Raw genomic sequence first — 229,394 nt, 5'->3', positions numbered from 1 at the left:
GTCGAGCTGGTCCACACCAGCCAGGAGTTCATGGAGGCGTCGTGGATCGCCGCGGCGGCGGGCGGCGAGGCCCCGATCGACCTGGAGGCGGCCGCCTTCCGCACGCTGGAGGAGGTGCGCGACCACGCCGGCGAGCTGGGCCAGCCGTGGTGGAGCATCGCCCCCTTCGGCGAGGGCGTGGAGCTGGACGCCCAGGACGTCGAGGCCTATCGGGGCGACACCCAGCGGGCGCTCGCCGACATCAAGGGCTGGATGGGCGCGGGCAAGGCCGTCGTGCTGCTGAGCGAGGGCCACGGCCCGGCCGAGCGCATGGTCGAGCTGCTCAAGGGCGTGGACGTGGCGGCGCGGCTGGTGCCGTCCCTCGACGGTCCGCCGCCGAAGGACGTCGTGCAGGTCACGACGGGCAGGATCGACCACGGCTTCGTCACGCCGGACGTCGCCGTCCTGACCCACCTCGACCTCGTCGGCCAGAAGGCGTCCACCAAGGACATGCGGCGGCTGCCGTCGCGCCGCCGCAACATGGTCGACCCTCTCCAGCTCAAGGTCGGCGACCACGTGGTGCACGAGCAGCACGGCGTGGGCCGCTACATCGAGATGGTGCAGCGCACGATCCAGGGTGCGACCCGCGAATACCTGGTGATCGAGTACGCCAAGGGCGACCGGCTCTACGTGCCGACCGACCAGCTCGACGAGGTCACGCGCTACGTCGGCGGCGAGGCCCCCACGCTCAACCGCATGGGCGGGGCCGACTGGGCCAAGGCCAAGACCAGGGCGAAGAAGGCGGTCAGGGAGATCGCGGGCGAGCTGATCCGGCTCTACTCGGCCCGGATGGCCTCGCCCGGTCACGCGTTCGCGTCCGACAGTCCGTGGCAGCGGGAGATGGAGGACGCCTTCCCGTACGCGGAGACGGGCGACCAGCTCGAAGCGATCGACGAGGTCAAGCGCGACATGGAGCGGCCCGTCCCGATGGACCGGCTGATCTGCGGCGACGTCGGCTACGGCAAGACCGAGATCGCGGTGCGGGCGGCGTTCAAGGCGGTGCAGGACGGCAAGCAGGTCGCCGTCCTCGTGCCGACGACGCTGCTCGTGCAGCAGCACCTGTCGACGTTCGGCGAGCGGTTCGCGAGCTTCCCCGTCGCCGTGAAGCCGGTCTCCCGGTTCCAGGCGGACTCCGAGGTGCGGGAGACCCTCGACGGGCTGCGTACGGGCGCGGTCGACGTGGTGATCGGCACGCACCGGCTGCTGTCGCCCGAGGTGAAGTTCAAGGACCTCGGCCTGATCATCGTGGACGAGGAGCAGCGGTTCGGCGTCGAGCACAAGGAGGCCATGAAGCACATGCGGACGCAGGTGGACGTGCTCGCCATGTCGGCGACGCCGATTCCGCGGACGCTGGAGATGGGCCTCACCGGCATCCGCGAGATGTCGACCATCCTCACCCCGCCGGAGGAGCGGCACCCGATCCTCACGTTCGTCGGGCCGTACGACGAGAAGCAGATCGCGGCGGCGATCCGGCGCGAGCTGATGCGCGACGGCCAGGTGTTCTTCGTGCACAACCGGGTCCGGACGATCGACAAGGTGGCCTCGCGGCTGCACGAGCTGGTGCCGGAGGCGCGGATCGCGGTCGCCCACGGGCAGATGAACGAGACCCAGCTCGAAAAGATCATGGTGGACTTCTGGGAGCGCAACTTCGACGTGCTCGTCTCCACGACGATCGTCGAGTCCGGCCTCGACGTGCCCAACGCCAACACGCTCATCGTGGACCGCGCGGACAACTACGGCCTGTCGCAGCTCCACCAGCTGCGCGGCCGGGTCGGCCGGGGCCGCGAGCGCGGCTACGCCTACTTCCTCTACCCGCCCGAGTCGCCGCTGACCGAGACCGCGCACGAGCGGCTCGCCACGATCGCCCAGCACACCGAGATGGGCGCCGGCATGTACGTCGCCATGAAGGACCTGGAGATCCGCGGCGCCGGCAACATCCTCGGGGCCGAGCAGTCGGGCCACATCGCCGGCGTCGGCTTCGACCTGTACGTCCGCATGATGGCCGAGGCCGTCCAGGAGCAGAAGTCCAAGCTCGCGGGCGAGGAGAGGGTGGAGGAGCGGCCCGACGTCAAGGTCGAGCTGCCGATCAACGCCCACGTGCCGCACGACTACGTCACCTCCGAGCGGCTGCGCCTTGAGGCGTACAAGCGGATCGCGGCCATCGGCTCGGAGGAGGACATCACGGCCGTCCGCGACGAGCTCACCGACCGGTACGGCAGGCAGCCCCAGGAGGTGGACAACCTGCTGGAGGTGGCGCGCTTCCGGATCCGGGCCCGCAAGGCGGGGCTGACCGACGTGACGCTGCAGGGCCAGCAGATCAGGTTCGCGCCCGTGGAGCTGAAGGACTCCCAGCAGGTGCGGCTGCAGCGGCTCTACCCCCGATCCATCTGGAAGCAGGCGACGGGCATCCTGCTCGTGCCGGTGCCCAAGACCAAACCGATCGGCGGTCAGCCACTACGCGACCTCGACCTGCTGAAATGGTGTGGGGACCTGGTCGAGGCCCTGTTCCTGGAGCCGATGCGGGTACAGTGACCCGCGAAATTGTCAACATACGCGTGGCCGGTGTCGTTCGGGAGGATCGTCCGTGAAGTCGTATCGAGTGCGCGTCGCCGTGGCGCTGGCGGCGGCCGGGATCGCCGTGACCGCGTGCGGCGGCCCCGTGCAGGCGGGTTCCGCGGCCATCGTGGGCAAGGAGCGCATCACCTCCAGTGAGCTGAACGACGAGGTCCGCGCGCTGCGCGCCGACCTGGCCGCCAACAAGATCCCCGAGAACCAGCTCCAGCTGTCCTTCTCGCTGCCGCAGACGGTCCTGCTCAACATGACCACGAGCAGGCAGTTCCAGGAGCTCGGCCGGCGCAAGGGCGTCGCGGTCAGCGACCGCGAGGTCGACGACATCGCCACGGCCCAGGGCGGCTGGGACCAGTTCAACAAGGTGCTGCTGGCCAACGCGATCCCGCTGGACGAGGGCCGCGACTTCATCCGGGCCGTCGTCGTCCGCAACAAGCTGGCGCAGCAGGCCGGCGCCGGGCAGGACCAGGCGGCACAGCAGGCGGCCATCCAGAAGATCATCCAGGAGGCCGACTCGACCGTGCCGGTGAGGTACAGCCCGCGCTACGGCAAGTTCGACCCCCAGCAGGGCTTCGTCGCCGACGACCGCTTCGGCTCGGCGGGCGGGGCCGCGGCCGGCGGGGCCGCCGGGGGTGCGCCCGACGCCGGCCAGGCCGGCTGATCGCGGGCCCGGACGGTACGGCAGGCGGCCCGGCGACGCCGGGGCGGGCGGGCTCATTAGGCTGAGGCCATGGCGTTGATCGTGGTGACCACCTCGCCCCGGGTCGCTCCGGGCCTGCTCGCGCCCGCGGCGTGGCAGGCCCTCACCCGAGGGCGGGTGCTCACCGGCACCCAGGACCACCCCTACCTGCCCTATCTCGGTGAGGCCGGCGTCCTGGTCGAGGTGGTGACCCCCGACCCCGGCGCGATCGCGCGCGAGAGCCGTACGGGGACGGTGGTGTGGCTGGCCGCGCAGGACGGCGACGAGGACTTCATGCGCGCGGTCGGCCACGCCTCGATCTCCCTGGACGAGCCGCCGGAGATCGAGGTCGTCCCCGGCTCCTACGACCTGCCCGGCGCCCGGCTGCTCGACCTCGTCCAGGTCATGGACCGGCTGCGCCGCGAGTGCCCGTGGGACCGCAAGCAGACTCACGAGTCGCTCGTGCCCTACCTGGTCGAAGAGGCCTACGAGGTGCTGGAGACCATCCACGAGGGCGACTACGGCCCGCCGCTGCGCGAGGAGCTCGGCGACCTGCTGCTCCAGGTGGTGTTCCACGCCAGGCTCGCCCAGGAGCGGATGGGGACGGACGGGGACGGCTTCGACATCGACGACGTGGCGGACGGGATCGTGGAGAAGCTGGTCCGCCGCCACCCGCACGTCTTCGCGGACGTCGCGGTCTCCGGCGCCGGTGATGTCGCCGACAACTGGGAGACGATCAAGGCGGCCGAGCGGGCCGCCAAGGGGGAGACCGCCTCGGCGCTCAGCGGCGTGCCCATGGGCCAGCCGGCGATCTCGCTGGCCGCCCAGCTCCTGCGCCGGGCCGGCCGGGCCGGGGCGCCCGCCTCTCTCGCCGGCGACCTCGCCCCGTCCGCCGGCGCCCGCCTGTTCGCGCTCGTACGGGAGACCCAGGACGCGGGGCTCGATCCCGAGGCCGAGCTCAGGGCGGCGGCCAGGGAATACCGGCGGCGCGTGGAGGAATGGGAGGGCGCCCGCCCTGACACGCCGTGAACGGGCAGCCCTGCGCCATACCGGGTAGTAGGGACCGATAGGCTCGGGTGGCAAACCGCCCGCCATTTTGCTAGGAGCGTTCGTGGCTGCCATCGAGGCCATCACCGCCCGCGAGATCCTCGACTCCCGTGGGAACCCCACGGTCGAGGTCGAGGTACTGCTGGACGACTACAGCACCGGCCGTGCCGCCGTTCCGAGTGGCGCCTCCACCGGTCAGTTCGAGGCCGTCGAGCTGCGCGACGGCGACAAGAAGCGCTATCTCGGCAAGGGTGTCGAGAAGGCCGTCCTCGGCGTTACCGACGAGATCGCCGACGAGCTCATCGGGTTCGACGCCGAGGAGCAGCGTCTCATCGACCAGACGATGATCGACCTGGACGGCACGCCCAACAAGGCCCGGCTCGGGGCCAACGCGCTCCTCGGCATCTCGCTGGCCGTCGCCAAGGCCGCGGCCGACAGCGCCGACCTGCCCCTGTTCCGCTACGTCGGCGGGCCGAACGCGCACATCCTGCCCGTGCCGATGATGAACATCCTGAACGGCGGCGCGCACGCCGACACCAACGTGGACATCCAGGAGTTCATGATCGCGCCGATCGGCGCCGAGACGTTCTCCGAGGCCGTGCGCATGGGCGCCGAGACCTACCACACGCTCAAGAGCGTGCTGAAGGAGAAGGGCTACGCCACCGGCCTGGGTGACGAGGGCGGCTTCGCGCCGAACCTGCCGTCGAACCGCGACGCGCTCGACCTGATCCTGGTCGCCATCGAGAAGGCCGGCTACACGCCGGGCCAGGACATCGCGCTCGCGCTCGACGTCGCGGCCAGCGAGTTCCACAACGACGGCGTCTACACGATCGACGGCAAGGGCGTGTCGTCCGCCGAGCTGATCTCCTTCTACGAGGACCTGGTCCGCTCCTACCCGCTGGTCTCCATCGAGGACCCGCTGGACGAGGAGGACTGGGAGGGCTGGAAGGCCATCACCGCCTCCCTCGGGGCCAAGGTCCAGCTCGTGGGCGACGACCTGTTCGTCACCAACCCCGAGCGGCTCGGCCGCGGCATCGCCGAGGGCGCGGCCAACGCGCTGCTGGTGAAGGTCAACCAGATCGGCACGCTGTCGGAGACCCTCGACGCGGTCGACCTGGCCCACCGCAGCGGCTACCGCTCCATGATGAGCCACCGCTCCGGCGAGACCGAGGACACCACGATCGCCGACCTCGCCGTGGCCACCAACTGCGGCCAGATCAAGACCGGCGCGCCGGCCCGCTCGGACCGGGTGGCCAAGTACAACCAGCTCCTGCGCATCGAGGAGCTGCTGGACGACGCGGCGCGCTACGCCGGTCGCGCCGCCTTCCCGCGCTTCCAGGCGTAGCGGGCGGCACAGGGGGCAGGGCTCCGGCCAGCACGTCCCGGGCGCGTGGTGCGGCGATGCCGTACCCCGTCCGGGCGTGGACGGCCGGGACGGGCGGTTAGTGTGGTGGCCGTTGTGATCGGGCCACACGCTGACCGACCGGGAGGGGTGGTTTCGTGGCGGCGAAGCGGCCGCAGCTCACCGGGCGCGCGGCGATCCTCGCGGTCGTCGTGTGCGCCATCGCCATGAGCCTCGCCTACCCCGTGCGGGAGTACGTCGCCCAGCGACGGCAGATCGCCCAGCTGGAGGCGCAGCAGGCGAACGCGCTGCGCAAGCTCCAGAACCTGGAGCAGCGGCGCCGGCGGCTGGAGGATCCGGACTACGTCAAGCGCCTGGCCAAGGAGCGGCTGTTCTACTGCGAGCCGGGCGCCGACTGCTATCAGGTGATCGACGAGGAGACGGCCGGGAGCGCCGCCGCCAAGGCGGGGACGAAGCAGCCGGAGCGTCCCGCCTGGTACGTCACTCTCTGGCGGTCGTTCGAGGCGGCCGACAAGGGGCGGCCCGCCGCACCGGCGGCAGGGCGCAGCCCCGCACCCACGGCGTCCGCATCGGCGTCCGCGCCGGCGCCGGCGGGATGAGGACGGCGGACGCCACCGGGGACGGCGGGGCGGAAAGCGTGAAGGGCGAGGAGATCGACGTGGCGGACGACCAGGCGGACCACGCAGGCCACGCGGGCCGTGTGGACCCCGCCGACGTGGCGGCGGCGCGGGCGCAGCTCGGGCGGCCGCCGCGCGGGGTGCGGGCCGTCGCCCACCGGTGTCCCTGCGGCCTGCCCGACGTGCTGGAGACCGCGCCCCGGCTGCCCGACGGGGCGCCGTTCCCCACGCTGTTCTACCTGACCTGCCCGAAAGCCGCCTCGGCGATCGGCACGCTGGAGTCGTCCGGCCTGATGAAGAGCATGCAGTCTCGGCTCGCGGAGGACCCCGAGCTGGCCGAGGCCTACCGGGCGGCCCACGAGGACTACGTCGCCCGCCGCGACCGCGCGGCCGGCGAGGAGGGCCTGGAGCCGCTGCCGCGCGACATGCAGAGCGCCGGCGGCATGCCGGGCCGGGTCAAGTGCCTGCACGCGCTGGTGGCCCACGAACTGGCCGCGCCGGGGGCCAACCCGTTCGGCCGGGAGGCGCTCGACGCGCTGCCCGACTGGTGGGCAGGCGGCCCCTGCGTGGTCGTGGAGAATTCCGCAGAGCAGCCATAGGCCGGGAGACCGAAACGGAAGCGCCGTCGTGGCGTGGAGGGCCGACCGGAGGCCGGAGGGGATGAGCGTGAAGACGAAGCGGGTCGCGGCCATCGATTGCGGGACCAACTCGGTCCGCCTTCTCATCGCGGATATCTCCGGCGACGACCTCGCCGACGTCGAACGGCGGATGGAGATCGTCAGGCTCGGCCAGGACGTCGACCGTACGGGACGGCTCGCGCCGGAGGCCCTGGAGCGGACGTTCACGGCCATGCGCGGGTACGCAAAGCTGATCAGGGAGCACTCCCCGGACGGTCCCGTGCCGGTCCGCGTGGTCGCCACCTCGGCGACCCGTGACGCCGCCAACCGGGCCGACTTCGTCTCCGGGGTGCGGGACATCTTCGGCGTGGAGCCCGAGGTGGTGACCGGTGACGAGGAGGCGCGCCTGTCCTTCACCGGCGCGACCCGCGGCCTGGCCCGCTCTGGCGCCGAGGCCGAGACCCCCTATCTCGTGGTGGACATCGGGGGTGGTTCGACCGAGTTCGTCGTCGGCTCGCGGTCCGTCGAGGGCGCTCTGTCGGTGGACATCGGCTGCGTACGGCTGACCGAGCGCCATCTGCGCGACGACCCGCCGAGCGCCGGGACGGTGGAGGCGGCCGTCGCCGACATCGAGGCGGCCATGGACCGGGTCGAGGAGCACGTCCCGGTGCGTACGGCGCGGACGCTGGTCGGCCTGGCCGGTTCTGTCACCACGGTCGCCGGGATCGCGCTCGACCTGCCCGCCTACGACCCCGCGCGCATCCACCACTCGCGCATCCCCGCAGAACGGGTTCACGAGGTGTCCGCGCGGCTGTTGCGCCTGACGCACGACGAGCGGGCGGCCATCCCGGTCATGCACCCGGGCCGGGTCGACGTCATCGGCGCGGGCGCGCTCATCCTCGACCGCATCGTCCGCCGCTACGGTTTCCCCGAGGTCGTGGTCAGCGAGCACGACATCCTCGACGGCATCGCCTGGTCCCTCGCCTGACGAGAACCAGGACGCTACGAGAACCCTGCCCTCACGAGAACCCTGCCGTCACGAGAACCCTGCCCTCACGAAAACCAGAACCTGACGAGAACCAGGACCTCAGGAGGCGACGGCCCCGGCGTTCGTCTCGTAGGCGTCGAGGATCGAGTCGAGGAGGCCCGGGAACCGGCCGTCGAGGTCGGCCAGGCGCAGCGCGGTCCACCGGCGGTTGCCGTCCTCCCGCTGGTGGATGACACCGGCCTCCCTGAGCACCCGGAAATGGTGCGTGAGCGTCGACGGCGCCACATCCACCGGGAACGTGCCGCAGGCCCGTTCCGGCTCGGCGCGCAGCGTCCGCACGATCGTCATGCGCGTGGGGTCCGCCAGCGCGTGGAGGACGTCGAGCAGGTCGATCTCGGCGGCGTCCGGATGCGTCAATGCCGACCGGCGGCGTTGGGATCGGGGCATCTTCCACCTCTCTTTCGACAACCATCGTACAACTATGGTACGACATTCGTAGTACTACGAACATCGAAAGAGGAGCGGGTCATGCAGGCGTTGGTGATGACGGGACCGTCGCGCGGGTCGGACCTGACGGAGGTCGGGGACATGCCGGTGCCGGAGCCCGGCGAGGGCGAGGTGTCCGTCGACGTCTCCCACGCGGGCGTCAACTTCATCGATGTGATGGCGCGCAGGGGAGAGCCGGGCTATGTCACGGCCTGGCCGTTCGTGCCGGGCAAAGAGGTGACGGGAACCGTGCGCCGGGTGGGCCCGGGAGTCTCCGGCCTCGTGCCGGGACAGCGGGTGGCCGCCCTCACCCCGTCCGGCGGTCTCGCCGAGGTGGCCGTGGCGCCCGCCGCCGTGACCGTGCCGCTGCCGGACGACGTGCCGTCCTCCCTCGCCGCGGCCGCCCCGCTGATGCTGACGAGCGCGTTGCTGCTGCTCACCGACGCGGCGAGGCTCGGCGCGGGTGAGAGCGTGCTCGTGCACTCCGCGAGCGGCGGCGTCGGATCGGCGGTGGCCCGGCTGGTCCCCGCACTCGGCGGAGGACGGCTCATCGGCACCGTGGGCCGGGCGGACAAGGTCCAAGCGGCCCGGTCCGCCGGCTACGACACGGTGGTCGTCCGTGACGAGGGGATGGGCGCCGCGATCCGGGCCGCGGCGCCCGAGGGCGTGGACGTCGTCCTCGACCCGCTCGGCGTCGAGCTGCTCGAACTGGACCTGGAGGTCACCGGTCCCGGCGGCCGGATCGTGCTGTTCGGCAACGCGGGAGGAGGTGAGGCGTCCCCGTTGCCGCCCCACCCTCGCCTGATGCGCGGCAACGTGGGGATCGTCGGCTTCAGCGCCAGTGCCCTCACCGCCGGCGCGCCCCACCGGATCGCGCGGGGACTGAGCCGTGTGCTGGACCTGATCGCGGAGGGCCTGCTGGATGTGCCGGTGACCGTGATCGACTCTCTCGCCGGGGTGCCGGACGTCCACCAGCTGCTCGCCGACGGCCGCGGCAGCGGCAAGTACGTCGTACGGATCGCGTGAACGCCGCGTAGGGACCGGAGGATCTTGCCGCTATTACGCAATGCGTAGTACTGTGCGATGCGTGGACAGCAGCCAGCTCCTCAAAGGGGTTCTCGACCTGGCGGTCCTCGCGGTGCTCGCCGAGCGTGACAGCTACGGATACGACGTCGTACGCCGCCTGCGCGAGGTGGGGCTCGAAGACGTCGGCGACGCCTCCGTGTACGGGACGCTGCGGCGGCTCTTCAAGGCCGGAGCGCTCACCTCCTACGTGGTCGCCTCCGACGAGGGACCGCACCGCAAGTACTACGGCCTCAACGACGTGGGCCGCTCGCTCCTCCAGACCTCGGCGAAGACCTGGACGTCCTTCGCCGCCACCATGAACGACCTGCTCAAGGAGGTCGATCCGGGATGACTCCCCCTATGACGCCCCAGGACTACGCCGCCGCCGTACGCGCGGCGCTCGCCGATCTCCCCGCCCGGGACATGGACGCGCTGCTGGAGGACCTGGACGAGCATCTCGCCGAGGTCGCCGCCGAGCCGGGCATGTCGCTGGAGGAACGCCTCGGCGGCCCCGAGGCGTACGCGGCCGAGCTGCGGGCCGCCTACGGCGGGCGGCCGTCGAGCGGCGGCTCCTCGCTGGGCGGGCGGCTGCGCGAGCGGACGAGCGGAGCGGTCCGGCGCGTTCACACGCGGCTGCTCGTGCTCCCGCCCTACCGTCAGGCCGCCGTCTTCGCCCCGGAGTTGCGCCCCGCGTGGTGGGTGCTGCGGGGCTACGCGATCGCGCTGGCCGTGCTCGCGCCGATCAGCGCCCCCGGGCTGATCCCCGGTGACATCCCCGCGTGGGTGTTCACGCTCGCGGTCGTCTGGGGGTCGGTGTGGCTGGGCCGGCGGGGCCGCGCGCGAGCGTCGCGCTGGGGTCGCGTGCTGCTGCTCGGAGCCAATCTGGTGGCCGCGGTCCTCGTGGTCACGGCGATGGCGGACGTCCCGAGCACGTCGTCGCGCGGCGTGGCCTTCGACTACGGCCCCCGGCCGGAGGTGTACGCGCCGGGCATGCGAGTGGAGAGTGTGTCCTCGCTGGGCGGGGACGTCTCCAACATCCTCCCGTACGCCGAGGACGGGACGCCGTTGCACAACGTCCGGCTCTACGACCAGGACGGCAACCCGATCATGCTGGACCCGGGCTTCGACCAGGAGATCGTGATCCCCTGTGACGGGGAGCCGCCCATCCGCAACGCCTACCCGCTGCCGCTGAAGCCCGTGGAGCGCCGCGCCGATCCCACCGAACCGGAGGCGGAGGCGACCTGCGTCCCCGCGACGCCGGCGCCCACGGACGCCACGGCCTCACCGACGCCCTCCGCCGAGCAGTCCGGCTCGCCGTCACCGTCGCCGTCCGCCGAGCCGTCTCGCCGCTCGCGATAGGCGCGAGCGGGAAACGCGGAGTCAGCCGGACCCGAGCGCACGCAGCATGGTCAGGAGCGCCGTGCGGCCGGAGCCGGGCGGGACGTCAGCCGTGCAGGCGGACGGGCAGGGAGAACAGGCCGCGCATGATGGCGCTGGGCCACCAGCTCAGCTCGGCGGGGTCGGCGGCGAGGGCCAGGCCGGGGAACCGTTCGAGCACCCGGCCGATCGCGGCCTCTCCCTCCACCCTGGCCAGGGCCGCGCCGACACAGTAGTGGGGCCCCCGGCCGAAGGCGAGGTGCGGCTCGCCGATCCGGCCGGGGGAGAACGCGTCCGGGTCGGCGAAGGCGGCCGGGTCCCGGTTGGCCGCGAGCAGCGAGACGAGGATGGGCTCCCCCGGCAGCATCTCCTGGCCGCCGATCACCACGGGCTCGGTGGGAAAGCGCCAGGTGGCGTTCCGTACGGGACCGTCGTAACGCAGCATCTCGTCGATGAAGTCCGGCAGCAGGGAGAGGTCGGCGCGCAGCGCCGCCGCCTGGGAGGGGTGCCGCAGCAGCGCGAGCAGTCCGTTGCCGATCAGCGCCACGGTCGTCTCGTGGCCGGCGATCAGCAGCAGGAACGCGGTCGAGGTGAGCTCGTCCTTGTCGATCTCGCCCTGGTTGGACCGCCGGACGAGGTCGGTGAGCAGGTCGTCGCCCGGCCGGGAGCGCTTGAGCTCGACCAGGTCGGCCAGGAAGCTCTCCAGGGCGTCCGTGGCGCGTTTGATCTCCTCCACCTCGGACGCCGCCGCCGAGTCGATGACGGAGGCGTGCCGGTGGAAGGCGGCCCGGTCCTCCTCGGGCACGCCGAGCAGGTCGCAGATGATCGTGATCGGCAGGGGATAGGCGAGACCGGCGATGAGGTCGGTCTCCGGGCCGTCGAGGCGGTCGAGCAGCGCGTCGGTCACCTCCAGCGCCCGCGTCCGCAGCCCCGCCATCCGCCGGGGTGTGAAGGCCGCGCTCACGAGCCGCCGCAGGCGCGTGTGGTCGGCGCCGTCGGCGTTGATCATGTGGCGGGCCAGCCCGGGCCGGTGGTCCAGGGGCAGGCCGAGAGAGGCGGCCCGCCATTCGGGCGAGCCGGCCGCCGGGTCCTTGGCGAGGGCGGGATGGGTCAGCGCGGTCACGGCGTCCTCGTACCGCGTGACCAGCCACGCCTCGCAGCCGGGCAGCGGCACGCGGGTCACCGGCGCGTTCCGGCGCAGCCAGTCGTAGGCGGGGTAGGGGTCGGCGTCGAACGCCGGGCCGAACATCGGGGGGACTGAGTCGGTGGACACGGGCCGTACGTACCCACCTCCGGCGCGGCGGAAAAGATCGGAATCTTTCTCGGCATGACCGCTTCGTGACACTCGTAGGTGTCGCCAGAGCCGGCTTCTGGCGGACGCACATTTTCTGACCTGGCACGATCGGTGTCATGAGCTCCGTTCCTCCCGGTTCCGGCTGGCCGGGTGACCCGGCGTGCCCGGACACCCCCGTCGCCCACGACGCCCACGAGGTCGCCAAACTCGCCGCAGAGAGCCGTACGCTCGCCGAACTGACCGCCAGGCAGTCGGTGTGCCGCGCCTGCCCGCGTCTCGTCGAGTGGCGGGAGGAGGTCGCCGACGTCAAACGGCGGGCGTTCGCCGACGAGACCTACTGGGGCCGGCCGATCGCGGGGTGGGGCGACGACGCGCCGCACACGCTCATCGTCGGGCTGGCGCCCGCCGCGCACGGCGGCAACCGGACCGGCCGGATCTTCACCGGCGACCGCAGCGGCGACTGGCTGTTCGCGTCGCTGCACCGCACCGGCCTCGCCGCGCAGGAGACCAGCGTCCACGCGGGCGACGGGCAGCGGCTGATCGGCGCCCGGATGATGGCGGCGGTCCGGTGCGCCCCGCCCGCCAACAAGCCCACCCCCGAGGAGCGCGACACCTGCTTCCCCTGGCTGTCCAGGGAGCTCGCGCTCGTGGCGGGCACGACCCGGGTGATCGTGGCGCTCGGCGGTTTCGCCTGGCAGGCGGTGTGGCCCGCGCTGCGCGAGGCCGGGTTCACGCTGCCGCCCCGCAGGCCGCGGTTCGGCCACGCGGTGGAGGTGCCGATTTCCCACGGCGCGGCTCCCGTCACGCTGATCGGCTGCTACCACCCCAGCCAGCAGAACACCTTCACCGGCCGGGTCACCGCGGACATGCTCGACGCGGTCTTCGCCCGCGCCGCCGCGCTGGGTACGGCGACCTTGTGAACCAATTCACGAGTGTGAAGTCGATCACTGAGAGAAGATTGCGGGAATTTTCCAGAGAAATGTCGCCAAGAGATGGCGGAGTGGGGAAAATCACTGGACCTTCGGCCCTGGCGCGATGGTGCGATTGCCAACTTGTGACGTAAGCTTGTGAATGCTTTCACAAGCTCTGGGAGGGCATCGTGGCAGACCGCAACTGGAAGCATGTCGTCATCGTCGGCGGTGGATACGTGGGCCTTTACTCGGCTCTTCGTCTCCAGCGCACGCTCCGCCGTGAGCTGCGCGACGGCAGCGTGCGGATCACGCTCATCGACCCGCAGTCGTACATGACCTACCAGCCGTTCCTCCCCGAGGCGGCGGCCGGCAACATCTCGCCGCGCCACGTCGTGGCCCCGCTGCGCCGGGTGCTGCCCAAGGTGCGCATCCTCAACGGCAAGGTCTCCAAGGTGCACCACGAGGCGCGCACGCTGACCTTCGAGCCCGCCGCGGGCCAGTCCCGTGAGATCGAGTACGACGTCGTCGTCATGGCGGCCGGCTCGATCTCGCGTACGCTGCCGATCCCCGGCCTGGAGGACGCGGCCATCGGCTTCAAGACCGTCGGCGAGGCCATCGCGCTGCGCAACCGGGTGCTGGCCCTCCTCGACCGCGCCGAGTCGAGCGACGACGAGGACGTGCGCCGCCGCGCGCTGACCTTCGTCGTGGTCGGCGGCGGCTTCGCGGGCATCGAGGCGCTCGCCGAGCTCGAGGACATGACCGAGGACGCGGTCACGTACTACCCGAGCATCGACAAGAAGGACCTGCGCTGGGTCCTCATCGAGGCGTCCGACCGCATCCTGCCGGAGGTCGGTCCCGAGATGGGCGAGTGGACCGCGGAGCAGCTGCGCGAGCGCGGCATCGAGCTCAAGATGAAGACGTTCCTCCAGTCGTGCGAGGGTGGTCTGGTCAAGACCTCGGACGGAGACGAGTTCGAGTCGGCCACGATCGTGTGGACCGCCGGCGTCAAGCCGAGCCCCATCGTCAACTCCACCGACCTGCCGCTCGACGAGCGCGGCCGGATCAAGACCACGACGCGCCTGACCGTCGCGGGCGTCAAGGGCGCCTTCGCCGCCGGTGACATCGCGGGCGTGCCCGACGTGACCAACCCCGGCCAGTACTGCGCGCCCAACGCCCAGCACGCCGTACGGCAGGCGAAGGTCCTCGGCGACAACATCACCGCGTACCTGCGCGGGCAGAAGCTGGAGGACTACCGGCACAAGTACGCCGGGTCGGTCGCCGGGCTCGGCCTCTACCGGGGTGTCGCGAACGTCTACGGCATGAAGCTGCGCGGCTTCCCCGCCTGGTTCATGCACCGCACCTACCACCTGTCGCGGGTCCCCACCGTCAACCGGAAGGTCCGCGTGGTGATGGACTGGACGATGTCGCTGTTCTTCAAGCGGGAGACGATCTCTCTCGGCGAGATCGAGCACCCGCGCGACGAGTTCAGGGCGGCCGCGAAGAGCGGGCCCAAGCGCTGACCCGCCCGGCGGGGACGGGCCGGGGACGGCCCCAGGACATGTGACGGCCCGGCGGCGCACACCCGCCGGGCCGTCGCGTGTCCGTGTGCTCTGACATGCTGGTGTGGTGGACGGGGGAGAAGGTGCGGACGGTCTCCCGGACCTTGACCGGGTGGCTCCCCGGCGTGCCGTTCACGCGCTGTGGAAAGGGGGACAAGCCGCGTAAGACGTAACTTGCTTACAGAGGAGTGATCCGTGACATATGATCGCGGCGCCCCCGTAGCCCAATGGCAGAGGCAAGCCCCTTAAAAGGGCTGTGGTGTGGGTTCGAGTCCCACCGGGGGCACTGGCGCCCGGCAAGACACCGAAGCATCGACCGGCAGGACAGCGAGCATCGAGGCGAGTGGGGCCTCACGACGCCCTTCGTCGAACCGGGGCCCTTCACGCGGCCCTTTCACGTGGTCCTTTCACATGGTCCTTTGGCGGGGCCCCCTCACGTGGCCCCTTCTCGGCACGCTCATGCTGTGGCCGGCTCAGGGCCGGTCTTCGCGTGTCCGGTGAGCGCGCGGGAAGTCCCCGTTTCGCCAGGTCAGTCGGTAGATCTTCTCGTTCCGCTTTGTCATAGGGAGCCCATGCTCGGATACATTCGGGCATGCGTTTCGTCCCTTTTGTCATGGTTCTTACCGGCTTGGTGGCTGGTATCGCCTCGCCTGCGTCGGCCATCACCCATGGCTCGGTCGATAACACTCAGCACCCGGAAGTGGGAGCCCTTATCGGCGACGAGCCGGAGAGCGACGGCACGTGGTCGTACTGCACCGGCACCCTCATCTCGCCGACCGTCTTCCTCACGGCCGCCCACTGCGGCGGCAAGGGCCAGAAGACGGCCCGGGTCTCCTTCGCCGGCCACTACCAGCCCGGGGAGAAGCTCTACGCCGGTCGCTACGTGCCCGACTCGAGATACAAGGGCGACGCCTATGACATGGCGGTCGTGATCTTCCCCGAGCCCGTTGCCGGCATCGCCCCGGCGAAGCTGCCGTCCCTGGGCCTGCTCGACCAGCTCAAGGCCGACGGCCGCCTCCAGGCCGCGCGCTTCACCCCGGTCGGGTACGGCTCGGTGGACCCCGTCAAGAAGCGGCACGGATGGCGGTACCGCTACACCGACACGCGCAGCCAGACGTCCATCTCCTACAAGCGCCTCGGCAGCAGGTGGCTCGACCTGGTGCCGAACCCCTCGCGCGAGGAGGGCGGGACCTGCTACGGCGACTCGGGCGGCCCCAACTACCTGGGAGGCCCGGACTCCAAGCTGCTCGTGGCCACGACGATCAGTGGAGTGGACGACGCCTGCAAGACGACCAACGTCGACTACCGCCTGGACATCCCCGAGGTCAGGGAGTTCCTCGGCAAGTACGTCACGCTTCCCTGACGCCGTTTTCGCGATTGGGGGTAGACGTATAACCCCTATGGGGGTATGAATGATGCATGCCTAAGATCAACGTGTACCTCCCAGATGATCTGGCGGAGGCGGTCAAGGAAGCGGCGCTTCCGGTGTCCGCGATCTGCCAGCGGGCGCTGGAGCAGGCGGTCCGCCGCGTGAGCGCCATCCGCGAGACCATCCTCGGCGACTTCGAGATCGACGACCCCCGGTTGTCGCACTTCACTCCCAGGACCCGCGCCGTCTTCCGGCTGGCGCTGGACCAGGCCCGGGCCGAGAACGCCACCGGCATCGGCACCGAGCACCTGCTCGCCGCGATGCTGGCCGAGGGGCAGAACCTCGCCCTGCACGTCCTGTGGGCCATGGAGATCGAGCCCACTCTGATCGAGCGCGACCTCGCGAGCCGCCGCCCGTCCGTACCCGCCGCGGCGGCAGGCCCGGAGCGGCCAGAGGACGAGGGAACGCGGAAGGACGGTCCGAGCCGGTTCGACGCGCACGCGGCCAACGCCCTCGAACTGGCGGTCACCGAGGCCCATGCGCTGGGGCACAACTACATCGGGTGCGAGCACCTGCTGCTCGGTCTGGTCGCCGAGCCCGACGGGATCGGCGGGCACGTGCTGCGCGAGCGGGGCGCCGAGCCGCGCCTCACGCGGCGCGCGGTCGCCGCGGCGCTCGCCGGCTACGTCCACCTCCGGGCGCAGGCGCAGGGCGCCTCCGCGTCCCAGGACGCGTCTCCGTCCGCTCCCGCGGCCTCCTCCCAGGCGGCCATGCAGGCGGTGGCGGCGGCCGTCCGTCAGGAGATCGCTCCGCTCCTGCGGCGCATCGAGCGACTCGAACAGCACGCCGGAGTCGCCGCGCCCGCCGAGGACGACGCGTCGTGACCGGACGGGTGCTGCTGGTGGCGACGGGCGACGTCATGGCATATGCCCGTCGCACCAGCCGTCCGGGGCTCGCGACGGCCGCCGACCTGCTGGCGGCCGTACCCGGGAATCTCGGCGTGGAGGTCGTGACCGAGGACGTGCAGGCCGAGCCGAGCTGGGACACCTCGCCCTCCACCATGCTGCGGCTGGCCCGCCGTGCCCGCTCGGCCCTGCTGGACGAGGGGTTCGACGGTGTGGTCGTCACCCACGGCCTGGACACGATCGAGGAGACGGCCTTCCTCACGGACCTGCTCGCGGGCCCCGCCGCTCCGCGCGGCGGCATCGTGCTGACCGGCGCCGCGCGCGGGCTGGACGAGCTGTCGAGCGACGGCCCGCGCAACCTCGCGTCGTCCCTGGTCGCGGCGGCCGATCCCGCTCTTCGCGGCGTCGGCGCGGTGGTCTGCGTGAACGACGAACTGCACGCGGCGCGCTGGGTCACGATGGCCGACGCGACCGGCCTGTCGGCCATGTCGTCCGCCCCCGCGCCGATCCTCGGCCGGGTGGTGGACGGCCGGGCCGAGATGACGGCGACGCCGCCGCCGCGGCCCCCGGACGCACGCGGAGAGCCGGAGACGCACGTCGCGCTGATCAAGACGTATCCGGAGATGGACCCCGTGCTCGTCACGTCCGTCGTGGACGCCGGAGCCAGGGGTGTCGTGCTGGAGGGCACCGGCGCCGGGAACATCCCGATCACCCTGTACGGGGCCCTCAGCGAGCTGGCGGAGTGGGACATCCCCGTGGTGGTCGCCTCGCGGTGCCGCACCCGGCCGGTCGAGCTGGAGGACCTGCCGCTGGGGCTGGGGCTGGCCGCGAAGGTCGGCGCGATCGGGGCGCGGGGGCTGGCTCCGGCGAAGGCCAGGTACGCCCTGATGGTGGCGCTCGGCGGGGGCGGGCGGCACGCCGTCCGCGACTGGTTCGCCCGCCTCTGACCGCGGTCAGGCCTGTCGCTCGTGCACCGGCGCCGGGGCGTCCGCCACCTGCGACGGCTCGGCGTACGGGCCGGTGGCGCCGTCGATCGCGGCCTGCGGAGGCGCGGCGTCGGCGGTCTGCGGGCAGCCGGAGACCGGCAGGCGCAGCACGAACATGGCGCCGCCGTACGGCGACTCGGCCGCCACCAGGGTGCCGCAGTGGGCGCGGGCGATGTCGCGGGCGATGGCCAGGCCGAGCCCGGTGCCCCCGCGGCCCCGGCTGCGCGCCGTGTCCGACCTGGCGAACCGCTCGAAGATCCGCTCCCGTTCGGACTCCGGGACGCCGGGACCGTCGTCGCTGACCCACAACTCGACGAAGCCGTCGTCGCGCCGGAGCCCGACCTCGACCACGCTGCGGGCGTGCCGCTGCGCGTTGTCGAGCAGGTTGGTCAGCAGACGGGCGAGGTGGCGCGGCGCGGCGTGCATCCTGACCCCGTCCGCCAGCCGAAGGCGCACCGGCAGCCGGTCGGACCGGCGGGCGACCTCGTCCCTGACCAGCGCGGACAGGTCCACAGGTTTGCGGCCCGGGGTCGTGGCCCCCACCTTCGCCAGCAGGAGCAGGTCGTCGATGATCGCTTCCAGCCGTCCCACGTCGAGCAGCGCGTCCCTGAGCAGCGACGGCAGATCGGTCTCGCCGGGGTGAAGCTGCGCCTCCTCCAGTTGCGTGCGCAGGCCGGCGAGCGGAGTGCGCAGCTCGTGGGAGGCGTCCGCGGCGAACTCGCGCTGCCGCCGCAGCGCCCGTTCGGTGGTGATCTTCGCCTGCTCGATGCGGGCGAGCGTGCTGTTCACGGTGCGGGCGAGCCGTGCGATCTCGTCGTCCCCACCCGGTACGGGCACCCGGGTGTCCAGGTCGTTGACGTTCACAGCGGCTAAGTCGCTGCGGATGGCCTCGACGGGGCGCAGGGTGCGTCCGGCCACCTTCCAGGTGGCCCAGGCGGTGAGCAGTACGAGCACGGAGACCTCCGCGGTGAAGAGCAAATCGAACATCCCGACGGGCGTGAAGCCGTTGATGGGGCGCCCCGCGTACACGACGGGGGAGTCGGGCCCGGGCATCACCCGCAGCGCCGCCAGGCGCAGGCACCCGATCCCGTCGTGCGTGCAGGCCTCGACGTCCTGCATGGGATCGTCCTCCGACGGCCAGAAGGACGTGAGCGGGGGCATGCCCCGGGCCGCGGGCGACGTGGCGAGCACCCGCCGATTGGGAGCCACTACTTGGACCAGGTCGATCCCGGCCACCTGCGGGGTGATGCCGCTGTGGAAGTGGCCCGTACGCCACGCGGCGGCCGTGAGCGCCGCCTCCTGCCGGGCGTCGAGCCAGACCGCGGTGGAGAACGCCTGCCGGGCCAGGATGCTGCCCAGGACCCCGGTGGGGATCAGCAGCAGGGTGGCGAACGCCGTGACGAGGACGGTGACACGCCCTCGGATGGAATCAGGCCGGAACCTTCGCAATAACAGTGGTCCGCTGACTTTCATCGCCGTCCTCCTCGCGATGACATTCCCCTGCGGCACCGGCACCGGCACCGGCGCGGGAGGCGGCCGGGCGACCCCCGGGTGCCGAAGTGACCGTCCGGAGGGCCTGTTGTGCCTGTGCGGTTGGAACGAGAGGCCCGCAACGGCAGGTGGAGTGATCGCTGAGACGTTCTACCTGGTCAGGCCGCTACTTCGTGGCTCGGCACCACGTTAGCACTAGACTTGAAGGTCTCAAGTACATGAATTGTTCAAGTTTGTGGCGCGGCCGGTGCCGGCCGTTCTCGTCCGTGGGGAGACGGCGGGAACTCGCCGGACCGCCCGGTCGTTGCCACTGCGGTGGAGTGGCGCTCCCACTTGTGAGAGCACCGCTCCTCGGGCACCATCCCCACTAGGCCGCGCAGCGGCTGATCAGTGAGTCGCGTCCTGGAGGAAGCGAATGGAGAGTAAGAACCCCATATTCAGTCGGCGTGGGGCCGCTGGTCAGCAGGCGTGGGCCGGTCCGGCGCCCAGCGTGCAGCAGCTGGACCAGATGTACGCCGCGCCCTCGTACGCCCCCCCGGCGGCACGGGCCATGACGATCGACGACGTCGTGGTGCGCGGCTTCATGACCCTCGGCACGCTCGTCGTTTCGGCCGCCCTGGCCTGGTACTTCAACGTCGGCTGGGGCCTCGCGGCGCCGGCGATGATCGTGGGCCTGATCCTCGGGCTCATCGTGTCGTTCCGGCAGAGCACCAATCCGGCGCTGATCCTCGGCTACTCCGTCTGCTACGGCGTCGCCATCGGCGTGCTGAGCCACATGTACGACACTGTCTACAACGGCATCGTCCTGCAGGCCGTGCTCGGCACGATGGTGGCCTTCGGCGGCACGCTGGCCGTGTACGCGCTGAAGATCTTCCGGCCGACGCCGAAGTTCGCCAAGTTCGTGGTCGCCGCCGCGTTCGGCGCGGTCGGCCTCATGCTGATCAACTGGATCGCGAGCATCTTCGTCAGCGGTGGCCTGGGCCTGCGCACCGACAGCCCCATCGGCTGGATCTTCAGCATCGGCATGATCCTGCTCGGCTGCTTCTTCCTGCTGCTCGACTTCAGCGAGATCGAGCAGGGGGTGCGGGCCGGCGTGCCGGAGCGCTACTCGTGGCTGATGGCGTTCGGCCTGACCCTGAGCCTCGTCTGGCTCTACCTGGAGATCCTCCGCTTCATCAGCTACTTCACGAACAACGACTAGCCGTACGAGCGCAAGGGGCGCCGTTCCTCCGGGAGCGGTGCCCCTTTGTTGCGCTATATCAGGATCTGGTGATCGGCGCCGCAACTTTCGATCAACATCCTGTAACAAATCAATGCCGCCGAGGGCTTGTCAAGCGCGGACCGGTGATGCACTGTGACACAAAGCAGCCTTTTCCGTGGAGGTGCCCATGTCGTTGAACCACTCACCGGAGACCCAGAACAAGCTGATCGCCCGCGTCCCGTCCATAACCGGGCGCGACCTCCCAGAGTGGTTCGAAGCCATCGACAACGGCCCGTCGTTCCTACGCTGTGACGAGCGGGCCAACTGGCTCGCCGACGAGCACGGGCTGAGCCACGGCTACGCCGCCGCCATCGTCCTCGAGCACGAACGGCGCCGTCGCTTCTAGACCGGAGCGCGGGAGGCGGCAGTGACGTCCCGCGCACACAGCACGCACGAGCACAGCACGCGCAAGCAGCGTCCCGCGGGCGGACGCGCTCCCGGCGGTCGCGCTCTTCCGGCAGCCACCGTCCCGGCAGCGTAGAAGGCCCCGACAGCGTACCCAGGCCCGAGGTAGGGAGAGCCAGCGTAGGAACCGCACTACCGTCCCGAAGGCAGCACTGACGCGCCCGCACCGGTCCGGTGCGGGCGCATCATTGTTGTATGGATCTCGACAAGGCGCGTGAGTTCGTCAGGAGCAACCACCGAGCGGTCATGCTGACCCGCTATCCGGACGGGCGGCCGCAGACCTCCCCGGTGACCGTCGGCTGCGACAAGGACGGCTACATCGTGATCAGCAGCCGCGAGACGGCCGTGAAAACCCGTAACCTCCGGGAGAACCCGCAGGTCGTGCTCACCGTCATGACCGACGCCTTCTACGGCGAGTGGATGCAGATCGAGGGTGTCGCCCACGTCGTCTCGCTGCCGGACGCGATGGAGCACCTGGTGCAGTACTACCGCGACATCAGTGGCGAGCACCCGGACTGGGACGACTATCGCGCCGCCATGATCCGGGACAAGCGAGTGGTCATCCGCGTCGAGCCCACACGCGCGGGCCCCGACTTCCACGGCTGAGTCCGCGCCGGTCCCGGCTCCCGCTGAGTTCACGCCGGTCCCGGCTCCTGCCGGGACCGGCGTGAATCCCGTCGCTCAGGACAGCCGCTCCAGCACCATCGCCATGCCCTGGCCGCCGCCGACGCACATCGTCTCCAGCCCGATCGACTTGTCGTGGAACCGGAGGCCGTTGACCAGCGTGGAGGTGATGCGGGCGCCGGTCATGCCGAAGGGGTGACCCACCGCGATCGCGCCTCCGTTCACGTTGAGCCGCTCGATGTCGATGCCCAGCTCCTGGTAGGAGGGGATCACCTGGGCCGCGAACGCCTCGTTGATCTCGACCAGGTCGACGTCGCCGATCGCCATGCCCGCGCGGGCGAGCGCCTGCCGTGACGCCTCGATCGGGCCCAGTCCCATGATCTCCGGGGACAGGCCGGTGACGCCGGTCGACACGATCCGGGCGAGCGGCGTGATGCCCAGCTCGGCCGCCTTGGTGTCGCTCATGACGACCACCGCGGCGGCGCCGTCGTTCAGCGGGCAGCAGTTGCCCGCCGTCACGGTGCCGTCCGGCCGGAAGACCGGCTTGAGCTGCGAGACCGCCTCGTACGTCGTGCCGGCCCTCGGGCCGTCGTCCTTGCTCACCACGGTGCCGTCGGGGAGCGTCACCGGGGTGATGTCGCTCTCCCAGAAGCCGTTGGCGATGGCCTTCTCCGCGAGGTTCTGCGAGCGCACGCCGAACTCGTCCTGCTCGCGCCGCGAGATGCCCTTCAACGCCGCGACGTTCTCGGCCGTCTGACCCATGGCGATGTAGACGTCGGGCAGCGCGTCGTCCTCGCGCGGGTCGTGCCACACCGGCGCGCTCCCCTTGGTGGTCTCCTCCGTCCGCGCCTTCGCCTCGTCGAACAGCGGGTTCTGCGCCTGGGGCATGTCGGAGCTCCCGTTGACGAAGCGGGAGACGGTCTCGACGCCGGCCGAGATGAACACGTCGCCCTCGCCCGCCTTGATGGCGTGGAACGCCATCCGGGTCGTCTGCAGCGAGGAGGAGCAGTAGCGGGTCACCGTGGTGCCCGGCACGTTGTCGAGCCCGAGCAGCACCGCGACCACACGTCCCAGGTTGTGGCCCTGCTCGCCGCCGGGGAGGCCGCAGCCCAGCATGAGGTCGTCAACGTCGTTCGGGTCGAGCTGCGGCACCTTCGCCAGCGCGGCGCGGACCATCTGCACGGTCAGGTCGTCCGGGCGGATGTCCTTGAGTGACCCCTTGAAGGCGCGGCCGATCGGCGACCGCGCGGTCGCCACGATGACTGCCTCGGGCATGTGACTCTCCTGCCTGATCTCGTGCCCCTCCACTCAGGGTTCGGGGGGCCTCCTCCCCCGGAGGTTACCCCTCGGTATGCCGCCCGCCACGCCCTGGACCCCACTCACCAGAATTTTGTACTACTGCACAGTGCTTCCCGCTTCGCAGCCGGAGCGCTTGATTCCGCCATCTTCCCTCGTCGCGCTCTGGTCGCTTCGCTCCCGCGCGCTCCTCAGTCCAGATTGGCGGCGCACCCCTCCGGCTCGCTCGGTGCTTCCCGCTTCGCACGCCGGGGCGCTCACGTCCCGGCTCGCTCGGTGCTTCCCGCTTCGCGCGTCTGGGCGTCTATCAGCCGTACATGCCGGGGGAGGTGGCGGTGCCGTCGTTGACGGCGTGGAGGCCGCCCTTCTCGTCGCGCCACAGGCGCCAGCCGTTCTGGCTGCCGGTGAACCAGGAGGGCGGCGCGGAGGAGGAGTCCTTGCGCTTGCCCGTGGCCAGGTCGAACTCGCACAGCGCCGCGATCGAGTAGAACCCGGGGATCATGCCGCGCAGCTGCAGCGGCTTGGGGTCGGTCACGCAGAACGACCAGCCGGTCGCGCCGCTCACCGGGGTCGGCTCGCCCGTGCTGAGGTCGAAGACCGAGCCGGGCGCGTCGCGCTTGAGGAAGCCCAGCTTGTTCATCTCGGGCGGGAAGGCGAGCCACCAGCCCGACCCGGGCACCTGGGCGGGCGTGATCTGCCCCAGGACCCGTCCGGTCTCGGCGTCGAGCCGGGCGAACCCGCCATACTGGCCCTGCTCGTCGACCGGCCGGACGACCGGCGCGTACGCGGGGTTGCCGCTGGGGTAGACGCGGACGACGGACGGCCGCATCCAGTCGACGGCCCCGTCGGTCAGGCGCGCGGAGAACAGGCCGAACGTCGAGGTCTCCTTGGTCTGCGGGTTGGTGTACGGAGCGACGTATCCGATGATCTTGTCGCCCGTCGCGCCGAAGGCCCAGCCCCCGCTCAGGTCCACGTCGGGGCCGAGGGCCTGCTCGATCGGCAGTTGCCAGACGGTCTTGCCGTCCTTGAGCGTGCGGGCCTCCAGCACCGGGTGGGAGGCGAGCCTGAGCAGGACGACCTTGGACGCGTCGGACCACTCGACCTCCGCGATGCCGGCCAGGCGCCACTTCACGGATCCGTCGCGGGGGTCGAGGACCACGACGCGCGCTGTCGAGAGCGCGGTGTCCTCGGAGACGCAGACGTACGGCCCGCAGCGCTGCGGCCCGAAGGTGGACCGCACGGGCCTGGTCCACCTCTGCTGCCCGGTGCGGGCGTCCCTGGCGACCAGCGTGGCGCCCTTCTTGCCGGCGGCGGGGGGATCGAGCGCGATCACCACGCCCTGCCCGCCGCTGGTCGCCACGGTCGCCGGAGCCTGCACCCCCATGCCGGGGAGCCGGCCCGCCATCGTCGCGGGGTGCGCCCAGAGCCGGCGGCCGGTGGTGAGGTCGAGGACGACGGTCTCCAGGGAGCCGTCGGCCCGCATGGAGGTGGTGGCCGCGACGCCGCCTCCCGTGGTGGTCCGGCTGACCGCGTTCACCTGCGTGTTCTGCCATGCCGGGTAGTCCTTGGCGGCCTCGTCGCCGCCGGAGCAGCCGGTGAGGGCGCCCCCGGCCAGCAGGGCGGTCGCGGCGAGCGCCAGAGCGGGTTTCGCGTTGTTCAGCTGGGGCCGGATCATTTCGCTCCTACAGGGGGTGATGGCCCGGCCGCAGGAGGTAACCGGCTCTAGGCGTTCGGAAGCGGCCCGGGTCTCCGGCGGAGCAGCGCCGCCCACCGTCCATGGGGGCCGACCGCCCGGCCGGCGACACGGGTCGCGGTGACCTCGGTGCCGGGTTCCTCCACGGCCATTGCGGCCAAGAGGTATTGCGATCCTTCGACGCGCACGGGTTCCGGCTCGGGCCACAACCCCAACGCGGCGCATACAGACGGTAGCACTGCGTACGCGGCTTGTAGGTAACCTCGGGCAGATGGATGAAAACGATCAGGTCCGAACATCTCTGCCGGGTTCGCGTCGAATTCGGGTCCGAGCAGGTCGGCGAACGCCACGGTGCGGCCGCCCGCCTCGACGACGGCGACCGTCTGGGCCGCGGCGAGCTGCCGCGACCAGCGCCGGGTGACCCATCGGAGCGGCTGCGCGATCGGGCGTACGGTGCCCAGGTCGGGGCAGGTGCCCACGACCACCTCCACACCGGCCTCGTGCAGCCGGCGCACCGCCTTCTGCAGGTGCCGTACGGCCCGGGCCGGCAGGGTGGCCGTGGTGACGTCGTTGGCCCCCACGAAGACGACCGCGATCTCCGGCCGGGCCTCCAGCGCGCGGTCCACCTGAACGCCGAGGTCCACCGACGCCGCGCCCGACTGGCCGACCACGGTGAGGCGCACCGGGCGCTCGGCCACCGCCGCGAGCCCGTACGCGATGCGCACGCCGGGAGTGTCCTCGTGGCTGGTCATGCCCAGGCCGACGGAGGTCGAGTCGCCGAGGACGGCCATCCGGATCGGCTCCCCGGGGAATGCGCCATACACGCCGTCGGCCTGCGGGCCGTCGAGCCCGTGCGGCTGCCCCACGATGCGACGGGCCACCATGGCCTCGGCCATCAGCAGGCCGTACGTGACCGCTCCCAGCGCCGTGAGCCCGCCTCCGCCCAGGGCGGCGGCGGTGGCGATACGCCGCGCGGCGCGCACTGCGCCGGACGTCCAGACCACCCGCCCTCCTCCCTGCTCACGGTACGGTTTGAAGAAGAAACTAGCCGAGTTCCGGCCACCCCTATCGGAATCCCGGCTGACGGCAGGCTGACAAGCTTCGGCAAATAAGGTGGTCATCGCGGTGCGCGTACACGACTCGCTGGTGGAGCTGATGGGCGACACCCCGCTCGTCCGGCTGCGCAAGGTCACGGCGGGCGCGCCCGCCCAGGTCCTGGCCAAGGTGGAGTATTTCAACCCCGGCGGCTCGGTGAAGGACCGCATCGCGGTGCGGATGATCGAAGCGGCCGAGCGGAGCGGCGAGCTGAAGCCCGGCGGCACGATCGTCGAGCCGACCTCCGGCAACACCGGTGTGGGCCTGGCCATCGTGGCGCAGGAGAAGGGCTACCGCTGCCTGTTCGTCTGCCCGGACAAGGTCGCCCAGGACAAGATCAACGTGCTCCGCGCGTACGGCGCGGAGGTCGTCGTCTGCCCGACCGCCGTCTCGCCCGACCACCCCGACTCGTACTACTCGGTGTCCGACCGGCTGGCCCGCGAAATCCCGAACGCCTGGAAGCCCGACCAGTACTCCAACCCCGAGAACCCGGCGAGCCACTACCACTCCACCGGGCCGGAGATCTGGGAGCAGACCGAGGGCAGGATCACCCACTTCGTCGCCGGCATCGGCACCGGGGGAACGATCAGCGGCACCGGCAAGTATCTCAAGGAGATCTCCGGCGGCCGGGTGAAGGTCATCGGCGCCGACCCCGTCGGTTCCGTCTACTCCGGCGGCACCGGCCGTCCCTATCTCGTGGAGGGCGTGGGCGAGGACATCTGGCCCGCGACGTACGACACCACGATCTGCGACGAGATCATCGCGGTCTCCGACAAGGACTCGTTCGGCATGACCCGCAGGCTCGCCCGCGAGGAGGCGCTGCTCGTCGGCGGCTCGTGCGGCATGGCGGTGGTGGCGGCCGTACGGGTGGCCCAGGCGGCCGGGCCGGACGACGTCGTGGTCGTGCTGCTGCCGGACGGCGGCCGCGGCTACCTGTCGAAGATCTTCAACGACGAGTGGATGGCCGACTACGGCTTCCTCACCACGTCGAGCGAGGAGGGCCTGGTCGGCGACGTGCTGGGGCGCAAGACGCCGGGGCTGCCCGAGTTCGTCCACGTCCACCCGCACGAGTCGGTCGGCACCGCGATCTCGATCATGCGGGAGTACAACGTCTCCCAGCTGCCGGTCATGAAGGAGGAGCCTCCGGTCATGGCGGCCGAGGTCATCGGCTCGATCGTGGAGCGCGACCTGCTGGAGGGCCTCTACCGCGGCCGGGTGCGGTCCGAGGACGAGATCGGCGGCCACATGTCGTCGCCGCTGCCCATGATCGGCTCCGGTGAGCCGGTGGCCCGGGCGGTCGAGGCGCTGGAGAAGGCCGACGCGGCCGTGGTCCTCGACGACGGCAAGCCGGTGGGCATGGTCACCCGCCAGGACCTCCTGGCCTTCCTCGCCAACCACTAACCCACCCCTTCCGCCCCCCTCCGCGTGATCTTGTAGTTTGTCGCAGAGGCATGGCTTGACCAGGGCGTACATCCTCCGTGATCATGCAGAAAATCGAGCGCACCCCGTCTGGCCTGCGCAGCGAGCATCCGTGATCTTGCAAATGCAAGATCACGGAGCGTGTCCGGGCAGGTCATGTGGCGAGGCTGAGAATAAGTGCAAGATCACGAAAGGTGTTTGAGCAGTTCACGGCTCTTTTTGCGACCAACTGCAAGATCACGGGGGGAGGGTAGGCTCGACCCCATGAACCAAGGTTTCGAGACGCTGGCCATCCACGCAGGCCAGGAGGCGGACCCGCACACGGGCGCCGTCGTTCCTCCCATATACGCCGTGTCCACCTACAAACAGGACGGCGTGGGCGGCCTGCGGGCGGGTTACGAGTACAGCCGGTCGGCCAACCCGACCAGGACCGCTCTGGAGGAGGCGCTCGCCGCCGTCGAAGGGGGCGTGCGCGGGCTGGCCTTCGCGTCGGGCCTCGCCGCCGAGGACACGCTGCTGCGGACCGTCTGCAAGCCCGGTGACCACGTGGTGATCCCCGACGACGCGTACGGCGGCACCTACCGGCTGTTCTCCCGGGTGCTCCAGGAGTGGGGAGTCTCCTTCGACCCGGTGCCGCTCGGCGACCTGGACGCGGTGCGGGCCGCCGTACGGCCGGACACGAAGGCGATCTGGGTGGAGACGCCCACGAATCCCCTGCTGAACGTCGCGGACATCGCCGCCCTGGCGGCCGTCGCCCACGACGGGGGCGCGGTGCTCGTGGTGGACAACACCTTCGCCTCGCCCTACCTGCAGCAGCCGCTCAGCCTGGGCGCCGACGTCGTGGTCCACTCGACGACCAAGTACGTCGGCGGCCACTCCGACGTGGTCGGCGGGGCCCTGGTGACGCGGTCGGCGGACCTCGGCGATCGCCTGGCCTACCACCAGAACGCGATGGGCGCGGTGGCCGGGCCGTTCGACGCCTGGCTCACGCTGCGCGGCCTCAAGACGCTGGGCGTGCGCATGGACCGGCACTGCGACAACGCCGAGCGCGTGGTCGACCTGCTGCTGTCGCACCCGAAGGTCGTCCAGGTCCTCTACCCGGGCCTGCCCGAGCACCCCGGCCACGAGATCGCGGCCAAGCAGATGCGGCGTTTCGGCGGGATGGTGTCGTTCCGCGTCGAAGGCGGCGAGGAGGCCGCCGTCGAGATCTGCAACCGCGCGAAGCTGTTCACGCTCGGGGAGTCGCTCGGCGGCGTCGAGTCGCTGATCGAGCACCCCGGCCGGATGACCCACGCGTCGGCCGCCGGATCGCCGCTGGAGGTCCCCGCCGACCTGGTCCGTCTGTCGGTCGGCATCGAGACCGTCGACGACCTGCTGGCCGACCTCACCGAGGCCCTCGGCTGAGTCGGCTGAAGCGCGCTCCGAGGTCTGTCCAACGCGCGCTCCGCGCTCTGTCTAACGCGCGCTCCGCGCTCTGTCTAACGCGCGCTCCGCGCTCTGTCTAACGCGCGCTCCGCGCTCTGTCTAACGCGCGCTCCGCGCCGGGGCCGTACGCTCCGGCGCGGAGGGGCGGGCGGGAGCCACCCACCGTTCGCACAGCAGGGTGGCGAGCGCCGCGGCGGTCAGGACGGCGCCCGCCACGGTCACGCTGCGGACCCCCGAGTGGTCGATGAGCGCGCCGCCGAGCAGCGACCCGCCCGCGATGCCGACGTTGAAGGCCGAGCCGCTGCCGGCCGAGGCGATGTCGGTGCTGCCCGGGGCCACCTGCAGCGCGCGGCTCGCGATGGCCGCCGCCAGCGCGCTGAACGACATGCCCGTCACGCAGATGGCCGCCACCGCCACCGCGTGCACGGCGCCGAAGACGTAGAGGGCGAGCAGCGCGCACGTGATGAGGGCGAGCGGCCCGACGAGGGCGGCCCTCGGCCGGCTGTCCAGCAGCCGGCCGACCACGATCGTCCCCGCGACCCCGGAGATCCCGGACGCGAGGAGCAGCGGACTGAGCGCGGACGGGGCGAAACCGCCGAAGTCCAGCAGGAACGGCGTGACGTAGGTGTACGCGGTGAGGTAGCCGCCCACTCCGATGACGGTGGCGACGATGAGCAGCGCGTAGCGGCGGGCGTCCGGGGTCGCGCCGCGGCCGGGTTCGTGACCGCCGGAGCCCGCGTCGGTCTGCCGGCGGCCGGGCATGAGCGTCGCCACGGTCACGCAGGTGATCAGGCCGACGGCGGCGGCCAGGGCGAACGCGGTTCGCCAGCCGACCTGCTGGCCGAGCCAGGTGCCCACGGGGACGCCGAGGACGGGCCCGAGGGAGCTGCCGATCGACATCCGGGCGATCGCGCGCCCCCGGATCTCCGGGGGGAACATGGCCGCCGCGGCCGGGGTCGCGACCGACCAGAACAGCGCCTGGGTGGCCGCGACCAGCAGCCGGGCGGCCAGCAGCGTCGGATAGTTCGGCGCCACGGCGGTCAGCAGCATTCCCGCGACGAACACGCCGAGCGTGACGGTGAGCAACCTGCGCCGCGGCACCCGCTGGGTCAGCCGGGTGAGTGGCAGCGACGCCAGCACCACGACGGCGGCGTACCCCGTCACGAGCAGGCCCGTCTCGGACGGAGACCGGTCCAGGTCGGCCGCCATGACCGTGAGCAGCCCGATGGGGAGGACCTCGGCGGTGACGTAGGTGAAGGCCCCGACGGCGAGGGCGACCAGCGCCCACGCCGCCCGGCGTTGCGTCGTAAGGTGCACCCGCTCCTCATTCCCCCGTTTCCGGCCAAAGACGTTCTACCGGACATTCAGGGGAAAGCGGGAATCTTTTCTCAGGGGTTGAAGAAGACCATCAGGAACAGGATGACGAGCCAGATCAGGGCGCTGATGCCGCCCAGCGCGGCGATCCGGCCGGTCTGCACCTTGGCGTCGTCCTCCGGCGACTCGGTGGACAGCGCCGCGATGGCCGTACGCTGGTCACGCTCGACGATCACCAGCAGGACGGCCGCCACGACGAACAGCGTCATCGACACCGACAGGTAGGGCGCGCCGAGAGCGCTGCGGCCCAGCAGCAGGCCGAACAGGAAGACCCCGATCGTGAGCAGGCCGAACATCCGGGTCGCGCGGTGCAGATACCGCAGCACGCTCAGATCGCGCGCCCGGATGTAACGCGGCGTGACGCTCGTGACCGCCGTGAGCGGACCGAGCGCGAAGATCGCGAACCCTATGTGCAACCACAGCAGCAGATGGTCGAGAGGCGACATGGGCAGAGGCTATCGCCTGGACTGATCGCCCCGCAGTCGCCCGGACGCCCTCGTCGCGTGCGCGTCGGGCGCGTCGGACGCCGAGGCGCCGAGGTGTCGCGGAACTACTTCCGGCGACGGGGGCGGTTGTGGACCGCCATCTCGTACAGCACTCCGGTGAGAATCATGAGAACGACGAGGCCGACCGCTGCGAACATGGGAGCGCTCCTTCCACCGGGCATGTGGAACGACCAGCGCGAACAGGGGATGCCTGTCTATCGTCCGCCGATTGCAACCCGGTCGGCAATCGATTATCGATCTCCCGGTATCGGTCTCCGGAAACCACGGCCGCCGTCTCCCCGCTTGCGCCCGCCGTCCGCAGCTCGTCCGGTCACCATCCGTCGTCCGGCAACGCGCCCCCGAATCACGCCGATGCGCTTACCAATGCCCGCGTGACAGGTGGTGAACCACTTTGCGGCATCCGTACAGTGCCGCACCCGGACAGCGTCGTACCCGGGCAACACCGCGGGTGGGCCGCGACGCCCGGGCGGTGCGGGGCCCGGCCCTCGTCAGCGGGTGCGGCGGGCGCGCAGGAAGTCGCTGACGACGTACTCGCCGAGGCGGTCGGCGCTGGCGGAGAAGACCCGGCCGCCGTTGCGCCGGGCGACCTCGTCCACGAACTCGCGCAGCCGGTCGTCGGCGGCCAGCATGAAGACGTTGATCGTCGCGCGCCGCCGGGTCATCTTGTCGACCTCGGCGAGCGTCAGCGTCAGCGTCTCCTGCGACGGCGGCCACTCGAAGCGCGGCACGCCGTTGCGCATCAGATGTGCCGTCGGCTCGCCGTCGGTCACGACCAGGACCACCGGCTCGAAGTCCGGGTGCCGGTCGAGGTGACGGCCCGCGATCAGCAGGGCATGGTGCAGGTTGGTGCCCTGCACCATGTCCCATTCGAGCCCGGCGAGCTCGTCGGGCCGCAGCACCCGCGCGTAGTTCGAGAACCCGATGATCTGCACGGCGTCCTGCGGGAACTTCGAGGCCACCAGCGCCTGGAGGGCGAGCGCGGTCTGCTTGGCCGCCGCCCAGGTGCCGCGCAGGGCCATCGAGTAGGACAGGTCGACCAGCAGGCACACCGCCGCCGCCGAGCGCCGCTCGGTCTCCACGACCTCGAAGTCGTCCACCGTCAGGGTCACCGGCGCGCCGCCGCCCCGCCGCACGCCGTTGACGACCGTACGCACGACGTCGATGGGCTGCTCGTCGCCGAAACGCCACTGGCGGGTCGATCCGGTCGGTTCCCCGGCCGTGCCCGCGTCGCGCTGGTCGTGGTCGCCGCGGCGGCCCGAGTCGAGCGAGGCGAAGACCCGGCGCAGGGCGGTCTCCCCGAGCCGGCGTACGGCCTTGGGGGTGAGCTCCAGCTTGCCGCGGTTGCGCCGCAGGTAGCCCTGGGCCTCCAGCTCGCGCTCGACCTGCCGCAGGGCCTCCAGGTCGTCCACGGCCGAGCGGCCGAGCGCGCGCCGGATTGCGGCCTCGTCGACGTCGTCGAGCCGGGCGCCGGGGTAGTCCTGGCGCAGCGCGGTCTCCAGGTCGCCGAGGTCGGCCAGCTCCTGCAGGGCCGTGACGGCGTCGCTCATGCCCATCGACTGCTCGCCGGACACCCGTTCCGGGGTGCCCCAGGCGAGGTCGGGGCGGCGGGCGTAGAGGGCGTCGCCGAGCCGGCGCATCTGCTCGGCCAGGCCGGCCTGCTCCAGCGTGTTGTTGATCAGCCCGGCCAGCTCCTCGCGCTGCTCCGGGGTGAGCGAGGCGAGCATCCGCTGCGCGGCGGCGGCGCGGCGGGCGAGCTGGTCGACCAGCTCGTCGAGGTTCTGCGGGTTCTCGGGGAACATGTCCCCGTACTGCTGCATGAACCGGTCGAAGTCGTCCTGGGTGTGCTCCCCCCGGGCGTCGCGGTCCAGCATTTCGTTGAGGTCCGACATCATCTGCCGGACCCGCTCCATGGCGGCCGGGTCGGGGTTGGCCAGCGCGTCGCGCATGCCGCGGAACTGGCTGTCGAGCACCTCCCTGCGCAGCAGGTCGCGCAGCTCCTCGAACGTCTGCCGCGCGGCGGCCGACCGCCAGTCGTAGCCGGCCAGTTCCTGGACCGCCCGCGCCGTGTCCGAGGGCAGGGCGTCGAGCGCCGACTCGCGGAAGCGGGCGTCGTCGGAGGGGTCGGGAAACAGCTCCGCGCGCTCCTGGCCGATCGCCTTGTCGAGCAGGGCGCGGACGCGCTCCAGCGTGCCGTCGAGCCGGGTGTTGTCCCGCAGCTCGCGGCGGCGCCGCCGCACCTGGCGGAGCAGGTCGTCCAGGCCGCGGCGGTCGGGAGCGCCGGGGAGCCCGCGCCGCAGCAGGTCGCGTAGCGCGTCCATCGGCGTCGAGCCGGACAGGATGGCGTCGCCCATCTCGTCCAGCGCCGAGCGCACGTCGTAGGGCGGAGCCAGTGGATCCGGCCCGTCGTGGTACTCCCGGTAGAAGTAGCTCATGGCCGGGTCACGTCCGGTACACCGTGGCGCCGTCGGTCTCGTCCTTGGACAACCTGCGCATCAGGTAGAGCCCCTCCAGCGTGAACTCCAGCGCCGCGGCGGCGTGGCCGGGCGACTCGTCGCCCTCGCCCATGCCGAGCCGCGTCATGATCTTCGACAGGCCCTCGACGCGGCCGATCCTGCGCAGCAGCTCGTGGGCCGGCACCAGCGCGCCCGACTCGACCTGCGCGCCCTCGCCGAACCTGTCGAGCAGCGGCGCGAGGTCGGCGCCGCCGAGCGAGGCGCGGAAGGTCTCGGCCGTCGCGCGGCGCAGCAGGTGGGCGAGCACGTCGATCTCCCGCCCCTCCTCGCTGACCTCGAACTCGACCTTGCCGCGCAGCGTGTGGACCACGCCGGGCAGGTCGCAGACCCGTGTGACGGGCCGTTCCTCGCCGGTCAGCGCGGCCCGTCGTACGGCGGAGGCGGCGGCGGTCTCGGCGGCGGCGATGGAGAAGCGGGCCGACACGCCCGAGCGGGAGTCGACGGCGGTGGACTCGCGGACCAGACGGGTGAACCGGGCGATCACCTCCACCAGGTGGTCGGGCAGGTCCGCGCCGAGGGCGGCGAGGTCGGCCTCCTGACGGATCAGGACCAGCTCGTCCTCGACCGTGCGGGGGTAATGCGTGCGGATCTCCGCGCCGAAGCGGTCCTTCAGCGGGGTGATGATCCGGCCGCGGTTGGTGTAGTCCTCGGGGTTCGCGCTGGCGATCAGCAGGATGTCGAGGGGGAGGCGCAGGTTGTAGCCGCGGACCTGGATGTCGCGCTCCTCCAGCACGTTGAGCAGCGCCACCTGGATGCGCTCGGCCAGGTCGGGCAGCTCGTTGACGGAGAAGACGCCCCGGTTGGTGCGGGGGACCAGGCCGTAGTGGACCGTCTCGGGGTCGCCCAGCGTGCGGCCCTCGGCGATCTTGATGGGGTCGACGTCGCCGATCAGGTCGCCGACGGAGGTGTCCGGAGTGGCCAGCTTCTCGCCGTACCGGTCCTCGCGGTGCTTCCACGCGACCGGCAGGTCGTCGCCGTGGGCGGCGGCCAGCCGCCGGCATCGGACGCAGACCGGCGCGTACGGGTGGTCGTTGATCTCACAGCCCTCGACCACGGGCGACCACTCGTCGAGCAGGCCGGTGATGGTGCGGATCAGGCGGGTCTTGCCCTGGCCGCGCTCGCCGAGGAGCACGAGGTCGTGACCGGCGATCAGCGCTCGCTCCAGATGGGGCAGGACGGTGTCGTCGAAGCCGACGATGCCGGGGAACCGGGGCTCGCCGGCCCGCAGCCGGGCCAGGAGGTTCTCCCTGATCTCGGCCTTGACCGTGCGGTGGCGATGTCCACTCTCGCGCAGTTCACGCAGAGTGCTAGGGGCAGGCGTGGGCGATTTGTGCACGGAGTCGAGACTACGTCCCCATCGGACGATCCTGCAGCCGGGTTTGGAGACACGGCTGCGGGCCGCGAGGCCAATTGGACGGGCGGCCGGTGCGTCGACCTCCGTTCAGTGGGGAGAATCGGCCCAAGGAAACAGTCGCGGAGGAAGAGAGGGCGAGACATGGCGGTAATGACGAGCCGCTTCGCCGACGGTCTCGCCGTGGGCGCCAACCTGGTGGAAGCGGCCGAAACGGCCGTACGCCAGGCGTTGGCCGGCCTGTCGGGTCCGCCAGACCTGGTGTGTTTCTTCGTTTGTGGGGACGATCCCGACGACGTGGTCAACGCGGGCAGGCGGGCGATGTCCGTCGCGTCCGGGGCCGACGTGATCGGCTGCAGCGCGACCGGCGTCATCGGGCACGGGCAGGGCGTGGAACTGACCTCCGCCGTGAGCGCGTGGGCGGCCTCCCTCGGCGGCGCCAGGATCGACACCTTCGCTCTGGAGACGCTGCGGACGGAGGACAGGTTCGTGGTGGTGGGGCTGCCCGAGCGCATCCCCGACGACCGGGCCGCGATCCTGCTCGCCGACCCCTACAGCTTCCCCACCGACGCGTTCATCGAGCACTCGCACGAGGTGCTGGGCAGCCTGCCGATCGTCGGCGGCCTGGCCAACGGGCTCCAGGGCCGCGGCTCCGTACGGCTGTTCGCCAACGGAGAGGTGCACGACTCCGGCGCGATCGGAGTGATCATCGGTGGCGAGGTGAACATCGGCACGGTCGTCAGCCAGGGCTGCCGGCCCATCGGCCCGTCCATGGTCGTCACCCGGGCCGAGGACAACGTGCTGCTGGAGCTCGCCGGCCAGCCCGCCCTGGCCCGCCTGGAGGACATCGTCAGCGCCCTCGACGAGGAGGACCGCGACCTGGTGGCCGCCGGCTTACAGATCGGCATCGCCATGGACGAGTACGCCGAGCGCCACGAGCGCGGCGACTTCCTGATCCGCGGGGTCATCGGCATCGACCCCGAACGCGAGGCGGTGGCCGTCGGCGACGTGATCGAGATCGGCAGGACGGTGCGGTTCCAGGTCAGGGATGCCGAGACGGCCGACGAGGACCTCTACGAACTACTCGACGCCCACCTGCAGCAGCACTCCGGCCGGGTCGAGGGGGCCCTGCTGTTCTCCTGCAACGGCCGGGGCTCGGGCATGTTCGGCACGGCCGACCATGACGCGCTCGCCGTACGCGAGACGCTGGGGCCGATCGGGGTGGCGGGATTCTTCGCCGCGGGCGAGGTCGGGCCGGTCAGCGGGCACAACCACGTCCACGGCTTCACCGCGTCGCTGCTCGTCTTCTCCAGCGGCACCGGATTCTCCAGCGGCACGGGGCTGTCCACGGGCACGGGAGCGGGCGCGTGAGCGACCTCACGCTGGCCGTCGACATCGGCGGCACGAAGTTCGCGGCGGGCCTGGTGGAGCCGGACGGGCAGGTCGTGGCCGCCGAGCGGGTCGCCACCCCGCAGGGCGCCGACGCCGAGACGCTGTGGCACACGCTGACCGCCCTGCTCGACCGGCTGGACGTGCCCGCCGGCCTGGCCGGCGTGGGCATCGGCTGCGGCGGCCCGATGACCTGGCCCGAGGGGGAGGTCTCGCCGCTCAACATGGGCGGCTGGCGCGGCTTCCCGCTGCGCGGCAGGCTCGCCGGCCGTTTTCCCGGCGTCCCGGTCCGCATCCACAACGACGCGATCTGCCTGGCCGTCGCCGAGCACTGGCGCGGCGCCGGGCGGGGGAGCGCGGCCATGCTGGGGATGGTCGTGTCGACCGGCGTCGGCGGCGGGCTCATCCTCGGCGGCAGGCTCATCGACGGCGGAACGGGCAACGCCGGTCACATCGGCCATGTCGTGGTCGACCCCGAGGGCCCGCCGTGCGGCTGCGGCGGCCACGGCTGCCTGGAGGCGATCGCCCGCGGCCCCGGCCTCGCCGCATGGGCGCTCGCCCAGGGCTGGTCGCCGAACGCCGCGGTCACGCGCGGGGAGCTCTACCAGGAGGAGGGGACGGCGACCGCGCGCAGGCTGGCCGCCGACGCCGCGGCGGGCGACCCGATCGCGCTGGCCGCGATGGCCCGGGCCGGGCGCGCCCTGGGCATCGCGATCGCCTCCGCCGTCAACCTGTGCGACCTCGATCTCGTGACCGTCGGCGGCGGGCTCAGCCAGGCGGGCGACCTGCTGTTCGGGCCGCTGGAGGAGGCCTTGCGAGAGCACACCCGGATGGAGTTCGCCGGGCGGGTGCGGGTCGTGCCCGCCGCGCTCGGCCAGGACGCCGGTCTCGTCGGCGCCGCCGCCCTCGTGATCGGCGCGGACAAATACTGGTGCCCCTCCCTCTGAAGGCGTGTCGCCTTCGGGGACCTGTGATGATTGGCGCATGGCTGTCCCACAGGTGACGTACGAGGACGTCGTCGCCGCACGCGAGTCGCTGTCGGAAGTGGCGGCGCAGACGCCCGTCCTGCACTCACGGGTGCTGTCCGAGATCGTCGGCGGCTCGGTGCACCTCAAATGCGAGAACCTCCAGCGGGCCGGGTCGTTCAAGATCCGCGGGGCCTACGTGCGGATCGCGCGCCTGAGCGAGGAGGAGCGGGCCAGGGGCGTGGTGGCGGCCAGCGCGGGCAACCACGCGCAGGGCGTGGCGCTGGGCTCGTCGCTGGTCGGGGCCAAGTCGACCGTCTACATGCCCGAGGGCGCGCCGCTGCCGAAGGTGGAGGCCACCCGGGCGTACGGCGCGGACGTGGTCTTCGCGGGGCACACGGTCGACGAGGCGCTGCGGGCGGCGAAGGAGCACGCCGACAGGACCGGCGCGGTGTTCATCCACCCGTTCGACCACCCCGACGTGGTGGCCGGGCAGGGCACGGTCGGCCTGGAGATCCTTGAGCAGCTTCCCGGCACGGCCACGATCGTGCTGCCCATCGGCGGCGGCGGTCTCGCGGCGGGGGTCGCGCTCGCGGTGAAGTCCCAGCGTCCGGGGATCAAGGTGGTGGGCGTGCAGGCCGAGCGGGCCGCGGCCTACCCCGACTCGCTGGCCGCCGGCCGGCCGGTCATGGTCGAGCCCACGTCGACGATGGCGGACGGCATCGCGGTCGGGCGGCCGGGCGACCTGCCGTTCGAGTTGATCCACTACCTGGTGGACAGCGTCGTGACGGTCTCGGAGGAGTCGCTGTCACGGGCCCTGCTGCTGTGCCTCGAACGCTCGAAGCTGCTGGTGGAGCCGGCCGGGGTGGCGGGGGTCGCGGCGCTGCTCGATCAGCCGCACGCGTTCGAGCCGCCGGTGGTCGTCGTGCTGTCGGGCGGCAACATCGACCCGCTGCTGCTGGCCAGGGTGCTGCGGCACGGCCTGGCGGCGGCGGGCCGCTACCTCGCCTTCCGCATCCGGCTGACCGACCGTCCCGGGGCGCTGGCCGCGCTGCTGGCCCGGCTGGCCGACCTCGGCGCCAACGTGCTCGACGTGGTGCACGAGCGGTTCGGCTCCCGGCTGCACCTGGAGGAGGCCGAGGTCCTGCTGCAGTTGGAGACCCGTGGCCCGGCGCACTGCGACGAGGTGCTGAGCGCCCTGCGGCGGGACGGCTACAAGCTGCTGTTCTCCTAGTCTCTCCCGCCCGGGCCCGCGCCGGTCACGTGATCGGGGCGGGCCGCCTCGGCTGGAACAGCCAGGCGTCGAACAGCTCCTTGAGGTTCTTGCCCGAGACGCGCTCGGCCAGCGCGATGAACTCCTGCGTCGTGACGGTGCCGTACCTGTGGGCGTTCGTCCACTCCCTGATCAGCGGGAAGAACTTGTCGTCCCCGATCTCCCGGCGCAGGGCGTGCAGCGTCATCGCGCCGCGGTTGTAGACGGCGGAGCCGAACAGGTCGCTGGCGCGGGCCGTGCCCGGGGGGTAGTTCCACATCGGGTCGGCCGCGTTCGCGTAGTAGCGCCGGAAGGCGGAATCGGCCGTGTACTGGCCGGCGTGCTCCGCCCACAGCCACTCGGCGTACGTCGCGAAGCCCTCGTTGAGCCACAGATCCCGCCAGCGCCCGATGCTCAGGCTGTCGCCGAACCACTGATGCGCGAGCTCGTGCGCGATGATCGTGGGCTCGGGCGAGAAGCCGCCGTAGATGGGCTTGGTCTGGTTCTCCAGCGCGTACCCCGCCGCGTAGTCGTCGATCACGCCGCCGGTGGAGGAGAAGGGGTAGGGCCCGAACACGGTCGACCAGTAGTCGGTGATCTTCCCCGTCTCCGTGAAGAGCTGGTCGAGCGAGCCGTGGAAGGAGTCGGCGACGGCCGCGTAGATCGGCAGGCCCTTGTCGCTCGTGCCGGTGCGGACCTGGAACTTCCCGGTCGTCATCGTGGCGAGATAGCTCGCCATCGGGTGCTTCTCCCGCCAGACGAAGGTCGTCTTGCCCGCCTTGGTCTGCGGCGTCCCCGTCATCTCGCCGTTGGCGATCGCGGTCAGCCCCTCGGGGACGGTGATCTGGAAGTCGTAGGTCGCCTTGTCCGAGGGGTGGTCGTTCGACGGGAACCAGGTCTTCGCACCGTTCGGCTCGCACGTGACGAACGCCCCGTCCGGGGTGGAGATGAAGCCGTACTTGCCGAGGTTGGCGGAGTCGCGCATCGGTTCCGGCACGCCCGAGTAGTCGACCGCGACCGCGAACCGGTCGCCGTTCGAGATCCGCCTGCCCGGCTCGATCACGAGCTCGTCCTTGTTGCGGGTGAACCCGGCCGCGCCGCCGTCCACCGTCACCCGGCTCACCGCGAGCCCGTGCAGGTCCAGGTCGAAGGACGTCAGGTCCTGTACGGCCTTCGCCTCGATCGTGGCGCTGCCCGCGAGCTTCCTGGACGCCGGGTCGTACGACAGGCGCAGGTCGTAGTGCTGGACGTCGTATCCGCCGTTGCCGTCGCTGGGGAAGTCCGGGTCGCCGATGCCCGGGGCCCCCATGGTGCCCCTCGACGCGCCCGCGCCCGGCGATGCCGGGGCGACCGCCGCCGCCGGGGACGGCGCGACCGCGCCCTCGGACGGCGCGCAGGCCGTGACGGCCCCCACGGCCACGACACAGATCAGCGCGGAGAGCGACCTGCCGGCCCGCACGCCCGTCGGCGTGGTGGTCGGCGCTGGGAACGGAGGAAGAGGATGCGTGGACATATGTGTGGCAACTCTACGCGAGGCCACGGCGTGGTCCCGGTAGTGACCCCGGACGTTTTCCCTGCTCGCAGGGGTCGCCGGGGGTCCGCGGGCGGGCAGAGTCAGGCGTCCACGACGAGCGTCCTGGCCGCCTTGTCGTGCAGGGCCTGCTTCCTGCGGTCGAACAGGATCCACGCCAGGTTCACCAGCCCGAGGCAGCACAGCCAGCCCAGGACGATCTCCACCGCCTGCCGCACTGCGATCGGCCCGGGGCCGGCCTGCTCTCCGGTCTCCCGCACGACGCGCATGCCGAACAGCCTCTTGCCCACCGTCTGGCCGCCCCAGAAGGACTGGAGCAGCCAGTAGTAGAAGAACCCGATCACCCCGACGAGAAGGCCGTCGCCGACCGGGATCCGCGCCACCGCCTCCGTCGCGCTGTCGTACGCGACCCTCCAGTTGCCCCAGGTGAGCGGTGAGGTGACGAGCCCGACGAGCACGGCGTCGACGATCCCGGCGAACAGGCGGCGCCAGCGGCCGGCGAGCCGCGGCGCCGTCTGCCCGAAGGGCGGGGGCGTCCAGGGAATCCTCGGTTCCTCGTACGGGCTTCCCGGAGGCGGCGGTGTTCCCATGGCTGAATGGTCACCCCGCCGCCCTTCGGGCAAAGCCGGGCACGCGCAAAGGGTGCGTCAGCGGGGTGTCAGAGGGTGCCGCGGCGTTCCTGCTCGCGCTCGATGGCCTCGAAGAGCGCCTTGAAGTTGCCCTTGCCGAAGCCGAGGGACCCGTGCCGCTCGATGAGCTCGAAGAAGACGGTCGGACGGTCCACCACGGGCTTGGTGAAGATCTGCAGAAGGTAGCCGTCCTCGTCGCGGTCCACGAGGATGCGGCGCCTCTTCAGCTCCTCGACCGGCACGCGGACCTCGCCGATGCGGGAACGCAGCTCCGGGTCGTCGTAGTAGGAGTCGGGCGTGTGGAGGAACTCGATCCCCGCCTCGCGCATGGCGTCGACCGTCGTGACGATGTCGTTGGTGGCCAGCGCGATGTGCTGCACGCCCGGGCCGCCGTAGAACTCCAGGAACTCCTCGATCTGGGACTTCTTCTTGCCCTCGGCGGGCTCGTTCAGCGGGAACTTGACCTTGCGGGTGCCGTCCGCGACGACCTTGGACATCAGCGCCGAGTATTCGGTGGCGATGTCGTCGCCGATGAATTCCGCCATCTTGGTGAAGCCCATGACCTTCTCATAGAACTCCACCCACTCCTCCATGCGCTCGACGTTGCCGACGCAGTGGTCGACCGCCTGGAAGAGCCGGCCGTTCTTCACCGCGGGCGGCGCGACGATGGGCTCGGCCGCGACGTATCCCGGCAGGTAGAGCCCGGTGTAGTTGGACCTGTCGATCAGCGTGTGCCGGGTGTCGCCGTAGGCCGCGATCGCCGCGACCACGACCTTGCCGTGGTCGTCCTCGACCACGTGCGGCTCCTCCAGGCCACGGGCGCCCTGCTCCAGCGCGTGGCGGTAGGCCGTCTCCACGTCCGGCACGTCCAGCGCGAGGTCGATGACGCCGTCGCCGTGCTCGGCCACGTGACGCGCGAGCGGCGTGCCCGCGCGTACGGCTCCGCGCAGTTCGAACCGGGCCGAGCCCGACACGAGGACGTACGCCACCTCGTCGCGGCTGCCCGTCTCCGGCCCTCGGTAGGCCACCAGGCGCATCCCGAAGGCGGTCGAGTAGTAGTGGGCGGCCTGCTTCGCGTTGCCGACCGCGAAGACCACCGCGTCCATGCCGTGGACCGGAAAGACATCGTTCATACGCCAACTGTCCGGTGACGTGGCCAATTTGCGCAACAGTGAGTTGATTTGGTGGACAATGTGCTCAGTCCTCGCCTCATACAAGGGGAAATCGTTATGACGATTGACCACCTCGACGCACAGCTCGTCGCCCTGCTGGCCGCCGAGCCCAGGATCGGCGTGCTGGAGTGCTCCCGCAGGCTGAACGTCGCCCGGGGGACGGTGCAGGCCCGGCTCGACCGGATGGCCGAGAAGGGGGTCATCACCGGCTACGGGCCGGACATCGATCCGGCCGCGCTCGGCTTCGACGTGACGGCCTTCGTTACGTTGCACATCAGGCAGGTCGCGGGGCACGTGCCGGTGGCCGACCAGCTCGCGCTCGTCCCCGAGGTCCTGGAGGTCCACACGATCACCGGCGGGGGAGACATGCTCTGCCGGGTGGTCGCCCGCAGCAACGCCGACCTCCAGCGCGTCATCGACCTGATCGTGGACGTTCAGGGCGTCGTGAGGACCGAATCGGTGATCGCGCTCGACACGCCGGTGCCGTACCGGACCCTCCCGCTCGTCCGTGCGGCCGGGGGTTGACCCGCGTTTTCCACAGTCTCCTCTGCCCGGGGCAGGCTTTTCCACAGACGTGGCGGGAAGTGCCGGACCATCGATGGCCATCGTTTACCGTGGTTCCATCCGCCCAGCTCAGCGGGCACAAATGGGCGTAGCGGGGGTATCGGACTTATCGGGGGTCACAGCGTGGACAGCGCCGAAGAGGGCCCGATCGGGGAGGGCGCCGCGGAACCGCGGGCGTCACTCGGCGGCCCGAACGGGAAAGGAGGCGGCGGGGACGGCGGCGCGCCGAAGCCTCGCCGGCGAAGACGGCTGCCGCGTGTCCTCCTCGTGAGCCTCGCCACCGGGATCGTCGCGCTTGGCGTGTTCCTGGCCGTGGTGTGGGCGCTGACCCCCATCCCGGACAGCACTCAGGAGCTGGCGACGGCCCAGGGTTCGGTGATCTATTACCGGGACGGCAAGACGGTCCTCGCCACCGAGGGCGTCAACCGCAAGACCGTGCCGCTCGCGCAGGTCCCCCAGGTCGTCAGAAGCGCGGTCATCGCGGCGGAGAACCGGACGTTCTATCAGGACCAGGGCGTCTCCCTGTCCGGAACGGCCCGCGCCGTGTGGTCCACGGTCACCGGCCGGCAGCTCCAGGGCGGCTCCACGATCACTCAGCAGATGGTCCGCAACTACTACAGCGGCCTCGGCCAGGAACGCTCCATCGGGCGCAAGCTCAAGGAGATCATGATCGCGCTCAAGGTGGATCGTTCCAAGACGAAAGACTGGGTGCTGGAGCGCTACCTCAACACCATCTACTTCGGCCGTGGGGCTTACGGCATCCAGGCCGCCGCCCGGGCCTACTTCGACAAGGACGTGCAGAACCTGACGGCGGCCGAGGGCGCCTACCTCGCCGCCGTGATCCAGCAGCCGACCCGATTCGCCAACCCGGCCGGGGCCGCGCTCGACGCGGTGAAGGCCAGATGGACGTCGGTGATCCAGGGCATGCGCGAGATCGGCGCGATCACCCGTGAAGAGGCCGGCGCGCAGGTGTTCCCCACCCTCGCCAAGCAGCGGGCGCCGTTGTCCCTCGGCGGCCAGAACGGCTACATGCTGGCGCAGGTGCGCGCGGAGCTGAACCGGCTCGGCTACACGGATGAGGACATCAACCACGGCGGCCTGAAGGTCACCACGACGTTCGACAAGAAGCTCATGGCGCAGGCCCAGCAGGCGGTCAAGTCGGTCCTGCCGGACAACACCCCCAAGAAGGTCCGCACCGGCCTCGCGGCCGTCGATCCCGCGACCGGCGAGGTCGTCGCCTTCTACGGCGGTCGTTACGAGACCAACCAGTACGACAACGCCTTCTCCGCCAAGGTCCAGGCGGGCTCGACCTTCAAGCCCTACACACTGGCCGCCGCGCTCGAAGCCGGATACGGGCTCGACGCGCTGGTCTACGGCAACTCTCCCATCCGCATCGGCACCGCCGACATCCCCAACTCCGGGAGCAAGTCGTACGGGCAGGCGATCACACTGCTCCAGGCGACGCAGTTCTCGGTCAACACCGCCTTCGTGGACCTCGGGCAGCGCATCGGCCTCGACAAGGTCGTCGCCGCGGCCCAGGCCGCCGGGATTCCCGCCGCGCAGCTCGCCCCGCACCGGAGCGCCGCCACGTTGCCCCTCGGGGTGGCGTCGGTGAGCGCCGTGCAGCAGGCCTCCGGCTTCGCCACCTTCGCCGCCGGAGGCATCCACCATGAGCCGCACGTGATCCGGGCGGTCACCGACACCACCGGTCTCACCCGGAAGTTCGCCCCGCCCGGCGTCCGGGCCTTCAGCGAGAACACCGCCGCCGACACGACGTACGCGCTGGAGCAGGTGGTGCGCGGCGGCACCGGCACGGGCGCGCGGCTGTGGGACCGCCCGGTCGCGGGCAAGACCGGCACCACCGACGAGTCGGCGGCCGTGTGGTTCTCCGGCTACGTCCCGCAGCTGGCCGTCGCGGTCGACATGTTCCGCGACGACAACAAGCCGGTGAGCGTCCCCGGTTACGGCGAGCTGTACGGCGGCACGCTGCCCGCCGAGATCTGGAAGACCTTCATGAGCACCGCCATGGAGGGCAAGCCGGTCCGGGAGTTCCCCGACCCGGTCACGTGGAACCCCTACTACTGGGACACCTACGGCATGGCCATGCCCCAGCAGAGCGGGGCTCCCACGGCCTATCCGTCGGGGCCGGACGGGTCGCCCATGCCGTACGGGCCGGGTGACGGGGCGATGGCGTCCGATCCCGACGCGCCCGGTGTGCCCGGCGCGCCCGGTGCGCCCGGTATGCCGGCAGGGCCGGACGAGGAGCAGCAGGGCGTGACCGGCCAGGACGGCGAGGACGCCCCGAGAGGCGGCGCGAACGGCATCCGCGGCGCGAACGGCCCGACCGGCGCCGGCCGCACTCGCGATACGGATGCCGCGGACGCCGCCACCCGCGCCGTCCCCGATACGGGGACCACCAGATCCGACCCCGGTGGCACCGACCCAGGAACCCGGCGGACCGGCCAGACCGACCCGGGCGCCCGGCGGACCGGCCAGAACGGCCAGAACGGCCAGAACGGCCAGAGTGGTCAGACCGGCCCGGTCGCGCAGCTCCCCGGGCCGCAGCTCCCGATCGCCCAGGTTCCCGGCCGCTGACGGCCGCCCACTCCGCCGGCGAGCGCCGCTGACCCTTCAGGCTCTGACCCTTCAGGCTCTGGCCGTTCAGGCGAGGACGGGGAAGTTGCCGCGGAAGACGTCATGGGGATCGTGGCGGCGCTTGAGGTCACGGAGGCGGTCCACCACCGCGGGGGTGAACGCGTCGGCCACGCTCTCTCCGGGGCTGAGGAAGGTGAAGGGCTTACGCCCGCTGATCGGGAGGGCGTCGGCGAGTGCGCGCTGCTTGGCCGTGATCTCCCCGGCCGTCGCCGGGTCGGCGGGGACGCCGAACAGATAAAGCGCGTACGGCTCGGCCAGCGGTCCGTGCGGGCTGTCGGACGGGCCGGCGAACGCACCGCCCAGATGGCGGATCTGCACGCTCATCAGCGGGGCGATGGGGTCGGCGAGCAACGTCTTGGCCGTCGTGTCGTCCAGCGCGGTCAGCAGTTCGCCGCGGGAGGAGCCGGCCCCGGGGTCGGTGGGCTCGGCGGTGATGGACCCGAGCTCGGAGACCGGCATGATCCGCCGGGTGTCCGACAGCGGCGGGGGAAGGCGGTCCAGGGGAGCCAGGAGATCGCGAGCCTCGGCCGCCTGACCGAGGTGCGCGGCGTCCACGGCCACCAGGGGCGCGGAGCCGGGGAAATGCAGCAGGTCCAGCCAGACGGTCAGCTCGTCCGGCGCGGCGGCGGTGATCCGCCGGTAGGCGTCGGCCACGTCCGGCGCGTGCTCGGCCGGCCACAGCACCCGCCCTCCGTAGAGCCGTGGGGCGGGATGGAGGGACAGTTCCAGGGCGGTGACGATCGCGAAGTCGCCGCCTCCGCCGCGCAGAGCCCAGAACAGGTCGGGGTCGGTGTCGCCGGTGACGCGCCGCTGCCGTCCTTCGGCGTCGACGACGTCGAAGGCGGTCACGCTGTCGGCGACCCAGCCGTGTCTGCGGCCGAACCAGCTGAGCCCGCCGCCGAGGGCGACGCCGGTGACGCTGACGACCGGAGAGCTGCCCGGCAGGCCGGTCAGGCCGTACGCCGCGGCGGCGGCCTGCAGACGGCCGGAGGACACGCCGGCTCCGACGCGGGCGCGCCGGGCGGCCGGGTCGATCTCCACGAAGTCCAGCGGCCGGGTGCGCAGCAGGACGGCGCCGTCGGTGCGGCCGGTCGCGCCGTGCCCGTTCGGCTGCGTGGCGACGGCCAGGCCGGCGGCGCGGGCGTGCCGGACCAGCGCGGCGACGTCGTCGGCGTCGGCGGCCTCGACCACGGCCGCCACCGGTTGTTCGACGGCCAGGTTCCACGGACGGCGGGAGGCGTCGAAGCCGGAGTCGCCGGGCAGCCAGACCCGGCCGCGGACGGCCGAGTGCAGGGCCTTCAGTGCGTTCACGATCATTTTCTTTCCGTGGTGGCAGGCAGACGGGTCGCAGGCCAGAGGGGTTTCTGGACGTGTTCCACTTTCGACGGGAGCGGGAAGCCGATCAACGCGGTCCTGTGCAATGATCGTGAAGCCTGGGTTAACGATGGGGGCGTCATGCTGGAGCGGCACGAGCTGGAGGCGTTCCTCACCCTGGCCGAGGAGCTGCACTTCGGCCGCACCGCCGAACGCCTGCGGGTGTCCACCGCCCGGATCAGCCAGACGATCGCCAAGCTCGAACGCCGCATCGGCGTCCCGCTGTTCGACCGCACCAGCCGCCGGGTGGAGCTGACCCCGTTGGGACGCAGGCTGCACGAGGAGGTGCGACCCGCCTGGCGCCAGATCACTTCCGCGTTCGAGTACGCAGTCGCCGCGGGCCGCGGCGTCACCGGCACCCTGCGGGTCGCCTTCGTCGGCGCCGCGGCAGGGCAACTGCTCGTCGGGGCGGCCGACCTCATGCGACGGCACGAGTCCGGTTGCGACATCCAGCTCCGGGAGGCGCAGATGGTCGATCTCATGCCCTGGCTGCGCGTCGGCGAGGTCGACGTCGCCCTGGGCACCTTCCCCATCGAGGAGCCCGGCATCGCCACCGGGCCGGTCCTGGTGTCGGAGGCGCGGATGCTCGCGGTGCCGTCCGGGCATCCGTTCGCCCGCCGGAAGTCGGTCTCCCTGGAGGATCTGGCCCGGGTTCCCCTGCTCCAGCTGCCCGGCACGCTCCCGGATTCACTGCGTGAGGACCGCACCCCGCGCACCACGCCCTCCGGACGGGTGATCGAACCCGGCCCCTCCGCCGCCACGTTCAACGAGATGCTCACCCTCATCGGCGCGGGTCATGGCGTCTTTCCGGTCGGCGCGCAGGCTCGGCGCTACTACGTCAGGCCCGACGTCGCCTACATCCCGTTCAGCGACGCCCCGCCGTTGCGATGGGGGCTGCTGTGGAGGGGTGACAACTCCACCGCACGCGTCCGCGCCTTCGTCAGGGCGGCCGGCGATCTGGTCGGCGGCCATGCCTGAGAGCGTCCCGTCCTCCCGCTTCTCCCGTGCCGCTTCTACTGTGCCGCTGCTATCGGGCCAGTTCGGCGCGCAGCTCGGCGGGTGTGGTGACCGGCGCCCGGCAGGTGAACCGCCGGCACACGTAGGCCGCAGGCGAACCGTCCACCATGCCCCGCCCTTCGAGCAGCGGCACGTCCACCGGCACGGCGCCGAGCTGTCCCGTGCCCAGCGCGACCACCAGCCCCGGCGTGCCGGACATGAGGGCGGCCCTGTGCAGCGCGCGGGTGCGGGCGTCGTCGGCCGGGCCGACGATCGCCACCTCGGCGGGGCCACGCAGCGCCGCCTCCGCCACCGCGAGGCCCCACCCGGCGAACCGGGCGTATCGCTCCGCCAGCGCGGACACCGTGCCCAGCGCCGCCTCGGCCGCTTCTCGGTGCCGGGCGGAACCGGTGAGCGCGGCGTACGACAGCAGCGCTCCCGCCGCCGCGAACTGGCCCGAGGGTGTCGCGTTGTCGGTGGGGTCCTGGGGCCGCTGGAACAGCCGCTCGCCGTCGTCGGGGGCGTCGTAGAACCCCCCTGACCCGTCGGGGAACCGCGTCAGCACGGTCTCCAGCAGGTCTTCCGCGCGGTGGAACCACCGGCTCTCGCCGGTGACGCCGTAGAGGACGAGGAAGCCCTCGGCGGCGTTGGCGTAGTCCTCCAGCATGCCGGCGTTGGCCCCCGCCCGGCCGTCGCGGGAGGTCCGCAGCAACCGGGCCGGGTCGCGGCTCACCGTGTGCAGGTCGTCGAGCAGCACGGCCGCCTCGCGAGCGGCCTCGACGAGATCCGGCCGGTCGAAGAGCGCGCCCGTCTCGGCCAGGGCGGCGATCGCGAGCCCGTTCCAGGAGGCGACGACCTTGTCGTCCCGGCCGGGGCGTGGCCGCCGCTCCCGGGCGGCGCGCAGGGCCGTACGGACCCGGTCGAACCGGGCCGGGTCGTCGGGGTCGGCGAGAAGCTGGAGCACCGACGTGCCGTGCTCGAACGTGCCGGTCACCTCGAACACCGAGGCCGCCCAGGCGGCGTCGTCCTCCCCGAGGACCTCGCGGAGCTGCTCGGGGGTCCAGACGTAGAACAGGCCCTCGCCATGGGCGCCGTCCGGCCCCTCGCTGTCGGCGTCGAGGGCCGAGGCGAACGCGCCCTCGGGCGTGCGCATCTCCCGCAGCAGCCATTCGGCGGTCTCCAGGGCCACCCGCTTGGCCAGGACCGAGCCGGTCGCCCGCCACCAGTGCGCGTAGACCCGCAGCAGCAGCGCGTTGTCGTAGAGCATCTTCTCGAAGTGCGGCACGACCCAGCCGGCGTCGACCGAGTAACGGGCGAAGCCCCCGCCGAGCTGGTCGTACATGCCGCCCCTGGCCATCGCCTCCATGGTCGTCTCGGCCATGGCCACGGCCTCCCCGGTGCCGTGCCGCAGCAGGAACTCCAGAACCATGGACGGCGGAAACTTGGGCGCACCGCCGAATCCGCCCCGCCGCTCGTCGAAGCTCTCCGCGAGGTTCCGTACGGCGAGGTCGAGGGTCTCGGCGGTGGGCAGCGGGCCCGAGGGCACCCCGGTCCGGTCAGCGAGCGCCTCCACCACCTTCTCCCCCTGGGTCAGGACGCCCTCCCGGTCCTGTCCCCAGGCCTGCGAGACGGCGTGCAGCAGCCGCTGGAAGTGCGGCCGGGGAAAGTAGGTGCCGGCGTAGAACGGATGCCCGTCGGGTGTGGCGAAGACCGTCATCGGCCAGCCGCCCTGCCCGGTCATCGCCTGCACCGCGCCCATGTAGACCGCGTCCACATCGGGCCGCTCCTCGCGGTCCACCTTGACGTTGACGAACAACTCGTTCATCAGCCGCGCGGTGGCCTCGTCCTCGAACGACTCGTGGGCCATGACATGGCACCAGTGACACGCCGAGTAGCCCACGCTGATCAGCAAAGGGACGTCGCGCCGGCGCGCCTCCTCGAAGGCGTCCTCTCCCCAGGGGAACCAGTCCACGGGATTGTCCGCGTGTTGCAGGAGGTAGGGAGAGGTCTCGCCGCCCAGCCGGTTCATAGGGTCAGCCTCTCACACGTCGGAAAAGGACAACCCGAGTGAGGATGACGTGGTGGTCCCTCCGTTACCGGCGCAGTTCCAGGGTGAGATGCGGGGCCAGCGCGTGGAGGAAGCCGAGGGCGTCGAAGATCTCCCCGGCGGAGGCGACGCCGACGGTCCTGGTTTGCCCGGTGAGTATGCGGTCGACGGCCTCCACCGCGAGCGGCGCGGTGATGGCGTAGATGTCCCGGCCGCGTGCCACGGCGCGGCGTCGCGCGCCGCCGGAGCGCACGACGACGTCGACGAGGAAGGTCTGCGCGGACCGCCCCTGCTCGTCGACCGGGGCCGGCGCCGGAGTGTCCGGGTCCGACAATTCCCTGGCGGCCTCGACCGTCATGTAGGTCCGCACATCGGGGATGGACAAATGGCTGGGAATGGTGACGACGTCGGCCATCGTGAACTCTCCGATGACGGCCCGCGGCCCCATCGGGTCGGGGAAGGGCCACTCCAGGGTCGGCGCCTTGTCGTCGCGATACTCCAGACGGCCGTTCGCGTAACGGACGCGCCGGCCGCCCCGCCGCTCCCCGGAGACCACGCCCGCGGCGCGTGTCCCTGCGGTCGGGTGCCAGCCGCTCAGCCCGTACGCGACGTGCGCCTCGTCGGCCGCCGTCCAGTCGCCCATCGCGGCGGTGGCCAGCAGGTCGCCGAGACCGCCGTAGAAGGCCATCGCGGGGACGATCACGGCTCCGGCGGCGCGGGCTCGCTCCGCGAAGTCCGTGAACGTGTCGGCGTTGGCCTCGATCTCCGCCGCCACGTCCACATAGGGGATCCCGGCGCGCAGCGCCGCCTCGATCACGGGAGCGGCCGTCGCGGCGAAGGGCCCGGCACAGTTGATCACGGCCGCCGCGCCGGCCAGTGCGCGATCGAGCGAGGCCGGGTCGCCGACCGACGCCGGGCGGGCCTCCAACCCGGACTCGGACGCCGCCTTCTCCAGCTTGGCGGCGTCGCGCCCGGACAGCACCGGGACGAACCCGCGATCCCGCAGCTGTGCCACCACGAAGCGCCCGGTATGCCCGTACGCGCCGAAAACCGCCACCGTGAGACCCGATTCCATCGGTTCTCCTCCTCGAATGATCCACCGCGATCCGTCGTGGACATCCTGACGAGGACGGGCGCCCCGTACGAGTGTCTGGAACGCCATCACCCATACAATTCCGGACATGAGCACTGTCGCGCTGGCCGTCACCGACGGGATGCTGCACTTCGAGCTGGCGTTGGCGTACGAGGTCTTCGGGGCCGACCTGACCCACGTGGCCGACCCCTGGTACAGCGTCGTTGTCTGCGGGCCCGGCGCCGTGCGGGCCGGGCGGTTCCGGCTGGACCCCGACCACGGCCTCGACCGGCTCTCGCGCGCCGACACCGTGATCGTCCCGGGGTGGGCCGACGTCGACGTCGATCCCCCCGCCGACCTGGTCGACGCGGTGCGCGCGGCCCATGAGGCGGGCGCACGCGTGGCCTCCCTCTGCACGGGCGCGTTCGTCCTGGCGGCCGCCGGCCTGCTGGACGGGAGGCGCGCGACCACGCACTGGGCGCACACCTGGGAGCTGGCCGCCCGTTACCCGCGGGTGGACGTGGACCCGGATGTCCTGTACGTGGACAACGGCAGCGTGCTCACCTCCGCGGGCAAGGCGGCGGCCATGGACCTGTGCCTGCACCTCGTCCGCCTCGACCACGGCTCCTCGGTCGCCAACACGGTCGCCCGCCGCCTGGTCGTGCCGCCGCACCGGGACGGCGGCCAGTCCCAGTTCGTCACCACCCCGGTGCCCGCGCCCGGCAACCACCCGCTCGCCGAACTGTTCCCGTGGGTGATGGAACGGCTGGACCATCCGCTGACCGTGGAGGACCTGGCCCGCCGGGCGCGGATGAGTGCGCGCAATCTGAGCCGGCACTTCAGGTCGGTAACCGGGACCACCCCGCTGCAGTGGCTGCTGACCCAGCGGATCCGCCACGCCCAGGAGCTGCTGGAGACCACCGACGACGGCATCGAGACCATCGCGGCGGCCACCGGCATGGGCACCGCCACGACACTGCGCCGGCACTTCAACCGCACGGTCGGCGTGCCGCCGGACGCCTACCGCCGCACCTTCCGCTCCCGGACGCGCCCCGGTTCCGGCGGACCACCACCTCCGGGGGAACTCGTGGGGGACCGCGGGGATGTGTTCCGGCCCGTCCCGGCGTAGGCTCACAGGACGTGGGCTTGGATCTGGACTTCGCTATCAGGCACTCGGGACGCCCGGCGGCCGCCATGACGCGGCGCGACGTCGCCCGGGTGCTGCTGGCCGTGCCGTCCGGACATGCCCTGGTCGCCCTTCCCGACCTGCGGCGACAGCTGCTCGCGGCGGGCAACCCGCTGTCGGTCAGGTTCTGGGAGTCGGCCAAAGCCGTTCTGATGAGCATCGAGTCCGGCGTGGCGACGGTCGGCGACGTGCAGCGCTGGCTGGAGTCGAGCGGGACCGAGCCGATCATGCTCACCCGCAGCTACTTCCTGTGGCCCGAGGAGAGCGAGCGCGGCCCGATCGCCACGGAGATGTACGAGCGGCTGGTCGAGTTCCTGGAGGAGCGGCTGGCGGCCGGGGAGATCGACGCGGACGCGCTCGCCGCCGGGGATCCCGACGCGCGGCACGCCTACGAGGAGCTCCAGGAACGCTGGCTCGGCACCCCGCTGCCGGACGGCCGGGTCCCCAACGTCGTGGTCAACGACGAGCAGGACCAGGAGCTGTACGCCGCCTGGGACGAGGAGGAGGCGTTCGCGCTGAGCGAGCTGCGGCGGGTGCTCGACGACCTGCCGGAGCCGCCCTTCCCCGAGTCCGATCTCCGCTCGGCCGCCCGGCGGCTGCGCGTGACGCTGACCCGCCCCGGCTATCCGGGCAACGTGTTGCGCGCCTGCGCCGGCCTGGAGAACGGCGATCTGCCCGAACGCGACGAGGATCTGTGGCTCACCGTCGCCGCCGGGATCGCCGCGCCGATCTCCGACCTCCCGGACGAGGAGGACGCCGCCCGGTTCTTCGACATGGAGGGCGAGCTCAGCCACGAGGACTCGATACTGGCCTCGTTGTGCGCCATCCACCACGCCGACTGGCTCGCGTCGGTGATCGCCCTGGTCCGGTACGGCCCGGGGGTGCTCGCCTCGCCCGAGCGGATCGCCCGGTTCATCGCCGACTCCGAGGACGTCGACGTCGACCCGGACGAGCCGGAGGACCTGGAGGCGACGGAGATGCTGTTCACGGCGGTGACGCCGCTGTGGGCGCACCTCGGCATCGTGGACCGGGCCGAGGTGCTGACCCCGCTGGGCTGGTGGGGCCTGCCCAAGGCGCTGGAGCGCGCCTGGTCCTCGGGCCCCGCCCTACCGGACTGAGCCCGCCCGGCTCAGCCCGGCGTGTCGACCAGGTCCCGGTAGTCGTCGTCCACCAGATCGCGGTATTCCGGATGCCGCTGGATGTACCAGGCCACGAACGAGCAGAGCGGCACGACCCGCAGGCCGGCCGCCCGGGCTCCGTCCAGGGCTCCGCCGATCAGCCTGCTGCCCAGCCCGCGGCCCTCGAACTCGTCGCGCACCTCGGTGTGCGGGAAGACCATCGAGCCGTCCCGCAGCCGATACTGCGCGAACCCCGCGACCACGCCGTCGACGATGATCTCGTAGCGCGACGCGGAGGGGTTGTCGACGACCCTGGCGTCCGCGCTCACGCCTCGGGCCCGTTCCCGCGCCGCTCGTCCTCGTGGTGGTCGTCCGGCACCTGGATCTTCCTCATCTGCTTGTTCATGTTCTTCAGCAGGAAGAACAGGGCAAGACCGATCGCGGCGACGACGACGAAGCCGAGGAGACCCGGTCCGTAGCTGGTTGCATCCACGCCTTCAGCTTACGAGCAGGCAGGGGTGACCCCGGCGGCGATCCCCGCGAACAGGTCGTCCTCCGGCAGCGTGGTGTCCACGAGCGACCGCGCGAGATGGTAGTCCTCGGTCGGCCAGATCTCCTCCTGCAGCTCGCGCGGGCAGACGAACCAGAACCCGTCGGGGTCCACTTGGGTGGCGTGCGCGAGCAGGGCGAGATCGCGGATCTCGAAGTACTCCGCGCACGGAACCCTGGTGGTGACCTCCCACTTCTGCGGCCGGTCCTCCCACCGCGCGATCCAGTCGGCGTACGGCGAGCCCATGCCGCGCTCGGTCATGGTGTTGTGCAGCGCCTCGAACCGCTCCCGCGTGAAGCCCATGTGGTAGTAGAGCTTCAGCGGCTGCCACGGCTCACCCGTGCCCGGGTAGCGGTCGGGGTCGCCCGCCGCCTCGAACGCCTCCACCGACACCCGGTTGGTCATGATGTGGTCCGGGTGCGGGTAGCCGCCGTTGTCGTCGTACGTGAGGATCACGTGCGGCCGGAACTCCCGGACGGCTGCGACGAGCGGCGCCGACGCCGCCTCGAGCGACTGCAGCGCGAAGCACCCCTCGGGCAGGGGCTCGTTCTCGTCCTCCGGCAGCCCGGAGTCGACGAAGCCGAGGAAACGCTGCTGGACGCCGAGGATCTGGCGCGCCTTCTCCATCTCCTGGCGGCGCACCTCGCCCATGTTCTCCAGGATGTCCGGCCGGTCCATCTTCGGGTTGAGGATCGAGCCGCGTTCACCACCCGTACATGTGACGACGAGCACCTCCGCGCCCTCCGCGACGTAGCGGGCCATCGTGGCGGCGCCCTTGCTCGACTCGTCGTCTGGGTGCGCGTGCACGGCCATCAGCCTCAACGGTGCACTCACGTCTCTCCTCAGGTGTTCTATGGCTACGAAAAGAGGTTAGCTTCTAAGAGACCGTGCTTTTCGGACCCGGTATGGCCCGCGTCGCCGACACGGTCGACTTGTGCGGACGATCGTCTCGCACAACACCGACAATCCTCAGGGAGATTCCGCGATGCCCACCGATGAGGCCGGCGGCCAGGGGACGCGCCCGGTGCTCGGCACACCGGACGACTTCGCGCCCCGCCCGGCGCGGCCCGCCCGGCTGGTGCCGTACATCGTGATCGCGTTGATCGTGGCGGTGATAGCGGGCGGCTGGGGCTACGTCATGCTCCGCGCGAACGGCAACCCCTCGGTGAGCGCGGACGTGATCACCTTCGACGCGAGCGCCGCGGACTCCGCCGTCATCACCTTCACCGTCCACAAGCCCGCCGACCGGGCGGCGATGTGCCGCATCCAGGCGCTCGACACCAAGCACCTGGAGGTCGGCAGCCGTGAGGTCGACATTCCCAAGGGGCGGTCGGACCTCGAGTTCACCGAACGCGTGAGGACGAGTTCGCAGGCCACAGCAGTACATGTCGACTACTGCGATCTCGTATAGTGGAATCTTTGGGGAAGCGTTCGAAGGCGTTAACTTGACAGCCTTTCGAGTCACTTACGGAAACAAGGAGAGCCCGTGGCCGTCTCCCAGAACGACAACGTCACCTGGCTGACGCAAGAGGCGTACGACCGCCTCAAGGAGGAGTACGAGTACCTTTCGGGCCCGGGTCGCACGGACATCGCCAAGAAGATCGAAGCCGCCCGGGAAGAGGGTGACCTCAGGGAGAACGGTGGCTACCACGCCGCCAAGGACGAGCAGGGCAAGATGGAGGCCCGCATCTTCCACCTCCGGCAGATCCTGGACAACGCCAGGGTCGGTGAGGCTCCCCGCGCCGAGGGCATCGTGGGTCCCGGCATGACCGTGACGGTCCGCTTCGCCGGCGACGACGACGAGGTCACCTTCCTGCTGGCCTCCCGCGAGGAGAGCGGCGCGCCCATCGACGTCTACTCGCCGAACTCCCCCCTCGGGTCCGCGATCAACGGCAAGAAGATCGGGGAAAAGGCCACGTACACGCTGCCCAACGGCAGGCAGAACACGGTCGAGATCCTCGAAGCCGTGCCGTACATCGGCAACTGACCCTTTTTCACCCCGGCCGGGAATTCCGGAATCGTTTGCGGTATTCCCGGCCGTGCGGCAGTCTCGTCCTGGACCGGACCATTCGCCGCGGGAGGGGTGAGATCGTGCTCGAACGCCGAGCGCGTCCGTCCGCCCGTTTAGGCAGGAAGCTCGCGAGAGCCGTGTCCGAGGCCCGTCAGGATCTCGCCTATCGTCCGCGGCTGCCCCGCCCGGGGCGCCTGCGCAAGACGGTTCCCCTCATCGCCGTGGCGCTCGTCGCCGTGCTGACGATCGACGTGCTCGTGCTCGGCGAGCTCCGGACGCAGTCCGCGGACTCGGGCGCGGTCACGGCCCTGTCCGGGCGGCGTACGGGCAACGGTTATGTGGCGGCGACCCGGCAGGCCCGCGAGGTGCCGGCCCCGACGCCGGGACGCCAGGTCCCGGCCGCCCAGACGGTGTCACGGCAGCCGGTGGCTCCGCTGGAGCGGCTGATCCGCCCGCACCTGTTCGTGGTGGCCAACCGGCCCCTTCCCCCCGAGGTGGTGGAGAAGGTGCGCAAGGAGAAGGGTGTGACCGCCGCCGAGGTGACCGGCGCGGCCGACGTGACCGTGGACGGCAAGCGGGTGCCGACGATGGGCGTCGACCCGTCCACCTTCCGGTCGTACACCCCGAAGGTGACGGCCTCCTCCGACGAGCTGTGGCGCAACATCGCGGCCGGCGACATGGCGGTCTCCTTCGAACTCGGCAACGACGGCGGCGTGCAACTGGGCTCGCAGGTCCACAGCGGCGCCCGGCGCCTGCGCATCGGCGCGTACGCCACGGTGGGCATGGGCTCGATCGCGGCGATCGTCTCGAAGGGGACGGCGGCGGCGCTCGGCATCCCGGACGGCAACGCCCTGGTCGTGAGCGCGCCGAAGGTCGACTCCCGCAAGCTCCGCACCAGGCTGCTGAAGATCCTGCCCAAGGGCAGTCAGGTCGCCACCATCAACCCCGTGGTGGTGACGCCGAAGGGGCGCACGGTGTGGCCGCAGACCGCGTTCATGTCCGCGGAGCAGCTCAAGGTCGCGCTCACCGCGGCCGTCAGCAAGCTCGGCCGGCCGTACGTGTGGGGCGCCGAAGGGCCCGACAGTTTCGACTGCTCCGGGCTCGTGCAGTGGGCGTACGCGCAGGCGGGCGTGCGCATGCCGCGCGTGACGTACCAGCAGTGGGTCACCGGGCCGCAGGTGCCGCTGTCGCAGGCGCAGCCGGGCGACCTGCTGTTCTGGCGCAACGACCCGACCAACCCCGGCTACATCTCGCACGTCGCCATCTACTGGGGCAACGGGAAGATGCTGCACGCCCCGCACACGGGCGACGTCGTGAAGATCGCGAACGTCTACACCAAGAACCTCGCCGGGGTCGTCCGGGTCAGTCCGCAGCTCTCCGCGCGCGTCCGCTGACCGGGCCGGCGGCCAGGCCGTCCAGCACGAGCGAGAACAGGTGATCGCGCCGCTCGGCGACGACCGGGCCCTGTTCCGCGATCCAGCCGACGGCGCTGATCAGCGCGAACACGTCCATCCCGTCGACGTCGGGCCGGATGCGGCCGTCGTCCTGGGCCCGTTTGACCAGGCGTCCCGCGGCCTCCCGCATGGCGGAGCACGACGCGTGGAGGGCGGAGCCCTCGTCGCCGATCGTCGTCATCATCGACGCGGTCAGGCCGCGGTAGGCGCTCGCGCCGCGGAGGAACTCCTGCAGCCACCGCCGTAGCGCTTCGTGGGAGTCGCCCGCGCCCTCCAACTGTTCCGCGCGCGCCGCCAGGGTGTCGAACCGCTGCCGGAGCAGCGCCTCCAGCAGGGCCTCTCTCGTGGGGAAGTGCCGGTAGAGCGTGCCCATGCCGACTTCGGCGCGCCGGGCGATGTCCCGCAGCGACGCCTGGGTTCCCTGCTCCTCCACCACGGTCCTGGCGACCTCCAGGATGCGCTCGTAGTTGCGCTGCGCGTCCGCGCGCTGCTGTCGGCCCGTCATGCGTCGATCCTTGCACTTGACATACGGAGCAGTGCTCCGCTTATTATCTGGAGCACCGCTCCGAATCGTAGTCGCACAGGAGGACCGATGCCCACGATGAAGGCCGTCCGCATGCACAGGACCGGGGAGCCGGAAGTTCTGGCGGTGGAGGAGGTTCCCCGCCCCGAGCCGGGTCCCGGGGACGTGCTCGTCCAGGTCCACGCGGCCGGGATGAACCCGCCCGACTGGTACGTCCGCAGGGGCTACTCGAACATCCCCGAGGAGATGCGGCCCACGTTCGCGCTGCCGTACACGCCGGGCTCGGACGTCTCCGGCGTGGTCGTGGCCGTCGGCCACGGCGTCGGCGAGTGGCAGGAGGGCGACGAGGTCTTCGGGCTCGTGCGTTTTCCCGCCGTGGAGCACGGGGGCAGGGGCTACGCCGAGTACACCACCTCACCCGCGTCCCACCTGGCCCGCAAGCCCGCCTCGCTCAGCCACGTCGAGGCGGCCGCCGTGCCGATGGCGGGGCTCACCGCCTACCAGTTCGTCTTCGACCACATCAAGCTCGACGAGGGCCGCAGGGTGCTGGTCAACGGCGCCGCTGGCGGGGTCGGCCACTTCGCGGTGCAGCTCGCCAAGTCGCGGGGCGCGTACGTCATCGGGGTCGCCTCGGGACGGCACGAGACGTTCCTGCGGGAGCTGGGAGTGGACGAGTTCGTCGACTACACGACCACCCGTGCGGAGGACGAGGTGCGCGACGTGGACGTGCTCATCGACAGCGTGGGCGGGCCGGACGCCCATCGGTTCCTGCCGGTGCTGCGGCCCGGCGGCGTGATCAGCCCGGTCTTCCCCGGCGAGTACCACCGGGAGCGCGCGGCCGAGCTGGGCGTCACCTTCCGGTCCGGCCAGGTCCACTCGGACGGAAAGCAGATGGCCGAGCTGGGACGCCTGCTGGAGGAGGGCCGGCTGCGCGTCGGGCTGGACTCCGTCTTCCCGCTCGCCGAGGCCGCGAGGGCCCATGAAAGGGCCGAACACGGGCACATCCAGGGCAAGATCGTTCTACGGGTCGTGCCGGACCAGACGGACTAGATCGGCAGCCCGGCCTCCAGGTAGCCGAGGGCCTCGTCGAGCAGCACGGGCAGCGGTGTCCTGCCGTCCTGTTCCACCCAGGTGAACAGCGCCGGGAGCATGACTCCCATGACCGCGCCGACGAGCGTCCGTACGGCGGGGCTGTGCGGGTCGCGGCCCTCCCGCTCGGCCACCGCGCCCGCGAGCATGTCGATCGTGGCGAACATCCCTTCCACCGTGCGGGCGCGCAGGGCGGGCACGGAGATGGCGAGCTTGGTCCTGGCGAGCACCTTGTCGAGTTCCTCGGCCCCCATCGACTCGAACGCGGTGCGGAACGCGGCGCGCAGGGCGGTCAGCGGAGGCCGGCCGGCCGGCTGTGCCTTGAGCATCTCCATCAGGATCGGGTCGTAGTCGTCCTGGGTGACCACGTCCTCCTTCGTGGGGAAGTAGCGGAAGAACGTGCTGGGGGAGACCTCCGCCGCCTCCGCGATCTGCTCGACCGTCGTCGCGTCGTACCCCTGCTCGGCGAACAGCCGCAGGGCCTGCTCCTGGATGGTCCTGCGGGTCTTGGCCTTCTTGCGCTCGCGCAGGCTCGTGACAGCGCGGTCGGAGGGGGACGAGGTCCGGTCAGCGCGCTGGGGTGAGCTCATGCCCCGATTCTGCCGTCTTTCCGCGCCTGGCCGTACTCCCCGGTAGGAAGACGGCCACCAGGACGGCGGCCAGCACCGACGTGGCCCCGCACACCAACAGGACCAGGTCCATGCCGTGCACGAAGGCCTCCCTGGCGGCGCTCAGCAGCGCGGCGTCCCCCGCACGCGCGGCCAGGACCGCCGCGGCCGTGATCGAGTCGGACGCCGCCTCCGGAGCACCGTCCGGCAGATCCGAGGCGTACGCCGCCGAGAGCATACTGCCGAGACCGGCGACGCCCAGGGCGCCGCCGACCTGACGCACTGTCTGCAGGGTCGCCGAACCGGAGCCCGACCGCTCCTCGGGCAGCGTCGCGAGCACGCCGTCCATCGCGGGGACCATGGCGAGGCCGACGCCCGCGCCGAGGACGGCCAGCCAGGCCGCGACGAAGCCGTACGCCGAGGACGCCCCGCCCGACACCGTGGTCCCGGAGCCCAGGAAGAACCCGGCGGCGAGCACGACCAGGCCCGCCGGCATCACCACGCGCAGCCCGAGCCGGGCGGTGAGCCGCTCTCCGGCCAGGCCGCCGGCCATCAGCCCGGCCACCATGGGGATCACCCGAACGCCGGTGCCGAGAGCGTCGTGCCCGAGCACGGCCTGCAAATGCTGGGGGACGACGAACAGGACGCCCGACATACCGAGGCTCACGAACGTCGCGCCCGCCGCGCCCCACACGAAGACCCGGCTGCGGAACAGGCCGAGGTCCGTCATCGGTTGCCGGGTGCGGGCCTCGACGCGGACGAACACCGCCAGCAGCACCGCCCCGGCGCCGAGAGCGCCCAGCACGCGAGGGTCGCTCCAGCCGCGCGCCGGGGCCTCGATGACGCCGTACACCAGCGCGGCCAGGCCCGTCACCGACAGCAGCGCGCCGGGCACGTCGGTCCGCGGCGCGGTGGGGTCGCGCGACTCGGGGATGAACGCCGCCACCGCCACCGCCGCGACGACGATCATCGGGATGTTCACGAGGAAGACCGAGCCCCACCAGAAGTGGTCGAGCAGGTAGCCGCCCACGACGGGGCCGAGGGGCAGGCCGAGCGCCATGGCGGCCGTCCACACGGCGATCGCGCGCCCGCGCTCGGCCGGAGGGAAGACCACCGGCAGGATCGAGGTCGACAGCGGCATGATCACCGCGCCGCCGGCGCCCATCAGCGCGCGGGCCGCGATCAGGGCGCCGGTGCCGCCCGCGTACGTCGCGAACACCGATGCGATCCCGAAGGCCGCGAGCCCGGCCAGCAGCAGACGCCTGCGGCCGAAGCGGTCGCCGAGCGCACCCGCCGGGAGCATGAGCGCGGCGAACGGAATCAGGTAGGCGTCGACGATCCACTGCAGGTCACCCGTCGAGGCGTGCAGGTCGGCCGCGAGCGTCGGCAGCGCCACGTTGAGCACGGTCGCGTCCATGCCGATGACGAGGGCGCTCAGGACGAGGGCGCCGAGCGCCCACCAGCGAGAAGTGAGAGAAGCCATAATTTGAAAGTAACTCTCAAAAAATAGCTACTGTCAATCTCGGCTTCCGGACAGCAGGGATGTAATGTTGATTACATGCATTCAGAAGAAGAACAGTTGAGCGCCTGGTTCGCCGGCCGGTTGCCGGACACCTGGTTCGCCGGGCCCCCCAAGGTCGTGGTGGACCGCGAGGAGATCGCCGTGCTGGGCACGCTTCCGCCGCTGTCGGTGGCCGAAGGGCTCCCCGACCTGGAGCGCGCGGCGGCCATGGAGGGGTACGTCGAGCGGTTCCGCGAGGAGACGCGCGAGCGCAGGATCGACATCGCCAGGGAGGCCGAGCACCGCTTCCGCCGCAAGGTCTCCTGGGGCGTCGTCGTGGGTGACGCGACAGTGATGTTCACCACTCTTTCCGTCCCCGTCATGACCCGGCTGCGCCAGCCGGAACGGCAGGTCCTCGACACCCTGGTCGCCGCGGGTGTCGCGCGCAGCCGCAGCGACGCGCTGGCCTGGTGCGTCAGGCTCGTCGGCAAGCACACCGACAGTTGGCTCGCTGACCTGCGCGATGCCCTCCAGCACGTGGACCGGATCAGGGCGGAAGGACCCGGCGGATTGGACTGAACCAATTCCCCGAGAGGTCTGGACCATTCGAATTGGCCTATACCAATGTGTAGGGACGGTGAGGAGGGTAAGGGGGAGAAGGACGTTTTTTCAACAGGGCCAGAGTGGGTAAGGTCCCACAACATCACGGCCGCTGCCTGCGCCGATGGCATCCGAGGCCGTGAAGTCGAGAATGGCGCCGATTTAACGGAGTGGAAACGCCGTGGTCCACTCCAATTGGATTCGGAAGCCATTCGTCGCGGATGATGCTCTGGCCCTGAGAGATTAAGGAGCCGCCCCCGTGTCCATTTCAGTAGAGGTACCGACGCCCACCACTCACAGCGATCTGGCGGCCTGGGTGACCCAGATCGCGGAGCTGACCCAGCCCGACCGGATCGAATGGTGCGACGGCTCCGAGGCCGAATGGACGCGCCTGACCAACCTTCTGGTCGAACAGGGCACCTTCACGCGACTGGTCAAGCGTCCCAACAGCTTCTACGCGACCTCGGACCCCAGTGACGTCGCCCGCGTGGAGGACCGCACGTTCATTTGCTCCGAGCGTGAGGAGGACGCCGGGCCGACCAACAACTGGATCGCGCCCGACGAGATGCGCCGCACGTTCGGCACGCTGTTCAAGGGCTGCATGCGGGGCCGGACGATGTACGTCGTGCCGTTCTGCATGGGTCCCCTGGGCGGGAACATCTCGCAGCTCGGCGTCGAGATCACCGACTCGCCGTACGTCGTGGTGTCGATGCGGATCATGACCCGCATGGGGGATGAGGCGCTGCGCCTGATCGAGGAGCGCGCAGCGGCGCGAAAGGCCCGAGGGAGCGAGGCACGAGCCAACGAGGGCCACGGCAGGCGCGACCATGAGCACGGCGACTTCGTGAAGGCGGTCCACTCGGTGGGCGCGCCGCTGAGGCCCGGCCAGGCCGACGTGCCGTGGCCGTGCAGCACGACCAAGTACATCAGCCACTTCCCGGAGACCCGCGAGATCTGGTCGTACGGCTCGGGCTACGGCGGCAACGCGCTGCTGGGCAAGAAGTGCTACGCGCTGCGGATCGCCAGCGTGATGGCCCGCGACGAGGGCTGGCTGGCCGAGCACATGCTGATCCTCAAGCTCACGCCGCCGCAGGGCGAGGCGCGGTACGTCGCCGCGGCCTTCCCGTCGGCGTGCGGCAAGACGAACCTCGCCATGCTCCGGCCCACGATCCCGGGCTGGAAGGTCGAGACGATCGGCGACGACATCGCCTGGATGCGCTTCGGCCCCGACGGCCGGCTGTACGCGATCAACCCGGAGGCCGGCTTCTTCGGCGTCGCGCCCGGGACCGGGCAGTCGACGAACGCCAACGCGATCGAGACGCTGTGGGGCAACAGCATCTTCACGAACGTCGCGCTGACCGACGACGGGGACGTCTGGTGGGAGGGCCTCACCGACGAGCCGCCCGCGCACCTCACCGACTGGAAGGGCCGTGACTGGACGCCCGGGTCCGGCGAGCCCGCGGCCCACCCGAACGCCCGGTTCACCACTCCGGCCGAGCAGTGCCCGACGATCGCCCCCGAGTGGCAGGACCCCGCCGGGGTGCCGATCTCGGCCATCCTGTTCGGCGGCCGCAGGGCGACCGCGGTGCCGCTGGTGACCGAGTCGCTGAGCTGGCAGCACGGCGTGTTCCTGGGCGCCAACGTGGCCTCGGAGAAGACCGCGGCGGCCGAGGGCAAGGTCGGCGAGCTGCGCCGCGACCCGTTCGCGATGCTGCCGTTCTGCGGCTACAACATGGGCGACTACTTCGCGCACTGGCTCGAGGTCGGCACGATGACCGACCCGGAGAAGCTGCCGAGGATCTACTACGTGAACTGGTTCCGCAAGGACGCGAACGGCCGCTTCCTGTGGCCGGGCTTCGGCGAGAACAGCCGGGTGCTCAAGTGGATCGTCGACCGGCTGAACGGCGTGGCCGGCGCCGTGCCCACGCCCATCGGCAACGTGCCGGCCTCACTCGACACCGAGGGCCTCGACATCGCGCCCGAGGACATGGAGCTCCTGCTCGGCGTCGACCCCGAGGTGTGGCGCGAGGAGGCCGCGCTGATCCCGCCCCACTTCGAGACCTTCGGCGATCACATGCCGGAGGAGCTGTGGGACGAGTACCGTGCCCTGGTCCAGCGGCTCGGCTGAGTCCGGCGGCTTGTCGCGTCGTTCCCCGGCGGGGGCGCGCCGCGCCGGCGGCCGCCCCTGGCGGGTTATCCGGGCCGTGTTCAGGAAAGCGCGAGGAGGGCGGGGCATGCCGGTTCGCCCGCGATAATTGGTGATCGAGCCCCACCGTCGCGAGGAAGAGGGTTGCATGAGCGTGCGCGATCTCGTGTACAAGCTGTACGAGCGCAGGCTCGAACGGAAGCTGTCCTCCGACCAGATTCCCCGCCACGTCGGCGTCATCGTGGACGGCAACCGCAGATGGGCGCGGGCCATGGGCCTGCGGGACGTCAGCCGGGGCCACCAGAAGGGCGCCGACAAGATCTCCGAGCTGCTGGTGTGGTGCCGCGAGGCCGGGGTCGAGTACGTGACGCTGTGGCTGCTTTCCACCGACAACCTCGCCAGGGACAGGGCCGAGCTCGATCCGCTGCTCCAGGTGATCGAGAACCTCGTCCAGGATCTCGTGGACCAGGGATGGCACCTCAACCCCATGGGCTCGCTCGACCTTCTGCCCGATCACACGGCTCGTGTCCTCAAACACGCAAAAGAAACCACATCGCATCGTCCAGGCCTGATTGTGAACGTTGCCGTTGGGTATGGAGGAAGGCGTGAGATCGCTGATGCGGTGCGCTCCCTCCTCCAGGAGCATGCCAGCAAGGGCGCAAGTATCGAGGACCTCGTCGAGGTCCTCGACGTCGAGCACATCGCGAAGCATCTCTACACGCGCGGCCTGCCCGACCCGGATCTCGTCATCCGGACCTCGGGAGAGCAGCGGCTCTCCGGATTCCTGCTCTGGCAGAGCGCCCACTCCGAGTTCTACTTCTGCGAGGCCTACTGGCCCGACTTCCGCAGAGTCGACTTCCTGCGGGCGCTCCGCTCGTACGCCGCACGGCACCGTCGGTACGGCTCCTGAGACGGTACGTGACCAGCGTCTTTTTACCAGCGTAAACCTATTGGGCTGGGGAGATTCGTTACGTAACGTGGTAGCTGAGCGGCCGTCGAGGGGATCGGCGGCCACCACCTCGGGAGAGGGCCCGTCCTTGCGCGACCACCATGCGAGGAGGGCCGGAGCCCCGGTCTGCCTTCGCAGGTCACGGGCCCGGTCCGTTCACCACCAGTCAAGGCAGGGCGCCCACCTCAGGCGCCCGGGGGAGAACGCGTGGCAGTGTCCTCGAGCAACCCGTCCACATCCCGCACCTACGTTCTGGACACGTCTGTCCTGCTCGCCGACCCGGCGGCGATGAGCCGCTTCGCCGAGCACGAGGTCGTCGTCCCGATCGTCGTCATCACGGAACTGGAGGCCAAGCGTCACCACCCCGAGCTCGGCTACTTCGCCCGGGAGGCGCTGCGCTTCCTCGATGACCTCAGAGTGCGGCACGGACGGCTGGATGAGCCCATGCCGATCGGCGACGGGAACATCCGGGTCGAGCTGAACCATAGTGATCCGTCCTGCCTCCCGGCGGGCTTCCGCCTGGGCGACAACGACACCCGCATCCTCACCGTCGCGCAGAACCTCGCGGCGGAGGGGAAGGACGTGGTGCTGGTGTCGAAGGACCTGCCGATGCGGGTCAAGGCCGCGTCCATCGGCCTCGCCGCGGAGGAATACCGCGCCGGCATGGTGGTCGAGTCCGGCTGGACCGGCATGGCGGAGCTCCAGGTCACCACGGAGGAGATGGACGCCCTCTTCGAGGTCGGCACGGCCGACATCGACGAGGCGCGCGACCTGCCGTGCCACACCGGTCTGCGGCTGCTGTCGAGCCGCGGCTCCGCACTCGGCCGCGTCCTGCCGGACAAGTCGGTGCGTCTGGTGCGGGGCGACCGTGAGGTCTTCGGGCTACACGGCCGGTCGGCGGAGCAGCGGATCGCGCTCGACCTGCTGATGGACCCCGACGTCGGCATCGTCTCGATGGGCGGGCGTGCCGGCACCGGCAAGTCCGCGCTGGCGCTGTGCGCGGGCCTGGAGGCGGTGCTGGAGCGCCGCCAGCACCGCAAGATCATTGTCTTCCGCCCCCTGTACGCAGTGGGCGGCCAGGAGCTCGGCTACCTGCCCGGCTCCGAGAACGACAAGATGGGCCCGTGGGCCCAGGCGGTCTACGACACGCTGGGCGCGGTCACGTCCCCCGAGGTCATCGAGGAGGTCATCGACCGGGGCATGCTGGAGGTGCTGCCGCTGACCCACATCCGCGGCCGTTCCCTCCACGACGCCTTCGTGATCGTGGACGAGGCGCAGTCGCTGGAGCGCGGCGTGCTGCTGACCGTGCTGTCCCGCATCGGCGCCAACTCGCGGGTCGTGCTCACCCACGACATCGCGCAGCGCGACAACCTGCGGGTGGGCCGGCACGACGGCGTCGTCGCGGTGGTGGAGAAGCTCAAGGGCCACCCGCTGTTCGCCCACATCACGCTGACCAGGTCCGAGCGCTCGCCGATCGCCGCCCTGGTGACCGAGATGCTGGAGGACATCACGCTCTAGGGAGGAGCACAGCGATCACGGGGGGAGATGGCCGTCCTTGGGGGCCAGATCCCAGAACTCCCGGCAGGTGTGGACCTTCAGGGGGCCGTTCTTGTCGGGAGTCGCGTGAGCGATCTCCACGGCCCAGATCTCCGGTTGCAGCCGCGCCGTACAGGTGATCTGGGCCATGGCGGTCCTGGTGATCTTCCAGCCGCTCACGAACAGCCGTACGCGCAGGCTGAGGATGTTGTCGGGGTCGTTGCGGCTGCCCGCGTCCGGGGCGTACCTGACGAGCTGCACCTGGGCCAGCGTGAGCCCGGTGAGCGAGGTGGACAGCTGGTTCGACGTCCGGCCGCTGGCCGCGAACAGCGCGTCCAGCACGTCGTTGACGTGGGGCGAGCGCGCCGCGACCCGGGTGGGCCACAGCCGGCCGTTCCGCAGCAGGTAGATCGTGACGAGGGTGGGCGTGCCGCTGATGACCGGCGCGGGGCCGGCGTCGACCACCCCGGTCGGCGCGACCCCGCACGCCGCCGGCAGCATGAGCAGCCCCGCGAGCAGGGCCGCCGCCGCGCGCCCGACCCGTCTCCCGCCCCGTCTCACGCTCACGGTTTCGGGATCCAGACGCGGAAGAGGGTGCCGGGGTCGCAGCGCTCGGCCATGATCGAGCCGCCGTGCAGCTCGGCGTTGGCCTTGGCGATGGCCAGGCCGAGGCCGCTGCCCACGCTCCTGGCCCGGTCGGTGCCGGCCTTGTAGAAGCGGTCGAAGACGTGGGGGAGGACCTGCTCGGGGATGCCGCTCCCGTGGTCGCGCACGCTCACCTCGAGCGCTCCGTGGTTCTCGCCGCCGACCGCCACCCGGGCGCTCACCACGACGGGAGGCGCGCCGTGGTTGAGCGCGTTGCCGACGAGGTTGGCGACGATCACGTCGAACCTCCGGGCGTCCAGCGAGAACGTGAGCCCGACGGGCACGGTGAGCTTCACCCGGTCGGCCCAGCCGCGCACCTCCAGGCAGTCGGCCAGCGTGTCGCCCACGTCGACCGTCTCCCGGCGGAGCGTGGCGGCGCCCGCGTCGAACCGGCTGATCTCGATGAGGTGCTCGACGAGCACCCGCAGCCTGTCGATCTCGCGGACGACGATCCGCACCGCCTCCCCGGCGTCGTCCGGCAGGTCCTCGGCGTCCTCCGACAGCATGTCCGTCACCGCGGTCATCGCGGTCAGCGGCGTGCGCAGCTCGTGGGAGACGTCCGCGACGAACCGTCGCGACATCGACTCCAGCGTCCGCAGCTCCGAGACGCTGCCCTCCAGCGCCGCCGCCGTCTCGTTGAACGTCGCGGTGAGCTCCGCCAGCTCGTCCCTGCCCCGTACGGGGAGGCGGACGTGCAGCTCACCGGCGCCGAGGGCGCGGGCGGCCGCGCCCAGCCGCCGTACGGGCAGCAGCACCCGCCGGGCCGACAGCAGGGCCAGGGTCAGCGCCAGGACGAGCGTGATGCCTCCGGCCTGTGCGAGGGCGGTCCTGAGGCGGTTCAGCACGGCCTCCTCGCCCGACAGCGGCACGAAGACGTAGGCCGTCAGGCCGGTCGGACGCAGCACCCCGTCGCGGGTGGCACGCTGGATCTGCGTGGCGACGATCAGCCAGGGACGGTCCCCGAACAGCACCCTCTGGTAGACCAGCCGCCGGGCCGCCTGCCAGCGAAGCTGGTCGGGCACGTCGGTCATGGTGAACCTGGCGCCGGCGTTGGAGCGCCGGTGGTCGCCGTAGGTCACGATGACGGTCCGCTCCGGGGCCTCCAGCGCCTGCACCACCCCGCCGAGGTCCTCGTCGGTGACGGTGGTGTCGCTCGGCCAGACCACGTCGCTCGCGCCGATCGGCAGCGTGATCCTGGACAGCGTCTCGCGCACGTCGGCGACCGCGCCCCGCTCCGCGCGGTCCAGAAGGCCCCGGCGGACGATCTGGTATCCCAGGCCCGCCACCATGGCGGACGCGGTGACCGCCACCAGCAGGAAGGTGATCACCAGCCGGGCCCGCAGCCCGGTGGGCACCCAGGTCATGGCGGGCTGAAGCGGTATCCGAAGCCGCGCACCGTGTGGATGTAGACGGGGTCGGCGGGGACCGGCTCGATCTTGGCGCGGATGCGCTGCACGCAGGCGTCGACCAGCCGCGAGTCCGCCACGTGCGTGTGGTCCCACACGGCGCGCAGGAGGTAGCGGCGGGTGAGCACCTGGCCGGGGTGGCGGACCAGTTCGAGCAGGAGGCGCAGTTCGGTCGGGGTGAGGTGGATCTCCTTGCCCGCGAGGCTCACCTTGAGGGCTCCGCGGTCGATCACGAGGTCGCCGAAGGTGAGGCGGTCGGGCGAGGCGGACTCCAGCCGGCGCAGAACGGCGCGGATGCGGGCGTCCAGGACCCGCGGCTCGACGGGCTTGACGACGTAGTCGTCCGCGCCGGCCTCCAGCCCCACCACCACGTCGAGGTCGTCGCCCCTGGCCGTGAGGAGGATGATCGGCAGCGGGTCGAGCCTGCGGATGCGGCGGCACACCTCGACCCCGTCGATGCCGGGCAGCATGACGTCGAGGATCGCGATCTCGGGGCGGCGGGAGCGTACGTGTTCGAGGGCCTCCTCGCCCGTGGCGTACGCGGTCACCGAGTGGCCCTGCCGGGTGAGCGCGAGCTCGAGTCCGGCACGGACCGAGGGGTCGTCTTCGACCAGGAGGATGCCTGCCACCCGGTCATTATGGTGCGAACCTCACCAATTCCCTATTTGTCACAGCCCTGTGACCTGGTCCGCACGCCATCATCAAGAAGCGGGAGCAGGCTGGTGCCGGGCACCCATGCCCCTCCCTGTGGCGCAAAGTGTGACTAAAATCACACTCTAGGGGAAAGTCCATGTGATCGGCCGTCGAGTCAAGACGTCACCAAACAGGTACCACGATTCGGTTGCGGAGCACCCCCCACCACAGGGCAAGCTCATAAGCCGTGAGCTCTGGTCAGCAGTTGAAGGAACGCCCCCGCGCCTCCCGGCCCCGGCGGGGAGCCGGCGGCCGCTCCGGGTCGGGCGGGCTGACCCCCAAGCGGATCGCCATCCTGAGCGTCAGCGTGGCCGTGCTCGCGGGCGGGACGGCCTTCGTGGTCCGCACCTCGGTCGAGCACAGCAACGCGCCCAAGCAGGTGCTGGGCCCGGACAGCTTCCTCGCCCTCGATCCGAACGCGCCCGACCCCGAGACCGACATCCTCAAGGAGCAGGCGGTCCAGGCGCTGCGCAAGGACAGGCTGGAAAGCACCCGCGACGACCGGAAGAAGGGCCTCGACCCGGTCGAGATCGCCCAGAAGGCCCCTGGAGGCGGCGGCTTCACCCCCGCCGACTTCCCACCCGGCTCCACCCCGGACCCCGGCAGCAACAAGGCGCTCGGCAAGCAGATGGCCGAGGCGCGCGGCTGGGGCGGCGAGTGGGGCTGCCTGGAGAAGCTGTGGGACAAGGAGAGCCACTGGAACGAGCGGGCCATGAACCGCTACAGCGGCGCCTACGGAATCCCCCAGTCGCTTCCCGGCAGCAAGATGGCGAGCGCGGGCTCCGACTGGCAGACCAACCCCGCCACCCAGATCAAGTGGGGTCTCGGCTACATCGCCGGCCGCTACAAGACGCCCTGCGGCGCCTGGGCGCATTCCCAGTCCACCGGCTGGTACTGAACCCCGAAACTCTGGTCAGGGTTTCTCGACCTTTCGGCAAGCCCGCGCGTACGGCGGGGATCTCACTGCACGCTTGGCCTCATGGGTGTGAAGGTCAGCGTGGTTATGCCCGTGTCCAACCCCGGGCTGTCGAACGACGCCTTCGGCGCGTGCGTGCGTTCGGTGCTGGAGCAGTCGCTGCCGCCGGAGGAGTACGAGGTCGTCTTCGCGGACGACGGGTCGACGGACGGGACCCGCAGGCGGCTCGACGCGATCGCCGAGCAGCGCGACAACGTGCGGGTCCTGCACCTCGATCACAGCGGCTCGCCCGCGCGCGGGCGCAACGTCGGCCTGTCGGTGGCCCGCGGCGAGTACGTCTACCTGATCGGCCAGTACGACAGGCTTGAGCCGCACGCCCTGGAGCGGATGTACGACAGGGCCGTGGAGACCGACGCCGACGTGCTGATCGGCAGGCTCGCCGACCAGGGGCCGCCGCCGGCCGCCTTCGCCCGCGACCGGGACCGGGCCGACGTGCTGCGCGACCATCTCCTCGCGCTGCCGACGGCGCACAAGCTGTTCAGCCGCGACTTCCTGGAGACCTGCCAGCTCCGCTTCGCCGACCGGCCGCTGTCCGAGCAGACGTTCGTGACCAGGGCGTACCTCGCGGCGAAGGTGATCGCCGTGCTGGCCGACGAGATCTGCTGCCACCTGGGCCCGGCGTCCCCGGGGACCGCGGAGGAGGAGACGCCGGACGCCGAGGCGCTCTTCGACGGCCTCAACGCGATCTTCGACGTGGTGGACGCCTACACCGAGCCGGGCTCGCAGCGGGAGCGCATCCAGGCCCACTGGTATCGGACGCTCGGGCTGCGCCGTCTCGCGGGCGCGCGGTTCCTCTCCGCCGAGCCCGACGCGCGGATGGTCCTGTTCTCCTTCCTGCGCCGCTTCACCCTCGACCGGTTTCCCGCCGCGCTCGACGTCCACCTGCCCGCGCACCTGCGCGCCCGTGCGGCGCTGCTGCGCCTGGACCGCCTCGACGCGCTGGTCGCGCTCGCCGAGGCGTCGCGGGGCACCAGGCTCAGCGCGGAGCTGCGGGAGCTGCGCTGGGACCAGGGCGTGCTGCAGCTCGACCTGAGCGTGGAGATCCTGCGGGCCGGAGGCGCCCCGCTCTGGCTGCGGCAGCGGGAGGACCGGCTGCTGTGGACCCCGCCTCCCGGGGTCGAGGGCGTGCTCGACGGCCTGCTCGACGACGAGGGCGCCGACGTGACCGACGCGGTGCGCAGGGCCCGCGTGGAGGTCTGCGTCCGCCACGTGGAGACCGGGGTGGTCCACTCGCTACCGGTCACCTGCACGGTGGGCCGCGCGGCCCTCGGCGACCACGCGCGCGGCGGCCAGGTGCGGGTGTGGGTGAACGGCCAGGCCCGCCTCGACGCCGGCGCCGCGGCCCTCGGACGGCCGCTGCCCGCCGGGCTGTGGGAGATCCACGTGCGCATGCGAGGCGTGCACACGGGCCGCACGCGGGTGGCCCGACCCGCCCTGCCGATGAGCTGCGCGGGCGCGCTCGCGGGCGAGCCCAGACGGCTCGTCGTGCCGTGCTGGTCCGAGCGCGGCGAGCTGGGCGTCTGTGTGGAGCCGAAGTCGTTCCCCGAGTCGATCGCGCTGGTCTCGTCCCGGGCCACCGTGGCCAGGCAGGAGGGGCACGTCTTCGTCGTCGTGCCCGTGCCGTACGTGCCGCCGAGCGGCGGGCCGCCGGCCGAGCTGGTGCTGCGCGAGCAGGACGGGCGCGGGCGCAGCATGGTCGTGCCCGCGCTGGTCGAGCCGGGGATACCCGGCCGGGTGGCCGGTCAGCTCGTCGCGCGGGTGCCGCTGAGCCGGATCGGCGGGGACGACTGCCTCGGCCCGGGGTCCTGGCGGCCCGCGCTCCGCGTCGACCAGAAGGACGTCGACCTGCTGTTCGGGCTGACAGTGCGCCGCGGCGGGCAGGTGCGCGTCCTGCCCGCCGGGGCGTCGCCGCAGGCCCCCTCGCTGCTGCGGCGCATCGCCGTCCGCGTCCTGCGCGAGCGCAGGTAGCGACGCGCCGGCTATCGGCGCAGGTGCGCGAGCAGCGCCGCGCGGAACTCCTCGGGCCTGTCGAGGTGCGGGCCGTGGCCCGCGCCCTCGACGACGACCTCACGGTAGGTGCCGTAGCGGTCCAGCACGGTTCGCGTCTGGGTCACCATGGGCTGGGCGGGCGTGCCGTCCCAGCCGGGCACGGCGCCGATGGCCCCCAGGTGGGCGAGGTCGAACAGCGACGTGTCGGAGACGATCACGTCCTGGTCGCCCCTGATCCACAGGACGGGCGGCTTCGGGTCGATCTCGTGCAGGTCGTCGATCCGGAAGTTGGTCGGCGCGATCGTGTTGAGCACGCCCCGCTTGCCCGGGGCGACGTTCGGCCAGGCGTCCGAGGGCAGGGAGTCGCCCGGGTAGTGGTCCTCGCCGATCCGGGTGGACAGCATCGACTCCACGAACGCGTCCTCCTCCTCGCCCAGGTCGGTTCCCGCGGCGACGTACGTGGCGCGCAGCACGGTCCGGGGCGAGACGGGGGAGTCGGCGGACGTGTCGCCCGCCCGGAGCGCGGCCACGAACTCGGGGTTGGTCGCTCCGCCGCCGGAGCCCACTCCGTCGGGGCTGGTGAGCACGCCGTCCGGGCCCGTGGTGCCGCCGAAGCCGTACGGCGAGACGGGGTTGACCAGCGTCGCGCTCAGGACGGCCGCGGGCCGGTCGCGCAGGGCCTGCATGACGACTCCTCCGCCGAGGCTCCAGCCCACCAGATGCGCCGGGCCCAGCACGTCGAGCAGCGCGACCAGGTCGTCGGAGTAGTCGCGCACACCCCGGCTCGCGTCCACAGGCTCGGGGTCGGTGTCGCCGAAGCCGCGCAGGTCGAGCGCGTACGGACGGAACCCCTCCGCCGCGATCGCGGTCATCGTCGAGCGCCAGAACGCGCTGGAGGAGACGTTGCCGTGCACGAACACCACAGGGTCGCCCGCCGAGCCCGGTACGGACAGGACGTTGAGGGTCAGACGGGACGTGCTGACGCGCTCGGCGGATATGGGCAGGGTCATGGTGTTGCTCCCAGTGCGCAGGTGTTCTCGAGGTCGCCCGAGGCCGGGCGAGGCAGGGTGGCGTTCGGGGGCGGCGGCGTGCCCGTGCCGATCCAGGTCTCCAGCGCGGTGAACGCGCTGCGGAAGCAGGGCAGCAGGGGCCGCAGCCGGTCGGGGTAGGCCGGGTAGAGGCTGTCGACGTGGTTGCCGCCCTCGACGCGGTAGTAGCGCAGCAGCCGGTCGCGGTGCCGATCACCGATCATCTTGGCGTAGACGTCGGAATCCTCGCGGATCGGCAGCAGCGTGTCCAGGGTGCCGTGGACGACGACCAGCGGCTTCTTGATCTTCCCGGTGAGGCTCACCCGCGCGACCGCCTGCTTCACCGAGGCGGGCCTGGAGGCGTAGTCGTAGTCCGTGTCGCAGCCGGGCGTGCCGGACGCGCAGAACGGCGTGCCCGCCTCGGCGTCGCCGTCGTAGGAGGGGTCGAACTCCTCGCGGTAGAGGCGCTGGGTGAGGTCCCAGTAGTACTGGTAGTGGAACGGCCACAGGAAGTCGGACTCCGGCGCGAAGCCCGCCGCCGCGACCCCGGCCGCGTCGCCCTTCGCGTACGCGCGCAGCGCGGGCGGCAGGAACGTCAGCAGGTTGGGCCCGTCGGCGGTGAAGAGCGTGCCCTCCCAGTCGACGCCGCCGTCGAACAGGTCGGGACGGTTCTCGATCTGCCAGCGGACCAGGTAGCCGCCGTTGGACTGACCGGCCGCGATCGTCGTGCGGGCCGGCCTGCCGTACCGCTGGCGGACGACCGTCTTGGCGGCGACCGCCAGCTCGCTGACCCGGCGGTTCCACTCGGCCACCGCGTCGCCGGGCCGTACGCCGTCGCGGTAGAACTCCACGCCGGTGTTGCCCTTGTCGGTCGCGGCGTACGCGTAGCCCTTGGCCAGCGCCCAGTCGGAGATCGTGAAGTCGTTGGCGTACGTCTCCCGGTTGCCGGGCGACCCGGCGACGACCAGGCCGCCGTTCCAGTGCTGGGGCAGCCGGATGACGAACTGCGCGTCGTGGTTCCAGCCGTGGTTGGTGTTGCCGGTGGAGGTGTCGGGGAAGTAGCCGTCGATCTGCATGCCGGGCACCCCGCTGGGGTTGACCGCGCCGGGGGAGTTGAGGCCCGACCAGTCCGACTGGTCGGTGTGCCCGGAGACCAGCGTGCCCTTCGTGGTCAGATCGTCGAGGCAGGCGGTCACCTGCTTCTGCGCGCCCGGCACGGTCACCCTCGGGCAGGTGGCCGCCTCGGACGGCACGGCGGCGGCCAGGGGGAGAGCCAGCGCCAGGGCGGCCAGCAGGGCGGAACCGGGGCGCATCAGGCCTCCTTCGCGATCACGGCGGTCTGGGCGGCGCCCGAGGTCGGCTCGATGGCGGACAGGTCGCGGTCGCGGGTCTCCCTGGAGGCGATCACCGCGATGATCGTGAGGATCGCCGCCGCCACCACGTAGACGGAGATCGGCACGCTCGACCCGTACGCGTCGAGCAGGGCGACCGCGATCAGCGGGGCCACGCCGCCCGCCGCGATCGAGGCGAGCTGGTAGCCGATCGACACGCCCGAGTAGCGCATCCGGGTGGCGAACAGCTCGGAGAAGAACGCCGCCTGCGGGCCGTACATCGCGCCGTGCAGCACCAGGCCGACCGTCACCGCCACGGTGACCAGGGCGAAGTTCTTGGTGTCGATCAGCGGGAAGAACGCGAAGGCCCACAGCCCGACGGCGGCGGCGCCGAGGAGGTAGACCGGCCGCCGGCCGATCCGGTCCGACAGTGCGCCCCACAGCGGGATCGTGACGAAGTGGATCGCCGAGCCGATCAGCACGGCGTTGAGCACGGTGCCCTTGGGCAGGCCCGCCGTGGTGGTGCCGTAGACGAGGACGAACGCCGTGATCACGTAGTAGGAGACGTTCTCGGCCATCCGGGCGCCCATCGCCACCAGCACGTCGCGCCAGTGGTGGCGCAGCACGCCGATGATGGGGGCCTGCGGCGCGGGCTCCTGCCGCTCCAGCGCCTGCTGGAACACCGGCGACTCGGTGACCGTCAGCCTGATCCACAGGCCGATCAGCACGAGCACGCCGGACAGCAGGAACGCGATACGCCAGCCCCAGGCGAGAAAGGCCTCCTCGGACTGCACCGCGGCCAGCAGCGCCAGCACGCCGGTGGCGATCAGGTTGCCACCGGGAGCGCCGGCCTGCGGCCAGGACGCCCAGAAGCCGCGGTTGCGGGGGTCGCCGTGCTCGGAGACCAGCAGCACCGCGCCGCCCCACTCGCCGCCGAGGGCGAAGCCCTGCACCAGGCGGAGCAGGGTCAGCAGCAGCGGCGCGCCCGCGCCGAGGGCGGCGTACGTCGGCAGGCAGCCGATCAGGAACGTCGAGCCGCCCATCATGAGCAGGCTGATGACCAGCAGCCGCTTGCGGCCGAGCCGGTCGCCGTAGTGACCGAAGACCAGCCCGCCGAGGGGCCGGGCGACGAAGCCGACGGCATAGGTGAGGAACGCCAGCAGCGTGCCGGTCAGCTCGTCCTCGGTGGGGAAGAAGAGCTTGTTGAACACCAGGGCGGCGGCCGAGCCGTAAAGGAAGAAGTCGTACCACTCGATGGTGGTGCCGATCAGGCTGGCCCCGACGACCTTTCCGATCCGGGCAGGTGGAGTGTTTGCCATGGGAACTCCTCCGATGGGGGGTTCCGCACACGGTATGCAGTGACCGAGGTCACTCCTATGGGGCGCCGCCACACACCTCAGGCATCCGGCATGTGGGTGCGCAGCCGGTGCAGCCGCAGGGCGAGCTGGATCTCCAGGGCGCGCTCGGGCTCCTGCCAGTCCTCGCCGAGCAGCTGCCCCACCCGGTCGAGCCGCTGGGTCACCGTGTTCACGTGGATGTGCAGGGCCTCGGCCGTACGCGACAGCGAGCCGCCCGTGCCGAAGTAGGCGTTCAGCGTCTTGACCAGGGCGGTTCCCCGGCGCGAGTCGTAGTCGAGCACCGGCCCGAGCGCGCCGGCGAGGAAGCCGGACACCTCGCGCCGCTCGCCCACCAGCAGGCCGACGAAGCCCAGCTCCTCGGCGCTCGCGCCGTCACCCGTACGGCCGAGGGCCACCAGCGCCCCGGCGCAGCGACGGGCCTCGGCGTAGGCGGACGCCACCGCCGTCACCGGCCCGGAGGCCGGCGCGGCCCCCGCCGTCGCCGGGCGGCCGAGCGAGGCGCTCAGCTCGGCCGCGACGCGCCGGGCCAGCGCGCCCGGCCGGTCGCCGGGCAGCAGCAGCACGACCTCGTCGCCCCGGGCGGTGGCCAGGCCGTGCGCCAGCGTCGCCTGCGACGACGCCCAGAAGGCGCCGCGCTCACGCTGCCCGTCGTGCCGCGCCACCACCAGCACGTGCGGCGCGTCGAGATCGACGCCGAGCCGCCGCGCCCGGTCGTCCAGCCCGCGCAGCTCCGGACGGGAGACCAGGTCGTCGAGCAGTTCGCCGCGCACCCGACCCTCCGCCTCGGCCACACTGCGGCGGAACAGCAGCAGCAGCGCGGTGACGATCGCGGCGCGCTCCAGGATGCGCTGGTCGGTGTCGGACACCGGGTGGTCGGTCCGCAGGACCAGCGTGCACAGCGGCGCCGCTCCGACGTCCACGGAGGCGACGTACGCGTCGCCCCGCTTGACCGTGCGGCCGAGGGCCCGCGAGGACTGGGCGGCGTCGAAGACGCCCACCTCCAGGTCGCCGGACTCGCCCACGAGAGGGCGGCCCTCGTCGTCCAGCACGGTCAGGCGGCCGCCCAGCACCTCGGTGACGACCGCGGCGACGTCCTCGACCCCGCCGCCGCGCAGCACGAGGCCGGTCATCCGGTCGTGCGCGTCGGCGGCCCGCTCGATCGACTCGCTGTGCGCCTTGATCAGCGTGTTCGCCTCGCTCAGCTCGGCCAGCGCCGCCCGGGTCTCCTGCAGCAGCCGGGCGGTGTCGATGGCCACGGCGGCGTGCGCCGCCAGCGAGCACAGCAGCGCCACCTCCTCCTGCGCGAACGGCCTGGCGCTGCGGTTGGCCGCGAACAGCACGCCGATGACCTGCGTGCCGAGCCGCAGCGGCACCCCGAGGATCGCCACCAGGCCCTCCTCGTGGACGGCCACGTCGATCGTGTTCGTGTGCCGGAACCTGGGGTCGGCGAAGTAGTCCGCCGTGTTGTACGGCGTGCCGCTCTGCGCCACCAGCCCGCCCAGCCCGGCGCCCATGGGCAGCCGCAGCCGCCGGAAGCTGGCCGAGATCGACCCGTCGGTCACCCGCATGTAGGTGTCGCCGCGCTCCGGGTCGTTCAGCGTCATGTACGCGATGTCGGTCGCGAGCAACTGCCTCGCCCGGTGCACGATGGCCTGGAGCACCGCGTCGAGGTCGCGCAGCCCGGCCAGGTCGCTGGCGGTGTCGAACAGCGCCGACAGCTCCGCCTCCCGCTTGGCCCGCCGGCGCAGTACGGCCCGCACCTGCAGCGCCGCGACCTTGGCCCGCTCCAGCTCCTCCAGCGTGGCGGAGTCGGCCCCGGCCGCCCTGGCCTGCAGGATCGGGCCCTCGAACTCGACCGCCGACGCCTCCCGGGCGAGCAGGTCGAGGTAGGCGTGCGCGCTGCTCTTGGGAGCCGAAGTGGTCAGCGCGCGCTCCATCCTCCGTCGATGGGGATCGAGACGCCGGTGACGAACGATCCCTGCGGGCCGCACAGGTAGGCGACCATCTCGGCCACCTCGTCCGGCTCGATAAGCCGCTTGATCGCCGCGGGGGCGAGCATGATCTGCTCCACCACCTCGTCCTCGCTGATCCCGTGGGTGCGCGCCTGATCGGCGATCTGGTTCTCCACCAGCGGCGTCCGGACGTACGCGGGATCGACGCAGTTGGAGGTCACGCCGTGCGGCGCCCCTTCCAGGGCGATCACCTTCGACAGACCCTCCAGCGCGTGCTTGGCCGTCACATAGGCCGCCTTGAACGGCGAGGCGCGCAGGCCGTGCACCGAGGAGATGTTGACGACGCGGCCCCAGCCGCGCTCGTACATCCCGGGCAGCACGTCGCGCACGAGCAGGAACGGCGCCTCGACCATCACCCGCATGATCTTCCTGAAGATCTCGGGCGGGAACTCCTCGATCGGGGCCACGTGCTGGAACCCCGCGTTGTTCACGACGATGTCGGCGCGGAGGTGGGTGTCCGGCGAGGGCGGGAGCTGGCCCCGCCAGGCCACGAGGAACTCCGGATCGGACAGGTCGACGGCCACCGGCGTGCCGCCGATCTCGGCGGCCACCTTGCCCGCGGCCTCGGCGTTGATGTCGGCGACGACGACGTGCGCGCCCTCGGCGGCCAGGCGCCGGGCACACGCCCGTCCGATGCCGCTCCCCGCGCCGGTGACGAGGGCCGTGCGCCCTTCAAGACGCCCTTCAAGGCTCATGCTGCCTCACGATAGGAACCGCGCTCTTCCCGGCACATGGCGTACGGCGACATAGATGCCTGCCCTCCTATGTGGGGCGGGTCATGGACAGCACGTCCAGCGCCCGGTCGAGCTGCTCCTCGGTCAGCGCGCCGCTCGCCACGTGGCCGCGCTCGATCACGACCTCCCGGATCGTCTTGCGCTCCTTCAGCGCCTGCTTGGCGATCCTCGCGGCCTCCTCGTACCCCACGTACCGGTTGAGCGGGGTGACGATCGAGGGCGACGACTCGGCGTACTCGCGCAGGCGGCCCACGTTGGCGGTGATCCCGGTGACGCAGCGGTCGGCGAGCAGCCGCGACACGTTGGCCAGCAGCCGGATCGACTCCAGCACGTTGCGCGCCATCACCGGCAGCATCACGTTGAGCTCGAACGATCCCGAGGCCCCGGCCATCGTGATCGCGGCGTCGTTGCCCACGACCTGCGCGGCCACCATCGTGACGGCCTCGGGGATCACCGGGTTGACCTTCCCCGGCATGATCGACGATCCCGGCTGCAGGTCGGGCAGGTTGATCTCACCGAGGCCCGCGCGCGGGCCCGACCCCATCCAGCGCAGGTCGTTGGCGATCTTGCTGAGCGAGACGGCGATCACCTTGAGCATGCCCGACAGCTCGACCAGGCCGTCACGCGCGCCCTGCGCCTCGAAGTGGTCCCTGGCCTCGGTGAACGGCAGGCCGGTCGTCCGGCTCAACTCGGCGATCACGGCCTGCGCCCAGCCGGGGCCCGGCACGTTCACGCCGGTGCCCACGGCCGTGCCGCCCAGCGGCAGCTCGGCCAGGCGCGGCAGCGCGGCCTGGAGCCGTTCGAGTGCCAGCTCGATCTGGGTGGAGTAGCCGCCGAACTCCTGGCCGAGCGTGACCGGCGTCGCGTCCATCAGGTGGGTGCGGCCCGACTTCACCACGTCGGCGAACTCGGTGGCCTTCTCCTCCAGCGCGGTCGCCAGGTGCTCCAGCGCGGGCGTCAGCTCGTGCACCACGCCGAACGTCGCCGCGACGTGGATCGAGGACGGGAAGACGTCGTTGGACGACTGGGCGGCGTTGACGTGGTCGTTCGGATGGACGGGCCGCCCGAGCCGCTCCTGCGCCAGCGTCGCGACCACCTCGTTCATGTTCATGTTGGACGAGGTGCCCGAGCCGGTCTGGAAGACGTCCACCGGGAACTGGTCGTCCCACCGTCCCTCGGCGACCTCCTCGGCCGCGTCCTGGATGGCCTCCGCCATGTCCTTGTCGACGACGCCGTACTCGGCGTTGACCCTGGCACACGCGGCCTTGATGCGGGCGAGCGCCGCGATGTGCGCGGTCTCCAGCCCTCGCCCGGAGACCGGGAAGTTCTCCACCGCCCGCTGCGTCTGGGCCCGCCACTTCGCACGGGCGGGCACCCGGACCTCGCCCATGGAATCGTGCTCGATGCGGAATTCGTCCATGCCTCAGTCTTTCACCCGCCCAGATCCGCCCCCTCCGAACGGCCGGCCTCAGGGGCCGGCGGTGTCCGGACAGTCGCAGCAGTCACTTCGCGAAGATGAAGACGCCCAGGAGGATCAGCGCGAGGACGCCGAAGAGCGCGATTCCCATCGTCACGAGCACCCGGACCTGGGTCTTGGCGTCCGGCTCGCCGGGACTCTGCATCGCGAACAGGTCCGTCCCCAGGCTGGGAGACCCGCCCGGGGCGCCGTCCCCGGGCGGGAGGAAGGGGCCGGGGTGCAAGGAACCGGGGTGCGGCGGGGTGGCGGGAGGCCCCGGCATGGGCGCCGGGCCGTTCCCGGTGAAGCCGGGCCCGGGTGGCGGGGGCGTCACCGATCCCCGGCCGGGCAGCCTGCCGGGCACCGTGGTGCTGTGCCTGTCGGCGGCCTCGGAGGCGCCGTTCCTGGTGCCGCCCGGAGGCGGGGCAGGGAGGCGGGGACCGCCTGCGGGGCGGGGGACGACCATCGTGCGGTTCGCGTCGTCCTCGTCGTCTCCGGTCATGGTCCTTCCAGGGGGCCGGGCGGCCGAGCCGTTGCCGTCCGGACGCGCCGTCGCATCATGTGCGGGGGTCGGGGGTGGAGGCGGCGCCGGTGCCGCTGTCACGGCGGGAATGGAGCCCGTGGGGGTGTCGGCGATCAGGCGCAGCATCGCGGCGGCGCGCTCCGGCGTGAGGCGCGCGGTGTGGTCCTTCACCAGCAGTCCGTCCAGGACCTGCCGCAGCGGACCGGCCTGCGCGGGCGGGTCGGCCTCCTCCGTCATCAGGGCGGCCAGCGTCTCGCCGACGGTCGAGCGTTCGTAGGCCGGCCGTCCCTCGACGGCGAAGTACAGCGTCGCGCCCAGAGACCACAGGTCGGACTCGGGGCCGGTGTACTCGCCCCGGGCCCGCTCCGGGGCGGTGTATCCGGGCGAGCCGATCACCATGCCGGTCTGGGTGAGCGCGTGGTCGCCGAGCGCCTTGGCGATGCCGAAGTCGGTCAGCACCACTCTGCCGGTATCGGTCAGCAACACGTTCGCCGGTTTGACGTCGCGGTGCAGGATGTCCTGGGCATGGGCGGCACGCAGCGCGCCGAGCAGGTCGTAGCCGATCTCCGCCACCAGACGCGGCGGCAGCGGGCCCTCCTCGTCGATCACCTGTTCCAGCGAGCGCCCCTCGACGAGCTCCATGATGATCCACGGGATGCCGTCGGACACGATGACGTCGTGGATGGTGGCGACGGAGGGATGGCTGACACGCGCCGCCATGCGGCCCTCGCGCATCATGCGTTCGCGCAGCTCCTGGCGTTGCCGGGGGCTGAGCGAGGGGTCCTGGCGAATCTCCTTGACCGCGATCTCCCGGCCCAGCGACCGGTCGTACGCCCGCCAGACGGTGCCCATGGTTCCCCGTCCGATGCGGGTGCGCAGCTCGTAGCGGTCGGCAAGCGGCCGAGGGTGCTGTTCCGGCATATCTAGAAAGATAGCGATTCCGCCTTGGAAATCGCTTTCTGGTTACTTGATGAAGATTCTCGGCCAATACCGGCGGGGGAGCAGAAGCTTGATCATCTTTGCCACGTGCCGCATCATGGGAATGCGCACGACCTGGTGGAGCGCGGGCTCCGACGGCTTGCGGTGCAGGCCCTCGCTCGGCCGCCGCCGCTGGGACGGCACGGCCGGCGCCTCCCGCGAGTAGCCGAATTCGCGCGGATAGCCGCGCCGGCGGCCGGACTGCTCCGACTGTCCCGACTGCTGGTGCGGGCCGCTGAACGCGCCACTGTGGGAGCCGCTGTAGGAGTCTCCATAGGGGCCGCTGCGAGACCCGGAGTAGGACCCGCCGTGCCGCAGCTGACCACTCTGGCCGAACTGCCCGTACTGCCCCGACTGCCCGTACGGCCCGGACTGTCCGCGGGAGCCGTACAGGTCGTACCGCCCCGAGGCGTACGGGTCGTACGCGTTGGGCTGGACCGGCTCCCCGGGCCGGTGCGGCTGGCCGTACGGCCCCTGCTGGCGGTGGGGCCCGGAGTCGCGGTCGCGCGGCGTCACCTTGGGCGTGGGGCGCGACTCGGCCCGGTGCTGTCCCCGCTGGCTGCGCTGCGACGGCTTGCGGGTCTCGGGAGCGGTGGGCTGCGGGGCGATGGGCGGCGGCGTGGGCCGGCCGGTCCGGAACGGGGAGGCGAACGGGTCGTCGGCGACGCCCCCGGCCGCGACCCTGGACAGCGCGTGGGCCGCGCGGACGCCGTCGAGCCTGGCCGCGGGGTCGATCTGGAGCAGGCCGCGCAGGACCGGGGCGAGTGGTCCCGCCTTGTCCATGGGGATCGGAGCGCCGCTGGTCAGCGCCGCGAGCGCGGCCGCCGCCGTACGGCGGCCGTGCAGGCCGCGGCCCTCGACGGCGGTGTAGAGGGTGGCGCCCAGCGACCACAGGTCGGCCGCCGGGCTCGCCTTGTCGCCGAGGACGCGTTCCGGGGCGATGTACCCGGCGGAACCGAGGACGATCCCGGCCTGGGTGATGGAGGCGTCGCCCTCCAGGGCGGCCAGCCCGAAGTCGGTCAGCACCGCCCGGTCGTCGTCGGTCACCAGCACGTTGCTGGGCTTCACGTCGCGATGCAGGATGCCCTTGGCGTGGACGGCGCGCAGCGCGCCGAGCACCTGCCGGCCGATGTCGGCCACTCGGCGCGGCGGCAGCGGGCCCTCCTGGCGGATGAGCTCCTCCAGCGACCGCGCCCTGAGCAGCTCCATGACGATCCAGGGGCGGTCGTCCTCGGTGATGACGTCGAAGAGCGTGATGACCGAGGGGTGGGCGACCATGGCGGTCGCCCGGCCCTCGCGTTCGGTGCGCGCGCACAGCTCCGCCCGCAGGTCCTCGTCCAGGACCAGCGGAAGCCGCACCTCCTTGACAGCCACCTCGCGGTCGAGCAGCTCGTCACGCGCGCGCCACACAGTGCCCATCCCGCCGCGCCCGACCGGCTCGATCAGCCGATAGCGCGCGGCTAGCAGGTATCCGGACGGCGCACGCATGGGTGGCAGCTTACCGATTTGTGTAGTGCGACCTGTAGAGACCATGCCGGGAAATTGTTGAGATCTTCTGTCAAAGATCCTGACAACCTCCCCGCAGATCAGCGCCGTCCGATGGTAAGGACGGGACCGGTCGTGTCGGCGAAGAAATCGTCGCCCTTGTCGTCGACGACGATGAAGGCGGGGAAGTCCACGACTTCGATCTTCCAGACCGCTTCCATGCCCAGCTCCGGATATTCCAGGACCTCGACCTTTTTGATGCAGTCCTGGGCCAGCCGGGCGGCCGGGCCGCCGATCGAGCCGAGGTAGAAGCCGCCGTACTTCTGGCACGCCTCGGTGACCTGCTTCGACCGGTTGCCCTTGGCCAGCATCACCATCGAGCCGCCCGCCGCCTGGAAGCGCTCGACGTACGAGTCCATCCGCCCTGCGGTGGTGGGGCCGAAGGAGCCGGACGCGTAGCCCTCGGGGGTCTTGGCCGGACCGGCGTAGTAGACGGCGTGGTCCTTCATGTACTGCGGCATGTCCTCGCCGGCGTCGAGCCGCTCGGCGATCTTCGCGTGGGCGATGTCGCGGGCCACGACGAGAGGGCCGGTGAGCGACAGCCGGGTCTTCACCGGATACCTGCTCAGCTCGGCGAGGATCTCCGGCATCGGGCGGTTGAGGTCGACGCTGACGACGTCGCCGCCGAGGTGCTCGTCGGTGGTGTCGGGCAGGAAGCGGGCGGGGTCGGTCTCCAGCTGTTCGAGGAAGACGCCCTCCGGCGTGATCTTCGCGAGCGCCTGCCGGTCGGCGCTGCAGCTCACCGCGATGGCGACCGGGCAGGACGCGCCGTGCCGGGGCAGCCGGATGACGCGTACGTCGTGGCAGAAGTACTTGCCGCCGAACTGCGCGCCGATGCCCAGCTTCTGGGTCAGCTCGAAGACCTTCTTCTCCATCTCCAGGTCGCGGAAGCCGTGCCCGTTCGGCGAGCCCTCGGTGGGGATGGAGTCGAGGTAGCGGGCCGAGGCGTACTTCGCGGTCTTCAGGGCGTACTCCGCGCTGGTGCCGCCCACGACGATCGCCAGGTGGTACGGCGGGCAGGCGGCGGTGCCGAGCGAGCGGATCTTCTCCTCCAGGAAGGCGAGCATGCGCTTCTCGTTGAGCACCGCCTTGGTCTCCTGGTAGAGGAACGACTTGTTGGCCGAGCCGCCGCCCTTGGCCATGAACAGGAACTTGTACTCGTCCGGGTGGCCGTTCGGGTCCTCGGCGTACAGCTCGATCTGGGCCGGCAGGTTGGAGCCGGTGTTCTTCTCGTCCCACATCGTCAGCGGCGCCATCTGCGAGTAGCGCAGGTTGAGCTTCGTGTAGGCGTCGTAGACGCCCCGGCTGAGGTGCTCGGCGTCGCGGCCGTCGGTCAGCACGTGCCGGCCGCGCTTGCCCATGACGATCGCGGTGCCCGTGTCCTGGCACATCGGCAGCACGCCGCCGGCCGAGATGCTCGCGTTCTTGAGCAGGTCGAGGGCGACGAAACGGTCGTTGCCGCTCGACTCGGGGTCATCGACGATCTTGCGGAGCTGGGCCAGGTGGGATGCCCGCAGGTAGTGCGAGATGTCGTGGATCGCGGTCTCGGTGAGCAGCCGCAGGGCCTCCGGCTCGACCTCCAGGAACCTGCGCCCGGCGGCCTCGGTGACCCGCACCCCCTCGCTGGTGATCAGGCGGTACTCCGTCTCGTCCGGTCCAAGCGGGAGCAGGTCGGTGTAGTCGAACTCCGGCATCGTCCTCGGTTCCTCGTGGTCTGCCCGGTCGGGCGCGCCCGCCCTGCGGACCGCCCATGGTCTTTGCACAGCGTACGGCGCACGGGCGGCGGTCATCATGTCCGGGCTATGCGTAGCTTTTGAATAACTTCATACTGACTATCTGACCACAAAGCGGGATAATTGAGACAGAGGACAGAGAGGGGAGGGGTCATGAGCGCCGAAGTGTGGGTCATGGTCATTTTCGCGATCGGCATTCTCGTGGCCCTGGCGGTGTCGCTGCTCACGCTCGTGCTGCGGCAGGTCAGGGACGGCGAGATCACCTGGTGGTCCCCTCCCGGGAGGCGAGTGACGCCGCGCGAGGAGCCGCCGCCGGCCGGGCGGGCCGAAGAGCGGGCGGACGAGCGGGCTGACGGGCGGGCCGACGAGGCGAGGGCGAGCGGAGCCCGAGGGCGATCCCGCTGATCACGAGGGCGGCTCCCGCCAGGTCGGCCGCGGAGGGGACGGCGATCCCGAGAAGGGCGGCCGTGGCGAGCGCGCCGACAGGGATCATCCCGGCGAACAGCCCGGCCCGGTCCGCGCCCAGGCGGGGCAGCGACCGGTACCACAGGAAGAACGCCACGGTCGTCACCACCAGGGCGAGGTAGACGAGACCGCCCGCCTCCGCGGCGGTCGGGGCGCGCAGCACGTGACGGCCGTCCAGGGCGAGGCCGGCGACCAGCAGGAACGGCACCGCCAGCGCGGCCGTCCAGGCGGAGAGCCTGAGGGGGCCGATCAGCGGCAGCAGCGGCAGGGCCAGCAGCGAGAAGCAGAGTTCGCAGACCAGGGCGCCCAGGGACCACAACAGCCCGGGCAGGTTGCCGCTGCCGGCGCCGGTGGCCAGGGAGGCTCCGGTGGCCACCACCAGACCCGCGGCCACGACGCGCGGGGAGGGCCGGGCGCCGGTGAAGATCGGTCCCACGAGGGCGAGCGCCAGCGGCACGGTGCCGAGGACGATGCCGGGCAGCGCGGGCCCGGCCGCGCGGGTCGCCTCGACCACGCAGACGTTGAACAGCACGAGCCCCGTCAGCGACAGCGCGGCGAGCAGCGCCCACTCGCGCTGCCGGAGCCGCACGAGGCCGAGTCCGCGCGCCCGGGCGACGGCGAGCAGGATCACGGCGGCGAGGGCGTAGCGGAGCGCCTGCCCCCCGTAGACGGGGTAGTCCGCGATGACGCCGGAGACCGCCGCCAACGTCCCCACGAGGAACATCGCACCCGCCGCTCCGGCCACATGAGTGTTCATGTCAGGGATGCTAAGGACGGCTTGGCCCTCGCTCATGGTCCAATCACACGCGTTTAGAGTGGGCCAATGGCCGATCTCCATCTCGTGGTCGACAGGGCCGCCGGCGGGCTCGCCGGGCAGATCGCCCGCGAGTTGCGGGAGGCCGTTCGTTCCGGGCGGCTCGTCCCCGGCGCCCGCCTTCCCGCGACCCGCGACCTCGCCCGCGATCTGGGCCTGTCGCGGGGCGTCGTGGTCGAGGCGTACGAGCAGCTGGCGGCCGAGGGATTTCTCGAATCCAGGACGGGCGCGGGCACGAGGGTCGCGGCAAGGGTCGCGGCGGGGGCCGGGCGCCAGGCCGCCCCCGAGCGCCCCGGGGACCGGCGGGACAGCTGCTGGCCGCACTACGGCCATCGGCCCACGTCCCCGGATCTCGGCCTGTTTCCCCGGCAGGCGTGGCTCGCCGCCGTCCGCCACGTCCTGGCCACGCTGCCCAACGACGGGCTCGACTACGGCGACCCCGGCGGTGTGCCGGCCCTGCGCCGCGAACTCGCCGCGTACCTCGGCCGGGTGCGCGCGGCCGACGCGTCACCGGACGACGTCGTGGTCGTGACCGGGGTGGCCCAGGGGCTCAGCCTCGTCGTCCAGGCCCTGGTGCGGGACCGGGGCCGCGGCATCGTCCTCGCCGTCGAGGACCCGACGAGCGCGCGTCAGCTCCCGCTGCTCCGGCGGGCTGGAGCGGACGTCGTCCCCGTCCCTGTCGACGGAGAGGGGATCGTCGTCGGGGCCCTGCCGGGCGACGCCGACGCCGTGGTGGTCACTCCCGCGCACCAGTACCCGACCGGCGTCGTCCTGTCCCCGGCCCGCCGCGCCGCGCTGGTCGACTGGGCGGCCCGCACGGGCGCCCTCGTGCTTGAGGACGACTACGACGCGGAGTTCCGCTTCGACCGCGACCCCGTCGGGTGCCTGCAGGGCCTCGCGCCCGACCGGGTCGTGCTCGCCGGCAGCGTGAGCAAGGCCCTCGCCCCTGGGCTGCGGCTCGGCTGGATCGCGGCGCCCCCGCGCGTCGCCCGCGCCGTACGGCTCGCGCGCGGCGAGCTCGACCTCGGTTCGCCGGTCATCGACCAGTACGTGCTCGCCCACCTCATCGAGGGCGGGACGTACGACCGGCACCTGCGCCGGATGCGGCGGGAGTACCGGCGGCGCAGGGACGCCCTCGCCGGCGCCCTGGCCGAGCACCTGCCCTGGATTACGGTGCGCGGCATCTCGGCCGGGCTGCACCTGTACGCCGAGGTGAACGCAGCGGACGCAGTGGACGGGGGCGACCCGTCCGGCCTGGCCGAGGCCGCCCGCGGCGCGGGCCTGTCCGCGGAGGTCGTGACGTCGGCGCACGGATCGCCGGGGCTGGTCCTCGGCTTCGCCCGCCTGCCCGCCCACCGCGTCGCCGAGGCCGTACGCGCCCTGGCGGGGAACGCCGGAGGGGAGGTCAGGGGGTGACGACGGTGGTCGCGGTGGCCGGCTCGGCCCTGCGCGGCTGGAAGCCGCGTGCGAGCAGGATGATCGCGGCGGCGAGGACGAGCGGTGCGGCGAAGGCGACGCGGAAGCCGGAGGCGTCAGCGAGGCCGCCGACGAGCGCGGCTCCGACGATGAACCCCACGTAGTTGAACATGTTGACGCGGGCGATCGCCACGCCCGTGCCCGCGGGGTCGAGGCGGCCGGCCGCGGAGAACGACTGCGGGGCGACGACCGACAGGCCGATGCCGGTGAGGGCGAAGCCCGCGATCGCCAGCGGCACCGTCGGCGCCGCCACGATCGCGACGAAGCCCAGCGTCGCGACGGCGCCCCCGGCGCGCACGATGGCCGCCGGGCCCCACCGGCGCACCGCGAAGTCGCCGCCGACCCGCACCAGGAACGTCGTGAGCTGGTAGGCCCCCAGGGCGAGCGGGATCACGGTCGCCGACGCGTGCAGGACCTTGTCCATGAAGACGGTGCCGAAGTTGGAGACCGACGAGTCGCCGACGTAGAGGAACGCCATCGCGAGGCAGAGAGGGATGATCGGGCGCCAAGCGACCCCGGCCGGCCTGGCCGCGCCCGCGGCCTCGTCGCGGACCGCGGCCGCGCGGTGCTCCTCCTCCGGCCGGTAGAGCCAGATCGAGGCGAGGACGGCGACCGCGGCGGCCGGGACGAGGGCGATCGCGAACGTGACGGGCAGGCCGAGGCCGAGGGTGGCCGCCGCGGAGGCCCACACCGACCCGATGACCGCCGCCACGCTCCACAGCGCGTGGAACCCGGTGAGCACCGCGCGTCCGTACTCGCGTTCGACCGCGACGCCCTGCATGTTCATGCCCGCGTCCACCCCGCCCAGGCCGAGGCCGAACAGGACGTTGGCGGCCACCAGCATGGGGACGTCGGAGGCGAGGCCCGCGAGCACGACGGCGGCGCAGGCGAGCGGCTGCACCAGGCGCAGGACCAGGCGGCTGCCCCATCGGGACGCGGCGACGCCGGCGAGCGCGCTGCCGGCCCCCGCGATGACCGGGACGACGAGGAGCAGGATGGTCAGCTCGCCGTCGGTCAGGCCGTGCTTGCGCTGCAGCGCCGCCACCTGGGTGAGCAGTGTGGCGAAGGTGAGGCCCTGGACGAAGAACACCGCGAACGTGGCGAGCCGCGCCTGCCGGTCGCGAGAAGCGGGCGCCGTGTCCCGCGCCGGCGCCGTGTCCTCTACTGGCATCGTGGGCCTCCACGAACATGAGGGGGGTTCAAGTTTTCGCCAGCGTAGGAGCCGTCACCCGCTCGGTCAATGGGGTCCGCCGGTCAGGACCGGCCGCCCGCCCCACGCGCGGCCATCCAGGCGGCGATCTGGGCCCGGGACGCGAAGCCGAGCTTGTCCAGGATGCGCTCGACGTGGCCCTCCACGGTCCGCTGCGAGATGACGAGGGCGGAGGCGATCTCCTTGTTGCTCCGTCCCTGCGCGATCAGCTCGGCGATCTCCTGCTCACGCCGGGTGAGCGGGGACGGCTCGGCCGCCGGGGGGCGTTCCGGCGGCGCGGGCTCGGCCTCCGCGACCGTCTCGCCCGCGCGCGCGAGCCCGCGCTCGGCTCGGTCGCCGATCGCCTCCTCGATCGCCTCGTTCATCGTCAGCCGGTCCCCCCTGCGGGTCTCGCGGCTCAGGGCCCGGTCGCCCAGACTCGTACGGAGATCCGTGAGGCACCGCTCGTGGAACTCGGCGAACCGCCTGTCGCGGCACGGAGCCATGCCCACGGAACGGCCGATCTCCTCCGAGGCCGCGAGCAGCCGGGCCGCGGGGGCGTGGCGGCCCTCGTCGGCCTGCACCCAGGCGATGATCTCCAGGTTCATCGCGATGTTCATCCGGTCGCCCAGGTCGCGGGCGAGAAGAAGGGCCTCGCGTGCCATCGCCAGCGCTCGGGCGTTCTCCCCGCCCTGCCACAGGCTGATGGCGAAGATCGCGAGCACCCAGGCCCGGCCGGAGCACTCGCCGTGGGCCTCGGTCAGCGCGAGAGCGCGCTCGAACAGTTCCGTGGCACGGGCCCGGTCGCCGAGGTATCCGACACCGGCCGCGAGCGTGATGAGGGCGATCAGCAGGCCGCTGAGGTTGCCGACGGCCTCCTCCTCCGCGACCGCCCGTTCCAGCAGGGGGTTCGCCTTCGCGTAGTCGCCCGCGTAGTGCTCCGCCATTCCGGCGACCAGGGACGTCTGGGCGAGCGCTTCCGGGTCGCCCAGCCTCTCGGCGAGCGCCCGGCTCTCCGCCAGCAGGCGCCGGCCCCTGTCGGTGTCGCCTTGGGTGAGCACCAGTTCCGCGTCGGCGCACAGCGCCAGCGCCCGCAGGACGGTGGGCTCGGGCGTCGCCCACAGCATGCGGTCCAGCCAGTGGCGGCCCTCGTTGTAATAGGCGTTGGCCAGCCAGCAGGGGTCCGTCAGGCAGAGGGCCATCCGCAGCCCGGTTTCCGCCTCGCAGGGCTCCTGCAGGCAGAAGTCCATCGCCGCGCGCAGGTTCGCCTGCTCCAGGTTCAGCCGCCTGAGCCAGGAGAACTGGTCGGGGCCGAACCACTCGGCGTCCGCCTGCCGCGCCAGCAGGAAATAGTGATCCCGGTGCCGCCGCTGGAGCGACCGGCGCTCCGCGGGCCCGCTGAGCCGCTTGCGGCCGAACTCGCGCAGGGTGTCGAGCATGCGGTAGCGGACCGCACCTCCGTGCTCCTCGCGCAGGAGCAGCGACTTGTCCAGCAGCGCGTCGAGCAGGTCGAGCACGTCGTCCCGTTCGATGCCGTCGCCGGTGCACACCGCCTCGACGGCGTCCAGGTCGAAGTGGGAGGGGAAGATCGACAGCCGGGTCCACAACGTCCGCTCCGCCGCGGGCAGCAGCTGGAAGCTCCAGTCGACCAGCGCGTGCAGGGTCTGCTGACGGGGCACGGCCGCACTGCTGCCTCCGGTGAGCAGGCGATAGCGGTCGCGCAGGCGCTCCACGAGCGCGTTCACCGACAGGGCCCGCAGCCGCACCGCGGCGAGCTCGATCGCCAGGGGGATGCCGTCGAGCTGGCGGCACAGCTCGGCGACGGCCGCCTGGTTGTCCTCGGTGACGGTGAAGCCGGGCAGGACCGCCGCCGCCCGTTCCGTCAGCAGGCTGATCCCGTCGTACAACTCCAGTGACCTGCGGTTGAGCGGCCGGTCCGGCTCGGGGACGGGCAGCGGCGAGATCTTCATCTGGTGCTCGCCGGTGATGCCGAGCGACTGCCTGCTCGTCGCGAGGATGCGCAGCTCGGGGGCCGCCCGCAGGAGCCGGTCGGCGAGCACGGCGCAGGCGTCACGCAGGTGTTCGCAGTTGTCCAGCACGAGCAGTGTCCGCTGCGAGGAGAGCACCTGCTCCAGCGCGTCCACAGGGCAGTCCGCCGCCTCGTCCCGCACGCCCATGGTCGCCGCCACCGTCTCCGCCACGAGCGCGGGATCGGTGACGGTGCTGAGGTCCACCAGCCAGACGCTGTCGAACGCGCGGCGCTGCTCGGCGGCCGCCCGCAGGGCCAGCCGGGTCTTGCCCACGCCGCCCACTCCGGTGAGGGTCACCAGGCGCGACGCGGAAAGCAGCCGCCTGATCTCGGCCAGCTCACGCCTGCGGCCGACGAAACTCGTCAGGTCGGCCGGAAGGTTGCCGACCTGCCGTGTCACCGCCCCCGCGACCACCTCCTCACGCTAAGCGGCCACGAAGTCCCCGGTCAATGGCGGGGGGGCGACGCCGGGCGCCGCGTCGCATAGTGACCGTCGTTCGTGGACCGCTTACTCTCGATGGTGTGAGCAGCAGCGAGTCCTCAGCCGCAAAGTGGATCTCCGCCTTCCTCTCGCCGCGCACTCCGGATACGCCCGACCCCTCCCTGCTGCGGGCCTCCGACGCCGATCGGGAGCGGATCGTCGAGGTGCTCTCCGACGCCGTCACCGACGGGCGGCTCACGCCGCTGGAGCACGAGGAACGGGTGGAGCGTGTCTGGGCCGCGCGGACCCTCGGAGAGCTGGCCGAGCTGACCGTGGACCTGCTGCCGCCCGAGAGCCAGCCGTTCCGGATGGACAGCCGTCCGGTCACCGCGTTCTTCCGTACGGAGACCCGCGGCGGCCGGTGGGTCGTGCCCTCCCAGGTGCCGGTGACGTCGCTGGGCGGCACGGTCACGATGGACCTGTGCGAGGCGCTGCTCCAGTCGCGGCACGTGGTGGTGCAGCTCGCCGTCATGGCCGGCACGGTCAACCTGACGGTCCCCGAGGGCGTGCGGATCGTGACCGCCCCGGACGCCCGCGTCCGGTCGCTCAGGAACGAGGTGCGGCTCCCGCCGGGCGCGACCGGCTTCGCGCCGGACGCGCCCGTGATCGAGCTCGCCGGGTTCGTCTTCGGCGGCAAGGTCGTCGCCCGCTCGCCGAAACGCCCCCGCCGCCGCCTGTTCGGCCGGTAGGCCGCCGCTAGACGGCCGTGTCGAAGTTGATGGCGCTGTAGGCGCCGAGCTTCCAGAGCTGGTGCTCGCTCTCGATCTTGCGGATCGTGCCCGACCGTCCCCGCATGACGAGGGAGTGCGTCACCGCCGCCCCGCCCTGGAACCGCACGCCGTGCATCAGCTCGCCGTCGGTGATGCCGGTCGCGGCGAAGAACACGTCGTCGGAGCGTACGAGGTCGTCGGTGGTGAGCACCTGGTCGAGGTCGAGCCCGGCGTCGAGGGCCTTGAGACGCTCCTCCTCGTCGCGCGGCCACAGCTTGCCCTGGATGACGCCGCCCATGCACTTGAGCGCGCAGGCGGCGACGATGCCCTCGGGCGTGCCGCCGATGCCGAGCATCAGATCGACACCGGTGCCGTTGCGCGCCGCCATGATCGCGCCGGCCACGTCGCCGTCGGTGATGAAGCGGATCCGGGCGCCGGTCTCCCGGATCTCCTTCACGATCCGCTCGTGCCGGGGCCGATCGAGGATCACCACGGTGACGTCGGACGGCTTGGCGCCCTTGGCCCGGGCCACGGCGCGGATGTTGTCGGCCACCGGGGCGTTGATGTCGACGTGCTCGGCCGCCTGCGGGCCCGTGACGAGCTTCTCCATGTAGAAGACCGCCGACGGGTCGTACATCGAGCCGCGCTCGCTGACCGCGATCACGGAGATCGCGTTGTTCATGCCGAGCGCGCACAGCCGGGTGCCGTCGATCGGGTCCACGGCGACGTCGCACCCGGGGCCGGTGCCGTCGCCGACCTCCTCGCCGTTGAACAGCATCGGCGCGTTGTCCTTCTCACCCTCCCCGATCACCACGACGCCCTTCATCGACACCGTGTTGATCAGTTGGCGCATCGCGTTCACTGCGGCGCCGTCCGCCCCGTTCTTGTCGCCGCGTCCCACCCAGCGCGCGGCCGCCATGGACGCCGCCTCGGTCACCCTGACCAGTTCCAGAGCCAGGTTGCGGTCGGGTGCGCGTTCCCCCGTCGCGAGAGCGGCCGGTACGTGATCAGCCATTGGTCCCCTTTTAGGTAGGTGCCGTTCTAGCGATCGTAGTTCGCGAGGCCCTTCTTGTCCGATTGGTCTGAACCTGTTGGGCCTGGTGGGAGGCCATTTGCGGGCACGGACCCCCGGAACGGACGGGTCGGGGATATCGTCGCCGCATGAGCGGCGACACCGAACGACCAGTGACGACGCGCACGTCGGAGCGCGGCGCGGCGACCCGGGGAGCTCTCCTGGACGCCGCGAAGGAGACGTTCATCACGAGCGGCTTCGCCGAGGCGGGCGTCACCGACGTCGTGGCCAGGGCCGGCGCCAGCGTCGGCAGCCTCTACCACCACTTCTCCGGCAAGGCCGATCTCTACCTGACGCTGTTCGAGGAGTTCCAGAAGCGGCAGACCCAGCGCACCCGGCAGGCCGTGCAGGAGGCCAGGGCGGCCGGGGAGACCGACCCCATGCCCCAGTTCCTCGCCGCCGCCCGGGCCTACCTGGAGGGCTGCCTCGCCGAGCGCGATCTCGCCGCGCTCTTCCTCCGCGGCGACGCCCCGCCCGGGTTCGAGGTCATCATGCGCGACCGTCTCCGGCAGTGGGCCAGGCGCACCGCGGCGCTGTTCGAGCACGAGGACGCCCTGGTCGTCGTCGTCACCGGCGCCCTGGCGGCCGTCGTGCAGGAGGTCACGCTGTCCGACGACCCGGAACAGGCCCGGAGGATGACCGAGGACGCTCTTCGCATCATCGGCGATATTCGGCACGCCTGACGGCCGATACGGGAACCGCCCACTCCACCGACTAGTCTCGCCTTACGTGGGACGATTCACCCAGGGTTTCTACGGCTACGCGTTCGCGCTCTTCGTCTGCCTCGCCGCGGTCGGAGTGTTCCTGCTCGTCACGCCGCAGAGCCGCACCGAGCACATCCCGCGGGTGGACTTCTCGATCGACCGGGTCAACGCGGCGCGTACGGCGCCGTACGAGGTCGTCGCCCCGGACCGGGTGCTGGCCGATTGGGTGCCCAACAGCACGTCGCTGACCCAGAAGAACGGCGCCGTGACGTGGCGGCTGGGGTTCGCGACGGCCAAGCGGCAGCACGCCATGCTCGCCCAGAGCGACGAGAGGCCGTCCGCGGACTTCGTCAACCGCATGGCCAACACCGACAAGCCCGGCGGGAGCCGGCAGATCGACGGCGTGACCTGGGAAGAGCGGTTCCGTCAGGACAAGAACCAGCGGACGCTGGTCCGGGTCTTCCCCGATCACGCGGTGGTCGTCACAGGGACGGCCGACTGGGACGAGCTGACCGCCCTCGCCCGGACCCTCGCGCCGCAGCCCAAGCCCTCTCCCGTGCCGTCATCGAGCTGACCCCGGGTCCCCGCTGACGGTCGCCAGCAGCTGCGCGACCAGGGGGCTCCGGTCGTCCTTACGCCAGCCGACGGCGACCCGGGTGCGCGCGTTGGGCTCGACCGTGCGGAAGGCGACGCCCTTGAGCCTGATGCGCCGGATGCTCGCCGGGGCCAGGGAGACGCCCAGGCCGGTCTCCACGAGGGCGCACACGGTCTGCCACTCCACCGCCCGCTGCGCGATCCGGGGCGTGAAACCGGCCGCCTCGCACAGGCCGATGATCTGGTCGTGAAGTCGCGGGCCGGCCGTGCGCGGCAGGAGCACGAAGGGCTCGTCCGCCAGCCGCGCGAGCCGTACGGTCCGCGGGGCGGCCAGCGGATGGGCGGACGGCAGCACCGCCACGAAGGGCTCCGTGAGCACCGTCCTGAAGCACAGTTCCGGCCCGTAGGCAGTGTCGCCGGCGGTGTCGCCGGCGGGGGGTTCGCGCAACAGGCCGACGTCGATGGTCTTGTCGCGCAGGGCGGCGATCTGCGGCGCGGTGGTCATCTCGCGGATGTCCAGGCGGACGTCGGGGAGACGCTCCCGGAACGCGCGCAGCAGACCGGGCAGGACCGTCAGGGCGAGGGAGGCGGCGAAGCCGATCCGCAGGCGCCCGGCCCGGCCGCTGCCGACGGCCCGGGCGGCGGCCAGCCCGTCGGCGAGATCGGTGAGGGCGCGCCGGGCGGCGGGCAGCAGTTCGCGGCCCGCCGCGGTCAGCGCGACGCGTCCGGGTTCGCGGGTGAACAGCGCGTGGCCCACCTTGTCCTCCAGGCGGCGGATCTGCTGGCTGAGCGGCGGCTGGGCGATGCCCAGGCGGGCCGCGGCATGGCCGAAGTGCAGTTCCTCGGCGAGCACGACGAAGGCGTGCAACTGGGCCAGGGGGAGTTCGGGGCGCTCCATACGCCTAGAGATATCAGCCCATGTCCAAGGATGTATTAGACGTATGGCCGGGCGTCGGCCTAGCGTTCCGCGCATGACGGAGCGACGCGCGATCCTCGGCGGTTCGACGTTCGAGGAGCAGATCGGCTATGCCCGGGCCGTGGTGGACGGCGACCGGGTGCACGTTTCCGGGACGACCGGTTTCGACTACACCACCATGACGATCTCCGAGGACGTCGTGGAGCAGGCCGAGCAGTGCCTGCGCACCATCGAGGCCGCGCTGGCCGAGGCGGGGTGCGGCCTCGCCGACGTGGTGCGGGTGCGCTACCTGCTGCCCGACCAGGCCGACTTCGAGCCGTGCTGGCCCGTCCTGCGCCGCCACTTCGGCGACGTGCGGCCGGCCGCCACGATGATGCAGTGCGGTCTGGCCGACCCCCGGATGAGGATCGAGATCGAGGTCGACGCGCGGCGGCCCGGGATCTGACGGCCCGTGCCGTCACGCCGGACGTACGCTCACGCCGGTGGATCGCAGCCGTACACGATCACCTCGACCAGGTTCCGGACGACGTCCCTGCTGACGTGCTCCGGGGGTGTGCTGACCAGGGTGAACAGCGCACCCCCGTAGAGCGCGATCATGGCGGGGATCTTCTCGCGTGGGATGTCGAGGCCGAGTTCGTCGTGGTGCCCGGCGGTGACCAGCGACGCCTTGTCCTGCAGGCACGCGAGAGCCGCCGCGAGCACCGGCCGGCGCGCGGCCTCCAGTTGCAGTTCGAAGATCGCCAGATAGCGGGTGCGCAGCGTGGTCGCCGCCGTGAGCAACGATTCCGTCAACAGGTCGACCAGCGTGGCGGGCCGCTTGACGGCCTGGTCGGTGTCCGCGTGATGCAACTCGATGATGCGCTCCGCGGTGGCCACCAGCAGCGCTTCCCGTGTGCGGAAGTAGTTGGAAGCCGTTCCCGGCGGCAGATCCGCCGCCTTCTCCACCGCTCTGTGGGTCAGGCCGTGCACGCCCGACGACGCCAGCAGGTCGATGGCGGCATCGGTCAGGGCGCGCCGACGGGCCGGATTAGTGGGCGGCATGGGCAGATGGTACCAATAGCCGTACTAGTACGATCGTAGTGAATGAGCGGGAGGTCTCATGAGGATCGTGGTGGTCGGCGCCGGGCTCGGAGGAGTGGCGGCCGCGGTCGGGCTGCATCGCACAGGCCATGAGGTGACGCTCCTCGAGCGGGCTGCCGAGCTGCGGGAAGCGGGCACCGGGATCGTGGTCATGCCCAATGGGCTGCGCGCGCTGGACACCCTGGGGCTGGCCGAAGACGTTCGCGGGCACGTCATCCATGCGGCCCGCGGAGGACTGCGGGACTGGCGCGGACGGCCGCTGCTGGTCACCGACCTGGTCAGGGCGCAGCAGGAGGGTGGAGCGCAACGGGAGATCGGGGCGCCCGTCATGATCGAGCGAGCGAAACTGCACCGATCGCTCCGCGCCCCGCTGCCGTCCGAGCTGGTGCGGACCACCACCCCCGTCAAGCGCCTGGAGTCCGACTCCACCGGAGTGACCGTGATCAGCGAAGGCGGTCCCGTCGCCAGGGCGGACGCGGTGATCGCGGCCGACGGCATCGGCAGCACGCTGCGTGCACAGCTCTTCCCCGGCCACCCCGGGCTGCGGCGGACCGGTCGATTGGACCTGCGCGGCATGCTGCCCCGCCCTCCCTGCATGGCGCCGGACCTGCTCGTCAGCCAGTTGGTCGACCGGCGCAGCGGGGCGATGTTCGGCCTTTTCCCCGTCGGCGAGGACCACCTGTACTGGTTCACCGACTCCGTCCTGCACGGCCCGCCGCCGGGTGCGTACGAGGCGCGCCGGCAGATGCTGTCCCTGATGGCCGACTGGCACCCTCTCGTCGCGGCAGTGATCGAGGCGACCCCGCCCGCCGGCATCTACGTCGACCCGATCGCCCGCCTGGCCGAATCCCTGCCCTCGTTCGTGACCGGCAGGATCGCGCTCCTCGGCGATGCCGCGCACGCCATGTCACCCGACCTCGGTCAGGGCGCCAGCCAGGCGTTCGAAGACGCCGCCGCGCTGACCCGCCATCTGGCCGGCGCGGAGCCGGCCGACGTCGCCCGGCGGCTCCTGCGCTACGACGCCGAGCGCAGGCCCAGAGCCAATCGCATGATGCTGGCGGCGGCCCGGCAGTCGCGGCTGACCTCCCAGACCGGCGTCGCCGCGTGGCTACGCGACACGTTGCTGCGCGCCGTGCCGTCCCGGCTGGCCACCCGGCAGCTCGCCGCCCTCTGGCACGCCTAGCCCGCCGGGGGTCAGAAGGGAGCCTCCTCGGGGCCGTTCGGCTGGGGCTCCTGGCGCTGGGCCATCGCGGCGGCCAGCTTGGCGCGGGCGCCCTGCAGCCACTCCTCGCAGATGGCCGCCAGCCGCTCTCCCCGCTCCCACAGCTCTATCGACTGCTCCAGAGTGAGCCCGCCCGTCTCCAGGCGGCGCACCACCTCGGTCAGCTCCTCGCGGGCCTGCTCGTACGACGGGGTCTGCTTCTCCGACGGGGTCTGCTTCTCCGACGGGGTCTGCTTGTCCTCAGCCACGTCCCCCACCTTAGAGGCCGGGACCGACACTCCGAGGCCTCTTAACGTTGTCCGTTTTGGGCATAAATCGTAGGCTTTGTCCGTTAATTAGGCATACTAACCATTGTTGAGGGCGATGATCGGGGGGTCATTCTCATGTGTGGAATCAGCGGCTGGGTGGACTACGGACGCGATCTCCGTCGCGAGCGGGAGACCGTGCAGGCCATGACGGACACGATGGCGTGCCGCGGGCCCGACGCCGAAGGGATGTGGCTCACGCCGCACGCCGCGTTCGGCCACCGGCGGCTGGCCATCATCGACATCGAGGGCGGGCGCCAGCCCATGACCGCCGACGCCGGCGGCGAGGTCGTGGCCGCGCTCACCTACAGCGGAGAGGTCTACAACTTCAGGGAGCTGCGCGCCGAGCTCACCCGGAGCGGGCACCGCTTCCGGACCCAGAGCGACACCGAGGTCGTCCTGGAGGCGTACCTCGAATGGGGCGAGGACTTCGTCTCCCGGCTCAACGGCATGTACGCCTTCGCCATCTGGGACGCCCGCCGCGAGGAACTGCTGCTCGTGCGCGATCGCATGGGAATCAAGCCGCTGTACTACTACCCGACGGCGAACGGGGTGCTGTTCGGCTCCGAACCCAAGGCCATCCTGGCCAACCCGCTCGCCGAGCGGGTGGTCGACGCCGACGGCCTGCGCGAGATCCTGGCCTTCGTCAAGACGCCCGAGAGCGCCGTCTTCCGGGGCATGTACGAGGTGCGGCCCGGCCAGGTGGTGAAGGTGCGGCGCGAGGGCCTGAGCAAGCGCCGCTACTGGCGGCTGGAGGCCCGCGAGCACACCGACGACCTGCAGACGACGATCAGGACCGTGCGGGAGCTGCTCGACGACATCGTCGAGCGGCAGCTCATCTCCGACGTGCCGCTGTGCACGCTGCTGTCCGGCGGGCTCGACTCCAGCGCGGTCACCGCGCTCGCGGCCCGCGCGCTGGCCGGCCAGGGCGGGGTGCGGTCGTTCTCCGTCGACTTCGCCGGCTACAGCGAGAACTTCCAGGCCGACGACATGCGCGACACCCCGGACACCCCGTACGTCCACGACGTCGTACGGCACGTCGGCTCCGATCACACCGACATCGTGCTGGATTCGGCCGACCTCATGGATCCCGCCGTGCGTGCGGCCGTCCTGCGGGCGCGGGACCTCCCGCTGGGCATCGGCGACATGGACACCTCGCTCTACCTGCTCTTCAAGGCGATCAGGGGGCACTCGACGGTGGCGCTGTCGGGGGAGTCCGCCGACGAGGTGTTCGGCGGCTACCGGTGGTTCCACGATCCCGAGGCGGTCAACTCCGGCACCTTCCCGTGGCTCGCCATGCGGGGCCAGACGGGACTGTCCACCCGGGGCGAGTTCCTGAACGAGGAACTGCTGCGCAAGCTCGACATCCCCGCCTACCGCGCCGACAGCTACCAGCGGGCGCTGGCCGAGGTGCCCCGGGTGCCGGGGGAGACCGGGCTGCAGAAGCGGATGCGCGAGGTCAGCTACCTGCACCTGACCCGGTTCGTGCAGATCCTGCTCGACCGCAAGGACCGCATGAGCATGGCCGTCGGCCTGGAGGTCCGGGTGCCGTTCTGCGACCACCGCCTGGTCGAGTACGTCTTCAACGCCCCCTGGGCCATGAAGACCTTCGACGGGCACGAGAAGAGCCTGCTGCGCGCGGCGACGGCCGACGTGCTGCCCCGCTCGGTGGTCGAGCGCCGCAAGGTGCCCTACCCCTCGACGCAGGACCCGGCGTACGAGCGTGCGCTGCGTGCCGAGGTGACCCGCGTGCTCGACGGGAGCCCGGCCATCGGCTGCCTGGTGGACGCGGGGAAGGTGCGCACGATCCTCGACCAGCCCCTGGGCGCGGTCAGCCTTCAGGGCGCCCGGACGTCGCTGGAGGGCATCCTGCAGATCAACGCGTGGCTCGGCGCCTACGACGTGCGTCTCGCGATCTGACCCGCCGCCGCCCGCGGCTCCGGTTCACGCGTCCTGGGCGGTCACGGTCACCCGGTCGTCGGAGAAGCGGATCGTGAGCTCGTCACCCGGCTTCACGTCCTCCGCCAGGCGGACGACCTCTCCGGAAGGACGCTGCGCGATGGCGTAACCCCGCTCCAGCGTGGCGGCGGGGGACAGGGCCACCAGCCGGGCCCTGAGATGTTCCAGCGAGTCGGCCGAGCGGTCCAGTGACGCCGAAAGGCAGCGCCTGGACCGCTCGCGCAGCGCGTCGACCTGCTCGGCCCGCCGGTCGAGCTCGCGGACGGGATCGGCGAGCGACGGCCGGGAGCGCACGGACTCGAGCCAGGACATCTCGCGCTCGACCCAGCCCCGCAGCACCCGGCGGCCCCGGTCCCTGAGCTGGTGGACGAGCGTGAGCTGCTCGCCCACATCGGGCACGACCTTCTTGGCCGCGTCCGTCGGGGTCGAGGCGCGTACGTCGGCGACCAGATCGAGCAGCGGACTGTCCTGCTCGTGGCCGATCGCGCTCACCACCGGCGTACGGCAGGCCGCGACGGCCCGCACCAGCGACTCGTCGGAGAACGGCAGCAGGTCCTCGAGAGAGCCGCCGCCCCTGGCGATGATGATCACATCGACCTCGCGGTCGGCGTCGAGCTTGCGCAGCGCCTCGGTCACCTCGCCCACGGCGTACGACCCCTGTACGGCGACCTGCTCCACCTTGAACCGGACGGCGGGCCAGCGGCGGCGGGAGTTCTCCAGCACGTCACGCTCGGCCGCCGAGTCGCGCCCGCAGATGAGCCCGACGGTGCCCGGCAGGAACGGCAGCCGCCTCTTCCTGTCGACGTTGAACAGGCCCTCGCCCGCCAGCACCTGGCGGAGCCGTTCGAGCCGCGCCAGCAGTTCGCCGATGCCGACCGGGCGGATCTCCAGAGCCGTGAACGCGAACGAGCCCTTGTTCACCCAGAAGTCCGGCTTGACGTGCATCACGACGCGCGCGCCGTCGACGGGACGCGGCACGCTGGCCTCGTACACGCCCCGGGCGCACGTGATCCGCGCCGAGACGTTGGCCACGGGATCGCGCAGCGTCAGGAAGACGGTGCCGCCCCGGGCGGTCAGCTCGGTGATCTGCCCTTCGACCCAGACGGTGCCCAGCTTGCCGATCCACTGGGCGACCATCTGCAGCACCGACCTGATCGGCAGCGGCGCCTCAGGGGACGTCTTCGCGCTCAAGTGCCCTCCTCGCCTGGCCCGGCTCGCATCTGCAGGCTAGCCGTACCTGCCGACAATCCACAGGCGACCAGGCGGAGGACGCCTCATCCGCCCGCCCGGCGTACGGCCGAGCGGGCGCGGCCCGGGATCAGGACTCGGACTGGAGCTTGGCCAGCCGGTTCTGGAACATCCGGACCACCTCGGGGCGGTTCAGGTGCGCCTGCTCGTAATCCAGCAGCGCGTGCACCTGCTCGGCCGACTTGCCGCGCATCCGGGCCCGCAGCGACGCCACGGTGAGGTTCGCGTAGCCCGGCATCGGCTCCGCCGCCTCGGCGGTCGTCTCCTCTGCCGCCGGCTGCTCCACGGACTGCTGCACGGGCTGCTGAACCGGCTCGGGCGCTGCCGCGGCGGGCTTCTTGCGCGTCCTGGTCGTCTTCGGCGCGGCGGTGACCGTGCTCTCGGTGCTCTCGGTGGTTTCGGCGGCGGCCTTGCGGCGGGTGCGCGGCTTCTTCGGCGCGGCGGGCGCGGCCTCCTCCTGGGTCGCGTCGGCCTCAGCGGTTGCGGTGGGCTCGGCGGTTTCGGTGGTTTCGGTGGCCTTGCGGCGGGTGCGCGGCTTCTTCGGCTCCGCGGCAGGGGCGGCCTCGGGCTTCGGCTCGGCGGCCGTCTCCACGGCCTCGACCGGAGTGGCGGTCTCCGCGGGCTTGGGGGTTTCGGCGGGCTTGGGGGCCTCGACGTTCTCGACGGCCGGAGGCTCGGCGGGCGCCGCCTCGGTCGTCGCCGCCTCGGTGGTCACCGCCTCGGCCTTCTCGGCCTTGCTCGGGCGGGGGGCGAAGATGACGGGCTCCCGGCGCGCGGGCCGCTCCCCGGTGGTCTGCCCTGCGGTCTGCCCGGTGGTCTGCTCTGCCGTCTCCTCGGTCCGCGGCGCCTCGGCGGTCTCGCGCCGCTCACCGTCCTGCGCCTCGCCACCGGCGAAGCGCTCCTTGATGGTGGTCTTGATCTTGTCGCCGGCCAGCAGCGCCTGTCCGACCCCGTTCAGAGCGGTCTGAAGAACGGTCGTTATTGCTCTAAGGACGGACATTTCGGCTCCCGGGGAGATGCGTATCTGGTACACCCAGTCTTGCAAGACCAGGGTCAAGAGGTGGCTCGCGTTCCACATAGCATAGGAACATGGACGTGCAGACCTCAGCGACCCGCCGTGTCCTGGTCGCCAAGCCCCGCGGTTACTGCGCGGGTGTCGACCGAGCGGTGCAGGCGGTCGAGCGGGCGCTTGAGCAGTATGGCGCGCCCATCTACGTACGCAAGCAGATCGTGCACAACACCCACGTCGTGAAGACGCTGGAGGAGCGCGGCGCCGTCTTCGTGGAGGAGACCGAGGAGGTCCCCGAGGGGGCCATCGTCGTCTTCTCCGCCCACGGTGTCGCGCCCGCCGTGCACGAGGAGGCCGCGAGCCGCCGTCTCCGGACCATCGACGCGACGTGCCCTCTGGTGACCAAGGTGCACAACGAGGCCAAGAGGTTCGCGGCCAAGGACTACGACATCCTGCTCATCGGGCACGAGGGCCACGAGGAGGTCGAGGGCACCGCGGGCGAGGCGCCCGAGCACGTCCAGCTCGTGGACGGGCTCGACGGCGTCGAGGGCGTGTCCGTGCGGGACCCGGAGAGGGTGGTCTGGCTCTCCCAGACGACCCTGTCGGTGGACGAGACCACCGAGACGGTCGCGCGGCTGCGGACGCGCTTCCCCAACCTTATCGACCCGCCGAGCGACGACATCTGCTACGCCACCTCCAACAGGCAGACCGCGGTCAAGCAGATCGCCGCCGAGTCGGACCTGGTCATCGTCGTCGGCTCGGGCAACTCCTCCAACTCCAAGCGCCTGGTCGAGGTCGCGAAGGACTACGGCGCCGCCGCGTCCTACCTCGTCGACGACGCCTCGTTCGTCCGGGACGAGTGGCTGGAGGGCGTGGCCACGGTCGGCCTGACCAGCGGCGCCTCCGTCCCGGAGGAACTCGTGCGGGGAGTGCTCGCCAAGCTGGCCGAGCACGGCTTCACCGAGGTCGAGGAGGTCGAGTCGGTGCAGGAGAGCATGCGGTTCGCCCTGCCTCACGAACTCCGCAAGGACCTCCGCGCGGTCTGATCGGCTCAGGTCACGCCGGCTCAGGTCACGGCGCAGTTCACTCGTCGGCGGCCTTGCCGTACACGCGGGGCTCGAAGTACCCCTCCGGCTCCGGGTCGAACGTGCGGGCCCGGCCACGGCGCGAACGGGAGCGGGCGGCCGGCGTCGGTTCGGGCGCGGCCCCGCCGCGCAGCTCCCTCAGGTTGGCGGGCAGGCCGCGCACCCACGCGATGCCCAGTGCCAGCGCGGCCCCGAGGAACAGCCACGGCGCGCCGGACGACAGCGCGGTGAACATCCCGAGCCCGAACGTCTGGAGCATCGACGCGGACCTGAGCGCCCGCACGAGTTCCACCAGCAGCGCCGCGGCGAAGAAGACCAACGGAGGCGTCACCACCAGCGGCAGCAGGTCGCGGGGACGCACCAACAGGACCGCCGCGAGGCAACCGGCCACGAACACGGGCCCGGGCAGGAACGGCATGCCCACCAGAGTGATCACGAAGAGCATGACGATCGCCCCCCGAGCGGTCAGCCGCAGCCCCGCTCGACCGGTGCCTGTCATCGGGCCCCCCTTACGACAAGTCTCGCGTCAATTTACCGTTCTGACGATGCGGGGGAGGGGGGCTTACCCGCTCTTCACCTTCGAGTTCGGGGATGGCGACCGGCCGGGGGACCTCCTCGACCGCCGAAGGGGCGTCGAGCGGGTAGTCCACGAGGCCGAGGTCGTTCATTCTCCGCGCGCTGACCAGGACCCGGCTCTCCAGCGAGCCGACCGTCTGGTTGTACGCGGTGACCGCTCTCGTGAGCGCCTTGCCGAGGCTGTCCACGTGCCGTCCCAGACCGCCGAGCCGCTCGTACAGTTCCTTGCCCAAATCGAAGACGGCCTTGGCGTTCTCGCTGACCGCGGTCTGCTGCCAGGCGTACTGGGCCGTGCGGAGCATCGTGACGAGCGTCGTGGGAGTGGCGATGTGGACACGCCTGCGCATCGCGTACTCCAGCAGTCCCGGGTCGCGCTCCAGGGCGGGCGCGAGAAACGCCTCGCCGGGGATGAACAGGACCACGAACTCGGGCGACGGGTTGAACGCCTGCCAGTAGGACTTCGCGGCTAACCGGTCCACGTGCTCGCGTACGTGCCGCGCGTGGGCGTCCAGCCGGGCCGAGGCGAACGCGGGGTCGGCGGCCTCGGCCGCCTCCAGGTAGGCCGCGAGCGAGACCTTCGCGTCCACGACGACGTTCTTGCCGCCGCTGAGCCGTACGACCATGTCGGGCCGGACCACGCCGTCACGGGTGACGGCGCTCACCTGCTCGTCGAAGTCGCAGAAGCGGGCCATTCCGGCGATCTCCGCCACCCGGCGCAGTTGCAGCTCTCCCCACCGCCCCCGGGCCTCCGGCCGCTGGAGCGCCCGCACCAGCGCGTCCGTCTGGGCCTTGAGCCGATCGGAGCTCTCCCGTACGAACTCCATCTGCTTGCTCAGCTCGGCGCGGGCGGCGCGGGAGCCCGACTCGCTCTCCCTGAGCTGGCTCTCCACCTTGGAGAGCGTCTCCCGCAGCGGCGCGACCAGGTTCTCGACCGCCTGCCTGCGCTGGTCGAGGTCCCCGGCCGCCTCGGCCCTCGTGGTGTTGAGCCGGTTCTCCGCGAGTTCGAGGAAACGCAGGTTGGCCACGTCGAGGGCGTGCGCGGAGATGGCCTGGAACCGCTCGGTGAGCTGGTTCTCCATGTAGGCCACCTTGTCCTCGGCCGCCCGCGTCCGCGCCTCGGCCTCGGCCACCCTGGCGGCCGCCTGGGCGGTCCGGCCCGCGGTCCGCATCCCGGCCAGGGCCGCGCCGACCACCACGCCGATCACCAGTCCCACTGCGAGCGCCACGACATCCACGGTCTGGATGATTTCAGGCATTGGCGTGCCAAACAGGGAGGCGCGCCTGGGAGCGGGCCGAGCCGGACCACGCGGCCGCCGATGTCCGGCGCACCCCCCGAGGCCCCTAAACTCGTGGTACGTGAGCCTGAGCATCGGGATCGTCGGCCTGCCCAACGTCGGCAAGTCCACGCTTTTCAACGCACTGACCAAGAGCGGGAACGCCCTGGCGGCCAACTACCCGTTCGCCACGATCGAGCCGAACGTGGGCATCGTCGGCGTGCCGGACGCCCGTCTGGACAAGCTGGCGGAGATCTACGGGTCCGCGCGCATCCTCCCGGCGAAGGTCGAGTTCGTCGACATCGCGGGCCTGGTGAAGGGCGCGTCGGAGGGCCAGGGCAGGGGCAACCAGTTCCTCGCCAACATCCGCGAGACCGACGCCATCTGCCAGGTCATCCGGGTCTTCTCCGACCCCGACGTCACCCACGTGGACGGCGAGGTGGCGCCGGAGCGCGACATCGAGACGATCAACACCGAGCTGATCCTCGCCGACCTGCAGACGATCGAGAAGGCGCTGCCCCGCCTGCAGAAGGAGGCGCGCAACAACAAGGACCGCAAGGTCCTCCTGGAGGCCGCCGAGGCCGCGGCGAAGCTGCTCGACACCGGCACGACCCTGTACGCCGGGGGCAAAGCGGCCGGGATCGACCTGGCCGACCTGCGCGAGCTCCATCTCCTCACGGCCAAGCCGTTCCTGTACGTGTTCAACCTCGACGCCGACGAGTTGATGGACGCCGACCTGCGGGCCAAGCTCTCGGCGATCGTGGCGCCGGCGGAGGCCGTGTTCCTCGACGCGAAGATCGAGTCCGAGCTGGTGGAGCTGCCCGACGACGAGGCGCTGGAGCTGCTGCAGTCCGTCGGCCAGGAGGAGTCGGGCCTCGCCCAGCTCGCCCGGGTCGGCTTCGAGACGCTCGGCCTGCAGACGTACCTGACGGCCGGCCCCAAGGAGGCCAGGGCCTGGACGATCCGCAAGGGCGCGACCGCGCCCGAGGCCGCCGGGGTCATCCACACCGACTTCCAGCGCGGTTTCATCAAGGCCGAGGTCATCTCGTTCGACGACCTGGTGGAGGCGGGTTCGATGACCGCGGCCAGGTCGGCGGGCAAGGCCCGCATCGAGGGCAAGGACTACGTGATGCGCGACGGCGACGTGGTGGAGTTCCGCTTCAACGTCTGAACCGGCGCTGTCCGCCCTGCTCATGCCTTCGGGGGCTCGTTCTGGGGCACATCTGGGGCACACGACCAGGCGTCATCTACCGCTCGGCGAGTCCGTTCCTCGGAGTCCGGCATCAGGTGACCATAGGTCGAGAGAACGAGGTTGGCGTTCTCGTGCCCCAGACGCTCGGCCACGACGATGACCGATTCGCCCTGCATCAGCAACACGGATGCATAGTGGTGGCGCAGGTCGTGAGAGGTGGTGCCCTCCGGCAGCCCGGCAGCGGCAACCGCCTTCCTGAAGATCAGGGTGCCGTAGAAGTCATGCCGGTACGGTGTGCCGAATCGGGTCGTGAACAGAGTCCCGTCCTCGGCAGGCGGCCAGTCCTGCATGTGTTTCTCGATCGCTTCAGCGACGACTCGGGGAAGTGGTACGGAACGACGGGACCGGCGGGTCTTGGGCTCGGTCCTGACCTTGGACTGGGGAGCGAACTGCCACTCCACACGGACAGTCCGCGCCGCCAGGTCAACGTCTTGCACACGCAAGGCCAGCAGTTCGCCGAGCCTCAGACCGAGTCCGGCCTGAACGATGACCATGGCACGGTTTCGTCTCGGCATGGCCTCGGCCAGCGCCCGCACCTGGTCCACGGTCAGCGGGACGATCCGTTCCCGATGCGCGGCCGGCAACGTCAGCCGGACGACGGGCGAGCGGCCGACCAGACGATCCAGTACCGCCGCCGCGTAGATCGATCGCAGCAGCCCGACGAGGTTGCGCAAGGTGGTTGGGGCGAGCACCTTGGCACGGTCGGCTGCCCACGCCTGCACCTCGGAGGGCACCACGGCAGCGAGGCGGCGACTACCGAGGGGAGTGCCAGCGATGTGGGTCTCGATCAGGCTGACCACTCGGCGAGCTGTCGTCGGGCGGTGTGCACGACCGGCGACCCAAATCCGGGGAGTACTCGATCACCGTCGTCTTGTCTGACGGATCAACGTACTGACCCCGGAGGATGTCGGCCTCAACCTGAGCCAGGAACCGTTCGGCATCGATCTTCCGAGAGAACGAACGCTTACGCTGACGTCGTGCGTCGTCACGCCATCGGGCCAGGTAAGTGACCTTGCCGTCACGAACCCGCTTCTCCACGCTGCCCATCTCAGGCCACCTGCTTAGCGAGCCAGGCGCGAACGGCAGCCGGGTCGTAACGCAGGTGTCGGCCCACCTTGAAGGCCGGAGGCCCGGTGCGGCGGTAGCGCCATTGGTACAGGGTGCCGACTGGGACACCGAGGAAGTATGAGACCTCCTCTACTCCCCACGTTCGGCTGTTGTCGAGATCCACGAGCACACTCCTTGGTTAGGCGGCGACGAGTCCGGTGTCTTCGGTGGCGAGCTGGTGGGCGAGTTCTTCGCGGCCGATGGCGCGGCGTTGGCGGGCTTGGTCGGCGGCGGTGTTGGCGAGGAGTGCGTCTCCGGTGGTTTTCCAGCCGGATCCGGCGTAGGAGAGGTCGCCGATGATGAGCGTCGTTTCGTCGTCAAGGTCGGCTTGACGGTCGAATGCGTCTGCTGCGTACTCGCGGCTGGTGTCTTGGGCGCGGCGGTAGCGGACGCGGGCGGCGCGCAGGGCGGCGAAGGTGGTGGAGTAGCGGCGGGCCTTGGTGAAGAAGTGGCCGCCGAAGCCGAGCATGTGGGCCCAGCGGCGCAGGCCGTCGAACCCTGGGTGGTCCGGGTGGCCGAGGTCCCAGCAGGCGGCGATGAGCCGCTGGGTGTGGGTGCCGTTGCGGTCGGCGTGCTGGTCGATGGTGGCCTCATCGAGGCGGCGGGAGGCGTGGCCGGTGACCTCAGTGCCTTTGGTGGCGTACTTGGCCAGGTAAGCGGCGACCATGGCATCGGTGACCGGGTTGTCTCCCCGGAGGGTCAACGGGCGTACGTCGAGCTGGGAAGCTGGAACCCCAGCCTGGAGCCCTGTGAGAAGTTTCTGTACGTCTTCAAGGCGGCCCTAACCGGGCCGCACGCGCCGCCGTCACGGCAACGCCGCCGCCTCCCGCTGGCGCTCCCGGCGGTCGGCTAAAAGCACGCCGGACGGCTGGCGCGGACGAGTCGATGGGCCGCCAGGCGACAGTACATCTCTGATCACAGGGCCGAAGGGCTGAACTGGAACAGCCGCCAGGCGCCGGCCGCACGTGATGATGCCTCCGGCGGGGCACTCCGGCTCCGGGATGGAGTTCGAACGAACGTGCGGGCTGTGGGGTGGCTGGGGTGGGAGCCATCCCGCCCGCCATCGACCCCAGGCAAGCCCAGCAGCCCGCCTCCTCCGCCGCAAGCCCGGCTGTGACCGTTGGCGTCCAAGCACCGAGGAAGGCGCACAGGCAAAGGGACACGTCAAGCCGGACTTGCACCTCCGTCGCCGGCCCGCTGCCGCTTCGCGGTCGGGTCGATGGCAGACGGGATGGACGGGCAAGGTGTGGCGTGTACGCCTACCAAGGTTGCGGTGAACGGCTGCGCCGAGCGAGGCACGACCTCGGCCAACGTCTGGTTCGACCGGAGACCAAGCGCGCGATCCCGCGATCACCAGCAACTGCCTTTCAGCGGTCGACCTCGCTCGATGGGCGCAGCGCGGTCAGGAGGCTTTCGAGCTGGCCCCATGCCCGTGCGCTGGCAATGTGATCGATGTAATCGCGAGACTCGACGATGAGCCCGTCGCGAATACGGAGAACGAAGACACAGGGCACGGTGAACGCCTCTCCGGTCTCCTCCACGTGCCCCTGGTAAGCGAACTCGGCGACGATCACCTCCGGATCAGCGGTGTCGTGGATGATGATGTTGACCGGCTTACGGTTCAGCGTCCGGGCAAACGGCGGCGGCGCGGTGAAGTGCTCGTGCAGTTCGCTACGGCTCAGCAGCGGCGGCGGGTTGAGCGGGTGAAACGGGTGGGTGACATGGGTCTGTTCGGCATAGAGGTCGGCCAAATTTTCGTACGGCCCTTCGCAGACCCCATTCACCAGGCGGAGAAACACGTCACGCGGGCTACTGTGACCATCGCCGCCGTCCGGATCAACTCGGGAATCCATGGACCTCACCTTATCGATTTCCACCTCGACAGCTACCCGCACCGGCACGCCGCCCGCTCTGCTGGGCTGGGGCACGTATGGGGCACAAGACACCGTGAAACGTCAGCAACGAACGACCACCAACGTGAGGCCCAGAAGGCCGTCCGACCAGCGCAATGAGCTCGACCGCCCAGGTCGGCGGAGTGGCGGTCAGAGTTCCGCTTCAACGTCTGAACCGGCGCTGTCCGCCGTGCTCGCGGCGAACGGCCGGCCGGGTGCGCGCCTCGGGCTGCGGCGCTTACCCGGCCGACCGGTGTCATCGCAGGCTCAGCTGCGCGACCACTTCTGGTTCGCGCCGCCGTTGCACGTCCAGATCACCAGCTGGGTGCCGTTGGCGGTGCCGCCGCCGTAGGCGTCCAGGCACTTGTTCGAGCCGACTCCGACGATCGTGCCGTCGGAGTTCAGCGTCCACTGCTGGTGGGTGCCGCCGTTGCAGTCGTAGATGTCGACCCGGGTCCCGTCCGCCGTGCCCTGCCCGTAGGCGTCCAGGCACTTGGTGCCGTAGACCATCAGCTGCTTGGACGGCGTGAGGGTCCAGGTCTGGTTGGCGCCGCTGTTGCAGTCCCAGAGTGCGACCTGGGTGCCGTTGGTCTGGGACTGGTTGGGGACGTCGACGCAGCGGCCGGAGGCCTGGCCCCTGATGGGGCCGACGCTGGTGTTGCCGTTTCCGCCGCTGGTCGCGGTGACGGAGAGGTTGTCGAACATGTCGGTCTGGTAGCCGACCACTCCGAGCCCGACCTGTCCCGCGAAGTAGGAGTTGTCCGTCACCGAGCCGAGCGCGGCGCCGTCGAGGGTGGCGCTGATCTGGTTGCCCGAGAAGCTGAGCGAGATCGTGTGCCAGGTGTTGGTCCCGAGCGAGCTCCGGGAGCCCGAGGTGAGGGTGCTCACCGTGCCGGACGTGGTGCTCTTGGCGATCGACCAGGCGCCGGAGTTGTTCAGCCGCAACTGGTAGGCCGCCTGGTGGCTCTGCGGGCGTGACTGCGTGTTCGCCCGCCCGAGCAGCGTGATGGTGCCGCCCTGCTGGAAGTTGACGTCCACGCTGACCTTGTAGTTGCTCCAGGACGGGTCGCCGACCAGGCCGAAGGCGTCGCTGTCGTCCTGCCATTCGATCGGACGCATGGGGGTCACCTGCTGCAGGCACTGACCGGTCCGGCCGCCGGCGCAGGGCCGGACCTCGAAGGCTCCCTGCATGTCGGAGAAGTACTTGGCCTCGGTGCGGGAGGCGTAGGCGTCGAAGTCGTCGGAGTACGGCAGAGCCAGCGGCGCGCTCGCCGGTCCGGCCGCCGTGCCCTTGCCCTGGCCGGTGGTCGTGGTCACCGAGTAGATCCGGTTCGGCTGCATGGTGAGCGAGTAGGAGCCGTTGCTGGGGGTGATGTCCGGCTGCCTGACGAACCAGTCGGCGGGGTTGTTCGAGCCGAGGTTGGTGGACCACACGTGCACGGTCCCGGTGCTCAGCCCGCCGGTCACGTTGACGTTCACGGTCTGCGTGGTCGTCGACGTGCTGGTCTCGTAGATGGTCGAGTAGTCGGTGTTGTTCGTGGACTTCAGGGAGATGTAGCTGCCGTTGCTCCGGTTCCCGCCGAGGTATCCGCTCGCGCTGCCGGTGAGGAAGCGCCAGCCCGGCTGGGTGAACTGGGCGACCTGGGCGTTCGCCCACAGGCTCCGGCCCAGCTGGTAGGAGCCCGACCACGGCGAGTTGGCGACCGCCAGGGCGGTGGTGTTGAAGGGCAGGTTCGGGTAGAGCGCGGCCACCAGCGGCCAGTTGACGAAGCCCGTCATCTGGCCGTCGAGGTATCCGCGGGTGATGCTGCGGATGTAGGGGGCCGAGCCGCTGATGTAGTCCTGCGATCCGAACTCGCTGTTCCAGATCGGCTTGCCGGTGGCCACGGCGTTCGCGCTGGACGGACACGAGGTGGCGTCGCCCAGGTAGCCGCACAGGTAGTGCGACCCGACCACGCCGACCGCGGCCTTGAAGGCCGGGTCGCTCAGCATGTCGTCGGCGGTGGACAGGCCGAAGCTGTCGTCGCCGACGATCTGCACGTTGCCGTAGCCGTTGGAGTCGAGGGCCGACCGGAGGTTCTTGTACCAGGTCTTGTTGTGCCCGCGCTCGTTCCATCCGCCGATGTAGTTGATCGTCAGGCCGTGCTGCTTGGCGCAGTTGAGCCAGGAGATGTCGTAGTCGATCATGTCCTGGGACCAGAAGTTCCCGCCGCCGATCCAGCCCGGCGCGGTCCACGGCAGCGCGATCAGCTTGATGTTCGGGTTGCGGGCCACCGCCTGCTCGCCCAGCCAGAACTCGTAGCCGACGTTGCAGTTGATGTCGCCGCGGGTGTGCTGGATGCTGGGCTCGGAGCCGTCGGTGGAGTTGGCGTCACCGCCGATCTCCAGTTTCAGCAACTGCACCGCCGCGCCGTATCCGGGCTTGAACAGGTAGTCCAGGATCTGGGAGCGCTGCGTCTCCGGGTAGTCGATGAGCAGCCGGGAGTTGCCGCCGCCGCCGCTGATCGCCCCCACTCCGTCGAACGTGCGGCCCGTCGAGCCGCCGTTCACCGTGATGGTCGTCGTGGCCGCCTGGGCCGCCGGCGCGGTCATCACCACGGCGCCGGCGCCGGTCACGGCCGCCGTGACCGTCGCCATGATGATGCGGACCCATTTCCTGTCGCCGACTGGTCGACGTTTGCGCATGCCGGACCTCCGGGGCTGTCCGTGTGGGGGAGGAGTGAGGGCGGTTCACCAGCCCTGCTGGATCGCTTTCTGTTGGAAGCCGTTTGAAAATGTCAGAGCGGTCAGGGCATGTCAAGGCACGGTCAGGAGGGAAAGATGGCGTGTGAACGTGGCTGAACTGGCGTGCAGCAGAAACGCGCCTGACGGCTGTCGCCCGCGATGAAAGTTTCAGGCGTGCGCGTACGTTCGGTTGCGCTCGGTTATGGCAGAGATTGTTGGAACGCGTGTCACTGGGGTTCGCGCTGCTCAGGCGGTGCTCAGACGAGGTCGCGGTAGTAGTAGAACATCGGCTCGGCCGCCCCGGGTTCGGTGTTGGCGAAGCCGTGCGCCTCGTAGAAGCGGCGCGTGTCGGTGTCCTCGCCGTCGACGTCGATCGCGAGGATGTCCGCGCCGCGTTCCCGCGCGAGGCGGCACGCCTCCTCCAGCAGGGCGTGCCCGAACCGCCGCCCACGCAGGCCGGGCCGCACGTACAGCTCGTCCAGGACCGCGGCCGGACCCTCGTGCCAGACGTCGGGCCGGAAGGTCAGAACCGCGACGCCGACGGCCGGTTCGCCGGTGAGAAGGGCGACGAGGTGGTCTCCGCCGATCAGCAGGCGCAGGCGTGCCGTGAGCACGTCCGTTCCCGGTGACGGCGCGTCGAACTCGCGGTTGAAGGCGTCCAGCAACTCGGCGACGGCAGCGGCGTCGGACGTCGTCGCCTGCCGTACCGGATGCTCCTGCTGCGGTATGGCCACCTCCGCATACTTCCTGACCGGCTCGGCGGACTGCACGACATTTTGCGGGTGACGGCGGACGCCGCCTACGACCTCGAACGGCCTTGAGGCGACCGGGTCGCGCAAAAGCGGCGGTCATGGCGGTGAGCGGCATCACCCGCCACACCTCTCCCTCCGGTCAGATCCTCCATGGCCAGCGGAAACGCTTGGGTCAACTGCCCTAGACGCATTCGTGAGGTTCGTTGAAGCATCGAGATGAGGCCGTTTGGCGCATAGTCGTCGTTTGAATCCCTTTTCGTGACAAATCTCTTCGCTGCCGTAATCCGGCACAGCGGAAGGGGATGCCGGCCGAATTCGGGCACCGGGAAAAGCCCAGGTGGCCTGACCTGGCGAGGCCCGATCGGGCCCAAGGAGGGGACCATGCATCGGAAAACCAGACAGCTGGCTCTCGCGGCGATTTTCGCCTCGACGCTCACGGCGGGAGGAGTCGCGCTGCTCGGCGGCGCCGCCTCCGCGGCCACCGGCGCCCCGGGGTCGGCGTGGGCGCCGCAGGCGGGCGAGCCCGGCGGCTGGGTGCGGGCGACGTCGTACACCACCACCATCAGCGACCCGCTGCTGGCGGCCGAGGCCATGCCCGTGACCGGGACGATGCAGAGCGGCATGCCGATGCTCACGGTCGCGGAGTTCCCGGGCATGGGCGCCGCGTCGATGGAACAGATGGCGGAGGAGGCCCGCCAGAGCATCAGGGACGAGGCGAGCAGCGCCAGGCAGCAGATCATGCAGGAGGCGGCGAGCGCGCAGCAGCGCATCGAGCAGATGTCCCAGCGCGCGCAGCAGGAGTTGTCGGAGCAGGAGCAGTCGCAGTCGTCCGCGGGCGAGTCGCAGAGCTCCGATCTGCCGGAGAGCGCTCCTGGCAGCGCTCCTGGCAGCGCTCTGGGCAGTGCACCGGAGAACGTCCCGCCCCAGATCTCGGCTCCGGAGAACGTTCCGCCCGCGGGCATCCCACCGGCGTCGAGTGAGTCGTCCACTTCCTCGTCCTCCTCCGAGGCGTGCCAGTGAGGGCGCAGGTGTAGTGGTTCTGCAGGCACGACGGCCCCGCCCGGCGGGGCCGTCGTCGCACGTACGGTCGGTTTCGATATGCCTGCGAGCTGCGAAGACAGCAATAGGTGGCGGTTAGGTAATCGATGCTCTCGCTGGCCAGGCGTAACGTGCTTTTCCGCGGAGTGGATAGGTGTGGGGCGTCTCTACGGGATGTGGACCTGGTTTGCTCGGTCGCGGCGATGCTTGCACCATGGGCGTGGCTTACCTGGAAGAATTGGCGAGGCCGCTAGGGTGAATACTTCAATGCGGTTAACCGGATCGAGAGCAAGAGGAAACCGCGCCAGCCGGAGGGATCGGCGCGAGCGGAGGCGTGATGGCTCGCAGGTCAGACGTCCAGCAGGATCCGCGGATCGCTGGCGACCCTGACCCGTACCCACTGGAAGGTTTCGAGGCGGCGAGCACCGCGCACGGCACGGCCCCCCGTCGCAGAGGCTGGAGCGGTGGTGGAGGCCGCTGGCTCGTCTGGACGGGGCGGGTCATCCTCTGGGCGCTGATCGTCGTCATCGTGGTCAACGGCGTCCGCGCTCCGTTCGAACGGCTGACACAGGACGACCCGGCCGGCGTGACCCCCACCGGCACGGCGACGTCCGGATTCCCCGCGACGCAGGCGGCGGCCTTCGCCAACCAGTTCGCGGCGGTCTACCTCAACTACGACGCGGCCAATCCCCAGCAGCGCGCGGAACGGCTGAGGTCGTTCCTGCCCGAGGGCGCCGACGAGCAGTTCGGCTGGAACGGCTACGGACGCATGTCGGCGGGGGCCTTCCAGTTCGCCGGGATCGACGTGATCGACGACCACAACGCGCGGGTGACCGTGACGTACCAGTCGGGGGGCAGCCGCGGTCTGCTGTCCGTGCCGGTCTACTACGACAACGGCGGGTTCGTGGTCTCGGCCCAGCCGGCTCTGCTGCCCGCGCCGGGGCCGGCGGGCCTGCCGCAGCTTCCGGACCCCGACCGCGACTCCGCCACCGAGGCCGAACTGCGTCCCCAGCTCGAAGGCTTCTTCAAGGCGTACGCCGCGGGCAACCAGGTCGACCTCCAGCGCTACGTCGCGAGCGGGGTGACCGTCAACGGGTTCAACGGCGAGTTCACCCTCGCCGAACTGAAGGACGTGGTGGTCCCGCCGGACAGCGCCGACAGCAGGAAGGTCACGGCCGTGGTCGTGTGGGCGGTGGCGTCCGGACAGTCGGCGGCGGTCGCGAGCCCGTCGCAGGACCCGGCGGCGCAGCCGGCCGGTCTCGAACAGGCCTATCAGCTGACGATCGAGAAGCAGGGCGGCAAGTGGTTCGTCAGGGACATCCAGGGTGCGAACCGGTCCGTGGGGTAGCGCATGCCCGGCAAAGACATCGCTGATCCATCCCCCCGGGAGGGCGAGAGTTGATACTGAAGACCATCGCGGACCACTTTCTTGATCTTGCCGCGCCGTCACCGGCGCCGACGACGGGCATCAACACCGAAGGTCTCGCCGACTTCCTCCGGAAGTTCTTCGCTCCGCTCTTCCTCGCGGTCGTCTCCGTCGTGGCGATCTTCTTCCTTTTCACCCGCGAGATCACCAGGTTCGTCCAGTTCATCATCCTGGCGATCGCGATCGGCGTGATCTTCTACGTTCCCAACATCATCGAGGTGACGGCGAAGGCGATCGCGGGCGCACTTGGCATCAAGTGATCGGGCGGAGAGGAGGTTCGGGGTGGATCTGCCCACGTATACCAATATCTGGCGTATTGAGAAGCGGCTGTACAAGCTGTACGACCTACGGCTGCCGATGCCGCTTCCGGTCGTCTGGATCGGTGTGTTCGTGGGTGTCTCCGTGCCGTGGTGGGTCTTCCTCTACCTGATCGGACTGCCGTTCGCGGCCCCCTGGCACGTCATCTACCTCGTCCCTCCGGGCGTGCTCACCTGGCTGTCCACCCGCCCCGTCATCGAGAGCAAGCGCCTGACCGAGCTGCTGCAGTCGCAGCTCCGCTACATGAGCGAGCCCCGGACGTGGTGCCGCATGGCCCCGTTCGACGAGCCGGACGAGGTCGCCGTGACGGCGCGTGTCTGGCGGACCACGCCGCCGGTCGCGGCGCCGCATGGCAGCGCGGCCCGCAAGGCGCGCCGCGCGGTCTCGGTCAAGGTGCCCGTCCCGAAGGTCTCCAGGAGCGGCGCACGGGTGGCCTCGGGGGCCGCCGCACGAGTGGACGCGCATCCGGTGGACCCCTCACGTGTCGTACGCCCTGCCGTGGCGGCCGCGGCCGCCGCCGCCGTGCCGGTCACCGACACGGCTCCCGCCCCCCTGCCCCGAAGCGGTGCCGCCGCCCGGGCCGGCGCCACCGGTGAGCGCGTTTTCTACCTCACGGAGCCGCCCACGTCGCCTGCGCCCCCCGCGCCCACGCCGCTCGCGCCCTCTCCGCGCCCGCCGGAGCGCGAACGCGACCCGCACGAGGGACACAGCGAGGGACACAGCGAGGGACACAGCGAGGGACTCAGCGAGGGACACGGCGAGGGACACGGCGAGGGACCTGCCGCCCGCGAGCCGCAGGCTCCGCAGGAGCCGCCAGAGCCTCAGGAGGCCCCGGAGAATCGCGAAGAGGGACCTGTGCAGCAGGCGCCCTCCGCCGTCCCGCCCATCGGCACCGAGACGCTGCGCCGCCTGCGCAGGCTCGCCGCTTCGGCCGAACCTCGCGCCGCAGGGCCCTCCGACGTCGACTCTTCCACCGAGCCGGCCGCCGTGGAGCCCGCGCACGACGCCGAGGCCCTTGAGCAGCATCGCAAGGGCCGTCCGCCGCGCCTCGTGCGGCCCCGGGTGCCGGGCGGCGCAGGGGACGAGCCGGCGGGCGAGGCGCCGGTCCCCGGGGACACTGTTCCCGGCGACGCGGAGACCGCATCTGCGGAGGCCACTCCTGTGGACGCCGCGGCCGAGCACGCACCGGCGGACACGCAGAAGGATCTCCCGGACGAGCCCGCTTCCGCCGCCCACCTTGCCGCCCACCCCGCGCGGGAGGCGACGCACCCCACGGGGGCCAGGCCGTACGAGGGCGCGACGGGCAAGGGGGACGTGGCGCCGCCCCCGGCGGGTCCGGCGGCAGTGTCGATCCGGGCCGTGCCCTCGGGGCCCCGCGCCGCCGGCCCGGCCGGTCCCGCCCGGCCGTCGCTGCCCACCCCCGGGACGACCACCCCCGGCAGGCCGGCGCACGAGGAGCCGCCGCGGCTGCGCCGCGTCGAGTCCGTCGTCGGGCGTGACAACTCGGGGGGCTGGCGGCGCCTGGCGCAGGTCGTCGTGGGCGGCAGCCGTACGGACGGCATGGAGGTCGACGAGGCCCGGACCCGCGTCCCCCTCACCACGAGCAGGCGGATCATGGTGCTCGGCTGCACGGGCGGCGCCGGGCAGACGACCACGGCGTTAATGCTGGGCCACACACTGGCCCGTTACCGCGATGACCGTGTGCTCGCGCTGGACGCGAACACCGGAGAGGACACGCTCACGACGAGGATCTTCGCCGAGTCCCCCGAGACGCTGAGCTCGCTCATCGAGAGCTCCGAAGGGGTGACCGGCTACCTCGGCATGCGGGCGTACACGACGCGCTGCGAATCGGGACTGGAGGTCGTCGGCGCGGACAACGACGACCGGGTGACGCAGCGCCTGGCCGAACGCACTTTCCTGGCCGACTGGCGCAGGACGCTCGCCGCGCTCGACCGGCACTACCGGCTTACCGTGATCGACCCCGCGGCCGCGCTGGCGGCCCGGCTCCTGCCGTACGCCGACCAGCTCGTGCTGGTCGCCCCCGCGAGCGAGGACGCCTCCGAGGCGGTGGCGATGACCTACGAGTGGCTCGACGGACACGGCTGCTCCGACCTGCGGCGCCGCGCCGTGATGGTGATCAACGGCGTGAGCCGCCGCAGCCTCCCCGACGTGGAGCAGGCCGAGGCGGTGGCCAGCGGCCGCTGCCGGGCGATCGTCCGGGTGCCCTGGGAGGACGAGCTGGCCCCGGGGCGGCCGGGACCGGTCGACGTCAATCACCTCCGAATGGGCGGCCGCAGGGCGTACGTTGCGCTTGCGGGTGTGATCGTGAGCGGCCTGGCGGCTGTCCAGGCCAAGCAGGAGGTGGCCAGATGAGGGGCGAGCGAGGAAGCTGGTGAGAGGTCGATGAGCAGGGCGCGCAGTCGCCTCGCGGTGCGTTACTTCGACGATCGCGTTCTCCTCACCGACTCGGCGGCCTGGGCCTACTTCCGGCTGCCGACGGTGAGCTACGAGTTCCTCACCCCCGAGGAGCGCGAGGCGCTGGCCACCAACATCACGATCGCGCTGGCCGCGATCAGGATGCCCGACGCCGAGGTGCACCTGCGGATCGCGCACCGGGCCTACCCGGCGGCGGAGTGGGCGATGGCGCTCAACTCGACCTCCGACGAGGGCCCGGGCTGGCGGGAGTACCTGGAGGAGATGTACCGCCACGTCTGGGCCAAGGACTTCTGGAGCAAGGAGGTCTATCTCGGCGTACGGCTCGGGCCGCGTGGCGCGCAGCTCGGCACCGGCGTGCTCGCTCAGCTCTTCGGCTTCTACCAGCGCAGCGAGAAGGCGCTCGGCATCGACGACGACCACGTGCCGGACAAGGAGATCACCCGGTGGACCGAGGCCGCCGAGCGGCTCGGCCGGGCCCTGGCCTCCAGCGCGCTGTACGCCCGCCACGCCACCTCCACCGAGATCGCCTGGCTGTTCCAGCACGCGGCGGCGGGCGGCCTCGGCGAGCCGCTGGCCTCGGCCACGCCGCGCCGCAGGTGGGGCAAGGGCGAGATCGAGGCGCTGGTCGAGGGGCAGATCCACAACGGCAGGTCGCTGCTGCGGATCGAGCAGCCGGCCGGAGACTCCTACACCGCGCACCTGTCGTTCGCCCGGTTCCCCGACCTCATGCCGTTCCCCGACGGCGAGCCGTGGCTGCACTTCGCCGACCAGTTGCCGTTCCCCGTGGAGGTCTCCAGCCGGATGCGGCTGATCCCCCCGGTCAGGGCGAGCAAGGACGTGGCGCGCAAGCTGGCCCACGCCCGCGACATGGACATCCACATCCGCGAGGCGGGCGCCGAGGCGCCGCTCGCGCTGGCCGAGCAGATCGACGCCGCCCGCATGCTGGAGCACGGCATCACCAAGGAGCGGCTGCCGTTCGTGTACGGCTGGCATCGGCTGAGCGTCAGCGCGCCGACCGAGGAGATGTGCGTCCAGCGGGTCGAGGCCGTCGTGGAGCACTACCGCGACCTCGGCATCGACGTCGTCAACTCCACCGGCGACCAGTTCTCGCTGTTCTGCGAGGCCCTTCCCGGCGAGCGGCTGCGGGTCAACGCGTACGCCCAGCGGCAGCCGCTGCGCACGATCGCGGGCGGTATGGCCACCGCGACCGTCGAGCTCGGCGACCGGGTGGACGAGTCGAACGCCGGGTGGATCGGGCCGTACGTCGGGGAGACGCTGGGCCGGGCCCGCAGCATCGTGCACTTCGACCCGCTCGTCGCGGCGGCGCGCAACCGCCCGACCGCCATCGCGATCACCGGTGAGCCGGGCGGCGGCAAGACCACGCTCGCGCTGCTGCTGATCTACCAGATGGCGCTGCGCGGCGTCACGAACGCGGTCATCGACCCCAAGGGCGACGCCGAGTCGCTCGTACGGCTGCTGCGCAACCGCGGCCGCAAGGCCAGGGTCATCCCGCTGGGGTCGGCCGCGCCGGGCCTGCTCGACCCGTTCTCGTTCGGCGACGACATCGCGACGAAGAAGACGATGGCGACCGAGACCCTGCGGCTGCTGCTGCCGAGGATGTCGGAGGAGCGCGAGTCCGCCATGATCCAGGCGGTCGCCGCGGTCTCCAACGAGCCCGACCCCTCACTGGGCAAGGTGGTGGACCACCTGGAGCAGTCCACCGACCCGGCATCGAAGAACCTCGGCGCCGTGCTGCGGTCGATGTCGGAGATGCACCTGGCCCGGCTGTGCTTCGACGCCTCGGGCGGCGAGCAGATCGACACCGAGGGCTGGACGACCGTGTTCACGCTCGGCGGCCTCACGCTGCCCGACGTGATGACGGCCAGGGACGACTACTCCTATGAGCAGCGGCTGTCGGTCGCGCTGCTCTACCTCGTGTCGCAGTTCGCGCGGCGCCTGATGAACGGGCTCGACCGGCGCACGCCGAAGGCGATCTTCCTCGACGAGGCGTGGGCGATCACGTCCACTCCCGAGGGGGCCAAGCTCGTGCCGGAGGTCTCCCGGATGGGCCGCTCGCGCAACACGGCGCTCGTCCTGGTCTCGCAGAACGCCGGTGACCTGCTGAACGAGCAGGTGACCAACTGTCTGTCGTCGGTCTTCGCGTTCCGCTCGACGGAACGCGTGGAGGTCGAGCACGTGATGGAGCTCCTCGGCGTCGACCCGTCGGAGGAACACAAGGCGGTGCTGCGCTCCCTGGGCAACGGGGAGTGCGTCTTCCGGGATCTGGACGGCCGGGCGGGCCGTATCGGGGTGGACCTTATCTCGGAGGAGCTGCTGCGCTGGCTTGACACCAATCCGACACACGACAAACCCAACGAGAACGTGCATGATCTTCTTGACGGGGGCTCCGGTCGGTCGGGGGTCGCGCAGGAGGTGCGATCGTGAGCGTGCGCAGGAACGGTCCTAGGGGTCGCACCCGGGAGGGCGGCAGACGCGGCAGGAGGGTCCGTCGGACCCTGGCCCTGCTTCTCGTCGCCTTCGCGGCGTTCGTGACGCTTCCGCTGGTCTTCCCCACCGGTACGGCGAGCGCGGTCGGTCCCTGTGACCTGTCGCCCAGCCTCGCTCCCGAGATCGTGGGCGGCGGCGTCGACGGGCTGGTCCAGCCGCCGTCGAGCGAAGAGGTGACGGCCGCCGGTCAGAGCACCCCTCAGGCGCCGAAGGAGCCGGCGACCAACTACGAGCGGTACGGCATGGCCGGCCAGTTCTGGCACACCTACGACCTCGGGTGCTCCGACGTCACGGCCGTGCTCGGCAACGCGTGGGCCAACACGGTGTTCTCGTGGGCCAAGGCCGTCGACCGGCTGACGATCAGCACCTACCAGGCGGCGGCGACCGAGGGGCCGCTGCAGCCCATCAAGGACGTCGCCGACGAGATCGTCACCAACCTCGCCAACGCGATGTACTGGCCCTACCTGCGGCCGATCGTCATCCTCGGCGCGATCTGGCTGGCGTGGTACGGCCTGATCCGCAAGCGCGCGACGACGACCACCGAGGGCGTCATCTGGATGGTCCTCGCGGTCACGGTCGCCATCTGGTTCTTCAGCCGCCCCGGCGACTTCACCAGCCTCGGCAAGACCGTGACCGACAAGACCGGCGAGATCGTCAACTCGGCGTTCTCCGGGCTGCCCGGGGCGGGCGGCGCGTCCTGCCTGCCGATGAAGGAGACCGCGCCGGGCGAGGTGCCGAGCGCCCCGACGGCGGGCGGCTACGGCCGCCAGGGCACGCCCGGCGTGGAGCAGAACGCCGACGCGTTGTGGTCGGTCCTGGTCTGCAAGCCGTGGCTGATGGGCGAGTTCGGGACGGCCGACCCCAACTCCGGGCTCGTGAAGGGCATGGGCGCCAAGCTGCTCAACCTCCAGGCGATCGACGCCGCCGAGCAGGCCGCCGATCAGACGCCGGCCTCCGACTCGCACCAGCAGCGTTTCGAGGAGGAGGTCGCCAAGCCGATGCAGAGCACCCCGGCGTACTTCCTGTTCCAGGGCAAGGACTGGACCAGCCGGCTGGGCATCGCGATCGGCGCGTTCATCGCGGCCATGGTCGCCGGTCTGCTCATCTTCCTCGTCGCGGTGTCGCTGCTCGTCCTGAAGGTCGGCTTCCTCCTGCTGCTGATGCTCGGGCCGGTCTTCCTGCTGATCGGCGTGCATCCGGGCTCCGGCCGGATCATCGCCATGCGCTGGGTGGAGATGCTGGTCGGCACCCTGCTGCGCCAGGCGGTGCTGGCCCTGGTGCTGGGCGTCCTCGTGTACGGCTACGCGCTGATCATCTCGACCAGCCTGCCCTGGGGCATGCAGATCCTGTTCATGGCGCTGCTGACGATCGCGGTCTTCTTCTACAGACGGCCGTTCCAGCACCTGTTCGCCTCGATGGACGGGCACACGATCGCCACCCGGATGCTCGGCGAGGCCGCCACCGCGCCGACCCTCTCGCGGGCGGCCAACGCACTGCCGCCGGTCGCGGCGGCCCGGGCGGCCCGGTGGGGCCTGCGCAAGGCCGAACCGGTCATCAGCGCGGCCGCGATGGCGACCGGTGCGGGCACGGCGGCCGCCGCGGCGGGCGTGGCGCAGGGCCGCGTGCGCGGCGAGGAGGGCGCGGGCGCCGTTCCCGCCCAGGCGGGAGCCCGTGCCGGGGCACAGCCCGCGCCGCTCGACGCCGACGCGCAGGGGGCAGGTCGCCGCAAGGCCGGGGTCGCCGCCTCGCGTCCGGGAACGGCCCCGCCGCTCAACCTGTCGGGGGTGCGCCCCGCAGCGCGGGCCGCGTCGGCCGCGTCGGCCGTGTCAGGCGCGTCCGCCGCGTCCGCCGCGGGATCGTCGGCGGGAAGCCCGGCTGCTCCGCCGCAGCGGGTCACCGGCGTCTCGCCCGCTCCTGCTCCGCCGGCCGCGCAGCCCACGCCGTCCCGCGGCCGCCCGAGCGGCGGATCGAGTGGCGGATCCGGCGGTGGCTGGTTCGGCGGCAGGTCCGGTGGCGGCTGGGCGTCCCGGCCGTCGTCCCCCCGGCCGTCCGGCGGAGGCTCGGGCGGGTTCTTCGGCGGCGGTTCGCGCGGCTCGTCGGGCGGCTCCTCCGGCAGGTCCTCGAACAGGTCGTCCGGTGGTTCTTCCAGTGGTTCGTCCGGGGGCATCTTCGGCGGATCGTCCCGCCGCAGCGACGGCGGCCGTTCCCGGCCCGCCCCGTCGCGCGACTCCGGTTCGTCCGGCGGCTCGTCCAGCCGTCCCCGTTCCGCCGAGCCGCCCCCGCTCTGGCTGCCGAGCAGGGGAGAGGGCACGCGCCGCGACAGCGACGCGCCCACTCCGTTCTGGGCCAGGCCCGCTGACGGCGACTGATGAGAAGCCGAAACAGTGACCGGGGGAAGGGCCTCGCCTTCGCGGCGGCCGTCGCGGTGCTCGCCGCCGTCGGCGTCTACCTCACGATGAGCGGGCCCTCGGGCTCCTCCGCGGACGACGCGCAGACGAGGGAGCAGTCGGTCGTGGCCACCTCGCGGGCGACGGCCGCGGCCCGCGAGCCGAGCCCGGTGGCCACGACTCCGGCCGCCTTCGACGTGTACGCGTACCTGCCGCTGTCGCGGGAGGAGATCGGCGCGGCGGCCGACCTGGCGCGCCGCTTCACCGAGGCGTACGGCACCTTCTCGCCCGGCGAGGATCCCGCGGCGCGGGCCGACCGGCTGAAGCGGTTCGCGACCGACGAGTTCGCCGGCCAGCTCACCAGGACGGTCACCGACCCCGCCGTGGTGGAGCAGAACGAGGCCGACCAGGTGACCTCCAAGGGGTCGGCGAAGGTGACGACGATCCGCGACATGACGGCCGACCAGGTGGTGTTCGTCGTCGACTCGGCCCGTCACGTGACGGACAAGAACGGTCAGAAGGACGTGCCCGAGCGGTTCGCGGTGACCGTGATCAAGGCGGGGACCGACTGGCGGGTGTACGACCTGCAACTGGCCGACGCCGGTCAGGACGGGGACAGCTCGCCGTGACCGCTCCGCCGCGCATGACTCCCGCCTCGACGCGCGTCGTACGCAGGCTCGCGTCGGCAGGACGGGACTGGCGGACGATCGCCGTCGCCCTCATCGTGATCGTCCCGGCCACGCTGTTCGGCTCGATCATCCTGATGACGCCCAGCCCGTCGATCCTCTTCGGCGGCGGCGCGGCCGAGAACTGCGCCGAGGCGGCCACGGGGGAGACCTCGGGCGGGGCCGTCACCACCGTCTCGCAGACCGCTCAGGGCGACATCCCGGCCGACTACCTGGAGCTCTACAAGAAGTTCGGCAAGCAGATCGGCGTGCAGTGGAACGTCCTGGCCGCCATCGGTAAACGGGAGACGAACCACGGCCGCTCGACGTTGCCGGGGGTGCGCACCGGCACCAACTACGCGGGGGCCGCGGGGCCCATGCAGTTCCTCATCAGCACCTGGGGCGGCCAGGCGAAGATGAAGATCGAGCCGGGGATCAACGGTTACGCCTCCGACGGCGACGGGGACGGCTACGGCGACGTCTACGACCCGGCGGACGCCATCCTCGGCGCGGCCAAGATGCTCAAGCGCAACGGCGCACCCGACGACCTCAGAAGGGCGATCTTCGTCTACAACCGGGCCACCTGGTACGTCGACCAGGTGCTGGAGATCGCCAAGCGTTACGCGGCGACCGGGGAGATCGGCCTGCCGCCCGAGGCCGACCCGGCCTGCGACTCCGGCTTCGTCGACAGCGCCCCCGACGACGTCGTCCGCAAGATCCTCGAGTACGCTCTGGCGCAGCGGGGCAAGCCGTACCGGTGGGGCGGCACGGGCCCGGACGCCTTCGACTGCTCGGGGATCATCTACATGGCCTACCGCAACGCGGGTCTGAGCATTCCCCGCACGACCTTCGGCCAGTGGCCCTTCGGCGCGAAGATCGAGGAGGGGAAGGAGCAGCCCGGTGACCTGGTCTTCTTCAACGCCGGCCCCGGCACCTCAAAGGACAATCCGGGCCATGTCGGGATGGTCGTGTCGCCCGGCAAGATGATCGAGGCGCGGTGCACGCTGTGCGGGCCCATCAAGGTCTCGACGTACCACGATCGGCCCAACATCGTGGGCTTCACCCGGCCGCTGGAGAACGAGACCGTCATCGCGCAGCTGAAGCGGGCGCAGACGTGACGGACGCGCGCCTCGTCGTCGGGGCCGCGATCGTCGAGGGCGGCCGCCTCCTGGCCGCCCAACGGTCCGGGCCCCCGGCCATGCGCGGCGGCTGGGAGTTCCCCGGAGGGAAGGTCGAGCCGGGGGAGGACGAGCGCGCGGCGCTGGTGCGGGAGTGCGCCGAGGAGCTCGGCGTCCAGGTCGTCCTCGGAGGTCGCGTCGGCGGGGACTGGCCCCTGCAGGACGGCTATGTGATGCACGTGTGGTTCGCCACCGTCGCCGCGGGTGCGCCCCGCCCGCTGGAGCACCTCGCACTGCGCTGGCTGGAGCCGCAGGAGTTGTACGACGTCCCCTGGCTTCCCGCGGATCTTCCGGTCGTCGCCGCCATCGAGAAGTTGCTGCCGAATCGGAGCGGATAGTCGCCGAATCGTTCGCAAGATCGGGCTTTGCTCCTGCTTTTACCAATCTACAATTTGTTCTGACCTCGAAGCAGGGCCGACAGGAGGCGAGCGTTGATCGGACGCGTGTACATGAGAGCCGCGTCCTCGGCTGTCGCGTCGGTGGCCATCGCCACGTTGGCGGTCCTGGCCGTGGGCCCGGTGCTCGGCGCCAACGCCGAGCCGGTGGAGCCGTGTGACCCCACCCAGGACCCCCAGTGCGCCGTCGTCACGGTGACCGTCACCCAGACGCCGCCGGTCACGTCCTCGGCGAGCGCGAGCCCCACGGCCGAGCCCGTGGTGACCAAGACCGTCACCATCACGCCGACGCCGTCGCCGAAGCAGACCAAGACCAAGGAGCCCAAGCCGGTCACGACGACGACCGCTCCCCCCGCGTCCACGACCGAGCAGAACCCCACGCAGACGATCCCGACGCTGACCGACACCCCCACCACGGATCCCAGCCCGACGGTGGAGGAGAACGGGGAGGTGAGCCTGCCCCCCGCGTCGGCCGAGCCGACGCCGGACACGGCGCAGCAGTCCCCCAGCCCGGGCGTGTCGTTCGAGCAGCCCGATCCCCAGACGGTGCCGATCGAGATCCGCAACGCGTCTCCCGAGTACGACAAGCCCACGCTGGCCCACCGGCTCGCCATCCCCGCCGGGGTGCTCGTGGGCATCGCGCTGATCGCCTGGCTGATCTTCGAGGGCCGGCTGCGCAGGATGGCGCACGCCGCCGCCGTACGGCGAGGAGGCCCGGCCGCGGCGCGGACGCCTGCTCCCGAGGTGGCGGCGGCGGCCTACCCGGCGGCCACCCCCGGCTACGCCCCGATGATGGGCTTCGTGCCCGTCCAGCCCTACACCGTGGGCTATCCGCAGCAGCCCTACGGCTACCAGGTGCCGTACGGCTACGCCCAGCCGTACGGGTATCCGGTGGCCGACCCCGCCCAGATGCAGCAGGCCCAGATGCAGGCCCAGATGCAGGCGCAGGCCCAGCAGCCTCCTCAGGGCGCGCCCGACCCCTGGAGCCAGGCGGTCGGCGAGGGCGAGGACCCGGCCACCCGGCAGTGACCAACTGACAGGGACCAACAGAAAGGCGCCGATCGGACGGACCGATCGGCGCCTTTTCCGCAGGCTCAGCGCTGCCGCTTGAAGATCTTCGAGCCCAGCCAGACCAGCGGGTCGTACTTCCGGTCGACCACGCGCTCCTTCATCGGGATCAGGGCGTTGTCAGTGATCTTGATGTGCTCCGGGCAGACCTCGGTGCAACACTTGGTGATGTTGCAGTAGCCCAGGCCGTGCTCCTCCTGCGCCGACTCCTTGCGGTCCGCCACGTCGTACGGATGCATGTCGAGCTCGGCGATCCGCATGAGGTAACGCGGGCCGGCGAAGTTCGGCTTGTTCTCCTCATGGTCGCGGATCACGTGGCAGACGTTCTGGCACATGAAGCACTCGATGCACTTGCGGAACTCCTGCGAGCGCTCGACGTCGACCTGCTGCATGCGGTACTCGCCCGGCTTCACGTCGGCGGGCGGCGTGAACGACGGGATCTCGCGGGCCTTCTGGTAGTTGAACGACACGTCCGTCACCAGGTCCTTGATGACCGGGAACGTCCGCAGCGGCGTGACCGTGATGGTCTCGCTCTCCTCGAAGGTGGACATCCGGGTCATACAACCCAGCCGCGGCTTGCCGTTGATCTCCATCGAGCACGAGCCGCACTTGCCGGCCTTGCAGTTCCAGCGCACCGCGAGGTCGGGGGCCTGCGTGGCCTGGAGCCGGTGGATGACGTCGAGGACGACCTCGCCCTCGTTCACCTCGACGGTGAAGTCCTCCAGGCGGCCCTCCCCGCCCTCACCGCGCCAGACGCGGAACTTCGCCTTGTATCCCATCACGACTCCTTGACCGCGGCGTCGTATTCCGCCAGCTCTTCCTCGGTGAGGTACTTCTCCAGCTCGGAGCGCTCGAACAGGCTGATGAGGTCGCCCCGCATGGACGGCTGGACATCCTCCTCCACGGTGATGGACGTGCCGTCCGGCTTCGCGGAGCAGACCAGCAGCCTGCGCCGCCACTCGGCCGACATGCCGGGGTAGTCGTCGCGGGTGTGGCCGCCGCGGCTCTCCTCGCGCAGCAGCGCGGCCTTCGCCACGCACTCGCTGACCAGCAGCATGTTGCGCAGGTCGATCGCGAGGTGCCAGCCCGGGTTGTAGATCCGGCTGCCCGAGGAGGCGGTGTTCTTGGCCCGCTCCTTGAGCTTCTCGATGACCTGGAGGGCCTCGCTGATCTCTTCGGACTTGCGGATGATGCCGACCAGGTCGTTCATCGTGCGCTGCAGTTCGTGGTGGACCTCGTACGGGTTCTCCCCGCCGCTCCGCTCCAGCGGGGCCAGGGCCTCGGTCTGAGCCTCATCGAGACCGGTCACGGCCGGCCGCTTGGCCAGCCCGTCCACGTACGCCGCGGCTCCCGCGCCGGCCCGGCGGCCGAACACCAGCAGGTCGGACAGCGAGTTACCGCCGAGGCGGTTGGAGCCGTGCATGCCGCCGGAGACCTCGCCGGCCGCGAACAGGCCGGGGACCGAGGCCGCGCCGGTGTCGGCGTCCACCTCGACGCCGCCCATGACGTAGTGGCAGGTCGGGCCGACCTGCATGGGCTCCTTGGTGATGTCGACGTCCGCCAGCTCCTTGAACTGGTGGTGCATCGACGGCAGCCGCCTGGTGATCTCGGCGGCGGGCAGGCGGGTGGACACGTCGAGGAACACGCCGCCCTGCGGTGACCCGCGCCCGGCCTTCACCTCGGCGTTGATCGCCCTCGCCACCTCGTCACGCGGCAGCAGCTCCGGCGGACGCCGGTTGTTGGCCTGGTCGTCGTACCAGCGGTCCGCCTCCTCCTCGGTCGTGGCGTACTTGTCCTTGAACACGTCCGGGATGTAGTCGAACATGAAGCGGCGGCCCTCGGAGTTGCGCAGGACGCCGCCGTCGCCGCGCACCGACTCGGTCACCAGGATGCCGCGCACCGACGGGGGCCAGACCATGCCCGTCGGGTGGAACTGGATGAACTCCATGTTGATGAGCCGCGCGCCGGCGAGCAGGGCCAGCGCGTGACCGTCACCGGTGTACTCCCAGGAGTTCGACGTGACGACGTACGACTTGCCGATGCCGCCGGTGGCCAGCACCACGGCGGGGGCGTCGAAGACGATGAAGTCGCCCGTCTCGCGCCAGTAGCCGAAGGCGCCGGAGATCGCGTCCCCGTCCTTCAGCAGCCGGGTGACCGTGCACTCGGCGAAGACCTTGATGTACGCCTCGGGGTCGCCGTGCAGCTTCTCGTCCTCCTGCTGCAGGGCGACGACGCGCTGCTGGAGGGTGCGGATCAGCTCCAGACCGGTGCGGTCGCCGACGTGCGCCAGGCGCGGGTACTCGTGGCCGCCGAAGTTGCGCTGGCTGATCTTGCCGTCCTTGGTGCGGTCGAACAGCGCGCCCCAGGCCTCCAGCTCCCAGACGCGGTCCGGGGCCTCCTTGGCGTGCAGCTCGGCCATGCGCCAGTTGTTGAGGAACTTGCCCCCGCGCATGGTGTCGCGGAAGTGCACCATCCAGTTGTCGCTCGAGTTGACGTTGCCCATCGCGGCCGCGGCGCCGCCCTCGGCCATGACCGTGTGGGCCTTGCCGAACAACGACTTGCAGACGATCGCCGTCCGCTTGCCCTGCTGCCGCGCCTCGATCGCCGCGCGGAGCCCCGCTCCACCGGCTCCGATGACGACGACGTCGTATTCGTGACGCTCCACTTGAAATCCTTATGCGAACGGGAAGTTGATGACGCCCTTGGCGACGAGCCGGACGTACAGGTCGGCGATCATGACCGAGAACAGCGAGGCCCAGGCGAACTGCTGGTGCCTGGCGTTGAGCTTCGAGACCAGGGTCCACGCCTTGTAGCGCAGCGGATGCCTGGAGAAGTGGTTCAGGCGCCCGGCGGTGATGTGACGGCACGAGTGGCAGCCGAACGTGTAGCAGAGGATCAGGGCCGCGTTCACGAGCAGGATCCAGCTGCCCAGCCCGGCGGGCTTGTGCACCAGCGCCAGCACCGCGTCGTACGTCAGGATCAGGCCGATGATGATGGCGAAGTAGAAGAAGTAGCGGTGGATGTTCTGCAGGATCAGCGGCAGACGCGTCTCGCCGGTGTACTTCCCGTGCGGCTCGGCCACGGCGCAGGCCGGCGGCGACAGCCAGAACGACCTGTAGTAGGCCTTGCGGTAGTAGTAGCAGGTGAGCCGGAAACCACCGGGCAAACCGAGGATCAGAATCCCGGGCGGCAACGTGTACCAGTCGCCGAACGGGGCGAGCCCGAACAACCGGGCCCCCTCGGGACAGGACGTCGCCAGACACGGCGACGAGAAGGGCGCGATGTACGGGTCGACGAAGTAGCTTCCGTCGAAGATCGCCCAAAATCCGTAAATCAAGAACAACAGGAGTCCGGCGAACGTGAACGCCGGAGCCAGCCACCATCGGTCGGTGCGAAGAGTGCGCACCCTGATCTGCGCGCGTTGTTTCCTTGCCGCGCTCTCGGCCGTTGTCTGGGTCATCGGAGACCTTCCACCCTCACTGACTCCGCGCACGCCGGAGCGACCGCGCCGTACTGCTCAGGCCGTGCGCGTTATTGGTGGGGCACACATTACGACGAGCACATCACGAAGTGTGAGGAGGGTCACTCCTCCTCCATGTGATCTCGGTCACTTCCCCGGCAGTTTGACCACGGTCACGAAGAATTCGTCGACTTGCCGTACTACCCGGGTGAACTGGTCGAAATCCACGGGTTTGGTGATGTACGCGTTAGCGTGCAGGTTGTATCCCCGCAGGATATCCTGCTCGGCCTCCGATGTGGTGAGGATCACAACGGGGATGGTGCGCAGCGAGGGGTCCTTCTTGACCTCCTCCAGCACCTCGAAGCCGTTCACGCGGGGCAGGTTGAGGTCGAGCAGCACCAGGTCGGGCCGGGGCGCGGAGCCGTACTGCCCCTCGCCGCGCAGGAAGGCCAGCGCCTGCTCGCCGTCATTGACCACGTGGAGGTTGTTGCCGACCTTGTTGTAGGAGAACGCCTCCTGGCAGAGCAGGACGTCGCCCGGGTCGTCCTCGACCAGGAGAACCTCGATGGGGCGGAACTCACTCATTGGGGTCTCCCAGGGCCGGCAGGGTCCAGCGGAACGTGGCTCCGGCGTCCTCGCTCGTGTCGAGCCAGATCCGGCCGCCATGATATTCGACGATTTTGCGGCACAGGGCCAGTCCGATGCCCGTCCCGGGATAGACGTCCCTCGGGTGCAGGCGCTGGAAGATCAGGAAGATGCGGTCGGCGTACTTCGGCTCGACGCCGATCCCGTTGTCCGAGCAGCTGAACTCCCACATGTCGCCGTCCCGCCGTACGCCGATGTGGACGCGGGGAGGCTCCTCGGAGCGGAACTTGAGCGCGTTGCTGACGAGGTTCTGGAAGAGCTGGGTCAGCAGCGTGCGGTTGCCGACGACCTTGGGCAGGTCGTCGTGGGTGACCGCCGCGCCGGTCTCCGACAGCCGGGCGTCGAGGTTGCGCAGCGCGCCGGCCAGCGCGTCGCCCGTGTCCATCTCCTCACGTTCGCCGCCGACCCGGCCCACCCGCGAGAAGTCGAGCAGGTCGTTGATGAGCAGCTGCATGCGGCGGGCGCCGTCGACGGCGAAGCCGATGTACTGCCGGGCGCGGTCGTCGAGCCGGTCGGCGTAGCGCTGCTCCAGCATCTGGGTGAAGCTCGCCACCTTGCGCAGCGGCTCCTGCAGGTCGTGGCTGGCCACGTAGGCGAACTGCTCCAGCTCGCGGTTGGAGCGCCTGAGCTCCTCGGCCTGCTCGGCGAGCTGCTGGCGGGCCTCGGCGGACGACTGCCACTCGGTCATGATCCGGCGGCGCATGCCGTCGATGTGGCCGGACAGCTCCCACAGCTCGGCCGGGCGCTCGACCCCGAGCTCGTGGTCGAAGTCGCCCGCCGCCACCGCCCGGACCTGCCGGGTCAGCCGCGCGATCGGGCTCGTGACCGCACGGCGCACGATCAGCGTGCAGAACACGATCGCCAGCACCATCGCGCCGGCCAGCGCCGCGACCGCCACATAAATGGTGTTCCAGCCGGAGTAGAGCCGGTCCCTGGCGACGTCGTGCAGCCGCCCGAGCAGGGCCTGCTGCGTGTCGAGCGCGCTCCTGACCGCGGAGAAGCGCTGGAGGTTGTTCCTCGCCAGGTCGGTGAGCGAGCCGGGTCCGCTCTTGAGGGTCCGCGTGACCACGGGCTCGGCGTAGTCGCGCCGCCACGCGGTCGTGGCGTCGTTGATCGCGCCGATGTGCCGGCGCACGCCGTACCCCTCGGGCAGCCGGGGGGTGAGCCTGTCGATCTCGTCGGTCGCCGAGCGCTCCTCGGTGACCCCCTGGCGGTAGGCGTCGAGGTACTGCTGCTCGCCGGTGAGCCCGTATCCGCGGATCGCGCCCTCCTGGGCCTGCACCGCCCGGGCGACGCGCAGCGTCTGGAGGGCGGCGGGGTCGACCGCGTCGACGAGGGTCTCCCGGGCCTCGTGCGTTGTCGAGAGCGCCAGCAGGATGGCGCTGACCGCGATCACGAATATGACCAGGACGCCGGCTCCGGCGAGCACGAACCACCGGCCGACCGGCAGGCGCGAGCCCCGAGTGGACGGCGCCAGCGGGGGCAGCGGGGCCGGCGAGCTCACTCGCCCTCACCCCGGGACACGAGGACGGCCGCGACGTCGTCGTGCATGGCGCCGTCGAGGCTGGTGATGATGCGGTCGAGGTCGATCCCCGCATGGGCGCGGATCAGGTTCGCGAGCCCCTCGGTGCCGAGCAGGTCGCGGTTCTCGCCGACCGTGGCCTCGATCAGGCCGTCGGTGTAGAGGAGCAGCGACCACCGATCGCCCAGGGTGACGTCGATGGACGTCCACTCGACGCCCGGGAAGATCCCGAGCGGCGGGCCCGACGGCGTCTCGGTGACCACGCCGAGCACGCCGTCGCGTAGCAGCAGCGGCGGTGGATGCCCGATCACGTGCAGGCGGGCGGTGGTCAGGTCGGGGGCGATGGCCGCGGTGCACATCGTGGTGAAGATCTCCGGCGACTTGCGCTCGTGCCGCAGCAGCGTGTCGAGCGTGCGCAGCACGTCGTTGCCGCTCTGCCCGGCCAGCACGAGCGTGCGCCAGGCGATGCGCAGCGCCGTGCCGAGGGCGGCCTCGTCGGGCCCGTGCCCGCACACGTCGCCGATCAGCACGTGCACCGCGCCGTCGGGCGTCTGCACGGTGTCCCAGAAGTCGCCCGCGAGCAGCCCGCCCGCACGTCCGGGAAGGTAGCGCGCCTGGTGGTGCAGGATCGAGGGGTCGAGCAGGGGGACGGGCAGCAGGCCGCGTTCGAGCCGGGAGTTCTCCTTGCTGAGGATGCGTTCCTGGAGAAGCTCGCGCATGGCGAGGTCGGCGCGCTTGCGCTCGATGGCGTAGCGGATGGCGCGGATCAGCAGCCGGGCGTCGATGTCCTGCTTGACCAGGAAGTCCTGCGCCCCGGCGGCGACCGCCTCGATGCCGACGTGCGCGTCCCCGAGCCCGGTGAGGACGAGCACCGCCGTGTCCGTCGCCATGGCGAGGACCTGCTGGAGCGCCTCCAGCCCCGACGCGTCGGGAAGGGAGAGGTCGACGAGCACGCACTGCACGTCGTCGGTGAGCCGCGCCCGCCCCTCGGCGAGCGTCCGCGCCCAGGTGATCTTCGGCGGCCTCTCGGCGCCCGCCAGCAACTCCTCGACGAGAAACGCGTCGCCGGCGTCGTCCTCGATCAGCAGGAGAGTGAGCGGATCGGGCAGATCAGGGGAGACGGGGGTCACGAACGCCTCTCGTCAGCGTCGGCATCATCGTCGTGCAGCATCGTGCGCACAAACCTATCGTCTGGGAACCGCATGATTAGGGCTCACACGTCAACGAGCGCCTCTATTCCCTGAGGAAGCGTCCCATCACGCGCGGCCTCGCCGAGAAACGACAACAGCGTTCCGCGGAAGGCCTGCGCGGCCCGGGTCGGCTCCACGTCCTTGCGGTGCGCGAGGGCGACCGTACGGCGCAGCCCGGGCAGCAACGGCGTGCCCGTCAGCGTCGGCCGGTTCTCCAGCACCATCGAGGGCACCACCGCGATGCCCAGCCCCGCCTCGACGAACCGCAGCACCGCGTCCATCTCCCCGCCCTCCACCGCGAAGCGCGGCTCGAACCCCGCCTGCCGGCAGGCCGCCAGCGTCGCCTCCCGCACGTCGTAGCCCCTGCGGAACATGACCATGGGCCGTCCGCGCAGGTCCTCGATCCGCAGGTACGATCTGCGCCCCCGGGGTGACGCGGAGGCCACGACGAGGTTCTCGCTGAGGATCTCCTGGGTGACCAGGGAGGGGTCGCTGCTCTGCAGCGGCAGGATGATCAGCGCCAGGTCGAGCTGGCCCCGGGCGAGGTCGCGGACGAGGTCGCGGGACCCGCCCTCCTCGACCTTCAGCTCCACGCCGGGGTAGGCGAGGTGGAAGCGGGCCAGCGCGTCGGCCAGCAGCCCGGCGCACAGCGACGGGGTCGCGCCGAGGCGCACGCGTCCCCGCCGCAGCCCGGCGAGCTCGGCGACCTCGCGCCGGGCGGTCTCGGCGTCGGCGAGCATGCGGCGCGCGAGCGGGAGCAGCGCCTCACCCGCCGCGGTGAGCGTGACGTTGCCCCGGGCCCGGCTGAACAGGGGCGCTCCCAGCTCGGTCTCGAGGCTCTTGATCTGCTTGCTCAGCGACGGCTGGGCGACTCGCATCCGCTCCGCGGCCTGGGTGAAGTGCCGCGTCTCGGCCACGGCCGTGAAGTAGGCCAGTTGCTGGAGCTGCACACCTCAATAGCCTAGGGCTATCGCCGAAGCCGGCTCGATGCGCCCCCCACCGTGTGACCCGATGTGAATTTCGTCGCACACCCTCGGGACCTTTGGCTCTTGGAAACCGTGTGGGACAGAGCACATAGCCGCGGGCTATCGAAACCAGGCCTGTCATGACTTGGACGTCTGAACAGCGCAAACCTAGCGTGTGGATTCGTGACTGCCACTGTTGACCACTCTGTGGACTCCGCTTCCGTGGATCGCGGTTCGGCGACCGCTCCGGTCCCCACACATAATTCCCCCAATTCCCCCCGCACGCCCGCCCGTCGTGGACTGCTCGGCACCTCGGCCGGCAGGAAGGCCGTCATGGCCGTCACGGGCGCTGTTCTCGTGCTCTTCCTGATCGCCCACATGCTGGGCAACCTCAAGATCTTCTTGGGCGCCGACTCCTTCAACCACTATGCCGAATGGTTGCGCACCGTGGGCTCGCCCGCGCTGCCGAACCGGACGGTGTTGACGATCACCGAGATCGTGCTCGCGGTCTGCGTCGTGCTGCACATGTGGGCGGCGGTGTCGCTCGCCCGGCGGGCGGCCAAGGCGCGGCCCGTGAAGTACGCGGCCAAGCGGAAGTCGCAGGCCAACGGGTATGCCGCGCGCACCATGCGGTGGGGTGGCGTGATCATCGTGCTGTTCGTGGTCTGGCACCTGCTGGACATGACCTTCGGCACGGTGAACCCCGAGGGCGGCGACGCCACGCCGTACGCCCGCATGATCGCCGGCTTCCAGCCCGACCGCTGGTGGGTGGCGCTGTTCTACCTCGTCGCCATGGTGATGGTCGGCCTGCACCTGCGCCACGGCATGTGGAGCGCGTTCCAGTCGCTCGGCCTGACCCGCCGTCCCCAGGTCCGCAGCACGCTGCAGACGACCGCCGTCGCGGTCTCCGCGGTGCTGGTGATCGGGTTCGTCGCCGCGCCCGTCTGCATTCTGATCGGAGTGGTCAAGTGAAGTTCCGCCGCCGCGCCCAGCAAGAGAACGCCCAGCAAGAGAACGCCCAGCAGGAGAATCAGGGCGCAGAACCGGCCATCGCCGGGCACTACCGGGTGGGTGACCCCATCCGCGACACCAAGGCTCCGGAGGGTCCCATCGAGGACCGCTGGGACAAGCGTCGTTTCTCGGCCAAGCTGGTCAACCCGGTCAACAAGCGCAAGCTGACCGTCATCGTGGTCGGCACCGGCCTGGCGGGCGGCTCCGCCGCGGCCACGCTCGGCGAGCTGGGCTACAAGGTCAAGTCGTTCTGCTACCAGGACTCGCCCCGGCGGGCCCACTCCATCGCCGCCCAGGGCGGCATCAACGCCGCCAAGAACTACCGCGGTGACGGCGACAGCGTCTACCGGCTGTTCTACGACACCGTGAAGGGCGGCGACTACCGCGCCCGCGAGTCGAACGTCTACCGCCTCGCCCAGGTCAGCGTGAACATCATCGACCAGGCCGTGGCGCAGGGCGTGCCGTTCGCCCGCGAGTACGGCGGCCTGCTCGACACCCGGTCGTTCGGCGGCACCCAGGTGTCGCGCACCTTCTACGCCCGGGGCCAGACGGGCCAGCAGCTCCTGCTCGGCGCGTACCAGGCCCTGGAGCGGCAGGTCGCGGCGGGGAACGTGGAGGTCCACACCCGCCACGAGATGCTGGAGCTCGTAATCAGCGGTGGCAGGGCCCGGGGCATCGTGGTCCGCGACATGGTCACCGGTGAGATCGAGACCCATCTCGCCGACGCGGTCGTGCTCGCCAGCGGCGGCTACGGCAACGTGTTCTACCTGTCCACCAACGCCAAGGGCTGCAACACCACGGCGATCTGGCGGGCGCACAAGAAGGGCGCGTACTTCGGCAACCCCTGCTACACGCAGATCCACCCGACCTGCATCCCGCAGAGCGGCGACCACCAGTCGAAGCTGACGCTGATGTCGGAGTCGCTGCGCAACGACGGCCGGGTCTGGGTGCCGAAGCGCAAGGGCGACAACCGCGCGCCCGGCGACATCCCCGAGGACGAGCGCGACTACTACCTGGAGCGCATCTACCCGGCGTTCGGCAACCTCGTGCCGCGTGACATCGCCAGCCGCGCCGCCAAGAACGTCTGCGACGAGGGCCGCGGCGTCGGTCCCGGCGGGCTCGGCGTCTACCTCGACTTCGCCGACGCCATCAGGCGGCTGGGCCGGGAGGCCGTCGAGAAGAAGTACGGCAACCTCTTCGAGATGTACGAGCGCATCACCGGCGAGAACCCGTACGAGGTGCCGATGCGCATCTACCCGGCCGTCCACTACACGATGGGCGGGCTGTGGGTGGACTACGACCTGCAGTCCTCGATCCCCGGGCTGTTCGTGGTCGGCGAGGCCAACTTCTCCGACCACGGCGCGAACCGCCTGGGCGCCTCGGCCCTCATGCAGGGCCTGGCGGACGGCTACTTCGTGCTGCCGACGACGATCGGCGACTACCTCGCCGGGGCCGGTTCGTTCGGGCCGGTGGACGAGGGTGACGTCGCGGAGGCCAGGAAGGCCGTCCAGGACAAGATCGACAAGCTCCTGTCCGTCAACGGCAACCGCACCGCCGACTCCTTCCACCGCGAGCTCGGCCGGATCATGTGGGACTACTGCGGCATGGAGCGCACCGAGGAGTCGCTGCGCAAGGCGCTGGAGCGCATTCCCGAGCTGCGCGAGGAGTTCTGGAACAACGTCAAGGTGCCGGGCGACGCCGAGGGGCTCAACCAGGCGCTCGAACGCGCCGGCCGGGTGGCCGACTTCTTCGAGCTCGCCGAGCTGATGTGCGTCGACGCGCTGCACCGCACGGAGTCGTGCGGCGGTCACTTCCGGGCCGAGTCGCAGGACCAGGACGGCGAGGCGCTGCGCGACGACGAGCACTTCGCCTACGTCGCCGCGTGGGAGTGGACTCCGGAGGGTCCGGTCCTGCACAAGGAAGAGCTGAACTACGAGTACGTCAAGATGACCCAGCGGAGCTACAAGTGAACCTGACCCTCAAGATCTGGCGGCAGAACGGCTCGTCGGACAAGGGACGGATGGTGACCTACCGGGTCGACGACGTCTCGCCCGACATGTCGTTCCTGGAGATGCTCGACGTCCTCAACGAGCGGCTGATCCTGGAGGGCGACGACCCGGTCGCCTTCGACCACGACTGCCGCGAGGGCATCTGCGGCATGTGCGGCATGGTCATCAACGGCGTCGCGCACGGCGAGCAGAAGCTCACCACGACGTGCCAGCTGCACATGCGGCATTTCAAGGACGGCGACGTCATCACGATCGAGCCGTGGCGGGCCGCGGCGTTCCCGGTGGTCAAGGACCTCGTCGTGGACAGGTCGGCGTTCGACCGGATCATCCAGGCGGGCGGCTTCATCTCCGTTCCCGCCGGGTCCGCCCCCGAGGCGCACTCCGTCCCGGTGCCGAAGGCCGACGCCGACGCCGCCTTCGACGCCGCGACCTGCATCGGCTGCGGCGCCTGCGTCGCGGCCTGCCCGAACGGCTCGGCGTCGCTGTTCACCGCGGCGAAGATCACTCACCTGAGCCTGCTGCCGCAGGGACAGCCGGAGCGCGAGTCGCGCGCCAGGGCGATGGTCGAGCAGATGGACGCCGAGGGCTTCGGCGGCTGCACCAACACCGGCGAGTGCACGGCGGTGTGCCCGAAGGGCATCCCCTTCGACACGATCGCTCAGATGAACGCCGACTACCTCAGGGCCGCCTCCAAGTAGCCGTCTTCAAGTAGCCGTCTTCAGGTAGCGGTCGAGAACGTGGACCGGTCAGCCGTAACATAATCACCTCTCCTCCTGGGTAACGTGTGCTTTGTGTTGGCGTAACACGCCTGCCGTGATCCCGCAGGCGAGGGAGTGAGCATGTCCGTGACCGGTCCACGTTCCACCTTGAAGGTCGCGTCCGCAGTGCACGGCGCGGCCGTCGTCGTGCGTGTGGAAGGCGACCTGGACGCCGGCACCGTCCATCTGCTTCACAACGAGTTGCATCAGGCCTGGGAGTCGCCCGGGACGTCCGTCATCGTGCTCGACGTCGCCGAGCTGGCGTTCTGCGACTCGCGCGGGCTCAGCGAGCTGATCTCCGCGTTGCAGCGCGGCCAGGCCCTGAACGTCCGGTTGATGCTGAGCGGCGTGCAGGGAGTGCTGCGCCGGGTGCTGACGATCACCGGCCTGCGCAACGTGTTCGAGCAGCACCCGACGGTCGCGGAGGCGCTCAGCCAGGCGGCCGACGCGGGTCCGCGTCACCCTCGGCCCGGCGGCGGGCCGGGCTCGGACTCCGATTCCGGCGGCTTGTACGAGATCGCCGGCGATCGCTGAGCACTGCCGGTCCCCGCCGTCCCGTCCTCCTTGCCTCTCTCTGCCTGGCGGGGTAAGTAGGGGTGTAACTTCTCTGTAGATCTCCCAAGAGGAAGATCTTTCAGGATGAGGACAGGCGATGACGACGAGACTTGGCGTCACGGTGAGCCATGAGGCGACGCACACTCTCGTCACCCTGACCGGCGAGCTGGATGTGATCTCCGGCGAACGCCTGCGCACCGTGTTCGGCAAGTTGTCGGAGGAGGGCGCCGCCCGGCTGGTCGTGGACACCTCCGAGCTGACCTTCTGTGACTCCATGGGCCTGCGGCTCCTGCTGGAGACGCACGACCACGCCGTGGAGGCGGGCGGGTTCATGAAGCTGGTCGGCGTCCGGGGCGTCTTCCGGAGGATTCTGACCGTGACCGGGCTGCACGTCGCGTTCCCCATCCACGAGACCGTCGCGGACGCCCTGACGGCCCTGGACGGCTGACGCCGGTCAGAGGGGTCAGAGGGCGCTCCTGACCTCCGCCCGCAGGTCGGACAGGTCGACCCCGGCATCGGTCAGGATCCGGACGCCCAGGCCCTCGCCCTCCCGGATGACGCCCAGGAGGATGTGCCCGTCGCGGATGTCTCTGCTCTTGAGCGCGATGGCCTCGCGCAGCGCGAGTTCGAGCGTCTTCTTCGCCCGCGGGCCGAACGGGGCCCGGCGCCCGCTGAGGAGAGCCCCGCGGTGATCGCGGCGCGGCTCCCGGTCGAGGGCCCCGACGCCGAAGACCTCCTCGATCTTCTCCCGGACGGCCGACAGGTCGATGCCGATCGACTCCAGGGCCTCGGCGTCGATGTCCCCGCCCGCGGCGTCGCCGAGAATCCGTACGACCTCCGCCCGCACCCGCTCGTGGGTGATCCCGCGAGACGTGAGGAGCCGGGCCGACAGCGTCTCCGGACGGCTCAGCAGGCCGAGCAGCAGGTGCTCGGTGCCCACCTGCCTGTGCCGGAGCTCTCTGGCCTGCTCGTTGGCGTGCGTGACGACCTGCCGCGCGTCGTCGGTGAATCTCTCCAGCATCTACTTCTCCCGTCTCAGCAGTCCTCGGCCGCCCGCGTACTTCTTGTGCACCGCCTGCCGGGACACCCCGAGCAGGAGCGCGATGTCCTGCCACGACCACCCGGCGTTGCGGGCGTTCTCCACCTGCAGCGCTTCGAGCCGTTCCACCAGGAGTCGCAGGGCCCGTACGGCCCGCAGGCCGACGGCCGGATCGCGGCTGCCGGCGTCGCTCGCCAGTTGTGCCGTATCACTCATGTCGTCAACATAGGTTGACGCGACCCCAGATGTCAACCTTGGTTGACGAGTAAAACGATTTGCCGGTCGACCTGCGTGTTTGCGAGCCTGGAACTACGATGCGCACTCTTCCTGTGGCCGATCCCGGCACACCCGACGCCCGCGGGCCGCTGCGCTACCTGTGGTGGGTGGCCCGCAGCCAGGCCGGTCCGATGCTGACCGGAATCACCCTGGCGGTGCTGTGGTGGCTGGGGCAGGCGCTCGTGCCGGCGGCCCTGGGCAAGGCGATCGACGCGATGGCCGCGCGGGACGCGGGCACGCTGCTCAGATGGTCGGCCGTGGTGCTCGGTCTCGGCGTGGTCCAGGCGCTCGCCGGTGTCGCACGCCACCGCTACGCCGTCTTCAGCTGGCTGTCGGCGGCCTACCGCACCGTCCAGGTGACCGTACGGCAGGCGGCCAGGCTCGGGGCGACGCTGCCGAAGCGGCTGTCGACGGGCGAGGTCGTCAGCGTGGGCAACTCGGACATCGCCCACATCGGCAACGCCATGGAGATTGTCCTGCGCGGCGCCGGCGCCGGCGTCGCGATCGTCGCGGTGACCGTGATCCTCATCGCCACCTCGGTTCCGCTGGGCCTGGTCGTGCTGGTCGGCGTGCCGCTGATGGCGGCCGCGGTGGGCCCCCTGCTCAAGCCGCTGCACCGGCGCCAGCACGAGCAACGCGACCTGCAGGGCGACCTGGCCACCCGGGCCGCCGACATCGTGGCCGGCCTGCGGGTGCTGCGCGGCATCGGCGGCGAGCAGGTCTTCGCCGCGCGCTACCGCGAGGAGTCGCAGCGCGTACGGCAGGCGGGCGTGCGGGTGGCCTCGGTGGAGTCCCTGCTGGAGGGCGCCCAGGTCCTGCTGCCCGGCGTGCTGATCGCGTGCGTGACCTGGCTCGGCGCGCACTTCGCGCTCGACGGCCGCATCACGCCCGGTCAGCTCGTCGCGTTCTACGGCTACGCGGTGTTCCTGATCGCGCCTCTGCGGACGCTGACCGAGGCCGCCGACAAGCTGACCAAGGGGCACGTGGCGGCGCGCCGCGTCTGCCGCATCCTGTCGCTGGAGCCCGAGATCGCGGGCGGCGGCGGCCGCCTCTTCACGGGCGAGGGCACGCTGCGCGACGGCGAGTCGGGGGTCGAGGTCCGGCCCGGACGGCTCACGGCGCTCGCGGCGGCCGCGCCGGAGGACGCCATCGCGATCGCCGACCGCCTGGGCAGGTTCGCGCCCGGCGACGTCACGCTCGCCGGCGTGCCGCTGGCGGAGCTGCCGCTCACCGAGGTCAGGCGGCACATCCTGGTGGCCGACAACGGCGCGCGGCTGTTCACCGGACGGCTGCGCGACGAGCTCGACGTGCGGGGCGCGGCGACCGACGAGGACGTCCGCGAGGCGTTGTACGCCGCGTGCGCCGAGGACATCGTGGCGGCGCTGCCCGAAGGCCTGGACGCGCACGTGGCCGAGTCGGGCCGTGAGTTCTCCGGTGGTCAGCAGCAGCGGCTGCGGCTGGCCCGGGCGCTGCTCGCCGACGCGGAGACCCTGATCCTGGTCGAGCCCACCAGCGCCGTCGACGCGCACACGGAGGCGCGCGTCGCCGAACGGCTGGGCAAGGCGCGGACGGGCCGGGCGACCCTGGTCTGCACGACCAGCCCGCTCGTGCTCGACCGGGCCGACCACGTGCTGTACGTCGAGGACGGCGTGGTGCGGGCCGAGGGCGCCCACCGGGCGCTGCTGGAGAAGGTGCCCGCGTACCGCTCGACCGTGACACGAGGGGAAGACTGAGCATGGCCCGCGAGATCCTTCCGGTCGCCGACCGGGCGCAGGTGCGCGCCTACGCGCGGCGGCTGACGCTGAAGTATCCGCGCGAGCTCGGTCTCGCGCTGGCGCTTCACGCGCTGGCGGCGATGGCCGGGCTCGTCGCGCCCCGCATGCTCGGCGACCTGGTGGGCGGCCTGGCCAAGGGCCGCAGCGATCTGCGCGTGGACACCGTCGTCCTGGCCATCGCCGCCTTCGTGGTCGTGCAGGCCGTGCTGGTCAGGCTCGCGGTGTACGCGTCGTCGCGGCTGGGCGAGAAGGTGCTGGCCGAGCTGCGGGAGGACTTCGTCGGCCGGGTGCTCGCGCTGCCGCTCTCGACGGTGGAGCGGGCCGGCTCCGGCGACCTCATCACCCGTACGTCCAGGGATGTGGACGCGCTGTCCCGGAGCGTGCGGCACGCCGTGCCCGAGACGCTGATCGCGGTCGTCACCGGCGTCTTCGTCGTCGGCGCGGTGATCCTCGTCGGGCCGGTGATGGCGGTGCCGTCGCTGGTCGCCGTGCCGCTGCTGTGGGGCGCCACCCGGTGGTACCTCAACCGCGCCAGGGACGGCTATCTGCGGGAGAACGCGGCGTACGCCGACATGACCGAAGGCCTGGCCGAGACCGTCGAGGGCGCGCGCACGATCGAGGCGCTGGGGCTGGAGGGCCGCCGCCGGGACCGTACGGACCGGGACATCTCCCGGTCGTTCGCCGCCGAGCGGTACACGCTGGGCCTGCGCACGGTGTGGTTTCCGGCGGTCGAGTTCGGTTACGTGATCCCGGTCGTGGCGACCCTGCTCATCGGAGGGCTTTTCTCGATCGAGGGCTGGGTGACGGTGGCCCAGGTGACGACCGCCACGTTCTACGTGCAGCAGCTCATCGACCCGCTCGACCGCCTGCTGTCGTGGGTGGACGAGCTCCAGGTCGGCGGGGCCTCGATGGCCCGGCTGCTGGGCGTGGCCAACGTGCCCGACGACCGGGTCTCGGGCGACGCCCGGCCGGTGGGAGAGGAGCTGAAGGTCGGCGGCGTGCGGTACGCCTACCGCGAGGGCCACGACGTGCTGCACGGCATCGACCTCGACGTACGCCCGGGGGAGCGCCTGGCCATGGTCGGACCCTCGGGGGCGGGCAAGTCCACGCTGGGCCGCCTCATCGCCGGGGTGCACGCGCCGGCGAGCGGGTCGGTCACGGTCGGCGGGGTGCCGCTGGTCGAGCTGCCGCTCGACGAGCTGCGCGGGCACGTCGCCCTGGTCACCCAGGAGCACCACGTGTTCCGGGGGACGCTGCGCGACAACCTGCTGATCGCCAGGCCCGGCGCCTCGGACGCCGAGGTGCGCCGCGCGCTGGAGGCCGTGGACGCCTGGGAGTGGGTGGCCGCGCTGCCCGAGGGCCTGGACGCGGCCGTCGGCTCCGGCGGCACGGCGATCTCCCCGGCCCAGGCGCAGCAGCTCGCGCTCGCCCGGCTGGTGCTGGCCGACCCGCACACGCTCGTCCTGGACGAGGCCACGTCGCTGATCGACCCGCGGGCCGCCCGCCACCTGGAGCGGTCGCTCGCCGCCGTGCTTGAGGGCCGTACGGTGATCGCCATCGCGCACCGGCTGTACACCGCGCACGACGCCGACCGGGTGGCCGTGGTGGAGGACGGCCGGATCAGCGAGCTGGGCTCCCACGACGACCTGGTGGAGGCGGGCGGTGCCTACGCCGCGCTGTGGGACAGCTGGCACGGCACCGCCCGGTAGTCACGTCAGCCGGTGATGTTCAGCGACTTCCTGAGGAAGTCGAGCTGCAGGAGCAGCAGGTTCTCCGCGACGACCTCCTGCGGCGTCATGTGGGTGACGCCCGACAACGGGAGCACGGTGTGCGGGCGGCCTGCCGCGAGCAGGGCCGACGACAGCCGCAGCGTGTGCGCGGCGACGACGTTGTCGTCGGCCAGGCCGTGGATCAGCAGCAGCGGGCGCTCCCCCTTCTCCGCGTCTCCCAGCAGCGACGACCTCTCGTAGTGCCCCTCGTCCGGGTGGCCGAGGTAGCGCTCGGTGTAGCAGGTGTCGTACAGCCGCCAGTCGGTGACCGGCGCCCCGGCGACGGCGGCGTGGAACACGTCGGGACGGCGCAGCACGGCGAGCGCGGCGAGGTAGCCGCCGAACGACCAGCCCCTGATCGCCACCCGCGACAGGTCGAGGTCGCCCGGGTGCAGGGCCGCCGCGCCCTGGAGGGCGTCCACCTGGTCCTGCAGCGAGATCGTGAAGTCGTGCAGCATCTCCCGCTCGAAGGCCGGGCCGCGTCCCGGCGTGCCCCGCCCGTCGGCCACGATCACCGCGAAGCCCTGCTCGGCCCACCACTGGGACTCCAGGAACATCCGCCGGGCCGACAGCACGCGCTGGGCGTGCGGCCCGCCGTACGGGTCCATCAGGACGGGCAGCGGACCGGAGCCGGGCACGTGCCACGAGGGCAGCAGGATCGCCGTGGACAGTTCGCGAGAGCCCGCCCGGACGAGCGACACCCGCGGCTCCAGGCCCGGGCGCTCGGCCAGGGAATTGATCGACGCCGACCCGACGGTCACCGTCGTGCCCTCGGTGTCGAGGCTCTGCCGGGCGACGAGCGTCACGCCGCCCGCCCGGCGGCCGGAGTGGACGCCCGGCTCGGTGGTGACGGCGCTGATGGTGCCCGCCGTGTAGGTCCACAGATGGACCTCGCTGGGCTCGCCGCTCGCCTGGAAGAGCACGGTGTCGCCGTCCACGTCGAGCACCGCGCGCACCTGCAGGGACGGCGGCGTGACCGGCTCGTCGCCGACCACGAGGCGGTGGCCGCCGTCGGCGTCGGCCACCCACACGAGCCTGCCGTCCGACAGGCGGGCCGGAACGCCGGCGACGATGTCCACCCAGGCCGGGTCGGTGTCCTCGCGCAGGAGCGTCGTCTCGCCCGTGTCCGGGTCGGCCGACAGCAGGCGCATGGTCCGCTGGTCCCGCGAGAGCGTGACGATCGCGAGGCCGTGCGCGTCCCAGGCCGCCGTCACCAGGTACTCCTGCTCGAACGGCACCGCCGTACGCGCGCCGTCCAGGCCGATGACGTGCAGCGTGACCTCGGCGTTGGCCGTGCCGGCGGCGGGGTAGCGCTGCGGGACGGGCTGACGGTCGGGGTTGGCCGGGTCGGCGATGTGCCACAGGGTCACCGGCGACTCGTCCACGCGGGCCACGAGCAGGCGGTCGCCGGAGGGCGACCACCAGTAGCCGCGCATCCGCCCCATCTCCTCGGCCGCGATGAACTCCGCGAGACCGTAGGTGACCAGGTCGCCTTCGGGCTCGGCCAGCGAGGTGCCGGCTCCGGAGTCAGCTCCGGCGTCAGCTTCGGTATCGATCTCCAGCACGTGCAGGGCGCCGCCCGTGACGTACGCGACCCGCGCGCCGGTGGGGTCGAGCCGGGGGTCGATGACCGGCCCGGCCGCCGGGAGCCGCCGTGCCCCGCCCGAGGCGAGGTCGGTCAGGTAGAGGTCGCCCGACAGCGCGAAGACGGCCCGCCGGACCTCCCGGTCCGTGGCGTACGCCACCACGCCGCCCGCCGACTCCCGCGACCGCTCGCGGCGGGCGCGCTCCTCCGGCGGCAGGTCCTCGTCGGCGGCGCCCAGGGCGAGGGGATCGACGACGAGCCGCTCGGCCCCGGACGCGACGTCCAGCTCCCACAGGCACGTCACCGGATCGGTGCCCGACCGCGTCCTGAGGAAGGTCACCCGACCGCCGTCAGGGGAGATCGTGAAGTTGCGCGGCACCCCAAGGGTGAACCGCCGGGTCCTGGCATGCAACCGCGGGAAGCTCTCCGTCATAGCTCCTCATACTGCCAGCACAGGGGCACTACCCTCGGAGGCATGACTGACCGCCGCTTGCTGCTCGTGCACGCCCACCCCGACGACGAGACGATCGGCACCGGGGCGACCATGGCCAAGTACGTGGCCGAGGGCGCGCATGTGACGCTCGTGACCTGCACTCTGGGGGAGGAGGGCGAGGTCATCCCTCCGGAGCTCGCCCACCACGCGGCCGACAGGGACGACACCCTCGGTCAGTACCGCATCGGCGAGCTGGCCGCCGCGTGCAAGGCCCTCGGCGTCACCGACCACCGCTTCCTCGGCGAGGCCGGTCGCTGGCGCGACTCGGGCATGATGGGCGCGGCGACCAACGACCGCCCCGGCTGCTTCTGGCGGGCCGACCTCGACGAGGCCGCGGGCGAGCTGGTCAAGGTGATCCGCGAGGTCAGGCCCCAGGTCCTCGTCACCTACGACGAGAACGGCTTCTACGGCCATCCCGACCACATCCAGGCGCACCGCGTCTCCCGGCGGGCCTTCGAACTGGCCGCCGACCCCGCGTTCCCCGGCGGGGAGCCGTGGCGGATCGCCAAGTTCTACCTCACCGCCATGCCCAAGTCGGTGCTCCGGCGGACCATCGAGACCATGCGCGAGGCCGGCGTCGGCTTCTGGGTGCCGGAGTCGATCGACGACATGCCGGGGTGCGCCGACGAGGACGTGACGACGGAGATCGACGCCAGGCCCCACGTGGAGGCCAAACTCGATGCGATGCGCGCGCACGCGACGCAGATCGCCGTGGACGCGCCGTGGTTCGCGCTGTCGAACAACGTCGGCCAGCAGGCCCTCGGGGTCGAGCACTTCATCCTGCGCGCCGGGGTCCCCGGTAGGCCCGGCATCGGCGCTCCGCCCGAGGTGGGCGGCCTCGGCGAGCCGTACAACCGCGAGACCGACCTGTTCGCCGGCATCGGCTGAGGTGTCGGATAAGTTGGGCGGTATGACCCAGGAGGCGCAGAGCGGCGTCGAACCCGCCGAGAACGTCCCCGGCCCGCTGGCCGGGGCCGTCACCGGCGCGGCGTACGGCGTGCTCTTCCTGCTGGGCGTGGTGCTCGGCGTCGTCGGGGGCTTCCAGCACGCGTGGTACGCCGGGGAGGTGCCGGTCGCCGCGATCGCCTGGCTGGCCGCCCTGTTCGCGGTGCCGTACGCCATGGGACGGCTGATGGGCGGCAAGCTGGGCGCGCTCGTCCCCGCCGCCGGGTGGCTCCTCGCGTCGTTCCTGCTGGCCACGCCTCAGCGGGCCGGCGACCTCGCCATCGCGGGCAACTCGGCCGGCTACTGGTACCTCTACGGCGGCGCCGTCGCCGTCGCCGCGGCCGTGGTCGTCACCCGCTCCGCCGGTTCGTGGCTGCTGAAGTCGTACGGCCGCCCGTGAGCTTGTACAGGTGGGACCGGGCGCGGATCCTGGGGACATGCGGCGGTCGCACCGGGTCCGGCAGGTCATCAACTACGTCAACCTCTCCACGCCCCTCGGGCTGCTGATCGCGCGGATCGGCGGAGCCCGCACCCGCAGGGGGGAGCGGGGCCTCGTCTACGCACACGGATACCGCATCCCGTTCCCCGTCGCCGGGGCGTTCACGGTGGGCAACGTCGTCCTGACCAAGCACGGGGAGGGCTATCTCACCGGCTGCCTGCTCGACCACGAGTCCCGCCACGCCACCCAGTACGCGTTCTGCGTCGGCCTGCCCATGCTCGTGCTGTACGTGCTCGCCTCGGCTGTTTCGTACGCCGTCTGCGGTCATCCGGCCTCGTGGAATCTTTTCGAGCGGATGGCCGGTCTGGACGACGGCGGTTATCCCCGGATGCACCCATGGTGGAGGAGAAGGGGGAGTAGGTCGCATTCCGCCTGAGGGTGGAGGAAACATGGCGGGAATCAACCAGTCGTAGGAGGAATATTTTCGGCCCTGCGGGGATCATGGAGAGCGGAAGGGAGTTCCCCATGTCGCAGACGATTCACCCGGAAAGCCCTGAGGCCCCAGAAATCCCCGTATCTCCCGTTCCGAATGCGCCGAGCGCGCCGATTGTTAGGCCCGCCGGACCCCGCCGGTGGCCGTCCAGCTTCGCCGACAGGCTGACCGCCCCGCTTCCCGACTTCCGCGAGGTCACCAGCGTCATGTGGCACGGGCAGTTGCGGCCCGACATCGGGGACAGCGACCAGATTCCCGTCCACCGTGTCGGCCTGCCCCGCGCCGCCGCGACCGAGACCGTGGCGACCTGGGTCGGCCACGCGACGTTCGTGCTCCAGATCGGCGGGCTCACCGTGCTGACCGATCCGGTGTGGTCACGCAAGATCCCCGGCGTGCGCCAGCGGCTGACCCCTCCCGGCGTCGCCTGGTCCGACCTGCCCGAAGTCGACGCGATCGTGATCAGCCACAACCACTATGACCACCTGGACGCACCGACGATCCGCCGCCTGCCGAGGGACACGGCCGTCTTCGCACCTGCCAAGCTCGGCGGGTGGTTTCGGCGGCGAGGCTTCCGCGACGTGACCGAACTGGACTGGTGGGAGTCGGCTCGCCTCGGCGACGTGACATTCGACTTCGTCCCGGCTCACCACTGGAGCCGCCGTACCCTCTGGGACACCTGCCGCACCCTGTGGGGCGGATGGGTGCTCACCTCCCCCGAGCATCGGGTCTACTTCGCCGGTGACACGGCCTACGGGGAGCGGTTCGCGCAGATCGGTGAGCGTTACCCGGGCATCGACCTCGCACTCATGCCGGTCGGCGCCTACGAGCCGCGCTGGTTCATGAAGGTCTCCCACGTCGATCCCGCCCAGGCCGTGCAGGGCTGCCTCGACGTGGGAGCGCGGCGGATGGCCACCATGCACTGGGGCACGTTCGTGCTGTCGGGCGAGCCGCTGCTGGAGCCCGTGCGCGAGGCCCGCGCCGTGTGGGAGTCACGCGGCCTCGATCCCGCCGACCTGTGGGACCTCGCCGTCGGCGAGAGCCGTACGCTCCCCTGACGGGACGGCCGGGATGGCGCTTGCGCGAGAGCGGTTCCGGCTGTGGCTCGGGCTGTGGCTAGGGCCGCTCTCCGAGCATCGCCGCGGCGTTGGCCAGTCGCGTCCGCAGATGCCGCCGGAACGCCCGGAGTTCGGGGCCGTGTCCCTTTGCGATCGTCCGCTGCGCATCGATCTCACTCGTCAGCCGCACGCTCAGACAGTCCACCTGCAGCTTGCAGCGCATATCCGTCACCGCCGCGGTGGCCTCCTCCCGCTTGTCACCCGCCTTTCGCCAGCGCGGGTCCTCCCACGCCTTGACGGGTGCCGAGTAGGTGTAGCCGGCTCTCTTCATGCAGGCGCTCCACGCCGCGTTCCCCGCCTTCACCCGGGGATCACGAAGCGACTTGTCGTACGCCTCCGACTCCAGCCGGACGACCAGGAACTCGGCGTCGGGTGGGACCCCTTTCATCGCGCGCCGGTTCGCCGCCCCGATGCAACCGCCCTCCGGCACGCGGATCCCCCTGACCGTCTTCGGCCCCCGCCCGCCCAGAACGGCCTGCTCCTCGATCGGGGTCATGCCCGCGCCCGCTTTCGTGGATCTTGGTGGTTTCTGCTGCTGCGAGGGAGGCTGCAACGGCACGGCGTACCCGTATCGGCCGGCGAGGGCAGGATCGACGAACAGGTAACGGCGGGCTCTGGGCGTCGTGTCGCGCTGCGGTGGCAACGGAGTGTCGTCGTAACCCTTCATTCCGAACCTATTCGTGCACAGGGCCACCGAGTGGCGCACGGCGTTGACGAGCCGAGCCTGCTGTTCGGGTGTCGGTGCGAAAGCGTCCAGGGGGAGAATCGCGTTGTCGAGCATCCGTACTGCCTTCTCGGTCGCCTTCTCGAACGTCTGCCCAGCTGTCTGCCCAGCTGTCTGGCTGCCGCTCAGCACGGGCGACGCGGTGAGAGCGGCGTCCCCCGCGACGGCTGTTCCGCTCGCCTGACACCCACTGAGCGCGACAGCGGCGAGCACGGTGAGCGGAAGCGGGCGGAAGCGCGAAACATCATGCACGTCCGCATTGTTTCCCGGTGCGCTTCGCTCCCATAATCACGGCATTTACGGAATGGCAAACCCGTATTTCCGGGCAGCGGCAACGACCGCGCGGGCACTGGCACAATGCGGCCATGAGCTTCGCGACCGCTGATCTCTACGACGCCCACGGTGACGCGCTGCACAGTTGTGTCACCCAGTTCCGCTCGTACGGCTCACGCACGCGATTCTCCGGCCAGATCGCCACGGTCCGCTGCCTGGAGGACAACGCGCTCGTCAAACAGGTGCTCGCGACACCGGGCGAGGGCCGGGTGCTGGTGGTCGACGGCGGCGGATCGCTGCGTACGGCGCTGCTCGGCGACATGATCGCGACCTCGGCAATGGAGAACGGCTGGGCGGGCGTGGTGATCAACGGCGCGGTACGAGACACGGCAGCCCTGGCCGGGTTCGACCTCGGTATCAAGGCGCTCGGCGCCAACCCGCGCAAGAGCGCCAAGACCGGCCTGGGGGAGATCGACGTCCCGGTGAACTTCGGCGACGTGACCTTCGCCCCGGGCGCATGGCTCTACAGCGACGAGGACGGCATCCTCGTCAGCGACCAGCGCCTCGGCGTCTGAGCTTCCCGGCGGCTGCCGGTGCCGCCCCCCGGCCGCCTCCCTCATTCCCGTAGTCGCCTGGGCCGGGGCCGCTCGTAGGTGAAGGTCCAGCGGTCGGTGCCGGTTTGGCGGCGGGTGTAGCGGTGGGGGTGCTGGTAGCGGTCGCGGTTGTGGAACTGGCAGGCGGGGCCGAGGAGTTTCAGGTCGGTGAGTCCGCCGGTGCTCCAGTTGTCGGCGTGGTCGATCTGGCACATGGTGGCGGGGAGTGGGCAGCCGTCGATCCAGCAGGTGGCGTAGCGGGCGAAGATCGCCCTACGTTGGGCGGGGGTGGCCAGGCGAACTTTGCGGCCCATGTCGAGCACCTGCCCCTCGGCGTCCATGACCAGCCGCACCAGGGTGCTGGTGCGGGCCAGGCGGTGCACGCTGGTGACGGGCAGCATCTGCCCAGTCGCCAGCAACAACCCCGGCACCGTCCCCAACGCCGTCCCCAGCAACGCCCCCGGCGGCGTCCCGAACAGCGCCCCCGGCGTCCCTGGCTCTGATCCCGGTGGATGTCCCGGTGGCGTCTCCGGCTCTGGTCCCGCCGTTCCCGGCGCCTGCGTCGCACACGAGCACCGCGCCGCGCTGCCACACCGGCACGCGCCCTGGCCGTCCGCCGCGTCCTGCCGAGCCCGGCCCTGCTCCTCGCCGCCCGGCTCATCGCAGTCCGGCTGATGGCGGCCCAAGTCATGGCGGTCCTGGCCACAGCGCACGTCGCTGAGGTCCTCACGCGTGCCCTGCCCATGCCGGCAGTCCCTCGCAGGCCGAGACCCGGCGTGCGCGTGATGCGCGAAGGCATCCTCGGGAGGAGGATCCGGCTGCGCTGCGTGGGCAGGCGCTATGCCGGAAGGTGTTGCGCCCCAGGGTGCTGGGTTCGAAAGCGCTGTGTCTGAAGGCGCTGTGTGCGAGGGCTGGCCGCCGTCTGTAGGCCATGCTGACGCGCGCCGTCCGGCGTGCGTTGCCCCAGTCTGTGTCGCGGCACGGTCGTGGTCTTCGCCCTCTACGGGCGTGGTGTGGTCGCCCTTGGTAGAGGCGTCGCTCGCGGTGTCGTGCGGCTCGCACTCACCGGCCCCCTGCTCGCCAGTCCCGTGCTCACGGATGCGCCTACCGGTCTCACGCTCGGAGGTTCCGTGCTCACCAGCCCCGCGCTCGTCGGGCCCTGGCTGGCGGGACTCCTCATCGCGGGGACCGACGGAAGAACGGTCGGCGCTTCCGGCACCGGCGTTCGCGGCTCCATCGGCACCGGCATCGCTCCCCGCACCGCCATCTGCCTCGTCCTCGCCGGTGTCGGGGTCGTCCGGGACGTTGGGGTCGTCGGCGCCGCCCACGTCACCGGGGTCGCCCATCGCGCCGGGGACGGCGTCGTCGGCCTCGCTGGGGCCGTCGGTGCTTCCGGCATGGTCAGGGTCCGCGGGGTAGTCGGTGGTGGCGGCGGGGTCGGTGGTGGCGGCCTCGTCAGGGGCAGAGTCGTTGGTGCCGCCGGTGGCGGGGTCGGTGGGGAGGGATTCGGCGTTGACCAGGACCAGGAGTTCGGTGGCGATCTTCTGTTCCAGCAGGGCGATGAGGGCATCGGCCTGGCGCACGCTCAGCGGCCGGTCATCGCCCTCCGCCCGCGGTTTGGCGTAGGCGTCCAGCAGGGCCCGTAGCCGGGCTGCCGCTTCGCGGGGGAGGGAGAACTCCCCTTCCAGGCCGCCGCCCCGCCCGGGGCGCACCCGCAGGAATCGCCGCCCGTAGTCGGCCCGCTCGTCGTGGTCTTCTCCGTCGGGGTCCAGCACCGCCCGCAGGTAACGCCCGGCCTTGGCCACCTCCGCCGCGCCTGCCTTGCCCGCCAGCTCCAGCAGGATCGGCTCGGCCACACCGGCGTGCTCATCGCTCAACTGGGCGGTGGCGGTGCAGATCGCCTCCACCACCCCCGCCGCCAACTGGCCGGCGGCGAACTTCTCCCGCACCCGCGGCAGACGCGCCAGCTCCACCGCCAACGTCAGCAGGCGGCCCGCACCGGCGACGTTCATCCCGGCGGCGGTGCGCAGCCAGCTGCGGGTGGAGGCATGCCCATGCTGCTTGGCCCGCCCAGCGGCATGCACGCGCCCCACCCGATCGGCCAGCGCGCAGGTGATCCGGTCCCGCGCGAACAGCAAATCCTCCGCCTCAGCCAGGCAGACATCCGCATCCTCGGGAAGCGGCGCCAACGCCAACGCCTGCGCCGACTCACGCAACGACCCCACCAGCACCCACGACGACCGAGCACGGGGACGACCACCCGCATCGGCGGCATCCGCGCCGGCACCACGACTACCGGCATCACCACCATCGGTATCAAGGCCATCAGCGCGCGGGCCGTTCGCGCCGTCGGCACCCGTACCCGGGCTGCTTGTGCTTCCGGTGCCGGGCGCGCTCTCGGCACTGGGCCCGCTGCCGCTCGTGTTAGCGCTCGTGTGCCGCGGCGGGTGGAGGTCGATGATCGGGAAGTGCTCGCGGGCGGATGAGCCATCGACGGACCACAACGGTGAGTCGGCGATCAACCGGTCCCACCAGTCGTCGCCAGTGTTATTCGAACGACGAGAGCGGTCAGGATCGCTAGTGAACAGATCCATTGAGCCCTCCTAGCTTGATTCGAATGTATATACGAATTCTTTCATGGCGTCGTGCGTTGCACACCAGGTGAGCGGCGAATTGTTGGAGCGACAGGTTGAGTGGTCCGGCTGCACCCGCGCATCGGAGGCCGGGTAAGCGGGCCAAAGCCGCACGCGGCTTGGGCCTGTCGGCCCACAGCTCCGCCGGTCCACAGCTCCGGTCCTCAGGTCCACCGGTCCGTCGGCTTGCGGACCTGCGCCTGCGCCTGCACCTGGACCTGTACCTAGACCTGGACCTGCTGCTGCGCACGGTTGTGACTCGACTGTCGGTATGCGAGAAACATCCCGATCGGCCCGTTCAGGCGCGAGGAACGCCGGTCAGATGCGGCCGATGTCGGCGGGCAGGCCGAGGGCGAGCACGTGATCGAAGTGGAGGAAGGTTTCGAACTTGGACCCCGGCGCGATCGACTCGTCGGCCTCCAGATCGCGCAGCAGGCGTAGCGCCGCAGGAGTGTCCAGGTCGTCGTCCAATGCCCGCTGGACGCGCTCGGAGTGTGCCTGGTCGATCGGGCGGCTCGGTGACTCCGCCCATTCGGCCACCCGCCGCCGGAGCCGCCGCAGTTCCTCGTCGGCGGCGCGAAGGGCGTCCCAGGTGAGGTCGACCGGCCGCCGGTAGTGGTGCTCCAGCAGGGCCAGCCGTACGGCGAGGGGATCGAGACCGGCGGCGACGACGCCGGACAGCGGCACGACGTCCCCGGTGCCGGCCGGGCGGCCCTCGAACAGCAGATGCCCGGAGTGCGCCCAGTGGGCGGCGGCCTCCCGTCCTGTGGCGGCGTTCGACTGGGCCCGTGCCCTCTCGTGGTGGGGGAAGCACAGGTCGGCACGGCCCACGTACAGGTCGAAGCGGGGGCCGAGGAACCGCAGCGGCGCGGCCGAGCACTCCATGTCGTGGCCGGGGAGCCCGCGGCCCCAGGGCCCGTTCCAGACCGGTCCGGCGTGGTCGCCGGCCGAGTCCCCCGGCGATTCCGGCGCCGGCTCCCAGAGGGGCCAGTCGGGCGCCGAGCCCGGCTTGCCGGAGATCTCGCCGTACGTGGGGAAGGACGCCGCGTCGAAGAACACCGCCCCCTCCGGGGTGGTGTACGCGTGGCCGCGCTCGATCAGCCGCCCGATGAGCTCGATCACCAGGCCCATCGTCTCGCTGGTCCTGGGGGAGTGCTCGGGAGCGCGCATGTTGAGCGCGAGCGTGTCGGCGTCGAAGGACGCGCCGTCGCCGTCACGACCGCGACCGCCGTTCCGGTGGACGAGGTCGGAGACGTTGCGGCAGGCGAGCACCCGCAGCCCGGCGCGTTCGGCGACGCGGCGGACGAGGTCGGCGAGCAGGGCGGGGCGCAGGTCGGCGAGGCCGGCGGGCTCGTGCGCGGTGCAGGTGTACATCCGCAGGATCCGCGAACCGGCCGGGGCGACGGGCACGACCTGCCGGGTCAGGGTGTCGTGGAGCCGCAACATGCTCCGAGCCTACGTGCTGCCCCCGACATCCCCGTCCCGGCCCCGGATCCTGATCACATTCACAGGAAAATCCCCGGAATCAGGGGAGGAAGGTCAGGATGTCGCGGTCGCCGCGTTCGCGCAGGCGGTCGAGGACGTCCTCGCGGGCGGACCCCTCGGGCAGGCCGATGCGGGCGCCGATGAGCCGCAGGCCTTCGGCCTCCGACGCCACCGGAGCGGTGTATCCGATCAGGTGCAGCGCATGGTTGATCGCGGGCAGCCCGGCCCCCGCCGCCGGCAGGAAGCGGGTCAGCAGCTCGCCGCCGTCGGAGACCGTGAGGAAGACGTGGTCGCCCTCGGACGCGTTGTACTCGGCGAGCACGTGCCTGATCGAGCCGATGGTCGGCTGGTTGTGCCAGCTGATCACCACCTCACCCGACGTGGTGGAGGCGGTGAGCTGCCCCCCTGGCGCCATGCCGAGGTGCGCGGCGAAGCCGGTCGGTAGCGGGGAGCCCGAGCCGCGCAGGTGCTCGGCGTTCACGTCGACCCGGTGCCACCAGCGGCCGTCCCTGCTGCGAAAGCAGCGGCGGGTCATCGACACGTCCCGGCGCGGCTGGTAGGCCTCGGCCTGGTCTTGGACGGCCACCTTGATGAAGCCGCGCTGGGTCCGCTCGAACCCGGGCCCTCCGGCGTACGCCCTGATGGAGTTCTCGCTCACGTCGTAGCGGGAGGTCAGGTTGTCCACGACCGTGCTCACGGACGCCTCGCCGCCCGCACGCTCGATCTCCCTGATGATCATCTCCCGGATGCCCAGGTACTCGTCGCCGCCCCAGCGCCGCAGTCCGTACTTGCTGCGGTCGAGCCGGATGAACCGCTCGTCGGAGGCGAGCTGGTTGCGGATGCCGACGAGGCTGTAGTCCTCGGCGATGCGGGACTGGATGTCCTCGGGGGTGAGCGGGGCGTGGGCGACGGCCAGCACGGCCTCCGCCTTGTCACCCATGCTGCGCGGCCAGGGGACGACGTGACCGTCCATGATCCGCAGCTGCGGCACCGACGTCAGCCAGCGCTCGGCGACGTCCTCCCGGATGCCGAGCTGGGCGACGAGGGAGACCGCCTCCTCCAGCGGACGGGGGCCATCGGCGAACAGCTGCCGGGTCTTCTCCCTGAGCTCGTCGGCGCCGCCCGCGATCAGCCAGCCGTCCACCTGCTCATACCCGGTCAGGAGCGTACGGACGACCCGCCAGGCGGGGATCGCGAGCGTGATCAGCTCGGTGCGGTGCCACGGCACGGCGGCGGCCAGGTCGTCGGCGGGCACGGCCGAGCCCAGCCGGGTGCGCAGCCAGGACAGGTGGGCGTTCAGCGGCGCGGCGGACGGGCCGTTCAGCCAGTCCATCACGTGGTCGCGCAGGTCGCGCTCGATCTGCCGGATGCGCTCGCGGGTGACGGAGAAGCGCTGGGCCAGCTCGTCCAGCGTGGCCCGCTGGCCCTGTCCCGGTTGCTGGGAGGTGTCGAAGTAGAGCCGGTCGCGCGCGATGGCCCGCTGGCGGTCGTCCAGCCGGGCGAAGATCTCGTCGACGATCTCGGGCATCGGCCGTTCGGGGAGGGCCGGCGGAACCGCCGCCCCGGCCGGCTCCTGCGCGGGCTCCGTGGCGAGCAGCTTGTCGATCACGTCGACGTACAGGTCGTGGACGCTCTCCCGCGGGCCGGGCGTCTGGAGGCTCTCCTCGGGGTGCGTGAACCTCAGCAGCGGGAGGATGTCGCCGAGGACCAGGTGCGCCCAGCAGGCGGTGGTTAGGTCGGCGAGCCGGGAGGCGACCTGGCTGGTTCCCACCGCCGCGCAGGCCCGGTCGAGGGGAAGCGCCTGCCACCACGCGTCGGGAAGACCGGGGTCGCTCGCGATCGGCTCTACCTGGCTGGGCGCGGTCCAGCGCAGCGGAGGCACGATGTCGCTAAGGCTGAGGTTCATGCAGGTCCAACCGGCAGGGGGAATATATCCGCAGTTCAGACTAGGGGATCGGACGTCAGGCCGGGATGAAGGGACTGGCGCGCCCCGAATAGGACACGTAGAGGACCTCCCCCGCCCGCGTACACGCCACGTAGAGCAGCCCCCGTTCGCGTTGCAGATCGTGCGCCCGGGCCGTCGGGTCCTCGTCGGCCGGGGTCAGCGCGTCCGGCGCCGGCACGATTCCGTCAGCCACGCCTATCACGGCCACGCGGCGGAATTCCAGCCCTTTCATGCCGTGGAGGGAGGTGACTTTGACCGTGATGCCCGCTTCGCGTAGTGCGGTGCGGGCGGTACGCACGAGGTCGGAGGTGCGCGCGGCCACCGCGATCTGGGCGGTCGGCACGCCCTCCTCCAGCCATTCGGCCACGGTGGAGACGAGCCCGGTGATCTCCGCCTCCGCGTCCACGTACGCGCGCACCATCGGGCGCAAGCCGTGGTCCACCGCGCGGTAGCCGTACATCGCGGCGTTGCCCGCGACCAGGCCGTCGGCGGGACCGCCGCCGCGCAGGCGCACTCCCCACGACAGGATCTCGGTGGGCAGCCGGTGGGAGATCCTCAGGCGGAAATGGCGGGCGGGGATGCCGACGTCCGCCAGCGCGACCCGGGTGTCGAACATGCGCTGGTGCGGGTCTCCCACGATGAACAGGTCGTTCGGGGCGACGGGGACCGCCGCCCGCAGCAGCCGCCATTGGGCCGGGTGCAGGTCCTGCGCCTCGTCCACCACGATGTGCCGGTACGGCTCCCGCCCCGGCGCCTCGTCGCCGAGCAGGTCGCCCACGGCCCGCCCGAGCAGGCCCGCCGCGTCCGAGGCGAGTTGGAGCAGGGTGCGCCGGCCGGACTCCCGCAGGCGCCGCACGACCTGCTGGACGGCCTCCCACACCAGCGCCCTGGACTCGGCGTCGAGCCGGACGCCGCGGCCGGGCCTGCCGGCGGACTGATACTCCTCCAGCGTCCGCAGGTCCTGGGAGAGGATCACCTGCTCCCACTCGCGCAGCAGGAACGCGCTGCCGAAGCGTCCGACGGCCGCCTCCTGCCACAGCTCGGCCAGGTCGTCGGAGGAGACGAGGGCGGGGGCGCGGCCCTCCGCCTCGGCGACGATGCGGTGCGCGATCCTGTCGACGTTGCCCACCTCGACGCGCTTGCGGACCACCTCGTCGTCGATGATCATGTCGAGCCGCGTGGACAGCTCGGTCGCGAGGCTCTGGGAGAACGTCACCAGCAGCACCGGGCCGGTGGCCGCCCGCGCCAGCAGGGCCGCCCGGTGCAGCGCGATGACCGTCTTCCCGGTGCCCGCGCCCCCGGTGATCAGCACCGGCTGCTCGTACGCCGGCCAGTTGGCGTACGTGTGCTGGGGCGGGTAGAGGAACGTGCACCAGCCGGGCAGCGTGAGGATGCGCTCCAGTTCCGCCGCGTCGGCGGCGAACGCCGCCCGGTCGGGGCTGCGCCGCAGCGCCGCCAGGATGTCCTCGGGGTCGATCTCGTCGGCGACGCGGGAACGGCAGGCGTCCAGCTCGCGCCAGGCCGCCGCGAGGGAGCCGCCGCGGGCGAGCGCCGCGAGCGGCGCGTACTGGCTGTACGGGAGCAGGGGCTCCACGGCCGCGAGATGCGACTCCGACGTCATCAGCCGCAACAGCGGCAGCAGGTGGGCGTCGACGCCGATGTTCAGCAGATCGGCGTCGCACCAGTTCTCGAACAGCGGCCGGCCGCCGCTCTCCGACGCGCGGCGCAGGGCCGGCTCGATCCGCTCCAGGGCCTCGGCGTCCCAGGTCTCGACGATCCCGATGGCCGTGTTGACCCCGAACCTGTACCGCTGCGCGTACGACCACGCCTCGGCGTCCGGCAGCACGGTCAGCAGCCAGTAGACGTCCTCCTGCCGCACCACCACTCCCCGGTGGCGGTCGGCGAGCCGCAGCGTGACGACGCGGGGATCGCGGCAGTTGCGCACCCTCTCGGGGTGCGGCGCGGCGGACGCGTTCAGCAGGAACCGGCGCACCGCGACGGCGACGTCGCGGCGGACGGGCCGGGTGAGCGCGCCGAGCCCGCGCAGGAACTCCGGGGAGATCGCGAGCCGGGGCATCGGCTATCCCAGCAGGGTCAGCAGGTCGCGGTCCCCGCGTTCTCGCAGCCGCGCGAGGAGTTCGGGCCTCTCGACGGGTGCGGTGAGGCCGACGCGCGCCGCGATCACCCGCGCCGCCTGCTCGGGCGTGCCGCTCGGCGCGGTGTAGCCGACCAGGCGCAGCGCGCGGCTCGTCTCGTCGCCGCCGTTCGCCGCCGGCAGGTGCCGTACGCGCAGCATGCCCTCCTCGGACAGGGTCAGGAAGATGTGGCTGCCCTCCTCGGCGGAGACCTCGCTGAGAATCCGACTGAGGGAGCCCAGGATCGGCCGTGCGTGCCAGGAGAGGCCGACCTCCCCGGCCGCGCTGCGCACCGTGCGGTCCTCGCCCGGCGCGAGACCGACGTACGCCGCGAACCCGCTGGGCAGCGGCACCTCGCCGCCGTCGAGGTGGTCGCCGGAGACGTCGACCCTGAGCCACCACCTGCCGTCCGGCTGCCGGAAGCACCGCCGGGTCAGCGCGACGTCCTTGAGCCCGCCCTGCTGTCCACCTGGCTGCCGGTCGGGGTCGATCTGGGACGCCTTCTGGGCGCGCAGTTGCGGCACGCTCTCCAGCCACTGCCTTGCGACGTCGGGACGGATGCCGAGAGAGGCGATCATCTCCAGCGCCTGGGGGACGGTCGGCGGGCGCTCGGCCGAGGCGATCAGGCTCCGCGTCCTCTCCCGCAGGTCCTCGATGTCGCCGGCCACGAGCCAGTCGCCGGAGAGGCGATGCCCGGGGAGCGTGGCGAGCACGAACCGCCAGGCGGGCACCTCCAGCGAGCGCAGTTCACGTCCGTGCCACTCGGCCGCCGCGACGAACCGGTCCTTCGGGACCGCGGCTCCGAAGGTGTCGGTGAGCCAGGTCAGATGCTCGGTGTACGGCTTCGCCTCCGGCAGTGCGAGCCAGTGGGACAGCCGGTCGCGCAGGGCCGCTTCGAGGTCGTGGATGACGGCGGGATGGACGGCCAGCAGCCTGGCCAGCTGCTCGGAGTCGGACGGCTCGTCGGCGAAGACCCGGTTCTGCGCCACCATCCAGGTCTGGTCGTCCAGGTCGCCGAACGCCGCGTCGATCAGCTCGGGGAGCTCGGAGACCTGTTCGTCCGGGGGATCCTCCACCGGCTCAGGGATCGGCTCGGGGATCGGCTCGGGCATCGGCTCGGGGAGAGACTCGGCCGGCGACTCCGGGGACATCCGTAAGAACACGGCGGTGAACAGAGCGGTCAGCACGGGGCGGGCCTTGACGAACGGCTGGTCGGCCAGCTCGCGGCCGGACAGCGCGAGCAGGCCGTGCCACGACCCCGCCCGGTCGAGCGCGATCGCGACCTGGGGGTCGTCGGCCTCGTCGGGGTCGAGCACGTGCAGCGCGGGCAGCACGTCGCCGACGGCCGCCGCCGGCCAGTGGTCGAGCGCGAGCTCGGTGAGCAGGTCACCCAGCGCCTCGGCGTCCAGGACGGCGAGCACCCGGTGCAGGGGCAGCGCCCGCCACCAGGCGTCCGGCAGGCCGGGCCGGTCGGCCAGGGCCGTGATGCGGGCAGCGTCACTCCAGCGCAGCGGTGGCACGAGGTCACTCAGGCAGAAGTTCATGCGTTCCCCATCACTCACGAAGACCAGTCCATAGTCTGGCAAATCGCCCCGTCGTGGTGGAGATGTCAGTGACGTTCCGCGGCGAAACGGAGGCGGACGTAGTCGGCCATCCAGCCGGTCTCCCGGCGAAGCGCGGGGGCGGCCAGCTCGTTGACCCGGCGCAGCAGCGGCTCCACGGCCGCCGGGGGGACCCGGTCGAGCAGCGAGCCGGCGAACATCCGGACCCAGTCGGCCGCGCCGTTCGGGCACTCGTCGAGCGGGGTGGGGCGGTCGAAATACTCCAGCAGCCGGACGGTGAACCCGCCCTTCTCCAGCCGGTGGGCGTACTCCGCCGGGCTGGGGAAGTACCACGGCAGCTCGGGCTCGGGCAGGCCGTACTCCCGCCAGGCGGTGAGCACGGCGGAGGTCAGGGCCGCGCAGTTGCCCGCGCCGCCCATCTCGGCGACGAACCTGCCGCCCGGCCGCAGCGCCTCCCGCACGCAGTCGATCACCGCGCCGGGGTCGCGGGTCATCCAATGGAGCGCGGCGTTGGAGAAGACCGCGTCGTACGGCTGGGCGACGGTGAAGTCGTAACCGTCGCCCACGGTGAAGTCGAGTCCGGGGTGGTGCGCGATGGCCTGCTCGATCATCGAGTGGGAGCCGTCGATGCCCAGCACGTGGGCGCCGCGCCTGGCGATGTCGGCGGTGAGCACGCCGGTGCCGCATCCGAGGTCGAGCACGCGCTCACCGGGGCGCGGGTCGAGCAGTTCCACCAATGGCGCGCCCTGAGCCGAGACGTAGCCGAAGGAGCTGTCGTAGGCGCGAGCGTTCCACCGGCTGAGACTGGGAGTTTCGTACCTCAAGATCGGCTCGCATTCTGACACGTGGTGCCCGGTGTCTTGATTGCCGCAATCTCATGCCGACTTGTGAGACTGCTGGGCTAACGACACACTTTACGGCTTCCGTCGCCCCCGCGAGATCGGGGGACGATCGGCGGGCTCAGCCGACCATCCGGGCCCAGTGCGCGGTCACGTATGACTTGGCCTGATCCTGCTCGGGGATGTTCAGGATCACCGGGTCGCCGGACGCCTCCGGCAGCTTGGCGGCGGCGTCCCCGTCCAGCGTGTCGCGCATCTCCATGGCCTCCATCCGGGCGGGCCGCGCGTACGCCTTGAGGAACAGGTTCTGGCCCTCGTCGGACAGCAGGAACTCCTCCCACAGCCGGGCGGCGGCCGGGTGCGGCGCGTCGGCGCTGATCGCCTGCATGTAGTAGGCGGCGAGCACCTCGTTCTTCGGGATCGTCACCCGCCAGGCCGCGGCGCCGCGCCCGGAGGCGGCCCGCGCCGCGTTCATGAAGTCCCAGTCCACCACCGCGGTCGCCTGGTCGGGCCGGCCGAGCATGCCGCCCTTCTTCAGCCGCGCGAACAGATCCACGCCCCGCGCGGCGTCCGGCAGTCCGCTGCCGAGCGAGGCGGCCATCACGGCGCTGAACGCCGAGGCCATCCGGAGCGGGTCGCCCGGCAGCGCCACGATCGTCCCCGGCCTGACCAGCGCGCTGTACGACGCGGGAGCGGGGACCTTCCTCGGGTCGTAGCCGATCGACATGTATCCGCCGTAGGCGGCGAACCAGCGGCCCCGCTGCTCCTTGGCCTCGTCCGGGATGTCGGACCAGCCGGTCACCCGGTAGGGCGCGAAGAGCTTGGCGTTGGCGACCGCCACCTCCAGGGTGAGGTCGAACACGTCCGGCGCCTGCGCGGTCCCCTTCATGCGGGCCGCGGTGTCGATCTCCTGCTTGCTGCTCGCCTCCGGCACGACCGAGGTCACCTTGATGCCGTACTTGTCGGAGAAGCGGGCGATGATCTCCTTGTAGCCGACCCAGCCGCCCGGCAGGCCCACGACCGTGAGCGCGCCCTCCTTCTTGGCCGCGTCGACGAGCCTGTCCATGGTGCCGAACCCGGACTCGAGACTGTCGGCGCGTGGGTTCAGAGGCGGCAGCGGCTTGTCCGACGAGGGCGACGACGACGGCTTCGAGCACGCGGAGACCGCGAACAGGAGGAGGGCCGCCGAGGAGATCGTCACGACGCAGGCACGTATGGTCACGCCGCGTATGCTCCCCGCCCGGCGGTGGTCGTTCCCGGCGGCGCGCTGGGGCATTACCTAGTTGGCGCACGCACCAGGCGCGGGGATTACCGGGCTGGCGGTGCGGGTGGCGCGGGCGGCACGACCTTGGCGGCGGCCAGGGTGTCCTCGGCGATCTCTACGAGGCTTCCGTCCCGTTTGCGCACGGTAAGCATCCCGTCGTGCCAGGATTCCAACACGCCGACGGCGTCCCGGTGCCCACCGGGCACCCTGCGTCGCGTCGTCACCCGTTTGCCCACGTCCGCAGGGGTGATGGCGATCACGAGACGGGCTCCGAACCGAGGGGCCACGACGATTGCCCCCCTCCTGTTCCGGCTAGTCGGCAGGCACCGCAATACTAGGGCTAGCAACCCGCGGTCGAGCCGTGCAACCCAGAAGGAGCCCGAGGTGACGTACGTCATCGCGCAGCCTTGCGTGGACGTCCTGGACAAGGCGTGCATCGAGGAGTGCCCCGTCGATTGCATCTACGAGGGCGAACGCATGCTCTACATCCACCCCGACGAGTGCGTGGACTGCGGTGCGTGCGAGCCGGTGTGCCCCGTAGAGGCGATCTTCTATGAGGACGACCTTCCCGAGCAGTGGAAGGACTTCTACAAGGCCAACGTCGATTTCTTCGAGGAGCTGGGGTCGCCCGGCGGCGCCTCGAAGGTCGGAAAGATCAACAAGGACCACCCGCTCGTCGCGGCGCTCCCGCCGCAGGGCGAGGACCACTGACCGGACCACTGATCGACGCCTGACCGGCGTGGTCCGTGACGACTGGGGGATTTTCTTTGCTTGCGTTGCCGGACTTCCCATGGGATCGGCTCGTGCCCTATCAGGACCTGGCGCGGGCGCATCCCGGCGGGATCGTCGACCTGTCGGTCGGCACGCCCGTCGACCCGGTTCCCCCGGTCGCCCGTGAGGCGCTCGCCGCCGCCGCCGACAGCCCCGGCTATCCCCTGACGTACGGCACGCCGCGGCTGCGTGAGGCGGCCGCGGGCTGGCTGCGGCGGCGGCACGGCGTCACGATCGACCCCGCCGACGTGCTGCCGACCATCGGCTCCAAGGAACTGGTGGCCTGGCTGCCGACGCTGCTCGGCGTGCGGCCCGGCGAGCGCGTGGTCTTCCCCGAGCTCGCCTATCCCACGTACGACGTGGGTGCGAGGCTGGCCGGGGCCGAGCCCTTCGCGACCGACGGGCTCCTCGCGCTGGGCCCCGAGCGGGTGCCCCTCGTCTGGGTGAACTCGCCGTCCAACCCCACCGGGCGCGTCCTGCCCGCCGAGCACCTGCGCAAGGTCGTCGCGTGGGCGCGCGAGCGCGGCGCGGTCGTCGCGTCCGACGAGTGCTACATCGAGCTGGGCTGGGAGGAGCACCCGGTCTCCGTCCTCCACCCGGACGTGTGCGAGGGCTCCCACGAGAACCTCCTCGCAGTCCACTCGCTGTCGAAGCGGTCGAACTTCGCCGGATACCGCGCCGGCTTCGTCACCGGCGATCCCCGGCTCGTACGGCGGCTGCTGGAGGTGCGCAAGCACGCCGGCATGATGATGCCCGCACCGGTCCAGGCCGCCACGGCGGCCGTGCTGGACGACGACGCGCACGCCGACGAGCAGCGCGAGCGGTACGCCCGGCGCAGGGCGGTGCTGCGGCCCGCGCTGGAGCGGGCCGGCTGGCGGATCGAGCACTCGGCCGCGGGGCTCTACCTGTGGGCCACCAACGGCACCGGCTGCTGGGACCAGGTGCGCGCGCTGGCCGAGCGTGGCATCCTCGTCGCGCCGGGCGAGTTCTACGGCGACGCCGGGCGCGACCATGTCCGCGTCGCCATCACCGCCACCGACGAGCGCGTCGATGCGGCGGTGAGCCGCCTCCAGTAGGATCGCCCGCCATGACGACAGCGATCGTGATCGTGCTTGGCCTCGCCACGGTCGCCGTCGTGCTGGGCGCCATCGCCGTGACCCGGCGCGCACGTGCGCGCGAGCCGGTCCGCACACCGCCCGCCGCGCCGGGAGAGCCGTCGCCGCGTGATCCCGAGGCGGAACCCGACTTCTTCGACCCCCGCACGATCAGGGTGGGCGACACCGTCTACGTGGAGGCCGCCCGTTACCGGGCCGTCGGCGCCCTGCACTGCACGATGCAGGGCGAGAAGTGGACGGAGTACCTGCTGGACGAGGGCGCCCGGCGCTACAACTGGCTGTCGGTCGAGGAACGGCCGGGCAAGGAGGGCGAGACCCTCCACCTGGAGGTCCTGTTATGGACCGACGTACCGACCCAGGGCATGGTGCCGGCCAGGCACATGCTCATCGTCGACGGCCTGGAGTTCTCCCCGATCGAGCGCGGCACGGCCGCCTTCCGCTCGGAGGGGAACACCGGGCTGCCCGAGCGCGGTCTGCTCGACTTCGCCGACTACCGGACGGGCGACGGCCGCCTGCTGTCGTTCCAGCGTGTGCAGGGCGGGCAGTGGGAGGCGTCCTACGCCCGGCCGCTGACTCCTGGTTCGATTCGAGTGGATCGGCTTCCCTGATCACACGGGTAGGTTCTGCTTGTGGAACGGCGCCTTACCAAACCTGTCGTGACCGTCATGGTCATCGTCGTCCTGCTGGGCGCGGCCATCTTCTATGGCGCCTATCACTTGCTGAAGCGGACCCAGCCGTTCGCTCTGGGCGAACACTGCATGGTGCAGACTCCCGGCGGCACACTCGATCTCGACATCGAGCAGGCCCAGGTGGCCGCGACCATCGCCGCCGTCGCGGTGCGGCGCAAGCTGTCCGAGCGCGCTCTGCAGATCGCCTACGTCACGGCGATCCAGGAGTCGAAGCTGGCCAACCTGCCGTACGGCGACCGTGACTCGGTGGGCGTCTTCCAGCAGCGGCCCTCGCAGGGCTGGGGGACGGCCGAGCAGCTGCAGGATCCGGTCTACGCCGCGCGGAAGTTCTTCTCCGCCCTGGAGAAGGTGAGGCACTACAAGACCCTGCCGCTGCACGAGGCGGCCCAGGCCGTGCAGCGCTCCGCCGACGGCTCGGCCTACGCCGAGCACGAGTACAACGCCAAGATCCTGTCGGCGGCGTTCATCGGGCGCGTGCCCCAGGCCGTGCACTGCTGGTATCCGCCGTCCGACAAGCCGGTCACGCCGCAGCCCGAGACCGCGCGCAAGCAGCTCGTGCGCGCGCTCGGCACCGACTCCGCGCCCAAGCGCGGCTGGCTGGTGGCCGCCTGGTACGTCACCCACGCCCAGAAGTACGGCCTGCGCCAGGTGCGCTTCGAGGGCGTCACCTGGACGGCCGCGAGCGGCCACGACGGCTGGCGCAAGGCCACCAAGCCCGTCGCCACCGTCCAGGTCGCGTGAACCCGTGGATTAAGGTCGGGTGACATGCGGCTTGACCTTGCCCAGGACGTGGGTGCGCTGACGGCGCAGTTGGTGGACATCGAATCGGTGAGCGGCGGGGAGAAGGCGCTGGCCGACGCCATCGAGGAGGCGCTCGATCCGCTGCCGCACCTGACGGTGCTGCGGGACGGCGACGCGGTGGTGGCGCGGACCGGCCTCGGCCGGGCCGAGCGCGTGGTGATCGCCGGGCACATCGACACGGTCCCGGTGGCCGGCAACCTGCCCAGCAGGGCCGAGGACGGCGTGCTGTACGGCTGCGGGACGTCCGACATGAAGAGCGGCGTGGCCGTCCAGCTCAAGCTCTGCCTGCTGGCCGAGCCGAACCGCGACCTGACCTTCGTCTTCTACGACTGCGAGGAGATCGAGGCCGAGCGGAGCGGCCTGCTGCGGCTCACCCGCACCCATCCCGAGTGGATCACGGGCGACTTCGCGGTCGTGATGGAGCCGACCGACGGGCTGATCGAGGGCGGCTGCCAGGGCACGCTGCGCGCCGAGATCACGGTGAAGGGCGTGCGCTCGCACAGCGCCCGGTCGTGGGAGGGCGTCAACGCCATCCACGGCGTCGCGCCGGTCCTGGACGCCCTCCGCCAATACGAGGCCCGGCGCCCGGTGGTGGACGGCCTCCAGTTCCGAGAGGGCCTCAACGCGGTGGGCGTACGCGGCGGGGTGGCCGGGAACGTGATCCCGGACGAGTGCGTGGTGACCGTGAACTACCGCTTCGCCCCCGACCGCACGCTGGAGGAGGCGTTCGCCCACGTCCAGGAGGTCTTCGACGGCTTCGACGTGCGGCTCACCGACGGAGCGCCGGGCGCTCGGCCGGGGCTGACCCACCCCGTCGCCGCGGCCTTCGCGGCCGCGATCGGCGGCACACCCCGGGCCAAGCTCGGCTGGACCGACGTCGCGCGGTTCTCCGCCCTCGGGATGCCCGCCGTCAACTGCGGCCCCGGTAATCCCGACATCGCGCACACGGCGGGGGAGAACGTGAGCCTCGCCAAGATCGTCGACAGCGAGCGCCGGATGACGGCCTGGCTGGCCGAATAGGCCGTAGATAGAGGAAAGTGGCTTTCCTCGCCGGCCATTTGGCGGGGAAAGCCACTTTCGTCCCGAGCAGCACCCTCGTTTCTTAGACGGGGCCTCGGCGACGACCGGTTCCATCCTTCCGAGGTCTCTTTCAAGATTCTTTCGGGCTGGGGGAGGCGCGTGCGGCTTGCGCCGTTCCCGACCCCGACCGTTAGCGTGACCGTCATGAACCACACCCGACCCGAACGCCGCCAGGGACCGTCGCTGGTCCGCGGCGGCCTCGTCCCCGAATCCACCCATGACCAGCGCCTCCTCGACCGCCGCGGCCCCACCGGCTGGCTTCACGAGGATCCCTGGCGCGTCCTGCGCATCCAGTCGGAGTTCGTCGAGGGCTTCGGCGCCCTGGCCGACCTTCCTCCGGCGGTGACGGTCTTCGGCTCGGCTCGCACCGGTCCCGACAGTCCCGAATACGAACTCGGGGTGAAGGTCGGCTCGGGGCTCGCCAAGGCGGGCTACGCGGTGATCACCGGTGGCGGCCCCGGAGTGATGGAGGCGGCGAACAAGGGCGCACTCGAAGCCGGCGGCGTCTCGGTCGGCCTCGGCATCGAGCTGCCGCACGAGCAGCGTCTCAACGACTACGTGGACCTCGGCATCGAGTTCCGCTACTTCTTCGTGCGCAAGACGATGTTCGTCAAGTACGCCAGCGGGTTCGTGGCCCTGCCCGGCGGGTTCGGAACGCTCGACGAGCTGTTCGAGGCGCTGACCCTGGTGCAGACGCGGAAGGTCACCTCGTTCCCGGTGATCATGATGGGCGTCTCGTTCTGGTCGCCGCTGATCGACTGGATCCGCGACACGCTGCTGGCCACCGGGAAGGTCTCGCCGCAGGACGCGGAGCTGGTCTCGGTCACCGACGACCCCGACGAGGCCGTGCGCATCATCCTGGAGGCGGACCGGCGCGCCCCCACTCAGTAGGGTTGCGACGTGTTCGTCTGCGTGTACTGCTCGTCCAGTCAGAAAATCGACCGCAAGTACCTCGACCTCGCTCGGGAGGTGGGCGCCGAGCTGGCCCGCCGCGGCCACGGCCTCGTGAGCGGGGGCGCCATCGTCTCCTGCATGGGCGAGGTCGCCCGGGCCGTCCGCGACGGCGGCGGCCACACGGTCGGGGTGATCCCCCAGGCGCTCGTCGACATCGAGATCGCCGACACCGACTCCGACGAGCTGATCGTCACCCCCGGCATGCGCGAGCGCAAGGGGATCATGGACGCCAGATCCGACGCGTTCCTCGTGCTTCCGGGCGGCATCGGCACCCTGGAGGAGCTGTTCGAGATCTGGACCTCCCGGGTGCTCGGCATGCACGAGAGGCCACTGGTCGTCCTCGACCCGTGGGGCCTGTACGGCCCGCTGCGCGACCTGGTCGACGGCATGTACGAGCAGGGCTTCACCCGGCCGAACGTGTTCGACGCGATCTCGTGGGCGAGCACGGTGGACGAGGCGCTCGACCTGCTCGAACTGTCCACGGTCCGCCTCAGCCCCACGGGCGAGGAACTCGGCGAGAGCTAGTAACGCTCCGTCAGGCCAGACCGCGGCGGGTCAGGGCGGGGGGCCTGCGGCCCAGCAGGGCCTCGGTCATGTCGAGAGCCTGCCGCACGTCGTGGGCGGTGCGGAAGACGCTCGCACCCGCCCAGGCGTACGCGGCCGCGGCCGCGATCGCCTCGGTCTCGTCACCGGGGAGCGTCACCACGACGGTGTGCCCCGCCCGGGCCAGCGCGGACGCCTCCGGCAGCGAGGCGGCTTCGACCCAGGTGGACTCGGTCTCGTCGTCGGGCCCGATCACGCGCGTCATGCTTCCATGCTCGCACGCAAAAGAGTTGTGGCACGATTCGTATGTGCTGGTCGTACTCGTCATCGCCGGACTCGCCGTGATCGCCTGTGTGGTCATGGTCTCGCTGGGACACGGCGGCGAGATGGCGGAGTTTCCCCCGGACGTGCCGCCGCTCGAACTGCCCGTGGCCGGCCAGATGACTCCCGCCGATCTGATCGCGCTTCGGCTTCCGATCGGTCTCGTCGGCTACAGCACCCAGGCGGTGGACGAGACGCTGCACCGCGTCTCGGTCGCGCTCGGGGAGCGCGACACCCGCATCGCCGTGCTGGAGCAGCGCGTGGCCGAGTTATCGTATGCACGGCTCCAGGTCCGCGAGGAGGTCAGACAGACCGAAACGCAGCAGTTCACGACGGAGAAGACCGAAGACTCCGACGGCCTGGCCGGTGATCGCGCCGACGCGGAAGAGGCATGGTGACAGCGCACGACGACGGGCTGGTCCGCTGCGGGTGGGCGGGCACGACGCCTGACTACGTCGCCTACCACGACGAGGAGTGGGGCCGCCCGGTCCACGGGGACGATCTCGTCTTCGAACGGATCACCCTGGAGGCCTTCCAGTCCGGCCTGTCGTGGCTGACGATCCTGCGCAAGCGTGACAACTTCCGCAAGGCGTTCGCCGGGTTCTCGATCCCGGCGGTGGCGGCGTTCGACGACGGCGACATGGAACGCCTGCTCGGCGACGCGGGCATCGTGCGCAACCGCGCCAAGATCGAGGCGGCCGTCGCCAACGCCCGCGCCGCGCTTGAGGTGCCGGGCGGGCTGTCGGAGCTGGTGTGGAGGCACGCCGAGGAGCCCGGCAGGGTCCCGGCCACTCTCGCCGACGTCCCCGCCCGCACCCCCGGTTCCACGGCGCTGGCCAAGGAGCTCAAGAAGCACGGCTTCCGCTTCGTCGGCCCCACTACGGCGTACGCCCTGATGCAGGCCATCGGCCTGGTCAACGACCACGTCGCCGACTGCCACGTCCGCGAGGCCGTCACCGACCTTCGCCGTGTCTGATTGCTTCGAAGCGCCTATCGGCCTTCGAAGGTAGGGCGTTCCTTGTTGAGGAACGCCTTGGTCGCCGCGGCGTGGTCGGCGGTGGCGGCGCACTCGTCCTGAAGCTCCGCCTCCCGCTCCAGCGCCTCGGCGAGGGAGGACGACGCCGCGTGGTCCAGCGCCGCCTTGGTCGCGGCGTACGCCCGGGTGGGGCCCTGCGCGAGCCGTACGGCGAGGTCGCGGGCGGCGGACGCCAGCCGGTCGGCCGGGACCACCTGCCCGACCAGCCCGAGCTCCAGAGCCCTGGTCGCGTCCACGACGTCGCCGAGCAGCAGCATCTCCCGGGCGCGCGCGGGGCCGACGAGCCGCTGGAGGGTCCAGGACGCGCCGGAGTCGGGGGCGAGCCCGATCCCGGTGAACGCCATCGAGAACTTCGCGGTCTCGGCCGCCACGCGGAAGTCGCACGCGAACGCCAGCGAGGCGCCCGCCCCCGCGGCCACCCCGTTGACGGCGGCCACGACGGGCTTGCCCATCGTCGCAATGGCCAGCACGATCGGGTTGTAGTGCTCGCGCACGGTGTTCGCCAGGCCGAGACCCCGGTCGAGGTTGCCGGCGTGCTCGCGCAGGTCCTGCCCCGCGCAGAAGGCCCGGCCCGCGCCGGTCAGGAGCACCGCCCGCACCGACGTGTCGCCGGCGGCGCGCCGCACGGCGGCGAGCAGGGCGGTCTTGGTGGCGACGGTCAGCGAGTTCATCGCGTCGGGGCGGTTCAGCGTGATCGTGGCGACGGCTTCGTCGACGTCATACGTCACGGTCATTTCGGGCGGCTCCGTTCACATCATGGTCAGATTGCGCTCGACGAACGCGGCGGCGGCGGGCAGCAGCCGGGCGGCCTCCTGTTCGAAGAAGGTGCGGGCCTTCTCGCCCGGCCAGCCCGGCGGCAGCAGGTCGGCGGGCAGTCCGGGGTCGCGGAACAGGAAGTTGCGCCAGCCGTGCACCAGCCGGCTGCGAACCGCGAAGACCCGGTCGTCCGGGGCGTCCTCCGGCAGCGAGCCCACCAGCTCCGCCGCGCTGGCCAGCCAATCCTCGTACGCGCTGCCGATGCCGTCCAGGTCCCACGCGCGTGCGAGCAGGTCCCGCGGGTCGCCCTCGTACGCGGCGTCGAACCGGTGGCCGGGGACCCGCAGCGCGTCGAGTTCGGGCGAGGGCCGCGGACCGATCCAGGTCGTCTCCGACAGCGGGGCGTACCCGAGGAAGGCGAGGTCGGCGCGGAGCCGCTCGCGCCGCGCCCGGTCCCTGACCGGTTCGAGCACCAGGACGTGCCAGCGGCCGCCCCACGGTGTGTCGCCCCGCCGGTAGACGCGCGTCGCGGTCTCGTCGAGCCTGCGTTCGCACTTCGGCGTGACCGCGTACCCCGGTCCCTGCGGCAGCCGTACGGGGTCGAGCCAGCCCTGCCGGACCATACGGGATATCGCGGTCCTGACGGCCGGCGCCGCGACGTCGAGCGGCGAGAGCAGCCTCACGAGCGCGGCCACGGAGGCACGGCCGCCGCGGGTGCGAAGGTGGTCCCCATAGAGATCGAAAAGCGCGGCTCGGGCGTTCACCCCACCCAGTGTGGGGTCACGCCCGGTCCGTCCACAACGCGCGTCTCGCCGCATTGATCCACTGACCGGAGCCGGGCCGTTACCTTTTTGAGCTCGGAGGCGGGATAATAGAACATCACAGAAACGTGAATACGCCGGTTACCCTCCGGGGCGGCCGACAACGCGGGAAGGGATACACGCATGGCGGCGATGAAGCCGCGGACCGGTGACGGTCCGCTGGAGGTCACCAAGGAAGGACGGGGCATCGTCATGCGGGTCCCTCTCGAAGGTGGCGGCCGACTCGTCGTGGAGCTGTCCGCGGACGAGGCCAGCGCCCTCGGTGACGCGCTCAAGAAGGTGGTCGGCTGACCTCGTCAGCCGACCCGTTTGATTCACGGCCCTGGCGGCGGGTGATCCCGCGCCGGGGCCGCCCTATTGGAGGTGGACGTGCCCATCGAGACCACGCCGGTCCTCACCGGTTCTCGCGGCGTCGCCGGTCGTGACGGCGCCGGGCCCGCGCCGGACGCCGACCTGGTGGCCGTGCCTTTCGGACCCGGACCGGTCCTTGCCCCGGCGCCCTGGCTGGAGTCTCCGGTGCCGGTTGATGCGCTGCTGGCGCACCACGAGGCCAAGGGAGAGCCGGGCGAGGTCGTCGAGGTGCCCACCGTCAGGGACGGCGGCGTGCGGCGCGTCCTGCTGTACGGCACCGGCGACGGCTCGGCCGCCGCGCTGCGCAAGGCCGGGGCGGCCGTCGCGAGGCGGGCGAAGGGCCGGGCGTCGCTGTCGGTCGTCGTGCCGTCCGAGGGGGAGACGGCCGCCCTGGTCGAGGGCGCGCTGCTCGCGGCGTACACGTTCACCATCGGCAACGGCCGCACGAAGCCGGTCGGGGAGATCGTCTTCCTCGGCGGGGACGAGCGGGACCTGAAGCGCGGTGAGGCGGTCGCGCGGGCCACCGCGCTCGCCCGAGACCTCGTCAACACCCCGTCGTCGGTGAAGACGCCCGCCTGGCTCGCCGACCAGGCGAAGGCGGTCGCCGCCGGGTCCGGGCTCGGCGTACGCGTGTGGGAGGGGCCCGAGCTCGGCGAGTTCGGCGGCATCCGGGCTGTCGGGCAGGGGTCGATCAGCCCGCCGTGCCTGGTCCAGCTCTCCTACACGCCGGAGAATCCGCGCGCCCACGTGGTGCTCGCCGGCAAGGGCATCACGTTCGACACCGGCGGCCTGTCCCTGAAGCCCACCGAGGGCATGAAGACGATGAAGACCGACATGGCGGGCGGGGCCGCCGTCATCGCCGCGATGAGCGCGCTGGCGGCCTTCGAGGCGCCGGTGCGGGTCACCGGCCTCGTGGCCTGCGCGGAGAACTCCATCTCCGGCTCGGCGCAGCGGCCGGGAGACGTCATCACCCAGTACGGCGGGCGCACGGTCGAAGTGCTGAACACCGACGCGGAGGGCCGTCTCGTGCTGGCCGACGCGCTGGCGTACGCGCATGCGGAACTCGACCCGGACGTGGTGATCGACGTCGCCACGCTGACCGGCGCGGCCAAGGTCGCGCTCGGCGTGAACCTGGGCGCGCTCTACGCCACCGACGAGTCGCTGGCCGCCGGCCTGATCGCCGCCGGGGAGGCCGGCGGGGAGCGGCTGTGGCGGATGCCGCTCGTGGAGGACTACCGGGCGATGCTCGACTCCGACGTGGCCGACCTGGCCAACGTCGACAGGACGATGTCGGGCGCGGCGGGGTCGATCGCCGCCGCGCTGTTCCTGCAGGAGTTCACCGGAGGGCGGCCCTGGGCGCACCTGGACATCGCGGGGCCCGCGCGGGCCGCCTCCGACGAGGGCGAGATCACCAAGGGCGGCACCGGCTTCGGCGTCCGCCTGCTCCTCCGCTACCTCGCCACCGCGTCTCGGCCGGCGCCGGTCAGAGGAGCTTGACGGCGGCCAGCAGCCCTGAGCCGAGCGGCACCATCAGGGGGCGCAGCCGCTCGTCGTTCCTGACGAGCTTGCCCAGCTCCCGGATCGCGACCGTGTCGGGGTCGCGCTGGGTGGGGTCGGCGACCTGGTCGTCGCAGAAGGCGTCGCCGAAGACGACGACCCCGCCCGGGCGCAGGAGCCGCACCGACTCGGTGAGGTAGTCGATGTACTCCTGCTTGGCCGCGTCGCAGAAGACCATGTCGTAGCCGCCGTCGGCGAGGCGGGGAAGGACGTCGAGCGCGCGGCCGCCGATCAGGCGGATGCGGCTGCCGGAGTACCCCGCCTCCGCGAACGTCTGCCGGGCCATGCGCTGATGCTCCGGCTCCACGTCCACGCTCGTGAGCGTGCCGTCCGGGCGCATGCCGCGCAGCAGCCAAAGGCCGGAGACCCCGCACCCGGTGCCGACTTCCACCACCGAGCGTGCGTTCACCACGGTGGCGAGGAAGCAGAGCGCCGCTCCGCACCCGGGCAGGATCGGGCGCGCCCCGACCTCGATGCCCCGCCGGCGCGCGGTCCGCAGGATGTCGTCCTCCGGGACGAACTCCTCCGCGTACTCCAGGCTGGCCGGTGTCGCCATCGGCCTCTCCCTCCCCTGCTTCATCTTGGACGCAGCCTAGGGGAGTCGGACCGGAACGGGAACTCACGCCACAACGGGGACGTTGCACGCTTTGAACGGTCTTTGTTCGAGACCGCTCAGCCCGCGGTGCGCAGGAAGGGGCGAAACCAGGCACTATGGCTGTAGCGACGATCCTGCAGAGAGGAATGCCGGTGGACGAGCACGACCACCAGGCGGAGACTTCGGTGTCCGACTGGACGCCTCCCACCTGGGAGGAGGTCGTCCGAACTCATTCGGCTCGGGTCTACCGGCTGGCCTATCGGCTCACGGGCAACGTCCACGACGCCGAGGACCTCACTCAGGAGGTCTTCGTCCGGGTCTTCCGGTCCCTGTCGAGCTACACCCCGGGAACGTTCGAGGGGTGGCTGCACCGGATCACGACGAACCTCTTCCTCGACATGGCGCGGCGCAGGCAGCGCATCCGCTTCGAGGGGCTGGCGGACGACGCCGCCGAGCGGCTGCACGGCCGCGAGCCGTCCCCGGCGCAGGCGTACGACGACGCGCACCTGGAGCCCGACATCCAGGCCGCGCTCGACGCCCTGGCCCCGGACTTCCGGGCGGCCGTGGTGCTGTGCGACATCGAGGGACTGTCCTACGAGGAGATCGCCGCGACGCTCGGCGTGAAACTCGGCACGGTGCGCAGCCGCATCCACCGGGGCCGCGCCCAACTGCGGGAGGCACTCGACCACCGGGCGCCCTCCGCGAACCGGAACGGCGATCAAACCCCCCCTTCAATCAGCAGGGAGGGACTGTGAGTCATCTTGGCGAGCGCGTCTCCGCGCTCATCGACGGCGAACTCAGTCACAACGAGCGGGAACGCGCGCTCGCGCACCTGACGTTCTGCGCGGACTGCCGCGCGGAGGTCGACGCGATGCGGGCGCTGAAGACCCGCCTGCGGTCCATGGATCCGCCCGCCATGCCGGCGGACCTCACCATGTCGCTGCTGCGCATGGCGGAGCCAGGAGGGCCGTTGCCGCCGCGGATGCGGCCCTTTCCCGACCACCCGGCCTTCGGCGCCGGGCGGCTACCCGGCATGCACGCCGCCGGACCCATGGACAACCGGCCCCGGGGCCGGGACGAGGGACGATCGGGGCCCGGGCGGCCGGGAAGGGCCAGACGGGCGGGATACGTCGCCGTGGGAATGGCCGGCGCCGCCGTCGCCCTCGGCACCATGCTCATGGCCGGAGGATCCACGGCCACCCCGAACCCGACGCCCGGCCAGATGTTCGTACAGCATCCCGCGCAGAACAGGGCGCCCGTGGTGAGCGTGTCACCCAGCCCGTCACCCAGCGTAAGCAGGGGTTTTTCGCGCTGATTCGGGGAATCGGCATACGATCGGACACCGCAGCCGTCGTGTGCCGTCTTCCTCGTTACCGCGGCTGCCCAGCGGATGACGCCGTGTGCGAGGAGTGACTGCCGCGATGACCGACAACACGCGTCCGTACGGCGCGTCGGACCGGCCCGAGTTCCTTCCCGCGGGCGAGGAGCCGCAGGGCCCTCCCGACGGCCCTCCGCCCCCCACCGGCCCGTACGGCATGGGCCCCGGCTGGGCTCCGCCGCCGCTGTACCCCGTCGTGCCGCAGCGGGAGCCGCGCGGCCCCAACATCGCGCTCTACGCGGCCCTGGCGGTGGTCATCGCGCTCGTGGCGGGCGGTCTGGCGAGCTGGGGCACGTTCCTGCTGACGCGTTCGTCCTCCGGCATCGACCCCGCATACACGCTGAGCACGCCGACGAAGCAGCCCACGAACCGGCCGCCGGAGTCCGTGGCCGGGGTGGCCGCCAAGGTCCTGCCCAGCGTGGTCTCACTGGAGGTCAAGGGCAACAGCGAGTCCGGCACCGGATCGGGCTTCGTCGTCAAGGGCGGCTACATCGTCACGAACAACCACGTGGTGGCCGTCGCGGGCCAGGCCGGGGAGATCCGCATCCGTTACAACGACCGCACCTCCTCGGGTGCGCGCGTCGTCGGCCGCGACCCCAACTCCGACATCGCGGTCGTCAAGCCCGACGGGACCGTCAGGGCCCCCGAGCTGCCCCTCGGCAACTCCGACGGCGTCGTGGTCGGCGACCCGGTCATCGCGGTCGGCTCGCCCCTCGGGCTGAGCGGTACGGTCACCACCGGCATCATCAGCTCGCTCAACCGGCCCGTCGAGGCGGGCGGCAGCACCGGGTCCGACTACGCGCTCATCAACGCGATCCAGACGGACGCCGCCATCAACCCCGGCAACTCGGGCGGCCCACTGGTGAACGCCGCGGGCGAGGTGATCGGCGTGAACTCGGCGATCGCCACCGTCGGCGGCTCCCTGCTCGGCCAGCAGTCCGGCAGCATCGGCCTGGGCTTCGCGATCCCGGTGAACCAGGTGCGCCGGATCGCCCAGGAGCTCATCACCACCGGAACGGCCCGCACCTCCAGGATCGGCATCACGATCGACCAGACCTACCAGGGCCAGGGGGTGCGGATCGCCACCCAGACGGAGGGCGGCGCCGTGCCGGTCACGCCGGGAGGCCCGGCCGCGAAGGCGGGCCTGCACGCGGGGGACGTCATCCTGGAGGTCGACGGCCGGCCCGTGAGCGACAGCCAGGAGCTGATCGTCACCATCCGCAGCAAGGCCCCCGGCGACCAGGTGCGGATCAAGTTCCGGCACGACGGCGAGGTGCGGACGGCGACGGTCACGGTCGGCGCGGCCCCCGCCCCCAACGCACGGCCGTCATAAGAGCCGGGCTCCCCTGTCCACAGCTTGGGGTGCGGGCATTAATCTGATTTCAGTCGTACGTGCAGGAGGAGATCGCCATGTTCGGACTCGGCTGGGGGGAGGCCCTGGCATTGGTGGTGATCGCCCTGCTCGTCTTCGGGCCGGAGAAACTGCCTCAGGCCGCATCGCAGGCGGGCCGTACGCTGCGGCAGCTGCGGCAGATGGCCAACAACGCGAAGGCGGACCTGCAGGCCAACATGGGGCCCGAGTTCGCCAACTTCGACCCGGCCGATCTCAACCCCAAGAACTTCGTGCGCAAGCACCTGCTCGACGACATCGAGAAGGACTGGAACGACACCCCGGCGACGGCCGAGCCGGTCGCCGCCCCCACGCCGGAACTCGGCGTGGGGGAGATCCCGCCCTACGACAACGAGGCGACCTGACCTGCTCTGGGGCGTGTCAGGCACTCCCTAGTGCTTGACCGGGGAGATGTCGAGCTTCAGGCCCTTGAGGCTGGTCGACTTCTTGCCGAGCCCGGCCGCGATCCTGCGCAGCTCCGCGGCCGCGGGGGCGTCGGGGTCGGTCAGCACGAGGGGCTTGCCCTCGTCGCCGCCCTCACGCAGCCGCATGTCGATCGGCACCTGGCCGAGCAGCGGAACACGCGCGCCCAGCGTGCGGGTCAGCGCGTCGGCCACGGTCTGGCCGCCGCCCTCGCCGAACACCGAGATGCGCTCGTCGCAGTGCGGGCACGGCAGCCACGCCATGTTCTCGATGACGCCCGCGATCTGCTGGTGGGTCTGGGCGGCGATCGACCCGGCGCGCTCGGCCACCTCTGCGGCGGCCTGCTGCGGGGTCGTCACGACGAGGATCTCGGCCGTGGGCATGCGCTGGGCGACCGAGATGGCGATGTCGCCGGTGCCCGGGGGCAGGTCCATGAGCAGGACGTCGAGGTCGCCCCAGTAGACGTCGGTGAGGAACTGGTAGAGCGCGCGGTCGAGCATCGGGCCGCGCCACACCACCGGAGTGTTGCCCTCGGGCTTGAACATGCCGACCGAGATGACCTTGATGTCATGCGCCACCGGCGGCATGATCATGTCCTCGACCTTGGTGGGCCGCTCGCTCACACCGAGCATGCGTGGCACCGAGTGGCCGTAGATGTCGGCGTCGACGACGCCGACCTTCAGGCCCTGGGAGGCCATCGCGGCGGCGAGGTTCACCGTGACCGACGACTTGCCGACGCCGCCCTTGCCGCTCGCGACCGCGAACACGCGGGTCAGCGAGCCGGGCTTGGCGAAGGGGATCTCCTTCTCCGGCCCGCGGTCGCCGCGGAGCTTCGTCTGCAGTTCCTTGCGCTGCTCGGCGCTCATGACGTCCATGTCCACGTGGACGCGGGAGACGCCGTCGATCCGGGACACGGCGCCGGTGACGTCGCGGGTGATGGTGTCCTTCAGCGGGCAGCCGGCGACGGTCAGGTACACGCCAACGCGCACCACCCCGTCGGGGGAGATGTCGACGTTCTTGACCATGCCGAGCTCGGTGATCGGCCGGCGGATCTCCGGGTCGTTCACCGTCGCCAGCGCGGCCATGACCAGTTCAGGGGATGGTGCCATGAATCCATGCTATGGACTCAGCGGGAATCCTCCGAACCCGCCCCACGTGATCTAGCCCCGGCCTCGCTCAGCTCCTCCTGCAGGCGCTGGAGCTCGGAGCGGATGTAGTCGCGCGTGGCCACCTCGCCGAGCGCGATGCGCAGGCCGGCGATCTCCCGGGTGAGGTACTCGATCTCCGCCTGGTTGCGCTCGGCCGCCACCCTGTCCTGCTCGTACTGGACGCGGTCGCGGTCGGCCTGCCTGTTCTGCGCGAGCAGGATCAGCGGCGCGGCGTACGACGCCTGGAGCGAGAGCATCAGGGTCAGGAAGATGAACGGATAGGGGTCGAACTTGTACGGCGCGAACACGTTCCAGAGCAGCCAGACCGAGACGAACACGGTCATGTAGACGATGAACCGCGCCGTGCCGAGGAACCGCGCGAACCGCTCCGAGAACTCGCCGAACGCCTCGGGGTCGTAGTACAGCCGCAGGCGTGGAGTCAGCTCGCGCGGCTGGTCGAGGCGTTCTGTCATGGGCGTTCCCGCCAGTCCTCCGGGAGCATGTGGTCGAGCACGTCGTCGACGGTCACCGCGCCGAGCAGGCGGCACAGCTCGTCCACGACGGGGACCGCGACCAGGTTGTACGTCGCGAGGTAGGCCGCCACCTCGTGCACCGTGAGCTCGGGCCTGATCGGGTCCACCGTGATGTCTATCACGCTGCCGAGCAGCGTCGACGGCGGCTCTCGCAGCAGGCGCTGGAAGTGCGCCGCCCCCAGGAAGCGCCCGGTCGGGGTCTCGGTCGGCGGGCGGGTCACGTACACCTGGGCGGCGATGGCGGGGGTCTGCTCCTGCTGGCGGATGTGCGCGAGGGCCTCGGCCACGGTCGAGGTCGGCGGGAGGACGACCGGCTCGGTCGTCATCATGCCGCCGGCGGTGAACTCCCCGTAGGTCAGCAGCCGCCGGACCGGCGCGGCCTCCTCCGGCACCATGAGCCGCAGCAGCCCCTCGGCCTGCTCCGCGGGCAGCTCCTGCAGCAGGTCGGCGGCGTCGTCCGGGCTCATCTCCTCCAGCACGTCGGCGGCGCGCTCCCGGTGCAGCCGGCTGAGGACGAGCACCTGGTCGCGCTCGGGCAGCTCCTCCAGGACGTCGGCGAGCCGGTCGTCGTCCAAGGCGGCGGCGACCTCGGCCATCCGCTTGGTGGGCAGCTCGTGCAGCATGTTCGCCAGGTCGGCCGGGCGCAGCGCCTCGAAGGCGGCGAGCAGGTTGGCCGCGCCCTGGTCCTTCTGTATCCCGGTGAAGCCGGTGATCTCGTCCCAGTCCACGATCAGCGTCTCGCCCCTGCGCCGCGTCCCCCGGCGCACCGCGACCTTCGTGATGAGCCACTCGGACGGCCGGGGCTGCTCCATGGCCAGGTCCTGTACGGTCACCCGCTCGCCCTTGTATTCGACGGTGCGGTCGAGCATCTCCCCGATGGCCAGCGTCTCGGCGTCCCGGCACTCGAACCTGCGCATGTTGAGCTTGCCGGTGAAGATGAGGGCGCGGGCCTCGATGCTGGTGATCCTGGTGATCGGCAGGAAGACCCGGCGGCGTGGCTGGACCTCCACGACGAAGCCGTGGACTCGGGGGAGCAGCGGTCCCCGCAGCGAGACGACGACGTCCCGGATCCGGCCGATCTGGTCGCCGGCCGGGTCGAAGACCGCCAGCCCCGCCAGGCGGGCCACGAAGATCCGATCCACTCTGTCAGGTTACGCAAGGATGCGGGCCGCTCCGTGTTATGACAGGATCAAAGCCGTTTATTGGTAATTACATGGGCAGGTGACGATGAGGGTTGTCAGCCTGGCGATCGCGGGCGTCTCGGCCTTCTGCTTCGGGTTCTCCGGACCGATGGCGAAGGTCCTCGGCATGGCCGGGCTCACGCCGCTGGAGGCCGTGTGGATCCGCATGGCGGGGGCCGGCGTGCTCCTGCTGGCGGTGCTGGCCGCCGTCAGGCCGCGAGCCCTGCGCATCCCCCGCGACCGCCTGCTGTTCTTCGCGGCGTACGCCGTGATCGCGGTGGCCGCCGTGCAGGCCCTGTATTTCGTGGCCATCACCCGGTTGCCGGTCGGCGTGGCGCTGCTGATCGAGTACACCTCGCCGGTGCTGGTGGTCCTGTGGGTGCGGTTCGTCCGGCGGCTGCGGCTGCCGCGCTCGGCCTACCTGGGGGCGCTGATCGCGGTCGTGGGGCTGGCGATCGTCGTGCAGGTCTGGGACGGCCTGCGCCTCGACGCGCTCGGGCTGCTGCTCGCCCTGATCGCCGCCGCCTGCTGCGCCGGGTATTTCCTCATGAGCGACTCGTTCGGCGACGACGTGGACACGCTGGGCCTGATCGGCTGGGCCATGCTCGGCTCGGCGGTGGTCCTGCTGCCCCTCTCCCGGCCCTGGAACATCGACTGGGCGGCGTTCACCCGCGCCGTCGAGGTCTCCGGTCACTCGGTCCCCGTCGCGGCGGCCGCCGTCGTGCTGGTCGTGGTGGCCACGGTCGTCGCGTACGCGACCGGGGTCACGGCCGTGCGGCGGCTGTCGGCCGCGGTCGGGTCGACGGTCGCCTCGGTGGAGGTCATCGCGGGGGCGTTGGTCGCCTGGGTGCTGCTCGGCGAGCGACTGGGAGCCGCCCAGATCGCCGGAGGCGTCATCGTGCTCGCCGGGGCCCTGCTGGCCCAGACCGCGACCGTACGGCTCGGCTCCGAGCGCCACGCCGCCGAGGTGGTGGAGACCGTACGCGTCTGACGCCGTCACGTCCGGGGGGCGAGCCGCACGACGGTGGACTCCTCGGCCCAGCGGGCGGTCAGCCCGGCGGCGTCGCGGGCGTTGAGGCGCTCCTTGGCCAGCGCGGCCACGGCCCCCGGGGCGGCCGCCTGGTCCACCACCTCGGCGACGGCCGGGAAACGGATGAGTTCGGCGCCGTTGTCCTTGCTGCGCAGAACCACCTCGATCCCGCCGTGCCCGGCGGCGAGATCGGCCAGCCCGGGCAGGGACTGCTCCCCTCCGCCGGTCACCACGTAGATCGCGCCGTCGTGCCACGCGTGCCACGCCAGCCGGACCCCGGACGGCAGGCCGAGCCACAGCACACCGGACTTCTTCGCGCCCTCTTCGATCACCGGCAGGGTCATGCGCCCCAGCCTAATGACCGCGCTACGGTGTGCCCATGCGCGCTCGACGTTCGTGCCTGGCGGTGCCGGGCAGCAACCCGCGTTTCCTGGAGAAGGCCCAGGGTCTCGCGGCCGACGAGGTCTTCCTCGACCTGGAGGACTCCGTCGCCCCCGATGCGAAGGACGAGGCGCGCCGCAACGTCGTCGCCGCGCTCGGACAGGGTGACTGGGCGGGGAAGACGGTCGTCGTCCGGGTCAACGACCTCACCACCCGCTGGACCTACCGGGACGTCATCGAGGTCGTCGAGGGCGCCGGGGACCGGCTCGACTGCCTCATGCTGCCGAAGGTCGCGGACGCCTCCCACGTGGCCTGGCTCGACACCCTGCTCGGCCAGATCGAGCGGGCCACCGGCCTGCCCGAGGGCGGCATCGGCATCGAGGCGCAGATCGAGGACGCCAGGGGCCTCGTCAACGCGGACGACATCGCCGCGTCCTCGCCCCGGCTGGAGACGCTGGTCTTCGGCCCGGCCGACTTCATGGCCTCGATCGGCATGCGGACGCTGGTCGTGGGCGAGCAGCCCCCCGGGTACGGCGAGGGCGACGCCTACCACTACATCCTCATGCGCATCCTCATGGCCGCCCGCGCGCACGGCCTCCAGGCGATCGACGGGCCATACCTGCAGATCCGCGACCTGACCGGCTTCCGCCGGGTCGCCATGCGGTCGGCCGCGCTGGGCTTCGACGGCAAGTGGGTGCTCCACCCGTCGCAGGTGGAGGCGGCCAACGAGGTGTTCTCGCCGTCGCAGGAGGACTACGACCACGCCGAGCTCATCCTCGACGCGTACGAGTACTACACGACGGTCGAGAAGCGGGGCGCGGTCATGCTGGGGGACGAGATGATCGACGAGGCGTCGCGGAAGATGGCCTTGGTGGTGGCGGCCAAGGGCCGCGTCGCCGGTCTTTCCAGGTCGAGCTCCTTCACCCCGCCCAGCTGATCACCCGCGGCACGCGAAGAATGGACATATGAACGAACCACAGCCGGGCCCGGATCAGGCCGCCGGCCCGAACCAGCTGCCCGGTCCCTACCTGGCGCCCGGGCCGTACGCGGGCGGGACGGCCTGGCCGGCCGGTCCGCCGCAGCCACAGCCGCCGCCGCAGCCGCCCCCTGCGGCCTGGCCGTATCCCGGTCCGTACTCGTGGGGACCGCCCCCGCGTGCCCGCTGGGACGTTCCGCCCCCGCCCGGCACCCGTTACGACCGGCTGAGCCGTACGCCGCTGCACCGCTGGTGGCGGCCGATCCTCGGCACGGCGGCGATCATCGCGGCCTTCCTGGCGCTCTCGATCCTCGTCGGCCTGGTGGCCTTCGCGGTGTCGCTCGTCACGGGCGTGCCCATGGCGCGGACGGGGGCCCGGCTGTTCGCCGACCCCGTCCTCGACCTCGGGTTCCAGCTGGGGGTCATCGCGCTGCTGCTGCCGCTGGTGCTCGGCGCGGCGTGGCTGATCCAGCGGCGGCCGCCGGGGTCGCTGTCGTCGGTGGCCCTGCGGCTGCGGTGGCGGTGGCTGGGGGCCTGCCTGCTGGTCGCGTTGCTGGCGGTCGTGCTCGGGCAGGCGGTCGAGGCGGGGATGCTGATGTCCGCCGGGGTGGACCCCGGATTCAGCTGGGCGGGCTGGGAGGAGTTCCTCCCGGCCATCATCGTGATCCTGCTGCTGGTGCCGTTCCAGTCGGCGGCGGAGGAGTACGCCTACCGCGGGTGGATCATCCAGGGGTTCGGGGCGTATCTGCGCAACCCGTGGCCGGCGATCCTGGTGGGCGCGGCGGCCTTCGCCGCCTCGCACGGCTACACGGGCTGGGGGATCGTCTACGTCTTCGCGTTCGGCATGCTCATGGGGTGGCTGGCGGTCCGCACCGGCGGGCTGGAGGCGCCGATCGCCCTGCACGCGACCAACAACATCATGGCTTTCGGAGTCGTCGCGGCCTCGGGGGACATGGGAAGCGCGATGGAACAGGGCGAGGTGCCCTGGGAGGCGCTCATCGGATCGGCCGTCCAGTTCGCGGTTTTCGGCGTCGGGGTGCTGATAATCGCCCGAAAGTGGGCAATTCAGACTCTCTCCCGATAAATCTCACTAGAGAGGTATGGCCCCCACGCTCTTCCCGTGTTGCTCTGGATTCGTGATGGGGTATCACTGTGATCGCTTTGCCGTACGACAGGTGGAACGGTCCGGATTGACCTCTCCGGGGAGGAGGTGCTGAGCGTGGCCTCAGGCCCCCACGAAGACGAGCCCGACCGCCGGCGCGCCGCCGGCGAACCCTCCTCCGTGCCCCCGCCGGAGCTGCACCACCGGCCGCCCGGCCCGTCCCCGTGGGCGCTGCCTCCGTTCGCGGCCCCCATTCCCGATGACGTGGCCGATGACGCGGGCGAGCCGGAGGACGACGAGGACACCCGGCCGTACCGCAAGATCGACGACCTGGGCTTACGCGACCCGGACTTACCCGGCGGCATCTGGGCACCGCGCCCCGGATCGGACGCGGGCGACGGGCCGGAGCCGGAGGCGCGGCGCGACCGCGGGCCCAGGACGGGCCGCAGACCGTACGCGGCGCCGTACGGGGCGAGGCCCTACGGGACGGGTGAGCCGCGCCACAGCCGCTCCGGCGGACGAAGTCCCGGCGACCCCAGCGACCCCGGTGACCCCGGCGACCCCGGCGACCCCGGCGACGCGGGCGCGACCGGCCCGCCCGGTCCCGCCGGCGCCCCCACGACCTGGCATGGCGAGGGTGCCAGGTCGGCGGGGGAGCCGGCGCAGGAGTCACCCGGGCAGGAGGAGGGCCGGCGTCGCCGGATCGTGAACCGGCCGGACAAGCTGGTCGCCTCAGGCCCGCCCCGGCCCCGGCGGGCCCAGATCCCCCGTGAGAACCCGGACGGGCCCGGCGCCCCCGAGATCGACACCCCCGCGTCGGGACCGCTGCGCGAGCACGACCCCACAGAGCACGTGTGGACGCACACGCCGCCCGAGCCCGCCTCCCGCCACGGCCTGGGAGAGCCGGGCGGCATCCGCATCAGCGCCGAAATCCCGGTCGAGCCCGAGCGCGACGACCCGCCCGTCGAGCCGGCCGAACCCGTCGAGCCGGTCGAGCGCATCGGGCGCCCGCCGGGAGGCCGCCCGGCGCGTCCCGACATGCTCGTGGCCTCCGGCCCGCCCCGGCCGGGTGGCGGACGCCGCCACAGGCGGGTGCTGCCGGTCCGGCGGTTCACCCCGCGCCTGCCCCGGATGGTCGCTCCGGCGGTGATCGCCGTGGTCCTCGTGGCGGCCGCCGTGCTGGGCGTGGCCGTCGTCAGGTGGGCCGGCGGGCCGTCCAGGGCCGGGCTGCGCCTCGCCGCCGGCGACGGCCAGTCGGGCGACGCCGCGTTCTCCGCGCCCGGGCTGCCGGGCAACGGCTCCAGCCAGGTGCTCACCGCGTTCGCCGCCGCGGGCGCGACGGTGGTGGCGGCGGGCAGCGACACGACGAGCCCGCTCGCCCGGCCGCTGTTCCTCGTGTCCGCCGACGGAGGCGCGCACTGGCAGACGGGCCGGGTCGCCGACGCCCCGGGCTACGAGTCCGCGCCCGGGGCGGTCGGCAGGGTCGCGGGCGGCGACGGGCGCTGGCTCGCCGTCGGCACCGACGCGCCCGGCTCCGCGGGCCCGGCCGCCCGCGGCATCTGGGTCTCCTCCGACGGCCGGTCCTGGACCGCGGTGGATCCCGCCCGGCTGACCGCGTTCTGGAGCCAGGACAGGATCACCGACGTGGCGCGGACCGCGACCGGTTTCCTCGCCGTGGGCGCCACGACCCTGCGGGACGGCACGGCGGGCCCGGTCGCCTGGGTGTCACCCGACGGCGTCGGCTGGACGAGAGTGGACGGCGACCAGATCGGCACCCCTGACAAGATCAGGGCGATGCGGGCGGTGGCCGCCAGGGGCGACAGCGTGGTGGCGCTCGCCGATCCGGGCTCGGGCGACTCCATCTCGGTCGTCCTGCGCTCCGACGACGGCGGCCGCACCTGGCTGCGCACGGCCGCCGCCCTGGCGGACGTACGCGCGGAGCCCGGCGCGCTGGCCGTCACCGAGAAGGGCTTCGTGCTCGTGCCCACGCGGCAGAAGTCGGACGCCGGCGAGGTCCGGGTCTACTGCTCGCCCGAGGGCGCCGACTGGACCCAGTGCGGCACGATAGGGCCGCTCGGCGCGGAGGGGACGGGCGTGCGCGGCCTGGCGGCGTCGGCGGCGGGCGTCGCGGCGGTGGCCGAGTCGGCCTGGGAGCGGTACGCCGTCTACACCAGCCAGGACGGGCACAAGTGGACCAGGAGCGCCGATCTCGGCGAGATCCCCGGGACGCTGCGCGGGCTGGCCATCACCGACGCCGGGGTCCTCGTGGCGGGCGGCGACAGGCGCGGGCCGGGCGATGTGGAGAACCTCCCCGTGCTGATCACCGCGGGGAAGGGCGAGGCGGCGCACACCGTGCCGCTCAAGGAGATCGCCGGGCTCAACCGGCTCGCCAGGGACACCGCGGACGTCGCGGCGTCCGGCGGCACGTTCGTGGCCGTGGGCGCGGCCAACGGCGACGCCGCGATCTGGACGAGCGGCAACAACGGCGCCAACTGGAAGGACGCGGCGTTCCCCGACCTGCTGGGCGGGCCGGGACGTCAGGCGCTCAGCGGCGTGGCGCACGGCCCCAGGGGATGGCTCGCCGTCGGCAGCACGACGACCGACCCGGCGGTCACCCGGCCGCTGCTGGTCACCTCCGCCGACGGGAAGAACTGGCGGCCGGGTCCCGCGATCGAGGTGCCCGCGGGCCACTTCCTGCTCGAGCCCGGCGTGGTGGCCGCCGGACCGAAGGGCTACGTCCTGGCGGGGGAGGACCGGTCCGCCACGGGGACGCTGCCCGCCCTGTGGTTCAGCCCCGACCTCAAGCGGTACACCCGTTCCGCGCCGGGCAGCATGCCGGCCGGAGGGGCGGGTGTGCGCCTGTACGGCGTCACGGCGACGCCTCACGGGTTCATGGCCGTCGGCGGGTCGGGCACCGCCGACCGCGAGACGGGGGTGGTCTGGGTCTCCTCCGACGGGCTCAACTGGAGCGCCCGCGGCCGGGTGCTGCCGCCGGAGACCACCTCGGCCGGGCTGCGTCACGTGGTCGCGACCGAGGCCGGCGTGGTGGTCGTCGGCACCGCGATGACCGAGGAAGGCCCCCGGCCGTTCTCCGCGCTGTCCACCGACGACGGCGCGAGCTGGGAGTTCGGCACGCTGCCCGCCGACGCCGCCGCCTCGGTCCTCGACCTGACCTCGACCGGACGGGGACTGGTCGCCGTCGGATCGCATCGGTCGCCCGGGGAGGGCGGCGAGGCCGACAGCGCCGCGTGGGCGTCCGAGAACGGGGTGGACTGGTCGCGTCAGACGCTCACCCAGGACGGCCTCGGCGGCGAGGGATCGCAGTGGCTCGGGGCGGTCGCGGTCTCCGGAGACCGCGTGGTGGCCGTCGGCAGGTCGGCCGGTTACGCCGACGACCATCTGACCATCTGGCGGAGCACGGTCACGGAGCGATGATCCCGGGGACGACTCCCCATTCGGCGAGGGCGCCGGCGAGGCCGTCGGTCAGCGGGAGCCGCGCCAGGTCGGACGGCGCCCACCAGCGGGCGTCGGCGGCGTCGTCCCCGGCCACCGGCACGCCTTCCGAGGCCGTCGCCACGTAGTCGTGGATCTCGTAGGTCCCGCCGCCGGGGGCGGGCCGCAGCACGGTCCCGGCGAGCCGTACGACGGTGACGTCGAGGCCGGTCTCCTCGCGCAGTTCGCGGCGCAGCGCCTGCTCGTCGGTCTCGCCGGGCTCGACCCTGCCACCCGGCAGCGACCACAGCCCCTCGCCGGGAGGGCGCCCCCGCCGCACCAGCAGCAGACGCCCTTCGGCGTCGGTGACGATCGCGCCCACACATCTGATGCACCGCACATCACCAAGATTACGACTGGATAACGGGCAGACTCTTGACGTACGGACGTCACGGAAGCACCGTGAATATTTGTGAGAACCGCGCCAACATGTCCGCGGTGCTTCGGGCCGCTACACGAACCGAACGTCTGGTCGAGTTCCTGGCGATGCGCCGCTCACGGGGACGTCCTGCCCTTCCAGCCGCCCCGGCGGCCCTCTCAGGCCGCTGCAGAGGCCCTGTGCGAGGCGGCGAGGGTGCCCGTCTGGCTCCCGTGGCCGCTGCCCACCGGGTGGCTGGTGACGGGCTTCGGAGAAGTGGGTGACGACCGCACCGGCGTGCGGGCGAGCGTCGTCGCCCTCTCGGGCCCGTCGGTCACCCAGGGGCCCGCCGACATGCTGATCATCGCCGAGGAACCCGGCATCGGTCTCGGCGCCGCGTACGCCGGGCTGCCAGGCCCGGACCCCGGTGAGGGCTTCGACGCCGGCCCCCCGCACGCCAAGATCGACGCACGCGGCCATCCGACGGCGCTGTGGTGCGCGGGGCGGGGAGTGCCGGGCGACCGGGCCGTCTACGTGGGCGAGGCTCTCGGCAACTGGCTGTGGACGGTCGCCTGGCCGGTCGAGGCCGGCTGCTTCATCGCGCTGGCCAACCTGTCGCTTCGTGACCTGCGGGACCAGGACCAGGCGCTCGATCTGCCGTTCGGCGCCTTCTCGCCGCGCCTCGACGGGGATGTCTGAACGGCGGGCTGGATCCGCGAGGGATAGTAAGGTTCTGAGCCGTGACAGCGCGCATCGAACGAGTGGTGACCTCGGGCCTCGTGGACATCGAAGGCGACGAGCACAAGGTCGAGAACAACACCTGGATCGTGGGCGACGACGACGAGGTGATCGTCATCGACCCGGCGCGGGACGCCGACAAGATCCTGGAAAAGGTCGGCGACCGCGAGGTCCTCGCCGTCATCTGCACCCACGGCCTGCCCGACCACGTGGGCGCCGCGATCGAGGTGGCGGCCAGGGACGAGGCCGTGATCGCCGTCCACCCCAAGGACAAGCGCCTGTGGCGGCAGACCTGGGAGGAGACCTGGCCCGACATCGAGATGGAGGACGAGGGACTGTTCTCCGTGGCCGACGTCGAGCTGGAGGTGCTCTCCACGCCGGGCGTCACGCCGGGCGGCGTCTCGCTCTACTGCGAGGGCCTCGGCGCGGTCTTCAGCGGCAAGACCCTGCTCATGGACGGCCCCGGCAAGCTCGGCGGGGAGTACCCCGCGCTCGCCGACCAGCTCACCTCGATCGGCGAGCGGCTGTTCACGCTGCCCCACGAGACGAGGGTGCTGCCCGCGCACGGTGAGGAGGGCAGGATCGGCGACCTGGAGCCCGAGTTCGACCGCTGGCTGTCGGGATCGCTGACCGGAGCCCAGGAGGCCGAGGCGGCGCCGCCGCCGCTCGTGGACGGCACCACGGCGTCCGGCATCAAGCTGAACCTCGACGAGTAGGGCCGTGGAGCAGCTCGGCCTCGACGGCATGCCGAGGCGGCTCTACACCTGCACTCCGTCGCGCCTGAACACCTGGCTCGACTGCCGGCGTCGCTACCGCTTCACCTACCTCGACCGGCCCGCTCCGCAGAAGGGGCCCCCGTGGGCGCACAACAGCGTGGGGGCCTCCGTCCACAACGCGCTGGCGGCGTGGTGGCGGGAGCCGTACGACCGGCGTTCGCCGGTCATGGCGGCCGTGCTGCTCACCAACGGCTGGATCCGCGAGGGGTTCAGGGACGAGGAGCAGTCGGCCGCGTGGCGGGACCGGGCCCGCGCGATGGTCTCCTCCTACGTCGCCACGCTCGACCCCGGTGACGAGCCGGTGGGCGTCGAGCGCACGGTCGCCACGCGCACGTCGGTCATCGCCGTCTCCGGCCGGGTGGACCGGCTCGACCGGCGCGGGGACGAACTGGTCGTGGTCGACTACAAGACCGGCCGCCGCCCGCCGACCTCCGACGACGCCCGTTCGTCGATCGCGCTGGCGATCTACGCGATCGCGTCGTCCCGCATGATGCGCCGCGCCTGCCACCGCGTGGAGTTACACCACCTGCCCACGGGCACGGTCGCCGAGTGGGAGCACACGGACGAGTCGCTCGCCCGGCACCTGCGCCGTGCCGAGGACATCGCGACGGAGGCGGCCGACGCCGACGACGCCTATCGCGAGTGGGCCGGATCCACGAAGGGCGCCGTTCCCGCACCGAGACGGGAGGAGGGCGCGGGGGCGGCCGCGGTGCCGCCCGAGATCGACCGGCTGTTCCCGCCCGAGCCCGGCCCCATCTGCTCCTGGTGCGACTTCCGCCGCCACTGCCCCGAGGGGCGGGCGGCCTCGCCCGACCGGCTCCCCTGGGACGGCCTGGCGGAGACGCCGGTCACCCCGTCACCCGGCCGGGATGGCGGCGAGGATCGACCAGCGCCCTGAGGCCCCTGTCGACGTCGTATCCGGCGGCGCCCAGGCGTTCGCGTGAGGCCCGCAGCATCGCCCTGGTGCCGTCGTCGAGCACCTGCTGGTGCACGAAGTCGGGGATCGTGTTCATGGTCAGCCGGAAGGCCCGCAACGCCGCCGTGACCGCGATCTGCGGCACCTCGGGCAGCGCGCCGTACAGGCGGCGGGCCCAGTCGGGCAACGTGTAGTAGCACAGCGCGCCGAACGGGAAGTAGACCGGCTTGGCCGGAGACAGGAAGCGCATGTTCTCCGGCAGGCGCGGCCAGAGCAGGAACCGCACGGCGGCGGCCGACTCGGGGATGACCCGCAGGACCGGCCGCATCCGGGCGAAGTAGTCGTTCATCTCGCTGACGGAGCCGGGCACGTCGTCCGGGTGGAGCCCGACGTACGTGGCGCTGCGCCGCTGCTCCGCGAGGTACTGGTCGGCCTGCCGGTCGGTGATCGGGACGCCCGCGCGGCGGACGACCTCCAGGTAGGACGTCACCTCCGCGCAGTGGACCCACAGCAGCAGCTCGGGCTCGTCCACCCGGTGGGTCCTGCCCGTGTCGGGGTCGCGGATGCGCAGGGTCCGGTGGATCGCGCGCACCCGCCTGCCGATCTCCTCGGCCTCCTCGGGACTGCCGTACGTCACGCGGCCCACGAAGTCCGCGGTGCGGCGCAGCCGGCCGAAGGGGTCCTCCCGGAAGTTGGAGTTCTGCCACACGCCGCGCATCGCCAGCGGATGCAGGGCCTGCAGCATCAGGCCGCGCACGCCGCCCACCCACATGGTCCGGTCGACGTGGACCAGCCACGTCGCCGATTCCGGAGGCTGGGCGGTCAGGCCGCTGGTTCCGGGCATGGCGACCGGGTCATCCGTGCTGGTGCTGGAGCAGCCGGCTCTCCGCCGCGTTCCAGAATCGGGTCAGGGCCGCCGCGGTGGTCTCGGGGGCCTCGACGGCCGGGGAGTGGAGCGCCCCGGGCACCACGACGCACTCCGCGTCGAGCCTGCGGGCCATCTCCGCCTGCAGCAGCGGCGGCCAGCCGTCGTCGTGCTCGCCGTACAGGACCAGGAGATCGAGACCGCACTCGGCCAGCTCCGTGCAGCGGTCGGGGGCGCCCAGGACCTCGTGCGCCATCGTCACGAGACCGGTGGGGTGGTTGGCGAGCAGCCGCTTGCGCAGGAACGCGACGATGTCGTCGGGGACGCCCGCCGCCAGCGCCTCGGGCTCCATCCGGTTCGACCACATGTAGTCGAGGCCGTACTCCGGGAGCTCGGCCAGCATGACCCGCCCCATCCGCTCCCGCGGCCCGACGATGCCCGCGGGCCCCGAGCTCATGAGCGTGAGCGAGGCGAGCTTGGCGGTGCCGTTCAGCGCCGTCTCCCGGGAGACCAGCCCGCCGAAGGAGTGCCCCAGCAGGTGGACGGGCTCACCCTGGCCGACCACCGCGGCGATCGCGGCGACGTCCGCGCCGAGGGACGCGCACGAGTACGCCGCCGGGTCGTCGGGGCCGGGCGTCTCGTACTGCCCGCGCATGTCGACCGCGATCACTTTGCGACCGGACTGCGCGAGCGTCTGCAGGACGGCGATGAAGTCCTCCTTCGACCCCGTGAAGCCGGGGACGAGAAGGGCAGGCCAGCGCTCGGGGACGCCGCTGACCGGAAGCGCTTCGAGCACCGCGAACGAGCCCAGCGGCGTCTCGATCTGCTCACTGCTGACACCTGGAGGAAGGGTCAGGAACCGTGGCGTGCTCACGAGGCCTCCTCCACCTCACCCCGGATCCCGGGAACCGATGGGCCGGACCGGCCACACGTCCTGGACCGTCTGCTGAAGGCTCGCTCACTCACGTGGCATCACGATACCCAGGAAAGATCCCGGCGACACTGCCAAAGCGACTACGAGGGTTTCGGACGGTCATTGCGCATGCCTCCTGTCCAGGTCATACCCACTGCGGGCGAAGCGGCCCTCAAAGAAACGGGGCAGGGAGAGCGCCGGTTGCCCGGTGCCCTCCCTGCCCCTGCGGTCGTGCTCATCGCCGGGCGGGCCTGTGCCGGCCCCTCACCCCGTACGGCGGGGCCGCGGCCGGGGCGGGCGGCGCCGCTGCTGGGCGCGCTCGCTCGCGGCGGACGGCGCGGGATCGTCCTCATCGGTCGCGAGGTCGGGAGACCTGAACACGATCATGAACGGGCTGGCCGGGATGATCCGCTCCGGCTCCTGCTCCGGCTCGTGCTTCGGCTCCTGCTTCGGAGCCGGCCGCACGGCGGGCTCGTCGGCGACCTCGCTCACGGGCGCCGCCACGGTCGGCTCCGCCTCCACCGGGAGCGCTTGACCGGCGCCGTCGGCGGTGCGGGTCCTGCGGCGGCGGGCCGGGCGCTCCTCCACCTGCTCCTCGGCCGCGGGCGCCGGCTCGGCGGCACGGGCCCTGCGGCGGGTGGTCCTTCGCGTGGCCTCCGGCTCCGGCCCGTCCACGGCCTCGGCGTGGTCCACCGCGCCGTCCACCGCGTCGTCCACCGCGTCGTCCACCGTGCCGTCCGCAGGGGACCTCACGGCCGAGGCGTCGGCCAGCGCGCCGGTCAGGGCCGCCGTGTTCGCGCCCCTGCGCCCGCGCCGCCCAGACGCGGCCTCGGCCGGAGTCTCCACGGTGACCTCGGCAGGAGTCTCCACGGGAGCCTCCACCGGCGGCGCCTCGGTCTCCCCCGAGGGAGCCGCGGCGTCCTGGAGGCGGCCCCCACGGGTCCGCCGCCGCTCGCGGGTGCGGGCGGGACGCTCACGACGCTCCTCGGCGCTGTCACGGGCGCTGTCACGGGCGTCGTCGCGCCGGGACTTGCCGCGGGAGCGGGTGCGCCCGGTCTCCCCGAGGTCCTCGATCTCCTCGGCCTCCAGACCCGCCCGCGAGCGCTGGGCGCGCGGGAGCACGCCCTTGGTTCCCTCGGGGATGTCGAGCTCGGCGTACAGATGGGGGGAGCTCGAATAGGTCTCGACGGGATCGGCGAAGTCCAGCGAGAGGGCGTTGTTGATGACCTTCCAGCGGGCCAGCTCGGTCCACTCGACGAAGGTCACGGCGACGCCCGTGCGGCCCGCCCGGCCCGTGCGGCCGATCCGGTGGACGTAGGTCTTCTCGTCCTGCGGACAGTCGTAGTTGACGACGTGGGTGACGTCGTCGATGTCGATGCCGCGCGCCGCGACGTCGGTCGCCACCAGCACACTGATCTTGCCGTTGCGGAACGCCCGCAGCGCCTGCTCGCGCTGGCCCTGGCCGAGGTCGCCGTGGACGGCCGCCACCGCGAAGCCCTTGTCCTTGAGCTGCTCGGCGACCATGTCGCAGGCCCGCTTGGTCTCGCAGAAGACCATCGTGAGCCCGGCGCCCCTGCTCTGCATGAGGCGGGCCACGATCTCGATCTTGTCCATGCGGTGCGTGCGGTAGACGTGCTGCGTCGTCAGCGTGGTCGTCTCGGCCTCGGCCGTGCTGCTCTCCGCCCTGACCCGGGTCGGCCGGGTGAGGTAGCGGCGGGACAGGTTCACGATCTCACCGGGCATGGTGGCGGAGAACAGCATGGTCTGCCGCTGCTCCGGCACCAGCTTGATGATCCGCTCGATGTCGGGGAGGAAGCCGAGATCCAGCATGCGGTCGGCCTCGTCGAGGACGAGCATGGTGATCTGGCCGAGGTCGAGGTGCTTCTGCTTGACCAGGTCGAGCAGCCGCCCCGGCGTGCCGACGATCACGTCGACGCCGTTCTTGAGCGCCTCGATCTGCGGCTCGTACGCGCGCCCGCCGTACACGGTGAGGATGCGCGACCCCAGCTTCCCGGCGGCGAGGACCAGGTCCTCGGTCACCTGGAGGGCCAGCTCGCGGGTCGGGACGAGGACCAGACCGCGGGGCTTCTTGCGGTTCTTCCTCGGCTTGCCGACGAGCTGGAGCATGGCGACGCCGAAGGCATAGGTCTTGCCGGTGCCGGTGCGCGCCTGTCCGATGACGTCCTGGCCGGCCAGCGCCAGCGGGAGCGCCATCTCCTGAATTGGGAATGGTGAAGTGATGCCCTCGGTCTCGAGTGCATCGGCGATCTCCGGGATGACTCCCAGGTCTCGGAACGTCGTTGTCAGCGTGGCCTGCCTCAATCAGTGCGAAGGCGACCCTCCGGGACAGCCGGCCGGCAGAGCCTCCCCGGTCCGGGTCCTCGCGGACAGTCACGCCCTCGTCATGAATCAGCGACCGCGGCATCCAGTGGTTCCTGGGGTCCGGGGAATGGCCCCGGATCGACACAGGGATCGTTACGGTGATCTACACAGCACCGATCCACACAGTGCGGTCGCACTTCCACGAAGCAGTCTACTCGATACCACAACACGGAACCGATTTCTGCGTCTTCTCGCTAAAAGCTCTTGCTGCGCCGGGGGTGAGCGAGGGCGCCGGCGGGGGAGCCGCGGAGCCGTACGCTGCACCCATGAGTGATTCCTCTCCCGGGATTGTGGACCTGCTCGGTGTTCTCGCGTACGCCGAGCTCGCCGCCTTCCTCCGGCTGGCCGAGGACGCCGCCCTGCTGGCTCCGACGCTGAACGACAGGGCCGCCCTCGGGGACGTGGCCGCGACCGAGTACGGGCACTTCCGGGTGCTGCGAGACCGGCTGGCCTCGCTCGGCGTCGATCCTGAGGAGGCCATGGCCCCCTTCGTGGAGGCGATCGACGACTGGCACGCCCAGACCAGGCCGAAGGACTGGCACGAGGCGCTGATCAAGGCGTACGTCGGCGTGGGGATCGCGGGCGACTTCTACCGCGAGGCGGCGCGGCACACCACTCCCTCGATCAGCGCCCTGGTGGACGAGGTGCTGACCGACGAGAGCCGTGGGGAGTTCGCGGTGGAGCGGGTGCGCGCCGCGCTGGACGCCGACCCGCGGCTGTGCGGCCGCCTCGCATTGTGGGCGCGCCGCATGGTCGGGGAGGCGCTGAGCCAGGGGCAGCGGCTCGCCGCCGTCCGGCCGCGGCTCGCCGCTCTGCTGGTGGGCGAGGAGGGCGAGAACCTGGCGGAGATCGGGCGGATGTTCGCCAGGCTGACCGAGGAGCACGGCAAGCGGATGGCCGCCCTCGGCCTCACGCCCGGACCGTGATCTTCACGGCTTCGCGCGAGGGCCGTCGATGCGGCGCTCGGTGCCCGCGATCCCTCTGACCTGGCCGGAATTCCGGAACGGCGGCGGCGGGGAGGGCCGGGAGCCTGTTTCGCGCACCGGCCGGTCCGGCGTTCATGGGTCGCGCACGTGCCAAACGGATGTACGGTGCGAGCATGAGGGCCTCGCGCCGCTACGGCACTTCCTTGACGAGATGTGGGCCGAACACCTGGACTCCGCGTGCGGTGTTGCGGAGAGGAAGCGCGGGTTGTCCGACGATCAGCGGGAGGCGGGATCCCCATCGCGCGGATCTGACCCGCCGTCCCCGCGGATGCGGTTACGGACGCACCTGACCCAGCGCGGATCATGATCGGCCGCCGTGACGGCGCGCGGTGTGGGCGCGCGCCGCCGGCCGGCCGGTGGCGATGACGGAGGCGTTTAGAGCGTCCCGCCGAAGCCGACGGGGCGCGACTCGTCCTCGCCGATCTCGACGAAGCCGAGTGAGTCCACGGGGACGACCACGCGGCGGCCCTTGGTGTCGGTGAGCGAGAAGACGCCCTTCTCGGAGGCGAGCGCCTTGCGGAGTTCCTCCTCGATCTCCTCGGCCGACAGGTCGGTCTCCACGACGAGTTCTCGGTGCACCGACTGTACGCCGATCTTGATTTCCATCGGGCTCCCCTTTCGCGAGGGCTGGTCCACTCCCCATCGTCGTCGCCTCCGGGAGTGGCCGGCACCGTGATCGCGTGAAGCGAACAGGATTCCGTCAGCCGGTGCGCGGGAAACCGCTGATTCCGCGCCAGGCCAGGCGCGCCATCAGCTGGGTCGCCGCCTCCTTGGGGATCGAGCCGTGGCTGCTCAGCCAGTAGCGCGCGCTCACCTCGGCCATGCCGACCAGGCCCACACCGAGCAGGTGCGCCTCGTCGCTGGAGCAGCCGGTGTCCTCCTGGATCACCCGGCTGATCGCCTCGGCGCTCTCGTGCAGCGAACGCTCCATCCGCTGCCGTACGGGCGCGACGTTGCGCAGGTCGGATTCGAAGACGAGCCGGAACGCCTCGCCCTGGCTGGAGACGAAGTCGAAGAAGGCGCCGATGGCAGCCTGCACCCGCTGCTTGTTGTCTGTGGTGGACTCGAGCGCCTGCCGGCACCGGGTCACCATGTCGTCGACGTGCAGATCGAGCAGCGCGAGGTACAGCTCCAGCTTGCCCGGGAAGTGCTGGTAGAGCACCGGCTTGCTCACACCGGCCCGCTCGGCGATCTCGTCCATCGCCGCCGCGTGGTAGCCGTTCTCCACGAACACTTCCTGTGCCGCGCTCAGCAACTGGCGGCGGCGGGCCATCCGGGGTAGCCGGGTGCCCCGGGGCTTGGCGTCCGGGGTAGCGGTCACGGCAGTCTCCTTGCAAGATGCGCATCGGGGGCTCCCGCCCCGGGGCCTCATCCTACGTGTCGGTAATCCGGATCAGCGATAGTCGTCGTCGTCGAGGTCGACCGTACGCTCCTGCTCGGCCACGTCGGCCGGGTCGGCGTCGAACGGAACGTGCTCGGGCCAGCGCCTGTCGTCGGCGACCTTGACGAGCTGGTGCTGCTCGACCGCGTCGGCCTCCGGCGCCTCGATCGAGATCTCCTCGACCACCTCGTCGAGGGGGTCCATCTCGGGCATGTGCTTGTCCTTCCGTTCGACGGTCGGCTGCGACAGGTCCACACTACGGCCAGGGTGGCGGCGGCACTAAGCAGCGGGGCTAAGCGGTGAGGGGTGCGAACAGGTCGCCGTGTTTCTCCACGCGCTCCAGCACGTCAGGTGCGGTGAACACCAGCCGGTCCGGGCTGTCGCACGCCTCGACCTCCTCCCACAGGAGGGGGGTGGACGCGGTCGGCCGCCCGGCGGCGCGCAGCGAGTAGGGCGCGACCGTCGTCTTGGCCGGGTTGTTCTGGCTCCAGTCGATGAAGACCTTGCCCGGCCGCTCCTTCTTCGCCATCACGCTCGTCACGAACGGATGCTCGGCCTGCATCCGCCGGGCGAGCGCCTTGGCGTAGCCGGAGGTGTCCTGGCCCCGGTCCCAGGGGACGTAGATCTGCATGCCCTTCTGACCGCTGGTCTTGGGGTGGCTCTCCAGGCCGTCGTCGGCCAGGGCCTGCCGCAGCAGGACGGCGACCCGGCAGCAGTCGACGATGGTGGCGGGGGCGCCGGGGTCGAGGTCGAAGACGAGGGTGTCGGGCGGCTGCGGCTCGCCGTCCTTGGCCACCCGCCACATCGGCACGTGGATCTCCAGGGCGGCCAGGTTGGCGTAGTAGACCAGGGCCGGCAGGTCCTCCACGACCGCGAAGTCGATCTCCTCGCGGTTCTTGGTGCTGCCCGGCGCGGGCAGGGTGACCGTACGGACCCAGTCGGGGGTGTGCTCGGGGGCGTTCTTCTCGAAGAAGAACTGGCCGTCGACGCCGTTCGGGTAACGCTTGACCGTGAGCGGACGCCCCTTGAGGTGTGGCAGCAGGACCGGCGCGATCCGGGTGTAATAGTCGATCACCTCGGCCTTGGTGAACGCGGCGTCCGGATAGAGAACCTTGTCCAGGTTGGTCAGGACAAGCAGGCGGCCCTCCACCTTCACCCGCACCTTCTCCGTCATCGCAGCTCCTCCCGCCGCACCTCCGCGGGGATCTTGTCGGCGCGCACGCCCCGCCACACGGGGTTGCGCAGCCGTCCGTCGCGCGTCCACATGCTGAACGCCACCTCGCCGACCACATCGGGCCTGACCCACCGGGCGTTCCGGGAGATCTCCCGAGGAAGCCCGTCAGAGAAGGGGCTCTGCCCGATCTCGAGCGGCTCAATCAGGCGGAGGACGTCGCCGAGCATCGCGTCGGTGAACCCGGTGCCCACATGGCCGACGAAGAGGAACTCGGCAGGGGAGGCCCCGGCGTACACGCCGAGCAGGAGCGAGCCGACGCCGCCCGCGCGGCGGCCCTTGCCCGGCCGCCAGCCGCCGACGACCACCTCGGCGGTCCGCAGGTTCTTGACCTTGATCCACCACTCGGCCCTTCGCCCCGGCCGGTAGGGCGAGTCGAGGCGCTTGGCGACCACGCCCTCCAGCCCCTGCCGCCTGGTCGCCTCCAGCACCGCCGGTTCACAGGGGAGGTACGGCGGCGCGCCCAGGCCGAGCGAGTCGAGCAGCGCCCGCCGGTCCAGGTAGGGGAGGTCGAGCAGCGTGTGCCCGTCGAGATGGAGCAGGTCGAAGGGCAGGTAGGAGACCGGCAGCCGGCCGAGCAGGTGGGCCCCGGCGGGATCGGCGACGTGCATGCGTCTCTGCAGCCGGCCGAAGCTGGGCCGGCCCTCGGGGTCGAAGGCCACCACCTCGCCGTCGACCACCGCCCTGCGCCCGGCCAGCGGGGCCATGGCGGCGGAGATCTCGGGATATCGGGAGGTGAAGTCGGCGCCGTGCCGCCCGGTGACCCGCACGCCGCCGTCGACGTACGCGAGTGCGCGGATGCCGTCCCACTTCACCTCCAGCGCGTACGCCCCGGAGTCGGAAGGGATTTCTCCTGGAATGGCAAGCATCGGCTCGATCGGATACGGCACCGCCATAGTGGGTACCTGCCCATGAGGTAACTCCCTTGAATCCCACCATAGCGTCGTTCGAACACAGAGACGAGAATGTGGCTATGCGCAGCATCTGGAAAGGCGCGATCTCGTTCGGTCTTGTCACCATCCCGGTGAAGCTCTACTCGGCGACCGAGCAGAAGGACGTCACGTTCCACCAGGTGCACAGGGAGGACGGCGGGCGGATCAAGTACAAGAGGGTCTGCTCGGTCGACGGCGAAGAGGTGCCCTACTCGGACATCGCGAAGGGGTACGAGCTCGCGACCGGCGAGATGGTCGTGCTGACCGACGAGGACTTCGCCGATCTGCCGTTGACCACGTCCCGCAGGATCGACGTGCTGCAGTTCACCCCCGCCGACCAGATCGACCCCATCTACTTCGCCAAGTCCTACTACCTGGAGCCGGACGGGCAGGGCGCCAAGCCGTACGTGCTGTTGCGGGACGCGCTGGAGCGGTCGGGACAGGTGGCGGTCGTGAAGGTCGCCCTGCGGCAGCGCGAGTCGCTGGCCGCGCTCCGCGTCCGCGACGGCGTCTTCGTGCTGGAGACCATGCTCTGGCCGGACGAGATCCGCGAGGCCGACTTCGGGTTCCTGGAGGAGGACGTCGACGTACGGCCCCAGGAACTGAAGATGGCCGAGTCCCTGATCGAGACGATGGTGGCGGACTTCGATCCCGCCGAATACAAGGACGCCTACCGGGAGGCGCTGCAGGAGGTCATCGAGGCCAAGGTGGCGGGCAAGGAGATCGTCGCCCCCGAGGCCCCGGCCGAGGCCGGGCCGGCCGTCGACCTCATGGCCGCGCTGCGGGCCAGCGTGGAGGCGGCCAAACGGGAGCGCCAGGGCGCCGCCCCGGCCAAGTCGCCCGGCAGGGCCGCCAAGGCCAAGGCCGCCGCCTCCGGCGACGCCGCCAGGAAGGCCGCGTCGGACGACGCGGAGGAGGAGAAGTCGCCCAAGAAGCGGAAGACGCGTCGTTCCGCCTGAGCGTTCCTGCCGGCGCGGTCATGTCGGCTCTGCCCGGAGGAGCCCCGGCGGACAGTTCCGCCGGGGCTTTTTCACGGTACAGAAGTGGGCGATCCGTACAGGGGCCGCGGGCTCTCGGCCGCCCGTTCACCGCCGCCCGATCGCCACGGAGGTGGCGGAGGCGTGATCAGGGCGGGCCCGGACACCGCGGCTTCGCGCCGACGGCCCCGTACGACTGGGTGTCACCCGTCAGTGTCAGTCGTCGTCGTCGCCGTCGATCTCGACGACGGCGTCACCGGATGCGAAGGCCGCGTTGTTCCGATTGACCTTCTTCTCCTTCTTGAACTTGAAGAAGCGGAAGTCGTTGCGGTTGACGGCCGTGTTGCGGTAGCCACGTCCGTGACGCCTGCAGTGGCCCGGGCCGTGGCCCCAGTTGGCGCTGATGGTCGGGGCGCCAGGGGCGGCTGCGTGAGCGGTGGTGGTGCTCAGGGCGAGAGCGCCGCCTGCCATTACCGTGCTGACCGCCAGACCGGTGATGACGTTCCGGAATTTGGGCATTGAGGTCCTCCTCGAAGGATGGAGTGCCCGAGTGCGACATTCCCGGTGTCTGTCGGAAATGTCAGGCGATGTCCTGTATGTCCGGTCATCGCCCGTGGCGTCTTAATTGCCGAGACGGCCCACCGGCAAACTGGCCCGGAGGGAATTTGGGCCCGCGTTGTGGCGCGACGCCTCGGGTTAGGCGACCGCTGACCTGATCGACGTTCATGCCTGACGTGTCAGTGCGGCAGCCGGGGTAGGGCGGGCCGTGGTTCCCCACGGTGGTGTTCCTCAATCCCCTGTTCTCGTTCGCTTCGGCCCGTGGGAGCGGGTCGTCGGGGGCGGGTTCGAGGGCGGCATCGGGGGGCCGGAAAAGGTCAGGGCTCCGGCGAGGATCTCGCCGGAGCCCTTGTCTCATGCCATCTGGTGGAAGGTGTTTCCAGGCCTGCCGTCGCTCGGCGCGCGGTTGCGCTGGAAACACCTGGCTGCACTCACCGGCGCCGTCGTCCCCGGCTGATGACGGAGATGCGCTCGTGGGCGGTCCTGCCCACCTGCTCCCGTCACCCGGCCGGACGGCGCGGTGTCCCGCGAGGCGTCATGCCTCGCGGATCAGACGTTGTTGCGGTTGTTGTTGTCGTTCTTGTCGTTGTGCTCGCGGTCGTTGCGGTTCCACCAGTCGTTGTTGTTGTGGTCCCACCAGTTCTGGTCGGCCCACCAGTTGTTGTTGAGCCAGTTGAATGCGCGGTCGTCCTTCTCCTGGAAGCCGAACGCGACATCCTTCGCGACGAGGCCGAAGGCGTCGTGCCCCGACTTGTCGTCCTTGTAGAGGTTCTGACCCCACCAGTTGTTGGTGTCCCACATGTTGTTCTGGTTGCGGTCGTCGATGTTGTGGTTGCGGTCGTTGCGCTCCCGGGTGTTGTTCGGGGAGAACGCGTGCGGGAAGAAGTCGTCCCCCTTCTTGTTGTCCTGGGCGATGCCGCCCGTGCTGTCGTCGACGCCGTTGGCCGCGCCATCCTTGGCGATGGGGCGCTCGTCGCTCTTCTTGGCCCAGAAGGGGTTGTCGTCGGCGCTGGCGGCCGTGGCGCCCATGGCGACGGCTCCGCCGACGACCGCGGTGCTGAGCGCGAGCCCTGCGAAGATCTTCTTGAGCTTGGGCATTATGGTTCCTCCCTGACAGGATTCGATTTCGAATTGCCCTGCGTCTATCGGCATTTCCCGTCCGCCTGCTGTGGGCGGGAATTCCTTCGTGGCTCTTATTGAGCCTTGCTTCCGACGCTAGTGGTGATTTCCTGCCAGGCGGCCCGACAAACTGACGTCTGCTGCTTTTGGTTAATGATTAGCTGCGTATAGGCTTGATTCGATGGATAATGCGCCTTATGTAGTGATAGGTACGATTTGCCCCCCTGGCGTGACGGCCTTCTGACGCCTCGGCCGGAGGGGCGCCGGCTTACCCCATTGCGATGCGATTCGGTGAGGCGATTCGGTGGGGCGACCTGATGGGGCGACCCGATGGGGGCGGTGCGGGGGGCGTGCCGCCGGTTCGTACGTCATGACGCTCGCGCCGGTGGAGGTTCGGCGGCGGCCGCGATGGTGGGCCGGGGAAAGGCCGCGGAGGGAAGGAGGCAAAAGGGAGGTGAGCGGCGGCGACGAGCGCGGCCGGGGCAAAGAGCAGGGCTCCGGCGGAACCTTCCCGCCGGAGCCCTTGGTTGTCACTGTAGAAGGATTGACGGCCGTTCCCGTCCAGGTCGCCGTCGCTCGGTGAGCGAGCGGCCGGCCGGTCGGGGAACGTGTCTCTGCACTCAACGGCGCCAGTCCGTCAGCCGGGCTCGGAGGCCTCGTGGAGGTTCTCCGGATCCGTCATCTTCTCGGAACGGCGCGATCGTCTCGCAGGAGCCGCTGGACCTGCCTTCTCAGTTCATGCGGTCGTTGTTGTTGTGGTTCCACCAGTTGTTGTCGTTGTTGTTCCACCAGTTGTTGTTGTTCCACCAGTTGTTGTTGAACCAGGTGTTGTCCTTGTTCGTCTTGTCCTGGAAGCCGATCGCAACGTCCTTGGCCACGAGCCCGAAGCCGGAGAAGTCGTCGCGCCGGTCGGCGAACGCCCCCTGGTTCCAGAAGCTCTGGTTGTTCCACCAGTTGTTGTTGTTGTCCTGGTTCAGGTTCTGGTTGCGGTCGTTCCGTTCGAAGTTGTTGTTGTTGTTCGGGTTGAAGAAGACAGGGAAGACGTTCTCCCGATCACCGCGATCGCCGATACCCCTGTTGCCCTGGGCGATGCCGCCCGTGCTGTCGTCGACACCGTTGGCCAGGCCGTCCCGGGCGATGGGACGGTCGACGTCGCCGGTCCTGGTCGCGGCGCTGGCGGCGCCGGCGCCCAGAGCGAGCGCGCCGCCGACAGCGGCGGTGCTGAGCGCGAGACCGGCGATGATCTTGTGGAGCTTGGACATGCGTGTCCCCCTTGACAGGATTCAGTATTCCTGAATTTGTTCAGGGCATTTCTCTTGATTGTGAGAGATGTCCTTCGGGCTCTTAATTGAGCCCTAACTTCCTGTGCTGTCATGATTTCCAGCGCGGTGGCCTGACAAACAGCCGTCTAAGCCTTTTGATCACTAGTTAGAGTCTTATGAACTGACTTAGAGGTATTAAGAGAGAAATGTCTCGATTGACCGATTTGGCGAGGGGTGTTCGCGCGCCGGAGCTCGGCAGTGAGAGCGGTGCGGCGATGGCCGGGCCTGAGCGCCTGTGGTGTCCGGGGCGTCGTCCGCATGCGTGCCGTTGCCGTATCGCGTCGGCCTGTTGTTGTGGCCTGTTGCTGCGGCCGGTCCTTGCCGGCCTGGGGAAAGGCGACGGGAGGGCTTCATGCTGTCCGATAGCCGGCTGTCCGGAATGCGCGCGTGAATCTGCCGCCTCGGGCTCCTGGGCCCGGAGTGGGGGGAGAAAAGTCAGGGCTCCGGCGAGAGTCTCGCCGGAGCCCTTGTCTCTGCTGATCGAACGGCCGTTCCCGGAGCGGGGAGCGCTCACGGAGCTTTCGACGCCACGGGAACGTGACTGCGCCTCAGGGCGCCGTTCTCCTGTCAAGGCGGTGGAGGACGGTGCGGCCGGCCGTTTGCGTCATCCCTTCACCTGCGGGATTCCGAGCGGCGCGGTCGTCTCACGGGCCGTTGCCGGCCCCGCCTTCTCAGTTGCAGAAGTTGTTGTTGTTGTTGTTGCACCAGTTGTTGTTCTGGTTGTTGTTGAACCAGGAGTTGTTGTTGAACCAGCCGTTGTTGAAGAAGTTGCTGTCGCGGTTGGTCTTGTCACTGAAGGCGATCGTGGCGCAGGGGCCGACGATCGCGAAGTTGGAGTCGCTGTCGAGGTTGTCGCTGAACGCGCTCTGGTTCCAGAAGCTCTGGTTGTTCCAGAAGTTGTTGTTCTGGTTGTTGCACCAGTTGTTGTCGTTGCAGTTGTTGTTCCAGTTGCCGTTGTTGCAGTTGTTGTTGTTGTTGCAGTTGAAGGGAACGAAGGTGTTGTTGTTGCAGGGCATGCCACCGAGACCGAAGAAGTCTCCGGTGCCGGCACTCGCGGCTGTGGCGCTCATGGCGATCGCGCCCCCGGCGATCGCGGTGCCGAGTGCGAGTCCGGCGAGAACGTTCTTGAACTTGGGCATTGCTGTCCCCCTTGAAAGAATTGGAAATCCCCGCATCCTTCGATATTTCTCGCTGGAGATTCGAGAGAAATATCTCTTTGGCCCCCGTGGGCCGGGTTCCTGCGATACGTTGATGTCCGTCAGCATCATCCGACAAACGCACCTCTATGGCTTTTGATCAGCTATTAGCAGCCTATGGAACGAATTGGGGATAATAGGGGCGACTTGTCCCGTAATGTCCGATTTCAGCCCGAGGTGCCGGATGCGTGAAAGCGGTGGCGCGAGCATGGTGGCAGGCCTGCGTGAGCAGCTGGGAGCGCATGGCACGTCCGAGGGCGCATCGAGGGGCGTTTCGCGGGGGTGGGGAGGGAGCCGCGGTGGGCTGGGGCGGCCCCAGGGTGGCGGCCCCAGGGTGGCCACGGACGGGCTCGGGAAGGGCGACCGCGGGCGGCTGGGCGAGACCGAACCCGATGACGAATTCCGGAAGCGGGGGAGACGACGAGTGCCCGTGCTCGCGAAGGGCGTGAGTCGACGCCCCGGCGAGCACGGGCACATTCATTCGACGCCCGGGCCACTGGCCCGAGGCTCAGCGCGACCGGTCAGCGCGGCCGCGCGGTGGAACGCTGCGGATCAGGGGATGGCGTCGTACGACGGCCGGGTCTTCCGCTTCCCCTCGTCCTTCTGAATGTCGGCGTCGACGTCGAGGTCGACATCCTTGGTCTTGGCCTCCGGATTGACCTGGGTGGCCGTGTTGGTGCGCGGGTCGGCCTGCGCGGACTGGTCCTGCCACGGCCGGTTGTGCAGCTGGTTGTAGTCGCTCGTGCTGGTGTAAGGAAGCGTGGAGTTCTGCGACCACTGGGAGTTGTACGGAACCGCCGCCGAGCCGTTCGACGACTTCTGGAACGGCGTCAGAACGAGCGTGAAGTCACGCAGCAGGAACTGGCTCTGGTTCTCCGACTGACGAACGTGCTGCCACTCGTGGTTCTTGTTCTTGTTCTTGTTCTTGTTCTTGTTCTTGCCCTTCTGCCCCTGGCCCTGCCGGTTGGTGTTGTAGTTGCGGTTGTAGCTCGGCCGCACGTACCGGACGCCGCCGGACGGGGCGGGAATGTACCCGCCCATGACGGTGGCTGCGCTGGCCGTGCCGGCGGTGGCGCCACCGAGCACGATGGCCGCGCCGCTCAGCGCGGTGCCGAGGGCGAGGGCCCCGGCGATGTTCTTCAACACGGACATCTGGGTGTTTCTCCTCTGAATATCGCAACCCCGGCCCGGTCCCGTGAGGGATCAGGGCGGGTGGTAGTGAGTTCGGCGCCGTCGTGTGTGACGCGGCGCGATGCGTTCGCCTGGCACCGGCTGTCCTCTCCTCGAAAGCGCCGCCGGTGCGCTGCTCTCTCGACTGCTCGTTCGCCCGCCGGCAGAGCGGCGGACGGGTGGCACCGGTGCCGTGTCCCAGGTCATCCGGTCGCCGCCCGACCCGCCGGGCGGTGTCCGCCGCTCCGCCGCTCGCGCGTGTCCCCCGTCACTCGCGGGTTCCGGCTCAGGTGAGGCCGCCGGTCACGAGTACGGGTGGCCGTCGGCTGCCGCGTCACCCGCCGTGGCCGGGACGCTCACCGAGGCCGATCGTGTAGATCCCGTCAGGGCACGATCACCGGGTCCTCGCCGCGGTCGTAGCCCTTCTTCTTCTCCTTCTCCACGTCCACGTCGATGTCCGCGTCGATGTCCTTCTTCTTCACGCGCGGGTTGACCTCGGTGGCCGTGTTCGTCTTCGGCTGGGCCAGGGAGTCCTGGTCCTGGCGCGGGTTGTTGAACTGGTCGCTGTAGCTGTTCGTGCGCGTGTACGGGTACGACTGCGTGTTTCCGTACTGCCAGTTGTACGGAAGCGCCCGCGCGTCGGTGTCCGTCTTCTGGAACGGCGTGAGGACGAGCGTGAAGTCACGCAGCAGGAACTGGTTCTGAGCCTGGTTCTGCCGCTCGTGCTGCCACTGCTTCGTCTTGTTCTTGTTCTTGTTCTTGTTCGCGTTCGCACCCTTGTTCTTCTGGCGCTGCGCATTGCGGTTGTAGTTGTAGCTGGGGTAGTAGCCGCCGCCGCCCACGTAGCCGCCCATGACAGTGGCGGCGTTCGCGCTGGTGGCGGCCACAGCGGTGCCCAGGGTGACGGCGCCACCGGTCAGGGCGGCGCTGATCGCGAGGATCCCGACCAGGTTGTTGAACTTGGGCATTTCATGTCCTCCTTGAAGGATTGTTGCCCCGACACTCCGGCGTTTTCCAAGTCGTTCGGAAAATGCCCTTACTGATGACCCTTGGTGGATCATCCCTGCATTGTCTTGTTTTCCTCACCGTCCTAGCGACAAACGGCGGTCGGCGGCTTTTGCCATTCACTTATCGCTTTATTGGCATCGTTGACACCGATAGGGCGGCTTTGGTCCGAATTGTGATTCGTATCCGCATTTCGATATGTCCGAATGAGGGCGATATTGGCCATATGTCGCTCTCACTGATCGGGGCGAACCCGGATGATCGATCCCGCGTCCCCCGGGTAGCGCGGAAGTGCCGCCCGAGACGGCGTACGGGCAGGGTTATGGTCGAGAAACGCGAGGCGAACAGGGGAGGACGCGTGGGTGTCGAGCCGATTCCACCGTGGCCCGGCAGGCTCATCGAGGTTGGGGACGCGCGCATCCATGTGCGGACGACCCCGGAGGGGCCGCCCGAGACCGCTGTATACGTGCACGGCCTGGCGGGCTCGGCGACCAACTGGACCGACCTGATGGGCGAGCTTGCCGGCGAGGTGCGGGGGGTCGCCGTCGATCTGCCGGGAGCCGGGCACTCCCCCGTGCCCGCGGACGGCGACTACTCGGTTCCCGCCCACGCCGCGGCCGTGGTCCGGCTCGTCGAGGCCCTGGGGGAGGGGCCGGTCCACCTTTTCGGCAACTCCATGGGCGGCGCGGTCTCGGTGCGGATCGCGGCCACGCGGCCCGATCTCGTCAGGTCGCTGACGCTGGTCTCCCCGGCGCTGCCCGACCTGCTGCCGAGGTACGGCCCGGCCAGGATCGCCATGTCGGCCGCCCCGCGCCTGGGCGAGCTGGCCGTCCGCTGGCTCGGCGCGCTGCCGCCGGAACGGCGCGTCCAGGCGACGCTCAGCATGTGTTACGCCGACGCCGGGCGGGTCCACCCTGAGCGGCTGCGCGAGGCGATAGAGGAACTGCGCGACCGCGACGGTCTGCCGCACGCGGGGGCGGCCATGGTCGGCTGCGCCCGCGCGATCGTGCGCGAGTACTTCCGGCTGGGCCCCGACAACCTCTGGCGGCAGGCCGAGCGGATCACCGCGCCCACCCTCGTCGTGTACGGCCTGCGCGACCGGCTGGTCCACGCCCGCATGGCGCACCGGGCCGGGCGGGTCTTCCGCGACGTGCGCCTGGTGACGCTCCCGCACGCCGGTCACGTGGCCCAGATGGAGTATCCCGAGCTCGTGGCCCGGGAGTCACGGCGCCTGCTGGCCTACACGAGGACGCCCCTGCGCCGGACAGCGTGATCGGGGAATGCCTTGATTGGGGAATGCGGGGCTACCCCGGTTAAGTTGTGAGAAGAGCTTGTGTTGGGCCCATGGAGCCGAGCGCGACCATTGGCACGAAAACGGGACACGGAGAGCAGGAGTGGGACTGTGTCGTTGCCACCGCTGGTAGAGCCGGCAGCAGAGCTGACGGTTGACGAGGTGCGCCGCTACTCGCGCCATCTGATCATCCCTGACGTGGGCATGGCGGGTCAGAAGCGCCTCAAGAACGCCAAGGTGCTGTGTGTGGGCGCGGGCGGCCTGGGCTCTCCCGCGCTGCTGTACCTGGCCGCGGCCGGGGTCGGGACGCTCGGGATCGTCGACTTCGACGTCGTCGACGAGTCGAACCTCCAGCGCCAGGTGATCCACGGGCAGTCGGACGTGGGCCGCCTGAAGGCCGAGTCCGCCGCCGCCAGCGTGCGTGAGATCAACCCCCTGGTCAACGTCATCATCCACAACGTCGCTCTCACGACCGACAACGTGATGGACATCTTCTCCGGCTACGACCTCATCGTGGACGGCACGGACAACTTCGCCACGCGCTACATGGTCAACGACGCGGCCGTGCTGCTCGGCAAGCCGTACGTGTGGGGGTCCATCTACCGGTTCGACGGGCAGGCGAGCGTCTTCTGGGCCGAGCACGGCCCGTGCTACCGCTGCCTCTACCCCGAGCCCCCGCCGCCGGGCATGGTCCCGAGCTGCGCCGAGGGCGGCGTGCTCGGCGTGCTGTGCGCGTCGATCGGCTCCGTCCAGGTGAACGAGGCCATCAAGGTCATCACCGGCATCGGCGAGCCGCTCGTCGGCCGTCTGATGATCTACGACGCGCTCGAGATGAAGTACCGCGACGTCAAGGTCCGCAAGGACCCCGAGTGCCCGCTGTGCGGCAAGAACCCCTCGATCACCGAGCTGATCGACTACGAGGCGTTCTGCGGCACGCTCTCCGACGAGGCGCAGCAGGCCGCCGCCGGCAGCACGATCACCGCGGCCGAGCTGGAGGCGATGCGCGAGCGGGGCGAGGACATCATGATCATCGATGTTCGCGAGCCGAACGAGTACGAGATCGTCAACATCCCTGGCGCCGTGTTGATCCCCAAGGGCGAGTTCCTCAACGGCTCCGCCCTGGAGAGGCTGCCGCAGGACAAGAAGATCGTGCTGCACTGCAAGTCGGGCGCCCGCTCGGCCGAGGTGCTCGCGGTGCTCAAGAACGCCGGCTTCTCCGACGCCGTCCACGTGGGTGGCGGCGTGCTGAGCTGGATCAAGACGGTCGACCCCAGCCTGCCGACCTACTGACACGGAAACCGGTCGACGGCCGCCGCCTCACGACGAGGCGGCGGCCGTCGTCGTCCAGGCGCTAACCGCGCTCGTCCGGCACCACGCTGAGGCCGCTGGGTGCGACGATGCGCTGCAGGTTCTCGACGTACGCGGTGAACGCCGCGCGCCCCTTGCCGGTGAGCTTGAACCACGTCTTGGGCCGCTTGCCCACGTAGCCCTTGCGTACGGCGACGTATCCGGCGGCCTCCAGTGCGCTGCCGTGCTTGGACAGGACCGAGTCGCTGACGCCCAGAGTGTCGCGGACGAACGCGAACTCGGCCTCGTCGGCCGCGGCGAGCAGCGAGACGATCTGCAGCCGGGTGGGGGCGTGGATGACGGGATCGAGCTCCATCACCGGGTCTCTTCGAACCGGCGGGCCACCCGGCGGGCGATGCGGCGGGAGATCGCCCGGCTGCCGAGGGCGAAGTACGCGGTCATGGCGACGCCGCCGCAGGCCATTCCGTACGGCACGTCCGCGGCCTGGAGGCCGAACGACACCACCCAGCACAGGACGATGCCGCCGAAGAGCCAGGGCAGGTAGACGGCCGAGAAGGCCCGTGTGATCGCGGGGTCGTGGACGGTCATCGGCCGCGTCTTGGCGAAGACCGCGATCAGGGCGCCCAGCGCCGCGCAGATCAGGATCCCGCCGCCCACGGTCACCGGGATCGGCGTGCCGGGCTCGCTGACGAGGAGGATCCCGGTCACGGTGAGCCCGATGGCCGAGATGAACCACGTGGGCAGCCATGGTTGGGATCTCATCGCCTTCGCCTGCGTCTGCCGGATCGTCGCCAGGCTCCGCGCCGCTTCCTCGGGGTTCATCCGCACCACCTCTTTCCATCTCAGAAAGTACTTTCCACTTTCCACAGCGTCAACGACTTTCCGGGGGCATTTGTGGGGATGGCGGACGGTAGGTCGCGTTAAGGTCACTGGAGGAGGGAGGCCGCGAAGAGAACGGAGGCGCAGTGGGCGAGACGCGGACCTGGCCGGCCGTGGCCGTGGCCTCCGCGATCACCCTCGTCTGCGCGATCGTCGGCGGGATCGCGGCCAGCGCCGCCGTCGCCGAGCTGACGAGAGGCCCGAGAGTGGCGGAGCTGCGCGAGGCGCAGGCGGCCGAGACGGCGCTGCGATGGGAGCGCTGGCCGGCCGGCCGGATCTTCCCCGCCACCCTGGCCTACACCAGCGAGCAGGGCGGGCCTGAGCTGGCGCGGCGGGTGGGCATCTCCTCGCGCACCGACTGCCGCGGCGCCGTCGACACGGCCGTCGCCGGCCGGATGACGGCGGCCGGCTGCCGGGCGGTCCTGCGGGCCACCTACCTCGACGCCCTGCAGGGCATCGTGGTGACGATCGGCGTGGCGGCCTTCCCCGACGAGCCCAAGGCGCGCGCGGCCGTCCCCATCTTCCCGGGCGACGGCGCGGCGGCGCCCGGCCTGCGCGCCCTCGCGTTTCCCGGCACCGTGACCGACCGCTTCTCGGCGGGCGGGCGTCAGTCGCTGATCGTGCGCACCGCCGGGCCGTACCTCGTGATGGCGACGGCGGGCCAGGTCGACGGGCGTCCGGCCCGTGCGCTCGGGGAGCAGCGGGAGACCATGTTCTCGTTCACCGAGGACCTGGCCGAGAAGGTCGGCGCGATCCTCACCGCCCCGGCGTCCCCGGACTGCACCGCCAAGGAGTGGCGGTGCTGACCGCGCTGCGCCGCAGGGTCCTCGCGGCGTCCGCCGCCGCGCTCGCCCTGACGGGCGGCGCGTTCCTCGTTCCCGGCCCGGTCAGGGCCGACGACGTACGGCTCAGCCAGCAGGACGTGCTGCGCACGCTCGACGTCGACGACGCCTGGCGGCTGACGAAGGGCAGGGGCGTGACCGTCGCGGTGCTCGACTCGGGTGTCGATCCCGATCACCGCGACCTCGCCGGATCGGTCGTCACCGGGCGGGACTTCACGACCGGGGCCAACCCGCGCGGGGTGCAGCCGGTGCGCCTGCACGGCACGTACATGGCCTCGCTCATCGCCGGGCACGGGCACGGTCCCGGCGGCGCGGACGGCATCGTCGGCATCGCGCCGGAGGCCAGGGTCCTGTCCGTGCGGGTGATCCTCGAAGACGAGGAGCCCGGGTTCCGCACGTTCAACTCCGACGCCCGGTACGAGGCCGTGGTCGCCAAGGGCATCCGCTACGCCGTGGACCACGGAGCCGAGGTCATCAACCTGTCGCTGTCGAAGGACATGCCGACGAAGGACGAGCGCACGGCCATCAGATACGCGATCTCCAAGGGCGTCGTCCTCGTCGCCGCGGCGGGCAACGAGGGCGCGGGCAAGCGGACCGCGCCGTACTCCTACCCGGCGGCGATCCCCGGCGTGATCTCGGTGGCCGCCGTCACGTCCACGCTGAGGCGGGCCTCCTTCTCCAACCGGAACTCCTCGGTGATGGTGGCCGCGCCGGGCGTCGACGTCCTCGGGGCCGGTCCCGGCGACGAGTACTGGGTCGGCCGGGGGACATCCCAGGCGACCGCGCTCGTCTCCGGCGTCGCCGCGCTGATCAAGTCGCGGTATCCCCGCATGTCGCCCGCCCTCGTCGCGCAGGCGCTCACGTCGTCGCCGGCCCGGAAGGGGCCGTACAACACCGGCACCGGGTTCGGCGTGGTCAACGCCTACCGGGCGCTGAGCGTCGCCGCCACCCTCGCCCGCCATCGCGCCACGGCGTCGGGGACGGGCGTGCAGAACCCCCTGCGTGCCGTCCGCCCGGCCGCGAACGACCAGGACCCCATCGTGGTCGTACGGCGCGACACGGGGGCGATCCTCCTCTACGGAGCCGTCGCGCTCGGCGCCTTCGCCGGCTCCGGCGCGGGCGTGGCCGTCATCCTCGTCCTCAGCCGGCGGGCGCGCAGACGAGAGCGGGAGGAAGACGACGCGCTGCCGCCTGCTCCTTGGCCGACGGGCCTGCCGACGTAGCATCGAGGTATGCCGCCCGAGCAGTCCCGCATCCCGCAGACGGCGCGGACGCCGTCCGGTCTCCGGCGGGCGAATCCGCGGGCGCTGCCACTCGGCGCGTCCGCGCGCCGCGCCCGCGCCCGGCCCTGGACGGCGTCGAGGGGACGGGCCGCCGCCGCCCAGGCGGCCAGGGAGCGGGCCGAACTCGAGCGCGGCATCCGCCTCCGCTCGCTCTACCTGACGATCATGGGCGTCGTCCTCGCCGTCGCCGCGGTGAACGTGCTGCTGGGATCGGTCGGGCTGATCCAGGAGAACAAGGTCAGGCCGCTCACCGAGGCCGAGCGCGCCCGATACGTGGCCGAGGACGTGGCCCGCCGGTGGCGCGCGTGGCCCGCCGGCATGGTCTTCCCCGAGGAACTTCCGTACACGGCGCTCGGCCGCGCCCAGCAGTACGCGCGCAGGGTGGGCATCGCCCCCGAGGCGGCGTGCGCCGCGGCGGTCGACGCGCCGGTGGCGTCGGTGCTGCGCAAGCACGGCTGCCAGGCCGTGCTGCGCGCCACTTACGTCGACCAGACCTCGACGTTCGCGGTCACCGTGGGCGTCGCCGTGCTGCCGAGCGAGCAGGCCCGCGCCGACGCGGCGGGCGAACTGCCCGTGGACGACCGCGTGGGCGTACGGCCGGTGGCCTTCCCCGGCACGGTCACCGACACGTTCGGCGCGGCCCAGCGCCAGCGCACCGGATGGGTGGGCGCCGGGCCGTACATCGTCTTCTCCACTGTGGGGTACACCGACGGAAGGACGCGCGCCTCCGTCCCCCTGGAGGAACAGGTGAACAGCGAGATGTGGCCCGTGGCCGAGACCGTGGCCGGGCGCATCGCACGCGCCCTCGGAGAGCCCCCCGACGTCCCCCGCTGCACCCAGGGGAACGTGTGCTGAGGCCGGCCTTCCTCTGCGCGGCGCTCACGGCCGTCCTGCTGGGGATCGGGCCGGCGGTCGCGGCGGCGCCGGCCCCCGGCGGCGAGGAGGGGCGGTGGGCGCTCGACGCCCTCAACGCCGGCGCCGCCTGGAAGGTCAGCAAGGGCGCGGGCGTCACCGTCGCCCTGCTCGGCGGTGGGCACCCCGACGCCGGTCTGCCCGAGCTGAGCGGCCGGGTCGAACTCGGGCCGGACCTGGCGGGCGCGATGTTCGGCGACGACACGGTGCGGCCGGGCGACGACGTGACCGCCCTGGTCTCGGCGATCGCCGGGAGCGGCCGCAGCGGGGGGACCCCCGGGATCGCGCCGGAGGCGCGGGTGCTGTCCGTCCCCGTGGTCCGGAGCCACTCCGAGGGCTCGGCGGGACAGGCGCCCGCGGAGACGCAGGACAGTCCGCTCGCACGCGGCATCCGCTACGCGACCGGCCGGGGCGCCAAGGTCATCTGCCTGCCCGTCCCCGTGTACGCCGTGGACCGCGTGGAGCGGGACGCCATCTCCTTCGCGCTGGCGAGGGGCGTGGCGGTCGTCGCAGCCGTGGGGGACGCCGGCCGGTCGCCGTACGCCCGGCAGAACGGCACCTCCTACTGGGCGTTCCCCGCGGGCTACCCGGGGGTCGTGGGCGTCGCCGCCGTCGACCGCAAGGGCGCCAAGACCCCGGGCAGCAGCGACAACCTCTCGGTCCTGGTGGCCGCGCCGGGGGACCGCGTGCCCGTCACCCTCGCGGGGAGCCGCCGCGGGGCCGTGTCGGGGACCGGTGTCGCCAGTGCGCTCGTCGCGGGCACTATCGCACTAATAAAGGCGAAATATCCGGATTTGCCGCCGGAATTGGTGTCGCGCGCTTTGACGACGACCTCCCGCCCTCATCCGCCCGCGGGTTATGACGACAAAGTCGGATTCGGCGTCGTGGACGCGGCGGCGGCCCTGCGGAAGGCCGCGGAGCTGACCGCATATGGCCCCGCGTCCTCGGTGCAGGACGACGCGCATTTCGGCAAGGGCCCGGTCTCGCAGGGGCCCGCGCGCCCGGGGGCGGATCCGGTTAGGCTCTGGATCTACGGCATCGCCGTCGCTCTCGGAATGGGCGGTTTCTGCGCCGCGGCGTTCGCACTGCGTCGCCGATGATGGGGTGGCGCCGGTGAACGGGTGGCGCAGGTGATCACATGTTGGCCGCCGTTCTGCAGCATTTCGGACGCGGTCTTCCCGATGTTCGGGTTTCCGGTGACAAAGCCAGGTCAAATTTCGCTAAGGTCGCGGCTCATGGGGTACGAGCTGCGCGTAGAGCGGGATGCACCGCTCGCCTACGCCGAACTCGCGAGCGTCTCGGCGAAGGCCGGATTCGAGCTGCGCGGGTCGCACGAGACGGGCGAGATCGTCGCGCGCCACGGCGACTCCGTGCATCAGATCGCGACCTGGTCGGGACGGCTCTCCGGCCAGCCCGGGTCCGACTGGCAGGTCGCCCAGCTGGCACTTCTCACCGATCTCATGGGGGCCCGGCTCGTGGGTGAGGACGGCGAGGCGTACGGCATCAGGAACGGCGTCGTCGAACAGATCAACGGATCGTCCACGTACGAGTTCGGCAAGCTCGAAGAGATAATCGCGGCCGGGCCGACCGAGTGGAGCGCTTGAGAGACGGCCGCGGCCAGCCGCCGCCGTACGCGGAGCGGGTGCTCGACGTGGTCGAGCGGATCCCGCGAGGCAGGGTGATGTCGTACGGGGACGTCGCCGAGTATCTCGGCGAGGGCGGCCCGCGGCAGGTCGGCCGCGTGATGTCGCTGTGGGGCGGAGCCGTGCCGTGGTGGCGGGTGATCCACGCCGACGGCACCCCGGCGGCCGGTCTCGAGGCCGAATGCCTGGCCCGGTGGCGCGAGGAGGGCACCCCGGTCCGGGGGACGCGCGCCGACATGCGCGCGGCCCGCTGGGACGGCCGGGACCGGCCCTCTCAGTGATCATCGTAGCTCGTCCCCGGCCCTGACTTGGGGGCTGACAAGCCGCGCCCCGGGCGGTCGGATCGATGTCTCACCCGTCGCCATAGTGCCGCTCGTCACCCGGTGCCACAGGGGTGTCACCCGCTGATTCACAGGAAATCCACAGGCTTCCGCGAGTCAGGTCTGGCAGTGTTCTGAGGGCATTACCATTTTCTGAACACTGGTCTGGCGAAGGGTGGTGCCTCCCGAATGACACCCGCACCCACGAGCGACGCCGTCGCTGAACGACTGCGGGCTGTCCAGGAGCTTTACGACCGGGGCGAGCCGATAGACGCGCTGGTCGCGCTCGTGCGCGCGGAGGGGCTGAGCCCCACGCAGCGCCGGGAGGTCGACCGTGAGGCGATCGTCGGTCCCCTGGGTCTGCGCCTCGACGCCGCAGCCAAACGCGGGCCCGCCCGCCGCCGCCAGACCATCGACGCGCTCCGGCCCTACCTCGCGGAGGTCGACCCGAAGGTCAAGCGGGAGCTGCCGGTCGGGCGCCGGGTCGCCTGCCACCTGGTCGAGACGCAGGACCCGGGCGAGCTCGCCGAGAGCGACGTCCTGGCCAAGCTCGCCGCCGCCGCGGCCGAGCCCTCCCGCCGGGTGCGGCGGGGCCTGCGGTGGTACGCCGACCTGCCGGTGGAGGTCGACGACCCCTCGCTGCTGCGCCTGCGGGCGGCCGACCTCGTGCCGGTCACGCAGATCGACGACATCACCTGGGTGGGCAACCGCCTGAGGGTGACCGGCCACGCGTACATCGCGGGCCTGTCGGTCCGCAGCGGGCGGTTCAACCGCGCCACCGTCGTGCTGCGCGGTCCCCGCTGGCTGCCCCGGATCACGATGAGGACCCGCAGGACCTACCGCCCGGAGGCGACCCACGCCGCCCGCGAACCCGGATGCAACTACGACTGGGCGGGCTTCACGGCCGAGGTGCATCCGTTCGCCCTGCGCTGGCGCGCCGGGGTGCGGGCCCTGGTGCGCGGCACGAAGCGGATGCTGCGCCGCCGCCACATCGTGCAGGACACCACCACCTGGCGGGCCGAGATCGTGATCTGGAGCCGCGCCGCCCGCGCCAAGGGCGTGCTGCGCGGACCGGTGATCGGCCGCACCGAGCGCCCGGCCGGGCTGCAGGTGCGCCCGCGCTGGTGGGTGCGGCCCGTGTGGACCTCGGACAAGGCGCTGCAGGTGGTCTACCAGCCGACCCGCGCCGAGCTCACCGGTGTGCGGCTGAACGGCGACAACATCGAGCTCACCGGCTTCCTGCCGGGCCGGCCCGTCACCAAGGGCAAGGCCCGCGTCGGCGGCCACCGCATGTCGGCCGACTTCGCCCCGATCGAGGGCGGCAGCCGGTTCTCGCTGTCGCTCGCGGTCGGCACCCTGCTCAACGCGGAGTCCCGGCGGCTGTGGGTCGAGCCCAAGGGAGACCCGGCCGCGGCCGTCATGCTGGAGGGCGCGGAGGAGACCCGCCTCCTGCTCGGCGAGCGCGAGATCACGGTGCAGGGCGACCGGCGCGACCGGGTCGTCATCTCGGGCCACAAGATCCTGCCCGTGATCACCTCGGCCGAGTGGCACGACGAGTCGATCACGCTCACCGGCCGCTACCCCGACCCCGACCAGGGCCCGCGTGACCTCGTGCTGCGGCACCGGGGCGGGCTCACGATCCGCGTGCCCCTCGAGCGCGACGGCGAGCACTTCACCGTACGGCTGTCGCCCGGCGCGATGCCGCGCTTCGGGTCGGCCGTGCCGCTGACCGAGGGCACCTGGAACGTCTCGGTGGCCCCGCCCGGCAGGTACGGCCCCGCGATGGTGCCCGTCCGGTTCGACCACGCCGGCCTCGACGCGCTGGACGAGAGCCCCCGGCTCATCGGCGGCCGGGTCTACCGGTTCGTCGCCACCCGCTACGACGTGCCGGTGCTGGTGGCGGCCGAGGACCGGCCCGGCGACGAGCGGAGCGCGGCGGGCGTGTGGGCGCTCAGCCGCACGTTCTACCCCGCCGAGCGCGCCCGGCCGCTGCGCGAGGCCACCGTCTACGTCTCCTTCGACGGCCGTGCCTACTCCGACAACCCGCGCGCCATCTACGAGGAGCGGCTGCGGCGCGGCGACGAGGGCGAGCACATCTGGGTCGTCAGGGACGGCGCATTCGTCCCGCCGGGCTCGCGCGAGCTGGGGCTCGGCGACGGCGTGGCGCCCACGGTCGTCCGCGAGGGCAGCCGGGAGCACTACGAGGCGCTGGCCCGCGCCCGCTACATCGTGTCCAACGGCTTCATGCCGCAGTGGTTCCGCACCCGTGAGGACCAGGTGTGCGTGCAGACCTGGCACGGCACGCCGGTCAAGCACATCGGCCGCGACCAGGCCCACATGAAGCGCGAGCCCCGGCCCCCGGTCTGGCATCGCCAGGCGGTGGAGGTCCGCGGCTGGGACCTGCTGCTGTCGCAGAGCCCGTGGGCGTCGTCCGTCCTGCGCAAGGCCTTCGGCTACGAGGGCGAGATCCTGGAGTCGGGCTATCCGCGCAACGACGTCCTCGTCTCCGGCGACCGTGACGCGCTGGCGGCCGGGATCCGGCGCCGGATCGGCGTCCCCGAGGGCAAGCGGGTCGTCCTGTACGCGCCGACCTACCGTGACTACGACCGCAGGAACGCCACGGTCAAGCTCGACCTGACGGACGCGAAGCGGGCACTCGGCGCCGATCACGTCGTCCTGGTCCGCGGCCACATGATGCAGGCCTTCCCGCACGTGAACGCACACGACGGCTTCGCGATCGACGTGACGACCTATCCCGACACCGCCGATCTGCTGCTGATCGCCGACGTGCTCGTCACCGACTACTCGTCGGTGATGTTCGACTTCGTGGCGACCGGGCGGCCGGTTGTGCTGTTCACGCCGGACCTGGCCAAGTATCGCTCGTCCCGCGGGCTGTACCTGGACCTGGAGTCCCAGCGTCCGGGGCCGCGGCTGGAGACCTCGCCCGAGGTCGTGGAGGCCCTGCGGAACATCGACGCGGTGACCGCCAAGCTGACCGACCGTTACGCGGCCTTCGCGCGGACCTACGCGCCGCACGACAACGGGAAGGCCACCGCCCGGGTCATCGACCACGTGTTCTCCTCCTGACCGGCACCGAGAACGCAGAGGATCGCGAGGCACCGGTGCCGGACGGAGGAGGTCCCCAGGGGACGAGGCCAGGGCTGCGGCCGTACGGGCTGATGCTCGTGCTGGCCGCGGCGGTGCTGCTCGTGGACCAGGCGACCAAGTTCTGGGCGACCTCCGCGCTGTCCGGCGGTGAGTCCATCACGGTGATCCCGGGCCTGATCCGGTTTCGGTTGTTGCTGAACCCCGGTGCCGCCTTCTCGACCGGCACGGGGGTGACGTGGGTGTTCACCCTGGTGGCGGCCGCCGCGGTCGCCGTCATCCTGTTCGTCGGGCGGCGGCTGCGCTCCCCGGCCTGGACCTTCGTGCTGGGGGCGTTGCTCGGGGGCGCAACCACCCATCTGCTCGACCGCCTCTTCCGCCCGCCCGCCTTCGCCCAGGGGCATGTCGTGGACTTCATCGACTACGGCGGACTGTTCGTCGGCAATGTCGCCGACATCGCGCTGACCGTGGGCTGCGCCTTCCTCCTGCTACTGGCCCTGCGCAACGTCCCTCTCGGGGGCGTGGCCGGCGAGGGACACCCCTCGGTGTAGGCGGCCTGGCGGGATCCCGTCGGGATGTGACGCCAATGCCCCTGGGAAGGCGTGGTGGCCGGCTGGTTGGCTGTCTGGCGCGGGCTCACCGCCCGCGCCCACGACAGCCATCCGAGAGAGCCGTACGACCATGACTGTTGTCCTGCCGATCCTGATCGGCCTCGCCTACGCCGTGCTGATGTCGTTGATCCCCGAACCGCACCGCCGTCGCTTCAACGCGATCATGGTGGGCGGGGCGGGGGCCGCCTACCTCAGTGGCGGGGGCCTCGGCGGCTGGGAGTTCCCCTTCACCGCCCTCGTCGCGTACTGCGCCTTCCGCGGCCTGGAGTCGTGGACGTTCATCGGGATCGCCTGGCTGCTGCACACCGGTTGGGACATCCTCCACCACCTCAAGGGCAGCCCGATCATCCCCTTCGCCGGCGACTCGTCCTTCGGCTGCGCCGTCTGCGATCCCGTCATCGCCCTGTGGTGCTTCTGGGGCGGTCCCTCGCTCATCAGCCTCGTACGGACCTGGATTACCCGGCCTCACACGACGGATGCGGTCTCTCCTGCGAGTCCGCCCGGGTAGCGTCCTGCACGTTAACGAAAGGACGCTATGTCGACTACGTCACCGATCAATGGGGGGACCCGCGCACCGGCCTGGCGCCGCATCGCCGCCTGGCTGATCGACTGGTTGCTCATCCTCATCCTTCCGCTGCTCCTGGTCCCCGTCGGCGTGGCCGTCTACTCGGCGGGACTGCGACTGCCCGTCGGCCTGTGGAACCTCATATCGTTCCTCCTTTTGATCGCGCCGGTGACCCTGTGGTGTGCCTCGCGCGAGTCTGGGCGCTTCCAGGCGACACCCGGGAAAAGGGCCAGGGGCCTGATCGTCGTCGATGCCCACTCCGGGCGACCGATCGGTTTCGGGCGGGCGCTGCTGCGCAACACCGCCAAGATCGCTCTGCCGTGGGAGCTGGGGCATACGGTCGCGTACGGCTTCGCCGCCGCAGGCCGGAACCCGCCCGGGTCTCTGATGGTGCTGACGATCATCGTCTACGTCATCATGTTCGCCTGGCTGGGCGCCCTTTTCCTGCCCTCCACCAGGACGCCCTACGACCTGCTCGGCGGAACCCGGGTCGTCTCGGGATCGCCCACGGCGACAAGACCATAAATGTCCCAGGTCAACCGGTCCCTGTGATCAAGCCGCACCCATTCGACATCGACCTGGACACCGGGGCGCTGCTCGTCAGGGCCTCGGCCTGGTTCGTCGGCATGGGGCGGTCCCTCGCTCATCAGCCTCGTCAGGACCCGAGTCGCTCGGCCGCACGCCCCTGACGGGGTTTCCTCTTAGCGGGTGTGCCGACGTCGGTCGAGTTTTCCTTGCGTCGCCACGTGAATATTTCAGAGATCTCGGGGGCTTCCGGCGATCCGTGACAAGCTCACGATTTCGTGAGAGCGCCGGCAGAAATTCGGGGCTCGTCGGGGGCGGGAAGCGCTGTCATGATTTCCGAGATGTCCGTCACAAATCCCCAGGGAGAGTCAATGGGCAAAGCTCGAGCGTTGGCCGTCACCGCGGCGCTGGCCGCCGGCCTGACACTTTCAGTGGGCACGGCCCCTGCTCAGGCCGCCAGCATCAGGTACGTCTACTACCTCTACTCCGACTGCGTCAACGGCGGGAACCTCGGCATCGAGTGGGGATGGTGGACCTCCTACAGCTGCTCCTACATGAGCAACACCTACGGACCGACCTGGGCGTTGTGGGCCTGACCGTCGGCTGACGAAATTCCTCTCGCACGCTATCCGCAACAAGGCCAATCCCGGACGCTCTCGCACGGGTCGGGTTGATTCCGTCGCGCGTCGAGTGGCGTCCGGGTGCGGTGGCGATTTTCGGGCAGGGGCGCTTGCGCGCCGAAAACAATTGGTTATTTCCTTCAATCGGGGTTTCCGTTACGGCGCTTATTTGCGCGTGGCTGAGACGGGGGACGCCCGGCGCGCGGCGACCTCAGGCCTGGTTTGTGGGCAGCACGACGACCTGACGGAGGTTGACGTGCCTGGCCCGGCTGACCGTGTACGCGATCAGGTCGGCGACCTCCTCGGCGGTCAGGGACGTGATGACCTCGTACATCCCGGCGAGCTGCGCCCCGATCTCCCGGCTGTCGACGTGGTCGCCCAGCTCCGTCGCCGTCAGGCCCGGCTCGATGTTGGTCACCCGCACACCGCGCGGGCCGAACTCCGACCGCAGGTTCGCCGACAGCTGGGTGAGGGCGGCCTTGGTCGCCCCGTAGACGGCATAGCCGGGGAAGACGACGTGGGAGCCGATCGACGAGATGTTGACGAGGTCGGCCGTCCGGCCCTGCGCCCCCGCCGCGAGCAGGTCGGCCGTGAAGGCCCGGATGATGCGCAGGGCGCCGGCGAGGTTCGTGTCGAGCATCCGCGTCCACTCGTCGATGCGGCCGTCGTCGATCGGGTTGGGCAGCATCACGCCCGCGGTGTTGACCACCAGGTCCACCGGCCCGAGCTCGGCGTGGACGCGGTCCACCGCGGCCGCCACGCTGTCGTCCCGGGTGACGTCGGCCGTCACGGCCAGCGCGGTGCCGCCGTCGGCGGCGATCTTTCGGGCCACTTCCTCCAGCCGGCCGGCGCGGCGCGCGAGCAGCGCGACCTTCGCGCCGGAGGCGGCCAGCAACCGCGCCGTCGCCTCTCCGATGCCGCTGGCGGCCCCGGTGACGACGGCGACGCGTCCGGCCAGGTTCTCGTAGCTCATGGTGACTCCTTCGAGTTCGAGGTTGACGAGAACCACCCTGCCGGGGCGGGCAGGGCCTACCCAGCGCACGCTTTTTCCTGGTAAAGCCAGTACTAGGCTTGGATGCCATGGATGGCGATCTGGGACGGTTCCTGCGATCTCGCCGGGCCCGGATCCGGCCCGAGGACGCCGGGCTCCCTGCGCACGGACGGCGGCGAGTCACCGGGTTGCGGCGCGAGGAGGTCGCACTGCTCGCGGGCATGAGCGTGGAGTACTACATCCGCCTGGAGCAGCAGCGCGTCCGCAACGTCTCCGACGAGGTGCTCGACGCGGTCGCCCGGGTGCTGCGCCTGGACGGCACCGAGCGGGCCCACCTGCGCCGCCTCCTCCGGCCGCCGGACGACCGGCGGGCTCCCCTCAGCCATGTCAGGCCCGGGGTGCGGATGCTCCTGGACGCGGCCGACTCCATGCCGGCGTTCGTCATCGGACCCCGGATGGACGTGCTCGCCTGGAACGCCCTCGCCGAGGCGATCAACGGTTTCTCGGGCATGCCCGAGGGCGAGCGCAACATGGCCCGCCAGACGTTCCTCAAGGCGCGGGCGCGCTCCCTCTACCGCGACTGGGCGACCGTGGCCGCCGAGACCATCTCCTATCTGCGCCTGTACGCCGGGCGGCACCCCGACGACCCGCTGCTGGGCCCGCTCGTCGCCGACCTGTCCGCCGATCCCGACTTCGCCCGGATGTGGGAGGAGCACCGGGTCGCGGAGAAGACCTTCGGCGTCAAGCTGCTGCGCCACCCGGAGCTCGGCGACCTGGACTTCGCCTACGAGACCCTGGCCCTGCCGGGGGACCCCGAGCTGCTGGTCGTGATGTGCACCGCCGATCCGGCCTCCCCTACCGGCCGCACACTGGCCCGGCTGCGGCGGGCCTATCAGGGTGATCTGGACAAGCCGGACGTACGGGTGACGGCGGCGGGCTGATCCGCCCGGGCTCCATGCCTGGCCGTGCGCGTGTGATGAACTCTCCGGCTTCTCGGGCGCCGATAGTGTCTCTACTGTTCGGCCACGGTCGTCGTGCCGGACATCAGCAGTGGGAGCAGGGCGTCGCGAAGCTGTGCCGTGGTCCGCTGAATCTGCTCATATACCTGAATCTTCTCGTTTAGGGCGTCGAGTACTTGGCCTATCGACCGTTGGACTTCAAGCGGTGGTAGCGCGACAGGCATAGCAGCCAAGGTGTTTAAGTTGATGCTGGGCACAGCGGTTCCCGAGGAGTTCCGCTCTATCCAGTCACGGACGACGGCATGACCCAGATAATGGTTCAGATATGAGGAGTCGATGGCGTCGCCGGGACGAAGTCTGATAATTCCGTTTCCGAAAATCCAGCCGTCTTGCTCGCTGCTGACCATAGCGCGGCGACCGATTCCGCCGGTACGCACGCAGACGATGTCTCCTGCCGTCAGTCGATAGCTCGACAGGCCGGCGGCAACTGCCTCACTGATGCCGTCCGGATTCTCCGTCAACCAGCCGTCGGCGACGTTGCGCGGCTTGAGCAGGGGTATAGGGCCTGTGACGCTCGACCGGACGGAGGCTCCTGCCCTGAGTTCGCAAACCTCGTCCAAGGAGACCTGCCTCCAACCGGGTGGAAGCTGTCCAATAAGCGATGTCACCATCTCAGCCTGCCCAGCAGATCGGTTACTTGTGCATCGGCTGCCAACGCCGCAGTATGAAGATGGTCGAGTTCCTGCCGGAGAGCGGTGACGGATTGTCTGCCGACTATGGGACTACCGCCTGATTGCACTATGTACCGGCGGGGATTGAGGTTGTAGTTCTGGCGGCGTATCTCGTCGGGTTGGACAATGGTGGCAAGAATATCGTGGCCTGTGATTCCTCGGCCTTGTCGCCACCCTTCAATAATTTCCGTGAGGATATGAAGATCCTCACTGGAAAGGACCCTCTGGGTGCGGGTTGTCATCCGCCCCAAGTTCGTCGCGTCGATAACGATGATTTCACGGGGATGTCGAAGCGGATGTCTGAGGAGCCAGATTGTCACACCGATCGCTGTGTTGTGGAAAAGGTTGGGCGGCAGGGACACCAGGCCTTCAATGCAGCCATCCTCCACAAGACCGGCCCGTATCGTGCGCTCGCGCGGGTTTTCTGAGAAGGCGGCACCGTTGGGCATCACCACGGCGGCGCGGCCCTCTGGCTGCAACTGGTCGATCACCCGTTGTAGCCAGGCGAAGTTGGCGTTATGACGGGGCGGTGGTCCGTATCGCCAGAGATGAGAATCCGGATCATCGCGGCACCAGTTGCGCATGTTGAACGGGGGGTTGGAGATGACGTACCGGAAACGGCGAGCAGGACTTGGGGCGCATAGCGCGTCGACCGCGTGGCTGTCGAGTCGCGCGTCCACTCCGTGCAGATCCAGATTCATGCGCGCCAGCGCCAGCGACTCGGAGCTCAGTGTGTTTCCTTCGACTTCCGAAGGCGCTGCAGCGTTCCTCTCGCGTACCCGGGAGATGGTCGCGGCCAGCAGTTCGCCGGCTCCGCACGCGGGGTCGTAGACGTCGAGGGGAGCCTCGGGTGCCATGAGGTCGACCAAAACCCGAGTGACTGACGGGGGTGTATAGAACTCGCCGCCTTTCTTTCCCTGCGCGTCGGCAAGGCGGCCCAGGAATATCCGGAAGATCTCGGCTGGGCTCAACTTCAGTACCCACTGATCCACCGCTCTCGCGAGTTCGGCGAGCGCGAGGTCTCCCCGCTTGCCCACAGCAAGTTCTCTCCATATTGGCGCCAGGGCTGAGTCCGCCATTGTGTGAAGCGCCTGAACCGCCCATCGCGATGGGTCCGTCTGCCCGCGCTCTACTGAGGCCCAGCCTTCCTCGTCGCGAGCGCGAGCATAAAGCAAGGTGAGACCGAGCAGGTAGAACCGCTCCGGGGCCAGGTTGCCCCGCAATCCGTCGAACGCTGCCCACAGGCGCTCTTCCAGCTCCCGGGACGGGAGGTTCACGGCGGGAGAAGGTGTCGGCGGACGCTCCTGACGCGCCTGCCGTCTCTCCCGGAAACGTGCGCCATAGGTCAGGCCGGGGGCTTCCCTCTCCCCGAGCGCATTTTTGGGGATAGTCCGGCCATCAAGCCACGTAATGACCGCCTGCGTGTCGAAGAACTCGTCACCTCCGATCATTACAGGCCGGGGGAAATCCGGATGGCGGCGTTCCCAATTGCTGACGGCCGCACGACCCACGCCGGCGAGGCGAGCGATGTCAGAGCGGGAGATGTGTTCCTCTGGTGCCGACGTCATCGTCGGCCCTCTTCCGGCCGCCGGGCGAGCACGTTCGGCACCCGGTCGAAGCCACGCAACCACCTCGTGATCGCAGGCTCCATATAGTTGAGCACGCGGTAGATCTTCCGGTGATCGGCCGCAAGGTCGCGATGATGTATCGGTTCGTGGTGCATTATCCTGTTGCGGAACAAAACCATGGACAGCAGCGCGTCGTGTAGCGAGCTCCTGCGTCCGTGATAGTGCGGAAACGCCCTGTGGAGCGCAGGCACCCAGAGGTGTCGGTCGTAGGTGCGGTTGAGCAGCGAGACCCAGAAGCCGAAGCCCAACTCCGTCACCACATCGTCAGGCGTAGGGCTGGAGGCACCTTTGCGGGCCAGATCGGCGTAGGCCTTGTCGACCCTGCAGGTGTCATGCTTCGTCAGGGGCGCTGCGTACCACCAGTCCGCCTGGCCGTATCTAGTCGTCAGAAGACGATGCTCTGCGTTCCGCAGGCCGACCTCGATACAGTGCAGAGGACCGTAGAAGGCCTCGGAGACCTCCACATTCCAGCGGTATAGCTCCCATGCTCGCTCGACGTCTCCGCCTGTAGCGTCGAGGTATGCCCGGAAACGTGGAACCGATAACAGTCGCGCGACCCAGTTGGGCAGCTGGAATACCATGACGTACCCCTTAAGCATAGGCTGGTGACGGGGCGGAGCCATGGGGTAAAGTACTTGCGTACGCCCCGGGTCCGCCTCTGCTCTGCATGCCGCCCGGGGCACGGCTTTTTCGGGCGCCCGTTTCCCCGGAGACCTCCTCGTCGTCGTGACGCTGCCTTCGTGAGGTCCGTTCTGTGATCCCTAATGTACGCGCGTGATCCATAGCGCGCAACCTGTATGGCAGTACAGAGAAACTGTGAACAACCTCCGAGGGGGCACGTACTGACGTGCCGAGATGGTGCACACACGTTGTACTGGGCATTCGGGCACGATCTGTCTCAGTGATCTGGTGGAATGCTGTGTTGTGAGTGGTCAGAACTACCGGCTGGTGCGTCGCGGGGGAGTGGGACGCCGCGCGGCTCCCGTGCTGGACGAACATCAGCGCGCCGTCGTCGAGCACGACAGCGGCCCCCTGCTCGTGCTCGCCGGGCCGGGCACCGGTAAGACCACCACGATCGTGGAGACCGTCGTCGACCGGGTCGAGCGCCGCGGCGTGGACCCCGAGCGGGTGCTCGTCCTCACCTTCAGCCGCAAGGCGGCCGGTGAACTGCGCGAGCGGATCACCGCCCGGATGCGCAGGACCACCAGGACCCCGCTGGCCCTCACCTTCCACAGCTACGCGTACGCGCTGCTGCGCCGTGAGGCGGTGCTGGCCGGTGAGCCGCCCCCGCGCCTGCTCACCGGCCCCGAGCAGCTGCTGGAGATCCGGCGGCTGCTGCACGGCGAGCTGGAGGACGGCGCGCGGCACTGGCCCCCGGACATGCGCGAGCTGCTCAAGACCCGGGGGTTCGCCGAGGAGCTGCGCGACCTCCTGTCCCGTGCGGCCGAGCGCGGTCTGTACGGCGACGCGCTGGTGCAGCTGGGCCGTGAGCACGGCAGGCCCGACTGGGAGGCCGCCGGGCTGTTCTCCTACCGCTACCAGGACCGGTTCGACCTCGATCCGGTGCCCGCGCTGGACTACTCCGAGCTGATCCGTGAGGCGGCCGGTCTGCTGGCCGACGGCGAGGTGCGGCGGCGCGAGCGGGACGCGTACGACCTGGTGCTCGTCGACGAATACCAGGACACCGACCCGGCGCAGGAGTTCCTGCTCAGGCAGCTCGCGGGGGACGGCCGCGACCTGATCGCCGTGGGGGATCCGGACCAGTCGATCTACGGTTTCCGCGGCGCCGACGTGCAGGGCATCCTGCGGTTTCCCGAGCGGTTCCCGACGCGCGACGGGCAGGACGCCCCGGTGGTCGCGCTGCGGGTGTGCCGCCGCAGCGGCCCGGCCCTGCTGGAGGCCTCCCGCCGCGTCGCCGGAAGGCTGCCGGCCGTACCGGGACATGAGAACAGGACCGGCGGCCACCGCGACCTGATCCCGGTCGGGGACGCCGACCCGGGCGAGGTGAAGGTCCTGCTGGCCGACAGCGCCAGCCAGGAGGCCGCGGTGGTCGCCGACACGCTGCGCCGGGCGCACCTGCTCGACGGGGTGCCGTGGTCGCGCATGGCGGTGCTGGTGCGCAGCGCCGTGCGGCACGTGCCGCTGCTGCGGCGGGCGCTGGTCACCGCGGGGGTGCCCGTCGTGGTCGCGGGCGACGAGCTCCCGCTGGTGCAGGAGCCCGGCGTCCGGCCGCTGATCACGCTGCTGCGGATCGCCGCCGCACCGTCCACGCTCGACGTGGCGACCGCCGAGGAACTGCTGACCGGTCCGCTGGGCGGCACCGACATGATCGGCGTGCGCCGGCTGCGCCGCGCCCTGCGGATCGCCGAGCACGAGGCGATCGCCGCGGAGGCCGCCGCCGCGGAGGAGGCAGGGCAGCCGGCGCTGCCCTTCACCCCGCGCTCGTCGGACGAGCTGCTGGTCGCGGCGCTGCGCGACGCCCGCGAGCTCGGCGGCGTCGAGCCGCACGTCGCGGCGCCGGCCGAACGGCTCGCGCGGCTCATCGCGACCGCCCGCGAGGCCGTACGGCACGGCCAGGGCGCCGAGGAGACGCTGTGGGAGATCTGGCAGGCCAGCGGGCTCGCGGAGCGCTGGACGGAGGCCAGCCTCGCGGGCGGGGCCCGGGGCGCCCAGGCCGACCGCGACCTCGACGCCGTCGTGGCCCTGTTCGACCACGTGGCCCGCTTCACCGACCGGCTGCCCAGGGCCGGGGTGGCGGTGTTCCTCGACGACCTGACCTCCCAGGAGATCGCCGGGGACTCGCTGGCCGAGTCCGCCCCCGAGGGCGACGCCGTACGGATCCTGACCGCGCACCGGTCCAAGGGCCTGGAATGGGACGTGGTGGTGGTCGCGGGCGTCCAGGAGGGCCTGTGGCCCGACCTGCGCCTGCGCGGCTCGCTCCTCGGCACCGAGGCGCTGGTGGAGTTCGCGGGCGGCTCGGCGCTGGACACCACGCAGGCGGCGACGGCCGCGCTGGCGTCCAAGCTGCTCGCCGAGGAGCGGCGGCTGTTCTACGTCGCGGCCACGCGCGCCCGCAGGAAGCTCGTCGTCACGGCGGTCGGCGGCGAGGACACCGACGAACGGCCCTCCCGGTTCCTCACCGAGCTGCTGCCCGGCGGCGTGGAGCCGGCGACAGTGGACGACCGGGCGCGGTGGCTCAGCATGTCCGCGCTGGTCGCGGACCTGCGCGCGGCCGTGTGCGACACGAGCAAGTCCGAGGCGATGCGCCGCGAGGCCGCCGCGCACCTCGCCAGGCTGGCCCAGGCCGGGGTGCCCGGCGCCAATCCCGGCGAGTGGTACGCGCTGACCCCGATCTCCGACGACCGGCCGCTCGGCTGGCCCGACGACGTCGTCCAGATCTCTCCGTCGTCGGTGGAGAGCTTCACCAAGTGCGGCCTGCGCTGGATGCTGGAGACGGCTGTCGGGGCCGGGTCGTCGAACGTCACCCAGAGCCTCGGCACGGTCGTCCACGCGATCGCCTCCATGGCCACCGAGGACGGCACCGACTACGTCAAGCGGCTCGACGACATCTGGGACCAGTTCGACTTCGGCGGGCTGTGGTTCAACCGCAAGCAGCGCCGCGTCGCCGAGCAGATGGTCGACAGGTTCGTCCGGTGGCAGAAGGACAGACCACGTGACCTGGTCGCGGTGGAGGAGGCGTTCACCGTACGGGTGCCGGGTCACGACATCCAGATCACCGGCCGGGTGGACCGGGTCGAGCGGGACGAGACCGGCCGGGCCGTGATCATCGACATCAAGACCGGCAGCGGCAGGCCCAAGGACACCGAGATCGACCGGCATCCGCAGCTCGGGGTGTACCAGCTCGCGACGACGCTCGGCGCGTTCGAGCGGCACGGCCTCGTCCAGCCGGGCGGCGCGTCACTGCTGCACCTGGGTAAGGCGGCGGGTCAGGGGGCCGACGCCAGGGAGCAGGCGCAGCGGGCGCTCGCCGACGACTCCGAGCCCGACTGGGCGGAGAGCCTGGTCAAGACGGTGGCGACCGGCATGTCCGCAGGAGTGTTCGTCGCCACGGTCAACGACGGCTGCCGCACCTGTGCCGCTAAAATCGCCTGCCCTGTGAACGACAACGGAGGACAGGTGTGCTGACGCCCGGTGAGCTGGCCGGTCGGCTCGGGATCCTCCCGCCCACCCCCGAGCAGTCGGCCGTCATCGAGGCGCCCCCGGAGCCGATGGTGGTGGTGGCGGGGGCGGGGTCCGGCAAGAGCGAGACCATGGCCGGGCGGGTGGTCTGGCTGGTCGCCAACGGCCTGGCCAGGCCCGAGCAGATCCTCGGACTCACCTTCACCCGCAAGGCCGCCGCCGAGCTGGCCGAGCGGGTCCGCCAGCGGCTGGCGGGGCTGGCGGCGGCCGGGCTGGTCGAGCCCGAGCTGCTCGACTCCGAGCCGACGGTCTCCACCTATCACGCGTACGCCGCCCGGCTGGTGACCGACCACGCGCTGCGCGAGGGGCTGGAGCCCACCATGCGGCTCGTCACGCCCGCCGTCGCCTGGCAGATGGCGGCGCGGGTGGTGGGCCAGTACGACGGGCCGATGGACCGGGTGGACCTGTCCCCGCCCAGCGTCACCGCCGCCGTGCTCGAACTGGCCGGAGAGCTGGCCGAGCACCTGCGCGACCCGGCGGACGTACGCGAGGTCGGCGACTGGCTGCGTGAGCGCCTGGCCTCGGTCACCGGGCGCATCGTCAAGGACCAGCGCAAGCCGGTGGAGACCCAGGCCGTCCGCGAGCAACTGCTGCCGATGGTCGAGGCGTACGAACGGCTCAAGCGTGGCCGGGAGGTCATCGACTACGGCGACCAGATGGCGCTGGCCGCGCGGATCGCCTCGCGGCATCCGGAGGTCGGCGCGTCCGAGCGGTCGCGGTTCTCCGTCGTGCTGCTCGACGAGTATCAGGACACCAGCCACGCCCAGCTCGTGCTGCTGCGTTCGCTGTACGGCGGGGGCCACCCGGTCACGGCGGTCGGCGACCCCTGCCAGTCGATCTACGGCTGGCGCGGCGCGTCGGCGGGCAACCTGTCCCGGTTCCCCACGGACTTCCCGGCGGCGTCCGGAGATCCCGCGCAGGTGCGGCGGTTGTCGGTCAGCTTCCGCAACGGCGAGCACGTGCTCGGCGTCGCGGCCCGGATCCAGGCGCCCCTGCGCCACGAGGCCCGTGAGGTGCCGGTGCTGGTGCCGGGCGGCAACCGGGTGGGCCGGGGCCGGGTGCTGTGCGCCTTCCACGAGACGGCCGAGGACGAGGCGGAGTGGATCGCCGAGGGCCTGGCCGGCATGCTGCACGGCGAGGGCGCCCCGGACGGCCTGCCCTGGGGCGAGGGCGAGCGGGCCAAACGCGGCCCCGCCCTGCAGCCGCAGGACGTCGCGATCCTCGCCCGCAAGCGGTCGCAGTTCCCGGCCCTGCGCCGGGCCATGGAGGCCCGGGGGATCCCCGTGGAGGTCGTGGGCCTCGGCGGGCTGCTCACGGTGCCCGAGGTCGCCGACATCGTGGCGACCCTGCGTGCGCTGTACGACCCGACCGCAGGGGACGCGCTGGTCCGGCTGCTCGCCGGGCCGCGCCGGCGGATCGGCCCGGCCGACCTCAAGGTGCTCGGCGACCTGGCCCGCGAGCTCAACAAGGAGATCAGGACGGCCAGGGGAGGACCGCGGCCGGAGGACCCGCTCGACCAGGTCGTCGCCGACCTCGCCGAGGAGCGCGGCAGCCTGATCGACGCGCTCGACGAGCTGCCCGACCGGCCCGACTGGCTGGAACGGTTCTCCCCGCTGGCGCGGATGCGGCTGCCCGCCGTCGCCCGCGAGCTGCGCCAGCTGCGCGCCCACGCCGGGCAGCCGCTGCCCGACCTGATCAGCGAGATCGAACGCCGGCTCGGCCTCGACGTGGAGGTCGCCGCCAGGGGAGGCAGCCCGCTTGCCGCCCGCGCCGACCTCGACGCCTTTCTCGACGCCGCCTCCCGGTTCGCCGGCGACTCCGAGGACCCGACGCTCGGTGCGTTCCTGGCGTACCTCAAGGCGGCGGAGAGCGAGGAGTTCGGGCTGGAGGCCGGGCGGGTCGGCGACAGCAACACCGTCAAGCTGATGACCGTCCACGCGTCCAAGGGACTGGAGTGGCCGGTCGTGGTGGTGCCGGGCCTGTCGCAGCTCACGTCCCAGAAGGGCGGGCTGATCAAGGGCAGCATGTTCCCCGCGACTCCGGTCACCAACTCGCGGTGGACGGAGAACCCGCGCAAGCTGCCGTACCCGCTGCGGGGGGACAGCGCGGACCTGCCCGAGCTGGCCGGGCTGGACCGGGAGGCGCTGGGCGCCTTCGACGAGCGCTGCCGCGACCGCGATCTGATGGAGGAGCGGCGGCTGGCGTACGTCGCCGTCACCAGGGCGCACTACCTGCTGATCGCCTCCGGCTACCGCTGGGGGACCTCGTCGCGGCCGCTGGAGCCGTCGGACTTCCTGCGGGAGATCCGCGAGGCGGGCGCCCGGGTCGTCCGCTGGGCCGAGGATCCGGAGAGTTCGGACAATCCGCTGCTGGCCGAGCCGCCGGTGGCCGAGTGGCCGTCCGTCACGGTGCGCGACGGGATCCTCGACGGCGCCCGCCTGGTGGAGGAGGCGATGATGGGCGACGCCCCGCCCGCCTCGGCGGACGGTCGCGCGCTCCTCAGGGACCGGGATCGGGAGCGGCTGCGGGCCTGGGCGCGCGACACCGACCTGCTGCTGCGCGAGCGGGAGACGAACCGTCAGCGGGCCGGGGCGGTCGTGGAGCTGCCGTCGCGGCTGTCGGTGTCGTCGCTGGTCACGCTGGCCCAGGATCCTGCGGCGTTCGCCCGGCAGGTGCGGCGCCCGGTGCCGCGCAAACCTGCCCCGCTGGCGCGCCGGGGCACCACCTTCCACCGATGGCTGGAGTCGCGCTGGGGACAGCAGCGACTGATCGACGACCTGGAGCTGCCCGGCGCCGCCGACGAGCTGTCGGAGACCGAGATCCAGCTCGCCGAGCTGCAGGAGCGGTTCGAGGAGAGCGAGTGGGCCACGCGTGAGCCGGTCGACCTGGAGGTGCCGTTCGAGACGATGATCGGCGACCGGCTGGTGCGCGGGCGGATGGACGCGGTGTTCCGCGAGGGCGACGGCTACGTGGTGATCGACTGGAAGACCGGTGAACGGCCGCAGGGCAGGGCGGCCGAGACCGCCTCGGTGCAGCTCGCGGCCTACCGGGTGGCCTGGGCCGCGCTGGCCGGGGCGCCGCTGGAGAAGGTCGGCGCGGCCTTCCACTACGTCCGCTCGAACGACACCGTCCGCCCCGTGGACCTCCTCGACGCGGACGGCCTCACCGCGCTCATTCAGCGGGTTCCGCAGGACTGACCCCGGGGGAGCCGCCGGCCGTCGCCGGATCACGAGG

Annotated in this window: 207 protein-coding genes, 1 tRNA gene and 1 pseudogene (1 of these 209 only partly in view); 110 read left to right on the top strand and 99 right to left on the bottom strand. The window is 71.2% G+C overall.

Annotation, left to right across the window (positions count from 1 at the left end; all coding sequences use genetic code 11):
• The 7 genes from mfd to BXA11_RS08520 all read left to right on the top strand — a co-directional run.
• Nucleotides 1-2,571, top strand: the 3' portion of a protein-coding gene (gene mfd, locus BXA11_RS08550) for a transcription-repair coupling factor (protein ID WP_076433998.1). The gene continues 927 nt to the left of window position 1, outside the view; 2,571 of the gene's 3,498 nt are visible here — the last part of the coding sequence; the start codon falls outside the window, past its left edge; its stop codon occupies nt 2,569-2,571.
• Between the two features lie 52 nt (nt 2,572-2,623).
• Complete coding sequence (locus tag BXA11_RS08545; RefSeq protein ID WP_159454748.1) at nt 2,624-3,268, top strand: SurA N-terminal domain-containing protein; 645 nt, start codon at nt 2,624-2,626, stop codon at nt 3,266-3,268.
• Nucleotides 3,269-3,337: 69 nt separating this feature from the next.
• A complete protein-coding gene (locus BXA11_RS08540; protein WP_076433996.1) occupies nt 3,338-4,315 on the top strand; it encodes a nucleoside triphosphate pyrophosphohydrolase in 978 nt (325 codons plus the stop codon).
• Nucleotides 4,316-4,397: 82 nt separating this feature from the next.
• The gene (eno, locus tag BXA11_RS08535) at nt 4,398-5,678 is read left to right on the top strand and encodes a phosphopyruvate hydratase (protein ID WP_030507604.1); all 1,281 of its coding nucleotides are present in this window, start codon (nt 4,398-4,400) and stop codon (nt 5,676-5,678) included.
• A 155-nt stretch (nt 5,679-5,833) separates the two neighbouring features.
• A complete protein-coding gene (locus tag BXA11_RS08530) occupies nt 5,834-6,295 on the top strand; it encodes an FtsB family cell division protein (RefSeq protein WP_239105062.1) in 462 nt (153 codons plus the stop codon).
• A complete protein-coding gene (locus tag BXA11_RS08525; RefSeq protein WP_083744061.1) occupies nt 6,292-6,912 on the top strand; it encodes a DUF501 domain-containing protein in 621 nt (206 codons plus the stop codon). The genes BXA11_RS08530 and BXA11_RS08525 overlap by 4 nt, the downstream gene beginning before the upstream one ends.
• 67 nt (nt 6,913-6,979) lie before the next feature.
• Nucleotides 6,980-7,918, top strand: a complete 939-nt coding sequence (locus BXA11_RS08520; RefSeq protein ID WP_204053744.1) for a Ppx/GppA phosphatase family protein — start codon at nt 6,980-6,982, stop codon at nt 7,916-7,918.
• A 99-nt stretch (nt 7,919-8,017) separates the two neighbouring features.
• On the opposite strand, the gene BXA11_RS08515 is transcribed toward BXA11_RS08520, so the two are convergent.
• The gene (locus tag BXA11_RS08515; protein ID WP_030507600.1) at nt 8,018-8,365 is read right to left on the bottom strand and encodes an ArsR/SmtB family transcription factor; all 348 of its coding nucleotides are present in this window, start codon (nt 8,363-8,365) and stop codon (nt 8,018-8,020) included.
• A gap of 81 nt (nt 8,366-8,446) precedes the next feature.
• On the opposite strand from BXA11_RS08515, the gene BXA11_RS08510 reads away from it, so the two are divergent.
• The 3 genes from BXA11_RS08510 (at nt 8,447) to BXA11_RS08500 (ending at nt 10,828) form a co-directional block, all read left to right on the top strand.
• A complete protein-coding gene (locus BXA11_RS08510) occupies nt 8,447-9,430 on the top strand; it encodes a quinone oxidoreductase family protein (RefSeq protein ID WP_076433994.1) in 984 nt (327 codons plus the stop codon).
• A gap of 61 nt (nt 9,431-9,491) precedes the next feature.
• Nucleotides 9,492-9,821 (top strand): PadR family transcriptional regulator, encoded by a 330-nt coding sequence (locus BXA11_RS08505; RefSeq protein ID WP_030507598.1) that lies wholly within the window; start codon nt 9,492-9,494, stop codon nt 9,819-9,821.
• A complete protein-coding gene (locus tag BXA11_RS08500) occupies nt 9,818-10,828 on the top strand; it encodes an HAAS signaling domain-containing protein (protein WP_143734152.1) in 1,011 nt (336 codons plus the stop codon). The genes BXA11_RS08505 and BXA11_RS08500 overlap by 4 nt, the downstream gene beginning before the upstream one ends.
• Nucleotides 10,829-10,913: 85 nt before the next feature.
• Here the strand turns inward: BXA11_RS08500 and BXA11_RS08495 are convergent, their stop codons facing one another.
• Complete coding sequence (locus tag BXA11_RS08495) at nt 10,914-12,119, bottom strand: cytochrome P450 family protein (protein WP_231513850.1); 1,206 nt, start codon at nt 12,117-12,119, stop codon at nt 10,914-10,916.
• A 137-nt stretch (nt 12,120-12,256) separates the two neighbouring features.
• On the opposite strand from BXA11_RS08495, the gene BXA11_RS08490 reads away from it, so the two are divergent.
• The 6 genes from BXA11_RS08490 to BXA11_RS08465 all read left to right on the top strand — a co-directional run bounded on the left by BXA11_RS08490 (nt 12,257) and on the right by BXA11_RS08465 (nt 17,831).
• Complete coding sequence (locus BXA11_RS08490) at nt 12,257-13,060, top strand: uracil-DNA glycosylase (RefSeq protein ID WP_076433992.1); 804 nt, start codon at nt 12,257-12,259, stop codon at nt 13,058-13,060.
• A 176-nt stretch (nt 13,061-13,236) separates the two neighbouring features.
• The gene (locus BXA11_RS08485) at nt 13,237-14,571 is read left to right on the top strand and encodes an NAD(P)/FAD-dependent oxidoreductase (RefSeq protein ID WP_036406197.1); all 1,335 of its coding nucleotides are present in this window, start codon (nt 13,237-13,239) and stop codon (nt 14,569-14,571) included.
• A gap of 252 nt (nt 14,572-14,823) precedes the next feature.
• A tRNA-Leu gene (locus BXA11_RS08480) sits at nt 14,824-14,896 on the top strand.
• 414 nt (nt 14,897-15,310) lie between these two features.
• Nucleotides 15,311-15,973, top strand: a complete 663-nt coding sequence (locus BXA11_RS08475; protein WP_159454747.1) for a trypsin-like serine protease — start codon at nt 15,311-15,313, stop codon at nt 15,971-15,973.
• A 56-nt stretch (nt 15,974-16,029) separates the two neighbouring features.
• Nucleotides 16,030-16,863 carry a Clp protease N-terminal domain-containing protein gene (locus tag BXA11_RS08470; RefSeq protein WP_076433990.1) on the top strand — a complete coding sequence of 278 codons (834 nt, stop codon included), beginning with the start codon at nt 16,030-16,032 and terminating at the stop codon, nt 16,861-16,863.
• Complete coding sequence (locus BXA11_RS08465; protein WP_076433989.1) at nt 16,860-17,831, top strand: asparaginase; 972 nt, start codon at nt 16,860-16,862, stop codon at nt 17,829-17,831. Before BXA11_RS08470 ends, BXA11_RS08465 begins: the two co-directional genes overlap by 4 nt.
• Before the next feature lie 6 nt (nt 17,832-17,837).
• On the opposite strand, the gene BXA11_RS08460 is transcribed toward BXA11_RS08465, so the two are convergent.
• The gene (locus BXA11_RS08460; RefSeq protein ID WP_083744060.1) at nt 17,838-19,343 is read right to left on the bottom strand and encodes a sensor histidine kinase; all 1,506 of its coding nucleotides are present in this window, start codon (nt 19,341-19,343) and stop codon (nt 17,838-17,840) included.
• Between the two features lie 433 nt (nt 19,344-19,776).
• On the opposite strand from BXA11_RS08460, the gene BXA11_RS08455 reads away from it, so the two are divergent.
• The 3 genes from BXA11_RS08455 (at nt 19,777) to BXA11_RS08445 (ending at nt 21,633) form a co-directional block, all read left to right on the top strand.
• Entirely contained in the window at nt 19,777-20,562 is a 786-nt protein-coding gene (locus BXA11_RS08455) for a Bax inhibitor-1/YccA family protein (protein WP_030507589.1), read from the top strand.
• Between the two features lie 187 nt (nt 20,563-20,749).
• The gene (locus tag BXA11_RS08450) at nt 20,750-20,968 is read left to right on the top strand and encodes a DUF4287 domain-containing protein (RefSeq protein WP_030507588.1); all 219 of its coding nucleotides are present in this window, start codon (nt 20,750-20,752) and stop codon (nt 20,966-20,968) included.
• Nucleotides 20,969-21,222: 254 nt separating this feature from the next.
• Complete coding sequence (locus tag BXA11_RS08445) at nt 21,223-21,633, top strand: PPOX class F420-dependent oxidoreductase (RefSeq protein WP_030507587.1); 411 nt, start codon at nt 21,223-21,225, stop codon at nt 21,631-21,633.
• Between the two features lie 75 nt (nt 21,634-21,708).
• Here the strand turns inward: BXA11_RS08445 and BXA11_RS08440 are convergent, their stop codons facing one another.
• From BXA11_RS08440 to BXA11_RS08430, 3 genes are all read right to left on the bottom strand, one after another.
• Nucleotides 21,709-22,926, bottom strand: coding sequence for an acetyl-CoA C-acetyltransferase (locus BXA11_RS08440; RefSeq protein WP_076433987.1), 1,218 nt, complete (start codon nt 22,924-22,926; stop codon nt 21,709-21,711).
• A gap of 328 nt (nt 22,927-23,254) precedes the next feature.
• Entirely contained in the window at nt 23,255-24,622 is a 1,368-nt protein-coding gene (locus BXA11_RS08435) for an outer membrane protein assembly factor BamB family protein (RefSeq protein WP_076433986.1), read from the bottom strand.
• A gap of 47 nt (nt 24,623-24,669) precedes the next feature.
• The gene (locus BXA11_RS08430; RefSeq protein WP_239105063.1) at nt 24,670-25,644 is read right to left on the bottom strand and encodes an SGNH/GDSL hydrolase family protein; all 975 of its coding nucleotides are present in this window, start codon (nt 25,642-25,644) and stop codon (nt 24,670-24,672) included.
• 121 nt (nt 25,645-25,765) lie between these two features.
• Here BXA11_RS08430 and BXA11_RS08425 point away from each other — a divergent pair, with 121 nt between their 5' ends.
• Nucleotides 25,766-27,136 carry a cystathionine beta-synthase gene (locus tag BXA11_RS08425; protein ID WP_030507583.1) on the top strand — a complete coding sequence of 457 codons (1,371 nt, stop codon included), beginning with the start codon at nt 25,766-25,768 and terminating at the stop codon, nt 27,134-27,136.
• Nucleotides 27,137-27,418: 282 nt separating this feature from the next.
• Nucleotides 27,419-28,558, top strand: a complete 1,140-nt coding sequence (locus BXA11_RS08420) for a cystathionine gamma-synthase (RefSeq protein WP_030507582.1) — start codon at nt 27,419-27,421, stop codon at nt 28,556-28,558.
• Between the two features lie 120 nt (nt 28,559-28,678).
• On the opposite strand, the gene BXA11_RS08415 is transcribed toward BXA11_RS08420, so the two are convergent.
• The 4 genes from BXA11_RS08415 to BXA11_RS08400 all read right to left on the bottom strand — a co-directional run bounded on the left by BXA11_RS08415 (nt 28,679) and on the right by BXA11_RS08400 (nt 34,308).
• A complete protein-coding gene (locus BXA11_RS08415) occupies nt 28,679-29,896 on the bottom strand; it encodes an MFS transporter (RefSeq protein ID WP_076433985.1) in 1,218 nt (405 codons plus the stop codon).
• Between the two features lie 71 nt (nt 29,897-29,967).
• A complete protein-coding gene (locus BXA11_RS08410) occupies nt 29,968-30,399 on the bottom strand; it encodes a hypothetical protein (RefSeq protein WP_076433984.1) in 432 nt (143 codons plus the stop codon).
• A 548-nt stretch (nt 30,400-30,947) separates the two neighbouring features.
• On the bottom strand, nt 30,948-32,891 hold the full coding sequence (locus BXA11_RS08405) for a vWA domain-containing protein (RefSeq protein WP_076433983.1): 1,944 nt from the start codon (nt 32,889-32,891) through the stop codon (nt 30,948-30,950).
• Nucleotides 32,892-32,898: 7 nt separating this feature from the next.
• Nucleotides 32,899-34,308: a sigma 54-interacting transcriptional regulator gene (locus BXA11_RS08400; protein ID WP_076433982.1), complete on the bottom strand. Its 1,410-nt coding sequence runs from the start codon at nt 34,306-34,308 to the stop codon at nt 32,899-32,901.
• 159 nt (nt 34,309-34,467) lie between these two features.
• Between BXA11_RS08400 and BXA11_RS08395 the strand changes: the two genes are divergently transcribed.
• Genes BXA11_RS08395 through ilvA form a run of 3 tightly spaced genes read left to right on the top strand, consistent with a single transcriptional unit; the run spans nt 34,468 to nt 37,911 of the window.
• On the top strand, nt 34,468-35,694 hold the full coding sequence (locus BXA11_RS08395; RefSeq protein WP_231513849.1) for an FIST signal transduction protein: 1,227 nt from the start codon (nt 34,468-34,470) through the stop codon (nt 35,692-35,694).
• Nucleotides 35,691-36,659, top strand: a complete 969-nt coding sequence (locus tag BXA11_RS08390) for an ROK family protein (protein ID WP_076433981.1) — start codon at nt 35,691-35,693, stop codon at nt 36,657-36,659. Before BXA11_RS08395 ends, BXA11_RS08390 begins: the two co-directional genes overlap by 4 nt.
• A gap of 37 nt (nt 36,660-36,696) precedes the next feature.
• Nucleotides 36,697-37,911 carry a threonine ammonia-lyase gene (ilvA, locus tag BXA11_RS08385; protein WP_030507575.1) on the top strand — a complete coding sequence of 405 codons (1,215 nt, stop codon included), beginning with the start codon at nt 36,697-36,699 and terminating at the stop codon, nt 37,909-37,911.
• 25 nt (nt 37,912-37,936) lie between these two features.
• Here the strand turns inward: ilvA and BXA11_RS08380 are convergent, their stop codons facing one another.
• The 3 genes from BXA11_RS08380 to hppD form a co-directional block, all read right to left on the bottom strand.
• On the bottom strand, nt 37,937-39,442 hold the full coding sequence (locus BXA11_RS08380) for a M1 family metallopeptidase (protein ID WP_083744058.1): 1,506 nt from the start codon (nt 39,440-39,442) through the stop codon (nt 37,937-37,939).
• Nucleotides 39,443-39,543: 101 nt separating this feature from the next.
• Complete coding sequence (locus BXA11_RS08375; RefSeq protein WP_076433979.1) at nt 39,544-40,050, bottom strand: RDD family protein; 507 nt, start codon at nt 40,048-40,050, stop codon at nt 39,544-39,546.
• A gap of 68 nt (nt 40,051-40,118) precedes the next feature.
• Nucleotides 40,119-41,222: a 4-hydroxyphenylpyruvate dioxygenase gene (gene hppD, locus BXA11_RS08370; protein WP_076433978.1), complete on the bottom strand. Its 1,104-nt coding sequence runs from the start codon at nt 41,220-41,222 to the stop codon at nt 40,119-40,121.
• A 96-nt stretch (nt 41,223-41,318) separates the two neighbouring features.
• Here hppD and BXA11_RS08365 point away from each other — a divergent pair, with 96 nt between their 5' ends.
• Entirely contained in the window at nt 41,319-41,786 is a 468-nt protein-coding gene (locus tag BXA11_RS08365; RefSeq protein WP_030507571.1) for an Lrp/AsnC family transcriptional regulator, read from the top strand.
• 306 nt (nt 41,787-42,092) lie between these two features.
• The gene (locus BXA11_RS08360) at nt 42,093-44,420 is read left to right on the top strand and encodes a transglycosylase domain-containing protein (protein ID WP_239105064.1); all 2,328 of its coding nucleotides are present in this window, start codon (nt 42,093-42,095) and stop codon (nt 44,418-44,420) included.
• A gap of 66 nt (nt 44,421-44,486) precedes the next feature.
• Here BXA11_RS08360 and BXA11_RS08355 read toward each other — a convergent pair whose 3' ends face one another.
• A complete protein-coding gene (locus BXA11_RS08355; RefSeq protein WP_083744073.1) occupies nt 44,487-45,791 on the bottom strand; it encodes an FAD-binding oxidoreductase in 1,305 nt (434 codons plus the stop codon).
• 144 nt (nt 45,792-45,935) lie between these two features.
• On the opposite strand from BXA11_RS08355, the gene BXA11_RS08350 reads away from it, so the two are divergent.
• Nucleotides 45,936-46,832 (top strand): LysR family transcriptional regulator, encoded by an 897-nt coding sequence (locus BXA11_RS08350; RefSeq protein WP_076433975.1) that lies wholly within the window; start codon nt 45,936-45,938, stop codon nt 46,830-46,832.
• 49 nt (nt 46,833-46,881) lie between these two features.
• Here the strand turns inward: BXA11_RS08350 and BXA11_RS08345 are convergent, their stop codons facing one another.
• Nucleotides 46,882-48,879 carry a thioredoxin domain-containing protein gene (locus tag BXA11_RS08345; RefSeq protein ID WP_076433974.1) on the bottom strand — a complete coding sequence of 666 codons (1,998 nt, stop codon included), beginning with the start codon at nt 48,877-48,879 and terminating at the stop codon, nt 46,882-46,884.
• 64 nt (nt 48,880-48,943) lie between these two features.
• The gene (locus tag BXA11_RS08340; RefSeq protein WP_076433973.1) at nt 48,944-49,972 is read right to left on the bottom strand and encodes a saccharopine dehydrogenase family protein; all 1,029 of its coding nucleotides are present in this window, start codon (nt 49,970-49,972) and stop codon (nt 48,944-48,946) included.
• 106 nt (nt 49,973-50,078) lie between these two features.
• On the opposite strand from BXA11_RS08340, the gene BXA11_RS08335 reads away from it, so the two are divergent.
• Entirely contained in the window at nt 50,079-51,098 is a 1,020-nt protein-coding gene (locus tag BXA11_RS08335; protein WP_076433972.1) for a helix-turn-helix domain-containing protein, read from the top strand.
• Nucleotides 51,099-51,109: 11 nt separating this feature from the next.
• The gene (locus BXA11_RS08330; RefSeq protein ID WP_030507564.1) at nt 51,110-52,273 is read left to right on the top strand and encodes a hypothetical protein; all 1,164 of its coding nucleotides are present in this window, start codon (nt 51,110-51,112) and stop codon (nt 52,271-52,273) included.
• Between the two features lie 11 nt (nt 52,274-52,284).
• On the opposite strand, the gene BXA11_RS08325 is transcribed toward BXA11_RS08330, so the two are convergent.
• Genes BXA11_RS08325 through mca form a run of 3 tightly spaced genes read right to left on the bottom strand, consistent with a single transcriptional unit; the run spans nt 52,285 to nt 53,657 of the window.
• Entirely contained in the window at nt 52,285-52,602 is a 318-nt protein-coding gene (locus BXA11_RS08325; protein ID WP_076433971.1) for a GNAT family N-acetyltransferase, read from the bottom strand.
• Nucleotides 52,599-52,766, bottom strand: coding sequence for a hypothetical protein (locus tag BXA11_RS43630; protein ID WP_167769252.1), 168 nt, complete (start codon nt 52,764-52,766; stop codon nt 52,599-52,601). Before BXA11_RS43630 ends, BXA11_RS08325 begins: the two co-directional genes overlap by 4 nt.
• Before the next feature lie 9 nt (nt 52,767-52,775).
• On the bottom strand, nt 52,776-53,657 hold the full coding sequence (gene mca / locus BXA11_RS08320; RefSeq protein ID WP_030507561.1) for a mycothiol conjugate amidase Mca: 882 nt from the start codon (nt 53,655-53,657) through the stop codon (nt 52,776-52,778).
• Nucleotides 53,658-53,808: 151 nt separating this feature from the next.
• On the opposite strand from mca, the gene BXA11_RS08315 reads away from it, so the two are divergent.
• From BXA11_RS08315 to BXA11_RS08305, 3 genes are all read left to right on the top strand, one after another.
• Nucleotides 53,809-54,234 (top strand): DUF4307 domain-containing protein, encoded by a 426-nt coding sequence (locus BXA11_RS08315; RefSeq protein ID WP_076433970.1) that lies wholly within the window; start codon nt 53,809-53,811, stop codon nt 54,232-54,234.
• 75 nt (nt 54,235-54,309) lie between these two features.
• Nucleotides 54,310-54,810: a transcription elongation factor GreA gene (greA, locus tag BXA11_RS08310; RefSeq protein ID WP_076433969.1), complete on the top strand. Its 501-nt coding sequence runs from the start codon at nt 54,310-54,312 to the stop codon at nt 54,808-54,810.
• 161 nt (nt 54,811-54,971) lie between these two features.
• Entirely contained in the window at nt 54,972-56,228 is a 1,257-nt protein-coding gene (locus BXA11_RS08305; RefSeq protein WP_239105065.1) for a C40 family peptidase, read from the top strand.
• Here the strand turns inward: BXA11_RS08305 and BXA11_RS08300 are convergent.
• On the bottom strand, nt 56,197-56,793 hold the full coding sequence (locus tag BXA11_RS08300) for a TetR/AcrR family transcriptional regulator (protein WP_076433968.1): 597 nt from the start codon (nt 56,791-56,793) through the stop codon (nt 56,197-56,199). The two genes, BXA11_RS08305 and BXA11_RS08300, sit on opposite strands and share 32 nt — an antisense overlap.
• A gap of 87 nt (nt 56,794-56,880) precedes the next feature.
• Between BXA11_RS08300 and BXA11_RS08295 the strand changes: the two genes are divergently transcribed.
• On the top strand, nt 56,881-57,861 hold the full coding sequence (locus BXA11_RS08295) for an NADP-dependent oxidoreductase (protein WP_239105066.1): 981 nt from the start codon (nt 56,881-56,883) through the stop codon (nt 57,859-57,861).
• Here the strand turns inward: BXA11_RS08295 and BXA11_RS08290 are convergent.
• Both BXA11_RS08290 and BXA11_RS08285 read right to left on the bottom strand, forming a co-directional pair.
• Entirely contained in the window at nt 57,858-58,490 is a 633-nt protein-coding gene (locus tag BXA11_RS08290; protein WP_076433967.1) for an acyl-CoA-like ligand-binding transcription factor, read from the bottom strand. The genes BXA11_RS08295 and BXA11_RS08290 overlap by 4 nt on opposite strands.
• Nucleotides 58,468-59,991 carry an MFS transporter gene (locus BXA11_RS08285; protein ID WP_076433966.1) on the bottom strand — a complete coding sequence of 508 codons (1,524 nt, stop codon included), beginning with the start codon at nt 59,989-59,991 and terminating at the stop codon, nt 58,468-58,470. The genes BXA11_RS08290 and BXA11_RS08285 overlap by 23 nt, the downstream gene beginning before the upstream one ends.
• Before the next feature lie 75 nt (nt 59,992-60,066).
• Between BXA11_RS08285 and BXA11_RS08280 the strand changes: the two genes are divergently transcribed.
• The 4 genes from BXA11_RS08280 (at nt 60,067) to phoH2 (ending at nt 65,222) form a co-directional block, all read left to right on the top strand.
• Nucleotides 60,067-60,588 carry a hypothetical protein gene (locus tag BXA11_RS08280; RefSeq protein ID WP_076433965.1) on the top strand — a complete coding sequence of 174 codons (522 nt, stop codon included), beginning with the start codon at nt 60,067-60,069 and terminating at the stop codon, nt 60,586-60,588.
• Between the two features lie 280 nt (nt 60,589-60,868).
• Entirely contained in the window at nt 60,869-62,737 is a 1,869-nt protein-coding gene (locus BXA11_RS08275; RefSeq protein WP_373320607.1) for a phosphoenolpyruvate carboxykinase (GTP), read from the top strand.
• A gap of 166 nt (nt 62,738-62,903) precedes the next feature.
• On the top strand, nt 62,904-63,665 hold the full coding sequence (locus BXA11_RS08270) for an isoprenyl transferase (protein ID WP_030507551.1): 762 nt from the start codon (nt 62,904-62,906) through the stop codon (nt 63,663-63,665).
• A 246-nt stretch (nt 63,666-63,911) separates the two neighbouring features.
• On the top strand, nt 63,912-65,222 hold the full coding sequence (gene phoH2, locus BXA11_RS08265) for an RNA 5'-3' helicase PhoH2 (protein ID WP_030507550.1): 1,311 nt from the start codon (nt 63,912-63,914) through the stop codon (nt 65,220-65,222).
• 15 nt (nt 65,223-65,237) lie between these two features.
• Here phoH2 and BXA11_RS08260 read toward each other — a convergent pair whose 3' ends face one another.
• The 3 genes from BXA11_RS08260 to BXA11_RS08250 are packed head-to-tail and all read right to left on the bottom strand — an operon-like array spanning nt 65,238 to nt 67,920.
• Nucleotides 65,238-65,807 carry a hypothetical protein gene (locus BXA11_RS08260; RefSeq protein ID WP_076433964.1) on the bottom strand — a complete coding sequence of 190 codons (570 nt, stop codon included), beginning with the start codon at nt 65,805-65,807 and terminating at the stop codon, nt 65,238-65,240.
• Nucleotides 65,804-67,249 (bottom strand): sensor histidine kinase, encoded by a 1,446-nt coding sequence (locus tag BXA11_RS08255; RefSeq protein WP_076433963.1) that lies wholly within the window; start codon nt 67,247-67,249, stop codon nt 65,804-65,806. Before BXA11_RS08255 ends, BXA11_RS08260 begins: the two co-directional genes overlap by 4 nt.
• Nucleotides 67,246-67,920, bottom strand: coding sequence for a response regulator transcription factor (locus tag BXA11_RS08250; protein ID WP_030507547.1), 675 nt, complete (start codon nt 67,918-67,920; stop codon nt 67,246-67,248). Before BXA11_RS08250 ends, BXA11_RS08255 begins: the two co-directional genes overlap by 4 nt.
• A gap of 251 nt (nt 67,921-68,171) precedes the next feature.
• Between BXA11_RS08250 and BXA11_RS08245 the strand changes: the two genes are divergently transcribed.
• Together BXA11_RS08245 and BXA11_RS08240 are read left to right on the top strand one after the other, a co-directional pair.
• Nucleotides 68,172-68,882, top strand: a complete 711-nt coding sequence (locus BXA11_RS08245) for an aggregation-promoting factor C-terminal-like domain-containing protein (protein ID WP_076433962.1) — start codon at nt 68,172-68,174, stop codon at nt 68,880-68,882.
• Nucleotides 68,883-68,963: 81 nt separating this feature from the next.
• Complete coding sequence (locus tag BXA11_RS08240; protein ID WP_076433961.1) at nt 68,964-70,928, top strand: glycosyltransferase family 2 protein; 1,965 nt, start codon at nt 68,964-68,966, stop codon at nt 70,926-70,928.
• An 11-nt stretch (nt 70,929-70,939) separates the two neighbouring features.
• On the opposite strand, the gene BXA11_RS08235 is transcribed toward BXA11_RS08240, so the two are convergent.
• The 10 genes from BXA11_RS08235 to BXA11_RS08190 form a co-directional block, all read right to left on the bottom strand.
• Complete coding sequence (locus BXA11_RS08235) at nt 70,940-71,959, bottom strand: alpha/beta fold hydrolase (RefSeq protein WP_076433960.1); 1,020 nt, start codon at nt 71,957-71,959, stop codon at nt 70,940-70,942.
• Complete coding sequence (locus BXA11_RS08230; RefSeq protein WP_143734151.1) at nt 71,956-73,290, bottom strand: 3-hydroxybutyrate oligomer hydrolase family protein; 1,335 nt, start codon at nt 73,288-73,290, stop codon at nt 71,956-71,958. The genes BXA11_RS08235 and BXA11_RS08230 overlap by 4 nt, the downstream gene beginning before the upstream one ends.
• Nucleotides 73,290-74,627: an MFS transporter gene (locus tag BXA11_RS08225; protein WP_076433959.1), complete on the bottom strand. Its 1,338-nt coding sequence runs from the start codon at nt 74,625-74,627 to the stop codon at nt 73,290-73,292. Before BXA11_RS08225 ends, BXA11_RS08230 begins: the two co-directional genes overlap by 1 nt.
• A 77-nt stretch (nt 74,628-74,704) precedes the next feature.
• Complete coding sequence (locus BXA11_RS08220; RefSeq protein WP_076433958.1) at nt 74,705-76,603, bottom strand: helix-turn-helix domain-containing protein; 1,899 nt, start codon at nt 76,601-76,603, stop codon at nt 74,705-74,707.
• The gene (locus BXA11_RS08215) at nt 76,588-77,373 is read right to left on the bottom strand and encodes a 3-hydroxybutyrate dehydrogenase (protein WP_076433957.1); all 786 of its coding nucleotides are present in this window, start codon (nt 77,371-77,373) and stop codon (nt 76,588-76,590) included. Before BXA11_RS08215 ends, BXA11_RS08220 begins: the two co-directional genes overlap by 16 nt.
• A 67-nt stretch (nt 77,374-77,440) precedes the next feature.
• Nucleotides 77,441-78,832, bottom strand: coding sequence for a class II fumarate hydratase (locus BXA11_RS08210; protein WP_076433956.1), 1,392 nt, complete (start codon nt 78,830-78,832; stop codon nt 77,441-77,443).
• Nucleotides 78,833-78,914: 82 nt separating this feature from the next.
• Nucleotides 78,915-80,312: a serine/threonine-protein kinase gene (locus BXA11_RS08205; protein WP_076433955.1), complete on the bottom strand. Its 1,398-nt coding sequence runs from the start codon at nt 80,310-80,312 to the stop codon at nt 78,915-78,917.
• Nucleotides 80,313-80,354: 42 nt separating this feature from the next.
• Nucleotides 80,355-81,857: a serine/threonine-protein kinase gene (locus BXA11_RS41200; protein WP_083744056.1), complete on the bottom strand. Its 1,503-nt coding sequence runs from the start codon at nt 81,855-81,857 to the stop codon at nt 80,355-80,357.
• Nucleotides 81,858-81,955: 98 nt separating this feature from the next.
• Nucleotides 81,956-83,608, bottom strand: a complete 1,653-nt coding sequence (locus tag BXA11_RS08195; RefSeq protein WP_030507536.1) for a fumarate hydratase — start codon at nt 83,606-83,608, stop codon at nt 81,956-81,958.
• A 298-nt stretch (nt 83,609-83,906) separates the two neighbouring features.
• Nucleotides 83,907-84,869, bottom strand: coding sequence for a DMT family transporter (locus BXA11_RS08190; RefSeq protein ID WP_143734150.1), 963 nt, complete (start codon nt 84,867-84,869; stop codon nt 83,907-83,909).
• Nucleotides 84,870-84,935: 66 nt separating this feature from the next.
• On the opposite strand from BXA11_RS08190, the gene pdxR reads away from it, so the two are divergent.
• Nucleotides 84,936-86,342: a MocR-like pyridoxine biosynthesis transcription factor PdxR gene (gene pdxR, locus BXA11_RS08185; protein ID WP_076433953.1), complete on the top strand. Its 1,407-nt coding sequence runs from the start codon at nt 84,936-84,938 to the stop codon at nt 86,340-86,342.
• Here the strand turns inward: pdxR and BXA11_RS08180 are convergent.
• A complete protein-coding gene (locus tag BXA11_RS08180) occupies nt 86,332-87,573 on the bottom strand; it encodes an MFS transporter (RefSeq protein ID WP_076433952.1) in 1,242 nt (413 codons plus the stop codon). The genes pdxR and BXA11_RS08180 overlap by 11 nt on opposite strands.
• A gap of 83 nt (nt 87,574-87,656) precedes the next feature.
• On the bottom strand, nt 87,657-90,020 hold the full coding sequence (locus BXA11_RS08175; protein WP_167769251.1) for an ATP-binding protein: 2,364 nt from the start codon (nt 90,018-90,020) through the stop codon (nt 87,657-87,659).
• 122 nt (nt 90,021-90,142) lie between these two features.
• Here BXA11_RS08175 and BXA11_RS08170 point away from each other — a divergent pair, with 122 nt between their 5' ends.
• A complete protein-coding gene (locus BXA11_RS08170; protein WP_231513845.1) occupies nt 90,143-90,790 on the top strand; it encodes a DUF1707 SHOCT-like domain-containing protein in 648 nt (215 codons plus the stop codon).
• 7 nt (nt 90,791-90,797) lie between these two features.
• On the opposite strand, the gene glpX is transcribed toward BXA11_RS08170, so the two are convergent.
• The gene (gene glpX / locus BXA11_RS08165) at nt 90,798-91,826 is read right to left on the bottom strand and encodes a class II fructose-bisphosphatase (protein WP_030507530.1); all 1,029 of its coding nucleotides are present in this window, start codon (nt 91,824-91,826) and stop codon (nt 90,798-90,800) included.
• A 146-nt stretch (nt 91,827-91,972) separates the two neighbouring features.
• Here glpX and BXA11_RS08160 point away from each other — a divergent pair, with 146 nt between their 5' ends.
• Both BXA11_RS08160 and BXA11_RS08155 read left to right on the top strand, forming a co-directional pair.
• Nucleotides 91,973-92,566, top strand: coding sequence for a TetR/AcrR family transcriptional regulator (locus BXA11_RS08160; RefSeq protein WP_076433950.1), 594 nt, complete (start codon nt 91,973-91,975; stop codon nt 92,564-92,566).
• Between the two features lie 46 nt (nt 92,567-92,612).
• Entirely contained in the window at nt 92,613-93,161 is a 549-nt protein-coding gene (locus BXA11_RS08155) for a DUF4245 domain-containing protein (RefSeq protein WP_076433949.1), read from the top strand.
• Here the strand turns inward: BXA11_RS08155 and BXA11_RS08150 are convergent.
• Entirely contained in the window at nt 93,150-94,079 is a 930-nt protein-coding gene (locus BXA11_RS08150; RefSeq protein WP_076433948.1) for a LysR family transcriptional regulator, read from the bottom strand. The two genes, BXA11_RS08155 and BXA11_RS08150, sit on opposite strands and share 12 nt — an antisense overlap.
• 73 nt (nt 94,080-94,152) lie before the next feature.
• Here BXA11_RS08150 and BXA11_RS08145 point away from each other — a divergent pair, with 73 nt between their 5' ends.
• Nucleotides 94,153-94,542, top strand: coding sequence for a RidA family protein (locus BXA11_RS08145; protein WP_076433947.1), 390 nt, complete (start codon nt 94,153-94,155; stop codon nt 94,540-94,542).
• 29 nt (nt 94,543-94,571) lie between these two features.
• Here BXA11_RS08145 and BXA11_RS08140 read toward each other — a convergent pair whose 3' ends face one another.
• The gene (locus tag BXA11_RS08140; RefSeq protein WP_030507525.1) at nt 94,572-95,138 is read right to left on the bottom strand and encodes a TetR/AcrR family transcriptional regulator; all 567 of its coding nucleotides are present in this window, start codon (nt 95,136-95,138) and stop codon (nt 94,572-94,574) included.
• Between the two features lie 58 nt (nt 95,139-95,196).
• Between BXA11_RS08140 and BXA11_RS08135 the strand changes: the two genes are divergently transcribed.
• Nucleotides 95,197-96,360 carry an FAD-dependent oxidoreductase gene (locus tag BXA11_RS08135; RefSeq protein WP_076433946.1) on the top strand — a complete coding sequence of 388 codons (1,164 nt, stop codon included), beginning with the start codon at nt 95,197-95,199 and terminating at the stop codon, nt 96,358-96,360.
• A gap of 11 nt (nt 96,361-96,371) precedes the next feature.
• Here BXA11_RS08135 and BXA11_RS08130 read toward each other — a convergent pair whose 3' ends face one another.
• Complete coding sequence (locus tag BXA11_RS08130) at nt 96,372-96,647, bottom strand: exodeoxyribonuclease VII small subunit (RefSeq protein WP_076434055.1); 276 nt, start codon at nt 96,645-96,647, stop codon at nt 96,372-96,374.
• 135 nt (nt 96,648-96,782) lie between these two features.
• Between BXA11_RS08130 and asnB the strand changes: the two genes are divergently transcribed.
• Nucleotides 96,783-98,624 carry an asparagine synthase (glutamine-hydrolyzing) gene (gene asnB, locus BXA11_RS08125; protein ID WP_076433945.1) on the top strand — a complete coding sequence of 614 codons (1,842 nt, stop codon included), beginning with the start codon at nt 96,783-96,785 and terminating at the stop codon, nt 98,622-98,624.
• A gap of 24 nt (nt 98,625-98,648) precedes the next feature.
• On the opposite strand, the gene xseA is transcribed toward asnB, so the two are convergent.
• On the bottom strand, nt 98,649-99,854 hold the full coding sequence (gene xseA, locus BXA11_RS08120) for an exodeoxyribonuclease VII large subunit (RefSeq protein ID WP_030507521.1): 1,206 nt from the start codon (nt 99,852-99,854) through the stop codon (nt 98,649-98,651).
• Between the two features lie 127 nt (nt 99,855-99,981).
• Entirely contained in the window at nt 99,982-100,911 is a 930-nt protein-coding gene (locus BXA11_RS08115; protein WP_076433944.1) for a DUF8129 domain-containing protein, read from the bottom strand.
• An 89-nt stretch (nt 100,912-101,000) separates the two neighbouring features.
• Here BXA11_RS08115 and BXA11_RS08110 point away from each other — a divergent pair, with 89 nt between their 5' ends.
• Entirely contained in the window at nt 101,001-101,966 is a 966-nt protein-coding gene (locus BXA11_RS08110) for a 4-hydroxy-3-methylbut-2-enyl diphosphate reductase (protein WP_076433943.1), read from the top strand.
• A 37-nt stretch (nt 101,967-102,003) separates the two neighbouring features.
• Here the strand turns inward: BXA11_RS08110 and BXA11_RS08105 are convergent, their stop codons facing one another.
• Complete coding sequence (locus BXA11_RS08105; RefSeq protein WP_076433942.1) at nt 102,004-102,504, bottom strand: DUF6542 domain-containing protein; 501 nt, start codon at nt 102,502-102,504, stop codon at nt 102,004-102,006.
• Between the two features lie 10 nt (nt 102,505-102,514).
• Nucleotides 102,515-103,750, bottom strand: a complete 1,236-nt coding sequence (locus BXA11_RS08100) for a DNA recombination protein RmuC (protein ID WP_373320609.1) — start codon at nt 103,748-103,750, stop codon at nt 102,515-102,517.
• A 187-nt stretch (nt 103,751-103,937) separates the two neighbouring features.
• On the opposite strand from BXA11_RS08100, the gene ychF reads away from it, so the two are divergent.
• The gene (ychF, locus tag BXA11_RS08095) at nt 103,938-105,026 is read left to right on the top strand and encodes a redox-regulated ATPase YchF (RefSeq protein WP_076433940.1); all 1,089 of its coding nucleotides are present in this window, start codon (nt 103,938-103,940) and stop codon (nt 105,024-105,026) included.
• A gap of 20 nt (nt 105,027-105,046) precedes the next feature.
• On the opposite strand, the gene BXA11_RS08090 is transcribed toward ychF, so the two are convergent.
• From BXA11_RS08090 to BXA11_RS08065, 6 genes and pseudogenes are all read right to left on the bottom strand, one after another.
• On the bottom strand, nt 105,047-105,907 hold the full coding sequence (locus BXA11_RS08090; RefSeq protein ID WP_204053746.1) for a tyrosine-type recombinase/integrase: 861 nt from the start codon (nt 105,905-105,907) through the stop codon (nt 105,047-105,049).
• A 248-nt stretch (nt 105,908-106,155) separates the two neighbouring features.
• Nucleotides 106,156-106,338 carry a helix-turn-helix transcriptional regulator gene (locus BXA11_RS08085; protein ID WP_076433939.1) on the bottom strand — a complete coding sequence of 61 codons (183 nt, stop codon included), beginning with the start codon at nt 106,336-106,338 and terminating at the stop codon, nt 106,156-106,158.
• A gap of 15 nt (nt 106,339-106,353) precedes the next feature.
• Nucleotides 106,354-106,926, bottom strand: a pseudogene (locus BXA11_RS08080) (replication initiator); the annotation flags it as partial.
• A 655-nt stretch (nt 106,927-107,581) separates the two neighbouring features.
• The gene (locus BXA11_RS08075) at nt 107,582-108,067 is read right to left on the bottom strand and encodes a nuclear transport factor 2 family protein (RefSeq protein WP_076434054.1); all 486 of its coding nucleotides are present in this window, start codon (nt 108,065-108,067) and stop codon (nt 107,582-107,584) included.
• 306 nt (nt 108,068-108,373) lie between these two features.
• Nucleotides 108,374-110,791 carry an RICIN domain-containing protein gene (locus BXA11_RS08070; protein WP_083744054.1) on the bottom strand — a complete coding sequence of 806 codons (2,418 nt, stop codon included), beginning with the start codon at nt 110,789-110,791 and terminating at the stop codon, nt 108,374-108,376.
• Nucleotides 110,792-111,087: 296 nt separating this feature from the next.
• Nucleotides 111,088-111,564, bottom strand: a complete 477-nt coding sequence (locus BXA11_RS08065; protein WP_208865554.1) for a GNAT family N-acetyltransferase — start codon at nt 111,562-111,564, stop codon at nt 111,088-111,090.
• 399 nt (nt 111,565-111,963) lie between these two features.
• Here BXA11_RS08065 and BXA11_RS08060 point away from each other — a divergent pair, with 399 nt between their 5' ends.
• The 10 genes from BXA11_RS08060 to BXA11_RS08015 all read left to right on the top strand — a co-directional run bounded on the left by BXA11_RS08060 (nt 111,964) and on the right by BXA11_RS08015 (nt 124,962).
• Entirely contained in the window at nt 111,964-112,602 is a 639-nt protein-coding gene (locus BXA11_RS08060) for a hypothetical protein (RefSeq protein WP_076433936.1), read from the top strand.
• 355 nt (nt 112,603-112,957) lie between these two features.
• On the top strand, nt 112,958-113,968 hold the full coding sequence (locus BXA11_RS08055; protein WP_076433935.1) for a conjugal transfer protein: 1,011 nt from the start codon (nt 112,958-112,960) through the stop codon (nt 113,966-113,968).
• A gap of 65 nt (nt 113,969-114,033) precedes the next feature.
• Nucleotides 114,034-114,306 (top strand): hypothetical protein, encoded by a 273-nt coding sequence (locus BXA11_RS08050; RefSeq protein WP_197042569.1) that lies wholly within the window; start codon nt 114,034-114,036, stop codon nt 114,304-114,306.
• Nucleotides 114,307-114,328: 22 nt separating this feature from the next.
• Entirely contained in the window at nt 114,329-116,737 is a 2,409-nt protein-coding gene (locus tag BXA11_RS08045; RefSeq protein WP_076433934.1) for a TcpE family conjugal transfer membrane protein, read from the top strand.
• A 30-nt stretch (nt 116,738-116,767) separates the two neighbouring features.
• Nucleotides 116,768-119,245: an ATP-binding protein gene (locus BXA11_RS08040; protein ID WP_076433933.1), complete on the top strand. Its 2,478-nt coding sequence runs from the start codon at nt 116,768-116,770 to the stop codon at nt 119,243-119,245.
• Nucleotides 119,242-121,677, top strand: coding sequence for a type IV secretion system protein (locus BXA11_RS08035; protein ID WP_076433932.1), 2,436 nt, complete (start codon nt 119,242-119,244; stop codon nt 121,675-121,677). Before BXA11_RS08040 ends, BXA11_RS08035 begins: the two co-directional genes overlap by 4 nt.
• The gene (locus BXA11_RS08030) at nt 121,677-122,324 is read left to right on the top strand and encodes a hypothetical protein (RefSeq protein ID WP_030507507.1); all 648 of its coding nucleotides are present in this window, start codon (nt 121,677-121,679) and stop codon (nt 122,322-122,324) included. The genes BXA11_RS08035 and BXA11_RS08030 overlap by 1 nt, the downstream gene beginning before the upstream one ends.
• A complete protein-coding gene (locus BXA11_RS08025; RefSeq protein ID WP_239105067.1) occupies nt 122,321-123,478 on the top strand; it encodes a C40 family peptidase in 1,158 nt (385 codons plus the stop codon). The genes BXA11_RS08030 and BXA11_RS08025 overlap by 4 nt, the downstream gene beginning before the upstream one ends.
• Nucleotides 123,475-123,876, top strand: coding sequence for a (deoxy)nucleoside triphosphate pyrophosphohydrolase (locus BXA11_RS08020; protein ID WP_076433931.1), 402 nt, complete (start codon nt 123,475-123,477; stop codon nt 123,874-123,876). Before BXA11_RS08025 ends, BXA11_RS08020 begins: the two co-directional genes overlap by 4 nt.
• A gap of 93 nt (nt 123,877-123,969) precedes the next feature.
• Nucleotides 123,970-124,962, top strand: coding sequence for a hypothetical protein (locus tag BXA11_RS08015; RefSeq protein WP_076433930.1), 993 nt, complete (start codon nt 123,970-123,972; stop codon nt 124,960-124,962).
• Nucleotides 124,963-125,027: 65 nt separating this feature from the next.
• Here the strand turns inward: BXA11_RS08015 and BXA11_RS08010 are convergent, their stop codons facing one another.
• The 7 genes from BXA11_RS08010 to BXA11_RS07980 all read right to left on the bottom strand — a co-directional run bounded on the left by BXA11_RS08010 (nt 125,028) and on the right by BXA11_RS07980 (nt 132,768).
• On the bottom strand, nt 125,028-125,780 hold the full coding sequence (locus tag BXA11_RS08010; RefSeq protein WP_030507503.1) for a succinate dehydrogenase/fumarate reductase iron-sulfur subunit: 753 nt from the start codon (nt 125,778-125,780) through the stop codon (nt 125,028-125,030).
• A complete protein-coding gene (locus BXA11_RS08005; protein ID WP_076433929.1) occupies nt 125,780-127,666 on the bottom strand; it encodes a fumarate reductase/succinate dehydrogenase flavoprotein subunit in 1,887 nt (628 codons plus the stop codon). The genes BXA11_RS08010 and BXA11_RS08005 overlap by 1 nt, the downstream gene beginning before the upstream one ends.
• Nucleotides 127,667-127,675: 9 nt before the next feature.
• Nucleotides 127,676-128,461: a hypothetical protein gene (locus BXA11_RS08000; RefSeq protein WP_030507501.1), complete on the bottom strand. Its 786-nt coding sequence runs from the start codon at nt 128,459-128,461 to the stop codon at nt 127,676-127,678.
• A gap of 147 nt (nt 128,462-128,608) precedes the next feature.
• Entirely contained in the window at nt 128,609-129,046 is a 438-nt protein-coding gene (locus tag BXA11_RS07995; protein WP_030507500.1) for a response regulator, read from the bottom strand.
• Entirely contained in the window at nt 129,039-130,610 is a 1,572-nt protein-coding gene (locus BXA11_RS07990) for a sensor histidine kinase (RefSeq protein WP_083744050.1), read from the bottom strand. Before BXA11_RS07990 ends, BXA11_RS07995 begins: the two co-directional genes overlap by 8 nt.
• Nucleotides 130,607-131,758, bottom strand: a complete 1,152-nt coding sequence (locus BXA11_RS07985) for a PP2C family protein-serine/threonine phosphatase (RefSeq protein WP_076433928.1) — start codon at nt 131,756-131,758, stop codon at nt 130,607-130,609. The genes BXA11_RS07990 and BXA11_RS07985 overlap by 4 nt, the downstream gene beginning before the upstream one ends.
• 83 nt (nt 131,759-131,841) lie before the next feature.
• Complete coding sequence (locus tag BXA11_RS07980) at nt 131,842-132,768, bottom strand: LysR family transcriptional regulator (RefSeq protein WP_030507497.1); 927 nt, start codon at nt 132,766-132,768, stop codon at nt 131,842-131,844.
• A 198-nt stretch (nt 132,769-132,966) separates the two neighbouring features.
• Between BXA11_RS07980 and BXA11_RS07975 the strand changes: the two genes are divergently transcribed.
• From BXA11_RS07975 to BXA11_RS07955, 5 genes are all read left to right on the top strand, one after another.
• Nucleotides 132,967-133,755: a succinate dehydrogenase cytochrome b subunit gene (locus tag BXA11_RS07975; protein WP_342200782.1), complete on the top strand. Its 789-nt coding sequence runs from the start codon at nt 132,967-132,969 to the stop codon at nt 133,753-133,755.
• A 77-nt stretch (nt 133,756-133,832) separates the two neighbouring features.
• Nucleotides 133,833-135,764, top strand: a complete 1,932-nt coding sequence (locus BXA11_RS07970) for a fumarate reductase/succinate dehydrogenase flavoprotein subunit (protein ID WP_076434049.1) — start codon at nt 133,833-133,835, stop codon at nt 135,762-135,764.
• A complete protein-coding gene (locus tag BXA11_RS07965; RefSeq protein ID WP_030507494.1) occupies nt 135,761-136,501 on the top strand; it encodes a succinate dehydrogenase/fumarate reductase iron-sulfur subunit in 741 nt (246 codons plus the stop codon). The genes BXA11_RS07970 and BXA11_RS07965 overlap by 4 nt, the downstream gene beginning before the upstream one ends.
• 141 nt (nt 136,502-136,642) lie before the next feature.
• Nucleotides 136,643-137,095, top strand: a complete 453-nt coding sequence (locus tag BXA11_RS07960) for an STAS domain-containing protein (protein WP_076433927.1) — start codon at nt 136,643-136,645, stop codon at nt 137,093-137,095.
• A 118-nt stretch (nt 137,096-137,213) separates the two neighbouring features.
• Complete coding sequence (locus BXA11_RS07955; protein ID WP_076433926.1) at nt 137,214-137,564, top strand: STAS domain-containing protein; 351 nt, start codon at nt 137,214-137,216, stop codon at nt 137,562-137,564.
• 15 nt (nt 137,565-137,579) lie between these two features.
• On the opposite strand, the gene BXA11_RS07950 is transcribed toward BXA11_RS07955, so the two are convergent.
• Both BXA11_RS07950 and BXA11_RS07945 read right to left on the bottom strand, forming a co-directional pair.
• Nucleotides 137,580-138,137, bottom strand: coding sequence for a Clp protease N-terminal domain-containing protein (locus tag BXA11_RS07950; RefSeq protein WP_030507491.1), 558 nt, complete (start codon nt 138,135-138,137; stop codon nt 137,580-137,582).
• Nucleotides 138,138-138,371, bottom strand: a complete 234-nt coding sequence (locus BXA11_RS07945) for a hypothetical protein (protein ID WP_030507490.1) — start codon at nt 138,369-138,371, stop codon at nt 138,138-138,140.
• Between the two features lie 98 nt (nt 138,372-138,469).
• Here BXA11_RS07945 and BXA11_RS07940 point away from each other — a divergent pair, with 98 nt between their 5' ends.
• Nucleotides 138,470-140,164 (top strand): ABC transporter transmembrane domain-containing protein, encoded by a 1,695-nt coding sequence (locus BXA11_RS07940; protein ID WP_076433925.1) that lies wholly within the window; start codon nt 138,470-138,472, stop codon nt 140,162-140,164.
• A gap of 2 nt (nt 140,165-140,166) precedes the next feature.
• Complete coding sequence (locus BXA11_RS07935; RefSeq protein WP_076433924.1) at nt 140,167-141,915, top strand: ABC transporter ATP-binding protein; 1,749 nt, start codon at nt 140,167-140,169, stop codon at nt 141,913-141,915.
• Nucleotides 141,916-141,920: 5 nt separating this feature from the next.
• On the opposite strand, the gene BXA11_RS07930 is transcribed toward BXA11_RS07935, so the two are convergent.
• Nucleotides 141,921-143,993: a prolyl oligopeptidase family serine peptidase gene (locus tag BXA11_RS07930; protein WP_076433923.1), complete on the bottom strand. Its 2,073-nt coding sequence runs from the start codon at nt 143,991-143,993 to the stop codon at nt 141,921-141,923.
• A gap of 42 nt (nt 143,994-144,035) precedes the next feature.
• On the opposite strand from BXA11_RS07930, the gene mshB reads away from it, so the two are divergent.
• The 4 genes from mshB (at nt 144,036) to BXA11_RS07910 (ending at nt 146,985) form a co-directional block, all read left to right on the top strand.
• On the top strand, nt 144,036-144,941 hold the full coding sequence (mshB, locus tag BXA11_RS07925; protein WP_076433922.1) for an N-acetyl-1-D-myo-inositol-2-amino-2-deoxy-alpha-D-glucopyranoside deacetylase: 906 nt from the start codon (nt 144,036-144,038) through the stop codon (nt 144,939-144,941).
• Between the two features lie 22 nt (nt 144,942-144,963).
• Nucleotides 144,964-145,398, top strand: a complete 435-nt coding sequence (locus BXA11_RS07920; RefSeq protein ID WP_076433921.1) for a DUF6113 family protein — start codon at nt 144,964-144,966, stop codon at nt 145,396-145,398.
• A gap of 37 nt (nt 145,399-145,435) precedes the next feature.
• The gene (locus BXA11_RS07915; protein WP_076433920.1) at nt 145,436-145,873 is read left to right on the top strand and encodes a hypothetical protein; all 438 of its coding nucleotides are present in this window, start codon (nt 145,436-145,438) and stop codon (nt 145,871-145,873) included.
• A gap of 263 nt (nt 145,874-146,136) precedes the next feature.
• Entirely contained in the window at nt 146,137-146,985 is an 849-nt protein-coding gene (locus BXA11_RS07910; RefSeq protein WP_244303578.1) for an MBL fold metallo-hydrolase, read from the top strand.
• A 58-nt stretch (nt 146,986-147,043) separates the two neighbouring features.
• Here BXA11_RS07910 and BXA11_RS41995 read toward each other — a convergent pair whose 3' ends face one another.
• Nucleotides 147,044-148,021: a hypothetical protein gene (locus BXA11_RS41995; RefSeq protein ID WP_143734148.1), complete on the bottom strand. Its 978-nt coding sequence runs from the start codon at nt 148,019-148,021 to the stop codon at nt 147,044-147,046.
• 113 nt (nt 148,022-148,134) lie between these two features.
• On the opposite strand from BXA11_RS41995, the gene rraA reads away from it, so the two are divergent.
• On the top strand, nt 148,135-148,617 hold the full coding sequence (gene rraA / locus BXA11_RS07900) for a ribonuclease E activity regulator RraA (protein WP_076433918.1): 483 nt from the start codon (nt 148,135-148,137) through the stop codon (nt 148,615-148,617).
• Nucleotides 148,618-148,658: 41 nt separating this feature from the next.
• Here the strand turns inward: rraA and BXA11_RS07895 are convergent, their stop codons facing one another.
• The 8 genes from BXA11_RS07895 to BXA11_RS07860 all read right to left on the bottom strand — a co-directional run bounded on the left by BXA11_RS07895 (nt 148,659) and on the right by BXA11_RS07860 (nt 160,785).
• On the bottom strand, nt 148,659-150,860 hold the full coding sequence (locus tag BXA11_RS07895; protein WP_159454746.1) for a DUF222 domain-containing protein: 2,202 nt from the start codon (nt 150,858-150,860) through the stop codon (nt 148,659-148,661).
• 726 nt (nt 150,861-151,586) lie between these two features.
• On the bottom strand, nt 151,587-152,714 hold the full coding sequence (locus BXA11_RS07890; RefSeq protein WP_030507478.1) for a cysteine--tRNA ligase: 1,128 nt from the start codon (nt 152,712-152,714) through the stop codon (nt 151,587-151,589).
• Nucleotides 152,715-152,793: 79 nt separating this feature from the next.
• A complete protein-coding gene (locus tag BXA11_RS07885; protein WP_076433916.1) occupies nt 152,794-154,659 on the bottom strand; it encodes a sigma factor-like helix-turn-helix DNA-binding protein in 1,866 nt (621 codons plus the stop codon).
• A 55-nt stretch (nt 154,660-154,714) separates the two neighbouring features.
• Nucleotides 154,715-156,775, bottom strand: coding sequence for a UvrD-helicase domain-containing protein (locus tag BXA11_RS07880; protein ID WP_076433915.1), 2,061 nt, complete (start codon nt 156,773-156,775; stop codon nt 154,715-154,717).
• Between the two features lie 3 nt (nt 156,776-156,778).
• On the bottom strand, nt 156,779-158,395 hold the full coding sequence (locus BXA11_RS07875; RefSeq protein ID WP_143734147.1) for a hypothetical protein: 1,617 nt from the start codon (nt 158,393-158,395) through the stop codon (nt 156,779-156,781).
• Nucleotides 158,396-158,442: 47 nt separating this feature from the next.
• Complete coding sequence (locus BXA11_RS07870) at nt 158,443-159,219, bottom strand: class I SAM-dependent methyltransferase (protein WP_076434047.1); 777 nt, start codon at nt 159,217-159,219, stop codon at nt 158,443-158,445.
• Between the two features lie 136 nt (nt 159,220-159,355).
• Nucleotides 159,356-160,456 (bottom strand): ABC transporter substrate-binding protein, encoded by a 1,101-nt coding sequence (locus tag BXA11_RS07865; protein ID WP_051761615.1) that lies wholly within the window; start codon nt 160,454-160,456, stop codon nt 159,356-159,358.
• Nucleotides 160,457-160,542: 86 nt separating this feature from the next.
• On the bottom strand, nt 160,543-160,785 hold the full coding sequence (locus tag BXA11_RS07860; RefSeq protein ID WP_076433913.1) for a putative acetyltransferase: 243 nt from the start codon (nt 160,783-160,785) through the stop codon (nt 160,543-160,545).
• Between the two features lie 97 nt (nt 160,786-160,882).
• Here BXA11_RS07860 and fdxA point away from each other — a divergent pair, with 97 nt between their 5' ends.
• The 7 genes from fdxA (at nt 160,883) to BXA11_RS07825 (ending at nt 166,433) form a co-directional block, all read left to right on the top strand.
• On the top strand, nt 160,883-161,209 hold the full coding sequence (fdxA, locus tag BXA11_RS07855) for a ferredoxin (protein WP_030507471.1): 327 nt from the start codon (nt 160,883-160,885) through the stop codon (nt 161,207-161,209).
• 56 nt (nt 161,210-161,265) lie between these two features.
• Nucleotides 161,266-162,345: a succinyldiaminopimelate transaminase gene (gene dapC, locus BXA11_RS07850; protein ID WP_083744047.1), complete on the top strand. Its 1,080-nt coding sequence runs from the start codon at nt 161,266-161,268 to the stop codon at nt 162,343-162,345.
• Between the two features lie 11 nt (nt 162,346-162,356).
• Nucleotides 162,357-162,992, top strand: a complete 636-nt coding sequence (locus BXA11_RS07845) for a DUF4178 domain-containing protein (protein WP_076433911.1) — start codon at nt 162,357-162,359, stop codon at nt 162,990-162,992.
• Nucleotides 162,993-163,049: 57 nt separating this feature from the next.
• Complete coding sequence (locus BXA11_RS07840; protein ID WP_076434046.1) at nt 163,050-163,814, top strand: hypothetical protein; 765 nt, start codon at nt 163,050-163,052, stop codon at nt 163,812-163,814.
• Between the two features lie 24 nt (nt 163,815-163,838).
• Complete coding sequence (gene dapE / locus BXA11_RS07835; protein WP_076433910.1) at nt 163,839-164,894, top strand: succinyl-diaminopimelate desuccinylase; 1,056 nt, start codon at nt 163,839-163,841, stop codon at nt 164,892-164,894.
• 204 nt (nt 164,895-165,098) lie between these two features.
• Complete coding sequence (locus BXA11_RS07830; protein WP_076434045.1) at nt 165,099-165,845, top strand: LOG family protein; 747 nt, start codon at nt 165,099-165,101, stop codon at nt 165,843-165,845.
• 9 nt (nt 165,846-165,854) lie between these two features.
• The gene (locus tag BXA11_RS07825; protein ID WP_076433909.1) at nt 165,855-166,433 is read left to right on the top strand and encodes an LOG family protein; all 579 of its coding nucleotides are present in this window, start codon (nt 165,855-165,857) and stop codon (nt 166,431-166,433) included.
• 10 nt (nt 166,434-166,443) lie between these two features.
• Here the strand turns inward: BXA11_RS07825 and BXA11_RS43855 are convergent, their stop codons facing one another.
• Nucleotides 166,444-166,716, bottom strand: coding sequence for a hypothetical protein (locus BXA11_RS43855; RefSeq protein WP_076433908.1), 273 nt, complete (start codon nt 166,714-166,716; stop codon nt 166,444-166,446).
• A 43-nt stretch (nt 166,717-166,759) separates the two neighbouring features.
• On the opposite strand from BXA11_RS43855, the gene BXA11_RS07815 reads away from it, so the two are divergent.
• Both BXA11_RS07815 and BXA11_RS07810 read left to right on the top strand, forming a co-directional pair.
• Entirely contained in the window at nt 166,760-167,170 is a 411-nt protein-coding gene (locus BXA11_RS07815) for a hypothetical protein (protein WP_076433907.1), read from the top strand.
• Nucleotides 167,164-167,748 (top strand): DNA-3-methyladenine glycosylase I, encoded by a 585-nt coding sequence (locus tag BXA11_RS07810; protein WP_076433906.1) that lies wholly within the window; start codon nt 167,164-167,166, stop codon nt 167,746-167,748. The genes BXA11_RS07815 and BXA11_RS07810 overlap by 7 nt, the downstream gene beginning before the upstream one ends.
• Nucleotides 167,749-167,762: 14 nt before the next feature.
• On the opposite strand, the gene BXA11_RS07805 is transcribed toward BXA11_RS07810, so the two are convergent.
• A complete protein-coding gene (locus BXA11_RS07805; RefSeq protein ID WP_076433905.1) occupies nt 167,763-168,542 on the bottom strand; it encodes an enoyl-CoA hydratase-related protein in 780 nt (259 codons plus the stop codon).
• A 15-nt stretch (nt 168,543-168,557) separates the two neighbouring features.
• Nucleotides 168,558-169,328 (bottom strand): PaaX family transcriptional regulator, encoded by a 771-nt coding sequence (locus BXA11_RS07800; protein ID WP_030507460.1) that lies wholly within the window; start codon nt 169,326-169,328, stop codon nt 168,558-168,560.
• A gap of 180 nt (nt 169,329-169,508) precedes the next feature.
• Between BXA11_RS07800 and BXA11_RS07795 the strand changes: the two genes are divergently transcribed.
• Both BXA11_RS07795 and BXA11_RS07790 read left to right on the top strand, forming a co-directional pair.
• A complete protein-coding gene (locus BXA11_RS07795) occupies nt 169,509-169,676 on the top strand; it encodes a DUF3117 domain-containing protein (RefSeq protein WP_076433904.1) in 168 nt (55 codons plus the stop codon).
• A 78-nt stretch (nt 169,677-169,754) separates the two neighbouring features.
• Nucleotides 169,755-171,233, top strand: coding sequence for a leucyl aminopeptidase family protein (locus BXA11_RS07790; protein ID WP_373320660.1), 1,479 nt, complete (start codon nt 169,755-169,757; stop codon nt 171,231-171,233).
• Here the strand turns inward: BXA11_RS07790 and BXA11_RS07785 are convergent.
• Nucleotides 171,220-171,849 carry an O-methyltransferase gene (locus tag BXA11_RS07785; RefSeq protein ID WP_143734146.1) on the bottom strand — a complete coding sequence of 210 codons (630 nt, stop codon included), beginning with the start codon at nt 171,847-171,849 and terminating at the stop codon, nt 171,220-171,222. The two genes, BXA11_RS07790 and BXA11_RS07785, sit on opposite strands and share 14 nt — an antisense overlap.
• Before the next feature lie 185 nt (nt 171,850-172,034).
• Here BXA11_RS07785 and sigE point away from each other — a divergent pair, with 185 nt between their 5' ends.
• The 4 genes from sigE (at nt 172,035) to BXA11_RS07765 (ending at nt 175,021) form a co-directional block, all read left to right on the top strand.
• A complete protein-coding gene (gene sigE / locus BXA11_RS07780) occupies nt 172,035-172,643 on the top strand; it encodes an RNA polymerase sigma factor SigE (protein WP_076433902.1) in 609 nt (202 codons plus the stop codon).
• Nucleotides 172,640-173,203 (top strand): anti-sigma factor family protein, encoded by a 564-nt coding sequence (locus BXA11_RS07775; protein WP_076433901.1) that lies wholly within the window; start codon nt 172,640-172,642, stop codon nt 173,201-173,203. Before sigE ends, BXA11_RS07775 begins: the two co-directional genes overlap by 4 nt.
• Before the next feature lie 106 nt (nt 173,204-173,309).
• Nucleotides 173,310-174,599 carry a S1C family serine protease gene (locus BXA11_RS07770; RefSeq protein WP_076433900.1) on the top strand — a complete coding sequence of 430 codons (1,290 nt, stop codon included), beginning with the start codon at nt 173,310-173,312 and terminating at the stop codon, nt 174,597-174,599.
• 77 nt (nt 174,600-174,676) lie between these two features.
• Nucleotides 174,677-175,021 (top strand): sec-independent translocase, encoded by a 345-nt coding sequence (locus tag BXA11_RS07765; RefSeq protein ID WP_030507454.1) that lies wholly within the window; start codon nt 174,677-174,679, stop codon nt 175,019-175,021.
• 27 nt (nt 175,022-175,048) lie between these two features.
• Here BXA11_RS07765 and BXA11_RS07760 read toward each other — a convergent pair whose 3' ends face one another.
• The 3 genes from BXA11_RS07760 to BXA11_RS07750 are packed head-to-tail and all read right to left on the bottom strand — an operon-like array spanning nt 175,049 to nt 177,902.
• Nucleotides 175,049-176,188: an Mrp/NBP35 family ATP-binding protein gene (locus BXA11_RS07760; protein ID WP_030507453.1), complete on the bottom strand. Its 1,140-nt coding sequence runs from the start codon at nt 176,186-176,188 to the stop codon at nt 175,049-175,051.
• A gap of 17 nt (nt 176,189-176,205) precedes the next feature.
• Nucleotides 176,206-176,700: a DUF1003 domain-containing protein gene (locus BXA11_RS07755; protein ID WP_036406038.1), complete on the bottom strand. Its 495-nt coding sequence runs from the start codon at nt 176,698-176,700 to the stop codon at nt 176,206-176,208.
• On the bottom strand, nt 176,697-177,902 hold the full coding sequence (locus BXA11_RS07750) for a magnesium transporter MgtE N-terminal domain-containing protein (protein ID WP_076433898.1): 1,206 nt from the start codon (nt 177,900-177,902) through the stop codon (nt 176,697-176,699). The genes BXA11_RS07755 and BXA11_RS07750 overlap by 4 nt, the downstream gene beginning before the upstream one ends.
• A gap of 85 nt (nt 177,903-177,987) precedes the next feature.
• On the opposite strand from BXA11_RS07750, the gene BXA11_RS07745 reads away from it, so the two are divergent.
• Nucleotides 177,988-178,932, top strand: coding sequence for an EamA family transporter (locus BXA11_RS07745; protein WP_030507450.1), 945 nt, complete (start codon nt 177,988-177,990; stop codon nt 178,930-178,932).
• A 5-nt stretch (nt 178,933-178,937) separates the two neighbouring features.
• Here the strand turns inward: BXA11_RS07745 and BXA11_RS07740 are convergent, their stop codons facing one another.
• Complete coding sequence (locus BXA11_RS07740) at nt 178,938-179,315, bottom strand: hypothetical protein (protein WP_239105225.1); 378 nt, start codon at nt 179,313-179,315, stop codon at nt 178,938-178,940.
• A gap of 35 nt (nt 179,316-179,350) precedes the next feature.
• Between BXA11_RS07740 and BXA11_RS07735 the strand changes: the two genes are divergently transcribed.
• From BXA11_RS07735 to BXA11_RS41190, 3 genes are all read left to right on the top strand, one after another.
• Nucleotides 179,351-180,289, top strand: a complete 939-nt coding sequence (locus tag BXA11_RS07735) for an HpcH/HpaI aldolase/citrate lyase family protein (protein ID WP_076433897.1) — start codon at nt 179,351-179,353, stop codon at nt 180,287-180,289.
• Nucleotides 180,290-180,317: 28 nt separating this feature from the next.
• Nucleotides 180,318-181,412 carry a CPBP family intramembrane glutamic endopeptidase gene (locus BXA11_RS07730; RefSeq protein ID WP_076433896.1) on the top strand — a complete coding sequence of 365 codons (1,095 nt, stop codon included), beginning with the start codon at nt 180,318-180,320 and terminating at the stop codon, nt 181,410-181,412.
• 135 nt (nt 181,413-181,547) lie between these two features.
• The gene (locus BXA11_RS41190; RefSeq protein ID WP_159454745.1) at nt 181,548-184,865 is read left to right on the top strand and encodes a hypothetical protein; all 3,318 of its coding nucleotides are present in this window, start codon (nt 181,548-181,550) and stop codon (nt 184,863-184,865) included.
• Here BXA11_RS41190 and BXA11_RS07720 read toward each other — a convergent pair.
• Nucleotides 184,852-185,262 carry an NUDIX hydrolase gene (locus BXA11_RS07720; RefSeq protein ID WP_076433894.1) on the bottom strand — a complete coding sequence of 137 codons (411 nt, stop codon included), beginning with the start codon at nt 185,260-185,262 and terminating at the stop codon, nt 184,852-184,854. The genes BXA11_RS41190 and BXA11_RS07720 overlap by 14 nt on opposite strands.
• Before the next feature lie 72 nt (nt 185,263-185,334).
• Between BXA11_RS07720 and BXA11_RS07715 the strand changes: the two genes are divergently transcribed.
• The 3 genes from BXA11_RS07715 to BXA11_RS07705 are packed head-to-tail and all read left to right on the top strand — an operon-like array spanning nt 185,335 to nt 187,692.
• Nucleotides 185,335-185,979 (top strand): DUF6758 family protein, encoded by a 645-nt coding sequence (locus tag BXA11_RS07715; protein WP_076433893.1) that lies wholly within the window; start codon nt 185,335-185,337, stop codon nt 185,977-185,979.
• Between the two features lie 41 nt (nt 185,980-186,020).
• Nucleotides 186,021-186,734, top strand: a complete 714-nt coding sequence (locus BXA11_RS07710) for an MBL fold metallo-hydrolase (RefSeq protein ID WP_030507443.1) — start codon at nt 186,021-186,023, stop codon at nt 186,732-186,734.
• Between the two features lie 4 nt (nt 186,735-186,738).
• Nucleotides 186,739-187,692, top strand: a complete 954-nt coding sequence (locus tag BXA11_RS07705; protein WP_076433892.1) for a RecB family exonuclease — start codon at nt 186,739-186,741, stop codon at nt 187,690-187,692.
• On the opposite strand, the gene BXA11_RS07700 is transcribed toward BXA11_RS07705, so the two are convergent.
• The 3 genes from BXA11_RS07700 to BXA11_RS07690 all read right to left on the bottom strand — a co-directional run bounded on the left by BXA11_RS07700 (nt 187,643) and on the right by BXA11_RS07690 (nt 191,702).
• A complete protein-coding gene (locus tag BXA11_RS07700) occupies nt 187,643-188,554 on the bottom strand; it encodes an oxygenase MpaB family protein (protein ID WP_076433891.1) in 912 nt (303 codons plus the stop codon). The genes BXA11_RS07705 and BXA11_RS07700 overlap by 50 nt on opposite strands.
• Nucleotides 188,555-188,564: 10 nt before the next feature.
• Nucleotides 188,565-189,449 (bottom strand): alpha/beta fold hydrolase, encoded by an 885-nt coding sequence (locus tag BXA11_RS07695; protein WP_076433890.1) that lies wholly within the window; start codon nt 189,447-189,449, stop codon nt 188,565-188,567.
• Between the two features lie 303 nt (nt 189,450-189,752).
• On the bottom strand, nt 189,753-191,702 hold the full coding sequence (locus BXA11_RS07690; protein ID WP_204053951.1) for a DEAD/DEAH box helicase: 1,950 nt from the start codon (nt 191,700-191,702) through the stop codon (nt 189,753-189,755).
• Between the two features lie 434 nt (nt 191,703-192,136).
• On the opposite strand from BXA11_RS07690, the gene BXA11_RS07685 reads away from it, so the two are divergent.
• On the top strand, nt 192,137-192,796 hold the full coding sequence (locus tag BXA11_RS07685; RefSeq protein WP_030507438.1) for a ferritin-like fold-containing protein: 660 nt from the start codon (nt 192,137-192,139) through the stop codon (nt 192,794-192,796).
• A 435-nt stretch (nt 192,797-193,231) separates the two neighbouring features.
• On the opposite strand, the gene BXA11_RS07680 is transcribed toward BXA11_RS07685, so the two are convergent.
• From BXA11_RS07680 to ligD (BXA11_RS07660), 5 genes are all read right to left on the bottom strand, one after another.
• On the bottom strand, nt 193,232-193,462 hold the full coding sequence (locus BXA11_RS07680; protein ID WP_030507437.1) for a DUF3107 domain-containing protein: 231 nt from the start codon (nt 193,460-193,462) through the stop codon (nt 193,232-193,234).
• A 94-nt stretch (nt 193,463-193,556) separates the two neighbouring features.
• Entirely contained in the window at nt 193,557-194,177 is a 621-nt protein-coding gene (locus BXA11_RS07675) for a TetR/AcrR family transcriptional regulator (protein ID WP_030507436.1), read from the bottom strand.
• Between the two features lie 72 nt (nt 194,178-194,249).
• On the bottom strand, nt 194,250-194,450 hold the full coding sequence (locus BXA11_RS07670; RefSeq protein WP_030507435.1) for a hypothetical protein: 201 nt from the start codon (nt 194,448-194,450) through the stop codon (nt 194,250-194,252).
• Between the two features lie 79 nt (nt 194,451-194,529).
• Nucleotides 194,530-195,411 (bottom strand): non-homologous end-joining DNA ligase, encoded by an 882-nt coding sequence (ligD, locus tag BXA11_RS07665; RefSeq protein WP_030507434.1) that lies wholly within the window; start codon nt 195,409-195,411, stop codon nt 194,530-194,532.
• Nucleotides 195,408-196,337: a non-homologous end-joining DNA ligase gene (ligD, locus tag BXA11_RS07660; protein WP_239105224.1), complete on the bottom strand. Its 930-nt coding sequence runs from the start codon at nt 196,335-196,337 to the stop codon at nt 195,408-195,410. Before ligD (BXA11_RS07660) ends, ligD (BXA11_RS07665) begins: the two co-directional genes overlap by 4 nt.
• Before the next feature lie 104 nt (nt 196,338-196,441).
• Here ligD (BXA11_RS07660) and ku point away from each other — a divergent pair, with 104 nt between their 5' ends.
• Nucleotides 196,442-197,359 carry a non-homologous end joining protein Ku gene (gene ku, locus BXA11_RS07655; RefSeq protein ID WP_076433887.1) on the top strand — a complete coding sequence of 306 codons (918 nt, stop codon included), beginning with the start codon at nt 196,442-196,444 and terminating at the stop codon, nt 197,357-197,359.
• A gap of 234 nt (nt 197,360-197,593) precedes the next feature.
• Here the strand turns inward: ku and BXA11_RS07650 are convergent, their stop codons facing one another.
• The 6 genes from BXA11_RS07650 to BXA11_RS07625 all read right to left on the bottom strand — a co-directional run bounded on the left by BXA11_RS07650 (nt 197,594) and on the right by BXA11_RS07625 (nt 203,710).
• Nucleotides 197,594-197,896, bottom strand: coding sequence for a hypothetical protein (locus BXA11_RS07650; RefSeq protein WP_076433886.1), 303 nt, complete (start codon nt 197,894-197,896; stop codon nt 197,594-197,596).
• A gap of 588 nt (nt 197,897-198,484) precedes the next feature.
• Nucleotides 198,485-199,033, bottom strand: coding sequence for a hypothetical protein (locus tag BXA11_RS07645; protein WP_076433885.1), 549 nt, complete (start codon nt 199,031-199,033; stop codon nt 198,485-198,487).
• A 752-nt stretch (nt 199,034-199,785) separates the two neighbouring features.
• Nucleotides 199,786-200,316 (bottom strand): hypothetical protein, encoded by a 531-nt coding sequence (locus BXA11_RS41975; protein ID WP_076433884.1) that lies wholly within the window; start codon nt 200,314-200,316, stop codon nt 199,786-199,788.
• A 731-nt stretch (nt 200,317-201,047) separates the two neighbouring features.
• Nucleotides 201,048-201,515, bottom strand: a complete 468-nt coding sequence (locus tag BXA11_RS07635; RefSeq protein WP_076433883.1) for a hypothetical protein — start codon at nt 201,513-201,515, stop codon at nt 201,048-201,050.
• Nucleotides 201,516-202,124: 609 nt separating this feature from the next.
• A complete protein-coding gene (locus tag BXA11_RS07630) occupies nt 202,125-202,724 on the bottom strand; it encodes a hypothetical protein (protein ID WP_076433882.1) in 600 nt (199 codons plus the stop codon).
• Nucleotides 202,725-203,125: 401 nt separating this feature from the next.
• Nucleotides 203,126-203,710 carry a hypothetical protein gene (locus BXA11_RS07625; protein WP_076433881.1) on the bottom strand — a complete coding sequence of 195 codons (585 nt, stop codon included), beginning with the start codon at nt 203,708-203,710 and terminating at the stop codon, nt 203,126-203,128.
• A 395-nt stretch (nt 203,711-204,105) separates the two neighbouring features.
• Here BXA11_RS07625 and BXA11_RS07620 point away from each other — a divergent pair, with 395 nt between their 5' ends.
• Together BXA11_RS07620 and moeZ are read left to right on the top strand one after the other, a co-directional pair.
• Nucleotides 204,106-205,020: an alpha/beta hydrolase gene (locus BXA11_RS07620; RefSeq protein ID WP_143734141.1), complete on the top strand. Its 915-nt coding sequence runs from the start codon at nt 204,106-204,108 to the stop codon at nt 205,018-205,020.
• A gap of 129 nt (nt 205,021-205,149) precedes the next feature.
• Nucleotides 205,150-206,328, top strand: coding sequence for an adenylyltransferase/sulfurtransferase MoeZ (gene moeZ, locus BXA11_RS07615; protein ID WP_076433879.1), 1,179 nt, complete (start codon nt 205,150-205,152; stop codon nt 206,326-206,328).
• Between the two features lie 61 nt (nt 206,329-206,389).
• On the opposite strand, the gene BXA11_RS07610 is transcribed toward moeZ, so the two are convergent.
• Together BXA11_RS07610 and BXA11_RS07605 are read right to left on the bottom strand one after the other, a co-directional pair.
• A complete protein-coding gene (locus tag BXA11_RS07610) occupies nt 206,390-206,701 on the bottom strand; it encodes a winged helix-turn-helix domain-containing protein (RefSeq protein WP_030507423.1) in 312 nt (103 codons plus the stop codon).
• Nucleotides 206,701-207,168, bottom strand: coding sequence for a hypothetical protein (locus BXA11_RS07605; protein ID WP_143734140.1), 468 nt, complete (start codon nt 207,166-207,168; stop codon nt 206,701-206,703). The genes BXA11_RS07610 and BXA11_RS07605 overlap by 1 nt, the downstream gene beginning before the upstream one ends.
• 143 nt (nt 207,169-207,311) lie before the next feature.
• On the opposite strand from BXA11_RS07605, the gene BXA11_RS07600 reads away from it, so the two are divergent.
• From BXA11_RS07600 to BXA11_RS07550, 11 genes are all read left to right on the top strand, one after another.
• The gene (locus BXA11_RS07600; protein WP_076433877.1) at nt 207,312-208,031 is read left to right on the top strand and encodes a hypothetical protein; all 720 of its coding nucleotides are present in this window, start codon (nt 207,312-207,314) and stop codon (nt 208,029-208,031) included.
• Entirely contained in the window at nt 208,025-209,290 is a 1,266-nt protein-coding gene (locus BXA11_RS07595) for a S8 family peptidase (protein WP_143734139.1), read from the top strand. Before BXA11_RS07600 ends, BXA11_RS07595 begins: the two co-directional genes overlap by 7 nt.
• A 9-nt stretch (nt 209,291-209,299) precedes the next feature.
• Nucleotides 209,300-210,205, top strand: coding sequence for a hypothetical protein (locus tag BXA11_RS07590; RefSeq protein ID WP_076433876.1), 906 nt, complete (start codon nt 209,300-209,302; stop codon nt 210,203-210,205).
• On the top strand, nt 210,199-211,362 hold the full coding sequence (locus BXA11_RS07585; protein ID WP_143734138.1) for a S8 family serine peptidase: 1,164 nt from the start codon (nt 210,199-210,201) through the stop codon (nt 211,360-211,362). Before BXA11_RS07590 ends, BXA11_RS07585 begins: the two co-directional genes overlap by 7 nt.
• 135 nt (nt 211,363-211,497) lie before the next feature.
• Nucleotides 211,498-211,866, top strand: a complete 369-nt coding sequence (locus tag BXA11_RS07580; protein ID WP_030507417.1) for a hypothetical protein — start codon at nt 211,498-211,500, stop codon at nt 211,864-211,866.
• Nucleotides 211,863-212,186, top strand: a complete 324-nt coding sequence (locus tag BXA11_RS07575) for an MGMT family protein (protein ID WP_030507416.1) — start codon at nt 211,863-211,865, stop codon at nt 212,184-212,186. The genes BXA11_RS07580 and BXA11_RS07575 overlap by 4 nt, the downstream gene beginning before the upstream one ends.
• A 228-nt stretch (nt 212,187-212,414) precedes the next feature.
• The gene (locus BXA11_RS07570; RefSeq protein WP_083744042.1) at nt 212,415-215,312 is read left to right on the top strand and encodes a CDP-glycerol glycerophosphotransferase family protein; all 2,898 of its coding nucleotides are present in this window, start codon (nt 212,415-212,417) and stop codon (nt 215,310-215,312) included.
• Nucleotides 215,313-215,347: 35 nt separating this feature from the next.
• Nucleotides 215,348-215,881, top strand: coding sequence for a signal peptidase II (locus BXA11_RS07565; RefSeq protein ID WP_204053950.1), 534 nt, complete (start codon nt 215,348-215,350; stop codon nt 215,879-215,881).
• A gap of 130 nt (nt 215,882-216,011) precedes the next feature.
• Entirely contained in the window at nt 216,012-216,449 is a 438-nt protein-coding gene (locus BXA11_RS07560; protein ID WP_076433874.1) for a DUF6010 family protein, read from the top strand.
• A 27-nt stretch (nt 216,450-216,476) separates the two neighbouring features.
• On the top strand, nt 216,477-217,031 hold the full coding sequence (locus BXA11_RS07555) for an RDD family protein (RefSeq protein WP_076433873.1): 555 nt from the start codon (nt 216,477-216,479) through the stop codon (nt 217,029-217,031).
• A gap of 371 nt (nt 217,032-217,402) precedes the next feature.
• Nucleotides 217,403-217,627, top strand: a complete 225-nt coding sequence (locus BXA11_RS07550; RefSeq protein ID WP_076433872.1) for a hypothetical protein — start codon at nt 217,403-217,405, stop codon at nt 217,625-217,627.
• Between the two features lie 235 nt (nt 217,628-217,862).
• On the opposite strand, the gene BXA11_RS07545 is transcribed toward BXA11_RS07550, so the two are convergent.
• The gene (locus BXA11_RS07545) at nt 217,863-218,624 is read right to left on the bottom strand and encodes an SDR family oxidoreductase (RefSeq protein WP_076433871.1); all 762 of its coding nucleotides are present in this window, start codon (nt 218,622-218,624) and stop codon (nt 217,863-217,865) included.
• Nucleotides 218,625-218,731: 107 nt separating this feature from the next.
• On the opposite strand from BXA11_RS07545, the gene BXA11_RS07540 reads away from it, so the two are divergent.
• Nucleotides 218,732-219,583, top strand: coding sequence for a helix-turn-helix transcriptional regulator (locus BXA11_RS07540; RefSeq protein ID WP_030507409.1), 852 nt, complete (start codon nt 218,732-218,734; stop codon nt 219,581-219,583).
• A gap of 71 nt (nt 219,584-219,654) precedes the next feature.
• On the opposite strand, the gene BXA11_RS07535 is transcribed toward BXA11_RS07540, so the two are convergent.
• The 3 genes from BXA11_RS07535 to BXA11_RS07525 are packed head-to-tail and all read right to left on the bottom strand — an operon-like array spanning nt 219,655 to nt 222,541.
• On the bottom strand, nt 219,655-220,272 hold the full coding sequence (locus tag BXA11_RS07535; RefSeq protein WP_083744041.1) for a restriction endonuclease subunit S: 618 nt from the start codon (nt 220,270-220,272) through the stop codon (nt 219,655-219,657).
• Nucleotides 220,266-221,843 (bottom strand): N-6 DNA methylase, encoded by a 1,578-nt coding sequence (locus tag BXA11_RS07530; protein WP_159454744.1) that lies wholly within the window; start codon nt 221,841-221,843, stop codon nt 220,266-220,268. The genes BXA11_RS07535 and BXA11_RS07530 overlap by 7 nt, the downstream gene beginning before the upstream one ends.
• Before the next feature lie 53 nt (nt 221,844-221,896).
• Nucleotides 221,897-222,541 carry a hypothetical protein gene (locus BXA11_RS07525; RefSeq protein ID WP_076434039.1) on the bottom strand — a complete coding sequence of 215 codons (645 nt, stop codon included), beginning with the start codon at nt 222,539-222,541 and terminating at the stop codon, nt 221,897-221,899.
• Nucleotides 222,542-222,884: 343 nt separating this feature from the next.
• On the opposite strand from BXA11_RS07525, the gene BXA11_RS07520 reads away from it, so the two are divergent.
• Both BXA11_RS07520 and BXA11_RS07515 read left to right on the top strand, forming a co-directional pair.
• Complete coding sequence (locus tag BXA11_RS07520; RefSeq protein WP_076433868.1) at nt 222,885-226,106, top strand: ATP-dependent helicase; 3,222 nt, start codon at nt 222,885-222,887, stop codon at nt 226,104-226,106.
• On the top strand, nt 226,100-229,357 hold the full coding sequence (locus BXA11_RS07515; RefSeq protein WP_083744039.1) for an ATP-dependent helicase: 3,258 nt from the start codon (nt 226,100-226,102) through the stop codon (nt 229,355-229,357). The genes BXA11_RS07520 and BXA11_RS07515 overlap by 7 nt, the downstream gene beginning before the upstream one ends.
• Nucleotides 229,358-229,394: the final 37 nt, after the last annotated feature.

The organism is Microbispora rosea, assembly GCF_900156315.1.
Taxonomy (GTDB): Bacteria; Actinomycetota; Actinomycetes; order Streptosporangiales; family Streptosporangiaceae; genus Microbispora; species Microbispora rosea.
Note: the sequence above shows the minus strand (reverse complement) of the source record. Positions and strands in the feature narration are given on the sequence as shown.

Bases quoted from the DNA above. Each gene is read 5' to 3' on its own strand.
- BXA11_RS08540 (WP_076433996.1), top strand. From the start codon at position 3,338: ATGGCGTTGATCGTGGTGACCACCTCGCCCCGGGTCGCTCCGGGCCTG.
- BXA11_RS08525 (WP_083744061.1), top strand. From the start codon at position 6,292: ATGAGGACGGCGGACGCCACCGGGGACGGCGGGGCGGAAAGCGTGAAG.
- BXA11_RS08515 (WP_030507600.1), bottom strand. From the start codon at position 8,365: ATGCCCCGATCCCAACGCCGCCGGTCGGCATTGACGCATCCGGACGCC.
- BXA11_RS08510 (WP_076433994.1), top strand. From the start codon at position 8,447: ATGCAGGCGTTGGTGATGACGGGACCGTCGCGCGGGTCGGACCTGACG.
- BXA11_RS08500 (WP_143734152.1), top strand. From the start codon at position 9,818: ATGACTCCCCCTATGACGCCCCAGGACTACGCCGCCGCCGTACGCGCG.
- BXA11_RS08490 (WP_076433992.1), top strand. From the start codon at position 12,257: ATGAGCTCCGTTCCTCCCGGTTCCGGCTGGCCGGGTGACCCGGCGTGC.
- BXA11_RS08470 (WP_076433990.1), top strand. From the start codon at position 16,030: ATGCCTAAGATCAACGTGTACCTCCCAGATGATCTGGCGGAGGCGGTC.
- BXA11_RS08460 (WP_083744060.1), bottom strand. From the start codon at position 19,343: ATGAAAGTCAGCGGACCACTGTTATTGCGAAGGTTCCGGCCTGATTCC.
- BXA11_RS08455 (WP_030507589.1), top strand. From the start codon at position 19,777: ATGGAGAGTAAGAACCCCATATTCAGTCGGCGTGGGGCCGCTGGTCAG.
- BXA11_RS08450 (WP_030507588.1), top strand. From the start codon at position 20,750: ATGTCGTTGAACCACTCACCGGAGACCCAGAACAAGCTGATCGCCCGC.
- BXA11_RS08445 (WP_030507587.1), top strand. From the start codon at position 21,223: ATGGATCTCGACAAGGCGCGTGAGTTCGTCAGGAGCAACCACCGAGCG.
- BXA11_RS08440 (WP_076433987.1), bottom strand. From the start codon at position 22,926: ATGCCCGAGGCAGTCATCGTGGCGACCGCGCGGTCGCCGATCGGCCGC.
- BXA11_RS08435 (WP_076433986.1), bottom strand. From the start codon at position 24,622: ATGATCCGGCCCCAGCTGAACAACGCGAAACCCGCTCTGGCGCTCGCC.
- BXA11_RS08420 (WP_030507582.1), top strand. From the start codon at position 27,419: ATGAACCAAGGTTTCGAGACGCTGGCCATCCACGCAGGCCAGGAGGCG.
- BXA11_RS08410 (WP_076433984.1), bottom strand. From the start codon at position 30,399: ATGTCGCCTCTCGACCATCTGCTGCTGTGGTTGCACATAGGGTTCGCG.
- BXA11_RS08405 (WP_076433983.1), bottom strand. From the start codon at position 32,891: ATGAGCTACTTCTACCGGGAGTACCACGACGGGCCGGATCCACTGGCT.
- BXA11_RS08395 (WP_231513849.1), top strand. From the start codon at position 34,468: ATGGCGGTAATGACGAGCCGCTTCGCCGACGGTCTCGCCGTGGGCGCC.
- ilvA (WP_030507575.1), top strand. From the start codon at position 36,697: ATGGCTGTCCCACAGGTGACGTACGAGGACGTCGTCGCCGCACGCGAG.
- BXA11_RS08380 (WP_083744058.1), bottom strand. From the start codon at position 39,442: ATGTCCACGCATCCTCTTCCTCCGTTCCCAGCGCCGACCACCACGCCG.
- BXA11_RS08375 (WP_076433979.1), bottom strand. From the start codon at position 40,050: ATGGGAACACCGCCGCCTCCGGGAAGCCCGTACGAGGAACCGAGGATT.
- hppD (WP_076433978.1), bottom strand. From the start codon at position 41,222: ATGAACGATGTCTTTCCGGTCCACGGCATGGACGCGGTGGTCTTCGCG.
- BXA11_RS08365 (WP_030507571.1), top strand. From the start codon at position 41,319: ATGACGATTGACCACCTCGACGCACAGCTCGTCGCCCTGCTGGCCGCC.
- BXA11_RS08350 (WP_076433975.1), top strand. From the start codon at position 45,936: ATGCTGGAGCGGCACGAGCTGGAGGCGTTCCTCACCCTGGCCGAGGAG.
- BXA11_RS08345 (WP_076433974.1), bottom strand. From the start codon at position 48,879: ATGAACCGGCTGGGCGGCGAGACCTCTCCCTACCTCCTGCAACACGCG.
- BXA11_RS08340 (WP_076433973.1), bottom strand. From the start codon at position 49,972: ATGGAATCGGGTCTCACGGTGGCGGTTTTCGGCGCGTACGGGCATACC.
- BXA11_RS08335 (WP_076433972.1), top strand. From the start codon at position 50,079: ATGAGCACTGTCGCGCTGGCCGTCACCGACGGGATGCTGCACTTCGAG.
- BXA11_RS08315 (WP_076433970.1), top strand. From the start codon at position 53,809: ATGCCCACCGATGAGGCCGGCGGCCAGGGGACGCGCCCGGTGCTCGGC.
- BXA11_RS08300 (WP_076433968.1), bottom strand. From the start codon at position 56,793: ATGACGGGCCGACAGCAGCGCGCGGACGCGCAGCGCAACTACGAGCGC.
- BXA11_RS08295 (WP_239105066.1), top strand. From the start codon at position 56,881: ATGCCCACGATGAAGGCCGTCCGCATGCACAGGACCGGGGAGCCGGAA.
- BXA11_RS08290 (WP_076433967.1), bottom strand. From the start codon at position 58,490: ATGAGCTCACCCCAGCGCGCTGACCGGACCTCGTCCCCCTCCGACCGC.
- BXA11_RS08285 (WP_076433966.1), bottom strand. From the start codon at position 59,991: ATGGCTTCTCTCACTTCTCGCTGGTGGGCGCTCGGCGCCCTCGTCCTG.
- BXA11_RS08280 (WP_076433965.1), top strand. From the start codon at position 60,067: ATGCATTCAGAAGAAGAACAGTTGAGCGCCTGGTTCGCCGGCCGGTTG.
- BXA11_RS08270 (WP_030507551.1), top strand. From the start codon at position 62,904: ATGAGCGTGCGCGATCTCGTGTACAAGCTGTACGAGCGCAGGCTCGAA.
- BXA11_RS08255 (WP_076433963.1), bottom strand. From the start codon at position 67,249: ATGACCTGGGTGCCCACCGGGCTGCGGGCCCGGCTGGTGATCACCTTC.
- BXA11_RS08240 (WP_076433961.1), top strand. From the start codon at position 68,964: ATGGGTGTGAAGGTCAGCGTGGTTATGCCCGTGTCCAACCCCGGGCTG.
- BXA11_RS08235 (WP_076433960.1), bottom strand. From the start codon at position 71,959: ATGACCCTGCCCATATCCGCCGAGCGCGTCAGCACGTCCCGTCTGACC.
- BXA11_RS08230 (WP_143734151.1), bottom strand. From the start codon at position 73,290: ATGCGCCCCGGTTCCGCCCTGCTGGCCGCCCTGGCGCTGGCTCTCCCC.
- BXA11_RS08225 (WP_076433959.1), bottom strand. From the start codon at position 74,627: ATGGCAAACACTCCACCTGCCCGGATCGGAAAGGTCGTCGGGGCCAGC.
- BXA11_RS08220 (WP_076433958.1), bottom strand. From the start codon at position 76,603: ATGGAGCGCGCGCTGACCACTTCGGCTCCCAAGAGCAGCGCGCACGCC.
- BXA11_RS08215 (WP_076433957.1), bottom strand. From the start codon at position 77,373: ATGAGCCTTGAAGGGCGTCTTGAAGGGCGCACGGCCCTCGTCACCGGC.
- BXA11_RS08210 (WP_076433956.1), bottom strand. From the start codon at position 78,832: ATGGACGAATTCCGCATCGAGCACGATTCCATGGGCGAGGTCCGGGTG.
- BXA11_RS08205 (WP_076433955.1), bottom strand. From the start codon at position 80,312: ATGCCGGAACAGCACCCTCGGCCGCTTGCCGACCGCTACGAGCTGCGC.
- BXA11_RS41200 (WP_083744056.1), bottom strand. From the start codon at position 81,857: ATGCGTGCGCCGTCCGGATACCTGCTAGCCGCGCGCTATCGGCTGATC.
- BXA11_RS08195 (WP_030507536.1), bottom strand. From the start codon at position 83,608: ATGCCGGAGTTCGACTACACCGACCTGCTCCCGCTTGGACCGGACGAG.
- BXA11_RS08190 (WP_143734150.1), bottom strand. From the start codon at position 84,869: ATGAACACTCATGTGGCCGGAGCGGCGGGTGCGATGTTCCTCGTGGGG.
- pdxR (WP_076433953.1), top strand. From the start codon at position 84,936: ATGGCCGATCTCCATCTCGTGGTCGACAGGGCCGCCGGCGGGCTCGCC.
- BXA11_RS08180 (WP_076433952.1), bottom strand. From the start codon at position 87,573: ATGCCAGTAGAGGACACGGCGCCGGCGCGGGACACGGCGCCCGCTTCT.
- glpX (WP_030507530.1), bottom strand. From the start codon at position 91,826: ATGGCTGATCACGTACCGGCCGCTCTCGCGACGGGGGAACGCGCACCC.
- BXA11_RS08160 (WP_076433950.1), top strand. From the start codon at position 91,973: ATGAGCGGCGACACCGAACGACCAGTGACGACGCGCACGTCGGAGCGC.
- BXA11_RS08150 (WP_076433948.1), bottom strand. From the start codon at position 94,079: ATGGAGCGCCCCGAACTCCCCCTGGCCCAGTTGCACGCCTTCGTCGTG.
- BXA11_RS08145 (WP_076433947.1), top strand. From the start codon at position 94,153: ATGACGGAGCGACGCGCGATCCTCGGCGGTTCGACGTTCGAGGAGCAG.
- BXA11_RS08140 (WP_030507525.1), bottom strand. From the start codon at position 95,138: ATGCCGCCCACTAATCCGGCCCGTCGGCGCGCCCTGACCGATGCCGCC.
- BXA11_RS08135 (WP_076433946.1), top strand. From the start codon at position 95,197: ATGAGGATCGTGGTGGTCGGCGCCGGGCTCGGAGGAGTGGCGGCCGCG.
- asnB (WP_076433945.1), top strand. From the start codon at position 96,783: ATGTGTGGAATCAGCGGCTGGGTGGACTACGGACGCGATCTCCGTCGC.
- BXA11_RS08115 (WP_076433944.1), bottom strand. From the start codon at position 100,911: ATGTCCGTCCTTAGAGCAATAACGACCGTTCTTCAGACCGCTCTGAAC.
- BXA11_RS08110 (WP_076433943.1), top strand. From the start codon at position 101,001: ATGGACGTGCAGACCTCAGCGACCCGCCGTGTCCTGGTCGCCAAGCCC.
- BXA11_RS08105 (WP_076433942.1), bottom strand. From the start codon at position 102,504: ATGACAGGCACCGGTCGAGCGGGGCTGCGGCTGACCGCTCGGGGGGCG.
- BXA11_RS08100 (WP_373320609.1), bottom strand. From the start codon at position 103,750: ATGCGGACCGCGGGCCGGACCGCCCAGGCGGCCGCCAGGGTGGCCGAG.
- BXA11_RS08075 (WP_076434054.1), bottom strand. From the start codon at position 108,067: ATGGATTCCCGAGTTGATCCGGACGGCGGCGATGGTCACAGTAGCCCG.
- BXA11_RS08070 (WP_083744054.1), bottom strand. From the start codon at position 110,791: ATGCGCAAACGTCGACCAGTCGGCGACAGGAAATGGGTCCGCATCATC.
- BXA11_RS08060 (WP_076433936.1), top strand. From the start codon at position 111,964: ATGCATCGGAAAACCAGACAGCTGGCTCTCGCGGCGATTTTCGCCTCG.
- BXA11_RS08055 (WP_076433935.1), top strand. From the start codon at position 112,958: ATGGCTCGCAGGTCAGACGTCCAGCAGGATCCGCGGATCGCTGGCGAC.
- BXA11_RS08040 (WP_076433933.1), top strand. From the start codon at position 116,768: ATGAGCAGGGCGCGCAGTCGCCTCGCGGTGCGTTACTTCGACGATCGC.
- BXA11_RS08030 (WP_030507507.1), top strand. From the start codon at position 121,677: ATGAGAAGCCGAAACAGTGACCGGGGGAAGGGCCTCGCCTTCGCGGCG.
- BXA11_RS08010 (WP_030507503.1), bottom strand. From the start codon at position 125,780: ATGGGATACAAGGCGAAGTTCCGCGTCTGGCGCGGTGAGGGCGGGGAG.
- BXA11_RS08000 (WP_030507501.1), bottom strand. From the start codon at position 128,461: ATGACCCAGACAACGGCCGAGAGCGCGGCAAGGAAACAACGCGCGCAG.
- BXA11_RS07995 (WP_030507500.1), bottom strand. From the start codon at position 129,046: ATGAGTGAGTTCCGCCCCATCGAGGTTCTCCTGGTCGAGGACGACCCG.
- BXA11_RS07960 (WP_076433927.1), top strand. From the start codon at position 136,643: ATGTCCGTGACCGGTCCACGTTCCACCTTGAAGGTCGCGTCCGCAGTG.
- BXA11_RS07955 (WP_076433926.1), top strand. From the start codon at position 137,214: ATGACGACGAGACTTGGCGTCACGGTGAGCCATGAGGCGACGCACACT.
- BXA11_RS07950 (WP_030507491.1), bottom strand. From the start codon at position 138,137: ATGCTGGAGAGATTCACCGACGACGCGCGGCAGGTCGTCACGCACGCC.
- BXA11_RS07945 (WP_030507490.1), bottom strand. From the start codon at position 138,371: ATGAGTGATACGGCACAACTGGCGAGCGACGCCGGCAGCCGCGATCCG.
- BXA11_RS07940 (WP_076433925.1), top strand. From the start codon at position 138,470: ATGCGCACTCTTCCTGTGGCCGATCCCGGCACACCCGACGCCCGCGGG.
- BXA11_RS07935 (WP_076433924.1), top strand. From the start codon at position 140,167: ATGGCCCGCGAGATCCTTCCGGTCGCCGACCGGGCGCAGGTGCGCGCC.
- BXA11_RS07930 (WP_076433923.1), bottom strand. From the start codon at position 143,993: ATGACGGAGAGCTTCCCGCGGTTGCATGCCAGGACCCGGCGGTTCACC.
- mshB (WP_076433922.1), top strand. From the start codon at position 144,036: ATGACTGACCGCCGCTTGCTGCTCGTGCACGCCCACCCCGACGACGAG.
- BXA11_RS07920 (WP_076433921.1), top strand. From the start codon at position 144,964: ATGACCCAGGAGGCGCAGAGCGGCGTCGAACCCGCCGAGAACGTCCCC.
- BXA11_RS07915 (WP_076433920.1), top strand. From the start codon at position 145,436: ATGCGGCGGTCGCACCGGGTCCGGCAGGTCATCAACTACGTCAACCTC.
- BXA11_RS07910 (WP_244303578.1), top strand. From the start codon at position 146,137: ATGTGGCACGGGCAGTTGCGGCCCGACATCGGGGACAGCGACCAGATT.
- rraA (WP_076433918.1), top strand. From the start codon at position 148,135: ATGAGCTTCGCGACCGCTGATCTCTACGACGCCCACGGTGACGCGCTG.
- BXA11_RS07890 (WP_030507478.1), bottom strand. From the start codon at position 152,714: ATGTTGCGGCTCCACGACACCCTGACCCGGCAGGTCGTGCCCGTCGCC.
- BXA11_RS07885 (WP_076433916.1), bottom strand. From the start codon at position 154,659: ATGAACCTCAGCCTTAGCGACATCGTGCCTCCGCTGCGCTGGACCGCG.
- BXA11_RS07880 (WP_076433915.1), bottom strand. From the start codon at position 156,775: ATGCCCCGGCTCGCGATCTCCCCGGAGTTCCTGCGCGGGCTCGGCGCG.
- BXA11_RS07845 (WP_076433911.1), top strand. From the start codon at position 162,357: ATGACGACAGCGATCGTGATCGTGCTTGGCCTCGCCACGGTCGCCGTC.
- BXA11_RS07840 (WP_076434046.1), top strand. From the start codon at position 163,050: ATGGTCATCGTCGTCCTGCTGGGCGCGGCCATCTTCTATGGCGCCTAT.
- dapE (WP_076433910.1), top strand. From the start codon at position 163,839: ATGCGGCTTGACCTTGCCCAGGACGTGGGTGCGCTGACGGCGCAGTTG.
- BXA11_RS07830 (WP_076434045.1), top strand. From the start codon at position 165,099: ATGAACCACACCCGACCCGAACGCCGCCAGGGACCGTCGCTGGTCCGC.
- BXA11_RS43855 (WP_076433908.1), bottom strand. From the start codon at position 166,716: ATGACGCGCGTGATCGGGCCCGACGACGAGACCGAGTCCACCTGGGTC.
- BXA11_RS07810 (WP_076433906.1), top strand. From the start codon at position 167,164: ATGGTGACAGCGCACGACGACGGGCTGGTCCGCTGCGGGTGGGCGGGC.
- BXA11_RS07805 (WP_076433905.1), bottom strand. From the start codon at position 168,542: ATGACCGTGACGTATGACGTCGACGAAGCCGTCGCCACGATCACGCTG.
- BXA11_RS07795 (WP_076433904.1), top strand. From the start codon at position 169,509: ATGGCGGCGATGAAGCCGCGGACCGGTGACGGTCCGCTGGAGGTCACC.
- BXA11_RS07785 (WP_143734146.1), bottom strand. From the start codon at position 171,849: ATGGCGACACCGGCCAGCCTGGAGTACGCGGAGGAGTTCGTCCCGGAG.
- sigE (WP_076433902.1), top strand. From the start codon at position 172,035: ATGCCGGTGGACGAGCACGACCACCAGGCGGAGACTTCGGTGTCCGAC.
- BXA11_RS07770 (WP_076433900.1), top strand. From the start codon at position 173,310: ATGACCGACAACACGCGTCCGTACGGCGCGTCGGACCGGCCCGAGTTC.
- BXA11_RS07765 (WP_030507454.1), top strand. From the start codon at position 174,677: ATGTTCGGACTCGGCTGGGGGGAGGCCCTGGCATTGGTGGTGATCGCC.
- BXA11_RS07760 (WP_030507453.1), bottom strand. From the start codon at position 176,188: ATGGCACCATCCCCTGAACTGGTCATGGCCGCGCTGGCGACGGTGAAC.
- BXA11_RS07755 (WP_036406038.1), bottom strand. From the start codon at position 176,700: ATGACAGAACGCCTCGACCAGCCGCGCGAGCTGACTCCACGCCTGCGG.
- BXA11_RS07745 (WP_030507450.1), top strand. From the start codon at position 177,988: ATGAGGGTTGTCAGCCTGGCGATCGCGGGCGTCTCGGCCTTCTGCTTC.
- BXA11_RS07740 (WP_239105225.1), bottom strand. From the start codon at position 179,315: ATGACCCTGCCGGTGATCGAAGAGGGCGCGAAGAAGTCCGGTGTGCTG.
- BXA11_RS07735 (WP_076433897.1), top strand. From the start codon at position 179,351: ATGCGCGCTCGACGTTCGTGCCTGGCGGTGCCGGGCAGCAACCCGCGT.
- BXA11_RS07730 (WP_076433896.1), top strand. From the start codon at position 180,318: ATGAACGAACCACAGCCGGGCCCGGATCAGGCCGCCGGCCCGAACCAG.
- BXA11_RS07700 (WP_076433891.1), bottom strand. From the start codon at position 188,554: ATGCCCGGAACCAGCGGCCTGACCGCCCAGCCTCCGGAATCGGCGACG.
- BXA11_RS07690 (WP_204053951.1), bottom strand. From the start codon at position 191,702: ATGGCGCTCCCGCTGGCGCTGGCCGGCCAGGACGTCATCGGACAGGCG.
- BXA11_RS07685 (WP_030507438.1), top strand. From the start codon at position 192,137: ATGAGTGATTCCTCTCCCGGGATTGTGGACCTGCTCGGTGTTCTCGCG.
- BXA11_RS07680 (WP_030507437.1), bottom strand. From the start codon at position 193,462: ATGGAAATCAAGATCGGCGTACAGTCGGTGCACCGAGAACTCGTCGTG.
- BXA11_RS07670 (WP_030507435.1), bottom strand. From the start codon at position 194,450: ATGCCCGAGATGGACCCCCTCGACGAGGTGGTCGAGGAGATCTCGATC.
- ligD (WP_030507434.1), bottom strand. From the start codon at position 195,411: ATGACGGAGAAGGTGCGGGTGAAGGTGGAGGGCCGCCTGCTTGTCCTG.
- ligD (WP_239105224.1), bottom strand. From the start codon at position 196,337: ATGCTTGCCATTCCAGGAGAAATCCCTTCCGACTCCGGGGCGTACGCG.
- ku (WP_076433887.1), top strand. From the start codon at position 196,442: ATGCGCAGCATCTGGAAAGGCGCGATCTCGTTCGGTCTTGTCACCATC.
- BXA11_RS07650 (WP_076433886.1), bottom strand. From the start codon at position 197,896: ATGCCCAAATTCCGGAACGTCATCACCGGTCTGGCGGTCAGCACGGTA.
- BXA11_RS07645 (WP_076433885.1), bottom strand. From the start codon at position 199,033: ATGCCCAAGCTCAAGAAGATCTTCGCAGGGCTCGCGCTCAGCACCGCG.
- BXA11_RS41975 (WP_076433884.1), bottom strand. From the start codon at position 200,316: ATGTCCAAGCTCCACAAGATCATCGCCGGTCTCGCGCTCAGCACCGCC.
- BXA11_RS07635 (WP_076433883.1), bottom strand. From the start codon at position 201,515: ATGCCCAAGTTCAAGAACGTTCTCGCCGGACTCGCACTCGGCACCGCG.
- BXA11_RS07630 (WP_076433882.1), bottom strand. From the start codon at position 202,724: ATGTCCGTGTTGAAGAACATCGCCGGGGCCCTCGCCCTCGGCACCGCG.
- BXA11_RS07625 (WP_076433881.1), bottom strand. From the start codon at position 203,710: ATGCCCAAGTTCAACAACCTGGTCGGGATCCTCGCGATCAGCGCCGCC.
- BXA11_RS07610 (WP_030507423.1), bottom strand. From the start codon at position 206,701: ATGGAGCTCGATCCCGTCATCCACGCCCCCACCCGGCTGCAGATCGTC.
- BXA11_RS07605 (WP_143734140.1), bottom strand. From the start codon at position 207,168: ATGAACCCCGAGGAAGCGGCGCGGAGCCTGGCGACGATCCGGCAGACG.
- BXA11_RS07590 (WP_076433876.1), top strand. From the start codon at position 209,300: ATGCCGCCCGAGCAGTCCCGCATCCCGCAGACGGCGCGGACGCCGTCC.
- BXA11_RS07580 (WP_030507417.1), top strand. From the start codon at position 211,498: ATGGGGTACGAGCTGCGCGTAGAGCGGGATGCACCGCTCGCCTACGCC.
- BXA11_RS07570 (WP_083744042.1), top strand. From the start codon at position 212,415: ATGACACCCGCACCCACGAGCGACGCCGTCGCTGAACGACTGCGGGCT.
- BXA11_RS07560 (WP_076433874.1), top strand. From the start codon at position 216,012: ATGACTGTTGTCCTGCCGATCCTGATCGGCCTCGCCTACGCCGTGCTG.
- BXA11_RS07555 (WP_076433873.1), top strand. From the start codon at position 216,477: ATGTCGACTACGTCACCGATCAATGGGGGGACCCGCGCACCGGCCTGG.
- BXA11_RS07550 (WP_076433872.1), top strand. From the start codon at position 217,403: ATGGGCAAAGCTCGAGCGTTGGCCGTCACCGCGGCGCTGGCCGCCGGC.
- BXA11_RS07545 (WP_076433871.1), bottom strand. From the start codon at position 218,624: ATGAGCTACGAGAACCTGGCCGGACGCGTCGCCGTCGTCACCGGGGCC.
- BXA11_RS07540 (WP_030507409.1), top strand. From the start codon at position 218,732: ATGGATGGCGATCTGGGACGGTTCCTGCGATCTCGCCGGGCCCGGATC.
- BXA11_RS07535 (WP_083744041.1), bottom strand. From the start codon at position 220,272: ATGGTGACATCGCTTATTGGACAGCTTCCACCCGGTTGGAGGCAGGTC.
- BXA11_RS07525 (WP_076434039.1), bottom strand. From the start codon at position 222,541: ATGGTATTCCAGCTGCCCAACTGGGTCGCGCGACTGTTATCGGTTCCA.